At 67.5% G+C, this 229453-nt stretch carries 213 protein-coding genes, 7 tRNA genes, 6 rRNA genes, 1 other RNA gene, 3 pseudogenes and 1 riboswitch (2 of these 231 cut by a window edge); of the genes and pseudogenes, 144 read left to right on the forward strand and 86 right to left on the reverse strand.

From position 1 onward, the window contains the following. Positions 1 to 56 carry the start of a long-chain fatty acid--CoA ligase gene (locus KXC42_RS01045; protein WP_219129808.1) on the reverse strand. 1726 nt of this gene lie to the left of the window's left edge, so 56 of the gene's 1782 nt are visible here — the first part of the coding sequence; the start codon lies at positions 54 to 56; the stop codon falls past the left edge of the window. Positions 57 to 227: 171 nt separating this feature from the next. Continuing rightward, complete coding sequence (locus KXC42_RS01050) at positions 228 to 725, reverse strand: hypothetical protein (RefSeq protein WP_219129809.1); 498 nt, start codon at positions 723 to 725, stop codon at positions 228 to 230. An 87-nt stretch (positions 726 to 812) separates the two neighbouring features. Between KXC42_RS01050 and KXC42_RS01055 the strand changes: the two genes are divergently transcribed. Then, positions 813 to 1004, forward strand: coding sequence for a hypothetical protein (locus KXC42_RS01055; protein WP_198040679.1), 192 nt, complete (start codon positions 813 to 815; stop codon positions 1002 to 1004). A 12-nt stretch (positions 1005 to 1016) separates the two neighbouring features. On the opposite strand, the gene KXC42_RS01060 is transcribed toward KXC42_RS01055, so the two are convergent. The 3 genes from KXC42_RS01060 to KXC42_RS01070 form a co-directional block, all read right to left on the reverse strand. Continuing rightward, entirely contained in the window at positions 1017 to 1907 is an 891-nt protein-coding gene (locus KXC42_RS01060) for a glycosyltransferase (protein WP_016692663.1), read from the reverse strand. Further along, positions 1900 to 2751, reverse strand: coding sequence for an ABC transporter ATP-binding protein (locus tag KXC42_RS01065; protein ID WP_085989319.1), 852 nt, complete (start codon positions 2749 to 2751; stop codon positions 1900 to 1902). The genes KXC42_RS01060 and KXC42_RS01065 overlap by 8 nt, the downstream gene beginning before the upstream one ends. A 77-nt stretch (positions 2752 to 2828) precedes the next feature. Beyond that, complete coding sequence (locus KXC42_RS01070) at positions 2829 to 3413, reverse strand: bacterial proteasome activator family protein (protein ID WP_033097823.1); 585 nt, start codon at positions 3411 to 3413, stop codon at positions 2829 to 2831. A gap of 146 nt (positions 3414 to 3559) precedes the next feature. On the opposite strand from KXC42_RS01070, the gene KXC42_RS01075 reads away from it, so the two are divergent. Further along, complete coding sequence (locus KXC42_RS01075) at positions 3560 to 4759, forward strand: cysteine desulfurase-like protein (RefSeq protein WP_006553481.1); 1200 nt, start codon at positions 3560 to 3562, stop codon at positions 4757 to 4759. Here the strand turns inward: KXC42_RS01075 and KXC42_RS01080 are convergent. Then, on the reverse strand, positions 4756 to 5742 hold the full coding sequence (locus tag KXC42_RS01080; RefSeq protein ID WP_006553482.1) for an NAD(P)H-quinone oxidoreductase: 987 nt from the start codon (positions 5740 to 5742) through the stop codon (positions 4756 to 4758). The genes KXC42_RS01075 and KXC42_RS01080 overlap by 4 nt on opposite strands. Before the next feature lie 119 nt (positions 5743 to 5861). Between KXC42_RS01080 and KXC42_RS01085 the strand changes: the two genes are divergently transcribed. Then, the gene (locus KXC42_RS01085) at positions 5862 to 6332 is read left to right on the forward strand and encodes a MarR family winged helix-turn-helix transcriptional regulator (protein ID WP_033097821.1); all 471 of its coding nucleotides are present in this window, start codon (positions 5862 to 5864) and stop codon (positions 6330 to 6332) included. Between the two features lie 51 nt (positions 6333 to 6383). Next, positions 6384 to 6468, forward strand: a tRNA-Ser gene (locus KXC42_RS01090). 18 nt (positions 6469 to 6486) lie between these two features. Here the strand turns inward: KXC42_RS01090 and KXC42_RS01095 are convergent. Then, the gene (locus tag KXC42_RS01095; protein WP_219129810.1) at positions 6487 to 7671 is read right to left on the reverse strand and encodes a tyrosine-type recombinase/integrase; all 1185 of its coding nucleotides are present in this window, start codon (positions 7669 to 7671) and stop codon (positions 6487 to 6489) included. Continuing rightward, positions 7658 to 8194: a helix-turn-helix domain-containing protein gene (locus KXC42_RS01100; protein WP_219129811.1), complete on the reverse strand. Its 537-nt coding sequence runs from the start codon at positions 8192 to 8194 to the stop codon at positions 7658 to 7660. The genes KXC42_RS01095 and KXC42_RS01100 overlap by 14 nt, the downstream gene beginning before the upstream one ends. Positions 8195 to 8294: 100 nt before the next feature. Between KXC42_RS01100 and KXC42_RS01105 the strand changes: the two genes are divergently transcribed. The 11 genes from KXC42_RS01105 (at position 8295) to KXC42_RS01155 (ending at position 13015) form a co-directional block, all read left to right on the forward strand. Further along, entirely contained in the window at positions 8295 to 8501 is a 207-nt protein-coding gene (locus KXC42_RS01105) for an AlpA family transcriptional regulator (RefSeq protein ID WP_219129812.1), read from the forward strand. Continuing rightward, positions 8498 to 9277 (forward strand): hypothetical protein, encoded by a 780-nt coding sequence (locus KXC42_RS27020; RefSeq protein ID WP_257605966.1) that lies wholly within the window; start codon positions 8498 to 8500, stop codon positions 9275 to 9277. The genes KXC42_RS01105 and KXC42_RS27020 overlap by 4 nt, the downstream gene beginning before the upstream one ends. Then, a complete protein-coding gene (locus KXC42_RS01115; protein ID WP_157741774.1) occupies positions 9274 to 9420 on the forward strand; it encodes a hypothetical protein in 147 nt (48 codons plus the stop codon). The genes KXC42_RS27020 and KXC42_RS01115 overlap by 4 nt, the downstream gene beginning before the upstream one ends. A gap of 117 nt (positions 9421 to 9537) precedes the next feature. Beyond that, complete coding sequence (locus tag KXC42_RS01120; RefSeq protein WP_219129813.1) at positions 9538 to 9732, forward strand: DUF6011 domain-containing protein; 195 nt, start codon at positions 9538 to 9540, stop codon at positions 9730 to 9732. Continuing rightward, positions 9729 to 10136, forward strand: a complete 408-nt coding sequence (locus KXC42_RS01125; RefSeq protein WP_219129814.1) for a hypothetical protein — start codon at positions 9729 to 9731, stop codon at positions 10134 to 10136. The genes KXC42_RS01120 and KXC42_RS01125 overlap by 4 nt, the downstream gene beginning before the upstream one ends. Next, entirely contained in the window at positions 10133 to 11170 is a 1038-nt protein-coding gene (locus tag KXC42_RS01130) for an AAA family ATPase (RefSeq protein WP_219129815.1), read from the forward strand. Before KXC42_RS01125 ends, KXC42_RS01130 begins: the two co-directional genes overlap by 4 nt. A 193-nt stretch (positions 11171 to 11363) precedes the next feature. After that, entirely contained in the window at positions 11364 to 11954 is a 591-nt protein-coding gene (locus KXC42_RS01135) for a hypothetical protein (protein WP_219129816.1), read from the forward strand. Next, the gene (locus KXC42_RS01140) at positions 11951 to 12253 is read left to right on the forward strand and encodes a WhiB family transcriptional regulator (protein WP_219129817.1); all 303 of its coding nucleotides are present in this window, start codon (positions 11951 to 11953) and stop codon (positions 12251 to 12253) included. The genes KXC42_RS01135 and KXC42_RS01140 overlap by 4 nt, the downstream gene beginning before the upstream one ends. Continuing rightward, the gene (locus KXC42_RS01145) at positions 12250 to 12423 is read left to right on the forward strand and encodes a hypothetical protein (protein WP_219129818.1); all 174 of its coding nucleotides are present in this window, start codon (positions 12250 to 12252) and stop codon (positions 12421 to 12423) included. The genes KXC42_RS01140 and KXC42_RS01145 overlap by 4 nt, the downstream gene beginning before the upstream one ends. After that, positions 12420 to 12779, forward strand: a complete 360-nt coding sequence (locus KXC42_RS01150; RefSeq protein ID WP_219129819.1) for a helix-turn-helix domain-containing protein — start codon at positions 12420 to 12422, stop codon at positions 12777 to 12779. Before KXC42_RS01145 ends, KXC42_RS01150 begins: the two co-directional genes overlap by 4 nt. Continuing rightward, positions 12776 to 13015: a hypothetical protein gene (locus tag KXC42_RS01155; RefSeq protein WP_106201252.1), complete on the forward strand. Its 240-nt coding sequence runs from the start codon at positions 12776 to 12778 to the stop codon at positions 13013 to 13015. Before KXC42_RS01150 ends, KXC42_RS01155 begins: the two co-directional genes overlap by 4 nt. A 142-nt stretch (positions 13016 to 13157) precedes the next feature. Here KXC42_RS01155 and KXC42_RS01160 read toward each other — a convergent pair whose 3' ends face one another. Continuing rightward, on the reverse strand, positions 13158 to 14567 hold the full coding sequence (locus tag KXC42_RS01160) for an IS1380 family transposase (RefSeq protein ID WP_102032069.1): 1410 nt from the start codon (positions 14565 to 14567) through the stop codon (positions 13158 to 13160). Positions 14568 to 14702: 135 nt separating this feature from the next. On the opposite strand from KXC42_RS01160, the gene KXC42_RS01165 reads away from it, so the two are divergent. From KXC42_RS01165 to KXC42_RS01185, 5 genes are all read left to right on the forward strand, one after another. Then, positions 14703 to 15494, forward strand: a complete 792-nt coding sequence (locus KXC42_RS01165; RefSeq protein ID WP_219129820.1) for a hypothetical protein — start codon at positions 14703 to 14705, stop codon at positions 15492 to 15494. A gap of 92 nt (positions 15495 to 15586) precedes the next feature. Continuing rightward, complete coding sequence (locus KXC42_RS27675) at positions 15587 to 15901, forward strand: HNH endonuclease (protein ID WP_219129821.1); 315 nt, start codon at positions 15587 to 15589, stop codon at positions 15899 to 15901. Between the two features lie 99 nt (positions 15902 to 16000). Beyond that, the gene (locus tag KXC42_RS01175; protein ID WP_219129822.1) at positions 16001 to 16333 is read left to right on the forward strand and encodes a hypothetical protein; all 333 of its coding nucleotides are present in this window, start codon (positions 16001 to 16003) and stop codon (positions 16331 to 16333) included. Further along, positions 16330 to 16551, forward strand: coding sequence for a hypothetical protein (locus tag KXC42_RS01180; protein ID WP_219129823.1), 222 nt, complete (start codon positions 16330 to 16332; stop codon positions 16549 to 16551). Before KXC42_RS01175 ends, KXC42_RS01180 begins: the two co-directional genes overlap by 4 nt. Before the next feature lie 122 nt (positions 16552 to 16673). Beyond that, positions 16674 to 17900: a HipA domain-containing protein gene (locus KXC42_RS01185; RefSeq protein WP_219129824.1), complete on the forward strand. Its 1227-nt coding sequence runs from the start codon at positions 16674 to 16676 to the stop codon at positions 17898 to 17900. A 662-nt stretch (positions 17901 to 18562) separates the two neighbouring features. On the opposite strand, the gene KXC42_RS01190 is transcribed toward KXC42_RS01185, so the two are convergent. The 3 genes from KXC42_RS01190 to KXC42_RS01200 form a co-directional block, all read right to left on the reverse strand. After that, the gene (locus KXC42_RS01190; protein WP_219129825.1) at positions 18563 to 19306 is read right to left on the reverse strand and encodes an MBL fold metallo-hydrolase; all 744 of its coding nucleotides are present in this window, start codon (positions 19304 to 19306) and stop codon (positions 18563 to 18565) included. Between the two features lie 31 nt (positions 19307 to 19337). Next, a complete protein-coding gene (locus tag KXC42_RS01195; RefSeq protein ID WP_006553498.1) occupies positions 19338 to 19736 on the reverse strand; it encodes a flavodoxin domain-containing protein in 399 nt (132 codons plus the stop codon). An 81-nt stretch (positions 19737 to 19817) separates the two neighbouring features. Continuing rightward, entirely contained in the window at positions 19818 to 21080 is a 1263-nt protein-coding gene (locus tag KXC42_RS01200; protein WP_019290322.1) for a GAF domain-containing protein, read from the reverse strand. Between the two features lie 147 nt (positions 21081 to 21227). Here KXC42_RS01200 and KXC42_RS01205 point away from each other — a divergent pair, with 147 nt between their 5' ends. Both KXC42_RS01205 and KXC42_RS01210 read left to right on the forward strand, forming a co-directional pair. Then, on the forward strand, positions 21228 to 23069 hold the full coding sequence (locus tag KXC42_RS01205) for an NAD(P)/FAD-dependent oxidoreductase (RefSeq protein ID WP_039584725.1): 1842 nt from the start codon (positions 21228 to 21230) through the stop codon (positions 23067 to 23069). A gap of 175 nt (positions 23070 to 23244) precedes the next feature. Beyond that, complete coding sequence (locus KXC42_RS01210; RefSeq protein WP_219129826.1) at positions 23245 to 24243, forward strand: alpha/beta hydrolase family protein; 999 nt, start codon at positions 23245 to 23247, stop codon at positions 24241 to 24243. A gap of 21 nt (positions 24244 to 24264) precedes the next feature. Here KXC42_RS01210 and KXC42_RS01215 read toward each other — a convergent pair whose 3' ends face one another. Both KXC42_RS01215 and hisC read right to left on the reverse strand, forming a co-directional pair. Further along, positions 24265 to 25962, reverse strand: coding sequence for a bifunctional UDP-sugar hydrolase/5'-nucleotidase (locus tag KXC42_RS01215; RefSeq protein WP_219129827.1), 1698 nt, complete (start codon positions 25960 to 25962; stop codon positions 24265 to 24267). A 100-nt stretch (positions 25963 to 26062) separates the two neighbouring features. Further along, a complete protein-coding gene (gene hisC / locus KXC42_RS01220; RefSeq protein WP_006553503.1) occupies positions 26063 to 27142 on the reverse strand; it encodes a histidinol-phosphate transaminase in 1080 nt (359 codons plus the stop codon). 148 nt (positions 27143 to 27290) lie between these two features. On the opposite strand from hisC, the gene KXC42_RS01225 reads away from it, so the two are divergent. From KXC42_RS01225 to KXC42_RS01240, 4 genes are all read left to right on the forward strand, one after another. Continuing rightward, positions 27291 to 27382: transfer RNA gene (locus KXC42_RS01225), tRNA-Ser, on the forward strand. A 37-nt stretch (positions 27383 to 27419) separates the two neighbouring features. Next, positions 27420 to 27492, forward strand: a tRNA-Arg gene (locus KXC42_RS01230). 531 nt (positions 27493 to 28023) lie between these two features. Then, on the forward strand, positions 28024 to 29256 hold the full coding sequence (locus tag KXC42_RS01235) for an acyl-CoA dehydrogenase family protein (protein ID WP_219129828.1): 1233 nt from the start codon (positions 28024 to 28026) through the stop codon (positions 29254 to 29256). Then, a complete protein-coding gene (locus KXC42_RS01240; protein WP_033097813.1) occupies positions 29256 to 30404 on the forward strand; it encodes an acyl-CoA dehydrogenase family protein in 1149 nt (382 codons plus the stop codon). The genes KXC42_RS01235 and KXC42_RS01240 overlap by 1 nt, the downstream gene beginning before the upstream one ends. Positions 30405 to 30434: 30 nt before the next feature. Here KXC42_RS01240 and KXC42_RS01245 read toward each other — a convergent pair whose 3' ends face one another. Continuing rightward, positions 30435 to 30884: a very short patch repair endonuclease gene (locus KXC42_RS01245; protein ID WP_219129829.1), complete on the reverse strand. Its 450-nt coding sequence runs from the start codon at positions 30882 to 30884 to the stop codon at positions 30435 to 30437. Positions 30885 to 30895: 11 nt separating this feature from the next. Continuing rightward, on the reverse strand, positions 30896 to 32041 hold the full coding sequence (locus KXC42_RS01250) for a DNA cytosine methyltransferase (RefSeq protein WP_024102730.1): 1146 nt from the start codon (positions 32039 to 32041) through the stop codon (positions 30896 to 30898). A gap of 635 nt (positions 32042 to 32676) precedes the next feature. Between KXC42_RS01250 and KXC42_RS01255 the strand changes: the two genes are divergently transcribed. The 3 genes from KXC42_RS01255 to rrf (KXC42_RS01265) all read left to right on the forward strand — a co-directional run bounded on the left by KXC42_RS01255 (position 32677) and on the right by rrf (KXC42_RS01265) (position 37856). Continuing rightward, positions 32677 to 34198: ribosomal RNA gene (locus KXC42_RS01255) — 16S ribosomal RNA — on the forward strand. 297 nt (positions 34199 to 34495) lie between these two features. Then, positions 34496 to 37630, forward strand: a 23S ribosomal RNA gene (locus tag KXC42_RS01260). A gap of 109 nt (positions 37631 to 37739) precedes the next feature. Continuing rightward, positions 37740 to 37856: ribosomal RNA gene (gene rrf, locus KXC42_RS01265) — 5S ribosomal RNA — on the forward strand. The 16S, 23S and 5S rRNA genes sit together here, the layout of an rRNA operon. A gap of 138 nt (positions 37857 to 37994) precedes the next feature. On the opposite strand, the gene KXC42_RS01270 is transcribed toward rrf (KXC42_RS01265), so the two are convergent. After that, positions 37995 to 39110 (reverse strand): GIY-YIG nuclease family protein, encoded by a 1116-nt coding sequence (locus KXC42_RS01270; protein WP_231413647.1) that lies wholly within the window; start codon positions 39108 to 39110, stop codon positions 37995 to 37997. A 157-nt stretch (positions 39111 to 39267) separates the two neighbouring features. On the opposite strand from KXC42_RS01270, the gene KXC42_RS01275 reads away from it, so the two are divergent. Together KXC42_RS01275 and KXC42_RS01280 are read left to right on the forward strand one after the other, a co-directional pair. Continuing rightward, positions 39268 to 40287 (forward strand): hypothetical protein, encoded by a 1020-nt coding sequence (locus tag KXC42_RS01275; protein ID WP_217579260.1) that lies wholly within the window; start codon positions 39268 to 39270, stop codon positions 40285 to 40287. An 86-nt stretch (positions 40288 to 40373) separates the two neighbouring features. Further along, on the forward strand, positions 40374 to 40973 hold the full coding sequence (locus KXC42_RS01280; protein ID WP_072740572.1) for a putative glycolipid-binding domain-containing protein: 600 nt from the start codon (positions 40374 to 40376) through the stop codon (positions 40971 to 40973). On the opposite strand, the gene KXC42_RS01285 is transcribed toward KXC42_RS01280, so the two are convergent. Continuing rightward, positions 40970 to 42316 (reverse strand): amidase, encoded by a 1347-nt coding sequence (locus tag KXC42_RS01285; protein WP_039586730.1) that lies wholly within the window; start codon positions 42314 to 42316, stop codon positions 40970 to 40972. The genes KXC42_RS01280 and KXC42_RS01285 overlap by 4 nt on opposite strands. After that, entirely contained in the window at positions 42304 to 43266 is a 963-nt protein-coding gene (locus tag KXC42_RS01290; RefSeq protein WP_064851865.1) for a prephenate dehydrogenase, read from the reverse strand. Before KXC42_RS01290 ends, KXC42_RS01285 begins: the two co-directional genes overlap by 13 nt. Before the next feature lie 48 nt (positions 43267 to 43314). Here KXC42_RS01290 and KXC42_RS01295 point away from each other — a divergent pair, with 48 nt between their 5' ends. From KXC42_RS01295 to KXC42_RS01310, 4 genes are all read left to right on the forward strand, one after another. Next, on the forward strand, positions 43315 to 43875 hold the full coding sequence (locus KXC42_RS01295) for a tRNA adenosine deaminase-associated protein (protein ID WP_024102735.1): 561 nt from the start codon (positions 43315 to 43317) through the stop codon (positions 43873 to 43875). After that, a complete protein-coding gene (locus KXC42_RS01300; RefSeq protein ID WP_019290311.1) occupies positions 43876 to 44352 on the forward strand; it encodes a nucleoside deaminase in 477 nt (158 codons plus the stop codon). 46 nt (positions 44353 to 44398) lie between these two features. Further along, positions 44399 to 44489: transfer RNA gene (locus tag KXC42_RS01305), tRNA-Ser, on the forward strand. 139 nt (positions 44490 to 44628) lie between these two features. Continuing rightward, positions 44629 to 45378 (forward strand): alpha/beta fold hydrolase, encoded by a 750-nt coding sequence (locus tag KXC42_RS01310; RefSeq protein ID WP_257605967.1) that lies wholly within the window; start codon positions 44629 to 44631, stop codon positions 45376 to 45378. Here KXC42_RS01310 and KXC42_RS01315 read toward each other — a convergent pair. Both KXC42_RS01315 and KXC42_RS01320 read right to left on the reverse strand, forming a co-directional pair. Continuing rightward, positions 45332 to 45952 (reverse strand): hypothetical protein, encoded by a 621-nt coding sequence (locus KXC42_RS01315; protein WP_257605968.1) that lies wholly within the window; start codon positions 45950 to 45952, stop codon positions 45332 to 45334. The genes KXC42_RS01310 and KXC42_RS01315 overlap by 47 nt on opposite strands. Positions 45953 to 46021: 69 nt before the next feature. Next, positions 46022 to 46819, reverse strand: coding sequence for an SDR family oxidoreductase (locus tag KXC42_RS01320; protein WP_219129830.1), 798 nt, complete (start codon positions 46817 to 46819; stop codon positions 46022 to 46024). Positions 46820 to 46914: 95 nt separating this feature from the next. Between KXC42_RS01320 and KXC42_RS01325 the strand changes: the two genes are divergently transcribed. Then, positions 46915 to 47409: a metallophosphoesterase gene (locus KXC42_RS01325; RefSeq protein WP_006552534.1), complete on the forward strand. Its 495-nt coding sequence runs from the start codon at positions 46915 to 46917 to the stop codon at positions 47407 to 47409. 63 nt (positions 47410 to 47472) lie between these two features. On the opposite strand, the gene KXC42_RS01330 is transcribed toward KXC42_RS01325, so the two are convergent. Further along, positions 47473 to 48015, reverse strand: a complete 543-nt coding sequence (locus KXC42_RS01330; RefSeq protein ID WP_219129831.1) for a TetR/AcrR family transcriptional regulator — start codon at positions 48013 to 48015, stop codon at positions 47473 to 47475. A 98-nt stretch (positions 48016 to 48113) separates the two neighbouring features. On the opposite strand from KXC42_RS01330, the gene KXC42_RS01335 reads away from it, so the two are divergent. Together KXC42_RS01335 and KXC42_RS01340 are read left to right on the forward strand one after the other, a co-directional pair. Then, a complete protein-coding gene (locus KXC42_RS01335) occupies positions 48114 to 49658 on the forward strand; it encodes an MFS transporter (protein ID WP_219130420.1) in 1545 nt (514 codons plus the stop codon). Between the two features lie 9 nt (positions 49659 to 49667). Continuing rightward, positions 49668 to 50354, forward strand: a complete 687-nt coding sequence (locus KXC42_RS01340; RefSeq protein ID WP_219129832.1) for a YceI family protein — start codon at positions 49668 to 49670, stop codon at positions 50352 to 50354. Here the strand turns inward: KXC42_RS01340 and KXC42_RS01345 are convergent. Further along, positions 50335 to 51282, reverse strand: a complete 948-nt coding sequence (locus tag KXC42_RS01345) for a sterol desaturase family protein (protein WP_006552530.1) — start codon at positions 51280 to 51282, stop codon at positions 50335 to 50337. The two genes, KXC42_RS01340 and KXC42_RS01345, sit on opposite strands and share 20 nt — an antisense overlap. 197 nt (positions 51283 to 51479) lie before the next feature. On the opposite strand from KXC42_RS01345, the gene KXC42_RS01350 reads away from it, so the two are divergent. From KXC42_RS01350 to KXC42_RS01380, 7 genes are all read left to right on the forward strand, one after another. After that, positions 51480 to 51944 carry an Rrf2 family transcriptional regulator gene (locus KXC42_RS01350; RefSeq protein WP_024102742.1) on the forward strand — a complete coding sequence of 155 codons (465 nt, stop codon included), beginning with the start codon at positions 51480 to 51482 and terminating at the stop codon, positions 51942 to 51944. 96 nt (positions 51945 to 52040) lie between these two features. Further along, a complete protein-coding gene (locus KXC42_RS01355) occupies positions 52041 to 52634 on the forward strand; it encodes a TetR family transcriptional regulator (protein WP_006552528.1) in 594 nt (197 codons plus the stop codon). Between the two features lie 67 nt (positions 52635 to 52701). Beyond that, on the forward strand, positions 52702 to 55038 hold the full coding sequence (locus KXC42_RS01360; RefSeq protein ID WP_006552527.1) for an MMPL family transporter: 2337 nt from the start codon (positions 52702 to 52704) through the stop codon (positions 55036 to 55038). Positions 55039 to 55132: 94 nt separating this feature from the next. Beyond that, a complete protein-coding gene (locus tag KXC42_RS01365; RefSeq protein WP_006552526.1) occupies positions 55133 to 56860 on the forward strand; it encodes an ABC transporter ATP-binding protein in 1728 nt (575 codons plus the stop codon). After that, positions 56857 to 58746: an ABC transporter ATP-binding protein gene (locus tag KXC42_RS01370; RefSeq protein WP_219129833.1), complete on the forward strand. Its 1890-nt coding sequence runs from the start codon at positions 56857 to 56859 to the stop codon at positions 58744 to 58746. Before KXC42_RS01365 ends, KXC42_RS01370 begins: the two co-directional genes overlap by 4 nt. Before the next feature lie 143 nt (positions 58747 to 58889). Continuing rightward, complete coding sequence (locus tag KXC42_RS01375; RefSeq protein WP_219129834.1) at positions 58890 to 59324, forward strand: helix-turn-helix domain-containing protein; 435 nt, start codon at positions 58890 to 58892, stop codon at positions 59322 to 59324. Between the two features lie 12 nt (positions 59325 to 59336). Next, positions 59337 to 59927, forward strand: a complete 591-nt coding sequence (locus KXC42_RS01380) for a hypothetical protein (RefSeq protein ID WP_219129835.1) — start codon at positions 59337 to 59339, stop codon at positions 59925 to 59927. A gap of 80 nt (positions 59928 to 60007) precedes the next feature. Here the strand turns inward: KXC42_RS01380 and KXC42_RS01385 are convergent, their stop codons facing one another. After that, positions 60008 to 60889: a LysR family transcriptional regulator ArgP gene (locus tag KXC42_RS01385; protein WP_082331804.1), complete on the reverse strand. Its 882-nt coding sequence runs from the start codon at positions 60887 to 60889 to the stop codon at positions 60008 to 60010. 72 nt (positions 60890 to 60961) lie between these two features. Here KXC42_RS01385 and KXC42_RS01390 point away from each other — a divergent pair, with 72 nt between their 5' ends. Continuing rightward, entirely contained in the window at positions 60962 to 61564 is a 603-nt protein-coding gene (locus tag KXC42_RS01390) for a LysE/ArgO family amino acid transporter (RefSeq protein ID WP_006552522.1), read from the forward strand. Between the two features lie 4 nt (positions 61565 to 61568). On the opposite strand, the gene KXC42_RS01395 is transcribed toward KXC42_RS01390, so the two are convergent. Continuing rightward, positions 61569 to 62435 carry a cation diffusion facilitator family transporter gene (locus tag KXC42_RS01395; protein ID WP_170318520.1) on the reverse strand — a complete coding sequence of 289 codons (867 nt, stop codon included), beginning with the start codon at positions 62433 to 62435 and terminating at the stop codon, positions 61569 to 61571. A gap of 36 nt (positions 62436 to 62471) precedes the next feature. After that, entirely contained in the window at positions 62472 to 62891 is a 420-nt protein-coding gene (locus KXC42_RS01400) for a pyridoxamine 5'-phosphate oxidase family protein (protein WP_006552520.1), read from the reverse strand. A gap of 148 nt (positions 62892 to 63039) precedes the next feature. On the opposite strand from KXC42_RS01400, the gene KXC42_RS01405 reads away from it, so the two are divergent. The 3 genes from KXC42_RS01405 to tgt all read left to right on the forward strand — a co-directional run bounded on the left by KXC42_RS01405 (position 63040) and on the right by tgt (position 68438). Further along, positions 63040 to 65781: a calcium-translocating P-type ATPase, PMCA-type gene (locus KXC42_RS01405; RefSeq protein ID WP_219129836.1), complete on the forward strand. Its 2742-nt coding sequence runs from the start codon at positions 63040 to 63042 to the stop codon at positions 65779 to 65781. Positions 65782 to 65943: 162 nt separating this feature from the next. Continuing rightward, the gene (locus KXC42_RS01410; protein ID WP_019290300.1) at positions 65944 to 67182 is read left to right on the forward strand and encodes an MFS transporter; all 1239 of its coding nucleotides are present in this window, start codon (positions 65944 to 65946) and stop codon (positions 67180 to 67182) included. After that, a complete protein-coding gene (gene tgt, locus KXC42_RS01415) occupies positions 67179 to 68438 on the forward strand; it encodes a tRNA guanosine(34) transglycosylase Tgt (RefSeq protein WP_006552517.1) in 1260 nt (419 codons plus the stop codon). The genes KXC42_RS01410 and tgt overlap by 4 nt, the downstream gene beginning before the upstream one ends. A gap of 19 nt (positions 68439 to 68457) precedes the next feature. Here tgt and KXC42_RS01420 read toward each other — a convergent pair whose 3' ends face one another. The 5 genes from KXC42_RS01420 to KXC42_RS01440 form a co-directional block, all read right to left on the reverse strand. Continuing rightward, positions 68458 to 69189, reverse strand: coding sequence for a queuosine precursor transporter (locus KXC42_RS01420; protein ID WP_033097971.1), 732 nt, complete (start codon positions 69187 to 69189; stop codon positions 68458 to 68460). 125 nt (positions 69190 to 69314) lie between these two features. Continuing rightward, entirely contained in the window at positions 69315 to 70067 is a 753-nt protein-coding gene (locus KXC42_RS01425) for an RDD family protein (RefSeq protein WP_219129837.1), read from the reverse strand. Between the two features lie 110 nt (positions 70068 to 70177). Beyond that, positions 70178 to 70747: a hypothetical protein gene (locus KXC42_RS27680; protein ID WP_254704696.1), complete on the reverse strand. Its 570-nt coding sequence runs from the start codon at positions 70745 to 70747 to the stop codon at positions 70178 to 70180. Between the two features lie 443 nt (positions 70748 to 71190). Further along, positions 71191 to 72123 carry a tRNA glutamyl-Q(34) synthetase GluQRS gene (gluQRS, locus tag KXC42_RS01435; protein WP_033097942.1) on the reverse strand — a complete coding sequence of 311 codons (933 nt, stop codon included), beginning with the start codon at positions 72121 to 72123 and terminating at the stop codon, positions 71191 to 71193. A gap of 9 nt (positions 72124 to 72132) precedes the next feature. After that, entirely contained in the window at positions 72133 to 73032 is a 900-nt protein-coding gene (locus KXC42_RS01440; RefSeq protein ID WP_006552513.1) for a LysR family transcriptional regulator, read from the reverse strand. 123 nt (positions 73033 to 73155) lie between these two features. Here KXC42_RS01440 and KXC42_RS01445 point away from each other — a divergent pair, with 123 nt between their 5' ends. Both KXC42_RS01445 and KXC42_RS01450 read left to right on the forward strand, forming a co-directional pair. Continuing rightward, positions 73156 to 74544, forward strand: coding sequence for an MFS transporter (locus KXC42_RS01445; RefSeq protein WP_219129838.1), 1389 nt, complete (start codon positions 73156 to 73158; stop codon positions 74542 to 74544). Then, the gene (locus KXC42_RS01450; RefSeq protein ID WP_006552511.1) at positions 74541 to 75278 is read left to right on the forward strand and encodes a 3-hydroxybutyrate dehydrogenase; all 738 of its coding nucleotides are present in this window, start codon (positions 74541 to 74543) and stop codon (positions 75276 to 75278) included. The genes KXC42_RS01445 and KXC42_RS01450 overlap by 4 nt, the downstream gene beginning before the upstream one ends. A 53-nt stretch (positions 75279 to 75331) precedes the next feature. Here KXC42_RS01450 and KXC42_RS01455 read toward each other — a convergent pair whose 3' ends face one another. Beyond that, on the reverse strand, positions 75332 to 75916 hold the full coding sequence (locus KXC42_RS01455; protein WP_024102753.1) for a TetR/AcrR family transcriptional regulator: 585 nt from the start codon (positions 75914 to 75916) through the stop codon (positions 75332 to 75334). Positions 75917 to 75969: 53 nt separating this feature from the next. After that, complete coding sequence (locus tag KXC42_RS01460) at positions 75970 to 76635, reverse strand: YoaK family protein (RefSeq protein ID WP_024102754.1); 666 nt, start codon at positions 76633 to 76635, stop codon at positions 75970 to 75972. A 138-nt stretch (positions 76636 to 76773) separates the two neighbouring features. Here KXC42_RS01460 and KXC42_RS01465 point away from each other — a divergent pair, with 138 nt between their 5' ends. After that, complete coding sequence (locus KXC42_RS01465) at positions 76774 to 77823, forward strand: DUF1524 domain-containing protein (RefSeq protein ID WP_033097940.1); 1050 nt, start codon at positions 76774 to 76776, stop codon at positions 77821 to 77823. A gap of 23 nt (positions 77824 to 77846) precedes the next feature. Here the strand turns inward: KXC42_RS01465 and KXC42_RS01470 are convergent, their stop codons facing one another. Both KXC42_RS01470 and KXC42_RS01475 read right to left on the reverse strand, forming a co-directional pair. Further along, positions 77847 to 78110, reverse strand: coding sequence for a hypothetical protein (locus KXC42_RS01470; protein WP_006552507.1), 264 nt, complete (start codon positions 78108 to 78110; stop codon positions 77847 to 77849). Positions 78111 to 78195: 85 nt separating this feature from the next. Then, a tRNA-Ser gene (locus KXC42_RS01475) sits at positions 78196 to 78283 on the reverse strand. 117 nt (positions 78284 to 78400) lie between these two features. On the opposite strand from KXC42_RS01475, the gene ffs reads away from it, so the two are divergent. The 5 genes from ffs to KXC42_RS01500 all read left to right on the forward strand — a co-directional run bounded on the left by ffs (position 78401) and on the right by KXC42_RS01500 (position 82943). Beyond that, an RNA gene (ffs, locus tag KXC42_RS01480) (signal recognition particle sRNA small type) lies at positions 78401 to 78495 on the forward strand. A 47-nt stretch (positions 78496 to 78542) separates the two neighbouring features. Beyond that, positions 78543 to 79835, forward strand: a complete 1293-nt coding sequence (locus KXC42_RS01485) for an aminotransferase class I/II-fold pyridoxal phosphate-dependent enzyme (RefSeq protein WP_219129839.1) — start codon at positions 78543 to 78545, stop codon at positions 79833 to 79835. Between the two features lie 390 nt (positions 79836 to 80225). Next, a complete protein-coding gene (locus KXC42_RS01490) occupies positions 80226 to 81575 on the forward strand; it encodes a hypothetical protein (RefSeq protein ID WP_257605969.1) in 1350 nt (449 codons plus the stop codon). A gap of 22 nt (positions 81576 to 81597) precedes the next feature. Next, positions 81598 to 82170 (forward strand): HhH-GPD-type base excision DNA repair protein, encoded by a 573-nt coding sequence (locus tag KXC42_RS01495; protein WP_006552504.1) that lies wholly within the window; start codon positions 81598 to 81600, stop codon positions 82168 to 82170. Next, on the forward strand, positions 82167 to 82943 hold the full coding sequence (locus KXC42_RS01500; protein WP_006552503.1) for a trypsin-like peptidase domain-containing protein: 777 nt from the start codon (positions 82167 to 82169) through the stop codon (positions 82941 to 82943). The genes KXC42_RS01495 and KXC42_RS01500 overlap by 4 nt, the downstream gene beginning before the upstream one ends. 21 nt (positions 82944 to 82964) lie before the next feature. Here the strand turns inward: KXC42_RS01500 and KXC42_RS01505 are convergent, their stop codons facing one another. From KXC42_RS01505 to KXC42_RS01515, 3 genes are read right to left on the reverse strand one after another with little or no spacing between them, the layout of a single operon-like run. Next, positions 82965 to 84071, reverse strand: coding sequence for an LLM class flavin-dependent oxidoreductase (locus tag KXC42_RS01505; protein ID WP_019290287.1), 1107 nt, complete (start codon positions 84069 to 84071; stop codon positions 82965 to 82967). Then, positions 84071 to 84916, reverse strand: coding sequence for a hydroxyethylthiazole kinase (gene thiM, locus KXC42_RS01510; RefSeq protein ID WP_006552501.1), 846 nt, complete (start codon positions 84914 to 84916; stop codon positions 84071 to 84073). The genes KXC42_RS01505 and thiM overlap by 1 nt, the downstream gene beginning before the upstream one ends. Before the next feature lie 59 nt (positions 84917 to 84975). Continuing rightward, the gene (locus KXC42_RS01515; protein WP_219129841.1) at positions 84976 to 85872 is read right to left on the reverse strand and encodes a sulfurtransferase; all 897 of its coding nucleotides are present in this window, start codon (positions 85870 to 85872) and stop codon (positions 84976 to 84978) included. A gap of 124 nt (positions 85873 to 85996) precedes the next feature. Between KXC42_RS01515 and KXC42_RS01520 the strand changes: the two genes are divergently transcribed. Then, entirely contained in the window at positions 85997 to 86686 is a 690-nt protein-coding gene (locus KXC42_RS01520) for a GntR family transcriptional regulator (protein ID WP_006552499.1), read from the forward strand. Positions 86687 to 86690: 4 nt separating this feature from the next. Here the strand turns inward: KXC42_RS01520 and KXC42_RS01525 are convergent, their stop codons facing one another. Then, the gene (locus KXC42_RS01525; RefSeq protein WP_219129842.1) at positions 86691 to 87335 is read right to left on the reverse strand and encodes a PadR family transcriptional regulator; all 645 of its coding nucleotides are present in this window, start codon (positions 87333 to 87335) and stop codon (positions 86691 to 86693) included. Between the two features lie 131 nt (positions 87336 to 87466). Here KXC42_RS01525 and KXC42_RS01530 point away from each other — a divergent pair, with 131 nt between their 5' ends. Continuing rightward, positions 87467 to 89725, forward strand: coding sequence for a DNA polymerase III subunit gamma and tau (locus tag KXC42_RS01530; protein ID WP_219129843.1), 2259 nt, complete (start codon positions 87467 to 87469; stop codon positions 89723 to 89725). Positions 89726 to 89958: 233 nt separating this feature from the next. Further along, positions 89959 to 90537 carry a DUF2231 domain-containing protein gene (locus KXC42_RS01535; protein ID WP_019290281.1) on the forward strand — a complete coding sequence of 193 codons (579 nt, stop codon included), beginning with the start codon at positions 89959 to 89961 and terminating at the stop codon, positions 90535 to 90537. A 79-nt stretch (positions 90538 to 90616) separates the two neighbouring features. Here KXC42_RS01535 and KXC42_RS01540 read toward each other — a convergent pair whose 3' ends face one another. The 8 genes from KXC42_RS01540 to KXC42_RS01575 form a co-directional block, all read right to left on the reverse strand. After that, a complete protein-coding gene (locus KXC42_RS01540; protein ID WP_084222369.1) occupies positions 90617 to 91036 on the reverse strand; it encodes a RidA family protein in 420 nt (139 codons plus the stop codon). 28 nt (positions 91037 to 91064) lie between these two features. Beyond that, positions 91065 to 92663, reverse strand: a complete 1599-nt coding sequence (locus tag KXC42_RS01545; RefSeq protein WP_219129844.1) for a gamma-glutamyltransferase family protein — start codon at positions 92661 to 92663, stop codon at positions 91065 to 91067. Next, positions 92660 to 93016 (reverse strand): non-heme iron oxygenase ferredoxin subunit, encoded by a 357-nt coding sequence (locus KXC42_RS01550; RefSeq protein ID WP_006552493.1) that lies wholly within the window; start codon positions 93014 to 93016, stop codon positions 92660 to 92662. Before KXC42_RS01550 ends, KXC42_RS01545 begins: the two co-directional genes overlap by 4 nt. A 39-nt stretch (positions 93017 to 93055) precedes the next feature. Beyond that, positions 93056 to 94510: an aldehyde dehydrogenase family protein gene (locus KXC42_RS01555; RefSeq protein WP_019290277.1), complete on the reverse strand. Its 1455-nt coding sequence runs from the start codon at positions 94508 to 94510 to the stop codon at positions 93056 to 93058. Beyond that, complete coding sequence (locus KXC42_RS01560; protein WP_219129845.1) at positions 94507 to 95730, reverse strand: NAD(P)/FAD-dependent oxidoreductase; 1224 nt, start codon at positions 95728 to 95730, stop codon at positions 94507 to 94509. Before KXC42_RS01560 ends, KXC42_RS01555 begins: the two co-directional genes overlap by 4 nt. After that, positions 95727 to 96113 (reverse strand): Rieske 2Fe-2S domain-containing protein, encoded by a 387-nt coding sequence (locus tag KXC42_RS01565; protein WP_051121625.1) that lies wholly within the window; start codon positions 96111 to 96113, stop codon positions 95727 to 95729. The genes KXC42_RS01560 and KXC42_RS01565 overlap by 4 nt, the downstream gene beginning before the upstream one ends. 84 nt (positions 96114 to 96197) lie before the next feature. Then, positions 96198 to 96917, reverse strand: coding sequence for a TenA family transcriptional regulator (locus KXC42_RS01570; RefSeq protein WP_006552489.1), 720 nt, complete (start codon positions 96915 to 96917; stop codon positions 96198 to 96200). Positions 96918 to 96958: 41 nt separating this feature from the next. After that, a complete protein-coding gene (locus tag KXC42_RS01575; RefSeq protein WP_006552488.1) occupies positions 96959 to 97408 on the reverse strand; it encodes a heme-binding protein in 450 nt (149 codons plus the stop codon). Positions 97409 to 97737: 329 nt separating this feature from the next. On the opposite strand from KXC42_RS01575, the gene KXC42_RS01580 reads away from it, so the two are divergent. Next, positions 97738 to 99390 carry a CdaR family transcriptional regulator gene (locus KXC42_RS01580; RefSeq protein ID WP_033097932.1) on the forward strand — a complete coding sequence of 551 codons (1653 nt, stop codon included), beginning with the start codon at positions 97738 to 97740 and terminating at the stop codon, positions 99388 to 99390. On the opposite strand, the gene KXC42_RS01585 is transcribed toward KXC42_RS01580, so the two are convergent. Further along, positions 99377 to 100849 carry an MFS transporter gene (locus tag KXC42_RS01585; protein ID WP_006552486.1) on the reverse strand — a complete coding sequence of 491 codons (1473 nt, stop codon included), beginning with the start codon at positions 100847 to 100849 and terminating at the stop codon, positions 99377 to 99379. The genes KXC42_RS01580 and KXC42_RS01585 overlap by 14 nt on opposite strands. A 326-nt stretch (positions 100850 to 101175) precedes the next feature. On the opposite strand from KXC42_RS01585, the gene KXC42_RS01590 reads away from it, so the two are divergent. Continuing rightward, positions 101176 to 102774: a hypothetical protein gene (locus KXC42_RS01590; RefSeq protein WP_064852193.1), complete on the forward strand. Its 1599-nt coding sequence runs from the start codon at positions 101176 to 101178 to the stop codon at positions 102772 to 102774. 40 nt (positions 102775 to 102814) lie between these two features. Here KXC42_RS01590 and KXC42_RS01595 read toward each other — a convergent pair whose 3' ends face one another. Beyond that, the gene (locus tag KXC42_RS01595; RefSeq protein WP_033097930.1) at positions 102815 to 104413 is read right to left on the reverse strand and encodes an FUSC family protein; all 1599 of its coding nucleotides are present in this window, start codon (positions 104411 to 104413) and stop codon (positions 102815 to 102817) included. A gap of 623 nt (positions 104414 to 105036) precedes the next feature. Between KXC42_RS01595 and KXC42_RS01600 the strand changes: the two genes are divergently transcribed. The 3 genes from KXC42_RS01600 (at position 105037) to KXC42_RS01610 (ending at position 108381) form a co-directional block, all read left to right on the forward strand. Beyond that, positions 105037 to 105732 carry a hypothetical protein gene (locus KXC42_RS01600; RefSeq protein ID WP_219129846.1) on the forward strand — a complete coding sequence of 232 codons (696 nt, stop codon included), beginning with the start codon at positions 105037 to 105039 and terminating at the stop codon, positions 105730 to 105732. Between the two features lie 70 nt (positions 105733 to 105802). Beyond that, the gene (locus KXC42_RS01605; RefSeq protein ID WP_219129847.1) at positions 105803 to 107734 is read left to right on the forward strand and encodes a histidine kinase; all 1932 of its coding nucleotides are present in this window, start codon (positions 105803 to 105805) and stop codon (positions 107732 to 107734) included. Then, on the forward strand, positions 107731 to 108381 hold the full coding sequence (locus KXC42_RS01610; protein WP_033097928.1) for a response regulator transcription factor: 651 nt from the start codon (positions 107731 to 107733) through the stop codon (positions 108379 to 108381). The genes KXC42_RS01605 and KXC42_RS01610 overlap by 4 nt, the downstream gene beginning before the upstream one ends. Before the next feature lie 8 nt (positions 108382 to 108389). On the opposite strand, the gene KXC42_RS01615 is transcribed toward KXC42_RS01610, so the two are convergent. Beyond that, positions 108390 to 109106: a GntR family transcriptional regulator gene (locus tag KXC42_RS01615; protein ID WP_019290267.1), complete on the reverse strand. Its 717-nt coding sequence runs from the start codon at positions 109104 to 109106 to the stop codon at positions 108390 to 108392. Positions 109107 to 109122: 16 nt separating this feature from the next. On the opposite strand from KXC42_RS01615, the pseudogene KXC42_RS01620 reads away from it, so the two are divergent. The 3 genes and pseudogenes from KXC42_RS01620 to KXC42_RS01630 form a co-directional block, all read left to right on the forward strand. Next, a pseudogene (locus tag KXC42_RS01620) lies at positions 109123 to 110116 on the forward strand (FAD-dependent oxidoreductase); the annotation flags it as partial. Positions 110117 to 110725: 609 nt separating this feature from the next. Beyond that, positions 110726 to 111940, forward strand: coding sequence for an acetyl-CoA C-acetyltransferase (locus KXC42_RS01625; protein WP_006552477.1), 1215 nt, complete (start codon positions 110726 to 110728; stop codon positions 111938 to 111940). 35 nt (positions 111941 to 111975) lie between these two features. Beyond that, on the forward strand, positions 111976 to 114111 hold the full coding sequence (locus KXC42_RS01630) for a 3-hydroxyacyl-CoA dehydrogenase NAD-binding domain-containing protein (RefSeq protein ID WP_033097963.1): 2136 nt from the start codon (positions 111976 to 111978) through the stop codon (positions 114109 to 114111). A 93-nt stretch (positions 114112 to 114204) separates the two neighbouring features. Here KXC42_RS01630 and KXC42_RS01635 read toward each other — a convergent pair whose 3' ends face one another. Beyond that, a complete protein-coding gene (locus tag KXC42_RS01635) occupies positions 114205 to 115512 on the reverse strand; it encodes a class I SAM-dependent methyltransferase (RefSeq protein WP_024102776.1) in 1308 nt (435 codons plus the stop codon). Next, entirely contained in the window at positions 115509 to 116969 is a 1461-nt protein-coding gene (locus tag KXC42_RS01640; protein WP_219129848.1) for an FAD-binding oxidoreductase, read from the reverse strand. The genes KXC42_RS01635 and KXC42_RS01640 overlap by 4 nt, the downstream gene beginning before the upstream one ends. Positions 116970 to 117117: 148 nt before the next feature. Here KXC42_RS01640 and KXC42_RS01645 point away from each other — a divergent pair, with 148 nt between their 5' ends. The 5 genes from KXC42_RS01645 (at position 117118) to KXC42_RS01665 (ending at position 120787) form a co-directional block, all read left to right on the forward strand. Beyond that, positions 117118 to 117552, forward strand: coding sequence for an SRPBCC family protein (locus tag KXC42_RS01645; protein ID WP_006552473.1), 435 nt, complete (start codon positions 117118 to 117120; stop codon positions 117550 to 117552). A 104-nt stretch (positions 117553 to 117656) separates the two neighbouring features. Beyond that, positions 117657 to 117980, forward strand: a complete 324-nt coding sequence (locus KXC42_RS01650; RefSeq protein WP_019290262.1) for a YbaB/EbfC family nucleoid-associated protein — start codon at positions 117657 to 117659, stop codon at positions 117978 to 117980. 9 nt (positions 117981 to 117989) lie between these two features. After that, positions 117990 to 118598 (forward strand): recombination mediator RecR, encoded by a 609-nt coding sequence (recR, locus tag KXC42_RS01655; RefSeq protein WP_019290261.1) that lies wholly within the window; start codon positions 117990 to 117992, stop codon positions 118596 to 118598. Next, positions 118595 to 119194: a TetR family transcriptional regulator gene (locus tag KXC42_RS01660; RefSeq protein ID WP_006552470.1), complete on the forward strand. Its 600-nt coding sequence runs from the start codon at positions 118595 to 118597 to the stop codon at positions 119192 to 119194. Before recR ends, KXC42_RS01660 begins: the two co-directional genes overlap by 4 nt. A gap of 96 nt (positions 119195 to 119290) precedes the next feature. Further along, positions 119291 to 120787: an MFS transporter gene (locus KXC42_RS01665; RefSeq protein WP_230810448.1), complete on the forward strand. Its 1497-nt coding sequence runs from the start codon at positions 119291 to 119293 to the stop codon at positions 120785 to 120787. 97 nt (positions 120788 to 120884) lie between these two features. Here the strand turns inward: KXC42_RS01665 and KXC42_RS01670 are convergent, their stop codons facing one another. After that, positions 120885 to 121850: an oxygenase MpaB family protein gene (locus KXC42_RS01670; protein WP_039586675.1), complete on the reverse strand. Its 966-nt coding sequence runs from the start codon at positions 121848 to 121850 to the stop codon at positions 120885 to 120887. Between the two features lie 4 nt (positions 121851 to 121854). Further along, on the reverse strand, positions 121855 to 123390 hold the full coding sequence (locus KXC42_RS01675) for an aldehyde dehydrogenase family protein (protein ID WP_064061161.1): 1536 nt from the start codon (positions 123388 to 123390) through the stop codon (positions 121855 to 121857). A gap of 130 nt (positions 123391 to 123520) precedes the next feature. On the opposite strand from KXC42_RS01675, the gene KXC42_RS01680 reads away from it, so the two are divergent. After that, positions 123521 to 124270 carry a GntR family transcriptional regulator gene (locus KXC42_RS01680; RefSeq protein WP_219129850.1) on the forward strand — a complete coding sequence of 250 codons (750 nt, stop codon included), beginning with the start codon at positions 123521 to 123523 and terminating at the stop codon, positions 124268 to 124270. A gap of 80 nt (positions 124271 to 124350) precedes the next feature. After that, complete coding sequence (locus tag KXC42_RS01685; RefSeq protein ID WP_064061160.1) at positions 124351 to 125208, forward strand: oxygenase MpaB family protein; 858 nt, start codon at positions 124351 to 124353, stop codon at positions 125206 to 125208. A 66-nt stretch (positions 125209 to 125274) separates the two neighbouring features. Here the strand turns inward: KXC42_RS01685 and KXC42_RS01690 are convergent, their stop codons facing one another. From KXC42_RS01690 to KXC42_RS01700, 3 genes and pseudogenes are all read right to left on the reverse strand, one after another. Beyond that, complete coding sequence (locus KXC42_RS01690; protein ID WP_219129851.1) at positions 125275 to 125751, reverse strand: DUF4334 domain-containing protein; 477 nt, start codon at positions 125749 to 125751, stop codon at positions 125275 to 125277. 220 nt (positions 125752 to 125971) lie between these two features. Then, a pseudogene (locus KXC42_RS01695) lies at positions 125972 to 126409 on the reverse strand (alcohol dehydrogenase catalytic domain-containing protein); the annotation flags it as partial. Then, positions 126406 to 127683, reverse strand: a complete 1278-nt coding sequence (locus KXC42_RS01700) for a TetR/AcrR family transcriptional regulator (RefSeq protein WP_039586666.1) — start codon at positions 127681 to 127683, stop codon at positions 126406 to 126408. The gene KXC42_RS01700 and the pseudogene KXC42_RS01695, both read right to left, overlap by 4 nt. Before the next feature lie 255 nt (positions 127684 to 127938). Here KXC42_RS01700 and KXC42_RS01705 point away from each other — a divergent pair, with 255 nt between their 5' ends. The 3 genes from KXC42_RS01705 to fadD5 all read left to right on the forward strand — a co-directional run bounded on the left by KXC42_RS01705 (position 127939) and on the right by fadD5 (position 131609). Next, positions 127939 to 128928: a nitronate monooxygenase family protein gene (locus KXC42_RS01705; RefSeq protein ID WP_006552461.1), complete on the forward strand. Its 990-nt coding sequence runs from the start codon at positions 127939 to 127941 to the stop codon at positions 128926 to 128928. Next, a complete protein-coding gene (locus KXC42_RS01710) occupies positions 128925 to 129704 on the forward strand; it encodes an enoyl-CoA hydratase (protein ID WP_039586665.1) in 780 nt (259 codons plus the stop codon). The genes KXC42_RS01705 and KXC42_RS01710 overlap by 4 nt, the downstream gene beginning before the upstream one ends. Positions 129705 to 130010: 306 nt before the next feature. Further along, entirely contained in the window at positions 130011 to 131609 is a 1599-nt protein-coding gene (fadD5, locus tag KXC42_RS01715; protein WP_219129852.1) for a fatty-acid--CoA ligase FadD5, read from the forward strand. 251 nt (positions 131610 to 131860) lie between these two features. Here fadD5 and KXC42_RS01720 read toward each other — a convergent pair whose 3' ends face one another. Both KXC42_RS01720 and KXC42_RS01725 read right to left on the reverse strand, forming a co-directional pair. Further along, on the reverse strand, positions 131861 to 133009 hold the full coding sequence (locus KXC42_RS01720) for a hypothetical protein (protein WP_219129853.1): 1149 nt from the start codon (positions 133007 to 133009) through the stop codon (positions 131861 to 131863). After that, entirely contained in the window at positions 133009 to 133944 is a 936-nt protein-coding gene (locus KXC42_RS01725; RefSeq protein ID WP_064061147.1) for a metal-dependent hydrolase, read from the reverse strand. The genes KXC42_RS01720 and KXC42_RS01725 overlap by 1 nt, the downstream gene beginning before the upstream one ends. 233 nt (positions 133945 to 134177) lie before the next feature. Here KXC42_RS01725 and KXC42_RS01730 point away from each other — a divergent pair, with 233 nt between their 5' ends. From KXC42_RS01730 to KXC42_RS27685, 4 genes and pseudogenes are all read left to right on the forward strand, one after another. Next, positions 134178 to 134837, forward strand: coding sequence for a TetR/AcrR family transcriptional regulator (locus KXC42_RS01730; protein WP_033097919.1), 660 nt, complete (start codon positions 134178 to 134180; stop codon positions 134835 to 134837). Beyond that, on the forward strand, positions 134834 to 135313 hold the full coding sequence (locus KXC42_RS01735) for a rhodanese-like domain-containing protein (protein ID WP_006552455.1): 480 nt from the start codon (positions 134834 to 134836) through the stop codon (positions 135311 to 135313). The genes KXC42_RS01730 and KXC42_RS01735 overlap by 4 nt, the downstream gene beginning before the upstream one ends. A gap of 203 nt (positions 135314 to 135516) precedes the next feature. Next, positions 135517 to 135828: pseudogene (locus tag KXC42_RS01740) on the forward strand (alpha/beta fold hydrolase); the annotation flags it as partial. Continuing rightward, positions 135720 to 135971, forward strand: coding sequence for a hypothetical protein (locus KXC42_RS27685; RefSeq protein ID WP_033097918.1), 252 nt, complete (start codon positions 135720 to 135722; stop codon positions 135969 to 135971). The pseudogene KXC42_RS01740 and the gene KXC42_RS27685, both read left to right, overlap by 109 nt. 4 nt (positions 135972 to 135975) lie before the next feature. Here KXC42_RS27685 and KXC42_RS01745 read toward each other — a convergent pair whose 3' ends face one another. The 3 genes from KXC42_RS01745 to KXC42_RS01755 are packed head-to-tail and all read right to left on the reverse strand — an operon-like array spanning position 135976 to position 138864. Next, entirely contained in the window at positions 135976 to 136686 is a 711-nt protein-coding gene (locus KXC42_RS01745) for a type 1 glutamine amidotransferase (protein WP_006552453.1), read from the reverse strand. Then, positions 136679 to 137932, reverse strand: a complete 1254-nt coding sequence (locus KXC42_RS01750; protein WP_024102795.1) for a Mur ligase family protein — start codon at positions 137930 to 137932, stop codon at positions 136679 to 136681. The genes KXC42_RS01745 and KXC42_RS01750 overlap by 8 nt, the downstream gene beginning before the upstream one ends. Beyond that, positions 137827 to 138864, reverse strand: a complete 1038-nt coding sequence (locus tag KXC42_RS01755; RefSeq protein WP_006552451.1) for an EamA family transporter — start codon at positions 138862 to 138864, stop codon at positions 137827 to 137829. The genes KXC42_RS01750 and KXC42_RS01755 overlap by 106 nt, the downstream gene beginning before the upstream one ends. Positions 138865 to 138936: 72 nt before the next feature. On the opposite strand from KXC42_RS01755, the gene KXC42_RS01760 reads away from it, so the two are divergent. Beyond that, complete coding sequence (locus KXC42_RS01760) at positions 138937 to 139833, forward strand: LysR family transcriptional regulator (RefSeq protein ID WP_039586658.1); 897 nt, start codon at positions 138937 to 138939, stop codon at positions 139831 to 139833. A gap of 22 nt (positions 139834 to 139855) precedes the next feature. On the opposite strand, the gene KXC42_RS01765 is transcribed toward KXC42_RS01760, so the two are convergent. Both KXC42_RS01765 and leuA read right to left on the reverse strand, forming a co-directional pair. Further along, entirely contained in the window at positions 139856 to 140230 is a 375-nt protein-coding gene (locus tag KXC42_RS01765) for an SHOCT domain-containing protein (protein ID WP_006552449.1), read from the reverse strand. 233 nt (positions 140231 to 140463) lie between these two features. Then, positions 140464 to 142275, reverse strand: a complete 1812-nt coding sequence (gene leuA, locus KXC42_RS01770; RefSeq protein WP_039586656.1) for a 2-isopropylmalate synthase — start codon at positions 142273 to 142275, stop codon at positions 140464 to 140466. A gap of 220 nt (positions 142276 to 142495) precedes the next feature. Between leuA and KXC42_RS27030 the strand changes: the two genes are divergently transcribed. The 10 genes from KXC42_RS27030 (at position 142496) to KXC42_RS01820 (ending at position 152480) form a co-directional block, all read left to right on the forward strand. Further along, entirely contained in the window at positions 142496 to 142993 is a 498-nt protein-coding gene (locus tag KXC42_RS27030) for a DUF4185 domain-containing protein (protein WP_257605972.1), read from the forward strand. Positions 142994 to 143071: 78 nt separating this feature from the next. Beyond that, positions 143072 to 144337 carry an aspartate kinase gene (locus KXC42_RS01780; protein WP_019290241.1) on the forward strand — a complete coding sequence of 422 codons (1266 nt, stop codon included), beginning with the start codon at positions 143072 to 143074 and terminating at the stop codon, positions 144335 to 144337. Positions 144338 to 144339: 2 nt separating this feature from the next. Then, complete coding sequence (locus KXC42_RS01785; protein WP_071936173.1) at positions 144340 to 145401, forward strand: aspartate-semialdehyde dehydrogenase; 1062 nt, start codon at positions 144340 to 144342, stop codon at positions 145399 to 145401. A gap of 143 nt (positions 145402 to 145544) precedes the next feature. Next, on the forward strand, positions 145545 to 146123 hold the full coding sequence (locus KXC42_RS01790) for a TetR/AcrR family transcriptional regulator (RefSeq protein ID WP_064061142.1): 579 nt from the start codon (positions 145545 to 145547) through the stop codon (positions 146121 to 146123). After that, the gene (locus KXC42_RS01795; RefSeq protein WP_094979549.1) at positions 146120 to 147625 is read left to right on the forward strand and encodes an NAD(P)/FAD-dependent oxidoreductase; all 1506 of its coding nucleotides are present in this window, start codon (positions 146120 to 146122) and stop codon (positions 147623 to 147625) included. The genes KXC42_RS01790 and KXC42_RS01795 overlap by 4 nt, the downstream gene beginning before the upstream one ends. A gap of 26 nt (positions 147626 to 147651) precedes the next feature. Beyond that, the gene (locus KXC42_RS01800) at positions 147652 to 149364 is read left to right on the forward strand and encodes an FAD-dependent oxidoreductase (RefSeq protein ID WP_006552442.1); all 1713 of its coding nucleotides are present in this window, start codon (positions 147652 to 147654) and stop codon (positions 149362 to 149364) included. After that, positions 149357 to 149989, forward strand: a complete 633-nt coding sequence (locus tag KXC42_RS01805; protein WP_219130421.1) for an acetoacetate decarboxylase family protein — start codon at positions 149357 to 149359, stop codon at positions 149987 to 149989. Before KXC42_RS01800 ends, KXC42_RS01805 begins: the two co-directional genes overlap by 8 nt. 105 nt (positions 149990 to 150094) lie before the next feature. Next, the gene (locus tag KXC42_RS01810) at positions 150095 to 150304 is read left to right on the forward strand and encodes an SDR family NAD(P)-dependent oxidoreductase (RefSeq protein WP_052227363.1); all 210 of its coding nucleotides are present in this window, start codon (positions 150095 to 150097) and stop codon (positions 150302 to 150304) included. A 186-nt stretch (positions 150305 to 150490) separates the two neighbouring features. Continuing rightward, positions 150491 to 150925 carry a Fur family transcriptional regulator gene (locus tag KXC42_RS01815; RefSeq protein ID WP_039586760.1) on the forward strand — a complete coding sequence of 145 codons (435 nt, stop codon included), beginning with the start codon at positions 150491 to 150493 and terminating at the stop codon, positions 150923 to 150925. Between the two features lie 94 nt (positions 150926 to 151019). Further along, the gene (locus KXC42_RS01820; protein ID WP_094979547.1) at positions 151020 to 152480 is read left to right on the forward strand and encodes a catalase; all 1461 of its coding nucleotides are present in this window, start codon (positions 151020 to 151022) and stop codon (positions 152478 to 152480) included. Positions 152481 to 152507: 27 nt separating this feature from the next. Here KXC42_RS01820 and KXC42_RS01825 read toward each other — a convergent pair whose 3' ends face one another. Continuing rightward, the gene (locus KXC42_RS01825) at positions 152508 to 152651 is read right to left on the reverse strand and encodes a hypothetical protein (RefSeq protein ID WP_019290230.1); all 144 of its coding nucleotides are present in this window, start codon (positions 152649 to 152651) and stop codon (positions 152508 to 152510) included. 160 nt (positions 152652 to 152811) lie between these two features. Here KXC42_RS01825 and KXC42_RS01830 point away from each other — a divergent pair, with 160 nt between their 5' ends. Both KXC42_RS01830 and KXC42_RS01835 read left to right on the forward strand, forming a co-directional pair. Continuing rightward, positions 152812 to 153645: a metal-dependent hydrolase gene (locus tag KXC42_RS01830; protein WP_219129854.1), complete on the forward strand. Its 834-nt coding sequence runs from the start codon at positions 152812 to 152814 to the stop codon at positions 153643 to 153645. 76 nt (positions 153646 to 153721) lie between these two features. After that, complete coding sequence (locus tag KXC42_RS01835) at positions 153722 to 155470, forward strand: cholesterol oxidase substrate-binding domain-containing protein (protein ID WP_024102808.1); 1749 nt, start codon at positions 153722 to 153724, stop codon at positions 155468 to 155470. 19 nt (positions 155471 to 155489) lie between these two features. On the opposite strand, the gene KXC42_RS01840 is transcribed toward KXC42_RS01835, so the two are convergent. The 4 genes from KXC42_RS01840 to KXC42_RS27575 all read right to left on the reverse strand — a co-directional run bounded on the left by KXC42_RS01840 (position 155490) and on the right by KXC42_RS27575 (position 159577). Next, the gene (locus KXC42_RS01840) at positions 155490 to 157508 is read right to left on the reverse strand and encodes a TerD family protein (protein WP_219129855.1); all 2019 of its coding nucleotides are present in this window, start codon (positions 157506 to 157508) and stop codon (positions 155490 to 155492) included. Positions 157509 to 157643: 135 nt separating this feature from the next. After that, positions 157644 to 158165, reverse strand: coding sequence for a YdcF family protein (locus KXC42_RS01845; RefSeq protein WP_219129856.1), 522 nt, complete (start codon positions 158163 to 158165; stop codon positions 157644 to 157646). 330 nt (positions 158166 to 158495) lie between these two features. Beyond that, positions 158496 to 158569, reverse strand: a tRNA-Pro gene (locus KXC42_RS01850). A 54-nt stretch (positions 158570 to 158623) separates the two neighbouring features. Beyond that, positions 158624 to 159577, reverse strand: a complete 954-nt coding sequence (locus tag KXC42_RS27575) for a metallophosphoesterase (RefSeq protein WP_064852438.1) — start codon at positions 159575 to 159577, stop codon at positions 158624 to 158626. A gap of 66 nt (positions 159578 to 159643) precedes the next feature. On the opposite strand from KXC42_RS27575, the gene KXC42_RS01860 reads away from it, so the two are divergent. Continuing rightward, complete coding sequence (locus KXC42_RS01860) at positions 159644 to 160120, forward strand: GatB/YqeY domain-containing protein (RefSeq protein WP_006552434.1); 477 nt, start codon at positions 159644 to 159646, stop codon at positions 160118 to 160120. Between the two features lie 23 nt (positions 160121 to 160143). Here KXC42_RS01860 and KXC42_RS01865 read toward each other — a convergent pair whose 3' ends face one another. Next, a complete protein-coding gene (locus KXC42_RS01865) occupies positions 160144 to 162570 on the reverse strand; it encodes a penicillin-binding protein (RefSeq protein WP_033097907.1) in 2427 nt (808 codons plus the stop codon). Positions 162571 to 162863: 293 nt separating this feature from the next. Between KXC42_RS01865 and KXC42_RS01870 the strand changes: the two genes are divergently transcribed. Beyond that, the gene (locus tag KXC42_RS01870) at positions 162864 to 163187 is read left to right on the forward strand and encodes a WhiB family transcriptional regulator (protein ID WP_006552432.1); all 324 of its coding nucleotides are present in this window, start codon (positions 162864 to 162866) and stop codon (positions 163185 to 163187) included. A gap of 49 nt (positions 163188 to 163236) precedes the next feature. Here the strand turns inward: KXC42_RS01870 and KXC42_RS01875 are convergent, their stop codons facing one another. Both KXC42_RS01875 and KXC42_RS01880 read right to left on the reverse strand, forming a co-directional pair. Beyond that, a complete protein-coding gene (locus KXC42_RS01875; RefSeq protein ID WP_006552431.1) occupies positions 163237 to 164367 on the reverse strand; it encodes an ArsA family ATPase in 1131 nt (376 codons plus the stop codon). Beyond that, complete coding sequence (locus KXC42_RS01880) at positions 164364 to 165380, reverse strand: ArsA family ATPase (protein WP_371683113.1); 1017 nt, start codon at positions 165378 to 165380, stop codon at positions 164364 to 164366. Before KXC42_RS01880 ends, KXC42_RS01875 begins: the two co-directional genes overlap by 4 nt. 50 nt (positions 165381 to 165430) lie before the next feature. Here KXC42_RS01880 and KXC42_RS01885 point away from each other — a divergent pair, with 50 nt between their 5' ends. The 3 genes from KXC42_RS01885 to KXC42_RS01895 are packed head-to-tail and all read left to right on the forward strand — an operon-like array spanning position 165431 to position 166910. Further along, a complete protein-coding gene (locus tag KXC42_RS01885) occupies positions 165431 to 165595 on the forward strand; it encodes a DUF4177 domain-containing protein (protein ID WP_006552429.1) in 165 nt (54 codons plus the stop codon). A gap of 3 nt (positions 165596 to 165598) precedes the next feature. Continuing rightward, positions 165599 to 166063 carry a RidA family protein gene (locus KXC42_RS01890; RefSeq protein WP_006552428.1) on the forward strand — a complete coding sequence of 155 codons (465 nt, stop codon included), beginning with the start codon at positions 165599 to 165601 and terminating at the stop codon, positions 166061 to 166063. A gap of 58 nt (positions 166064 to 166121) precedes the next feature. After that, positions 166122 to 166910, forward strand: a complete 789-nt coding sequence (locus KXC42_RS01895; RefSeq protein ID WP_019290225.1) for an MBL fold metallo-hydrolase — start codon at positions 166122 to 166124, stop codon at positions 166908 to 166910. Positions 166911 to 167033: 123 nt separating this feature from the next. On the opposite strand, the gene KXC42_RS01900 is transcribed toward KXC42_RS01895, so the two are convergent. Both KXC42_RS01900 and KXC42_RS01905 read right to left on the reverse strand, forming a co-directional pair. After that, positions 167034 to 167708 carry a Crp/Fnr family transcriptional regulator gene (locus KXC42_RS01900; RefSeq protein ID WP_006552426.1) on the reverse strand — a complete coding sequence of 225 codons (675 nt, stop codon included), beginning with the start codon at positions 167706 to 167708 and terminating at the stop codon, positions 167034 to 167036. A gap of 191 nt (positions 167709 to 167899) precedes the next feature. Further along, positions 167900 to 168172 (reverse strand): hypothetical protein, encoded by a 273-nt coding sequence (locus KXC42_RS01905; protein ID WP_033097906.1) that lies wholly within the window; start codon positions 168170 to 168172, stop codon positions 167900 to 167902. A gap of 72 nt (positions 168173 to 168244) precedes the next feature. Here KXC42_RS01905 and nth point away from each other — a divergent pair, with 72 nt between their 5' ends. From nth to KXC42_RS01925, 4 genes are read left to right on the forward strand one after another with little or no spacing between them, the layout of a single operon-like run. After that, on the forward strand, positions 168245 to 169039 hold the full coding sequence (nth, locus tag KXC42_RS01910; RefSeq protein WP_006552424.1) for an endonuclease III: 795 nt from the start codon (positions 168245 to 168247) through the stop codon (positions 169037 to 169039). A gap of 4 nt (positions 169040 to 169043) precedes the next feature. Further along, positions 169044 to 169715, forward strand: a complete 672-nt coding sequence (locus tag KXC42_RS01915; RefSeq protein ID WP_006552423.1) for a TlpA disulfide reductase family protein — start codon at positions 169044 to 169046, stop codon at positions 169713 to 169715. Further along, positions 169712 to 170410 carry a CoA pyrophosphatase gene (locus tag KXC42_RS01920; RefSeq protein ID WP_039586635.1) on the forward strand — a complete coding sequence of 233 codons (699 nt, stop codon included), beginning with the start codon at positions 169712 to 169714 and terminating at the stop codon, positions 170408 to 170410. Before KXC42_RS01915 ends, KXC42_RS01920 begins: the two co-directional genes overlap by 4 nt. After that, complete coding sequence (locus KXC42_RS01925; RefSeq protein WP_006552421.1) at positions 170407 to 171594, forward strand: MarP family serine protease; 1188 nt, start codon at positions 170407 to 170409, stop codon at positions 171592 to 171594. The genes KXC42_RS01920 and KXC42_RS01925 overlap by 4 nt, the downstream gene beginning before the upstream one ends. Before the next feature lie 27 nt (positions 171595 to 171621). On the opposite strand, the gene KXC42_RS01930 is transcribed toward KXC42_RS01925, so the two are convergent. Genes KXC42_RS01930 through nhaA form a run of 3 tightly spaced genes read right to left on the reverse strand, consistent with a single transcriptional unit; the run spans position 171622 to position 174315 of the window. Continuing rightward, complete coding sequence (locus KXC42_RS01930; protein WP_219130422.1) at positions 171622 to 172557, reverse strand: alpha/beta fold hydrolase; 936 nt, start codon at positions 172555 to 172557, stop codon at positions 171622 to 171624. A gap of 16 nt (positions 172558 to 172573) precedes the next feature. Beyond that, positions 172574 to 173089, reverse strand: a complete 516-nt coding sequence (locus KXC42_RS01935) for a phage holin family protein (protein WP_006552419.1) — start codon at positions 173087 to 173089, stop codon at positions 172574 to 172576. Continuing rightward, a complete protein-coding gene (gene nhaA / locus KXC42_RS01940; RefSeq protein WP_041803540.1) occupies positions 173089 to 174315 on the reverse strand; it encodes a Na+/H+ antiporter NhaA in 1227 nt (408 codons plus the stop codon). The genes KXC42_RS01935 and nhaA overlap by 1 nt, the downstream gene beginning before the upstream one ends. Before the next feature lie 200 nt (positions 174316 to 174515). On the opposite strand from nhaA, the gene KXC42_RS01945 reads away from it, so the two are divergent. Next, entirely contained in the window at positions 174516 to 175886 is a 1371-nt protein-coding gene (locus tag KXC42_RS01945) for an MFS transporter (protein WP_006552417.1), read from the forward strand. Positions 175887 to 175946: 60 nt separating this feature from the next. On the opposite strand, the gene acs is transcribed toward KXC42_RS01945, so the two are convergent. Further along, the gene (gene acs / locus KXC42_RS01950; RefSeq protein ID WP_006552416.1) at positions 175947 to 177878 is read right to left on the reverse strand and encodes an acetate--CoA ligase; all 1932 of its coding nucleotides are present in this window, start codon (positions 177876 to 177878) and stop codon (positions 175947 to 175949) included. 198 nt (positions 177879 to 178076) lie between these two features. Between acs and KXC42_RS01955 the strand changes: the two genes are divergently transcribed. After that, positions 178077 to 178826 carry a hypothetical protein gene (locus tag KXC42_RS01955; protein WP_033097956.1) on the forward strand — a complete coding sequence of 250 codons (750 nt, stop codon included), beginning with the start codon at positions 178077 to 178079 and terminating at the stop codon, positions 178824 to 178826. A gap of 448 nt (positions 178827 to 179274) precedes the next feature. Here the strand turns inward: KXC42_RS01955 and KXC42_RS01960 are convergent, their stop codons facing one another. Then, complete coding sequence (locus KXC42_RS01960) at positions 179275 to 180129, reverse strand: HAD family hydrolase (RefSeq protein ID WP_373922178.1); 855 nt, start codon at positions 180127 to 180129, stop codon at positions 179275 to 179277. A 343-nt stretch (positions 180130 to 180472) separates the two neighbouring features. On the opposite strand from KXC42_RS01960, the gene ssd reads away from it, so the two are divergent. Genes ssd through KXC42_RS01995 form a run of 7 tightly spaced genes read left to right on the forward strand, consistent with a single transcriptional unit; the run spans position 180473 to position 185083 of the window. Continuing rightward, positions 180473 to 181543, forward strand: coding sequence for a septum site-determining protein Ssd (ssd, locus tag KXC42_RS01965; protein ID WP_019290220.1), 1071 nt, complete (start codon positions 180473 to 180475; stop codon positions 181541 to 181543). After that, positions 181540 to 182712, forward strand: coding sequence for a TadA family conjugal transfer-associated ATPase (locus tag KXC42_RS01970; RefSeq protein ID WP_019290219.1), 1173 nt, complete (start codon positions 181540 to 181542; stop codon positions 182710 to 182712). Before ssd ends, KXC42_RS01970 begins: the two co-directional genes overlap by 4 nt. Then, positions 182709 to 183506, forward strand: coding sequence for a type II secretion system F family protein (locus tag KXC42_RS01975; protein ID WP_219129857.1), 798 nt, complete (start codon positions 182709 to 182711; stop codon positions 183504 to 183506). The genes KXC42_RS01970 and KXC42_RS01975 overlap by 4 nt, the downstream gene beginning before the upstream one ends. Beyond that, on the forward strand, positions 183503 to 184078 hold the full coding sequence (locus tag KXC42_RS01980) for a type II secretion system F family protein (protein ID WP_219129858.1): 576 nt from the start codon (positions 183503 to 183505) through the stop codon (positions 184076 to 184078). The genes KXC42_RS01975 and KXC42_RS01980 overlap by 4 nt, the downstream gene beginning before the upstream one ends. Before the next feature lie 46 nt (positions 184079 to 184124). Beyond that, positions 184125 to 184343 carry a DUF4244 domain-containing protein gene (locus tag KXC42_RS01985; protein ID WP_050993523.1) on the forward strand — a complete coding sequence of 73 codons (219 nt, stop codon included), beginning with the start codon at positions 184125 to 184127 and terminating at the stop codon, positions 184341 to 184343. 9 nt (positions 184344 to 184352) lie between these two features. Next, positions 184353 to 184727, forward strand: a complete 375-nt coding sequence (locus tag KXC42_RS01990) for a TadE family type IV pilus minor pilin (RefSeq protein WP_019290216.1) — start codon at positions 184353 to 184355, stop codon at positions 184725 to 184727. Further along, complete coding sequence (locus KXC42_RS01995; RefSeq protein WP_039586570.1) at positions 184724 to 185083, forward strand: Rv3654c family TadE-like protein; 360 nt, start codon at positions 184724 to 184726, stop codon at positions 185081 to 185083. The genes KXC42_RS01990 and KXC42_RS01995 overlap by 4 nt, the downstream gene beginning before the upstream one ends. 164 nt (positions 185084 to 185247) lie before the next feature. Here the strand turns inward: KXC42_RS01995 and KXC42_RS02000 are convergent, their stop codons facing one another. Then, positions 185248 to 187596, reverse strand: coding sequence for a DEAD/DEAH box helicase (locus KXC42_RS02000; protein WP_219129859.1), 2349 nt, complete (start codon positions 187594 to 187596; stop codon positions 185248 to 185250). A 435-nt stretch (positions 187597 to 188031) separates the two neighbouring features. On the opposite strand from KXC42_RS02000, the gene KXC42_RS02005 reads away from it, so the two are divergent. From KXC42_RS02005 to KXC42_RS02050, 11 genes are all read left to right on the forward strand, one after another. After that, positions 188032 to 188235, forward strand: coding sequence for a cold-shock protein (locus KXC42_RS02005; protein ID WP_003935252.1), 204 nt, complete (start codon positions 188032 to 188034; stop codon positions 188233 to 188235). 162 nt (positions 188236 to 188397) lie between these two features. Next, on the forward strand, positions 188398 to 189003 hold the full coding sequence (locus KXC42_RS02010) for a hypothetical protein (RefSeq protein ID WP_219129860.1): 606 nt from the start codon (positions 188398 to 188400) through the stop codon (positions 189001 to 189003). Between the two features lie 93 nt (positions 189004 to 189096). Beyond that, complete coding sequence (topA, locus tag KXC42_RS02015; RefSeq protein ID WP_373922179.1) at positions 189097 to 192066, forward strand: type I DNA topoisomerase; 2970 nt, start codon at positions 189097 to 189099, stop codon at positions 192064 to 192066. 119 nt (positions 192067 to 192185) lie between these two features. Continuing rightward, a complete protein-coding gene (locus KXC42_RS27580; protein ID WP_306839214.1) occupies positions 192186 to 192773 on the forward strand; it encodes a DUF6597 domain-containing transcriptional factor in 588 nt (195 codons plus the stop codon). 4 nt (positions 192774 to 192777) lie between these two features. Then, on the forward strand, positions 192778 to 193965 hold the full coding sequence (locus KXC42_RS02020) for a DNA polymerase III subunit delta' (RefSeq protein WP_219129862.1): 1188 nt from the start codon (positions 192778 to 192780) through the stop codon (positions 193963 to 193965). A 62-nt stretch (positions 193966 to 194027) separates the two neighbouring features. Continuing rightward, a tRNA-Thr gene (locus KXC42_RS02025) sits at positions 194028 to 194103 on the forward strand. 265 nt (positions 194104 to 194368) lie between these two features. Beyond that, positions 194369 to 194566, forward strand: a complete 198-nt coding sequence (locus tag KXC42_RS02030) for a hypothetical protein (protein WP_006552400.1) — start codon at positions 194369 to 194371, stop codon at positions 194564 to 194566. A 490-nt stretch (positions 194567 to 195056) separates the two neighbouring features. Continuing rightward, a 16S ribosomal RNA gene (locus tag KXC42_RS02035) occupies positions 195057 to 196578 on the forward strand. 297 nt (positions 196579 to 196875) lie between these two features. After that, a 23S ribosomal RNA gene (locus KXC42_RS02040) occupies positions 196876 to 200010 on the forward strand. 109 nt (positions 200011 to 200119) lie between these two features. After that, positions 200120 to 200236: ribosomal RNA gene (gene rrf / locus KXC42_RS02045) — 5S ribosomal RNA — on the forward strand. A 143-nt stretch (positions 200237 to 200379) separates the two neighbouring features. Next, the gene (locus tag KXC42_RS02050) at positions 200380 to 200910 is read left to right on the forward strand and encodes a putative immunity protein (protein ID WP_257605979.1); all 531 of its coding nucleotides are present in this window, start codon (positions 200380 to 200382) and stop codon (positions 200908 to 200910) included. Here the strand turns inward: KXC42_RS02050 and KXC42_RS02055 are convergent. Together KXC42_RS02055 and KXC42_RS02060 are read right to left on the reverse strand one after the other, a co-directional pair. Next, the gene (locus KXC42_RS02055) at positions 200907 to 202286 is read right to left on the reverse strand and encodes a M1 family metallopeptidase (protein WP_033096938.1); all 1380 of its coding nucleotides are present in this window, start codon (positions 202284 to 202286) and stop codon (positions 200907 to 200909) included. The two genes, KXC42_RS02050 and KXC42_RS02055, sit on opposite strands and share 4 nt — an antisense overlap. Beyond that, positions 202253 to 206158 carry a Pls/PosA family non-ribosomal peptide synthetase gene (locus KXC42_RS02060; RefSeq protein ID WP_219129864.1) on the reverse strand — a complete coding sequence of 1302 codons (3906 nt, stop codon included), beginning with the start codon at positions 206156 to 206158 and terminating at the stop codon, positions 202253 to 202255. Before KXC42_RS02060 ends, KXC42_RS02055 begins: the two co-directional genes overlap by 34 nt. A gap of 165 nt (positions 206159 to 206323) precedes the next feature. Continuing rightward, a riboswitch (SAM riboswitch) is annotated at positions 206324 to 206441 on the forward strand. A gap of 68 nt (positions 206442 to 206509) precedes the next feature. On the opposite strand from KXC42_RS02060, the gene KXC42_RS02065 reads away from it, so the two are divergent. Together KXC42_RS02065 and KXC42_RS02070 are read left to right on the forward strand one after the other, a co-directional pair. Beyond that, positions 206510 to 207823 (forward strand): aminotransferase class V-fold PLP-dependent enzyme, encoded by a 1314-nt coding sequence (locus KXC42_RS02065; protein ID WP_039957820.1) that lies wholly within the window; start codon positions 206510 to 206512, stop codon positions 207821 to 207823. A 208-nt stretch (positions 207824 to 208031) separates the two neighbouring features. Further along, a complete protein-coding gene (locus KXC42_RS02070) occupies positions 208032 to 208649 on the forward strand; it encodes a hypothetical protein (protein ID WP_219129865.1) in 618 nt (205 codons plus the stop codon). Positions 208650 to 208711: 62 nt separating this feature from the next. Here KXC42_RS02070 and KXC42_RS02075 read toward each other — a convergent pair whose 3' ends face one another. The 3 genes from KXC42_RS02075 to KXC42_RS02085 form a co-directional block, all read right to left on the reverse strand. Then, positions 208712 to 209242, reverse strand: coding sequence for a winged helix-turn-helix domain-containing protein (locus KXC42_RS02075; protein WP_006550528.1), 531 nt, complete (start codon positions 209240 to 209242; stop codon positions 208712 to 208714). Positions 209243 to 209461: 219 nt separating this feature from the next. After that, positions 209462 to 209935, reverse strand: coding sequence for a YbaK/EbsC family protein (locus KXC42_RS02080; RefSeq protein ID WP_006550527.1), 474 nt, complete (start codon positions 209933 to 209935; stop codon positions 209462 to 209464). A 104-nt stretch (positions 209936 to 210039) separates the two neighbouring features. Continuing rightward, positions 210040 to 211248, reverse strand: a complete 1209-nt coding sequence (locus KXC42_RS02085) for an RNA-guided endonuclease TnpB family protein (RefSeq protein ID WP_006550526.1) — start codon at positions 211246 to 211248, stop codon at positions 210040 to 210042. 117 nt (positions 211249 to 211365) lie between these two features. On the opposite strand from KXC42_RS02085, the gene KXC42_RS02090 reads away from it, so the two are divergent. After that, positions 211366 to 212196 (forward strand): crotonase/enoyl-CoA hydratase family protein, encoded by an 831-nt coding sequence (locus tag KXC42_RS02090; RefSeq protein ID WP_019290203.1) that lies wholly within the window; start codon positions 211366 to 211368, stop codon positions 212194 to 212196. Positions 212197 to 212264: 68 nt separating this feature from the next. On the opposite strand, the gene KXC42_RS02095 is transcribed toward KXC42_RS02090, so the two are convergent. Continuing rightward, positions 212265 to 212756 (reverse strand): inorganic diphosphatase, encoded by a 492-nt coding sequence (locus KXC42_RS02095; protein WP_006550524.1) that lies wholly within the window; start codon positions 212754 to 212756, stop codon positions 212265 to 212267. A 262-nt stretch (positions 212757 to 213018) separates the two neighbouring features. On the opposite strand from KXC42_RS02095, the gene dacB reads away from it, so the two are divergent. The 17 genes from dacB to lysS form a co-directional block, all read left to right on the forward strand. Continuing rightward, complete coding sequence (gene dacB, locus KXC42_RS02100; protein ID WP_219130423.1) at positions 213019 to 214362, forward strand: D-alanyl-D-alanine carboxypeptidase/D-alanyl-D-alanine-endopeptidase; 1344 nt, start codon at positions 213019 to 213021, stop codon at positions 214360 to 214362. Next, a complete protein-coding gene (locus KXC42_RS02105; RefSeq protein WP_033096982.1) occupies positions 214359 to 215408 on the forward strand; it encodes a zinc-dependent metalloprotease in 1050 nt (349 codons plus the stop codon). Before dacB ends, KXC42_RS02105 begins: the two co-directional genes overlap by 4 nt. Beyond that, the gene (tilS, locus tag KXC42_RS02110; RefSeq protein WP_052039998.1) at positions 215384 to 216433 is read left to right on the forward strand and encodes a tRNA lysidine(34) synthetase TilS; all 1050 of its coding nucleotides are present in this window, start codon (positions 215384 to 215386) and stop codon (positions 216431 to 216433) included. Before KXC42_RS02105 ends, tilS begins: the two co-directional genes overlap by 25 nt. Before the next feature lie 12 nt (positions 216434 to 216445). Continuing rightward, positions 216446 to 217000: a hypoxanthine phosphoribosyltransferase gene (gene hpt / locus KXC42_RS02115; protein ID WP_006550520.1), complete on the forward strand. Its 555-nt coding sequence runs from the start codon at positions 216446 to 216448 to the stop codon at positions 216998 to 217000. Between the two features lie 251 nt (positions 217001 to 217251). Continuing rightward, a complete protein-coding gene (gene ftsH / locus KXC42_RS02120) occupies positions 217252 to 219810 on the forward strand; it encodes an ATP-dependent zinc metalloprotease FtsH (protein ID WP_019290199.1) in 2559 nt (852 codons plus the stop codon). Positions 219811 to 219880: 70 nt separating this feature from the next. Then, positions 219881 to 220546 carry a GTP cyclohydrolase I FolE gene (gene folE, locus KXC42_RS02125; protein ID WP_006550518.1) on the forward strand — a complete coding sequence of 222 codons (666 nt, stop codon included), beginning with the start codon at positions 219881 to 219883 and terminating at the stop codon, positions 220544 to 220546. Between the two features lie 32 nt (positions 220547 to 220578). Continuing rightward, a complete protein-coding gene (gene folP, locus KXC42_RS02130) occupies positions 220579 to 221400 on the forward strand; it encodes a dihydropteroate synthase (protein ID WP_200886486.1) in 822 nt (273 codons plus the stop codon). Next, positions 221397 to 221777 carry a dihydroneopterin aldolase gene (folB, locus tag KXC42_RS02135; RefSeq protein WP_219129866.1) on the forward strand — a complete coding sequence of 127 codons (381 nt, stop codon included), beginning with the start codon at positions 221397 to 221399 and terminating at the stop codon, positions 221775 to 221777. Before folP ends, folB begins: the two co-directional genes overlap by 4 nt. Continuing rightward, positions 221777 to 222319, forward strand: a complete 543-nt coding sequence (gene folK / locus KXC42_RS02140; protein WP_006550515.1) for a 2-amino-4-hydroxy-6-hydroxymethyldihydropteridine diphosphokinase — start codon at positions 221777 to 221779, stop codon at positions 222317 to 222319. Before folB ends, folK begins: the two co-directional genes overlap by 1 nt. Then, positions 222313 to 222789, forward strand: a complete 477-nt coding sequence (locus KXC42_RS02145) for a DUF3180 domain-containing protein (protein ID WP_019290198.1) — start codon at positions 222313 to 222315, stop codon at positions 222787 to 222789. Before folK ends, KXC42_RS02145 begins: the two co-directional genes overlap by 7 nt. Positions 222790 to 222863: 74 nt before the next feature. Beyond that, positions 222864 to 224015, forward strand: coding sequence for a DUF6779 domain-containing protein (locus tag KXC42_RS02150; RefSeq protein ID WP_257605983.1), 1152 nt, complete (start codon positions 222864 to 222866; stop codon positions 224013 to 224015). A gap of 159 nt (positions 224016 to 224174) precedes the next feature. After that, on the forward strand, positions 224175 to 225110 hold the full coding sequence (locus KXC42_RS02155; RefSeq protein WP_019290196.1) for a Rossmann-like and DUF2520 domain-containing protein: 936 nt from the start codon (positions 224175 to 224177) through the stop codon (positions 225108 to 225110). Then, positions 225103 to 226041, forward strand: a complete 939-nt coding sequence (gene panC / locus KXC42_RS02160; RefSeq protein WP_006550511.1) for a pantoate--beta-alanine ligase — start codon at positions 225103 to 225105, stop codon at positions 226039 to 226041. The genes KXC42_RS02155 and panC overlap by 8 nt, the downstream gene beginning before the upstream one ends. Before the next feature lie 44 nt (positions 226042 to 226085). Continuing rightward, positions 226086 to 226523 (forward strand): aspartate 1-decarboxylase, encoded by a 438-nt coding sequence (gene panD, locus KXC42_RS02165; RefSeq protein WP_006550510.1) that lies wholly within the window; start codon positions 226086 to 226088, stop codon positions 226521 to 226523. A gap of 2 nt (positions 226524 to 226525) precedes the next feature. Then, positions 226526 to 227359: a type III pantothenate kinase gene (locus KXC42_RS02170; RefSeq protein WP_006550509.1), complete on the forward strand. Its 834-nt coding sequence runs from the start codon at positions 226526 to 226528 to the stop codon at positions 227357 to 227359. 93 nt (positions 227360 to 227452) lie between these two features. After that, entirely contained in the window at positions 227453 to 227923 is a 471-nt protein-coding gene (locus KXC42_RS02175; protein ID WP_219129868.1) for a rhodanese-like domain-containing protein, read from the forward strand. Between the two features lie 98 nt (positions 227924 to 228021). Next, positions 228022 to 229453, forward strand: partial view of a lysine--tRNA ligase gene (gene lysS, locus KXC42_RS02180; protein ID WP_230826494.1) — the 5' portion only. The gene runs 35 nt beyond the window's last position; the window shows 1432 of its 1467 coding nt (coding positions 1-1432); its start codon is at positions 228022 to 228024; its stop codon lies off the right edge, out of view.

The following is a 229453-nucleotide window of genomic DNA, read 5'->3' on the forward strand; positions in this document are numbered from 1 at the left end:
GCGGTGGTCTGGAAGGCTTCGCAGAGGGTCGACGGTGAGGTGGCACGAGGGGTCATCACTGGCTCCCGAGGTCGAGGGTGGCGAAAGTGTAGGACGAAGTGCGTACATCCGCGGTCGGATCTGCCGGATTGTGTTCCGAGATTTCGCGCGCGTGTCCTGATGGGATGGACTGAGGAACAGGCAGAGTCAGATCTCGGCTGTAGTGACTCCTGTCTGTACGATTCGACCTATTTGACGTTCGTTCCGGTTTCGTGGAACCGGCGAGGGGAGAGGAACCACCGATGACCGGACCGGCAGGAAACTGGGAACCGCAACCGAAGTACCAGAGGGATCTCGAGCCAGGGGAACTCGAGGAGTTGAACCGTCTTCGCGCCTGGAAGGAAGAGCAGGAGCGCGAGGCCGAAGCTCAGCGTCTTCGAGACCACCATCAGCAGATCGCGCTCGAAGAACAGCAACGGAGAGGCGCCGAGCACCAGCAGAACCTGTATGCACAGCAGCAGAATCAGCAGCCGTATCCGCACGCGCAACAGCAGTACCCGCCACAGAATTACGCGCATCAGCAGTTCCACGGGCATCCGCAGTCTGCGTACCCGCCCCCGCAGCCGTTCGCGCCGATCCAGCAGGTCACCGTCAATAATGTGAAACGCGCGGACTGCCCCCATCTCCTGCATCTCGTCCTCACATTGATCACGTGCGGCGCGTGGCTGCCGGTATGGATCATCCACGCCATCATCGTCGCTGCGAGGAACTGAAGGTCCGGTCGTGTGGGGGTGCAACGTTTGAGCACTCCCACCCCGGGTACTGCCGGGAACATGACCACCGTGGATCGCATCGCGGATCCGTGGGGTTCGCGCACACCCTACGGACGCGGGCAACGCTGGCCCACCCGCGTCGACACCTATCTCGCCCTCTCCGAACGCTGCCATCCGCAGACCCTGCGCCAACTGCGCTGGGCGAACGCGAAACTCGAGGAGATCGCAGCGCAGACGGTCATCACCGACTGAGCGACGGCACCGTCAGGGGCGTTCGAATCTCTCCTCGCGCCCGAGTCTGCGCAACCGGATCCACTCGCGCAGACCGGCCGGGTCGCGGCGCGTGATCAGGAAGTACCAGCCGAACCGCACCCATTCCTGGGGCAGCAACCGGCGCAGTCCCGGCTGCGACAGCAGGTAGCCGCGGTTGCGGTAGGTGAAGAAGCGCTTGGTGTCGTTGTCCGGATACTGCGTGTGCATCCGGCCGCCGAGAATCGGCTTGAACTCGTCGGCACCGTCCGGGTGCAGATAGGCCGTCTGCAGGCAGGTGCCGAACGGCAGTCCCGAGCGGACGAGACGCCGGTGCACCTCGACCTCATCGCCACGGACGAACAGGCGCAGGTCGGGCACACCCACCGCGTCGATCGCCGCGGCGGTGAAGAGCGCACCGTTGAACAGCGAGGCGATGCCGGGCAACAGGTCCTCGTCGCCGAGTTCGTGCCGCCACCGCCGCCACACCACACCGCGACGCAGCGGGAAGGCGAGGCGGTCGGGTTGCGCGATGTCGCACACGACCGGCGACACCTCGGCCAGGCCGTTGCGTTGCGCGCAGTCGAGCAGCGTCGCGAGCACGTCCGGTCCCTCTGGGCGGCCGTCGTCGTCGGCGAGCCACACCCGGTCGGCTCCCAGCGACAGCGCGTACAGGATGCCGAGGGCGAAGCCGCCTGCTCCACCGAGATTGTGCTTCGAGCCGAGATAACTCGTGGGCAGGTCCACCGCGTCGACGAGCTCACGCACCGCGTCCTCGTCGCCGTTGTCGACCACCACGAGATGGTCGAGCGGACGGGACTGCGAGGCAAGAACTTTCAGCGAATCCGCCAGCAGTTCGCGTCGGCGGTGTGTGACGACGACGCCGATGATCCGTTCGTCAGCCACCGTTCGAACCCGTCGAGGCCGCGGCGTCGGGGGCGGACTTCGCGATCCGCTCACGCTCGAGCTCGTGGAGGATCGTGCGCACGTGATCGCCGGCCTCGTCGCCCTCGTAGGCGCGCACCACGTGCTCGATGTCGCCCTGCTCGCGGATCTGGCCGTGGTCGATCCACATCGCCTGGTCGCACAGTTGGGCGAGGAACTCGTTCGAATGGCTGGCGAACACGAGGATGCCCGAGCGCGCGACGAGATCCTGCAGACGCACCCGCGCCTTCTTCATGAACTCCGCGTCGACCGCGCCGATGCCCTCGTCGAGCAGCAGGATCTCGGGATCGATGCTGGTGACCACGCCGAGCGCGACACGCACCCGCATACCGGTCGAGTAGGTGCGCAGCGGCATGTTGAGGTAGTCGCCGAGCTCGGTGAAGTCCGCGATCTCGTCGACCTTGGCCAGCATCTGCTTGCGGCTCATCCCGAGGAACATGCCGCGGATGATGATGTTCTCGTAGCCGGAGATCTCCGGGTCCATGCCGACGCCGAGGTCGAACACCGGCGCGACGCGACCCTTCACCCGAGCGTGGCCGCGCGTGGGCTCGTAGATCCCGGAGAGCAGACGCAGCAGCGTGGACTTGCCGGCACCGTTGTGGCCGACGAGCCCGACGCGGTCGCCTTCCTTCAACGACATCGTGATGTCGCGCAGAGCCTCGACGACCACGACATCGGAGTCGTTGCGGCCGATCGCCCCGCCCGCCTTACCCAGGAAGGCCTTCTTCAAGGACCGGGTCTTGGCGTCGAAGATGGGAAAGTCGACGCACGCGCCGCGCGTTTCGATGCTGACCCGACTCACGATGCTGCTCCAGACGCTGACACGGGACCCGAGCGTACCCGTCGCGCCGATACCCGAGTCCCGGGGCGTACCCGGTGGGACTACAGGTACTGGCCGGTTCCGGGGTGGGTCTGACCGGGAAACGATTGATCGTTCTGGCCGCGACCGCCCTGCGCGACGCCGGGAGGAAGCGCTCCCTGACGCATCTGCTCGAGCTGGGCACGAGCCGCCATCTGCTGAGCGAACAGCGCTGTCTGGATGCCGTGGAACAGACCTTCGAGCCAACCGACGAGCTGAGCCTGCGCGATGCGCAGCTCGGCGTCGGAGGGCACCGCGTCCTCACCGAAGGGCAGCGCGAGCCGCTCGAGTTCCTCCCGCAGATCGGGGGCGAGGCCCTGACCGAGTTCGCGGATGGACGACAGGTGGATGTCCTTGAGCCGGGTGCGGCTGGCGTCGTCGAGCGGCGCGGCCTTCACCTCTTCGAGGAGCTGTTTGATCATGGTGCCGATCCGCATGACCTTCGCCGGCTGCTCGACCATGTCGGCCAGGGATTCGCCGCCGTTCTCGGTCTTCTCCTCCTCCGGCCGGACGTCGGCCTCCACGCGGGCCGCCTCCTCGCGGGAGACACGGATGGGCCGGCCGTCGGGGCCGATCACGAGAACCTGGTCGTTGTCCGGATGTGTCATGGCTCCATTCTCCCTTTCCCACCTCGGGGGTGCCCGGTTACCCGAGGGACCCGGAGTGCCGGGTACCCCGATCGAGCCTACCGAGAGGGCAACGCCGAGTGCAGGTACGGCGCGTCCCATTGACATCGGGACCTAGAGTGTCTGCCATGGCTTACGACGTTGCCCGGATCCGGGGGTTGATCCCCTCGCTCGGGGACGGGTGGATCCATCTCGATCCACGGGCCGGTATGCAGATCCCCGATGTGGTGTCGCGCACCGTGTCCACTGCCTTCCGCAACTCGGCCGCGTCGTCGACCGGACGGCACCTGTCGTCACGTCGCAGCGCCGCGATCCTCCAGGAGGCGCGCGTCGCGGTCGCGGAACTCGTGGGTGCCGATCCGGACGGGGTCGTCCTGGGCCCGAGCCACGCGGTGTTGCTCGCCTGGCTCGCCGAAGCACTCAGTTCCCGCCTCGGGCTCGGCACCGGCATGGTGCTCTCACGGCTCGACGACGAGGCGAACATCGCTCCCTGGTTGCGGGTCGCGAGCCGCTACGGCGCGCAGGTGCGCTGGGCCGAGGTCGAGATCGAGACGTGCGAGCTGCCCACCTGGCAGTACGAGGAACTCGTCACGCCCACCACCCGGCTCGTCGCGCTCACCGCGGCGTCGTCGATCGTCGGCACCGCGCCCGACGTGCGGGTCGTCGCGGATCTCGTCCACGAGGTCGGTGGGCTCATGGTCGTCGACGCCGCGGGCGCTGCCCCCTACGCCCACGTCGACATCGACGATCTCGGCGCCGACGTCATCACCGTCGACATCGCCTCGTGGGGCGGCCCGCAGATCGGTGCGCTCGTCTTCTCCGACCCCGCGCATCTCGAACGGGTTCCGGCCATGTCGCTGAACCCGCACGCGCGCGGCGCCGAACGCCTCGAGGTGGGCGGTCACCAGTTCGGTCTGCTCGCCGGTATCCCCGCGTCCATCGACTTCATGGCCTCACTGGACGACGACGCCACCGGCTCGCGCCGCGAGCGTCTCGACATCTCGATCAGCTCGATGCAGAACTACCAGGACGTGCTGTTCGACCGTCTGATGCGACAGCTCGACAGTCTCACCGGCGTGATCGTGCTCGGCCGCGCGTCGAGCCGCGTCCCCACCCTCAGCTTCACCGTCGACGGGGTCCCGGCCGAGAAGGTCGCCGCGCATCTTGCCGACCGCCGCATCGCGACGGTGGCGAGCACCCGCGGATCGAGCCGGCTCCTCGACTCCCTCGGCGTCAGCGACGAAGGGGGAGCGGTGAGCATCGGCCTCGCCCCCTACACCACGAGCTTCGAGGTCGATCAGCTCGTCCGTGAGCTCCGCAACCTCTAGTTCCGTTCGATCCGCAGCACGACCTTCCCGACGGTCTCGGGGCTGTCGAGCAGTTCGTGCGCCTGTGCCGCCTCGGTGATCGGCAGCTCGGCGTGCACGACGGGATGGACCTTCGCCTCCTCGATGAGCGGCCACAGATCGGCGCGCACGGAGTCGATGATCGCGCTCTTGCCCGACGGCCCCGAGTCCGGACGGCCGCGCAGACCGGTCGCGATGACGTGACCGCGCTTGGCGAGCAACTTGCCGAGGTGCAGTTCACCCTTCGTGCCACCCTGCATGCCGATGACGACGAGCCGTCCGTCCGGAGCGAGGACGTCGATGTTCCGGGACAGGTACTTCGCACCCATGTTGTCGAGCACCACGTCGGCGCCACCGAAGGCAGTGCGCACCTCGGAGACGAAGTCCTGTTCGCGGTAGTCGATCGCCAGGTCGGCGCCGAGTTCGCGGCAGCGGTCGAGTTTGCCGGCCGAGGCCGTCACCGCCACCTTCGCGCCGAGCGCCTTGCCCACCTGGATGGCATGTGTGCCGATGCCTCCGCCGCCACCGTGGACGAGCAGGACGTCGCCGCGCTTCAGGCCGGCGGTCATCACGACGTTCGACCACACCGTGCACGCGATCTCGGGAAGCGACGCGGCGACCGCGATGTCCATGCCCTTCGGGACGGGCAGCAGCTGGGAGGCAGGGACCGCGACCTTCTCGGCGTAACCGCCACCGGTGAGGAGGGCACAGACCTTGTCGCCGATGTTCCAGCCCGTCACACCCTCGCCGAGTTCGGAGATCACTCCGGAGCATTCGAGGCCCAGGATGTCGCTCGCCCCCGGGGGCGGCGGGTAGAGGCCGCGCCGTTGCAGCAGGTCGGCGCGGTTGACCGCGGTCGCCGCGACATCGAGAAGTACGTGCCCGGGAGGCAGGTCCGGGTCGGGCTGCTCGGTCCACCGGAGAACTTCTGGACCACCGGGTTCGGTGGCGACGATTGCATACATGTGTTCGACGCTATCGCGTGCGGGGCAGTGAGGAGACGATCACGCCGCTCGCCGCGCGCTCACCTGCTCGAAGCTACCGTGCGGTAACCGGATCGGGCCGTCGGCATTACACTCCCGGCGTGACCAGCGAACGAGACGAACCCAAGTGGCTGACCGCAAAGGAGCAGGAGGCCTGGCGTCTCTACATGGACGGCAACAACCGTCTCATGAGCGCGCTCAGTCGGTCTCTCAACGACCGACACGACCTGTCGCTGGCGGAATATCGGATCCTGGTCATGCTCTCCGAAGCCCCCGACGGCGCCCTGCGCATGAGCGATCTCGCCGACGGCGTGCTCTCCTCACGCAGCCGGCTCACCCATCAGATCCGGCGGATGGAGCAGGAGAAGATGGTCGTGCGCAGCTCGTGCCCCGACGACGGTCGCGGTGTGCTCGCCACCATCACCGACGAAGGCAGGCGGCGTCTGGCGGAGGCCGCCCCCACCCACGTCGACGACGTGCGCAACTACCTCATCGACCTGCTGTCGGCCGACGAGCTCGACATGCTGGCGCGGGTCTTCGCGCGCGTCGAGCACACTCTGGCCGACCGCTGAGGTCGCGAATCGGTTATGCCCTGCTTGCGCGGAGCGGTTAGGATCTGCCACGGAAGCGTGGCAGAGCGGCCGAATGCACTCGCCTTGAAAGCGAGCTTGGGTAACACCAACGGGGGTTCAAATCCCTCCGCTTCCGCCGAAGCTCCTTACTTGTTCACGCAGGTGAGGAGCTTTTTTGTGTCCGAGGGGCGTGCTCGTCAGTGCCTGGTGGGCACATTTTGGGCACACCGGCTGTCGAGTAGGCGTGATCGAGCACGACCGCAACGGCGTCGAGATCCTCGTCGAACAGGTCGCTGTACGTGTCGAGTGTCATCGCTGCCGACGCGTGTCCGAGCATCCGCTGGAGAGCCTTCACATTCACTCCGGCCGCGACAGCCAGAGATGCCGCTGTGTGCCGTAGATCGTGCGGAGTCACGCGTTCGATTCCCGCGCGCTTCACTGCCAGCTCGAACCATCCGCTGTGGCTGACCGGGCGACGCATGTGCTTTCCGTCGCGGCCGGGGAAGACGAGATCGTCGCGGCCGCGTCCCTCGCACTGCTTCGCCAGCTCGTCGAGGACGAAGGCCGGCACCGGCACGGATCGGACCTTGTCACCCTTCGTGGTGCCGACGACGTGCTTCGTTCTGACCTGGACTGCGTTCTCGTGCACGGTGAGGCGCCGCCGCAGGAAGTCGATGTCCCGTACCCGTAGCCCGATCGCCTCACCCCACCGAAGTCCGCAGTAGGCGAGCACCAGGACGAGCGCACCGTTTCGGCCGGCCTCGTGTGCCAGCGATGCAACGTCGTCGGCCGTGAGGTACTTGTGTCGGCGCTTCGACTTCCGTGGCAGGTTCTCGACTCCGCGGGCCGGGTTCTTCACGATCCGCCCGTTCTTCACCGCGTCGTCGAGGATCCCCGCGAGGATCCCGTATGCACGGATCACCACGGTGGCCCCGGATCCTTTCACGACGATCTCTCCGTCGTCGTCGAGCTCGTCGCGCCCCATGTCAGCGATCCACCGCTCGACCGTGCCGAGCTTGATGTCAGCGATCCGTGTGGACGACCACCGCGGTTCGACATGCGTACGCCACGATGAATCGATTGCGTTGTACGTCGAGGCCTTCGTGTCGACCTTCTTGCGCGCCAGCCACTCCGGCGCCAGCTCACCGACCGTGATGCGACCGAGTGACGGCGGTACGTACTCGCCGCGCATCTTCTCGACCTCCACGGTGGCCGCGAATCGTTCGGCGTCCCGCTTCGTCCTGAAGCCACGTTTCTTCGACTGGACGCGGTCGGGTGTACGAAAGCGGACCATGTAGCGCTTCCCGGCCGCGGTGTCGTACGACTCAATCGTCGCCATTGTCGTCTGTTTCTGTCACCGCAGCGATCGCTTTGCTTCTCTGTGCGCGTTGTTCTTTCGCCGCTACCCGGGGAACTGCAACGGGGTGAGAGCTGACTTCGCCGGCCTCCTGTCTGGACTGCGCCACCTCGTACTGAATGGGGTTTGAGTCCTTGGTGAATCGGAGTAGCTCAATCGGGTCGCGGTGAATGTTCCTAAGCGGTTCAAGGCCCTGGCCCCAGCTCCAGATTCGTTGTCTCGGATACGTGGGGCCATTGGGGGACAATGCCGCGTCCTCGATAGGGAACAGAATCGCGAGGGGAGAGACCTCGAGTGCTAGCGCGAGCGCTACAAGGTCGTCTACGTCGACGCGTCTCGCTCCGCGTTCGATCTCACTGATCGAGTTATGGGCGAGTGGCCTGTCTGTTTCTGCCATTCGGTCAGCAAGGTCGCGCAACGTAAGACCGCGCTCGCGCCGCAACCTGCTGATATTCGCCCGCACGGTTTCGCCGGTAGTGCCGAGTTCCACTCGTCTTGTCGCCATGATGCAGATTCTAGGGCAGGCCTTGCATAATTCCGAATGATCCAGTAAGAATGAGCGTATCCCGACCACAAGTAAGCAATATCCGAACAGGAGTCAGGGAATGACCGGATCACCACTCGCAACGGCTGAGGAAGTCGCGGAGTACCTGCGGACCACGACGACGAAGCTCGCCAATGATCGCTACCGCGGTATCGGCCCGAAGTTCGTGAAGCACGGACGACGCGTGCTCTACCGCTGGACCGACGTCTACGCCTGGACCGAGGCGAACCTCATGCAGCGCACCGACGACACCCCGGGCGCGGCATGATGACCGGTTACTTCGGCGATGAGCCGACCTGCCAGCGGTGTGACTACCCGCGCCGACTGCACCACCTGCTCGGGGTCGAGCACGACTACACCGAGCCTCCGAATGAGAACGCCCCCGATGCCGGGCAGGGCATCGAGGGCAACGAATCCACCAACCAGGAAGCAGGAGATTCTGACATGCAGTCTACCGGCCCCCAGAGCTACATGGTGCGCCTGATCGTCGCCGGGCTACAGCAGATCGTCGCTCACGCCCAGGACTTCCCCGGCGCGATCGCCTTGATCAACGCCGACGTGACCCGACGGTTCGGATGGGACGCGATCGAATACACCGTCACCACCGGCGACTACGTACGCATGACCACCACAGTCGGCCTCGAAGTCGAGTACCAGCTCCTTCGATCCGACCAGCCGGTACCCGAGGACGAACCCGCGGCCGACACCATCGACGACGCACCCGAGGGGATCCTCGCCGACCCGATCCCCACCATCTACCAGAACCTCGAAACGCTCGGACCCGATGCCGATTGGCGCGACGGGCACAACTTCCTTCTCGCCGAGGTCACCCGCGGCGTATTCACCGCCCAAGTGTGGCGACACGACAGCATCGAACAGGGCCGGCCTCACAGCGAAGTCGAAATCACCATCGACTCGACCGGGATGCAGGGCGGCGAAATGTTCCACGACCTGTGCATCCTCCCCGACCAGCTCGAGGACTTCCAACAGGTGACGAACGCGATCATGGCGGCGTACCAGTACATCACGGAGGCCGGACAGTGACCGACCTCGAGCTCTTCCTCGTCGTCGCCCTCTTCGCCGAGAACATCGCCCTGATCCTCGCGCACATCGTCGACCGGCAGGTCACCGACCGTGACGGGTTCGGAGAGGACGCCACCACCGCGATGCGGAGGCGAAGCTCGTGACCTGACCAGCAGTTACCTCACTCATCACGGCAACGAACCCCCGCACTCGTTGAACGCACCGGGGCAGGGAGCCCCGAACAAGCTCCCTGCCCCACAGAATCCGAAAGGACGCTCCGAATGCGTCACCTCAACGATAACCAAAACGAGCCGGTCGGACCCGATCCGCTGGCCTCTCTGGATGCGGAAGTTCGTCGGCACGGTGCACGAGTCGCCACCAAGTGCCGAGTGTGCGGACGCTGGCTTGTCTCCCCGAAATCGCGTGCAGCACACGAAGGACCCACGTGCCGCACCAAGGACGGGGGTGCAGCATGACCGAGCACGAAAACGAACTTCTCGAGGCTGTCCTCGGTCTCGACCCCGGACTCACCCGCCCGATACCGCCTTCCGCGGTCCTGGCGGACTTCGTGATGCCTCACATCCTCAAGATCCGAGACGACGGTAACGGCAACCTCCGACAACTGCCCCTCATCGGCTCGCAGGCGTGGGAAAACGCGGGGGACGGGGTGAAGTGGGCAGTGGTTGCCACGCTCGCCCTACAGGGCGTGTGGGCTGCCGAACGCGGACCCGACGAACGAGTCGCCTACGCCGAATCCGGTGATCGTGTCGACTCCCTCGTCGACTGGGGCGCAGAAGCGTACCGACTCGGATTCGAGGCAGGACGACGGGAGCAAGCGAAGACGAGTCGTCGTCAGCGCCGGCGAATCGAGGCCGCATGAGCACATCGTCCGAAGTGATCGAACTCAATCCGTACACCAGTGAAGAGACGTTGGACTACAGCAATTACACCGACATTGCGGCCCTGCTCTCCGGGGACCTTCCGCCGGCACCGACGCCGGTCTACGGCATCCGGGACGACGGTCGGGGACTGTTCTACGCGGATCAGGTGAATCTCGTCTTCGGAGATCCCGAGGGTGGGAAGACGTGGGTAGCGCTCGCTACCGCCACCGAAGACCTACGTCCAGGGATGAACGGTCGGGTTCTGGTCATGGACCTGGACCACAATGGGGCCGGACCCACCGTGACGAGACTACTTGCGCTGGGGGCAGACCGAGAAGCACTGGCAGACCCGACCCGGTTTCTGTACGTAGAACCCGAAGACCGTTTGCACGCACTCACAGTCGTGGCCGACATGCAGAGCTGGAAACCGACCGTCGTCGTGGTCGACTCACTCGGAGAGCTGATCCCGTTGTTCGGGTCCTCGAGCAATTCGGCGGATGACTTCACCACGGTGCATTCGAAGATTCTCAAGCCGCTGGCGAAGGCAGGCGCATGTGTCCTCGTCATCGACCACCTTTCGAAGGGGTCCGACTCACGGACCTTCGGACCTGGAGGCACCAGCGCGAAACGTCGTGCGGTCGGTGGCGTCTCGCTGCGTGTGCGCGTCAAGGACGCCTTCACTCCCGGCAAGGGTGGTTCGGCGTACCTGTCGGTGAACAAGGACCGTCACGGTGGACTCAGGGAGCACTGCCCCACGGGAGACCGTGAACCCCTCGCCGGCACATTCGAACTCCGACCGTTCGAAGACGGTGTGCTCGAGGCCATCATTCGAGCGGCGCGGGACGGGGAATCCGCGCCGACCGACTTCGGAATCAATGGGGCCGATCCGCAGCGACTCGCCGACGACGTGTCTGCTCTCGACGCTCTCGATCCTCCTCCGAGTTCTCAGCGCGACGTTTGTGCACGCATGTCGTGGGGTGGCAACAGGGCAGCGGAAGCGCTACGCGCCTGGCGTGATTCCAAGCGGGAGTAGCGACCTCTACCGGCGTGCTACTCGCTACTCGTAACCCTATATCCAGTAGCGAGTAGCACTGCCTAGAAAATCGCGTCTACCAGCACAAATGCCAAAAAATCGTGCTACTCGACCGCTAGTAGCGAGTAGCAGCACCTCACTCGCTACCTGCTACCGCGTAGCGCTACCGTAGCGGCCCGAAAGGAACGGCCACATGACCGCCGAACAGTCCACGACCACAATCGAAACGCTCACCGCCGAAGTCCGCGCCCTCATGATCGGCAAGCGCCAAGTCACCCTGAGCGTGTACCGCCAACTCGACACAATTCCCTGGTCTGAGATCGAACCGTTCGGGCGTGTCCGCGACAGCAAGGATGACGAGTACGCAATCAACGTCATTGGGCGGAACCGAAAGAACAACGCTCTCGTCCGATCTGCGATTCGTCGGGATGGTTGGATGGAACCTGCCCCCGAACAGTTCTCGCACTGGCTGTTCCACCGTGGAACGGCAGACAAGCAGGCACGTACCTTCTCGGTCGGTAGCGCCCACGGACGCACCCTGCAATGGTCGGTTCAGCGGAGCAAGCACTACCCCGGGACCATCTGCGGGTTCACTTGCAACGCTGCCAGCCGCCACGATCTCGACCACAATGCGCGGCAAGCAGGGGAGTTCTGCGACCTCGACCGACTCGAGGCCGAGTGGCGCTGCATCGCGGAGAGCAGGGTCGACAAGCTCATCCCACGCGAACTCGAGTTCCAGGCCGCTGAAAGTCTCCCCCTCATCGTCCTGGCAGGTCTGCGATGAATCGCCGGGCAGCTCGAGCACCGCGGATCCCGGACCCGATCGCCGCACTGATCGACGACCGCCTCATCGGTGCGAGATGTGCCGGCAAGTCCCCGCTGTTCGATGCCGAACTCGACGACGAGACCGCCGAGGCCCGGTCGGCGCGTCTGGCATGGGCACGAACCGAATGCACACGATGCCCGGTCCAGGGCCTGTGCCGAACCGCAGCAAGCGAACAAGAACACCCCCTCGGGATATGGGGCGGCAAAGTCCACGGACTACCCGGCCGCCCCGGACGAAAGGACACCCCCGCAGCATGAGACTCGTCGTCCACCGCAGCAGGCAGAAAGTCACCACCAACCCCGGAACCGACTTCCCGATCCTGTTCGAGTTCAGCGGAGTCGCCATCGCCATGCGCCCGTCCGAAGCACTCGCCCTCGCAGACCAACTCGTCGACGCCGCCGAACAACTACGGGAAGGCCGAGCATGACCGTGCAACACCTCGCCCCCGGTGTCGTCCTCCTCACGGGAGACGCCCTCACCACCGTGCGCTACGCCGTACGAGTCGCCATCGCAGCACGGCACCGCAACGGTTACCCCGTCCCCCGAGAACTCACCGAACTCGCAGCAGCCGTGACCGAACCCGGAACAACGGACACCGAACCCACACGCGCACAACACACTTCAACCGAACTGCTCGACATACAGGAGACGGCACGAATGCTCGGATGCAGCCAACGCCAAGCACGCCGACTCGCACCCCAACTCGACGGACACCTCCACGCAGGCCGCTGGCTCATCCCACGTGCCGCCGTCGACGAACACCTGAAAGGACGGGCCGCATGAGCCCCACCCGGCACGAGTTGCTGGACATGCTCGCCGCCATGACCGACGACGAGCTCCGCCGCACCATCTCCGAAGCCCGCGGAGTCGACCCCGGCCCCGCCAACGTGCGCGACCTCATCCACCGCGAACTCAACCGCACCCCCGAACCCGACCAGCCGGCACCCGTCGCCCTCAACGACGACGAAGGACTCGCCCGCATCATCGGCGCGAAACTCAACCGCAGCCGCGAACTCTAAGCCTCGATCCACCGATGAGCCTTCGGCGGGTGGCGTCGGCGTGATGGGCGCGGCGTGATCGGCTGCGGGCAGGGGTGAGTTCCGGGCGTCTCATCCCGGTTGTCCACTTCGTTCTCGGTCGTGCCGCTGGTGGCGGCGGTGGTCAGCTGGCCGCGGCCGGTGGTGGTGGTGCGTGCGTCGCGGTGAAGAGTCGGTCGAACGCGGTCTGCCAGGGCCAGGCGTCCGGCAGGTGCAGGATGATGCGGCGCGCCGTCCGTGCCAGTCGTGCCGGCACTGAGATGAGGGTGCGGCGAATCGTCGCGGTCGTTGCCCGGGCGAGCCGCCCGCCTCGGTCGGCGATGAGTCCAGCGGCGCGAGTGAGGTTGAATGCGATCACGGCGAGGACGAGCCATGCGCTGTTCGCGGTGAACACTCCCGAGGGCAGGTGAGCGAGCGGGCCCGCCTTCAGGTCGGCGTGAACTTGCTCGATGATCGCGTGCCCGCGGTGGGTCTTGTCCGCCGCGACGGTTCCCATTGTCTGCTTGTCGGTGGTGGTGAAGAACGCGTGGTGCCGGTAGCTGTCGAACAAGGTCGGCTGCTCGACCTGCTTGGGGTTCAGGTCTGGGATCCGTCGGACCACCAGTCGTCCTTCAACCCGTTCGGCGATCTTCCGGGAACGGAACGCGACGAAGGGCACCTCGGCGACCTCGGCCTTCGAGATCCACCGGCCCGTGACCTCGTCACGGATCGCGTTCGGGTACTCGATCGTCTCCCACCCGTCCTCGGGGATCGTCGCGATCGCCGTCTTCACCGCGGGGTCCATCCGAACGGTGATGGACACGTCCGCGCCGGCCTTGATCGCGGTGCCGATGGTGGCGTGGCCGTAGAACGCGGAGTCCGCCCGCAGCAACGGCCGAACACTGCTGCCCAGGTCCATGCGGCGAAGCGTGGCGAGGGTGTCGGCGACGATCCTGGCCGCGCCTTTCGGGGAACCGGTCTTCCCCTGCCGCAACCGCTGGGCGAGGATCACCGGCGCTGAGGTCGTCGTCGACGCTGTCGCGACGAGGGCGTTGAGGCCGCGGACGCCGGAGTACCCGAACGACGCTCCCTGCTTCTGGTACCCGTGGACCTCGATGATCGTGTCGTCCACGTCGACCATCACCCGCTCACCGTCCCGGATCTGCAGCAGCGGCGCGGCCGATGCGAGGTTCACCAGCGTCCGTGAGGCGACGGCATCGAGCTGGCGGACGTGCCCGAACCGGAACTCCCGCAGGAACGAGCCCAGCGTCGACGGTGCATACGTCCGATCGAACAACCGGCCCATCCCGCCATGACGCAGCAGATTCATGTCGTCGATCGAGTCCGCGCCAGCGAGCATCCCCGCGACCAGCGCCATCACCTTGCCGCCGGCGTTCGCACCCTTGTCCGTCGGGACGCTCAATCGCGACTGCGCGAGCTCATCAAGCCCCGCAGAACGGGCAAGACGGAGCATCGGGACCAGCCCCGCGACCGACACGAGATTCGGATCATCGAACACAGCCGACACGGCAACGGGAGCATGCTTGAATTGCACCTACGAGATGCCTCTCAGACTCGGGAAATAGGACCTTAGACAAGCTCTATTCTTCCTGGTCAGAGGGGCATTTCTGCGTTACGACGCCAACTCAGCAAGCCTCCCCATCGGTGGATCGAGGCTAAGGACCACACCATGCTCGGAACACACCCCCTCGACACCTTCCGCGAACAGATCGACACCGTCGCAGCCGCCGGCGGCACCGTGCCCGACACCTACACCACCATCAACCAACGATGGAGCCGCTACCTCGACATCGGCCACGACACCAGCGCACTGCTCGCCGACGCGATCACCACACCCGGCGACACCAGCGACCTCGCACAACTACGGGCACTGGCCCTCGCAGAACGCTGCGGAAGCATCGAACAAGCCGACCTCACCAAAGAGTTGAAAGCCCCCGTTCTGCTCGCCCTCCGCAACGCCTACGAACCCGTCGCCGATGCGAACTACCGCACCCTCGCCGACAAGTTCACCGCCACCGCCACTGCGTTCACCAAAGCCGTGAACGCAGCAGACCCCGACCTGCCCGCCGAGCAGATGGTCACCCAGTCCGAGAAGGCCCGCAAAGCCTGGACCGACGCCGCAATCCACGCCGTCGAACTCGACCAGCAACTCACCGCACTCCGAGCAGCAGCAGCACTCGCCGGCCTCCGCGCCCACGACAACGACGCACTGCTACCCCTCACAGTCGACACCGCAGGACACCACCGCAGGCGCCTGTGGGAAGCCTGGGAAACCAACACCGGACGCACCGGCAAGTGGGGAGCACTCGCACGCCTCGGAGCAACCATCCGAGCAGCACACCCCGACACCTTCAAGCCCTACCGCCGACCCGCACCCATCGAAGTGAAGTACATACGCGGAGAAGGCAAGTACGCCGGATCAGTACGGGTAGAGATCGACCCCGAAGACGAACTGGTCTAACACACTTCCCGCACGCCAGCATCCGTGCGGGAACGGGTGGGCGTCGGCTTCCCCTCCTGGACCGACGCCCACCCACCACAACCGGAGACACCATGCCGCGCCCCACAACACCACGCACCGCAACCACACAATGGAAGCGCATCAGGACACGCCTCATCCACACCCGCACACACCAATGCCACCACTGCGGAACCGCGCTGGACCCCAAAGCCAAACGTGGTGAACCCGGCGCAATCGAGATCGACCACCTCATCCCGTACGTCGAACGCCCCGACCTCGCACACGACCCCAACAACCTCGTCCTGTCGTGCCGGCCCTGCAACCTCGCCAAAGGCGGCAAGCCACACGGCCAACCCTTCCAACCGCGGGCACACACACTGCCGCTTCCCACCTCACAGCAATGGTGACGAGCCCCAACCCCCAGGGGCGGCCTCCTCGCCGCGCCCCCGACCGCTCACCAGAGGCGTTGAGGCAGATATCTCCCCGACCTCGAAAGGCTTGGACCTATGAGACCGAAGTGCCCGCCCCGCACCGGGGCCGGTGGCCGCAAACTGTGGGCCGCGATCGTCGACACCTACGAGCTGTCCGAACACGAGCTGCAGGTGTTGCGGGAAGCTGTCCGCACCGTCGACCAGATCGACCGTCTCCAGGCGATCGTGCAGGAGGACGGGGATATGCAGCAGTCACCGCAGGGCCGGCGCGTGCATCCCGCGGTCGTGGAACTTCGGCAGCAACGGGTGGTGCTGGCCCGGCTGCTCGCCGCATTGAAGATCCCCGACACCGAGGCCACTGCCCCGGCTGCTCCGGTGCGCGGGGTGTATCAGATTCGGGGTGCGTGATGCGTCGCCGGCCGGTGAACGAGTCGGGGCAGGTGCCGCCGATCCTGTGGACGTTCGATCCTGCCGAGTGGTCGGGAACACGAGCGGATCGGGTGCACGCCTGGTGTGCTGCCCGCCGCGAATGGGCACGCGCACATCCGTGGCCGGGTGGTGTGGTGGCCCTGATCGTCGACAACCACGCCGTCCGGCGGCGGGTCCTTCACGGACACGACCAGTGACCACCCACCCCCTCCTCGACGGGGGTAGGCCGGACACCCATAGGCGTTGCTGCGCGGGTTTCCTACGAGTCTGGGGATTCGGCTCTCGCGCTCTCCCGAATCGATTCTGAGAGGACCAGATTGTGCCTGTTTCCCGTAAGCGCAAGAAGAAGCCCCGCACCCCGGAGAACTTCGATGCCTTGAACGCTGCTCTCCATGCTGCTCGGACCCGTTCGCCGCAGTTCCGTCGCCTCGCCGCGAATGTCCCCACCAAGCATGTGCCGTTGATGGTGGAGCGGATGTTCGATGAGCGGATCTACGGCACGGCGCAGTGGTTCGCCGGCGCGCTGACTTTGGCGTGGCGGAAGGTGGAAGTTCCCACGCTACGGGTGCGCCCCGACAAGTGGATTTCCATGTTCCGCACCCTGGGGTTCGTCACCTATGGCGACGTGAACGGTGTGGTGGACGAGTCGAAACGCCCGACCGAACCGCTGACCCTGTATCGGGGTGCGCCTCCGGAGTACCGAGCTGGTCTGTCGTGGACGGACACCCCCGAACGAGCCCGTTGGTATGTGCAGGAGTGGGAGACCGGCAAACGTAATACGGGTGGCACGGTGTGGAAGTGCACCATTCCGCCGGAGAGGTTCCTCGGGTATTTCGACCGGGATCCGGTGGAGGAAATCGAGTGGGTCGCTGACGTGCGTGGCCTGCCGATCGTCGAGCACATCCCGGCCGATCGGGAGATTGTGCGTCCTCGAGTGGCAACGACCTCGGGGCGGGTGGTGATCGATCCTCGGTCGGGTCGCGAGTGGTTCGTGAAGACCCCGCCGACGATCGCGCACGCCCGCAACGAGTACGCCGCGAACCAGCTCTACGCCCTCGCCGGTGTGCCGGTACCCGAGGCGCAGTTGTCCCCGGACGGGACGCGGTACATGTCCGCGATGATCGACGCGCAACCGTGGACGGAATCGACTCCGGAGGTTCGCCGGCACTTTGTGGTGGATGCGTGGTTGGCGAACTGGGATGCCTCGGAACCGGGGAACATCCTTATCGGCGGCGACGGTACGGCGTACCGGGTCGATACCGGAGGGGCGTTGGACTTCCGGGCCCGCGGTGAACGCCGCAACCTCACCGCCGAGGTGTGGGAGCTCGAGACGATGCGCGATCCGGGTATTTCCCCTGCCGGCGCGAAGCTCTACGCGGGTCTGACCACTGAGGAAGAGGCAGACGCAGTGGGCCGGATCATGGTTCTCGATGAGTCGGAGATCCACGCGACGATCACCGCGGCGGGTGCACCGGATCGACTGGCTGACACCCTGCTCGCTCGCCGTGAGTTCCTGGCGTCCCGGTATGGGGTGCCGGTCGGATAAACTGGGCTGTAGATCGTCGATGTCGACACAACCCCTGTCTTCAAGGCAGGGTTTGTGTCGTTTCTGCCCTACCTCGGGTATGGGTGTGGGGGTTCTCGTCGCTCTGTGTGCGATACAGGGAGCGCTGAGAGGCCCGCTGCGGTGTGTTCTCGTCTCGGGGCACCTCGGGCATCGCGTAGTTCGGCATGGTCGAGCATCCCCGTGAAGCGTGGCAGGGTCCGAACCTCGTCGGTCGTCATGTCAGGTTGGACGCAGCGCATAGGGGAGTGGTCTCGAGCGTGGGCACATTTTGGGCACACCTGCCGTCGATTCGGTGTGATTCGGCACGATCCCGAATACGGTGAATCCGCAGGTAGTGATGCTTTCTGCTCGCTGACCTGGAGGTTCGGGAGAGTTCAAATCCCTCCGCTTCCGCCACGGAAGAGGTTCCGGCACCCGTCAGGGAGTCGGAGCCTCTTCTCGTTTCTACCGCCGGGTGGCGACCATCTTCTCCTCGAGGATCCAGGTGCGCCCCTCGTCCCCAGCTTCCGTCGAACCGTGAGAAAGCCCCGAGCTTCGGGTCGGCGACGCCGGTCAGAAGAGTGGCACCGAGAGCATTCATGCGGCCGGTGTGCCCGCGCAGTGCGGGCATGTCCCCGGTTCCCGTGGACCGATCACATCTGTCAGCTCGGTCCGGCGGACACTGCTCGTTCCACGGCCGCGGCCGCACCGTCGTGCCAGGGCTCACCGTGGCCGACGAGGACGTGCTTCGCGCCGGTGCCGGCGATGGCCGCCAGCGAGGCGAGGGCCGTCCTGCTGTCGGCGGTCGCCGCACCCGAGACGATCTGCGGACCGTGCCTGCCCGTGTACGGATCGAGGGTGACGATGGCGTCGCCGACGATCACGGTGTCGCGGTCCGGGAGATGCAGCGCACAGTGCCCGTAGGTGTGGCCGGGTGTGTGCAGGGGGACGGGGCGGCCCGGCAGGTCGAGCGGTTGGGAGTCCTGGAAGAGCGTCACGTCGTGGACCCCGCGCACCCACAGCGCACCGGCCACGGTCATCCGGGCGAGAACGGGGATGCAGGCGGGATATCGAACGGGATAGAGCAGCCGGTTGCGTTCGTGCTGGTAGCGATAGGGGTGGGCGGCGAGGAACTTCTCGTCGCGATGCGCCCATGCCGGAACCCGCCACCGTTCACGCAGCCGCTTCGCCGACCCGACGTGATCGAAGTGGGCGTGCGTGAGGACGACTCCCTGCACGTCGTCGATCCGGCGACCGATGCGTGAGATCGCCTCTTCGATGCGACCAGCGGTCGCGGGTAGTCCCGTGTCGACGACGGTCACTCCGGCGTCGTCCTCGATCAGGTAGACGTTGACGTCGGCGTGCGCGAGGCGATGCACGCCCGGTGCGACATCCGTGTGGAGCATGGCGGCCCTTCGCTCGGGTGAACGTGCGGGTTCAGCTGTGTCCGTCGATCTCGTCGGCGATGAAGGCGGCCCACGACCGCACCTCGTCCTCGCCTGCGGACGGACTGAACGACCGGTAGTCGAGCGCGGCGAGTTCGGACACCAGATCTGTTGTGTCCTCGGTGCTTTCGTCGCCCACCGCGAACAACCACACGAGCTGCTGACTCAGCCCGGAGGCCCGCGACGACAACAGTTCGACGGTGTCGGGCGAGTACTCGCCGGCGTCGACCTCGCCTCCGAAGACGACGCCCTCGAACTCTTCCGACCGCTCGAGATCGGAGGTGTCACCGACGGTGACGTCGATGTCCCGCTCTCCCAGCGCGTCGGCGACGAGCCGGGCGATCTTCTGTGCCGGACCTTCGGGGCTGTCCGTGACGACGAGAACGGTCATTGTGTCTCCAGCATGTTCGGCGACTTGGGTTCACTGGTGCGTTCCCGGTCCCCGAGGGGCGGAAACATGCCCCCGGCCGTGTCAGCGGTAGACGCCGAGTGCCCGCACCCCCGGCGCCCCCGACCGGCGGACGAACTCGGAGTCGGCGAGGCGTTCGTCCGCACCGAGATCCAGCGACAGGTCGACGGTGGTGGCGAGCCGGTAGGGCTTGCTCTCGATCACGTCCCCGATCGCGCGTCGCAGTCGCGACACCTCGGCGCGGACCGACACGGCATGGTCGTCGTCCCCGTAGAGGGCCCGGCTGAGCGCTGCGACCGTCATGCCGTCCGGGCCGCGCTCGTGCAGCAACAGCAGGATCTCGGCCTGGCGTGCGGTGACGATGCTGTGCCACGAGTCGTCGTCCCCGAAGACCTCCACTGTGGGCGACGACGACACGTGCAGCACCATCCGCATGCGCGACGACGAGGCCGCGCCGCGGATCAGCCAGCCGTGCGAAAGCCGCTCGGGCACACACAGTCCCATACCGGGAACTGTCAGTGGGCGTGCGTGCCGCGGAACCGCGACCCGCTCGGCGGCGATACCGGAGGCGTGCGCGACCCAGCCGTCCTCGTCGACGAGCAGCACCGGTCCCCGCGTCGACGACAGCAACGGAGCAGCCTCGGTGCGCAGCCGTTCGAGTCGCACCTCGTGCCGTCGCCACAGTTGTGCTTCGGCGAGCCGGACGGCGGTGTCGACGAGGGCGATGATGGCCGGGTGCAGGGTCAGCGCGGGACCGCTGACGTCGACGATGCCCAGCAGGTCGCCGCGGATCGGATCGTGGATCGGCGCAGCGGTGCAGTACCAGGGATGCTGGGTCGTCTCGAAGTGTTCACCCGAGAACAACTGCACGGGCGCGGCCTCCGCGAGCGCCGTGCCGATGGCGTTCGTGCCGACGGTCGACTCGGTCCACACAGTTCCCTCCTGGAAACCGAGGGCGTCGGCGCGTGACCGGATCGGTGCCGAACCGCTGCGCCAGAGGATCACGCCGTCGGCGTCGGTCACCACCAGCAGCAGATGCGAGGCGTCGGCGACGGGTGTGATGACCTGCTCGAGATCGCCGATCACCGCGGAGAGGGCGGACGCGCGGCGACGTCGCTCGATCTCCGCGACGGGCAGCCGGCTGCGTTCGTTGGTGCCGGTGGGATCGAGGCCCGCGTCGAGCACGCGCTGCCACGAACGGGACACGAGCGGACGGGGTCGCATGGGTGACCGGGCGCCGCCGATGACCGCGTCGTGCATCCGCGTCAACTCGCGCGCGTAGCGCGACAGGTCGGTGCCGGGCGCGATCGCGCTGAACGTGGTCACGGTCTCCTCTTCGTCGTCGTCCTCGGAGCATAGGTGGCAAATGTGTGCTGCGCCACAAGTGGGGCGCCGTGCAACGTGACGCAACGCTTGCGGGGAACCGGCCGCGGGGAGTGTCCTGGATCACATCACCACGGGAAAGGACTCACCATGACCGACACCCTCGACAAGCCCACGACCTCCGGCACCGCGACGCCCGACGAACGCGTCGACGCCTGGTTGCGAGCTTTCGAAACCGCCCTCGCACAGCGCGATGTCGACGCCGCTGCGGGCCTGTTCGGCACCGATTCCTTCTGGCGCGACCTGGTCGCCTTCACCTGGAACCTCAAGACCGTCGAGGGACGCGAGGGCGTCTCGGACATGCTGCACGCGCGACTCGCCGACACCGATCCCAGCGGCTTCCGCACCACCGAACCAGCGAGCGACGACGACGGCGTACTCAGCGCCTGGATCGCGTTCGAGACCGCGGTCGGTCGCGGCGTCGGCCACCTGCGTCTCAAGCGCGACGAGGAGAGCGGCCAGGACCGCGCCTTCACGCTGCTGACCACGATGCAGGAGCTGAAGGGATACGAGGAGAACAAGGGCACGCGTCGTCCCCGCGGCACGAAGCACGGCGCCGACAAGCAGAGGGTCACGTGGTCGGAGCAGCGCGAGATCGAGGAACGCGAACTCGGTTACACGCGTCAGCCCTACATCGTGATCATCGGTGGTGGTCAGGGCGGTATCGCGCTCGGTGCGCGCCTGCGTCAGCTCGGTGTTCCCGCAATCGTGCTCGACAAGCACGACCGTCCCGGCGACCAGTGGCGCAGCCGCTACAAGTCGCTGTGTCTGCACGACCCCGTCTGGTACGACCACCTGCCGTACATGCCGTTCCCCGACAACTGGCCGGTCTTCGCGCCCAAGGACAAGATCGCGGACTGGCTCGAGATGTACACGAAGGTGATGGAGGTCCCCTACTGGTCGAAGTCGGAGTGCACCTCCGCGAGCTACGACGAGGCAACGGGCGAATGGACCGTCAACGTCCTGCGCGACGGCGAACCGGTGGTCCTCCGGCCGAAGCAGCTCGTCATCGCGACCGGCATGTCGGGTAAGCCGAACATCCCCGACTTCCCCGGCATGGACCTGTTCCGCGGCGAGCAGCACCACTCCAGCGCCCACCCGGGTCCGGACGCCTACGCCGGCAAGAAGGCCGTCGTGATCGGTGCCAACAACAGTGCCCACGACATCTGCGGTGCCCTGTGGGAGGTGGGCGCCGACGTCACCATGGTGCAGCGCTCGTCGACGCACATCGTCCGGTCCGATTCGCTGATGGATCTCGGTCTCGGCGACCTGTACTCCGAGCGGGCCCTCGCCGCCGGCGTCACCACCCAGAAGGCCGACCTGACCTTCGCGTCCCTGCCGTACCGGATCATGCACGAGTTCCAGATCCCCATCTACGAGAAGATCCGCGAACGCGACGCCGAGTTCTACGACCGGCTCGAGAAGGCGGGCTTCCAGCACGACTGGGGTGACGACGGTTCGGGCCTGTTCATGAAGTACCTGCGTCGCGCATCCGGCTACTACATCGATGTCGGTGCCTCGGAACTCGTCGCGAACGGCGACATCAAGCTCGCCCACGGCAACGTCCGCGAACTCACCGAGACGTCGGTGATCCTCGAGGACGGCACCGAACTCGAGGCCGATCTCGTCGTCTACGCGACCGGCTACGGCTCGATGAACGGCTGGGTCGCCGACCTGATCTCGCAGGAGGTCGCCGACAAGGTGGGCAAGTGCTGGGGCCTGGGCTCCGACACCACCAAGGACCCCGGCCCCTGGGAGGGTGAGCAGCGCAACATGTGGAAGCCCACGCAGCAGGAGGGCCTGTGGTTCCACGGCGGCAACCTGCACCAGTCGCGGCACTACTCGCTCTACTTGGCGCTGCAACTCAAGGCGCGTTACGAGGGCCTCCCGACCCCGGTCTACGGGTTGCAGGAGGTGCACCACCTCCGCTGACCGACACAGCTCTCCCACGCGTCGCTCCCGCCGCCCGGCGGGGGCGACGCGGCCGTGGATCCTCCGATTCGTCACGAATAGGAGCGTGAATATTAGGGTCGCGTGCAGGTCCGCTTGACCGGGTACAGATAGTGACTGTGAGATCACTGCAGGTCGTCGGGGGACGGGGAGTTCGATGGTGAAGAGACGCGCGGCGGCTGTAGCGGTGGCCCTGATGGTGCCGGTCTCCGGCACGACGATCGCCCATGCCCAACCGATCCATGCACAACCGGCGCACGTGCAGCCGGTGTCGGCCAGGATCAACCATGTCGAGCGGGTCGGCGACAGGCAGACGAAGCTGTTCGTCCACTCGGCCGCGATGAACCGGGTCGTGCCGGTGCAGGTGCTGCACCCGGCCTCGGCGGGGCCGCGCCCCACCCTCTACCTGCTCGACGGCGTCAGCGCCGGCGAGGAGTCCGAATTCCGCGAGAGCACGTGGACCCAACGCACCGACATCGCGGAGTTCTTCGCCGACAAGAACACCAACGTCGTCCTTCCCGTGGGTGGCACCGCGAGCTACTACACCGACTGGAACAACCCCGACCCCGTGCTCGGGATCAACAAGTGGGAGACCTTCCTGACCGAGGAACTACCCCCGCTGATCGACGCCGAGTTCGACGGCAACGGCACCAACGCCGTCGCGGGCCTGTCGATGGGCGCCACCGGGGCGATGTCCCTGATCACCCGCAATCCCGACCTCTACCAGGGAGTCGCGGCGCTCAGCGGTTGCTACGACACCTCCAGCGACCGCTCCCGCGACACCGTCCGCGGAACCGTCGCGTACAAGGGCGGCAACCCCGACAACATGTGGGGACCGCCCGACGACGCCCGATGGGAGGAGCACGACTCCTACCTGCACGCCGAGAAGCTGCGCGGCAAGGAGGTCTTCCTCAGCACCGGCAACGGCCTGCTCGGCCCGCACGATCTCGGCGCCGGTCAGGACGTGCTCACCGTCGGCGCGCCGCTCGAGATCGGCACCTTCGTGTGCACCGTCACCTACGACCGTCGCCTCCGCGAACTCGGTATCCCCGCGCAGGTCGTCTACCGCCCGTGGGGCACGCATTCGTGGGGCTACTGGCAGGACGACATCAAGGCCGCGTGGCCGACCCTCGCCGACGCACTCCGACTCCGCTGATCGCGCGTCGACGGCACCGTCTCAGTGGAGGCGGATGCGGCCGACGGCCGGCGGCTCCACGCGTGAGCGGGTCGCCAGATAGTTGTTGAGGGCGTCGAGATCCTTGCCCGCGCCGACCAGTCCGTGCGCTTCCGTACACACGGTGAAACCGTCTCCGCCGCCGGCCAGGAAGTTGTTCATCACGACCTTGTAAACACGCTCGGGGTCGACGGCCTCGCCGTCGATCGTGATCGAACGGATCCGTTCGCCGCGCGGCGCCAGGCGGTCGAGCGTGTAGGTCAGATTGTGCGAGGGCGCCAGGATGCGTTCGACCTCCGAGCCGACCGGGCTGTCCTGAAACTGCTGCTCGAGCAGCACGTCGAGTTGGGCTCCGGTGAGGTCGAGCACCTGCAGCATGCTCCCGAAGGGCTGCACGGCGTAGGTCTCCCGGTACGAGACGGTGCCGTCGCCGGCGAGGAGGTCGCCGCGGAGTCCGCCGGGGTTCATCAGCGCGATCTGCGCGCCGAGATGCCGCGTCGCCGCGAGTTGTGCGTCGGCCACCAGATTGCCCAGCGCCGACTCTCCGCTCGGGCTCTCGCTGCGCGTGACGTCGGCGCCGATGCGCGCGATGGACCGGTTCGCGACCTCCGCCGACTTCTCGACTGCCCGGTCGACGAACTCGAGAGTGGTCGGATCCGGATCGATGTCGTGCGTGACGACCTGCGTGAACACGACGGTTCGGTCGCGCAGCACCTCCCGGCTCTGCCGGTCGATGACGAGGTCGGCGACCGACAGGATGCGCCCGTGCGAAGCACCCTGCACGACGGTGCGCGGCCTGCCCGCCGGGTCGCTGTAGGTGCAGTTGAAGTGCCGGTCGCCGTCGGAGGTGACGATGAGGTCCACGTCGGGGGAGACGGACGTCGCGATCGCCGCCGCTCCGTCGTCCCCGCTCGGACACGGATCGTCGCCGTCGATGGCCCCGATGTCGCCCTTGTAGAGCACCACGATCGAACGGACGCCGAGCGCACCGAGGCTGTCGGCGGTGCGGTTGACAGCGGCGATCTCGTCCTCGAACTGCAGTCCCGCGATCGCGTCGGGCCGGATGATGTCGGGGGTGTTGCTCGGCACGACACCGATGACGCCCACGGGCAGTCCGTCGACGTAGTCGATGCTGTAGGGGAGTGCGGCCGGTGTGCCGTCCGTCGTGGTGAGGTTGGCGCCGAGGATCGGGAAGTTCGCGCCCTCGAACGGTTCGGTGTAGAGGCACCCTTCCTTCGGGTGGCAACCGCCGTCCCGCAGTCGCTCGAGTTCGGCGTAGCCGCGGTCGAGTTCGTGGTTGCCGAGGGTCGCGGCGGTGAGATCGAGTTCGTCGAGCAGGGCGATGGTCGGCTCGTCGTGGAACAGGCCCGACTCGAGCGGCGACGAACCCCACGTGTCGCCCACGGCGTAGAGCACGGAGTTGTCGGCCTGTTCCCTGAGCTGCCGGACGTAGGCGGCGAGATAGGCCGCACCCCCCGCGGGGACCGAGACGCCGTCCGACCGGACGACCTCGCCGTGCAGTCCCTGCGGGGGCAGCAGATTTCCGTGCAGGTCGCCGAATGCGATCACCCGGAGCGGGACGGCGTTCGAGGGGATTGTGCTCGTCGGCGCGGCTCCGGCAGGTGCCGCACCACCGAAGGCGACCAGTGAGCCGACGACTGCGCAGGCCGACAGGGCGCGCCGCACCTTGCCTGCCCCCATCCAGTTCCTCCGCCACCCGACCCGATCCGACCGCCCGAGTTTGTCAGGGCCGGATCACGCCACCGATACCCAGCTATAACGGTTGGGTCTCGTCACAGGATCAGCCGATGCCGGCGAGTGCCCGTCCCTGCCCGGTTGCGAAGTCGAGGAAGAGGTCGTTCTCGTGCGGGTCGCCGATCGTCACCCGGGTGCCCTCGCCCGTGAAGTTGCGGAGCACCACGCCTGCCTCCGCTGCGGCTTCGAAGAACGCGGCGGAGCGTTCACCCAGCGGCAGCCAGAGGAAGTTCGCGGCACTCGTGGGCACCTCGTAGCCGGCCTCGACGAGTGCCGCGTGGACCCGTTCCCGCTCGGCGACGACGCCCTCGGTGCGCGCGAGCAACTCGGTCGCGGCGGCGAGCGAGGCCACGGCAGCCGTCTGGGCGAGCGAGTTCACGGAGAACGGGGTGTGGACCTTGCTCAGCGCCGTCACGACGGACGGGTCGGCGACCGCGTATCCGACGCGGATACCGGCGAGACCGTAGGCCTTGGAGAAGGTGCGGAGCACGACGACGTTGCGGCGACCCTCCGCGAGCTCGAGACCGTCGGCCAGATCCTCACCGGGCTCGGGGCGGACGTACTCGAAGTACGCCTCGTCGAGGGCGACGACGATGTGCTCGGGGACGGCGTCGAGGAACTGCGCGAGCTCCTCCTTGCCCAGCAGCGACCCGGTGGGATTGTTGGGATTGCACACGAAGATCAGCCGCGTGCGGTCGGTGATCGCGGCGAGCATGGCCTTCAGGTCGTGACCGTGGTCCGCGGTGTTCGGGACGCGCACGGCGGTCGCGCCGGCGACGGCCGCGATGATCGGGTACGCCTCGAACGACCGCCACGCAAAGATCACCTCGTCGCCCGCATCGCACGTGATCTGCACGAGCTCCTGGCACAGGCTCACCGATCCGCAGCCTACGGCGATCCGCTCGGTCGGGACGCCGAGTCGTTCCGACAATGCTGTGATGAGCTCCGTCGCGCCGTTGTCGGGGTAGCGGTTGAGGCCGGCCGCAGCGTCGGCGATCGCCTCCCGGACGCTGGGGAGCGGGCCGATGGTCGTCTCGTTGCTGGCGAGCTTCACCGCACCGGGGAACGAGCGGCCCGGAACGTAGGCGGGGATCGATTCGAGGTCGGGGCGGGTCCGTGGAGTCACGAGCCGATTATGCGCCTCGCCGTGTGGCCCCCTGTCGGGAGGCTGGGGAGGATCGCCCATCTACACGCCTCTGACCAGGCGTTTTGCGTTTCCCCTCGGGGCATGTGTAATGTTTCGATCCGGCGGTTCGAGAGCATCGAATCCCCGAGGAGGCGTGCCAGAGCGGCCGAATGGGACTCACTGCTAATGAGTTGTCCCCCTTACCGGGGACCGGAGGTTCAAATCCTCTCGCCTCCGCCAGTTGGTGTAGCGTCACCAACGACAATTGAATACACACGCGCCCGTAGCTCAACGGATAGAGCATCTGACTACGGATCAGAAGGTTAGGGGTTCGAATCCCTTCGGGCGCACACACGAAAACCCTCACCGGTACTCCGGTGAGGGTTTTCTCGTATCTGGTTACGGAGTCGCCACGACACAGAATCGACACGGCTTGCTGACCGGCTTCAGCGACATCTTGTGGCTATCTTCACTCCGCAAGGGGCGTCACGTGACTTCCCCGGACTACAGGAGGGTGTGTGCAAGATCGGTCCTGGTCCAACAAACAGATGGAGATTCTTGCCCAGTGCCTCCGTGACGTTTACATCCCCAAGAGCAAGGTTCCATCAGAGTGTGTGACCGCAGTCATGAGGTGAAACGCCACCGTCCCCGGTCCTGCGCTACGAGTGAACGTTCCGTCTTTGTGTCGAGCTGACCCTCCACCTGGAGTCGGGGACTCGATCGTTCGTGTCCCCGGTCGGAGATCCTGCCGGTACCGCAGGTGATATCCGTCTATTGACGAGCCCGCTGGGGTGGGAGTAGATTTCGTACCACTCTCAAAAAGTTAACGAGAATTCGCACGATGGTCCGGCAACGGCGGTCGCGCTCTGCGGGGAGAAGACATGGAACTTGCGTGGTCAGAGGCCGACGCCGCCTTCAGAGACGAGGTGCGATCGTTTCTCGAGGAGAAGCTGACGCCCGAAGTGCGGCGGGCCGGCCGACTCGCGACGAGCGTGTACTCCGACCACGAAGCGAGCATGGAGTGGCAGCGCATCCTCCATGAGCGTGGTTGGGCGGCGCCGGCCTGGCCGGTCGAGTACGGCGGATGCGACTGGACGCAGACGCAGCACTACATCTTCACCCGCGAGTCGATCCTCGCGGGCGCCCCCAACCTGTCGCCGATGGGCATCCGCATGGTCGCGCATGCGATCGTCGCCTACGGCACCGAAGAACAGAAGAGCTACTTCCTGCCCCGGATCCTCACAGGTGAGGTCTTCTTCTGTCAGGGCTACTCCGAGCCCGAGGCCGGCTCCGACCTCGCGTCGCTCAGCATGGCGGCGGTCGACGACGGCGACGACCTGATCGTCACCGGCAGCAAGATCTGGACCACCCACGCCACCGAGGCCAACTGGATGTTCGCGCTCGTGCGCACGTCGAAGACCGGCCGCAAGCAGCAGGGCATCACCTTCCTGCTCATCGACATGACCTCGCCCGGCATCGAGATCCGGCCTCTGGTCATGACATCCGGTGAAGAAGTGCAGAACCAGGTCTTCTTCGACGGTGTGCGTGTCCCGAAGAAGAACGTGCTCGGGAAGATCGACGACGGCTGGACCGTCGCGAAGTACCTGCTCGTCTTCGAACGCGGAGGAGCGGCGGCAGCGCCGGCCCTGCAGGTCATGGCCGAACGGATCGCCGAGGCGGCCGCCGAACAGCCCGGTCCGTCGGGCGGCAGACTCATCGACGATCCGGCGTTCTCCGCCAAGCTCGCCGAGGCGCGTATCCGCACCGAAGTGCTCGAGATCCTCGAATACCGCACTCTCGCAGCGTTGTCCGCGGGCAAGAATCCCGGTCCCGCGTCGTCGATGCTCAAGATCCTGGGCACCGAACTCAGCCAGACGATCACCCAGCTGACCCTCGAAGCGGCCGGTCCGCGCGGTCGGGTCTACCAGCCGCACATCACCGCGCCCGGCGGTCCGGTGGCCGACTACGTGCCGCCCGCCGACGGTTACGTCAGCGGTGAGGAATGGCAGGCCGTCGCGCCGCTGCGTTACTTCAACGACCGTGCCGGGTCGATCTACGCCGGCAGCAACGAGATCCAGCGAAACATTCTCGCCAAAGCAGCATTGGGGCTCTGATGGACTTCGGTTTGAGCAAGGAGCAGGAGCTCCTTCGTGATTCGGTCACCAAGTTCCTCGCCGGTCGCTACGACCTGGCGCAAAGCCGGAAGGTCGCGACCACCGGCGAAGGTTGGCAACCGGAGGTGTGGCGGGCATTCGCCGAGGATCTCGGAATCCTCGGGGCCACGCTTCCGGAAGAGGTAGGAGGGATGGGCGGCGGACCGGTCGAGTTGATGGTGGTGTCCGAGGCACTCGGGCACGCACTCGTCATCGAACCGTACGTCGACACGGTCGTCCTCGGGGGCGGGCTGCTCGGTCGTGCAGGGGCCGATCGAGCCCGGTCCGTCCTCGAGGCGATCGCTGCCGGTGAAGCCGTCACGGCGTTCGCCGCGACCGAGCCCACCTCCGGATACGTCTTCCACGACGTGTCCACCACCGCGCGTCGCGAGGGCGACGAGTGGGTCATCGACGGTGAGAAGACCGTCGTCACCAGCGCTCCGCTCGCAACGCACCTGCTCGTCACCGCCCGCACGTCGGGCGAGCGCACCGACACCGACGGCATCTCGCTGTTCCTCGTCGACTTCGACCCCGCGAACCCGCCGACCGGTGTGGAGATCCACTCCTACCGCACGATCGACGACCGACGCGCCTCCGACATCGTCTTCTCGGGTCTGCGACTGCCCGCCGACTCGCTGCTCGGCGAGGAGGGAGGCGCATGGCCGTCCGTCTCGCGCGGCATCGACGAGGCGACCGCGGCCGTGTCCTCCGAAGCGGTGGGCCTGATGCGCAAGGTGCTCGCCGACACCGTCGAGTACGCCAAGCAACGTCAGCAGTTCGGTCAGCCCATCGGCAGCTTCCAGGCGCTCCAGCACCGCATGGTCGACATGTACATGGAGGTCGAGCAGGCGGTGTCCGCCGCCTACCTGGCCGTTCTCCATCTCGACAGCGACGACGCCACGCGGGCACGCGCGGTCTCGGCCGCGAAGGCGACGATCAGCTGTGCGGCACGCTTCGTCGGCCAGAACGCCGTCCAACTCCACGGCGGCATGGGCATGACGGAGGAGCTCGCCGTCGGGCACTACTTCAAGCGACTGACCGCGATCGAGTACGAGTTCGGCACCGCCGAACAGCACGTCGCGCGGTACGCGCAACTCACGAAGGGCTGATCGGATAGGTCTCGGGGCCGGTGCGGGGGATCACACCTGCGCCGGCCCTGCATCCGTTTCCGGAGGAGCCGACAGAGCATCCTCCACATGCGTCGCGGCGACGACGGGATCCTCGTGCTCCCACACCCGCACCACCGTCCAGCCCGCGGCCTGCAGACGTGCATCGGTGTCCCGATCGCGCTGCACGTTGGCGGCGAGCTTGGCCGCCCACCACTCGGCGTTGTTCTTCGGGAACGTCGCGTGCTGCGGGCAGCTGTGCCAGAAGCATCCGTCCACGTAGACCGCGACCCGACGACGAGGGAAGACGAGGTCGGCCCGGCGTCGCATACCGGGCAGGGGAGCTCGGTCGACGAAGAACCGCCGCCCCCGGCGATGCAGTTCCTTGCGCAACGCCACTTCGGGAACGGTGTCGCGTCGGCGCTGCCGGATCATCCGCGCACTCGTACGCGGATCCGTCCCGGGCCGATCCGACGACACCATCACAATGGCTTTCAGGCCGCCACTCGCGGGAAGCCACCCATGCGTTCGAGATGGTTCTCGACGTCCTCGAGAAATCCGGGCAGGAAACGCAGGTTGCCGGAGCGTGCGCGTCGGAGGAAACCTGCCGTCGCCCGTGCCGACAACAGACGGGCGTCGAGGAGGAAACCGCCGAGGTCCTCGTAGGGAGCCTGGACGGGCCACTGCGACTCGTGCACGCGGAACGCTTGTCCGCGGGCACCCCACGCGGCGGTCGGCCAGGTGTCGCCCGGAAGCAGCGGGGTCTCGTGGTCGGAGCTGTAGGCGATGGGGTTGTTCAGGCGGTGGCCCACCCACGACGCCATCCGCACGCTGACGGCATTGCCGACCAGACGCCACCGATGCCCGGCACGGACACCGGGCGCCTCGACGGCAGGTGCGGTCCAGTCGGCGTCGAATCCTTGGAGCCTCTCCGCGTCGGTCAGGCCGGGGGTGACGATCTCACCGGACGGCAGTCGCACGGCCGGGGGGCTGGCGATACCGAGCGTCGAACCGCCCTTGAGCGTGGGTACGGCGTTGACTGCCCATCCGAGACCGCGCACACCTTCGGTCCAGTAGAAGCCGCAGGGGAACAGATCGGGATTGCCCTCCATGGGCATGCCGGCGTCCTGGCCGAACAACACCGTGCGGGGATCGTCGGTACGAGAGGCGACCATCAGGACGCGGTGCCGCCGTTGGGGGAGACCGAAGGCGCGGGCATCGACGACGCGGTAGGCCCACATGTAGCCGAGCTCCTCGAGGGCGTCGGTGATGTGGCGCATCGCTGCACCCCGGCCGAGCTGCAGCATGAAGGGAACGTTCTCGACGACGAGCCAGCGCGGACCGTTCTTACGCTTCACGAGACGGAACACTTCGTCGACGAGCCCGGACTTCGATCCCGTGATGCCGGCCGTGCGTCCGGCCTGAGAGAGATCCTGGCACGGGAAGCCTGCGGCGACCAGTTCCGTATCGCGGGGGAGAGAGCGGAGACGCGTGACGTCCGGATGGAGCGGAACGTCGGGGAAGCGCGTACGTAGTACTGCCTGAGCACCCGGCTCGATCTCGCAGAGGAGTTCGGTGTTCCACCCGTGTCGCCCGAGTCCGAGCTCCAGACCGCCGATACCGGCGAACAACCCCACCATGTTCCCCGTCGACGTCACGGCACCCTTCCTCGCTCAGCTCAACGGTGAACGTTACTCGAGAAGTAGGACGATCCGTGAGCGGACGCGACGAGCACCACGATGGAGGGGTCGTCCTACCCCTCCTGTGAAGGGCACCGGGCCATCGAAACCGCCCTTGACCTGGCGATTTGGTGTTCTCGGAGATGTTCGCGTAACTTATTCCAGGTCAGAGCGACACGGACACCGACCCGGGCCGAGAGGAACGGGACAACGAGGTTGGACGAAGGCGCCTGCGAATTTGATGGCCACGAACCTTCTGGTAAGGTTTCGAGCCGCCCCTGGTTCCGAAAACCACACGGACTTGCGTTCGTGAGGATGAGGAAGTAGGCTGGAACAGTTGCCTCAGAGCGGGTCGGACGTCAGTCCGAAGCGTGATGATGTGCGCGTGTTCTTTGAGAACTCAACAGTGTGCCGATGAATGTCAGTGCCAAATATTTTTGGTACTCCGCTCCATCATTTTCGATGGGGTGGGTATTTGCTGATCGTCTCATTCTTCCGTCTGGGATGATCAGTGTTTGAGCTAGTTTGAGTTTTTATGCTAGTGATTTGACTCTTTTGTCTTTGACTGATTGCCCCTTCGGGGTGATTGTGAGTCTTCAACGGAGAGTTTGATCCTGGCTCAGGACGAACGCTGGCGGCGTGCTTAACACATGCAAGTCGAACGATGAAGCCCAGCTTGCTGGGTGGATTAGTGGCGAACGGGTGAGTAACACGTGGGTGATCTGCCCTGCACTCTGGGATAAGCCTGGGAAACTGGGTCTAATACCGGATATGACCTCGGGATGCATGTTCTGGGGTGGAAAGTTTTTCGGTGCAGGATGAGCCCGCGGCCTATCAGCTTGTTGGTGGGGTAATGGCCTACCAAGGCGACGACGGGTAGCCGGCCTGAGAGGGCGACCGGCCACACTGGGACTGAGACACGGCCCAGACTCCTACGGGAGGCAGCAGTGGGGAATATTGCACAATGGGCGCAAGCCTGATGCAGCGACGCCGCGTGAGGGATGACGGCCTTCGGGTTGTAAACCTCTTTCACCCATGACGAAGCGCAAGTGACGGTAGTGGGAGAAGAAGCACCGGCCAACTACGTGCCAGCAGCCGCGGTAATACGTAGGGTGCGAGCGTTGTCCGGAATTACTGGGCGTAAAGAGCTCGTAGGCGGTTTGTCGCGTCGTCTGTGAAATCCCGCAGCTCAACTGCGGGCTTGCAGGCGATACGGGCAGACTCGAGTACTGCAGGGGAGACTGGAATTCCTGGTGTAGCGGTGAAATGCGCAGATATCAGGAGGAACACCGGTGGCGAAGGCGGGTCTCTGGGCAGTAACTGACGCTGAGGAGCGAAAGCGTGGGTAGCGAACAGGATTAGATACCCTGGTAGTCCACGCCGTAAACGGTGGGCGCTAGGTGTGGGTTTCCTTCCACGGGATCCGTGCCGTAGCCAACGCATTAAGCGCCCCGCCTGGGGAGTACGGCCGCAAGGCTAAAACTCAAAGGAATTGACGGGGGCCCGCACAAGCGGCGGAGCATGTGGATTAATTCGATGCAACGCGAAGAACCTTACCTGGGTTTGACATGTACCGGACGACTGCAGAGATGTGGTTTCCCTTGTGGCCGGTAGACAGGTGGTGCATGGCTGTCGTCAGCTCGTGTCGTGAGATGTTGGGTTAAGTCCCGCAACGAGCGCAACCCTTGTCCTGTGTTGCCAGCACGTGATGGTGGGGACTCGCAGGAGACTGCCGGGGTCAACTCGGAGGAAGGTGGGGACGACGTCAAGTCATCATGCCCCTTATGTCCAGGGCTTCACACATGCTACAATGGTCGGTACAGAGGGCTGCGATACCGTGAGGTGGAGCGAATCCCTTAAAGCCGGTCTCAGTTCGGATCGGGGTCTGCAACTCGACCCCGTGAAGTCGGAGTCGCTAGTAATCGCAGATCAGCAACGCTGCGGTGAATACGTTCCCGGGCCTTGTACACACCGCCCGTCACGTCATGAAAGTCGGTAACACCCGAAGCCGGTGGCCTAACCCCTTGTGGGAGGGAGCCGTCGAAGGTGGGATCGGCGATTGGGACGAAGTCGTAACAAGGTAGCCGTACCGGAAGGTGCGGCTGGATCACCTCCTTTCTAAGGAGCATCTGCCCACACACCCCGAACAGTCGGGTGTGGTGTGCGGCCAGAGACCGATTGTCCCCGATCGTGGGACACGGTTGCTCATGGGTGGAACGCTGACAACCATCACCGCGTATGGCGGGGATACAGATCCTCGTCGCGGTGGTTATATCGGTGCACTGTTGGGTCCTGAGAGAACACGCAATGTGTTTGATCAGCGACGATGATCCGCGAAACAAGGAAATCAGTTTTCTTGCGGTAGGGGTTGTTGTGTGTTGTTTGAGAACTGCACAGTGGACGCGAGCATCTTTGTTGTAAGTGTTTATGAGCGTACGGTGGATGCCTTGGCACCAGGAGCCGATGAAGGACGTGGGAGGCTGCGATATGCCTCGGGGAGCTGTCAACCGAGCTGTGATCCGAGGATTTCCGAATGGGGAAACCCAGCACGAGTGATGTCGTGTTACCCGCATCTGAATATATAGGGTGTGTGGAGGGAACGTGGGGAAGTGAAACATCTCAGTACCCACAGGAAGAGAAAACAACATGTGATTCCGTGAGTAGTGGCGAGCGAAAGCGGATGAGGCTAAACCATGGGTGTGTGATAGCTGGCAGGCGTTGCATCCGTGGGGTTGTGGGGCTTTTCTTCCCGTCACTGTCATGACGGGCGAGAGTAAAAAACCGGTTGGTTAGTCGAAGTGGTCTGGAACGGCCTGTCGTAGAGGGTGAGAATCCCGTAGACGAAAACTTGCCGGCTCTCGTGAAAAGTACCCGAGTAGCACCGGGCCCGTGAAATCCGGTGTGAATCTGTCGGGACCACCCGATAAGCCTGAATACTCCCTGGTGACCGATAGCGGACTAGTACCGTGAGGGAAAGGTGAAAAGTACCCCGGGAGGGGAGTGAAATAGTACCTGAAACCGTGCGCTTACAATCCGTCAGAGCCGATGCACGATTCAGTTCGTGGTGGGTGATGGCGTGCCTTTTGAAGAATGAGCCTGCGAGTTAGTGGCATGTCGCGAGGTTAACCCGTGTGGGGTAGTCGTAGCGAAAGCGAGTCCGAATAGGGCGCATGTAGTGGCATGTTCTAGACCCGAAGCGGAGTGATCTACCCATGGCCAGGGTGAAGCGATGGTAAGACGTCGTGGAGGCCCGAACCCACTTAGGTTGAAAACTGAGGGGATGAGTTGTGGGTAGGGGTGAAAGGCCAATCAAACTCCGTGATAGCTGGTTCTCCCCGAAATGCATTTAGGTGCAGCGTCGCGTGTTTCTCACCGGAGGTAGAGCTACTGGATGGTCTAGGGGGCCCACAAGCTTACCGAAATCAGCCAAACTCCGAATGCCGGTGAGTGAGAGCGCGGCAGTGAGACTGCGGGGGATAAGCTTCGTAGTCGAGAGGGAAACAGCCCAGATCGCCGGCTAAGGCCCCTAAGCGTGTACTAAGTGGAAAAGGATGTGGGATCGCTGAGACAACCAGGAGGTTGGCTTAGAAGCAGCCACCCTTGAAAGAGTGCGTAATAGCTCACTGGTCAAGTGGTTCTGCGCCGACAATGTAGCGGGGCTCAAGTACACCGCCGAAGCCGCGGCACTCACACAACACCCATTCGTTCCTGCGGGAACGTGTGCAGTGGTGTGGGTGGGTAGGGGAGCGTCGTGCAGCCGTGGAAGCGCCGGAGTGATCCAGGTGTGGAGGCTGCGCGAGTGAGAATGCAGGCATGAGTAGCGAAAGACGAGTGAGAAACTCGTCCGCCGGATGACCAAGGGTTCCTGGGCCAGGTTAATCCGCCCAGGGTGAGTCGGGACCTAAGGCGAGGCCGACAGGCGTAGTCGATGGACAACGGGTTGATATTCCCGTACCCGTGTATCCGCGCCCAATGGCGAATCAGTTGTGCTAACCGTCCAAAAGTTTCCGCTGTTCCTTCGGGAACTGTGGGGATGGCTGCACGGGACCCTGATTGTAGTAGTCAAGCGATGGGGTGACGCAGGAAGGTAGCTGGGCCAGGTGATGGAGTACCTGGTGTAAGCCGGTAGGGCGAATGGTAGGCAAATCCGCCGTTCATGCAGCCTGAGAGGTGATGCGTACCCGTTGAGGGGAATTCAGTGATCCTATGCTGCCGAGAAAAGCCTCTAGTGAGTTGGTACACGGCCCGTACCCCAAACCGACACAGGTGGTCAGGTAGAGAATACCGAGGCGATCGAGAGAACTGTGGTTAAGGAACTCGGCAAAATGCCCCCGTAACTTCGGGAGAAGGGGGACCACGCTCGGTGACGGCCCTTGCGGTCCGAGCTGGGGGTGGTCGCAGAGACCAGAGAGAAGCGACTGTTTACTAAAAACACAGGTCCGTGCGAAGTCGTAAGACGATGTATACGGACTGACGCCTGCCCGGTGCTGGAAGGTTAAGAGGACCGGTTAGCGGAGCAATCCGCGAAGCTGAGAATTTAAGCCCCAGTAAACGGCGGTGGTAACTATAACCATCCTAAGGTAGCGAAATTCCTTGTCGGGTAAGTTCCGACCTGCACGAATGGCGTAACGACTTCTCTGCTGTCTCGACCACAGACTCGGCGAAATTGCATTACGAGTAAAGATGCTCGTTACGCGCGGCAGGACGAAAAGACCCCGGGACCTTCACTATAGCTTGGTATTGGTGTTCGGTTCGGTTTGTGTAGGATAGGTGGGAGACTGTGAAGCTCATACGCCAGTATGGGTGGAGTCGTTGTTGAAATACCACTCTGATCGTATTGGACCTCTAACCTCGGACCATGATCTGGTTCAGGGACAGTGCCTGGTGGGTAGTTTAACTGGGGCGGTTGCCTCCCAAAATGTAACGGAGGCGCCCAAAGGTTCCCTCAGCCTGGTTGGCAATCAGGTGTCGAGTGCAAGTGCACAAGGGAGCTTGACTGTGAGACTGACAGGTCGAGCAGGGACGAAAGTCGGGACTAGTGATCCGGCACCGGCATGTGGAAGCGGTGTCGCTCAACGGATAAAAGGTACCCCGGGGATAACAGGCTGATCTTCCCCAAGAGTCCATATCGACGGGATGGTTTGGCACCTCGATGTCGGCTCGTCGCATCCTGGGGCTGGAGTAGGTCCCAAGGGTTGGGCTGTTCGCCCATTAAAGCGGCACGCGAGCTGGGTTTAGAACGTCGTGAGACAGTTCGGTCTCTATCCGCCGCGCGCGTTAGAAACTTGAGGAAGGCTGTCCCTAGTACGAGAGGACCGGGACGGACGAACCTCTGGTGTGCCAGTTGTCCCGCCAGGGGCATGGCTGGTTGGCTACGTTCGGAAGGGATAACCGCTGAAAGCATCTAAGCGGGAAGCCTGTTCCAAGATGAGGTTTCTCACCCCCTCGAGGGGGTAAGGCCCCCGGCAGACCACCGGGTTGATAGGCCGGAACTGGAAGCCCAGCAATGGGTGGAGGTGACCGGTACTAATAGGCCGAGGACTTACCACGAAGATGTTACGCGTCCACTGTGCGGTATCTGAAACAACACACACAGATCCGAAAATCCTGCAGCAGCAGGTGATTCGAGGAATCTGCGTGGACTATTGTTTCATAGAGTTACGGCGGTCATAGCGACAGGGAAACGCCCGGTCCCATTCCGAACCCGGAAGCTAAGCCTGTCTGCGCCGATGGTACTGCACTCGACAGGGTGTGGGAGAGTAGGACACCGCCGAACACCCGTTCCGAAAGGGGACCCACACTGTGGGTCCCCTTTCGTGTTTTCTTATGCAGAAAATGTGCCGGCCCAACGGTTTTCGAGAACCGGCACGAGCTGCTCCCCGGTCCGCAGACGAACCGGGAAGCAGCCGGAGAATCAGGGGCGCGGTGCCTTCGGACGCGCGACCGGCCGCGGCAGTGCACGCGTCAGACGCGGAGCCCAACCGTGCGACGGCCAACGCTTGAGACCCAGCCGGTCCGGCGTGACGCGAGTGTTCACGAACTTGCCCTCGAGCTCTTCGTCGGCCTCCCCAACGAACCGGTAGAGGATCGTGCCGCCGTTCTCCTCCGTGCGAGCGGCTGCCTCCCAACCGGTAGCGCGGTAGACCGCGCGGACGATGTTGTCGGCGACGACGATGATCGGCAGTCCGTCGATTCCACGCGCCGCCGATCCTGCCGGCCACGGCTTGGACGCGAGTTCGCGCACCGCAGCCGGCGACGCCTTCTTCGCTTCGTTGACCCGCAGCACCACGCATGGCGTCGGCAGTTCGGGAGCAGGCGAGGCCGAGTACTGACGGACGAGCTCCGCGATCGGGATCGCCGTGCGATCGGCTTCGGACTCCTCGGTTGCGCCCGCCAGGTTGGTGAGTACGCATTCGCCGCGGTGCGGTTCGGTCAGTCCGAGCGCCGCGATGACCGCTTCGGCCGTCACTGCGGCGGTGTGGTCGGCGTCGGTCTTCGGGTTCAGCGCGTCGGCCACGACGAAATGCTCCACCGCGTAGCCGGACTCGTAGACGGTTCGGATGCGCCGCAGAGCCGCCTCGGTCTCGGGGGTGGCCAGCGGTGTCTTCTCGCCGGCCTCGGTCAGCTTCGAGGTCTCTCCGAGCGCCGTCCAGACGAGGGTGAAGATGCGATTTCCGCGTCCGGCGCCGACGTAGAAGATGCTCCGGTCGCGAGGGTCGAGCAGGGCGTAGACGTAGGCGCCGAGCTGGTCGCAGATGTTCTTCGGAAGCAGTTTCGGGCTGGGGGCGCGGTCTTCGACATGGTTCACGAGAGCCCGCAGGACGGTCAGGCGCAGTGCCACGGGGACCTTGCCGGCGGAGCCGCCGAACAGTTCGCGGTTGGCTGCGTCCACGGAACCGAAGGTGCGTCCGATGTGACGGCTGAGGGCGCCGAGCGCGTGGGTGAACTCCGCAAGTCTCTGGCGTGGATCGTCCGCTGTATCCGGCAACTCGTTGCTGGTCAGGAACATCTGGATCTCGGGAGATTCCAACAGAGTTTGGGCAATGTTCGGAGGAACTGTCCACACTGTGCGCATAGAGCGACTCTAGGCCACACACAAGATTGGGGAGTCGCTCCGCGCAGGCGCCGCGCCGCCGAATCCGGAGGAAGAACCCGAGGAGAACCCGAGCCGGATAAGCTCGCGTGCCATGACAGCGGTGCGGACCCGTTCCCGTTCTCGGTTGTTGCGGGACACCGCGTCGTCCGCGCAGGTCGAAGCACTTCTGATCATCACGGTCGCGACCATCCTCGTCACCCGTCTGTACCTGCATCTGACGGGCTATCCGCAGGTCGGCGGGTCGGTCCTGCACATCGCTCACGTGCTGTGGGGCGGTCTGCTCATGGTCGCCGCGCTGATGGTCTCGTTGACCTTCATCGGCAGAGCGCCCGACCGCATCGCGGTGCTGCTCGGCGGAATCGGGTTCGGCCTCTTCCTCGACGAGGTCGGCAAGTTCGTCACGAAGACCAACGACTACTTCTACCGACCCTCGGTGGCGATCATGTACGTGGTGGTCGTGCTGCTGCTCGTCGTCAATCGAGCGGTGCACCTCCGTCGCGGGCCGTCGCCCGACGAGTATCTCGCCAACGCCGCGCTCACGGCGACGGACGGGCTCGCCCACGGCCTGACCCCGACCGATCGCGACCAGGCGCGAGTGCAGCTCGAACGCGCACGTGAGGGTGGAGTCGATCCCGAGGTCGTCGAACAGACCGATCTCCTGCTCGCCCGGTGCCGGGAGGTACCATCGCGCTTCTCGTGGGTGTCGCTCCGGCTGCCGGAGCGACTGCGAGGTGAGCGCAGCGTCCGCGTCGCGGCAGCCCTGCTCACCGTTTTCTCCGTCGGCATTCTCCTCAATGCCGCTGCGACCTTGGAGGAGGATCTCGCCGCGCGGACGAGCAACGTGGTGACCGTGATCCAGCTCGTCGGCTCCGGCGTCACCGTCCTGCTGTGCGTGGTGGGATCGGTGGGTTTGTGGCGCAGGCGGAGGTGGGCGATCCGTGCGCTCCGGACGGCCGCGTTGATCACCGTCTTCTTCGTCGACGTGCTGGAGTTCGCCGTCCAGGAGTTCGGGGCGCTGCTCAACGTCGCCGTGGGCGCCGCGGCGCTGTCGGTGTTCTCACACCACCTGCGTCAGATGTCCCGGCACGAGGCGTTGCCGGACACGGCGTGAGCAGGTGGGCCCCGCCGCAACCGTGTTGTGGACGAATCACGGCACCGCTGCCCACCGTGTGCGCTTCGTCGCATACCGTATAGACCGTGAGCACCCCAGCCTCTGACGCCACCGGTTCCGCGTCGACGTGGCCCGCGCTACTCACGTGGCGTGCGGCCGATGCGTCTCGGATGGAGTCGGTACGAGTACAGCTCTCCGGCCGCCGCATCAAGGCGTCCGGTCGCATCGTGGGTGCGGAGTGCACCGACCATCCGGCCTTCAGCGCGTCGTACGACCTGGTGACGGATGAGAACGGTGTCACCCGCCGATTGTCGGTGCGCACCACCCTCGCTTCGGGCGAACGGCACATGTCCCTCACCCGGTCCGAAGAGGGCATCTGGATGTCCGACAACGGCATCGACCATCAGCGGTCCACCTTCGGCGGGGCGTTGGACGTCGATGTGGTGTTCAGCCCGTTCTTCAACGCCCTGCCCATCCGCCGGCACGACCTGCAGGCCGGAGCCGACGACGTGGAGGTGCCCGTCGTCTACGTCAACCTCATCGATCTCAGCATCGAGGAGGCGACGGTCGTCTACAGCAGTGCGTCCGACGGCATCCATGTGCTGTCGCCGCGCTCGTCGTCGTCGGTGACCGTCGACGAGGACGGCTTCGTCCTCGAGTACCGAGGACTCGCCTCCCGCATCTAGGGCTGTCCCGACGCCTCCACCGCCATCGCCACGGCGAACGCGGCCGATTCGGCGGGGTGGCTGCCGTGCCCGTGCGTGCCGCCGGTGAGGCCGACGATCTGGAGTCCGACCGGCGACGACCCGCCGTCAGGAGCCGGCACCGACAGGGCCGGGACACCGAGGACGCTGAACGGGACACACATCTGCAGCAGCGGTGCGCGCAGCTCGACGGGATCGCTCGTCAGCGGCGCCGAACGCACGCCGGTAGTGACGGTGATCAGCGCGTCGAGCTTGTCCACGGTGCGGAGGCGGTGCACGACGTCGTGACGTAGTCGCGCCACCGCCCGGGCCGCGTGGATGTATTCGTAGGCCGGCCGGTCGCGTTGCGCGGCGAGCAGAGCGGCCGTCGGAGGCTGGTAGCGGTCGGGATCGGCTTCGAACCACGCGCGATGCGTCTCGTATGCTTCCGAGCCGGTGACCACGGGATACAGCTCGAGCATCTCGTCGGTCTCGGGCAGTTCCACGTCGACGACGCGGGCGCCCAGATCCGTGAGGGTGCGGCACGCCGTCTCGACGGCCTCGTCGAAGACGGGTGACAGATCCCAGATGCCGCCCCGCAGGCGTCCGATGCGCAGTTCGGAGACCGGGGTGCGTAGGTGCGCGATGCCCGGAAGGGCGCCCCACGCGAGTGAGGCGTCCAGAGCGTCGGCGGCGAGCAGACCGACGTGGTCGAAGGTCGTCGACAGCGGGAACACGCCCTGCTCGGGCAGGGCACCGAAGCCCGGCTTGAATCCGACGATCCCGCACAGCGCCGCCGGGGTACGGACGCTGCAGCCGGTGTCGGTTCCCAGCGCGACGGGCACGACGCCCCTCGCGACCAGCACTGCGGAGCCCGACGACGAACCACCGCTGATCAGGTCCGGGTTGTGGGGGTGGGGGGCCGCGCCGGACACATTGATCAACCCGGTGGGCCCGTAGGCGAACTCGTGGAGATGGGTCTTCGCCACCACGATGGCTCCGGCTTCGCGGAGCTTCTCGATGACGCGAGCATCGCGCCGGGCCGGAGGCGCATCGGCGAGGACCGCGCTGCCGCAGCGGGTAGGGAACCCGGCGACGTCGATGTTGTCCTTCACCGCGACCGCGACGCCGTGCAACGGGCCGATCCAGCTCCCGGCGGCGATCTGCTCGTCGGCGAGGGCTGCGGCTTCGAGCGCCGCCTCGTCGTTGCGGGCGGCGACGGTGTTCCCCCAGGGGGTCCCGACGAGGGCGTCGAGTTCGGCGAGAACCGAGCGGACGTGTTCGGTGGGGGTCGTCTTGCCGGTGGTCAGCGCCGAGGCGATGTCGCGGAGGTTCATCGTGTCCACACTCCACCGCGTCGTCCGGCCTCGCGGAACGCTGCGATCCAGCCCTCGTCGCCGGGCTGCGTGCCGAGGATGGGGTCGCGACGGCGCTGTTCGTAGCGGGTCCGAGCCGCGTGACCGGCGCGGGTGAGTTCGGAGGTGCTGCGGTCGGCCAGTTGCTCCCGGGCCGTTCTCAGCACCTCGAGCGTCTCGTCCAGCGCGACCAGCAGGGCTTCCGCGTTGCCTTCGCACATCGCGTCGACCAGGGCCGGGGCCGTCGCGGCGACCCGTGTGCCGTCCCGGAAGGAGCCGGCGGCGAGACCGAGTGCGAGATCGCCGCCTCCGGCGCCCGAGAGGGCCAGCGCTTCGGCGAGGAGATGGGGGAGATGGGAGACTCGCGCGACCGCCGCGTCGTGCTCCCGGGATTCGGCGGGCACGACGACGGAGCCGCAGTCGAGCGCGAGGTCGGCGACCTGCCGCCACACCTCGGGATCGGTGCCGTCGTCGACGGTCACCACCCACACCGCGTCGCGGAACAGGTCGGCGGTCCCAGCGGTCCAGCCGGACTCCGCCGTACCTGCCATGGGGTGTCCACCCACGAAACGCCGCGACAGGCCGTGAGCGGCGACGGCAGCGGCCACTTCCGCCTTGATGCTCACCACGTCGGTGAGCGCGACCTCGGGGGCGTGCTCGGCCACCGCCTCGAGGATGCTGCCCACTGCCGGCATCGGCACCGCGATCACCACCAGGGCGCTGGTGTCGGCTGCGCGACGCAGCGTGGCCGTGAGGTCGGTGGACGCGTCGAAGCCGTCGGCGACGGCGGCCTCCACGGCCTGCGACGACCTGTTGTAACCCCACGCCTGCCTTCCGGTGGCCGCGGCGGCGCGCAGCAGAGAACCACCGATCAGACCGAGGCCGAGGACACAGACGGGCGGGGAAGAGACGGCTGAGGACACCTCATCAGGTTGGCATATCCCGTGCTGGGCTTCATTCACCGGACGTGGCCGACTACCGTTGCGCCCATGGCTGCACAGCGTGTAGGGAACAAAAGCCCTTCCGTGACCCAGAGCGGGAACCCCGCCGGGAATTCGAGCGACGACCTCGACGGCTTCGCCGTCGCCGTGACGCGGGAGGAAGGTCGTTGGAAGTGCCGGGTGTTGTCCGGTGCCGCACTGACGAGTCTCGATACCGCAGTGACCGAGTTGCGGGAGCTGAGAAGTTCCGGCGCAGTCTTCGGTCTGCTGAATGTGGACGACGAATTCTTCATCATCGTGCGTCCCGCACCTGCGGGAACGAGGTTGCTGCTGTCCGACGCGACGATGGCCGTCGACTACGACATCGCCGCCGACGTCCTCGATGCGCTGAACATCGAGATCCCCGATATCGATCCCGACGAGCTCGACGACATCGAGCCGTGGGAGGAAGGCGACCTCGGCATCCTGGCCGACATGGGTCTGCCCGAGCCGGTGCTCTCGGTGATCCTGTCGGAGACCGACCTGTATCCCGACGAGCAACTCGACGAGATCGCCCAGCGACTCGGTTTCGACGACGTCCTGGGTAACACCCTGGACAAGCTCCGTTAGATGGGGCTGCGCGACGACGAGGCATTGATCCGGGTCGCGCTGGAGGCCGCCGCTGCCGCGCCCGCCGGTGACGTACCGGTGGGCGCGGTGGTGTTCGGGCCGGACGGCACCGAGATCGCGCGAGCGGCGAACTCCCGCGAGGCCACCGGCGACCCCACAGCGCACGCCGAGGTGCTCGCTCTGCGCGCGGCAGCGCAGGTCTACGGCGACGGATGGCGTCTCGAGGGCGCAACCCTTGCCGTGACCCTCGAACCCTGCACGATGTGCGCGGGAGCGTCGGTGCTCTCCCGGGTATCGCGGGTGGTCTTCGGGGCGTGGGAGCCGAAGACGGGCGCCGTCGGGTCGCTGTGGGACGTGGTGCGCGATCGGCGCCTCACGCACCGTCCGGAAGTGCGCGGTGGTGTGCTCGAAGCCGAGTGCGCGGCCGTGCTCGAGGCGTTCTTCCGGGAACATCGAGGGCCGGCTTCGGAGCTGTGACCAGGCGATTTCAGGATGAGGCCTGCAATCCGCTAGAGTCGTCAGCGGTGGCGTGACCGAGCGGCCGAAGGAGCGCGCCTCGAAAGCGCGTGACGGGTAACCCCCGTCCGTGGGTTCAAATCCCACCGCCACCGCCAGAGAGCCCCTTACCTGTTAGTGCAGGTGAGGGGCTTTTCTCATGCCTGCAGGTCGCCAAGGCCGGGGTCCGAAGCATCCGCTACGGCTTTTGCTATCCGCCGCAGCAATTGCTGTGGCGGATAGCGAACTTGATTGCGAGTGGACTGCGGAGTCGACGAAGCGCCCGAGGGAGACGACGAGACCTACGGATTCGGTTGGCAGCGGCCCTTGGGGGCGTCACGTCGGCTGATCCTGATGGACCGCCGCGGGCACGGCGACTCGCCGGATCTCGACGGGGCCCATCGCACCGACTACGAGGTGGACGCCGCCGACATCGTCGAACTGCTCGGTGACGGCGCCCATCTCGTCGGACATTCGTACGGTGCGGTCGCAGCGATGCTCGCGGCGGTGGAACGGCCGGACCTGGTGCGGTCGCTGTGCCTGATCCAGCCCGGGTGCCTGAAGGTTGCGGAGAGCGAACCGGTGGTCGCCGAGAACCTCGCCCGCGCTCGCGCGTCCCAGGTGACGCTCCCGCCCGAGCTCACTGCGGAGGACTATCTGCGTCTCATCACGGAGAGCGTCGGCATGCCGCCGGCGGAACCCACCCCGAAGCGACTACGCGCAGCGGCGACGTCGATGCGGGAGAGACCGTGCTGGGACGCCGACATCCCCCTCGAGTCGCTCGCGGCGGCGCCGTGGCCGAAGCTCGTCGTCGTCGGTGACTGGGCGGGCGCACCCGACGAGTACAAGCGGCTGGCGGGAGATCCGCTGACGGTCACGGCGCGGGTCGTCGCCGACCGGATCGGGGGAGAACTGCTCGAAGTTCCCGGTTTCTACCCGCACGTCCAGCAGCCGGAGCGAGTCAACGAGGCGCTCGAGGAACTGTGGAGTCGGGCCGACGCCCGGTGACGAGAGGTCGGCCGACGGCGTCGGCGACCATCACGGCGAACATCCACAGCCCCGCCGCGACACCGGCGACGGCTGCCACCGCAGGCGATGCGAGACCTCCTGCCAGACCGACGATTCCGATCACCAGCATTCCCCAGCCCATGACCCGGAACATCGCGCGGCCGAAGGCCCGTGCGAAGGGAACGAAGTGCGCACCGACGACGCAGACCACCCATGCGACCGTCAGTTCCGAACGATCGAACAACGCGAGAAGCCTTGCGCCACCGACGATCAGCACGACCATGGCCGCGACCGACACGAGGTAGATCGTCGATGCCTGCTTCGAGGGCGGCTCCAACTGCTCGAAACTCCGCGGTCGTATGAGCACGGCCCAGACGAAAACAGCGATGGCGCAGAACCATCCGACAACGACGATCCAGGTCCACGGTGATCCCAGAGCGGCACCGTTCACGAGCATGAAGGCCGACGCGCCACCCGCGCCGATCAGCGCTCCCCACACCTCGGGACGATGGGTCGCTCGGTAACCCCTCGCCGTTCCCGGCCCGAATCGCTCCGCAGGCGGTGTCGTGCGCATCCAGTTCCCCCATTCCGAGTCGACCACCGATCCGCCGGTGGACGCTAGCGGATGGGCGGCCGGTCGTCGTCAGAGTTCGCGCCAACTCCCGTCGTTCATGTCGTGTCCGTGCGCGGCCATCAACATGAGGCCGCCGTCGACGGGGATCGAGCGCCCCGTCAGGTACGACGAGCGTGGGGACGCGAGGAAGGCGACGACGGAGGCAACTTCGTTGACGTGCCCGGGACGTCCGGTGGGGTTGCCCGGTCGCTCCTCGTGGAAGGCCTCGGATTCGTCCATGCCGGTCATGGGCGTGGAGATCTCACCGGGAGCCACCGAGTTGACCGTGATGCCGTAGCGGGCCCATTCGAGGGCGAGGCACTGCGTGAGCATGCCGAGGCCGGCCTTCGCCGTGCAGTAGGCGGAGGCGCCGTAGCGGGGGATGTGCTCGTGGACGCTCGTGATGTTGACGATGCGGCCGCCGCCCCCGGAGTCGATCATGTGTCGCGCGGCGCGTTGGGAGCACAGGAACGGGCCGTCGAGGTCGGTGGAGAGCATCTCCCGCCACCGTTCGAAGGACAGGTCGAGCACCTCGTCGCGGTGTCCGGTGCCGGCGTTGTTCACCAGCACCCCGAGACCGCCGAGCTTTCCGGTGAGTTCGTCGATCACATCGGCGGTGTCCGGGCTGGTCAGGTCCTGTCGGGCCACGAAGCACCGCTGTCCGCGCTGTTCGACCCCGGCGCGGGTGTCCGCGGCCCCGGCCTCGTCGGTGTGGAAGGTGATGCCGACGTCGAACCCCTCGGTGGCGAGCAGTTCGGCGGTCGCCTTGCCCATGCCGGAGTCGGCGCCGGTGACGATGGCGAGTCTGTCGTGAGCTGGAGTGGTCATGCGTCGTGGTTACCCATGAGCGCCCGCGGCACACTGCGAACCCACGGCAGACCGTGACCCCACGGCAGACTGTGACCCCACGGCAGACTGGGGCCATGCGACTGCTGCTGCTCGCCGACACCCACGTACCGACGCGCGCCCGCGACCTGCCGTCGCAGGTGTGGGACGAGGTGGCCCGCGCGGACGTGGTGATCCACGCGGGCGACTGGATGGACGTGACACTGCTCGACGCGCTGGAAGAGCGGTCCCGGCAGCTGGTCGCGTGTTGGGGCAACAACGACGGTCCGCTCCTGCGGGAACGGCTGCCGGAGGTCGCGCGGGTGACCCTCGACGGTGTGCGCGTCGCGGTGGTGCACGAGACCGGGGCGTCGACCGGGCGCGACAATCGGATGGCCGCGGCCTATCCCGACACCGACGTCCTCGTCTTCGGCCACTCGCACATCCCCTGGGACACGACCGCGCCGAGCGGATTGCGCCTGCTCAACCCGGGTTCACCCACCGACCGGCGTCGGCAGCCGTACTGCACCTACATGACCGCGACCATCGACGACGGCGTGCTCCGCGACGTCGAACTGCATCGGCTCGGGTGAGGGCGATCGAAGGGGAGGTTGTGTGCGTATTTTCGCGAACGGACGCACGCAACCTCCCCGAACTCAGTCGCTCGGGCCGATCAGTTTCCGCACGACTTTCAGGAGTTCGTCGACGTCCTCGGGCGGCGTCGTGCTTGTCTCGCCCGACATGGCGGCGCCGTAGTAGAGCCCGTCGCCGATGAGCATCACCGCTCGTGCCGCAGCGGGATCGGTGACCTCGTCGGACAGTGCCTCGAACCAGCCCTGATGGATGCGGCGCAGCGCCTGCTGGGCGCGCGGGTTCGCGGTCTGGCTCAGGCGGGTCAGGGCGACGATGGCCCGGTCGAGCGGGGTGTCGGCGAAGACCGAGGTGCGGATGTAGTAGGTCGCCGGTCCTTCGGGAGCCGTGCGCATCAGTTCGGCGTCGTCGGCTGCGAGTGTCTCGAGGTGTTCGGCGAGAGCCGCGACGAGGGCGTCCTTGGACGGGAAGTGATAGAGCAGACCACCTTTGGACACGTTCGCCGCCGCGGCGACGGACTCGAGTGTCGCGGCGCGCTCGCCCTGCTCGAGCAGGATCGTCACGAAGGCGTCGAGAAGTTTGGCGCGGGCGGCAGGGGCAGGTGGCACGGCCCGATCGTACGACGTGGTTACTGTACCGTCCAGCTGGTACAGTAACGACGGTTCGATTCCTCTCTCGCGAAAGTTCGATATCCGTGGCGACATCTGTGCCTGTTTCGGAACCCACCGTGACGAAGGCGGCTCCTCGGGACTGGGTCGCGCTCGCGGTACTGATGCTTCCGGTGCTGCTCGTGTCGGTCGACAACACCGTCCTGGCCTTCGCGCTGCCCGGGATCTCCTCCGCGCTGCAGCCCACCGCTGCGCAACAGTTGTGGATCATCGACATCTACCCGCTGGTGCTCGCAGGTCTGCTGGTGGCGATGGGCAGCCTCGGCGACCGCATCGGGCGACGCCGCCTGTTGATCATCGGCGCGACCGGATTCGCCGCCGTCTCGGTCGCTGCGGCCTACGCACCTTCCGCGGAACTGCTCGTGACCGCCCGCGGTGCACTCGGCTTCTTCGGGGCCATGCTCATGCCGTCCACGCTGTCGTTGCTGCGCAACATCTTTCTCGATGCCACCCAGCGCCGTCTCGCCATCGCGATCTGGGCCTCGTGTTTCGCGGCGGGCGCTGCACTCGGGCCGATCATGGGCGGATTCCTGCTCGAACATGCCTGGTGGGGCTCGGTCTTCCTGTTGGCCGTGCCGGTGCTGATCCCGCTGCTCGTGCTCGCGCCGATGTTCGTCCCCGAGTCGAAGGACCCGAATCCGGGCCGCATCGACATCGTGAGCATCGCGCTGTCACTGCTGGCCCTTGCGCCGATCGTCTTCGCGATCAAGAAGATCGCGGACAGTGGCCTCGGTGCCGTCGCCGTCGTTCCGGCCGTGGTCGGTGTGGTCGCGCTCGTCGCGTTCGTGCGCCGGCAGTTGCAGCGCCCGAACCCCATGCTCGACGTCCGTCTGTTCCGCGTGCCCACCTTCTCCGGTGCCGTCGCGGTGAACCTGCTGTCCGTCGTCTCCCTCGTGGGCTTCCTGTTCTTCGTGTCCCAGCATCTGCAACTCGTGATCGGACAGAGCCCGATGGAGGCCGGACTGAGCCTGGTCCCGGGACTGGCGGTGATGGTCGTGGCCGGGATGTCGGTCGTCGCGCTCGTGCGGTGGGTGCAGCCGTCGTCGATCATCGTCTGCGCGCTCCTGCTCTCGGCGACCGGCTACGCGCTGGTGTTCCTGCTCGCCTCACCGTCGGCGCTCACCCCGATCATCGTGGCGTTCGCGGTCCTCGGCGCGGGTATCGGTGCGGCGGAGACGCTGTCGAACGACCTCATCGTGTCGAGTGTCCCGCCCGCGAAGGCCGGTGCCGCGTCGGCGGTGTCGGAGACGGCCTACGAGATGGGTGCCGTGCTCGGTACGGCGATCCTCGGGTCGGTGCTCTCCGCGTCCTACACTGCGCATCTCCTGCTCCCTGCCGGGCTGAGCACGGAACAGTCGGAGGTTGCTCGGGAGACGCTCGGCGGCGCCCACGCCGTGGCCGGGAACCTGCCCGCCGACCGGGCCGACGCGTTGCTCGCCGCAGCAGGATCGGCGTTCGACAGCGGCGTCACGATCACCTCCGGGATCGGGGTGGTCCTCATGATCGCCTCCGCCGGAATCGCGTGGCTCACGTTGCGCCCCCGCAGTGACGTAGCACCCCACACGGAATCCGACATCGTTTAAATTTGCAGGATGCGGAAACTGGTGTGGGTGCTCGTCGCCGTCGTGGTCGTGGCGCTGCTCGGCTTCTTCGTCGCCCCATGGGTATACGGGACGTTCATCGCCGAGGACGACGCGCCCGCCGCGTCCGTCTCGACCGAAGGTGCCGAAGCCGCGACCGGTGAGCTCGACGGGGAGTGGACCGTCGTCGAGGGTGCCGAACCCAACCGCACCGCCGCCGGCTACACGGTGCACGAGATCCTGCGCGGGGCCGACGTCACCGTGGTGGGCAGCACCGATCAGGTCTCCGGTTCGGCGACCATCACCGACGGCACCCTCGAGGCCGCCGAGGTCGTCGTGCAGGTCGAGGGCATCACCACCGACGGTGGCCAGCGCGACGGCCAGTTTCGCACTCGGGTGATGGACACCGCGGCGCACCCGACGGCGACGTTCGCCCTCACCGAGCCCGTGGATCTGACGTCCCTGCCCGACGACGGCAGCATCGGTTCCGTCACCGCGACCGGCACGCTCACCCTGCGCGGCGCCGAACGGCCCGTGACCGTCGACGTCGACGTCCTGCGCACGGGTGAGCGTCTCGTGGCGTCGGGGAGCATCCCCACCACCTGGACCGATTACGGCGTGGAGCCGCCGAACCTCGGATTCGTGACGGTCGACGGCGCGGGCAGCGTCGACTTCCTCGTCACGTTCGAGCAGAACTGACGTTCTCGGTCTCCTCCTCGTGGGTCTGTTTCGGCGCCCAGCCGGGCGGGCCGAAGGCGTAACCGAGCTTGTCGCGGAACGTCCCGGCCGTACGCCAGTCGCGGGCGATCGCCCGGTACTCGTGCGTCTGCAGGTCCCAGATGTTGTACGTGCCGACGGGCTTGGTGAGCCCGTAGGTGGGCCGGTGGTCCTCGGCCTTGAAGGTGCCGAACATCCGGTCCCAGATGATGAGGATGCCCGCGTAGTTGCGGTCGAGGTAGTCGGGATCGGAGCCGTGGTGCACCCGATGGTGCGAGGGCGTGTTGAACACGAATTCGATCGGGCGGGGGAGCGTGCCGACCCGCTCGGTGTGCACGAAGAACTGGTAGACGAGGCTGACGGAGAAGCCGACGAAAACCATCCACGGTGGGATGCCGATCAGGGGGAGCGGCAGCCACATGATGATCTCGCCGCTGTTGTTCCACTTCTGGCGCAGCGCGGTCGCGTAGTTGAAGTACTCGCTCGAGTGGTGCGCCTGGTGGGTCGCCCAGACCAGGCGGACGCGGTGCGCCATCCGGTGGTACCAGTACCAGAGGACGTCGATGCCGACGAGCAGGATCACCCACGTGTACCAGGCGTCGGCGGGCAGGTGCCAGGGTGCGACGTAGACCCACAGTGCCGAATATCCGACGAGGGCCAGCACCTTCCATGCGGCGCTCGTGACGATGGAGACCAGACCCATCGAGATGCTCGCGCGTGCGTCCCGCTTCTCGTAGCCGCCGCGCGGGGGGCGGGTGCGTCCGTCGGGGCCCGGCTCGACGTGTTCGAGGGTGCGGGCCGCGATCCATTCGAGGATCAGGAAGGTGAGGAAGGCGGGAATCGCCAGGGTCACCGGATCGTGGAGGGGGTCGAGCAGCGACCCCCACGATTCCTGCAGGGTTTCCCACATCGCAACGACCTCCGATAGCTGTGAACAACCGTCCACATTACCGCTGGTGTGGCTTGCATCACCAGGGCCCTCGAATCGGGACCCGGGTGGCGACTCGCGTCCTCACGATTCCGGGTGGTTCGGTATTGCTGGTAGGAATTGACCCGTCCCGTCGAGACGGGCCGGCCGACGACATCAGGCAGCGCGAGAGGCATGGCATGCACATCACCGCGAGGGTCGACTACGCCGTGCGGACCCTGCTCGAACTCGCGGCGATCGAGGACGGTCGCCTGACGAAGGCGGAGACCCTCGCGACGGCGCAGACCATCCCGCACAAGTTCCTCGAGGCCGTTCTCGCCGACCTGCGTCGCGGTGGGTTGGTGAACAGCCGGCGGGGACCGGAGGGCGGTTACTGGCTCGCGCGACCCGCGGCCGAGATCTCCATTGCCGACATCATCCGCACGGTCGAGGGCCCGCTGGCGTCGGTGCGTGGCGAGCGGCCCGAGGACGTCGTCTACAGCGGGGCGGCCGAACGACTGCAGGACGTGTGGATCGCGGTGCGTGTGAACCTGCGCGCCGTGCTCGAAGAGGTATCGCTCGCGGACGTCGTCACGGGAGACCTCCCCGGTTTCGTGGAGGATCTTACGAAGGATCCGGGCGCCTGGGAGCGTCGCCGGGTGTGAAGCCCGCGATAGGCCGGGAACGCCTGTGGGCGATGTCATAAATTTGCATGACTCTGCAAACTTACAGAACTCTGCAAAATCAGTAACCTGGATGGAGTGACCATCACTCCCGGCCTGCGCGACCGCAAGAAGGCGGCCACTCGTGCGGCTCTCGCGACCGCCGCGGCCGAACTCGCTCGTGAACACGGTCTGGCCGCCGTGACGGCCGATGCGATCGCAGCGCGCGCGGGTGTCTCGACCCGCACCTTCCACAACTACTTCGCGAGCAAGGAAGACGCCGTCCTCGCGTATCTCGAGACTCGGGTCGAGGAGTGGATCGACCTGCTGCGCGATCGTCCCGCCGACGAGGACATCATGGATTCGCTGCTCACGGTGGCCCTGGACGTCGTGCAGAACCCCGACTGGCCGTTCGGCGAGATCGTCGCGTGCATCACCCTGCTCGAGGAGAGCAACGTGCTGTTGTCCCGGCAGATCGAGGTCGAGCGGCGTTCGTCGCAGTTGCTCGTCGAGATCATCGCCGAACGCACCGGCACCGACCCCGATGCCGACCTGTACCCCTCGCTGCTGAACTACGCCGCCATGGGCGCCGTGCGCGCGGCCATGGAGACACACGCGACCGGGACGACGGACCGGTCGGTCGAAGAGCTCATCCGCGAGGCGTTCGACCAGCTCCGACGCGGATTCTCCTGATTCCGGACCTCTGCCCGTTCCGACCATCCGACCCCACCAGGATCTTCCGACATAGAAAGGGTGCCCCGTGGCGACCTACCTGTACCGGCTGGGCAAGTTCGCCCACCGACGGAAGGGCGCAGTGCTGTCCTTCTGGATCGCGCTGCTCGTGCTCTTCGGGGTCGGTGCAGCAACCCTGTCCGGGCCCACCACGGACGCGTTCACGCTTCCGGGCACCCCCGCGCAGAAGACCCAGGACCTCATGGCGGAGCGGTTCCCGTCGACCGAAGATCCGATGAACGGGCTCAGCGCGCGTTACGTCTTCGCCGCGCCCGACGGGCAGACGCTCGACGACCCCGAGAACCTGGCCGCCGTCGACGAGGTCCTCGCCGCGGTCCGCGGCATCGACCGCGTCTCGCCGCCCGCCAAGGTCGACCCCGCCACCGCCTCGCCGGAGGAACAGGCCGGCGCGCTGGTCAACCCGGTCCTCGCCGACGCCGGTCTCGTCGAGCAGATGAAGGCCGTCGCCGCGCAGCAGGGCACCTCCGAAGAGGCTGCGCTGTCCGACGCCCAGGCCCTGTCGCCGCTGAGCGCCGACCGCACCGTCGGCTTCGTCACCGTCCCGTTCGAGGGCGAGATCACCGACGTCGACCAGGCCCTGCGCGACCAGATCTTCGACGCCGCCGAGATCGGCCGTGACGCCGGCCTGACCGTCGAGGTCAGCGGTACGGCTGCCGCCGAGATGGGCATGCCCGGTGGCACCGCCGAACTCATCGGCATCGGCATCGCCGCGATCGTGCTCACCCTGACCTTCGGCTCGCTCGTCGCCGCCGGACTTCCGCTGGTCACCGCACTCGTCGGCGTCGGCATCGGCAGCCTCGGCATCACCATCGCCTCCGGCTTCGCCGACCTCAGCTCGATGACCCCGACGCTGGCGGTCATGATCGGTCTGGCCGTGGCGATCGACTACTCGCTGTTCATCGTCTCGCGCTTCCGGCACGAACTCACCATCACCTCTGATCGCACCGAGGCCGCCGGCCGTGCCGTGGGCACCGCCGGTTCCGCGGTCGTCTTCGCCGGCCTGACGGTCATCATCGCCCTCATGGCGCTGAGCGTCGTCGGCATCCCGTTCCTGTCGGTCATGGGTTACGCTGCCGCGTTCACGGTGCTCATGGCCGTGCTCATCGCCGTGTCGCTGCTGCCCGCCGTGCTCGGACTGTTCGGGGAGAAGGCCTTCGCCGGCCGCATCCCGTTCCTGAACAAGCGCGGTTCCGACGACGACACCCCCAAGGCGGGCGCCAAGTTCGTCGGCCTGATCACGCGACGCCCGGCCATCCCGCTCATCGCCGGTGTGGTCCTCCTCGGTGCGCTCGCGCTGCCCGCCACCGGACTGAACCTCGCCCTGCCGTCGGAGGCCACCGCCGACCCGGCGACCAGCGCCCGCAAGGCCTACGACCTGGTCGACGAGGGATTCGGTCCCGGACGCAACGGCCCGCTGGTCGTCGTCGTCGACACCCAGAACGCCGACGTGGAGGCCCCAGTCGCGTTCGGTGCCGTCGTCGGCAAGCTGTACGAGAACGACGAGGTCGTCAACGCCCAGATCGTCGCGGTGAACGAGGCGGGAGACACCGCCCAGATCCTCGTCACTCCGCGCAGCGGCCCGACCGATCCCGCGACGATGGACCTCGTCCAGAGCATCCGCGACGGCGAGACCGAGCTGAACGAGGAGTTCGGCCTGTCCTACGGCGTGACCGGCCAGACCGCGCTCGAGGGCGACGTCTCCGACAGCCTCCAGAGTGCACTGGCTCCGTACCTCGCGGTCGTCGTCGGCCTCGCCTTCATCCTGCTGATGCTGGTGTTCCGCTCGATCCTGGTGCCGCTCACCGCAACTCTCGGCTTCCTGCTCAGCGTCCTGGCGACCTTCGGTGCCACCGTCGCGGTCTTCCAGGAGGGCTGGGGCGGCCTGATCGCCAACCCGCAGCCCATCGTGAGCTTCATGCCGATCATCCTCATCGGCGTCGTCTTCGGTCTTGCGATGGACTACCAAGTGTTCCTGGTGACGCGTATGCGTGAGGACTACGTCCACGGCGCGAGCGCACTCGAGGCCGTCCGCAGCGGCTTCGCACACGGCGCGCGCGTGGTGAGCGCAGCGGCGATCATCATGATCTCGGTGTTCGCGGCGTTCATCGCCGAACCGGACTCGCTGATCAAGTCGATCGGTTTCGCACTCGCCGCGGCGGTCTTCTTCGACGCCTTCATCGTCCGCATGGTCATCATCCCGTCGGTGATGGCGCTACTCGGTGACAAGGCGTGGTGGCTGCCGAAGTGGCTCGACCGGATCCTTCCGAACGTCGACGTCGAGGGCGAGAAGCTCACCCGCGAGCTCGGTGCCACCGAGCCCGCACCGGAATCCGCACGCGTGTGACGAACCCCCGGGCGGCCACGTACCCGACGCGGTGCGTGGCCGCCCGGATGGATCGTGAAGATTGCTGCAGGGAGTCGCAGGTAGCGTAATGCCCATGTTGCTACGGCTGTTGCGCCGCTTCATGGCGCCCTATCGGGGTGCCCTCGCGGGGGTCGTACTCCTGCAGCTGGTCGCGACCGGGGGCATGTTGCTGCTCCCGAGTCTCAACGCCGACATCATCGACAACGGCGTGGCGACCGGGGACATCGATTACATCGTCCGGACCGGTCTGCTGATGCTCGTCATCAGCGCCGTCGAGGTCGGCGCCGCGACCGGTGCCGTCTACTTCGCGGCGCGCGCCGCGATGGGCTTCGGCCGCGACGTGCGGCTCGCGCTCGTCCGGAATGTGGGGCGGTTCTCGGCGCGCGAGTTCGGGACGTTCGGTGCCCCGTCGCTGATCACCCGCAACACCAACGACGTGCAGCAGGTTCAGATGCTCGTGCTGATGACCTGCACCATCGTCGTGACCTCCCCGATCATGGGGATCGGTGGCGTCATCATGGCGATCCGCCAGGACCCCGGCACCTCGCTCGTGCTGGTCGTCGCCGTCCCGGTGCTGATCTTCACCATGGCCGCGCTCATCGCGCTCATGCTGCCCGGCTTCCGGGTCATGCAGAAGCGCATCGACTCTGTGAATCGGGTGTTGCGCGAGCAGATCACCGGCATCCGCGTGATCAGGGCATTCGTGCGCGACGAAACCGAGAAGGCCCGCTTCGACGGCGCCAACGACGACCTCACCGCCACCGCCTTGCGCGTCGGCCGCGTGAACTCCGTGCTGTACCCGGCGGTGCTGCTGATCTCGAATGTGAGCACCGTCGGCGTCCTGTGGGTGGGCGCCCACCGTATCGACTCCGGTGCGATGCAGGTCGGCTCCATCACCGCGATGATCACCTACATCGCCCAGATCCTCATGGCCGTGCTCATGACGTCGTTCGTCGCGATCATGGCTCCGCGCGCCGCGGTCTGCGCCGAGCGCATCCTCGACGTGCTCGACACCGAACCGACGGTGTCTTCGCCCGCCGAACCGGTCCGCGAACTCCCGACCCGCGTCACCCTCGAACTCCGCAATGCCGGTTTCTCGTATCCCGGTGCCGACGCTCCCGTGCTCAGCGGGGTGTCGTTCCGCGCCGACCCCGGTTCCACCACCGCGATCATCGGCGGCACCGGCTCGGGCAAGAGCACCATGATGCGCCTCGTGCCGCGGCTCATCGACGTCACCGCCGGGCAGGTGCTCGTCGCGGGTGTCGACGTCCGGGCGCTCGACACCGACGTGCTGCGCTCGCGCATCGCCGTCGTGCCGCAAAAGGCCTACCTGTTCTCCGGCACCATCGCCGACAACCTCCGGTACGGACGCGCCGACGCCACCGACGACGAACTGTGGCACGCCCTCGAGGTCGCGCAGGCCGCCGACTTCGTCCACAAGACCGAGGACGGACTGAACACGGTCCTCTCCCAGGGCGGCACCACGGTCTCCGGCGGGCAGCGGCAGCGCCTCGCGATCGCTCGCGCCCTCGTCCGCCGGCCCGCCATCTACCTGTTCGACGACGCCTTCTCCGCACTCGACCCGGCGACCGACGCCCGCCTGCGCGCGGCGCTCGAACCCGAGACGCGCGACGCGTGCGTGCTCATCGTCGCGCAGCGGGTCTCCACCGTGCAGGACGCCGACCGCATCGTCGTCCTCGACAACGGCGTCATGGTCGATTCCGGGACGCATCTCGGTCTGCTCGGCCGGTGCCGGACGTACTCGGAGATCGTCGAGTCGCAGAGGATGGCCACGATATGACGACTCCGGAAGCGGCGGCACCGTCGCGTCTGCGCACCGTCCGCCGGGTGCTCGGCCTGCTCCACCCGCACCGCTACGCCGTCTACTCGGTGCTGCTCTCCGCCTTCCTCGGCGTCGTGAGCATGTCGGTGGCGCCCTTCGTGCTCGGCCGCGGCACCGACGTCATCTTCGACGGGGTGGTGGGCATGCAGTTCCCCGCCGGACAGACCAAGGAAGAAGCCGTCGCCGGTCTGCGCGCCGAGGGCCGCGACCAGTTCGCCGACATGGTCTCGGGGATGGACGTGGTGCCCGGACTCGGCATCGACTTCTCGGCCCTCGGCCGGATCCTCGTCATCGTCCTGGCGCTGTACCTGCTCTCGTCCGGTCTGATCTGGGTCGCCGCCTACGGCCTCAACGAGATCGTGCAGCGCGTCGTGCGCGACATGCGGTCGCGGATCGAACGCAAGATCCACCGGTTGCCGCTGCGGTACTTCGACACGCATTCGCGCGGCGACCTGCTCAGCCGCGTCACCAACGACATCGACAACGTCGCGGCGGGCATGCAGGAGTCCATCTCCCAGCTCGTCCTCGCGGTGCTGACGCTGCTCGGTCTCGTGGTGATGATGCTGTTCATCTCGCCGATGCTCGCGCTCGTCGCGATCCTGACCGTCCCGGCGTCGGTCGTGGCGACGGCAGTGATCGCGCGTCGCTCGCGCAAGCACTTCCTCGCGCAGTGGGAGACGACCGGCAAGCTCAACGGGCAAGTCGAGGAAGCCTTCACCGGGCACGAGCTCATCACCGCCTACAGCCGGACCGCGGAGGTGCAGCGACGCTTCACCGACACCAACGAGTCGCTGTACCAGGCCTCCTACCGCGCGCAGTTCGTGTCCGGACTGGTGATGCCGTTCGTGACCTTCCTCGGCAACGTCGGCTATGTCGTCATCGCCGTGCTCGGTGGTCTGCGGATCGCGTCGGGCACCGCGACGCTCGGTGAGATCCAGGCGATGATCCAGTACTCGCGTCAGCTCGTGCAGCCGCTCGCGCAGATCGGCGCGATGGTCAACCTCCTGCAGTCGGCGTCGGCGTCGGCCGAGCGGGTGTTCGCGGTGCTCGACGAACCGGAGGAGGAACCGGAGGTCGCGGCGCCGACGATGCCGTGGAGCCGGCACGGACTCGTCGAGTTCGAGAACGTCGCCTTCTCGTACACCCCCGATCGGCCGCTCATCGAGAACCTGTCGTTGCGGGCCGAACCGGGTCAGATGATCGCGATCGTCGGACCCACGGGCGCCGGCAAGACCACCCTCATCAACCTGATCCTGCGCTTCTACGAGGTCGACGCGGGCCGGATCCTCGTCGACGGCGTGGACATCCGTTCGATGTCCCGCGACGAACTGCGCTCGCGCATCGGCATCGTCCTGCAGGACACCTGGCTGTTCGGCGGCACCATCCGCGAGAACATCGCCTACGGCAATCCGTACGCCACCGAGAACCAGATCATGTCCGCGGCCAGGATGAGTTACGTCGACCGTTTCGTGCGGGCCCTGCCCGACGGCTACGACACGATCATCGACGAGGAGAACGACGGCAACCTCAGCGCCGGTGAGCGTCAGCTCATCACGATCGCGCGGGCGTTCGTGTCCAAGCCGTCGATCCTCATCCTCGACGAGGCGACGAGCTCGGTCGACACCCGCACCGAACTGCTCGTCCAGCAGGCCACCGCGCGATTGCGCGACGACCGCACCAGCTTCGTCATCGCTCACCGCCTGTCGACCATCCGGAACGCCGACCGCATCGTGGTGATGGAGGACGGACGGATCGTCGAACAGGGCACCCACGAGGGGCTGCTCGAGGCGGCCGGTGCGTACGCGAGGCTGTACGACGCGCAGTTCAAGGCACTCGTGGAGTGAACGCGGGAGACTTCGGCGCGGCCTGATACGAAACATTCCGTCCTCGCGGGCGGGACGGGACACTTCTGGCCATGACGGAGGTGCGGACAACAGCGGTACGGTCACCTCTCGATCTCCTGCGCTCTGCGCGACCGGGGGTCTCCGTGCGATCTGGACGACCGGGGGTCTTCCGGGTCGACGAGACCACACCGGCGGGGCGGATCATGCAGCATCTGCGACGTGGGGGACCGGCGACGCGCACGATGCTCGCCGATTTCACGGGCCTGTCGGCGTCGACGGTCAACCGGGCGGTGACGTCGTTGCTCGAGCACGGGTTGCTGCGCGACCGCCCCGATCTCGCTCCGCGGGGACGGGTGGGACGGCCGCACGTGCCGGTGGAGGTGGACACCGAACGGGGTTTCCTCGCCGGTATCCATCTGGGGGAGCGGGAGACCCGGGTGGTTTCCGGCGACCTGCTCGGACGGGAACTGCACCGGACGACCTTCGCGACACCGGCGTCGGTGTTCGACGTCTTCGCCGCGATCGGTGCGGCGCTGCGGGTGCACGAGTCCCACCAGCGAGGCAGGCAGCCGCTGTAGGCAGGGCTCGCGGTGGGTGGTCTGTACGACGAGCACCGAGGGGCGCTCGACCACCCGCGACTGGGCTGGTGCGAAGCGCCCGTGGACGTGTTGTTCCGGGCGATCGTGCCCACGCCGTACACGGTCGTTCCGTACGTGGAGGCGGTCGCGGAGGTCGAATACCGCCGGTGCGAGAGCGCCTTCCGGCGACGACCCGAGAGCTGGCTGTATCTGTGTGCGGAAGAATCGATCTCGATGGCGTGGCTCGTGGACGGCCTCGCACGGTCCTCGGCCGACGACATCGAATCGTTCTGTGCTGTACTCGAACCGGGGAGTGCCGATGGCACCGACCCGTCGCCGAACCAGGCGGTGCTCCTCGGCCGTGCGGTCGCGCTGGTGCGCGACGTCGTCAATCCCGACGCGGTGACCGTCGGTGGTGAGCTGTTCACCCGACATGGACGGGAGCGCGAGGACGTGTCCGACGGTTACCGGCAGCAGTCGTCGTACAACGATGTGCCACTGCGGTTCTCGGAAGCCGATGACGATCTGCGGTCGGCGGCGGCGCTCGGTGCGGCGTCGCGGGTGATGTATGTCGACCCGATCGGCGCGATGCAGGCGCGGTGAGACGACAAGGTCTGGCGCATGCCGCTGATCGAGGTAGGGCGTCAGGCCGCTCCCGTTTCGGAAGGTCGGATTCCGGGAGGTCAGTGCAGCACTTCGCGCGCGGTGCGACGGACCGCATCGGTCAGCGCGTCGAGCACGGGGGAGTCCAGCCGCCACCGCTGCCAGTACAGCGGCACGGCGATCGGGTCGTCCGGGGCCATGCTCACGAGATCGGTCGTGTCGGCGACCATCGCGTCGGGGAGCATGGCCCAGCCCAACCCCAGCCGCGCGGCCTCGACGAATTCGAGGGCGCCCGGAACGTAGTTGCGCGGCGGATTCAGCCGCCGCCGGGTCCGCTTGCGGACGAAGCGATCCTGCATGTCGTCCTTGCGGTCGAAGGTGAGCATCGGGGCCTCCCGCAGTTCGGTGGGGGTCATGCCCTCGGGGAACCAGCGTTCGGCGAAGTCCACGCTCGCCATCGCGTGATAGCGCATGGCGCCGAGCTTCTCGGACGTGCAGCCCTGCACGGGTTCGGGGACGGAGGTGACCGCAGCCATGGCGGTTCCGTCGCGCAACAGATCCGTGGAGTGGAACTCGTCCTCGCGGTGCAGTTCGAACAGGGCTCGGTAGCGCACGGGCATCCGGGCCAGGGCGCGCAGCATCCAGGTGGACATCGAGTCGGCGTTGACGACGAGCGGGATCGTGGCGTAACTCCCGGTGTCGGCGCCGAGACCGAGTTCCTCGGAGGCGTCCTGCTCCAGCCGCGCGACCTGCCGGGCGAGCCGCATCACCACTTCGCCGGCCGCGGTCGCGCTGACGGGCCGGGTCCGTCGCAGCAGTACCTGACCGACGTGTTGTTCGAGCGACTTGATGCGTTGGCTCACCGCGGACGGTGTGACGCGAAGAACAGCCGCCGCACCCTCGAAAGTGCCCTCGTCCAATACCGTTGCAAAAGTGCGAAGTTGAGCGAAGTCGAGATCCACATTAAGAAACTCTAATGCAGGTACAGCAAAATCAACTGTTCTTATCTCGACAGGATTCCTAGCGTCGATGCCATGTCACTCGTCGTCGCCGGATTCGTCACAGGTCTGTCCCTCATCGCCGCCATCGGTGCGCAGAATGCCTTCGTCCTGCGCATGGCGATCGCGCGACGATTCGTGCTGCCTGTGATCGCGATCTGCGTGATCTCCGACGCCGTGCTCATCACCGCGGGCATCGCCGGGATCGCGACGATCCTCGACCGCGCTCCCGGCGCGATCGACGTGATCCGTTGGGCGGGTGCCGCTTTCCTCATCTGCTACGGACTCTTCGCGGCACGTCGCGCGCTGAAGCCGTCGGCACTGTCCGCTGCCCCGGGCGGTGCCGTCACCATCGGCGCGGCCCTGCTGACCTGTCTGGCGCTGACCTGGCTCAACCCGCACACCTATCTCGACACCGTGCTCATGCTCGGTTCGGTGGCCAACCACTACGGCAACCCCGGCCGGTGGTGGTTCGGTGCCGGGGCGATCACCGCGAGCGTCGTGTGGTTCGCCGCCCTCGGGTACGGGGCCCGCTATCTGCGCGCCTGGTTCGCCAAGCCGTCCTCGTGGCGCATCCTCGACGGTGGCGTCGCGGTCCTGATGCTCGGCCTCGGTGCCGGACTCGTCGCCTCGTCCTGATCACTCATCTGCGTCCCGTGGGGGCGCGGTCGGGCTCGAGATGGCTGAACACCACGACACCGGGCAGCGCCTCGGCGAGATCGGCCTCGATGCGGTCGAGCAGGTCGTGCCCGGCCCGCACCGTCCAGTCGCCCGGCACCCGCACGACGAGGTAGACGAAGCGCTGACGTCCCGACTCGCGGGTGCGCGGCGGCAGGATCGTCACCACCCCCGGTTCCCGATAGCGGTCGAGGACGGCGTTCACCGCCGTCACGTCCTCCGGGGGAAGAACCGCGTCGAGCATGCCGACGACCGCCTGCCGCACGAGGCCGAAACCGATCCGCAGGATGTTCAGGGCGACGAGGATCGCCACGATCGGGTCGAGCACGTCCCACCCGGACAGCGCGACCAGCGCGACGCCGACGAGCACGCCCGCCGACGTCCACACGTCCGTCAGCAGGTGTTTCCCGTCGGCGACCAGCGTGATCGACCGGTGTGCCCGACCCTGCCGGATGAGCAGCAGACCGACCACGAGATTGAGCGCCGACGATCCGGCCGACAGGAGGAGACCGAGTCCGACCTCGGTCACCGGCTGCGGTGAGATCAGGCGCTCGACCGAGGTCCACAGGATCACCGTCGCGGCGGCGAAGACCATGGTGCCCTCGACCGCGGCGGAGAGGTACTCGGCCTTCCCGTGCCCGAAATCGTGGTTCGCATCGGCCGGCTTCGCGGCGAGACGTAGCGCCGCGAGACCGACGAGCGCCGCGACGAGGTTGACCCCGGATTCGAGTGCGTCCGACAACAGACCCACGGATCCGGTGATCCACGCCGCCGATGCCTTCAGCAGCATCGTCGCGAGCGCGGTCGCCACCGACAGCAGCATGAACCGCATCAACAGGCGGTGCTGCTGCGCAGAGGGCACCACCGGTCAGCGCTTGACGAGCGTGAGTTGCATCCCGGTGAGGTCGGTGGCCGTCAGTGCGACGTAGTCGTACTTCGGGGTGGGAACCCACGGCGACAGTCCGAGGGCGTCGATCCGCGCCGCGTCGTCGAAGCTCCGCAGGATCCGGGCGTGTCCGTGCAGCACGACGCTCCATGCGGAGTCCTCGCGGATCTCGTCCACCTCGAAGGCCACCTGCGGGTGCACCGCCAGTTCGGAGAGCTTGCTGCCCTCACCGCTGCGGAAGTACACCGTGCGATCGTCGGTGACGTAGTTGACGGGATAGATCTCCGGTCGTCCGCCGACGACGGTGACGAGGCGGCCCACCTTGCCCGTCGCGAGCAGGTCCCAGCACTGGTCCTCGTCGAGGGGGACGACAGGATCGTCGGTGTTCGGGTTGTCGCGCATCGCGTTCACTCCTCCGGTTCCGCTGCCGTATCCAGCACATCACGAACCGGCTTCCGGCGCAGTGGAACGCTCCGCCGGTTACGGTGAAACCGGCCGTCAGGACCGTGTTCGCCCGATCCGCCGAGAGCAGCCCGAACGAGGAGTGCCGATGTCCGCACAGGCTCCCGCGACCACCTCGAGTTGGCACACCCGCGCCGCGACCGACGTCGCCGAGGCGTTCGAGGTCGATCCGCAACGAGGACTGAGCGCGGACGAGGTCGAACGACGCCGCGGCGAGTACGGCCCGAACCTGCTCGACGAGGCGAAGAAGGTGCCGACCTGGCGACGCGTGCTGTCGCTGCTGGCCGACAGGATGACCCTCGTTCTGGTCGTCGCGGCGGTGGTCAGCGCCACCGTCTCCCGTGAGTGGGAGACCCCCGTCGTCATCTTCGCGGTGATCGCGCTCAACACCGTGCTGAACTACGTGCAGGAATCCCGGGCCGAGAGCAGCCTCGCTGCGTTGAAGAAGATGTCGGTGTCCACCAGCCGGGTGCTGCGCGACGGTCGCGGGACGGAGGTGCCGCGCGCCGAACTCGTCCCCGGAGACGTGGTGCTCCTCGAGGCCGGCGACACCGTCCCGGCCGACGGCCGACTCGTCACCGCCGTCCGGCTGCAGGTCGCCGAGGCCGCCCTCACCGGCGAATCCCAGCCCGTCGACAAACAGGTCGACGTCGTCGACGATCCCGACGCACCGCTCGGCGACCGCACCGACATGCTGTTCATGAACACCGAGGTCACACGCGGACGTGCCGCGATGATCGTCACCGGAACGGGCATGCGCACCGAGATGGGAGCCATCGCAACCCTTCTCGGAGCGGCAGGTGTCGAACAGACGCCGCTGCAACGACGCATCGGCCAGCTCGCCCAGGCCCTGACGATCATCGCGATCGTGACGGTGGCGCTGGTGTTCGTCCTCGGACTGCTGCGGGGGCAGACCTGGTCGGATCTCCTCGTCACCGCGGTGTCGCTGGCGGTCGCGACGATCCCCGAAGGGCTCACGGCCGTCGTCGCCTTCACCCTGGCGATGGGAGCCTCACGCCTCGCGGCCCGCGGCGCGATCGTCAAACGACTCGCCGCGGTCGAGACACTCGGCAGCACCACCCACATCTGCACCGACAAGACCGGCACCCTCACCCTCAACGAGATGACGGCGCAGCGACTGCTCGTCGCGGGTCGTGCCTTCCGCGTCACCGGCACCGGGTACGGAACCGACGGCAAGATCCTTGTCGGCGACGGCCTGCCCGCACCGGACTTCACGGACGCACTGCTCGGGATGGGACTGTGCAACGACGCGACCGTGCGCAACGGAATACTGGTCGGCGATCCCACCGAGGGTGCCCTCGTGGTGCTCGCCGAGAAGGGCGGCATCGACGTCGAGGGTGCGCGGGCCGCGCTGAACCGCATCGCGGAGGTGCCGTTCGACTCGGACTACAAGTACATGGCCACCTTCCACACCCTGCCGAACGGCGGATACCGCTGTTTCGTGAAAGGTGCACCGGGTGTGCTCCTCGACCGTGCCACCTCGATCGCCGGTCCCGACGGTCCGATTCCACTCGACGACGACGGTCGCGCGAGGATCCACCGGGCCGTGGAGGCGCTCGCGTCGGAAGGTCTGCGAACTCTCATGATCGCCGGGCGCGACCTCGACGCCGTTCCCCGCGGCGACACCGATGCCCTGCAGGAGAAGGTGGCCGACCTGACGATCCACGCGATCGTCGGCATCGTCGACCCGCCGCGGACCGAAGCCGAGGATGCGATCGCCGTCGCCCACGAGGCGGGCATCTCGGTGCACATGATCACCGGCGACCATCTGGTGACGGCCTCCGCGATCGCCGAGGAACTCGGAATCCGCGGGTCGGCTGCCTCCGGTGCGGATCTCGACAAACTCACCGACGACGAACTGCGCCGGAGGGCAAAGGAATTCGGTGTCCTCGCCCGCGTGGCGCCCCAACACAAGATCAGGTTCGTCGAAGCGCTGCAGGCCGACGGGCAGATCGTCGCGATGACGGGCGACGGCGTCAACGACGCTCCCGCGCTCGAACAATCCGACATCGGTGTGGCCATGGGCATCACGGGAACCGACGTCTCCAAGGGCGCCGCGGACATGATCCTCACCGACGACAACTTCGCGACCATCGTCGCCGCCGTGGCCGAGGGACGCGGAATCTACGACAACATCATCAAATTCGTGAAGTTCCAGCTCACCACGGCGTGGGGCTTCGTCCTGATCTTCCTGACGGCCGGTGTGCTCGGCCTCGCGGGTGGCGCGCCCTTCAGCGCACTGCAGATCCTGTGGGTGAACATCATCATGGACGGACCGCCGGCGCTCGCGCTCGGTGTCGACCCGACCGCCCCCGACGCGATGCGGCGACGACCGCGGCCTGCGAACGAGGCGCTGCTCGAACGCTCCCGGGTCCAGCGCATCCTCGGCCTCGGCATCGTGATGACGGTGGGCACGATCGCGGTCCTGCACTTCGGGCCGGAACTGTTCCCCGACAGTGCATCCGACCCGTTGTTCGCCACCACCCTCGCGTTCACGACATTCGTCTTCTACCAGGTGTTCAACCTGTTCAACGTGCGCTCGGATCTCGGATCGGTGTTCTCGGCGCAGACGTTCACCAACCACACCATCTGGATCGCGATCGGCGCCGTCGTCGTCCTTCAGATCTGCGTCGTGCAACTCGGCGCCCTGCAGGGATTCATGGACACCACCTCGCTCACCTCCGAGCAGTGGCTGCTCGCGGTCGCCGTCGGCTCGTCCGTGCTGTGGGTGGACGAGATCGGCAAGTTCGTCGCCAGGAGGATCGAGGCGCGCAGGGCCGAGCGGGCGGATACGACCTTCCTCACCTGACGATCAGGAGATGGCGGAACTCACGTCGCCGCGGGGAGAAGTGTGAGGCCGGACTGCCCCAGAATGGAGGCTGCCCCCGCGTCGCTCCCCCAGCGCGCCCGCGTCCCGGCCCGCACGACCTCCGGCTCCGGGACCCTCGACAGATCGAAGGTTTCCTCACCGATGACCACCACGGCTTCCGGCCGCCCACTCGACGATCCTGCCCACACCGACTCCGGACATCCCGCGCGCACGCTCGTGATGTGGGCGCTCGCCCTCGGTGGGTTCGGGATCGGAACCACCGAGTTCGTCGCCATGGGGTTGCTCCCCGAGATCGCGACGAGCATCGGGGTCTCCGAACCCACCGCGGGCCACGTCGTCTCCGCCTACGCGGCCGGTGTCGTCGTCGGTGCCCCGCTCATCGCGACGATCGCCGCCCGCGTGCCGCGCAAGACACTGCTGGTCGCGCTGATGGTCGCGTTCACCCTCGGGAACGCCGCCACGGTGCTGGCCCCGAACTACGGTCTGCTCGTCGTCTCCCGCTTCGTCGCCGGCCTGCCGCACGGCGCGTACTTCGGGGTCGCCGCACTGGTCGCGGCGCACCTCGCCGGACCCGGTCGCCGCGCGCGGGCGGTGTCGCTGGTGATGATGGGGCTGTCGGTGGCGAACGTCGTCGGGGTGCCCGCTGCCTCGTGGCTCGGCATGGCGCTGGGCTGGCGCGCGGCGTTCGTGCTGGTCGCGGTGATCGGAGTGGCCACCATCGTCGCTCTCGCCGCCTGGGTGCCGACACTGTCGATACCGACGACCAGCGTGCGGGTCGAACTCGGGGCGTTGAAGAGCAGCACCGTCTGGCTCACGCTCGCCGTGGCCGTCATCGGCTTCGGTGGTGTGTTCGCGGTGTACACCTACATCAGCACCACGCTGACCGACGTCGCCGGAGTGTCGAGATCGCTGGTGCCGGTCGCGCTGATGCTCTTCGGCGTGGGCATGGTCGTCGGCAATGCCATCGGTGGTCGCGTCGCCGACCGCGGTGTGATCCCCGGCGTCTACGCGTCGATCACCTCGCTCGCGGTGCTGCTCGCGCTGTTCGTCGCCGCAGCCCACAACCCGTGGACCGCCTTCGTGATGGTCTTCGGCCTGGGTGTCGGATGCGCCGCGGTGGGCCCGGCCCTGCAGGTGCGGTTGATGGACGTCGCCGAGGACGCCCAGACGCTCGCGGCGTCGCTGCACCACGCCGCGTTCAACCTGGCCAACGCGTTCGGTGCGTGGATCGGCGGGGTCGTGATCGCGGCCGGGTTCGGCTACACCGCTCCCGCCGCGGTCGGTGTGCTGCTGGCGCTCGCCGGTGTCGCCGTGTTCGCGATCTCCGTCCGCCGCCGCGAGAAGGCCGCACCTTCCCGACGTGATTGGATACGGAAGTGACCGATTCCAGCATTCCGACCCCGCCCGATCCCTTCTTCACGGTCGGAGCGCGTCTCGACAACGGACTCGGCCGCACGGGCACGATCCACACCCCGCACGGAGACATCCGCACCCCGGCCTTCGTCCCGGTGGGCACGAAGGCGACCGTCAAGGCGGTGCTGCCCGAGACGATGGCCGAGCTCGGCTCGCAGGCGCTGCTCGCCAACGCCTACCACCTCTACCTGCAGCCCGGCTCCGACATCGTCGACGAGGCCGGCGGGCTCGGGAAGTTCATGAACTGGCCCGGTCCGACCTTCACCGACAGCGGCGGCTTCCAGGTCATGTCGCTCGGAGCCGGGTTCAAGAAGGTCATCGCGATGGAGTCCGTCGGTGTCCAGAACGACGACGTCATCGCCAAGGGCAAGGAGCGGCTCGCCCACGTCGACGACGACGGGGTGACCTTCAAATCGCACCTCGACGGGTCGCGGCACCGGTTCACCCCCGAGGTGTCGATGCGTATCCAGCACGAGCTCGGCGCCGACATCATGTTCGCCTTCGATGAGCTCACGACCCTCATGAACACCCGCGGCTACCAGGAACGCTCCCTCGAACGGACCCAGGCGTGGGCGGTGCGGTGCATCGCCGAGCACGAGAAGCTCACCGCCGAACGCGCTCGCCGCCCCTACCAGGCGTTGTTCGGCGTCGTGCAGGGCGCGCAGTACGAGGACCTGCGACGACAGGCCTGCCGGGGCCTCGAGTCCATCGTCGGCGAGACCGGCCGCGGATTCGACGGCTACGGCATCGGCGGTGCGCTCGAGAAGCACAATCTCGGCACGATCGTGCGGTGGTGCACCGAGGAGCTGCCCGAGCACAAGCCGCGACACCTGTTGGGCATCAGCGAACCCGACGACATCTTCGTCGCGGTCGAGCACGGCGTCGACACCTTCGACTGCGTCAATCCGTCGCGGGTCGCGCGCAACGCCGCGATCTACCACCCCGACGGCCGGTTCAACATCAACACCAGCCGTCACCGGCGCGACTTCACGCCGATCGACGAGAACTGCGACTGCTACACCTGCCGGAACTACACGCGCGCGTACATCCACCACCTGTTCAAGGCGAAGGAGATGCTCGCCTCGACGTTGTGCACGATCCACAACGAACGGTTCACGGTGCGCCTCGTCGACGACATCCGGGCGAACATGGAGAACGGCACGCTTGCCGAGTTCAAGGCCGAGACGCTCGGCCGGTTCTACGCGAGCCGGCGTCGGGCCTGAGTCGTCAGGGCGTGAGTCGTCAGGCGTAGGAGGGTTCGCGCTTCTTGACGTACGCGATCACGCGGTAGGTCACCGGGAGCACGACGATCTCGACCAGCGTCTTCCACAGGAACCCGACGATCACGAAGTTGACGAAGTCGGCCCAGGTCGTGATGCCGATGGCCCCTGCGGCGATCGAGCAGAAGATGAGGGTGTCGGCGAACTCGCCGACGACGGTCGACCCGATCAGCCGCGCCCACAGGTGCTTCTCCCGGGTGCGTTCCTTGATGCGGACGAGCACGTACGAGTTGAGCAACTGCCCGACCGCGTACCCGGCGAGCCCGGCGATCAACATCCGGGGTACCACACCGAGGACGTTCTCGAAGGACTCCTGACCGGCGTAGAAGTCGGCCGGGGGCAGCTGCTGCGTGATCCAGAAGCACAGCGCGGACAGCGCGACCGCCCCGAAGCCGTAGAAGACGGCGCGGCGGGTGGCCGCGAAGCCGTACACCTCGCTGAGCACGTCGCCGAGGATGTAGGCGAGGGGGAACAGGAAGAACCCGCCGTCGGTGATGATCGGCAGGATCTGCAGCGGCCCGACGGTGAGTTCGGAGCCGGTGAAGAACGCGATGCCCTTCGTCGCGGAGATGTTGGAGATCATCAGCACCGCGGTGAACAGCACGACGATCCCCGTGTACGGGCTGCGTCCCACGCGCGCGAAGGCGGCGTGGTCGAAGAGGGCGGGGGAGGTGTTCGATCCGTGCTCGGTCACCCGGACATCCAAGCATCTCCGCGGGGTGATCACGAAGTTGCGGACCGTCTGTACGTGCGCGAACACCCCATATGCGACGAACGGGTCCCGTCCTGACGAGGACGGGACCCGGAGCGCACGGGAGATCAGGACTTACGTACCCGGGTGCCGCCGGCGAACTTGTCGTGGAAACCCTGCTTGTTGCCGTCCTGCTCGATGGTGACCGCGATACCGATGTATGCGGCGAGCGACAGCAGACCGGCGAGGAAGCCCAGCAGCGGGACGCCGGTGAGGATCTGCAGCGCGACGAAGACGTTGCGCTTGGCGGCCTGCTCGAGGGTGGGGTTACCACCGGCAGGGCCGGCGACCGACAAGCCGAGGAGCTTCTTGCCGATCGTCGCGCCCCGAGCGGACTCCATGTACGTCCAGTAGCCGAAGGCGACGACACCGCTGACGACCGTCATGAAGAAGTCCACGAAACCGCTTCCACCGCTCGCGAGGATCATGATCGCGCTCAGGATCCCCATGGGGATACCAACGATGAGGCCGTCGATGATGCGGGCGCCGAGACGCGGGAGCAGTTCCCCCGGGGTGCCGGCACCGAAATTCGGATCCGGGCCGGGGAATCCCGGGCCGCCGAACCCACCGTCCTGCGGCGCCCCGTACTGGGGTGCACCGTACTGAGGAGCGCCGAACTGGGGCGCACCGAATTGGGGCGTTCCGTTCTGCGGGGTTCCGTACTGAGGAGCGCCGTACTGGGGGCCACCGTTCTGGGGCGCGCCGTACTGCGGGAACTGCTGGGTGTAATCGGGCGGGGTGGCGCCGTACGAGGGGGCGCCGGGATGAGCGCCCGTCGCCCGAGGATCCTGCTGAGGGGGTGGATAGCCACCAGTGGTCACTTATGTCTCCCTTGTCGCGATCGGCATGGCAACGCGCCACGGTACAGCGTGCCGTGGCGCGTCGGTAGATATGCCTACGGATGCGACGGGAGGGTCCCGCCGGGGTTGTGTCAGGCCGCTACGGGACCACCCGTGGTGACCCGGTAGGCGTACGTGACGGCGATGATCGACACCGGCACGGTGACCAGCAGGCCGATCAGGCACAACAGGGCACCGAGGAGATTGATGCCGAGCAGTGCGAGGGCGAGCAACACCAGCGTTCCCGCATTCGATTTGACGGCATTGAAGCTCGACTTGATCGCGGTGACGGCATCCTGATTGCGATCGATGACGAACTGCATCGTCCACCACGCGAAGAACGCGAACACCAGGCCCGGGAGGATGCACAGCACGAGACCGATCGACGTGCCGATGCCCACGAGCAGACCTGCGAGGATGACCGCACCGATCGGGCCGATCTGGAGGAACGTCCCGAAAGCGGGGCGCTGCCCGTCGGTTTCGGCCAGCGCACCGCGCACGAAGGCGGCCTGGATCAGGTATCCGACGATCGCCGAGACGATGCTGCCGATGGCGCTCAGGAAGGTGAAGTCCGTCGCCTCACCGGTGAAGTCGAACCCGTTGAAGATGCCGCTGATCAGGCCCTGGATGACGAACGCGGCGAGCATGAAGACGATCCACACGCCGGCGTTACCGCTGAACTTCGACCAGCCGTAGGAGATCGCGTCGCCGACACTCAGCTGATTCGGAGGCGGACCACCGAAGCTCCCGGCGCCGTACGCACCCGGAGGGGGCGGGTAGTCACCACCCGACGGGGGAGGCGGATAGTTCCCCGGCGGCGGGTAGGACCCACCCGGCGGCGGGTAGTTGCCACCCGAGGGCGGGGGGTAGTTCCCCGGAGGGGGGTAGTTGCCGGGCGGCGGATAGTTCCCACCCGGCGGGGGAGTGCCACCGCCCGAGGGCGGCGGATAGCTTCCGGGTGGCGGATAACCACCCGGGTTCTTCGGATCCTGATTCGGGTCGTAACCACCGGTGGTAATGGCTGCCTCTCGTCTCCGGGATCGGACACTTCCGAGAGAGTACGGACATCACCTCGGGTCCGCATCCGCTATGTCCGCATCGTGTCCTATCGGATGCCTTCCTCCGACGGGGTGAACACCCACGGATCGCGGGGGAGTCTCACGGGATTCCAGCGGTCCAGCAACAGTTCCGGCGACACGGGCTCGCCGGGGTCGGCGAGTCGCAGCGACACGGCGATCGTGCCCAGCACGTCGGCGGCCGTGTGACCGAGCGCGAGCTGATCGGCCAGTGTCACCGCGCCGTCCCGTTTGGCCAGTCGCTTACCCTCCTTGCCGAGCGCGAGCGGCACGTGCGCGTAGACGGGTTCCGACAGTCCGAGAAGGTGTGCGAGACAGGCCTGCCGGGGCGCGGAAGTGAGCAGGTCGTCTCCGCGTACCACCTGATCGATGCCCTGGTCGGCGTCGTCCACCACCACTGCGAGGTTGTACGCGGGGGTTCCGTCGTTGCGGCGCAACACGAGATCGTCGACGATGCCCGTGAAATCTCCGTGCAGCAGGTCGTGGACGGTGAACCACTCCTCGGTCGCCCGCAACCGGATCGCCGGGGCGCGGCCGGAGGCCCGGCGCTCGGCCCGCTGCTCGTCGGTGAGGTTGCGGCAGGTGCCCGGATAGGCGCCCGCAGGGGCGTGGGGTGCGGAGGTGGCCTCGAGGATCTCGCGTCGGGTGCAGTAGCACTCGTAGGTCAGACCGGCCTGCTCGAGCCGCGCGATCGCCTCGTCGTACAGGCGCCGGCGGCGGGACTGGTGGACCACCCGGCCGTCCCAGTCGAGACCGATCGCCGCGAGATCCGCGAGCTGGCGTTGCTCCGCGCCGGGGCGCACCCGGTCGAGATCCTCGACGCGGACCAGGAACCGACGGTTGGTCGACCGCGCGAACAACCACGCCAGGACGGCGGTGCGCAGATTGCCCAAGTGCAGGTCGCCGGAGGGACTCGGTGCGAAGCGACCCGCTCCTGCTTCGTCCTCGTCCGAAAGTGACACCCGTGCACTCTATCGAGCGACCCCCAGGAGTACCGCTCGCTGGGCGTGCACGACCTCCCGGATCGCCGCGACCGCGGCCGCGACCTCCGGCTGCCGCAGCGTCTCCGAGCGTGCGACGAGCCAGTAGGCCAGACGCGCCTCGACCTCACCGGGCAGGACCCGGACGAGATCGGGGTGCCGATCGGCCATGAAGCACGGCAGCAGACCGAGTCCTCCGGCGGCGCGGGTCGCTTCGACGTGCACGAACACGTTCGTCGAGCTGATCGAATCCTGCATGTCGGGGGCGATGCGCCGCGCGACGTCGAGATCGTCGACCTGCAGCATCGAATCGATGAAGTACACGAGGGTGTGCTCACGCAGGTCGCGGACCGACGACGGGGAACCGTGCGTGGCGAGATAATCGCGCGAGGCATACAGGCCCAGGTTGTAGTCGGCGAGACGGTGCGCTTCGGCCCGATGCACCTGCGGGCGTCCCACGACCACCTCGATGTCCATGCCGGACCGCTGCTGTGAGGCGCGACGGGTGGTCGCGACGATCTCGACGGAGATACCCGGATGGCGTTGCCGCACGAGCGCGCCGGCCGGGGCGGCGATGTAGGCGCTGAAGCCGTCGGTGGCGGAGATACGCACGACGCCCTCGAGGCGGCGCTCACCCCGGGGGTTCCGCAGACTTCCGACCGCGGCCTCGATGCGTTCGGCGGCCTCGAGCGCCTCGCGACCGCGGTCGGTCAGTTCCCATCCCGCCGCCGACCGCGTGAGCACGCGACCGCCGAGGCTGCGCTCGAGCGCAGCGATCCGCCGGGAGATCGTGGTGTGGTTGACGCCCAGGTCGTCGGCGGCGCTGGTGAACCTGCCACTGCGCCCGACGGCGAGCAGGACGAGGAGGTCATCGGCCGAGGGCACGCTCATGTGTGCAGTTTTGCAGATCGCATCTGCGAATCGCGTCATTGTGGATGCAAATGTGCGTACCGATACTCGGCATATGTGTTTGGAAGTGTTCCCCGTCACACAGCGTCCCGGGAGGGTGCAGGCATGAGCGTCGAACAGGCACGAACGGATGGACCGGAGAGTTCACCGTCGGCATTGCGCAGGGTCGTCGGTGCGTCCATGGCGGGCACCGTCGTCGAGTGGTACGAGTTCTTCCTCTACGGCACCGCCGCGACCCTCGTCTTCGCCAAAGTCTTCTTCCCCGGCGGCGGCAACGAACTCGACGCGATCATCGCGGCGTTCGTCACCTACGCCGTGGGCTTCGTCGCCCGGCCGCTCGGTGGGATCGTCTTCGGCCACTTCGGTGACCGGTTCGGACGCAAGCAGCTGCTGCAGACCAGCATCATCATTGTCGGCGTCGCGACCTTCCTGATGGGCTGCCTGCCGACCTTCGGTGCCATCGGGTACTGGGCGCCGGCACTGCTCGTGACGCTCCGGTTCATCCAGGGCTTCGCGGTCGGCGGCGAGTGGGGCGGCGCGGTACTGCTGGTCGCCGAACACAGCCCCGATCGCTCGCGCGGATTCTGGTCGTCGTGGCCGCAGGCCGGTGTGCCGATGGGCAATCTCCTCGCGACGATCGTCCTGCTCGTCCTCACCACCACGTTGCCCGAATCGGCCTTCCTGTCGTGGGGCTGGCGAGTCGCGTTCTGGCTCTCGGCCGTCATCGTGCTGATCGGCTACTACATCCGCACCAAGGTCACCGACGCCCCGATCTTCCTCGAGGCGCAGCAGGAGGCCGACAAGCTGAAGGAGACGTCGTTCAACGTCTTCGAGGTGCTCGAGCGCTACCCGCGCGGCGTGTTCACGGCCATGGGCCTGCGGTTCGCCGAGAACGTCATGTACTACCTCGTCGTCACCTTCTCGATCACCTATCTGAAGATCGTCGTCGGTGCCGACACCAGCCACATCCTGTGGTGGATGCTCGCCGCGCACGCCGTGCACTTCGTGATCATCCCGATGGTCGGACGACTGTCGGACACGCTGGGACGCCGTCCCGTCTACATGATCGGTGCCGTCACCGCCGGTGCCTGGGGCTTCCTCGCCTTCCCGATGATGGACACCGGCAACAGTGCGTGGATCATCTCGGCGATCGTCATCGGACTCGTCTTCCACTCGTTCATGTATGCGGGGCAGCCGGCGATCATGGCGGAGATGTTCCCGACCCGCATGCGCTACTCGGGCGTCTCCCTCGGCTACCAGGTCACCTCGATCGTCGCAGGGTCGCTCGCCCCGATCATCGCCGCGAGTCTGCTCAGCCGCTTCGAGTCGTCGGTCCCGATCTCCTTCTATCTGCTCGGCTCGTCGCTGATCACGATCGTCGCGGTGATCGTGGCCCGGGAGACGAAGGGCATCTCGCTGCGCGACATCGACGCCGCGGACGCGGAAACGGTCGCCCAGAAGAAGGCCGCCGAGAACGCCAGGATCTCGGCATGAGGGCCCGCACCGCACTCGTGACCGGTGGTGTCGGCGGGATCGGGGCGGCCTGCGCCCGCGCCCTCGCCCGGCAGGGAGTCCGCGTGACCGTCGCCGACGTCGACGAGGTCGCCGCGAAGACGCTCGCCCACGAGATCGGGGGAGAGGCGTGGGGTGTCGACCTGCTCGACACCGACGGCCTCGACGGTCTCCGCCTCGACGTCGACATCCTCGTCAACAACGCCGGCATCCAGGTGGTGCGGCCGGTGGAGGACTTCGCCCTCGCCGACTTCCGCCGCATCCAGACGCTCATGGTCGAGGCGCCCTTCCTGCTCGTGAAGGCCGCGCTGCCCGGCATGTACGAGCGGGGCTTCGGCCGGATCGTGAACATCTCGTCGGTCCATGGGCTGCGGGCGTCGGCGTTCAAGGCCGGGTACGTCACCGCCAAGCACGGCCTCGAGGGGTTCTCCAAGGTCGTCGCGCTCGAAGGCGGTCCCCGTGGCGTGACGAGCAACTGCGTCAATCCGGGTTACGTCCGCACCCCGCTGGTGGAGAAGCAGATCTCGGAACAGGCCCGCGCGCACGACATCCCGGAGGATCGCGTGCTCTCGGATGTGTTGCTCACCGATCAGGCGGTGACCCGGCTGGTCGAGCCGGAGGAGGTGGCCTCGCTCGTGTCGTGGCTGGCCTCCGACGAAGCCGGGATGGTCACCGGCGCGTCGTACACGATGGACGGCGGCTGGTCGGCCCACTGACAGGACGGTCCGACTGCAATCACCGACCCGCGTCCCGGATTCCGGGGCGCGGGTCAGTGCGCGTCGGCGCCGTCGAGGACGAGCTGGACCTGGGCGTGCAGAGCGTGGGTCAGATACTCGCGCGGGTAGAGCTCGGGGCTCGCCGCCGCGTCGAGTGCGAGCCCGTTCGCGGCCGAGAGCAGCAGAGCGGCCCGGGTCTCCGGGTCGGGTGTACCGGCGCGGATCAATACGCGCGCTATGCCCGTGCGGATCGTGAACAGGGTGGCGGTGCGGATGGCGCTCAGCGTGGGGGAGGTGACCGCCCGCACGGCGAACGCCGACATCACGTGCACCTCGCTGCCACGTTCCTCGTCGAGGGGGAGCAGCTGGCTGAGCGCGGAGAACAGGGTGCGCGCCGGATCGATGTCGGGATCGACGTTCGTCAGCCGGTTCAGCACCCGGTCCGAGAGCGTGCGGAACGAGTACGCGAGCATCTCGTCCTTGGTTGGGAAATGGTGCTGCACCGCCCCGATCGAGACCCCTGCCTCGTTGGCCACCTCCCGCACACTCGCCGCGTCGAGACCGTTGCGTGCGGCCACGTCGAGCAGGGCCGCAGCAAGCCTGGTGGGGCTGGTGGTGATGTAGGGGCGCGTGCGCATGGGGAGCACCGTAGCCGAGCTCTCCACCATACGAACGTACGGGGAGGCGGGAATCACACCCCGTCGGTGAGCTCGCGATCTGAGAGGAAACGGACCGACACCGTCAGCGCGGCTGCGAACGCCGCTGCGATCCACAGGGCGTGCAGCCCCAGCACCCGGTGGGCGAGCGCGCCGAGAACGGCGCCCGTCACCAGGCCGCCCCACAGGCCCAGATAGGGCAGCCAGCTCCAGCGCGGACCACCGAAGAACGCCGCCGCGATCCGCTGCCCGATCTTGACCAGCGCACCCGTCATGTAGGTCAGGGCGACGGTCGTCTCCCCGAGCCGCCGGAACACCGAGTTCTCCGTTCCCATGGCCAAGGTCATCGCGATCACGGCGACCGGCGTCCAGTCCACGAAGACGGCCGCGGCGGCGATCGTCAGCAACACGGTCACCGTCGCGAGGACGGCGGTCTTGCGGGTCCGCCGGTCTCGGTCGGTCAGTTCCGCTACCACGCTGCCGAGAATCACTCCGAGCACGAACAGCGCGAGCACACCGCCGATGAGGGTGACCGTCTGCCAAGCACCGTCGGCCGTCCCGACCGCGAAGCGCGTGGAGTTGCCGCTCATGAACGACACGAAGACGCCGCCCAGGGTGATGAAACCGAGGGCATCGATGAACCCTGCGAGAGAGGACAACGCGATCGCGAGTCCCTGCAACTGCCTGCCGTAACCGACCACCAGACGATAGTAGGAACCGTTCCCGCCGGATGCCGACGACGTCGGCTCGCGGATAGTTACGCGGTGTAACGACCGGGCTTTGTGGGCGCGATGGACAAGGGGAGCCGTCCGGCGCCGTCGTTCTCAGGAGTTCCCTCGATGTCCTTGCCCCGCTTGTCGTCCCGGCTGTCCCTGCTCGTCGTCGCGACGGTCGCGGGTCTGACCCTCACCGGTTGTGATTCGACCACCGAGGACACTTCCGTCGCTCCGGCGGCGACTTCCGAACAGTCCCCGGTGCCGAGCTCCGAAACCCCCACGACGACACCGTCCCCCACCACGACGCGCTCCACCTCGACGACCGCACCGAACCCGGCAGCGTCGGCGGATTCGTCGGAGGCCCTGGCCCGGCTGGCGACCCTGCCGATCAAGGGGCGCGCGCCCAAGACCGGGTACAGCCGCGACCTGTTCGGCCAGGCGTGGAGCGACGACGTGTCGGTGGAGTTCGGGGGCAACGGCTGCGACACCCGCAACGACATCCTGCGACGCGACCTCGTCGATATCGTCTACCGGCCCGGTACCCGCGACTGCGTCGTCGCGTCGGGAACCCTGAACGACTTGTACACCGGTACGACGATCGCGTTCACCCGCGGGCAGGACACCTCGACCGCGGTGCAGATCGACCACGTCGTCGCGTTGTCGGACGCGTGGCAGAAGGGCGCGCAGCAACTCGACGCGGGCACCCGGGCCGATTTCGCCAACGACCCGCGCAACCTCCAGGCCGTGGACGGGCCGACCAACCAGCAGAAGAGCGACGGCGACGCCGCCACCTGGCTGCCGCCGAACCGCGCGTACCGCTGCACGTATGTCGCGCGGCAGATCGAGGTCAAGGCGATCTACGGCCTGTGGGTGACGCAGGCCGAGCACGACGCGATGGCGCGGGTCCTCACCGAATGCGGAGGTGGGGCTCCCGCAGCTGCACCCGCGCCCACCACGACGACGCGCCAGGCGCCCGCACCTGCGCCGGCACCCTCGCCGGCTCCTGCACCTGTACCTGCGCCCGCCCCCGCCGAGCCGGCCCCTGCTCCGGCGGAGGTGTATTACAAGAACTGCGCGGCGGCCCGGGCCGCGGGAGCCGCACCGCTGTATGTGGGAGAGCCCGGCTACCGGCCGAAGATGGACGGTGACGGGGACGGCGTCGCCTGCGAGTAGCACACACCGCCGTGATCTCTCGGTCAGCTGAAGCGGTGGGTGAGATTGCGGCGCATGCGGTGCAGCTCGCGGAGCTGGGCGCCCAGCCGCTCGACCTCGGCGTCGAACCGGCGCGCCCGGTCCACGGCCCCCACCCGGTGTTCGGCGAGGGCCTTCTGTTCGGTCTTCTCGATGGCTGCGGACACCTCGTCGATCTCCCGGTCCAGCATCTCCACCCAGACCGAAGCCTGCTCGTGGTCGGCGTCGCCGCCGAGCGGGAAATTGTCGTCCGCGGTCACGAGACGCATCGTGCCCGAGATCGGCCCGGTACGCGAACAGGGGGACCGGAAAAGCAGAAACCCCGTGGGACGCTGTGCGCCCCACGGGGTTCCGTGGCGGAGGATAGGGGATTTGAACCCCTGAGGGCGTTAACCCAACCCGCGTTCCAGGCGAGCGCCATAGGCCACTAGGCGAATCCTCCGTGGGGAAGCATACCGAATGGAGACCCCAACTTGCCAAACGGGCACGTCGCACCCTGATTCCAGGGGTGCTGCGGGGGCGGGTTCGCCGCCGAGGCGCTCGTTCCTCTACACTTGCCGATGGATCCCGCGCGGCGCGCATCCTGTGAACTCCCCCAGGGCCGGAAGGCAGCAAGGGTCAACGGGCTCTGCCGGGTGCGCGGGGTCCTCTTAATTTCCGCCGATGCCCGTGTCACCGTGCACGGTGAAAGGTCCCTCCGCATGCCTACGCAGACCCAGTACGGGTTGATGAGCCATGAGGAACTCGTTGCAGAGCACGAGCGCCAGTCCGCCAACTACGAACGGTTGAAGTCGGAGAAGCTGACGCTGGACCTGACCCGCGGCAAGCCCTCGCCCGAGCAGCTCGACCTCTCCGCGGAGTTGCTGTCGCTGCCGGGTGCCGACGACTTCCGCGACGGCAGCGGCACCGACACCCGCAACTACGGCGGCCTCACCGGCCTGCCCGAGCTGCGCGCGATCTTCGCCGAGCTGCTGAACATCCCGGTCGAGAACCTCGTCGCAGGAAATAACGCGAGCCTCGAGATCATGCACGATCTCGTCGTCTGGTCGTTGCTGCACGGCACCGTCGACTCGCCGCGCCCGTGGTCGCAGGAGTCGGTCGTCAAGTTCCTGTGCCCGGCGCCCGGCTACGACCGGCACTTCGCGATCACCGAGTCGCTCGGCATCGAGATGATCCCCGTGCCGCTGCGCGAGGACGGCCCCGACGTGCGGTTCATCGCCGATCTCGTCGCGAACGACCCGCAGATCAAGGGCATGTGGGCTGTGCCGACCTACTCGAACCCCACCGGCGCGGTGTACTCCGAGGAGGTCGCCCGCGAGTTGGTGTCGATGCCGACGGCCGCTCCCGACTTCCGCATCTTCTGGGACAATGCCTACGCGGTGCACCCGCTCACCGAGCACCTCACGCCCGCGATCGACATCCTCGGTCTGGCCGCGCAGGCCGGTCACCCGAACCGCGTGTTCGCGCTGGCGTCCACCTCGAAGATCACCTTCGCCGGTTCGGGCGTGAGCTTCTTCGGCAGCTCCACCGAGAACCTCGCCTGGTACCAGAAGTACCTGGGCATCAAGACCATCGGTCCCGACAAGGTCAACCAGCTGCGTCACCTGCGCTTCTTCCGCGACGCCGACGGTGTGCGTGCCCACATGGCCACGCACCGCGAGATCCTCGCGCCGAAGTTCGCGCTCGTGCGCCGCATCCTCGAGGAGCGTCTCGGCACGTCGAAGGTCGCGTCGTGGACCGAGCCCGAGGGCGGCTACTTCATCAGCCTCGATGTCGTCGAGGGCACGGCGGCCCGCGTCATCGCCCTGGCGAAGGAGGCGGGTATCGCGCTGACGGGTGCCGGTTCGGCGTTCCCGTACAAGAAGGACCCCGAGGACAAGAACATCCGCCTCGCACCGAGCTTCCCTTCGCTCGGTGAGCTCGAGAAGGCCATGGACGGTGTCGCGACCTGCGTGCTGCTGGCCGCAGCGGAGAAGGCGCTCGCCGACAAGTAGTGCGTGGGTAGGTACGCAACGCGAGGACGAGGCTCGCAACATCGGCAGTCACTGCCGGCGTTGCGAGCCTCGATTCTTTGTTGCGTACCTCCGTCGACAAGAATCTGCACTCCGGGTGTGAGTTTGTTCCCAGCCTGTGGATAAAGTTGTGCACAACACGTGGACGGGCGGTGGACAACTCGGATCGGCCCTGGTCGGGGCATTCTCGGTGCCCGCCGTCACCGCGACTTGCTTTCCCGTACCGACCTGACATACTCGCTGGTCAGGGTCGCCGCATACCGTGCGGCGGGTTCGGAAGTGGTGAGTGTGATGGAAAACCGCGCTCTCGTGAATTCCGGAGTCGGCGTATCGGCCGTCGGATCTGTCACGGGGTGTCTCGGTGTACTGAAGGTGTTCCTACTGGCGCTCGACATCGAGGCGGCGCCCGAGACGCCCCCGCGGGTCCCACCCGTCGAGAAGGTGGAGCCCTTCCTGCCGGCACGCATCGCCGAGCAGCCCGAGACGGACCACGGTGTGCGTCCGCCGTGCCTGCTCGCGTTCCGGCACGTCGTCGACCCGACACGACCGGAGATCTCGTTCGGTGCGTCGACGGGGTCGCTGCGTGAGGCGCCGGACACGACCCGACCGTATGTGGGACACCCCGGGACGTGCGTGTCGCTGTGGGACGTCCCCGGCCACGGTCTCGTCCTGGCGCTGGAATCGCTGTCGGACCACGGGTCGCCGCTCGTCGACTGGCGCAGCGACCCGCTGCAGGACCGCGACGGCGCCGGTCTGCGCCCGGTGCTCGGCGAGTTCCTCGCGCCCTTCGAACTGACCGCCGACGCCTGCCTGAACGACGTGTTTCCCGGACTGAACAGGCGGTTGTGTGCGCCGACGACCTATCAGCCCCTGCACGATCTCGTCGTCCACCGCCACCGGGGAGTCGGCGATCGCGAGGTCGCCGAGGGCATGGTCGTGGAAGTGGTCTCGAGCGGCGGCGAACGCGTCCGCTCGCTCGTCGACGGCCCGCGCATCGGACCGGAGGCCCGCGCGGCGGCACGGTCCTGGGGTGTGTTGTGGAAGTGGGACCGGGTTCCGCTGGTGGACCGGCCCGTGCAGCCGGGAGCCACCATCGCCGTGCGGGAGGACTCCGGTGCGGTGCTGTTCGACCTCGAGGCCACCGCCCTCGGCAGCGACTATGTCGGGCACGGCACCCGCGAGATGATCTACGGGCTCATCCCGTGGGTGGCGGTGCGGGCCCGGGCCTCCGCCGACTACTGGACGACCATGGAGCATCTGCGCCACCCCGACGGGCTCGGCGGCGATCGGCTGGCCACGGTCCTCGACGACATCGCGATCATGCAGGCGCGCCGGATGGAACGGGCCCTGCTGCGCAAGGAATCGATCCACGACGACCGGTTCCACTCGTGGACGCAACCCACCCAGCTGCGAGCACTCATGGCCGGCCGGGTCGCCGACGAGTTGGCCGAACTCGACGCGGAACTGTCCGAGGCCGTGGACATCGTCGAGCACGCCCTGCTGCGCAGTGCCGAGTTGCGCGGTGCGAGGCATACCCGCTTGGCCAAGGGCTGGTCCGCGGCGGCGTCGGTCATCGCCGTCGTGGCGTTGTTCGCCGCCCTGGCCGCCGTTCCGGACACCTCGCAACCGACGCTGTTCCCGCACTGGCTGCATGCTCTGACCACGTCGATCGCGCTCACCCTGGGCATCGTGATCGCGGTGGTCGTGTGGCGCCGCCCCTGACGCGCAGGGCATGATCGTCTGCATGTCCTCGACGCTGAACCTGGTCGGAGATCCCGACGCCGACGCACTGCTGGCCGAGAACCCGCTGGCGCTTCTCATCGGCATGCTGCTCGACCAGCAGGTGGCGATGGAGGTCGCGTTCGCGGGACCGAAGAAGCTCGCCGACCGTCTCGGCGGTCTCGACGTGTACCGCATCGCGTCGGCCGACCCCGACGAGTTCGTCGCGGTGTGCGCGCAGCAACCGGCCGTCCACCGGTTCCCCAAGTCGATGGGACAGCGGATCCAGGCGCTGTGCGCGGCGATCGTCGAGGACTACGACGGCGACGCCTCCGCACTGTGGACGTCCGGCGACCCGGACGGCAAGGAAGTGCTGCGGCGGCTGAAGAAGCTGCCGGGCTACGGCGACCAGAAGGCACGTATCTTCCTGGCGCTGCTCGGCAAGCAGATGGGTGTGCGGCCCGAGGGATGGCGCGAGGCCGCCGGCGACTATGGGCACGAGGATGCGCGCCGGTCGATCGCCGACGTCGTCGACGAGCAGTCGCTGCGCGAGGTGCGCGAGTTCAAGAAGTCGATGAAGGTAGCGAAGAAGTCATGAGACGCGTCGCAGCGGTGTGCGGCGCCGCCGTCGCCTTCGCCGGGGGAACCGTGGGCGTGGCCTCGGCCGGCGGGGGAGACGACCGGGTCGTCCTCCGGCCCGGCGACGGGATCGTGTTCTCCGCGGAGCCGACACCGGGTTGGTGTTCCGTGGCGGCGGTCGGGCACGACGACGCGGGTCGGCTCGTCGCGATCACGGCGGGGCACTGCTATCAGACGGGATCGTCGCCCGTCTGGAAGGTCGAGGAGCAGCACCGAGGGCCGATCGGAACCGAAACGGACGTCGCGAGTACGGGTTCGGTCGATCAGCTGGGATTCCCCACCGACGAGATTGCCGACTACGCGGTGGTCCTGCTCGACGAGACCCGCGTGCGGGGATCGAACACGTCGGTGCCCAACGACCGGGGAGAGCGAGTCGTGCTCGAATCGGTCGCGGCGTTCGGCGAAGGCGAGCTGCCGGCCGGAACACATTGCGCGGCAGGGCGGAGCACGTCGGTGGCCTGCGCGACCGGCGATGTGCGGGTGGACGGGAACCTGATGTCCTCGCCGCTGCTCATGCGACCGGGCGATTCCGGCGGGCCGCTCGTGCGTACCGAGACGGGCGAATGGATGGGACTGTCGGTGGGTTACCGGTTCCCGCAGACCGCGGTCTCCGACGACCGGCAGGTTCCCGACACGAGGTTCGCCGCCTACCAGCGGGCCGACCGGATCCTCGCCGAGATCGACGCGCGCGACGGGATCGGCTCGGGGTTCCGTCTCGTCGACACCCCCTGACCGATCCCGCCCGCGTTACCGTCAGAGCTTCTCGAAACGTGGAATCAGGTGTTCGGCAACGTTTTTCGCCTCGTCGATGAGCGGCCATCCGGCGAGGATGAGGGAGGTCGGTCCGGTCGCGTCGCGCAGGGTGCGCACGTGGCCGGTGATCTCGTCCGGGTCGCCGACGTAGTAGACGGCCGACGATCCCGTGGCGAAGATGTCCAGCGGTGACCACGCGGTGATGCCCGCGTAGAGGCCGTCGCCGAGATACAGGTCCTCGGGTTCGGGCAGCTTGCCGGCGTTGATGGTGTCGACCCAGCCCTGCCGCTGCGCGTCGCGCGCGGTGAAGGTCTTCAGATCCTGCTTGCCGTGCGTGCGGCGGCGTACCGCCCGGTCGAGCACGTCCTGGATCTGCTCGATGCCGGCCTTCTCGAACAGCGACCGGAACCGTTCGAGTGCCTCGTCCCGATTCGGACGCACGATGACGCCGGACAGAGCGCCGAAATCGGTGTACTCGCGCCCCTCCGTTGCAGCGGATTCGCGTGCAGCGGTGAACTTCTCCGTGACGAACGAGGTCTCGCGCAGCATGATCAGGTAGGCGTCGAGCACCTTGCCGGCGTTCTGCAGACCGGCGGGGGAGTCGCCCGTTCCCCACAGCGGGACCGAGTGGTCCGCAGGAGCATCGATGCGCAGCGGGGTGTTGGGGAAGTTCGACGCGGTGCCCTCGGCATAGATGCGCCGGAACTCCGCCCAGTACTTCTCACCGAGCTCGTACCGACGGTCGTGCTCGACGTTCATGTCGTACTTGGTGAGGATGTTCTCCCGGCCGTTGACCGAGTTGATCATCAGGCGACCGCCGCTGAACGCGTCGAAGGTCAGGGCCTTCTCGGCGAGCAGTCGCGCGGGCGTCATGTTCGCGTAGATCGCGACGAGGAACTTCATCCGGCTGGTGTGCGCCGCAGCCCAGGTCGCCGAGATGAAGGGGTCGTTCGGCCAGGTCGCGACGAGCGCACCTTCGAAGCCGCCGTCGTCGATGGTCTTCGCGAGTTCGATCTGCCGCTGCCCGTCCACCGGGTACAACCCGCCGGGGCTCCAGGGGTAGTCGCCGTCGGCCTGGGTGAGATACCAGAAGGTCTTGATGGGCATTACTTCGTGTCCTTCGAGGGGAGTTCGAACGGTTCGACGCGGGCGCGGGCGCGCAGCGTGCCGGCGTCCACGGCGAACAGGGCGTCGAGGTAGGCGACGGCGAAGGAGCCGGGGCCGGTGGAGTTCTCCTCGGCGATCTCGGACGCCACGGCGACGTGCGTGTGGGCGGCCGCGAGGCCGACGAGAGGGGTCTCCGCGACCGCGAGATAGGCCGCGACGAGTCCACCGAGGGAGCATCCGGTGGAGGTCACGCGCGGCAACATGGCGCTGCCACCGGCGATGCGCAATCCGACGATCCCGCCGTCGCGGTCGCGGCCGACGAGGTAGTCGACGGGACCGGAGGCCGACACGGCGTCCGCGCGGTCGAGCAGCGCGAGCGCGGCAGGCACGGCAGCAGCGGCCTCGTCGGCGCTGTCGACGCCGCGCGTGTCACCGCCCAGACCGGCCAGCGCGATGATCTCGGAGGCGTTGCCGCGGATCGCGGTGGGACGGAACTTCAGCAGGTCGGCGGCGAGAGAGGTGCGCCACGCCAGTCCGCCCACGCCCACGGGATCGAGGACCCACGGGGTGCCGGCGTCGTGCGCGGCCTCGGCCGCGCGGGTGAAGGCCACCGAGGTCTCGTCGAAGGGCGTGCCGAGGTTGACGAGCACTCCACCGGCGATGCGCGCGAAATCGCCTGCCTCGTGGGCGTTGTCGATGTGCGCGTTACTGGCGCCTGCGGCGAGCAGTACGTTGGTGAGGAAGTTGGCCGAGACGATGTTGGTCAGCGAGTGCACCAGCGGCGTCTGCGCGCGCAGGGCGTCGAGGGTGACGGCGAGATCATCGACGGTGGGGGTCGTGGTCACGGGAGATCCTGTCGGGAGGAGGGGAGGGGACGAAGCGGGTCAGGATCGCGGACATCGCATCATGCGTCGCCCTTCCCTTCTCCGAGTGTCCGCACGGGGAGTGCGGGGTCGGCGGTCCACTCCTCGAGGGATCCGTCGTAGACGGCGATGTCGTCGTGGCCCGTCCGGACCAGTGTGAGCGCCACCAGACAGGCCGAGACGCCGCCACCGCAGTAGAGGATCAGGGGCCGGGAGGTATCGGCGAGGGCCTGCTCGGCCAGCTCGGCGATCCGATCGGTGCTCCGCAGGACGCCGTCGGCGAGCAGGCTCTTGGCCGGCAGGTTCCGGCTCCCGCCGATGTGCCCGCGGCGCGCGTAACGAGTGGTGGCGGTGCCTGCGAACTGCTCGGCGTCGAGCGCACAGACGAGGGTGCCCGGTGCGTCACCGGACACCACGGCGAGCACGTCGTCGCGATCGCGCCACAGGCCGTGGTCGGGCAGCCCGGTCCGGGATGTGGTGGCAGTGCGCTCGGCGGCGTCGCCGGTTTCCACGGGCAGGTCGAGCGCGGTCCAGCGGGCGAAGCCGCCGTCGAGGACGCGGGCGGAGACACCGATGTTGCGCAGCATCCACCACAGCCGGGACGCCCAGGTCATGCCGCCGTCGTCGTAGATCACGAGGTCGGTGTCGGGGGTCACGCCGAGTTCGGTCAGGGCGGCCGCGAGGTCGTCCGGGGCGGGGCGGGAGAAGTGCAGGTCGGTGCCGGGGGCGCTGAATCCGCCGAGCAGGTCGGCGTGCACGGAGCCCGGGATGTGCGCAGCGCGCCAGGTCGCGTAGCCGGATTCCGGACGGTAGTCGCCGTCGAAACGGGGCTTCGGAAAGGTGACCGTGGCGTGCAGGACCGTGTGGGCGCCGGGGTCGCTCGCGAGCTCTTCGGCGCTGATCAGCACCTGTTCGTCCCGGAAAGCCGCCTCGGTCACGCGTTGGGTCCTCTCGTCGTGTTCGAGGAGCGACGCTAAACGACGAATAACGTATACGCAAGTATTCGTAAGTCCACGGTGGCATAATCGGCGCACGTAAACGGCATGCCTACGGAGGGTGTAGATGACCGAGCAGGACGCGACGGCCGAGCTGGAGAGCTCTCTTCTCGTCGAATCGCCCACCGGGCGCGACGACCAGACCTCCAAGCAGTACCTGCGCCTGCGCTCGGACATCCTGGCGGGGAAGTTCCCACGCGGCGCCGCTCTGCACGAGACCCAGCTCAGCGAGACCTACGGGGCGTCCCGCACCCCCATCCGCGAGGCGCTCAACTGGCTCGCGCACGACGGTCTGCTCGAACGGGCCAGTCGCGGCTTCCGGGTGCGTTCGGGCACCCCCGAGGACGTCATCGAGATCTATGCGGCGCGCGTCGCGCTCGAATCCGAGGCGGCCGGCGCCGCGGCGATCCGGCACACCGATCTCGACATGGCCCGGCTCGAGCGACTGCACGATTCGTGCTGCTCAGCCACCGACGACGGCGCGGTGCGCATCGGGAACTTCCGGTTCCACGAGGCGCTGTGGCAGGCCGCGCACAACACGACGATCACGACATTGCTCGTGCGTCTGACCACCCAGCTGCGGATCTACGACTCCGGGCCGCCGTCCAACTACGGCGAGCCCGATCTGCTCAACCGGGAGCACGCGCAGATCCTCGACGCCTTGCGGGCGCGGAACGAGTCCGCGGCCCGCGAACACATGCGTGCTCATCTCGAGCGCAGCCGCGAGCAGCGCATCCGCCTCTTCGCCCGCGGCTGAGCCTTCACTCCTGATCGGACGTGTCGATGTCGCCGGCGAGGATCCGGTACAGCGACTTCTTGGCTCCGGTGAGGACCGCGTGTGCCGCGGCGACCTCGGCGTCGGAACCGCTCATCGCGACCGACCGCGTCGCGACCTGCAGTTCGCGCAGTGCGAGTCGCAGGTCGGGGGCGTCGGAATCGGGATCGTGAGCGGCGAAGGGGTCGAGGAGCTCGTTTTCCGGATCGTCGATGTACGTGCGGCCCGCATCCGTCAGTGAGACGAGCTTGCGTCCGCCCTCCTTCTCGACGGTGACGAGTCCTTCGTCCTCGAGCTGGGAGATCGTCGGGTAGATCGCGCCGGGGCTGGGGCGCCAGGCGCCGCCTGTCCGTCCGGCGATCGCTTCCATGAGCTGGTAGCCGTGCATCGGTTCGGTGCCGAGCAGGCGCAGCACGGCCGCGCGGACGTCGCCTCGCTGTGCTCGGCCGCGTCGTCCTCCTCGCGGGCCGCCGTGTCCCCGTCCGCCGCCACCGCGGTGCGGGCGGAAGCCGGGTTCGTCGTGCGGGTGGTGTCCGCGACGGCGGGGGCCGTCGGCGCGGAACGGGCCGCCGGGAAGATCTCGATCGTGCATGGCGCGGCGACGGCCGCGGGGATGTTCGTGGGTTCGCATCTGTGCGTCTCCTTCTATGTCGATACGGTCACGATAGATCTCGATATATCGTTAACGCAACAGTGGTCTCGGCCACAGATGTCGACGGACCGACCTCCGTGCATGTCGGGAGCCGCCGGTACGCTCGGCGCGTGGCTCTGTACCGGAAGTATCGACCTGCGACCTTCGCGGAGGTGGTGGGGCAGGAGCACGTCACCGTGCCCCTCAGCACGGCGCTCGACACGGGCCGCATCAACCACGCCTACCTGTTCTCGGGTCCTCGTGGATGCGGCAAGACGTCCTCGGCGCGCATCCTCGCCCGCTCGCTCAACTGCGAGACCGGCCCCACGTCCACGCCGTGCGGAACGTGCCGGTCGTGCGTGTCGCTCGGCCCGGGCGGTGGAGGCAACCTCGACGTCACCGAACTCGACGCCGCGAGCCACGGCGGTGTCGACGACACCCGCGAACTCCGCGACCGCGCGTTCTACGCTCCAGCCGAATCGCGCTACCGCATCTTCATCATCGACGAGGCGCACATGGTCACCACGCAGGGCTTCAACGCCCTGCTCAAGATCGTGGAGGAGCCGCCGGAGCACCTCATCTTCGTCTTCGCGACCACCGAGCCCGAGAAGGTGCTGCCCACCATCCGGTCGCGCACGCATCACTATCCCTTCCGGCTCCTCGCTCCCACGGCGATGCGGGGTCTGCTCGAGCAGATCTGTGGCCAGGAGAACGTGCCGGTCGAGGACGCGGTCTATCCGCTGGTCATCCGCGCCGGCGGTGGATCCCCCCGCGACTCGCTGTCGGTGATGGACCAGCTCCTCGCCGGTGCCGGCCCCGAGGGCGTCACCTACGAGCGCGCCCTGTCGCTGCTCGGCGTCACCGACGTCGCTCTCATCGACGAGGCCGTCGATTCGCTCGCGGCCGGCGACGGCGCGGCGCTGTTCGGCACCGTCGAGAAGGTCATGGACGCCGGGCACGACCCGCGTCGCTTCGCCGTCGACCTTCTCGAACGGCTCCGCGATCTCATCCTCATGAAGTCCGTCCCCGACGCCGCCGAGCGCGGACTCGTCGACGCACCCGGCGACGTCCTCGAGCGGATGCGCGACGAAGCGACCCGCCTGGGCCCGGCCACCCTCACCCGCTACGCCGAGATCGTGCACGCCGGGCTCGGCGAGATGCGCGGTGCGACGTCGCCGCGTCTGCTGCTCGAGGTGATGTGCGCGCGCATGCTGCTCCCCGCGGCGTCCGACGCGGAAACCGCTGTCCTGCAACGCCTCGAACGACTCGAGCAGGGCATCGTCGCAGCCCCGGCGGGAAGTGTCGCGCCGAAGCCGGTGGCAGTACCCGCCGCGCCTGCCGCACCGCCCATCTCGCCCGACGAACCCGCGGCACGTTTCCAGCGTCCCTCCCAGCGCCGGGCAGCGGAGGCGGCGCCTGCCGCACCGTCCAACGAGACTGCTCAGCCCCGCGAGACTGCTCAGCCCCGCGAGGCCGCTCAGCCGCAGCCGGAAGCTGCCCAGCAACCCCCTGCCCAGCAGGCACCGGTGCAGCCCGAACCGGCCCAGCCGACACCTGCCCCGACACCGCCTCCCGCCGCCGCGCAACCTCCCGTCGTCCCGGAGGCTCCACAGCCGCAGAGTGTGCCCGACGAGGTTGCCGCGCAGGAGGTTCCGACGCCCGCCCCCGAGGAGCCGGTTGCTCCCGAACCCGAGCCCGAACCCGCCCGCGCGGCAGGCGGTCCCGACGCAGCCCAGATGCGGGGCGTGTGGTCGGAGGTGCGCGCGAAGGTCCGCGAACGCAGCCGCACCGTCGAGGTGATGCTCTCGGGCGCCACGGTCCGATCGGTCGACGGCACCCGCGTCGTTCTCGTGCACGACTCCGCTCCGCTCGCGAAGCGACTCGCCGACGCGCGCAACGCCACGGTCATCGCCGATGCGCTGAAGGCGGTCTTCGGTGGAGAGTTCGAGGTCACCTGCGTCCACGGATCCGCTGCTGCGGAGGCGCCTGCCAGAACCCCGGCACCCGAAAAGAATTCGCGTCCGGCGGGTCAACCGCGTTTCTCCCGGCCGAGCCAGGCGAAGAATGCCGCGCCGCCCGCACCCGCCGAAGCCCCCGCCGCGCCGCAGCGACCGGCGGCCGCACCGTCGGCTGCCCCGACGTTCACGCGTCCGTCCGTGGAGAGCGTCGACGACATCCCGCCGCCCGAAGCCCCCGATCTTCCCGACGACCCGGGCCCCGGCTACGACGCGCCGCCGCCCGACCCGTCGCAGATGACGGAGGCGGACGTCGAGGAGATGTTCGCCGAGGCCGCCACGCCCCGCGACCCGTCGACGCGCCGCGATCCGGAGGAAGTCGCGATCGAACTGCTCAAGGACGTGCTGGGAGCGAAACCGCTCGACGAGAAGTAGTCGTACCGGGCCTGGAGTTGCCGACGAACGGTGTCAGGTCTGCAGGTTGTCTCCGTCGGTGCGGTCCGTCGTGAGCTCGTTCCAGGTCGCATCGACCGCGTCGCGAGCCAACTGTGCAACCGGCCGTTGCACTATTTCCTGACGCCGGACGTTCAGGTCCAGCGATCGAAGGGTGCCTTCGCATCGCGCTCACCCGGCGATTCGTATCTGTTGCCGACGGGTATCGCCTCATCATGAACCTGCACGAACTCCTGCGCGCCGTCGAATCGTTCGACGCTGTGGATCGGCCCGCCGAGCGCATCGCGCAGCGCATGCGGCGAGTCCTCGACGGCTCCGTCGTCGACGACCTGCTCCGAGGTTCCTGGCTCGGACACCCCGTCCATCCGCTTCTCGTCACCGTCCCGATCGGGTCGTGGGTGTCCGCGGCGGCGTTGGACGCGCTGCCCGGGCAGCGCACCGCGTCCCGGCGACTCGTCGCGTTGGGACTGGGCGCGGCGGTCCCGACGATCGTCACCGGCTACACCGACTTCTCCACCCTGGAGGATGCCCCTCAGCGCAGGGTCGGTGCGGTGCACGCCGTGTCCAACGCGATCGGGGTGATCTGCATGGCGACGTCCTATCGCGCGCGACGTGCCCGCCACGACCGGGCGGGGACGATGTGGACTTTGATCGGTCTCGGCGCGGTCGGAGTCGGTGGCGCTCTCGGCGGTCACCTCTCCTACGCCCAGGGTGGCGGAGTGTATCGGTGGCAGCGACCGTCCGAGAGTGTCGATCTTGCAGCCGAACTCGAGGACATCGGCGCCAAGCGCTGAGCACTAGTCCCCGAGGTTCACAACCGAGAAACGAGGCTCACAACCCTGATGGTCGACCACCAGGATTGTGAACCTCCGTCTATCCGCACACGGCGGTCAGCGCGATCTCGAGCGGTGCCCCGCCGGGCAGGGTGTGGACGCCGACGGCGGTGCGCGCCGGTAGCGCATCCACACCGAGTTCGCGTTCGATCAGGTCCGACGCGCCGTCCGCGACCACCGACAGATCGACGAAACCGGGCGCGCTCGCGACGTAGACGACCATCTCGACCGGCCGGAACGACGTGGCCTCCGGCAGCGTCGCGCGGATCGCTGCCAACGCGTTGCCCACCGCGACGACCGCGGCGGCCCGGGCCTGTTCGACGGTGACCTCCGCGCCGACCCGTCCGGTGAGGATCAGCTCGCCGTCTCGCCGTGGGGTCATGCCCGCCGTGCGGACGGTGTCGCCGGCCAACACGGCCGGGACGTATCGCCCCTGCGGACGCGGTGCGACAGCGGTCACATCAGTGGACACCCATGGCGAAGCAATGTCAGAGGACACCCAGAGCCACCCCCTCCTGTCGTGGATCGCTGCCGCCGGAGAGCACCCCGCGGTCGTCGATCGAGATCACCTGCGCGCTGCCCTCGGCGTCGAGTGGTTCGAGCACTTCCACCAGGTGGCCGAGTTCGCGCAGTTCGTCGCACACGCCGTCGGCGACGTCGCCTTCGATCCGCAATGCGGTCGGTTCGCCGAGCACGTTGGCGTCCGATCCCGGGAAGACGGTGAAGCGCGGCGCCGAGACCGCCTCCTGGGGGTCGAGACCGTGGTCGAGCAGGTGCGACAGCAACTGCATGTTCCACTGCACCTGGCCGTCGCCACCGGGCGTGTTGCCCACATGCCGCAGCTCACCCGCCGAGTCGGTGACGATCCACGCGTTGAGTGTGTGCAGGGGCTTGCGGCGCGGCGCCACCTCGTTCGGATGCCCGTCGATCAGGTAGGCACCGCGACCGAGCCGGTTGTTGAGCACGATGCCGGTGCCGGGCACGGTGAGCTTCGCTCCGAAGGTGAACGCCAGCGAGTGGATGAACGACACCGCCCGCCCCTCGGAGTCCACGGCGACGAACGACGTCGTGTCCCCGGCGGAGACGGCGAACGCCTCGGCCGGTGCACGCCCGTCGATCCGTGCGCGACCGGCTGCGATGTTCGCGGGATCGAGCACCCGTGCGACCCCGTCGTTGTCCGACGAGCACCAGCGGAGCCTGTCTTCGAAGGCGACGGTGGCCGCGCGGGCCATCCGGTCGATCGATGCCGCGCCGAGCACAGGGTGGGTGCCGAGCGCGTCGTCGCACAGGGCGGCCTGGTGCAGCACCATCCATCCCGGTGTGGGGAGCGGGGTCTGGTGCACGACGTGACCGGCATAGCTGCCGGTGAGCGCCGCCTCCGCGTCCACTGACGCCCCGGCCTGCCATTCGTCGCCGCTGAACGGTGCTCCGCCCCCCTGCAGCGCAGCCACGCAGCGTTCGGCGAGCGTGCCGGTGTAGAACGATGCCGGATCCTCGGCCAGGGCACGGATCGTGCGGGCCAGATCGGGCTGGGGAAGCACGTCGCCGAGGCGCGGGACCCGGTCGCCCGGTGCGTACACCGAGGCGAGTCCGGCGTCGCCGCGGATCGCATGCAGAGCGGTCTGCACGTCGGTTCGGGTCTTCGCCGAGCACGGCAGGCCGCTCTCGGCGATCCGGGCTGCCGGCGCCCACAGTTCGGGCAGCGACCTGCTCGCTCCCCGCCGGTGCAGTGCCGCCAGCGCGGCGGGTGCGCCGGGAACGGCGACGGCGAGCGCCCCGTCGAGCGGGATCGTGTCGAGTCCCCGTGCCCGGTAGAAATCCGGTGTACCGCCGTCGGGTCCGTAACCGCTGCCGTTGACGGTCCACACCGACCCGTCGGGCTCGCGGACCACGGCGAACGCGTCGCCGCCGATGCCGCACTGCCCGGGCAGGGTCAGCCACGTGACCGCTGCCATCGCCAGGGCCGCGTCGACGGCGTTGCCACCGTCCTCGAGGACGCGGACCCCGGCGAGGCTCGCGAGCGGATGACTCGACGCGACCATGCCTCCGGTCGCGACCGTCGCCGGTCGTGTCGCGCGCCGACTCATGCCGATCGCATCCGACGTCGACGGGGTCCTTCCGGCGGCTCGGCGGGGTCGATCCCGACGAAGATCTCGCCGTCGCGCTCCTCGCACGGATAGGTCTTGATGGGCTCGGTGGCCGGCGGGCAGATCGGCTCACCGGTCTCGAGGTCGAATGCGCTTCCGTGGCAGGAGCATCCGATGCCGTCCTGGACGAGCTTGCCGGACGACAGCAGGCAGTCGAGGTGTGAGCAGTAGTTGGACGTCGCGTACGCCTTGCCGTCCAGTCGGGAGATGGCGAACTCGTAGTCCTCGGCGTAGAACCGGCGGACGATGCCTTCGGGCACCTGCCCGGATCGGGCCACTCGCTTGAACTCCATGGTCTTTCCTCCAGGCTTGTCGAGGGTCGGTGTCGCCGGTCAGGCGTCGGGGGACAGATAGACGGTCTTCTCGGACTGGTAGAACTGCATGAGCGTGGGGCCGGCCTGTTCCTTGAAGGTCTGCGTGCTCGACTGCTTGTAGCCGCCGAACGGCGCGTTCATGGCCATTCCCGTCGTGGGCTGGTTGACCTTCACGAGCCCGGTCCGCGACCCGGCGATGAAACGCTGTGCAGCGGACAGACTCCGGGTGACGACCGAGGCGCTGAGCCCGAAGGCGGTGTCATTCGCCAGAGCCAGGGCCTCGTCGAAGGAGCCGGCGCGCTGGAAGGCCAGGACCGGGCCGAAGATCTCGTCGGTGAGCAGGCGCATCCCCGGGGCGGTGTCTGCGAACACTGTGGGCCGCACGAAGAATCCGTCTCGCAGCGCGTCGTCCTCGCATCGCACGCCGCCGCACACGAGCCGTGCGCCTTCGTCCGTGCCGATGGTGACGTACTCGAGGAACTTGTCGAGCTGACCGCGACCCGCGAGCGGGCCGACATCGACGGCGGCACCCGAACCCGGTCCCACCCGCAGTGCGAGGGTGCGTTCGGCGACCTTCTCGAGCAGTTCGTCGTGGATCGCGTCGACGGCGACGACACGGCTGGTGCCGGTGCACGCCTGGCCCGACAATCCGAAGGCGCCCTTGACGATCAGTGCGGCTGCGGCGTCGAGGTCGGCGTCGGCCAGCACGACGACGGGGTTCTTGCCGCCCATCTCCAGCTGCACGCGCCGGTCGGGGCCGACGCTGCGGTGGATGGCGCGTCCGACCTCGGTGGAGCCGGTGAAGGTCACGGCCGCGACCCGTTCGTCGCCGGACACGGCCGCGCCTGCCTTGCCGTCGCCCTGGACGAGTGCGATCGCGCCGGGCGGCAGACCACCGGCGAGCAGGGCCTCGACGAGTCGCTGCCCCATCAGCGGGGTGATCTCGGACGGCTTGAACAGCACCGTGTTGCCGGCGGCGAGCGCCGGACCGAGCTTGCGGGAGGGGATGTTGAGCGGGAAGTTCCACGGTGTGATGGCACCGACGATCCCGATCGGTTCGCGCACGGTGTAGATCGTCGTGGATCCGGGGGCCGGGAAGGTCGCACCGGTGGCGCGCAGTGCCTCACCTGCGTAGAAGCGCAGGTTCATGGGGGTGCGAGTCACCTCCATCGACGCCTCGGCGCGGGTCTTGCCCTCTTCGCGGATCAGTTCGTCGACGAGTTCGGCCGAGTGTGCGGCGAGGTGGTCGGCGGCTGCTTCGAGGATCGCGGCGCGGCGTTCGGGCGGGGCGGCGGCCCATTCGGGCGCGGCCTTGTCGAGAGCATCGACCGCGTTGCGGACGTCGATGGCGTCGGAGTCCGGGAAGGTGCCGATCAGATCGGTCTCGTCGGCGGGGTTGCGGCGTTCGAAGACCGCGCCGGAGGCGGCCGGTACCCAGTTGCCGTCGATGTGGTTCAGTCCGGTGATCGTCATGCGGGTTCGACCTCCTCGTACATCTCCCACAGATCGGTGTCCTCGTCGGCGAGCAGCGCTGCGTCGACCCTGCGGCCGATGAGTTCGCGGGCCGCCATGATGTCCTCGCCGCGGTCCATCGCGAAGGCAGCGGTCAGAACGTCGCCGGCGAGGTAGAAGACCGAGAACTCTCCGCTGTCGGTGTCACCGCGGACGACGAGTTCGGTTGTTCCGGAAGCTGATCCGGCGAACTGGATGTTGGTGTCGTACTGATCGGACCAGAACCAGTGCGGGTCGTCGGAGAGCGACTGCCGCCCGACGATCGTGTCGGCGACCACCGCGGCCTGGCGGTTCGCGTTGTCGAAGTGTTCGACGCGCACGTGCCGGCCTTCGCGCGGAAAGAACCGCTTCGCGACATCGCCTGCCGCATAGATGTTCTCGACCGAGGTGCGCCCGGTGGCGTCGACCACGATCCCGCCGTCGACGGCGAGTCCGCTCGCCGCCGCGATGTCGGTGTTGGGGACGATGCCGATGCCGACGACCACGGCGTCGGCCTCGACGATCCCGGTGGTGGTCTCGATCCGCACGCCATCATCGGAGGTGGTCACCGAGGCGACGCCCGTGCCGGCGCGCAGGTCGACACCGTTGCGGTGGTGCAGTTCGGCGCAGTGCCGGCCGACCTGCTCGCCGAGGATGCCTCCGAGGAGGTGTTCGGCCTGTTCGAGGACCGTCACCGTCACGCCGAGAGATCTTGCGGTCGCTGCGATCTCGAGTCCGATGAAGCCCCCGCCGACGATCGCGAGACTCGAGCCCGGGGTCAGGCGGGCTGCGAGGGCGGTCGCGTCGTCGAGGGTGCGCAGGTAGTGGACGAGATCGGGCCGGGATCCGGTGGTGGTGAGGGTGCGGGGGCGTCCGCCCGTGGCGAGGACGATCGCGTCGGCGGCGATCTCGCCGCCGTCGAACTCGACGGTGCGGGTCGCGGTGTCGATGCGCTGAACCGACACACCCTTTCGGATGTCGATGTCGTTGGCGTCGAGCCATTTCCGGGTCAGCAGTGCGAGTGAGTCGACTCCTTCGCGGCCTGCGAGGAATTCCTTCGACAGGGGTGGGCGCTGGTAGGGGGCGTGCTGCTCGTCGCCGAGCAGCACGATACGTCCGTCGAAGCCGCGGCGGCGCAGGGTGCGTGCGGCGACGGCGGCGACCTGGCCGGCGCCCACTGTGACTACGGTGCGAACGGTCATGCCGAGCACTCCTTTCCGGATGCGGCCGGTGCCGGACGCGGGGTGGGGTCGACGAGGACGGTCTCGTCGCGCACGAGGACGGGATAGACCGGCTGGCAGAGGTCCTGGTCCTCTTCGTATCCGGTCTCGAGATCGAAGCGCCACTGGTGGCCGGGGCAGATGACCCGGCCGTGCAGAAGCGTGCCCTTCGCGAGCGAACGGTCCTGGTGGATGCACAGGTCGGCGAAGGCGTAGATGCGGTCGTTCGCATGGAACAGTGCGATCGCGAGGCCGTCGACCTCCACGCGGAGTTTGCGGCGGCGGGTCACCTCTTTCACCGTGGCGACGGCGACCCAGGTCGGGGACTCCGCGGCGGTGTCGGTGCCGGCGGTCCCGCTGCCCATGATTTCGGTGGACATGCTTCTCCTTCGCTCGTGTGCGAGACCGGGAGCGGAAGCCGCGAGCGACTTCCGCTCCCGCGCATCGGATCAGGCGGACGCCAGCTCCAGATCGGGGGCGACGTACGTGTCGTACAGGCCCTTCGTGTACGAGAAACGCATCTCCGCTCCCCAGCGAACGAGCTGCAGGCAGCGCTGCTGCAGCTGCGGGGTGTCGGCGCAGTCGAGGACGATCTGGTAGCCGCGCTCACCGTGCACCACGTCCGAGGTGATGTGCAGGTCGAAGAACTCGATCTCGTCCTCGGTGAAGCCGTACACCTCGCGGAGCGGGACGATCTGCTTCTTGTAGATGCTCGGCACCTGCGATTCGAGGCCCACGACCAGGGCCGCGGTGGCGACGACGAAGTGTTCGCGCTGCGACACCGCGTAGCACCAGGCCTGCAGTCCGCGGGTGACCGCGTTCATGTTGTTCGGATCCTCGACGCGCTCCTTGGTGGTGCCGCACGCCTCGGCGAACTTGATGAGCAGGTCGGTGTGCCGGATGTCGGCCAGCTCCTCCTCGTACATGTTCTGGAGGGTGAAGTCCTTGGCGTCGGTGAAGTGATCGGGGGTGTTGGAGTAGATGTTCGCCAGGTAGTCGGCGAAGGGGCCGACGTAGTGGTAGTGGTTCTCGGCCCACCGGGCGAAGTGGTGCTTCTCGAGCTTGCCCTCGGCCCACGCCTTGCTGAACGATGCGTTCTTCGCTTCGCGTCCCTTGATGGCGTCTTCGAGTGCGGCGCGGAATTCGTCGCGTCCGAGCAGTTCGGTCATGATGATGCCTTTCGATGAGGAGGTCGTGCGGGGGGATGCGATCAGGCGTTGATCGCGGAGGTCAGGGCTTCGAATTCGGCGATCATGGCGGCGCCGACCGCTTTGTCCTGCTCGCCGTTGCCGCCGCTGATGCCGACGGCGCCGACGATCTGTCCGTCGTAGACGAGGGGGAAGCCGCCGACGAAGATCGCGAACTTCCCGGGGAGCATGTGGCTGATGCCGAACGCTTCGTTGCCGGGGAGTGCGGGTCCGTTGGGACCCTCGTTGAACAGGTGGGTGGCGCGCTCGTGGCCGGCGGCGGTGAACGCCTTCGCCATGGCGATCTCGACGCCGGTGAGGCGGGCGCCGGGAAGCCGGTGCAGAGCAATGACGTTCGCGCTCTCGTCGCAGACGCAGAGGGTCTGCTTCACGCCGATCTCCTCGGCCTTCGCGCGGCCGGCGGCCAGCAGGGGGAGTGCGTCGTCGAGGGTGATGCGGTGGATTCGATGCATTGGTCTCCACTTTCGGAGTCGGGTCGGAGAGTCGGACGATTCCTGGTCCGCGTCGGGATCCGTGTGCGTCCCGCCGATGTCGCGTCGCTGAAGTGTCGGCGGGTGCCGGAGCGGTGGAGCGGTGTGTCCGGCGTGGCTCATTTCTAACAGGGCCGTGCGCCGATGGGGACGGTCAGGATCACCGTCGTTTTCGGGATTCGGTGTACACAGTGCACATGCGTCTGGGGCGCATGACTCTGGTATCTGGTGTAGAAAGTGCACACCGCCACGGTGTCGACGGGCCCACCCCCCTCACAGCCCGCCGATGCTCCCGATGGAAGCAGGTCCCCATGGAATCGAGCCCGCGTCTGACAGTCCGAGGGCTGCTCGACGAACCGCTCATGGAGGGCGCCCGGGTCGTGGATCGGGAGGCCGATCTCGACCGGGCGCTCACCTGGGTGCTGCCGTTCGGCGAGGTCGTCGGCCGATTCGATGATCTCACCGGCGTCGCCGTGTACATGCGGCCGGAGGCACTGGCCGACAGCGCGCACGCCCTGTCCGCGCTCGCGGCCCGCGACGCGGCGGCCTTGGTCGTCGACGGCGCGGTGCCCGCCGGAATGTCCTGGCCGGCAGGACTGGTGGTGATCGAACTCGACCTGCCCGTCGGATTCGCGGCACTCAACCGGTTGCTCGCCGAGCGGTCGCTGATGCAGGAAGTGCACGTCATGCGCTATTCCGCGCACGTGCACTCGACGCTCGCCGGTCTGCTGCACCGCGGCGCGGGACTGACCCTGCTCGTCAAGGAGGTCTCGGCGCTCGCACAGCATCCGGCGATCGCACTCGATGCACGTGGTCAGGCCGTCGCCTTCCACGGCGTGGATGCCGTTCGGGCGGAAGAGATCTCGGCGATACTGCACAAGCAGCTGTCGACGGTGACGGCCGCGGAACGTCACGCCCCCCACGACACCCGCGTGCTGGAGGAGGTCGTCGGAGGCACACCCTGGACGTGCACGGCCAGCACCATCCGGCTCGGCAAACGGTTCGAGGGCTGGGTGGTCGTGCTCGCCTCGGGCGCGTCTCCCGGACCGCACGAGCTGGCCCAGCACGCGGTCGTCACCGAACAGGCGACGGCGATCATCGGATCGGAGATGCTGCGGCAACGCAGTGTCGACGAGGCCGAGGAACGGGCCCGCGGCGATTTCGTGCAGGCGCTGGTGCACGGCAGTTTCACCAGCCAGCACGACATGCAGGCGCGCGCCGAGTACCACGACATCGATCTCACCTCGTCGTTCGCGGTCTTCGTCGCGCCCGGTTACGGGGAGAACCCGGCCGGTCCGGGTGGCGACGAATCCGGTGGACTGTTGCGGTTGGCCCGGTACGCGGCGAGCGTCCTGCCCCACCCGTCGGTGCGCTCGTATGTCACGGTGATCGGCGACGTCCTGGTGGTGGTGCGGTCGCTCCGCTACCGCGACCCGAGCGACGTCGAACTCGAGATCGCCGAATACGCCGACGCGGTGTCGCAGGACCTGTCCCGCCGGCGCGTGCGTCCGGTGCCCGTCGCCCACGGCGCTCCGGCCGTCGGCGTGGACCAGATCCGGGAGAGCTACCGGCAGGCCCGCGTGGCGCTCGGCATCGGGCAGCGGCTCGGGATGTCGGGTTCGGTGGCCTACCGCGACCTGCGGGGTTACGGTGTGCTCGAGCTGGTCGCCGAGACCGATCGCAGCCGCAGATTCGTCGGCGACGTATTCGGGACGCTCAAGCCCGGCACCGACCTGTACGACACCCTGCTGGCCTATCTCGCGGCCGGCGGGAACGTCAACGCGGCGGCGCGGGAGCTGTCGGTCCACCGCAACACGATGCTGTCGAAGCTGGACCGGATCTCCCGTGCGATGGGGATGGACGTCCGGCTGCCGGAGAACCAGTTCACGGCCTGGCTCGCCGTCCGCCTCGAGCTTCTCGACCGGTTGCGCACCTCGGTCGAGAACGAGATCAACTACCGCTGAGAGCGGTCGACTCGGAGCCGGTCGGTGCGTGATCCTCGGGGTCGGCCCCCAGGAACGACGCGGCGAACCCCGCGCACACGACCACGGCGCACACCGCGAAGAGCGGTCCGACCGTCCACGAACCGAGCGCGACGGTCACCCACGCGGCCCCGACGGCGGAGCCGCCGAAGCGGATCAGGTTGAACACCCCCAGGCCCGTCCCGCGCTCGCCCGCCGGGGACCGCGTCGAGCCGGCCGCCGCGGGGGTCTGCACGGCGGCGATGCCGGCACCGGTGATCGCCAGGACGGTCGCGACGAGCCACAGCCGCGGTTCGTCCGCCGAGAGGACGACGGCAAGCGCGATCTGACCGACGAGCAGCACCACCAGTCCCGCCCGCAACATGTGCCGTCCGCCGACGCGATCGACAGTGCGGCCGACCACCGGTGCGAGGACCGCCATGACTGCGGGCAGTGCGAACAGGATCGCCCCGGCCGTGGCCGTCGACGCGCCCGTCGCGTGCAACCGCAGCGGCACCGCCAGCAGAGCGGCGCCCAGGCAGAACATCTGCGCGAAGGCGGCGGCCGCGCTCCGCGCGAATCTGCTCTCGACCAACAGTCGGACGTCGACGAACGGCACGTCCGCGCGTAGGCAGTGCACGACGAAACCGACCAGTACGACGATCGAGACCGCCAGGGCGATCCCCGCGACGGACGTGGGAACACCTGCTTGTCCGAACATGCTCAGTCCCAGCACGACTCCTGCGGAACCGAGGGTCAGTGCGATCGCACCGGGCACGTCGAGGGTCATCCGGCGGCCGGGGAAGATCGGGATCCAGCGCAACGTCCCGGCAAGACCGATCAGTGCAATCGGGATCATCGGGACGAATACCCATCGCCAACCCCAATGTCCCGCAACGAAACCGCCGAGGGTGGGGCCGATGGCCTGACCGAGTCCGTTCACGGTGGCCCACGCGCCCACCGCGCGTGCGCGTCGATGCGCGCCGAACAGCCACGCGATCAACCCCATGACAGCAGGCGCGAATGCAGCCGCCGCGACTCCGCCGAGGGCGCGCCAGACCACGAGGATCTCGAGGGTCGGCGCCGTCGCCGCTCCGGCAGCACAGATCGCGGTGCCGAGCAGGGCACCGCAGTAGACGCGACGCCGACCGTATCGGTCACCGATGTACCCTGCAAGGGGCATTGTCGCAGCAAAAGTGAGAAGGAAGCCGACGGCCAGGAGTGCGCCGTCTTCGAGGCTCGCGTCGAAGTCGGAAAGTATCTGTGGCAGTGGGACATTGATGATGTTGTTGCTCAATGTCCCGACGAGGGTTCCGGCGAGCAGGGCGGACAGGGCCAGGGGAGTGCCCGTATCCGTCTCGGCTGCCGGCGCTGCCGGTGTATCGGTGCGAGTGGTCATCGAACTCTCCGGAACCTCGGGGAACTGCGCGGCACGGTTCGTACCGTCGAACCACTTTCGCACTGCGCTACCGTCGGATGCATCGCCATCGCGGAGTGAAGGTGCACATCGGATCCGCGTAAGCCGGTGCAGGGTGCATATTCGACGACGTCGTGAGGGCGGCGCGGGGCGCGCGACACATGTTCGTAGCAATATTTCACACCGGAGCGCTTCGTCGTCACGAAATCGCAAAAGTGGAACACAGTGCACAACTAGCGTGGCGGGCACTGTGCACCGTTCTCGTTGACCGAGCACGGGCCGTAGCGGAAAGTTCCCCCAATACATCGAGTTCCCATTCACCGTCCACGAACACAGCCCGACTCGTTCCACCCCCTGTCGAAGGAATCGCCTTGGACGTACAACTCACCGCCGCGCACTGGGTCTACCTGGCCGGCATCCTCGTCATCCTGGCCACCATGGCCCTGCGGAAGAACATCGTCGTTCCTGCAGTCGTCGCAACCTTCCTGACCGCACTGACGTTCTCCGGCAGCATCGTCACGGGACTGTCGGCCATCTTCAATGCGAGCCTCGTCGCGGCGAAGGAACTGTTCAACATCTTCCTCATCATCGCGATGGTCACGGCCATGCTCGGCGCGCTGCGCCAGCTCGGCGCCGACCGGATGATGGTCGCGCCGTTCCGGCGGGTCATGCGTGCGGGCACCAGCAGCTTCCTCGTCCTCGCCGCGGTCACCTACGTGATCTCCCTGTTCTTCTGGCCCACCCCGGCCGTGCCCCTCGTCGGCGCGGTGCTCATCCCCGTCGCGATCCGCGCGGGCATGTCCCCGCTGTCGGTGGGCATGGTCATCGCGATCTGCGGCCAGGGCATGGCGCTGTCCTCGGACTACATCATCAAGGTGGCGCCCGGTATCTCCGCATCGGCGGCCGGCGTCGAGGCCGACGCCGTGGCGGACAAAGCCATGGTCCTGTCCCTGATCGTCGGCGGCACGGCTCTGCTGATCACCTACCTCGTGCAGAAGCGGCATTGGCGTGCACCGTCCCCCGACCTCCTCGTCGAGTGGGAGGCCGCAGCCGACCGCGGCATCGGTGACACAGCCGACCGCGGCATCGGCGAGACCCGTGACGACTCCTCGGGCGACGGGGGTGGCTCCCGTCCTCCGCGTCGGCCGGAACCCGCCGGTGGCCCCAGCGGCGGCGGAGAGCAGGCGGCGACGGCCACGGCGGTGCTCGTGGCGCCGTCCGACCCGATCGCCGACCCCGACTCCGCGGCGGAGAAGGAACGCCGCGGTACCGCGAAGGCGTTCGCGATGCTCGTGCCGCTCGCCTACCTCGCGTTCATCGTCTACTTGATGCTGGGCAAGTTCACCGAGGTCGTGCCGCCACTGCAGGGTGGTGACGCCGCCGCGATCGTGGGTGGGATCGCAGCGCTGATCCTGTTCGCCGCCGCAGCGTCGACCGACCGCGGAGGTTTCCTCGAGACCACCTCGGACCATCTCGTCGACGGCCTGGTCTTCGCCTTCAAGGCCATGGGCTGCGTCCTCCCGATCGCCGGCTTCTTCTTCATCGGCAATCCGGAGTTCGCGGGACCGATCCTCGGCATCTCCGCCGACGCCGCAGGCCCGGCTATCCTGTTCGACCTCGTGACCACGGTGCAGTCGCACCTTCCGCAGAACGCCTTCATCACGTCCTTCGGCATCCTGCTCATCGGCCTCGTCGCCGGGCTCGACGGGTCCGGATTCAGCGGACTGCCCCTCACCGGTGCGCTGTCGGGTGCTCTCGGACCGGCCGTCGACGTCGACCCCTCGACGCTCGCGGCGATCGGTCAGATGGGCAACATCTGGGCCGGTGGCGGCGTCATCATCGCCTGGTCCTCGCTGGTCGCGGTGGCCGGTTTCGCCCGGGTGCCCGTGCTCGATCTCGCCCGCAAGTGCTTCCTGCCGGTGATGGCGGGGCTGATCCTCTCGACCGTCTTCGCAGTCCTGGTGTTCTGACGACGGCGCGTATTCCGACGGAAGCGACCGGGTCCCTGCTTCAGGGGCCCGGTCGTTCCGGGAGGGTCAGGATCCGGTAGCCGAGTTCGTGGAGACGGCGGTGCTCGATCCAGCGTTCCCGGGTCCACGCCGGCTCGGTGTGCGCGGCGATGACGGCCGCGGTGGTGGATGCGTGGAGGTCGAACTCGAGGTCGCGGCGCAGTTCGGGCAGCTCGCGGACGTCCGTCGACGCGGCGATTCTCGTGACGGCGTCGCGGACGCGGCCGTCGGCGAAGTCGAGGACGCGACGGTGGGCCCGGGGAAGTACGCCCCACAGCACCGCGAGCGCGACGAGGACGCCGACAACGGTCTCGAGGAAGCGGTCGCGCGCGACCGTCACCAGATCGCCGGGGGCACCCAACCCGCCGAGGACGACGACGAGTGGGGTGATGAAGACCATCGCCAGGCCGTAGTTCCGCACCAGGAACATTTCCGTGCCGGCCATCACCGCGGCCAGCACCACGACGAGGGCGACACCACCGGGATGGAAAGGCGTCAGGCAGGCCACCAGGACGAGTCCGAGCACGGTGCCGAGGAAGCGGTGCGCCGCCCGGTAGGAGCCGAGGATCCGATCCGGTCCCTGATGCAGGATCATCGCGGCCGTGATGACCGCCCAGTCGGGACGTCCGACGCCCAGCGCGATGGCGATCGTCCCGGCGAGAGGTCCCGCGACGAGCAGGCGCACCGCGATCGTCGCCGACCGGCTGCGCAGGTGCGCGGCGCGCGCGAGGCGGTACCGCACGGAGGGGCGTCGCAGCGGGGTCCGCAGTCGCAGATCGTCCTCGGGAACTGCCTCGTCCCGCGGACGCTCGTCCAGTGTCTCCGCGCATCGGAGGTGCGCCGCGCGCAGCGTCTGCTCCAGCGGATGCCCCGAATCGATGAGTCCGGCGTCGTGCAGGCACTGCCAGGCCGCGTGCAGATCGTGGACCGCGGCGCGGCGATTGCCGGGTGAGTTCTCCTCGAAGACCGCGTCGACGGCAGCGACCGCCGCGGCCACGGCGGTGCGTTCCGGGGTTCGCGGCCGGAACGGGGCACCGGACATGGAGGCCACGACGGCCGTTCCGGCGCCGATCGCGGTCCACGCCGAGACCGTCGGGACGGACACTCCCAGCGCGGGGAGAGCGGATGCGATCTCGAGGGACAGCAACATCAGGAAGGCGCCGGGCGCACCCATCCGCAGGGCGTCGACGACGAAGGCGCACACCGCGACGGTCGCGGTCATCGCCGCGACGACCACCAGGTACCACCACGCCGACCCGCCCGCGGCCAGTTCGTGGTGGACGACCGAACCTGCGAGGGCACCGATCGTCGCCAGTGTCACGAGCACCGTCCCGATGACGGCGACCGCTCGGGCACGGACGCGATAGGGGCGTTGCTCGCCGTAGACGACGGCGAAAGCGCCGAGTGTGGCGATGGCGGAGACGGCGCCGAATCCGAGAGCGACGCCCACGAGACCGGGCACCGCGACCGTGGCGGCTGCGCGCGCGGCGCCGGGCCACCGGCGTCCTTGCCGGGGAACCGACAGCATCGCCGTCCGCAACGGGGCGGGGGTGGGCAGCGGAAGGTCGACGACCCGATGATCTCCGCTCGCTTCCGCCACGTCGTACCACCCTAGGAACCGACGGGGCACTGCTTACCGCCGGCAGGCGCGCATGAGGCGCAGGTCACTGGGCTGATCCGCCGCATTTCCCCACGGAATATCCGCCCCGGAATTCCGCGGCGTGCGAATTGCGAACGTATCGAATTCGCCGGTGGAAAATGCGTCGACTCGCATATTTCTCGTAAATAGGATAGAAGAGGGGAGCGCCTGTTTCGAAGTCGGGAGAAATTCGCCCGGCCCCGTGAAAGGACATTCGATGGCACTCAATGTTGTGTTGTTGTTACTGGTACTGGCTGCGGCCTTCGCGTCCGTCGCCGCTCTTCATTCGGCGGACGAGCGCCGCACCCGAAATCCCTGAGTGAATTCGGGGCGACGCGGATCCGGCAGCCCGCGGAAATATCCGCGTCGGCATCCTCGGTCGTGGGGGAGGTTGTGTGCGTTTCCGTCGGGAGAATCGCACACAACCTCCCCTCGGTTGTGGTAGGTGCACGACGTCTGCCCGACGAGGGACGCCGGCGGCGATCCCGGAAGGTCGGGACAGTCGTCCCTTCCACCCGGGACATCGGGCACCGGATCGTTCCTTTACGACGCGCAGGGCGTCGCATCGATCCGAAGGGACCTTCATGAACACTCTCGGCACCGAGACCGAACCCCTCGCGCCGATCGCTCCCGATCGTCGTGGCCCCGGTTCGCTCTGGGCGTGGACGGGTGCGGTCGCCGGCCTCGCCGGCGTCGTGGGCATCCAGGCGAGCATGGCGATGAGCGCGGCATACAACGAGCGCACCGCCGGCAACGCGGTGGCGATCATGACCGAGTTCGCCGCGCAGCGCACGCCCATGCTCGTCATGCACCTGACGCTGATGGTGTCGACGACGCTGCTGCTCGTCTTCGCCGCCGGACTGCAGCGCCGACTGCGCGCAGGCACTCCGGAATTCAGCCTCGTGCCGACGGTCGCGGCATTCGGTCTCGTGCTCACCTCGGTCGCGACCCTCATGGGCACCGGACTCGACACCGAGTTGCTGTTCGGCCTCGGCAACACCGATCAGATGGTGCCCGAGGTGGCGGTCTTCGCCTCGCATTGGATGGGCACCATCCCATGGCTGTGGGTCGGTGCCGGTGTCAGCGGCGTCGCGGTCGCGGTCGCGGTCCTGCATCACCGCGCGGCGCCCCGGTGGATCGGTTGGGCGAGCATCGTCCTCGGTGGTCTGACACTGCTCCTCGGCATCTCCCCACTGCAGTACATGGCAGGCTTCACCGGCCCGGTGTGGGTGCTGGTGGCCGGAGTCGGCTTCGCCCTCGCGGACCGGCGTGCACGTTAGTGCCACTGCGAGCGACCCAGCGGCGTATACCTGCCGCGTCAAGGACACGGCGGTGCATACTCACCGCACCATGAAGGACACCGTCACGACGACCGGATCGGCGGGTACCGGGGCTCCGGTACCCGCCGCCGTCGTGGCCGTCGTCTCCTGGCTGCTCGCCGTGGCGGCCGTCGTCGTGTTCGTCGCGGCACGGCCCGCGCTCGATTCCGACCAGCTGTTCTTCCTCGTCGACGTCGTCGGAGCCGCCGTCTACGGGACGGTCGCCGGGGTGATCCTCGCCCGCCGGGTCCACGCCGTGCCGATCCTGCTGGCCGTCGCGTCGATCGGCGTCGGTGTGGCAGCGATGTCCTACAGCTGGACCCAGCTCGCCCTCGTCCGCCCCGAACTGCCCGTCGGATTCCTCGGTCCGCTGCAGAACACCACCTGGATCCCCGGGACACTCGCGTTGTTCCTGGTGGTGCCGTGGCTCGTCCGCGACCGTCCGGCCGATCCCGTGGTGCGGGCCGGGATCGGCGTCGGTGTCCTGACGATCGCCTGGTTCTTCTGGGCGCGCACCTTCACCGACATCGCCGACATCTGGTTCGTCGGACCCGTTGTGGCCGTGGGTTTCCTGACCTCCGGGCACGTCGAGTGGCGCCGCCGTCACGCCTCGGCGGGCGAACGATCCGGGACGGGATGGCTCGCGCTCGGCAGTGCCCTGATGACAGCCTCGTACATCCCGTTGGCGGTCCCGGACGTGCCGTGGATGCTCACACCGCTGCTCCACCTCGCGACGCAGGCCTTCTATCCCGTCGCGATCCTCGCCGTCGTGCTGCGCCAACGACTCTGGGGCATCGACCTCGCGGTGGGTCGCGCCGCGCTCGCCGGCAGTCTCACCGCCGTGCTCGTCACCTCCTATCTCGCGGTGACGGTCGCGGTGTCGCTGGTGCTCCCGAACGAATCGGTCTTCGCCCAGGCGGTCGCCGCCACCGCCGTCGCCCTGGCCGTGCAGCCGGTGCGGATGTGGCTCGGCCGGAAGGTGCACCGCCTCGTCTACGGCGACGGCGTCGACCCGGCACGCGCCGTCCGGATCCTCGGGCGGCACTTCGCCGGTGCCGATTCGCCCGACCTGCTGTTGGGCGAACTCGCCGCCGGAATCGGCATCGCACTGCGTCTCGAATCGGTCGAGGTGCGCCGCGGTGGCGACGTGATCGCACGCTGGGGGACCGCGACCGGACCCGTCGAGGAGGTTCCGGTCGGTAACGGCGACGCCGCCCTCGCCGTCACCGCACCTCCGGGCGAATCGCTCGGGGCACGCAGCCGGCGGGCGCTCACCGAACTCGCGACCGTCGTCGACGCCGGACTCGTCGTCCTGCGGTCGGCGGAGGACCTCGAAGACGCGCGTCGCCGCCTCACCGAGGTGAGACTCGAGGAACGCCGCACCATCCGCCGCGAACTGCACGACGGTCTCGGCCCGTCGCTCGCCGGGGTGCGGCTCGGCCTGCAGGGCGCACGCAATCTCGTCACCACCGACCCGGACGCCGCGGCCGGACTCGTCGACGAACTGCTCCGCGAACTCGATCGGCAAGTCGACGGTGTCCGCGAGCTCTCGCGCAGTCTGCTGCCCCCGGTTCTCGACGAACTCGGCCTCACCGCCGCACTCGATGAACTCGTGATCACCCACGCCCGCGCGGGATTCCGCGTCGACCTGCGGTCCGACCTCCCCGCCGGGATGTCCGGGCCGATCGCGTGGGCCGCCTACGGCATCGCCTCCGAGGCGGTCATCAACGCGCGACGGCATTCCGGTGCCGACGAATGCACGGTGCGGGTCGCGGCGGAGGGCGACGTGCTGGCCCTCGACATCGTCGACGACGGGCGAGGACTCGCGACCGACGCACGAATCGGTGTGGGGACGCAGAGCATGCGGGAACGGGCCCGGGAGGTCGGCGGAACGGTGGGCATCGAACCCGGCGACCCGCGCGGTGTCGTGGTGCGGGCGCGGCTACCCTGGTCCGAATCATGAGCGACAACGGAGCGATACGCGTTGCGGTCGTCGACGACCATCCCGTCTTCCGCCTCGGTATGGCGGCACTGCTGGGCACTCTCGACGGGATCGATGTCGTGTGCCAGGCGAGTTCGGTGGGGGAGGCCCTCGAGGTCGTGATCGGCGATGTCGACGTCGTGCTCATGGACATCGAACTCGGCGACGGATCGGGGATCGACGCGGCCCGCAGCATCCTCCGGAAGTCGCCGGGCACCCGCATCCTGATGGTCACGATGCACGAGGACGAGGACATCCTCATCGCCTCCATCCGTGCCGGTGCCTCGGGTTATCTCGTCAAAGGGGCCGATCCGTCGGGGGTCGAACGGGCGATCCGGGCCGTGGCCGACGGTGAGATGATCGTCGGTGCGGCGGTCGCGGCGAAAGCCCTTGCGGCGGTAGCGAACTCCCGCAACACGTCGGCAGTTTTCCCGTATCTGACCGGACGGGAGCGGGAGATCCTCGACCTCGTGGCCCGCGGACTCGACAACGCCGCGATCTCCCGCCGACTCGTGCTCAGCCAGAAGACGGTGCGCAACCACGTGTCCAACATCCTCGGCAAGATCGGCGCAGCCGACCGGGCGAGCGCGATCGTCCGTGCGCGGGAAGCAGGCCTGGGCGTCGACTGACCTGCTGCTCAGGGAGTGACGGTCGTGACGAACGACATCCGGTCGCCGCGGTAGAGCGACCGGCGATGCTCGATCGGGACGTCGTTCTCGTCGTAGGAGATCCGCTCGAGCAGCAGCATCGGTGTGCGGGTGTCGGCGTCGAGCAGCGCCGCCTCGCGCGCATCCGGCAGCGTGGTCTCGATCCGCTCGACCGCCCGCGCGAACGTGATCCCGTAGGAACGGATCGCGGCGTACAGCGACGACGACGGATCGAGCGTCCGGCGCAGATCCGGAAAGCGGTGTGCGGGAAGGCGCGTGCGTTCGAGTCCGACATGCACTCCGTCGGCGAGCAGGACACGTTCGAGTTCGAGGACGGGATCGCCGGGTTCGAGACCGAGGCGGCAGGCCAGTTCGTCGTCGGCGACGAGGTCGGTCCACGCGACGAGCACACGACCAGCGCTGCGCCCTTCGAGCAGGGCGGCTTCGGTATAGGAACCGATGACGAGGGGCTGGACGATCTTCGGGCCGGCGACGACGGTGCTGCGGCCCCGCCGTTCGATGCGGCCGTCGACGAGCAGTTCTCGCAGTGCCTGGCGGACGGTTTCGCGGGCGACGTCGAACCGGGTGGCGAGATCGCGTTCGGAGGGGACCTGATCTCCCACGCTGAGCTGGTCGAGGAGGCACTCGACCTGGCGGCGCACGATCTGGTGCTTGAGGGTGCGCGCTTCGCGAACGACGGTGGCCACACATCCAGCGTAACCGAATTCCGGTCTACACCAACTGTTTCACCGGGAGTTCGACGAACCGGCCCTAACCCTGCGGTCCCGCGAGCTGTGGGAGGACCTCGGCGCCCGCGTTCCCGACGTCGGTTTCCGCGCGAACGGTTCGCTGACGCTGACGCGCACCGCCGCCGAGATCGCCGTCGCGGAGGAAGCGGTCGCACGCGACGACGCGCAGCGACGGGGATTCGCCCTGCTCGATGCGGACGAGACGCGCCGCCGTAACCCCGCGCTACGCGGTAACTTCCTCGCGGCACTGCACTGCAGCACGGACGCTGCCGTCGAATCCCGCATCGCGCTCCCGGCGATCCGGCAACATCTCGCCATCTCGGGCCGCTACCGGTTCCTGCTGTCCACAGAGGCCCGGGACGTCTCCCGCACGGCCCGCGGGACCGTGCAGTGCGCGACGACCACGGCACCGTGCACGAGACCGACCTCGTTCTCGTCTGTCCCGGCGCGACACTCGGTGGCCTCGCCCGCGACCTGCCATTGCGCAGGGTCCGGCTGCAGATGATGCAGACCGCACCGCTCGGCGAAGACCTCACCACGTCGATCGCCGACGGCGACAGCCTGCGCTACTACCCGGGATTCGCCGGTACCGCCCTCGACGAGCTCACCGCCTCCGAGGAGCAACGACCCGTCGCCGCGCAGCATCGCATGCAGTTGCCGTGCGTCCAGCGTCTGCACGGCGGCCTCACCATCGGCGACACCCACGCCTACGACGAACCGTTCGACTTCGACGTCGACGAAGAACCCTACGACCACCTCGTCGCAGTGACGGAGGAGTTCCTCGGCCACCGACTGCCGCGCGTCGTCCGGCGCTGGGCCGGGGTGTACAGCCAGTGCATCGACCCCACGCGCTCGTGCACCGCGCGGAGGCCGACGAAGACGTATGGGTCGTCGCCGGCCCGGGTGGCCGCGGTATGACCCTCGGCCTCTATCTCGGCGAGGAGACCGCCGACCTGCTCGGCCTCTGACATCCCGGAACCGGACGCCCCGATTCGTCGACCAGGGCGACGTCGCCGCCGCCCCCGGCACGGGCACCGGCAAGGCGATCACGCAGCTGCGTGAGGCCGGCGTGAAAGTCGTACTCACCACAGGATTCAGCCGATCCACCCAGGTCAGGCTGCTCGATGTACTCGGCTGGCACGACCTCGCCGACCTCGCCGACCTCGCTCTCACACCCGCCGGCGCCGGTCGCGGATGCCCCTACCCCGACATGATCCTCACCGCCCTGCTGCGCACGGGTACCGACGACGTCCGTCTCGACTTCTCGGGTTCGGCGGATGCGATCGCGTCGCTGGTGTCGCGCCTCGATGTGGGCGGGCGCCTCGTGCTCGCGGGCTCGTCGGCACCCCCGTCCCCCTCGATGCGCTGCGAGAAGTCCTGTATGCGGCGCCGCGCCTGCGGGCGGCGGTGGTCCCGTAAGGGGTTTGCGGACGTTCGGTTCGGTCACGGACACCGATCGCTTCGGTCCTTACGGCCGAGGGGTGCCCGCTTCTATCGTAGGAGAGGTTGGGCACGGCGGCCCTCTGCAGGGCCGTGGGTGCTGTCGCTCCGCAAGCACGGGAAGGAACCTGCGCACTGTGACCACCGAGGCATTCATCTATGAAGCCATCCGAACACCACGCGGCCGAGGCAAGAAGACGGGCTCTTTGCACTCCGTCAAGCCGATCTCCCTGGTTACGGGCCTGATCGACGAGCTGCGTGTTCGATTCCCCGATCTCGACGAGAACCGTATCTCCGACCTGATCCTCGGTGTCGTCAGCCCCGTCGGCGATCAGGGTGCCGACATCGCCCGCACCGCTGTCACCATCGCGAACCTGCCGGCCACCACGGGCGGCGTGCAGATCAACCGGTTCTGCGCGTCGGGCCTCGAAGCCGTCAACATGGCTGCGCAGAAGGTCCGCTCCGGCTGGGACGAGCTCGTTCTCGCCGGCGGCGTCGAGTCCATGTCGCGTGTCTCCATGGGCTCCGACGGTGGCGCGTGGATGCTCGATCCCGCCACCAACTACGACAGCTACCTGGTTCCCCAGGGCATCTCCGCCGATCTCATCGCGACCATCGAGGGCTTCACCCGCGAGGACGTCGACGCCTACGCACTGCGTTCGCAGCAGCTCGCGGCGGCAGCCTGGTCGGGCGGCTACTTCTCCAAGTCGGTCGTGCCGGTCAAGGACCAGAACGGCCTGACCATCCTCGATCAGGACGAGCACATGCGTCCGGACACGACCCTCGAGGGTCTGGCCAAGCTGCAGCCGTCGTTCGCGACCATCGGTGAGATGGGCGGCTTCGACGCCGTGGCACAGCAGAAGTACCACTTCGTCGAGAAGATCGATCACGTCCACCACGGCGGCAACAGCTCGGGCATCGTCGACGGCGCGGCACTCGTGCTCGTCGGTTCCGAGCAGGCCGGCAAGGACCTCGGTCTGACCCCGCGTGCCCGCGTCGTCGCCACGGCCACCTCCGGTGCCGACTCGACGATCATGCTCACCGGCCCCACGCCGGCCGCGCACAAGGTTCTCGCTTCGGCGGGCCTGACGGTCGACGACATCGACCTGTTCGAGATCAACGAGGCGTTCGCCTCCGTCGTCCTGAAGTTCCAGAAGGACCTGAACATCCCGGACGAGAAGCTCAACGTCAACGGCGGCGCCATCGCGATGGGCCACCCGCTCGGCGCCACCGGCGCCATGATCACCGGCACCATGATCGACGAGCTCGAGCGCCGCGGAGCCAAGCGCGCCCTCGTCACCCTGTGCATCGGTGGCGGCATGGGTGTGGCCACCATCATCGAGCGCGTCTGACACCGGAAGGAATTCGAAAAACAGTGAGCGACAACATGATTTCCTGGGATAAGGACGCCGACGGCATCGTTGTGCTGACACTCGACGATCCGAACCAGGGCGCCAACACGATGAACGAGCTGTACAAGGCGTCGATGAAGGCCACCGTCGACCGTCTGTACGAGGAGCAGGACTCCATCACCGGTGTGGTGATCACCTCCGCGAAGAAGACCTTCTTCGCCGGCGGCGACCTGCGCAACATCATCGCGATCGGCCCCGACGACGCGCAGGTCGCGTTCGACGAGGTTCAGGGCATCAAGGCCGACCTGCGTCGTCTCGAGACCCTCGGTAAGCCCGTCGTCGCCGCCATCAACGGCGCGGCTCTCGGTGGCGGCCTTGAAATCGCCCTCGCGACGCATCGCCGCATCGCTGCCGATGTCAAGGGCGTGCAGATCGGTCTGCCCGAGGTCAGCCTCGGCCTGCTCCCCGGTGGCGGTGGCATCACCCGCACCGTGCGCCTGCTCGGCATCCAGACGGCGCTGCTCTCGGTTCTGCTGCAGGGCAACAAGTACAACGCGGTCAAGGCCAAGGAGATCGGCCTGGTCCACGACGTCGTGGGTAGCGTCGAGGAACTCGTTCCGGCCGCCAAGGAATGGATCAAGGCCAACCCCGAGGGCGGCATCCAGCCGTGGGATGTCAAGGGCTACAAGATCCCCGGCGGCACCCCTTCCAGCCCGGCCTTCGCCGCGAACCTTCCGGCCTTCCCCGCGAACCTGCGCAAGCAGATCAAGGGCGCCCCGATGCCGGCTCCGCGCGCCATCATGGCCGCCGCCGTCGAGGGCTCGCAGGTGGACTTCGACAATGCGTCGACCATCGAGTCGCGGTACTTCGTCGAACTCGCCACCGGCCAGGTCGCGAAGAACATGATCCAGGCGTTCTTCTTCGACATGCAGTCCATCAACTCGGGCGCTTCGCGTCCGAAGGACGTGCCGAAGCGCGAGATCAAGAAGATCGGCGTTCTCGGTGCGGGCATGATGGGCGCCGGCATCGCCTACGTCTCCGCCAAGGCCGGTTACGAGGTCGTCCTCAAGGACGTCACCCTCGAGGCCGCCGAGCGTGGCAAGAACTACTCGGAGAAGATCGAGGCCAAGGCTCTCTCGCGTGGCAAGACCACCGAGGAGAAGTCGAAGGCTCTGCTCGACCGCATCACGCCGACGGCCGACCCCGCCGACTTCGCGGGCGTCGACTTCGTCATCGAGGCAGTGTTCGAGAACACCGAGCTCAAGCACAAGGTGTTCCAGGAGATCGAAGACATCGTCGATCCCGACGCGCTGCTCGGCTCGAACACCTCGACGCTGCCCATCACCGGTCTCGCGACCGGCGTCAAGCGTCCCGAGGACTTCATCGGTATCCACTTCTTCTCGCCGGTCGACAAGATGCCTCTGGTCGAGATCATCAAGGGTGAGAAGACCTCCGACGAGGCCCTGGCCCGCGTGTTCGACTACACGCTCGCGATCCGCAAGACTCCGATCGTCGTCAACGACAGCCGCGGCTTCTTCACCTCGCGTGTGATCGGCACGTTCGTCAACGAGGCCATCGCCATGCTCGGCGAGGGCATCGAGCCCGCGACCATCGAGCAGGCCGGTTCGCAGGCGGGTTACCCGGCTCCGCCGCTGCAGCTGACCGACGAGCTGAACATGAAGCTCATGCAGAAGATCGCGAAGGAATCCGAGGAGGCCGCCAAGCAGGGCGACACCAAGCTCGGCACCACGCGTCATCCCGCACTCGACGTGGTCGACTGGATGGTCGAGCAGGGTCGTCCGGGTCGTCTCGAGAAGGCCGGCTTCTACGAGTACGACGAGAACGGCAAGCGTCAGGGCATCTGGCAGGGTGTGCGCGATCACTTCAAGACCGAGGCGACCCTCGATGTGCCGCTGCAGGATCTGATCGACCGCATGCTCTTCGCCGAGGCGATCGAGACCCAGAAGTGCTTCGACGAGGGTGTTCTCGAGACCACCGCCGACGCCAACATCGGCTCGATCTTCGGCATCGGCTTCCCGGCCTGGACCGGTGGTGTCGCTCAGTACATCGTCGGCTACCCGGGTGGCAAGGAAGGCTTCGTCAAGCGCGCCGAGGAACTCGCCGCCAAGTACGGCGAGCGCTTCAACCCGCCGGCGTCGCTGCGCAGCTGACGCACACGACGGTTGCACGGAAGGGCTCCCGACGCCACGGCGTCGGGAGCCCTTCCCGTTCGCGCTCTTCTGTTTTCGCGCCGATGGGGTCGGCTAGGCGACCCACCAGGGGCGCAGCGGCGTCTGCGGCTTCTTGTCGTCGCCGAGCTTGACCGCGAGCACCTGGTGCAGCTGGACCACGTTGCGTTCGAAGCCGAGGCGCGAGCCTGCCATGTACAGGCCCCACAGGCGGGCCGTGCCCTCACCGACCTCGGCGACGCAGGCCTGCCAGTGCTTCTCGAGGTACTCGCACCAGCCCTTCAGCGTCAGGGCGTAGTGCTCGCGCAGGTTCTCCTCGTGCATCACCTCGAAGCCGATGTTCTGCGCCTCGGTGATGATGCGACCCGAACCGGTGAGCTCCCCGTCGGGGAAGACGTACCGGTCGATGAACCCGCCGGCCTTGGCGCGGGTGTTGTTGGTCGGCCGGGTGATGCAGTGGTTGAGCAGCAGACCGCCCACCCGCAGTTTGCCGTGGAGGAACCGGAAGTAGGCCGGATAGTTGGCGACACCGATGTGCTCGGTCAGGCCGATCGACGAGATGGCGTCGAATCCTTCCTCGGGCACGTCGCGGTAGTCGGAGTGCCGGACCTCCGCCAGGTCGCTCAGGCCTTCCTCGACGATGGCCTTCTGCGCCCATTCGGCCTGTTCCTTGGAGAGCGTCACGCCGAGGGCCTTCACACCGCGCCGAGCGGCGTAACGCACCATCCCGCCCCAGCCGCAACCGATGTCGAGCAGGCGGTCGCCCGGCTTCAACCGCAGCTTCTCGAAGACCAGACGGTACTTGTTCTCCTGGGCGTCCTCGAGGCTCTGATTCTCGGATTCGAAGACGGCGCAGGTGTACGTCATCGAGGGGCCGAGAACGTACTCGTAGAACTCGTTGGACACGTCGTAGTGGTGATGGATGACCTCGGCGTCGCGCGATTTCGAGTGCCGCAGACCCTCGGCGATGCGGCGCCAGCGCGGCAGGTGCTCCTGCGGCGGCGGTGCGATCGGCTTGAGCAGTTCGGTGCCGAGCGACCGGGCGATCTGCGCGAGGATACGTGCCGGGGGACGCTCGAAGTGCAGGTCGCCGAGCGAGGCGAGCAACTCGTAGGGGTTGCCGGGATGCACTCCCTTCGCCTGGAGATCGCCCGAGATGTACGCCCGTGCCATACCCAGATCGCCGGGGGCCGTGGCGATGTACGTCGCGCCCTTGGGCGACGCGAGATGTAGACCGTAGGGAGAGTCCTCGGGACCGGCCGCCGATCCGTCGTAGGCCGTGAAGCGCAACGGCATGTCGCCGCCGGTCACGATCTCCACGATCTGGGCGAGTGCGAGCTTGTCCTCGGTGGACCGATCGTTCTCGGTCTTGAATATGGTCACTTTCGTTGCACCGCCTTCGAAAACAGGTCCAGTAGACGGGACCGAGGGTCGTATTTCTGCTTGAGAGCGGGGTATTCACCGCCGCCGTAATAGAGCTTCTCGAACTCGTCCTTCGAGTAGTAGGAGTCCGAGTAGAGCGATTTGTGCCCGTCGAGTTCGGCGACCTTCTTCTCGATCAGGCGGTTGGCGGCGCCCTCCTCGGCGCCGGGCACGATGGGAACGGACGACCAGAACCCGACGTTCACATAGGCGCGCTTCGGCTCGAGCGGGTACAGCGGCCAGGGACGCTGGGCGTCCGAGGTGCTCGGACGGCCGGCGTCCGGGGACGACTCGATGTCGCGCAACTTCAAGGGGCACAACCAGATCGGCTCGATGGGAATTTCGTCGAGGAACCACTCGACGAACTCCTGCGTGCGTTCGAGCGGGACCTCGATGTCCTGCACGACGCGCTCGCGGGGTGGATTGCCCTTGCGTGCCTCGATCCGGTCGGCCACCGAATACTTGTGGTCGAGCGCGATGAGCTTCCAGTAGAAACTGCTGCGCAGCAACTGTTTCGGCCACATCCGGCGGATCTTCGGGTTCTGGGCGCCGAAAGCCCGGGAGCACCAGAACCAGTCGGTGTCCCACCGCCACAGATAGTCGCGGATCGTGAGCCGATCCTCCTTGGGTCGGTTGACGGAGACGTGCTGGATCGACCGGTAGTAGATGTCCTGCCCGGTGTAATCGCTGACGGGACCCGGCTCGTCGGTCTGTGTGCCGAGCGTCAGGTAGCTCTCGGTCGCGGAGAAGACGACACCGTCGAGATAGTCGACCGGTGTGCCGTCCCAGGTCCGTTCGTCGACGATCCGCGCGAGGGCGGACTGCAGATCGGCGATCGTGTCGAAACGCAGGTGACGCAGTGCGACGAAACGTTTCACCGGTTCGAGTGCGATGCGCAGGCGCGTGGCGTACCCGAGCGAACCGTACGAGTTGGGGAAGCCGTGGAACAGATCGGCGTGCTCACCCTCCGGGCGGGCCGTGATGATCTCGCCGTACCCGGTCAGGATGTCCATCTCGAGCACGGACTCGTGGGGGAGGCCGTTGCGGAAGGACGTCGACTCGATGCCGAGCCCGGTGACGGCGCCGCCGAGCGTGATCGTCTTCAGCTGCGGGACGACCAACGGTGCGAGGCCGTAGGGCAGGGTCGCGTCGACGAGGTCCTCGTAGGTGCACATGCCGGCGACGTCGGCGGTGCGGGCCTGCGGGTCGACGGAGATGACACCGCCGAGACCGGAGACGTCGAGCCCCGGCGCGTTCGCCGCGGCGCGTGCCCGGAAGAGGTTCGACGTCTTCTTCGCGAGTCGCACGGGCGCGTCGGCCGGAATCGCGCTGTACGAGCGCAGCAGGCGGTCTACACCCTGGCGGTGTACCGCCTCCCCGTACGGGACCTTCACACCTGACGATCTCGGCATCTGCATTCGACTCCTCCGGAGCGGCGCATCAGTGGCACGTCCACAATAGACCCGGCGGTCGCATCCGTCCCGGAACGCGCAGGGCAGGATGGATGCTGTCGTCACAGGCACATTCGAGCCCGCATCAGCGCGGAAGAAGCAGAAGGAGTCGTTCATGGCACAGGTCAGCGCAAGCAGTTCGATCCAGTTGGCGGCAGCTCCCGAGGTGGTGCTCACCGCCCTGGCCGACTACGAGACCGTGCGCCCGCGCATCCTCACCGAGCACTACCGCGACTACCGCGTGATCTCCGGTGGTCGCGGCGACGGCACCGTCGTGCACTGGATCCTCCAGGCCACGGAGAAGCGTCAGCGCGACGTGCAGGCCACCGTGTCGGTGAAGGGCAGTACCGTCACGGAGACGGACGCGAACTCGACGCTCGTGACGACCTACAGCGTCGTGCCGAACGGGACGGGTTCGACGGTCGTCGTGCTCACTCAGTGGAAGGGTGCCGGTGGCGTCAAGGGCTTCTTCGAGAAGACGTTCGCGCCGCTCGGCCTGAAGAAGATCCAGCAGCAGGTGCTCGAGAACCTGAAGAAGGAAGTCGACTGAGCCCGGTTCGGTCGACCTCGGCGTCTGTGTCCACCCCGATGCGCGGCGACTAGGCTGGCATCACAAACGTGCAGAAAGGACGTGCCGTGCAACCCGGTGGTGGAATGCCCGACATGCAGCAACTCCTCGCTCAGGCCCAGCAGATGCAGCAGCAACTCGTCGCTGCGCAGAACGAGATGGCGCAGGCGGAGGTCACCGGCCAGGCCGGCGGTGGCCTCGTGACGGCGACGGTGAAGGGCACGGGCGAGGTCGTGTCCGTGAAGATCGATCCGAAGGTCGTCGACCCCGAGGACGTCGAGACCCTGCAGGATCTGGTGGTCGGTGCGATCGCCGACGCCTCGGCGAAGGCCCAGGAGATCGCGGCCGAGAAGCTCGGTCCGCTCGCGGGTGGGCTCGGCGGCGGAATCCCCGGCCTGCCCGGTTTCTAGAGGTCGGCGTTGTACGAAGGACCGGTACAGGACCTCATCGACGAGCTGGGCAAGCTTCCGGGCGTCGGCCCGAAGAGTGCCCAGCGCATCGCGTTCCATCTGCTCTCGGTCGAGCCGCCCGAGATCGACCGCCTGCAGGCGGCGCTGCAGCGGATCCGCGACGGCGTGCAGTTCTGCGAGGTCTGCGGAACGGTCTCCGACCAGCGGCGTTGCCGCATCTGCTCCGATCCTCGCCGCGACCGCACGGTGATCTGCGTGGTCGAGGAACCGAAGGACGTGCAGGCGATCGAACGCACCCGGGAGTTCCGGGGGCGCTATCACGTCCTCGGTGGTGCGCTCGACCCGCTCAATGGCGTCGGCCCCGACCAGCTGCACATCCGCGAACTGCTCACCCGCATCGGCAACCAGGAGGACGGCGTCGACGTCTCCGAGGTGATCATCGCGACCGACCCCAATACGGAGGGCGAGGCGACGGCCACCTATCTGGTGCGTATGCTGCGCGACTTCCCGGGGCTGAGCGTCACCCGCCTCGCGTCGGGTCTGCCGATGGGCGGCGATCTCGAGTTCGCCGACGAGCTGACGCTCGGGCGAGCGTTGTCGGGGAGGCGGGCGATGTGACCGTGCGCAGCACGGAGGCATCGCACCGGGGTGAGCCCGAGAAGCGTCGCCGGACTTCCGACGAGACCCGGAAGCTGATCATCGAGGCTGCGGGGAAGGCGTTTGCGACGCGCCCCTACCGCGACATCACGCTCAAGGACATCGCGGAGGAAGCGGGGGTCAGCGCCCCGCTGATCATCAAGTACTTCGGCTCGAAGGAGCAGTTGTACGAGGAGCTCGTCGACTTCCAGTACGGCGCGCAGGTGCTGTTCGACGGGCCGCTCGAGAGCCTGGGGGAGCGGATGGTCGCGATGCTCGCCCGCCCGCTCGAACCCTACAAGCCATTGTCGATGAACATCCTGTTCATGAGCGGGGGCAGCGAGGAGAGCAACCGCATGCTCCGCGACAACTACTCCGCGCAGATGGTCGACGCGCTCGCCGCGCGGCTGCCGGGGTCGGATGCCCGTCTCCGGGCCGAGCTGGCGATGTCGGCGGTGATGGGGTTGGCGATCATGCGGCGCCGCATGATGCAGGAGCGCGCGACCGGCACGGTCGAGGAAGTTGTGGCCATGTACGCGCCGCTGGTTCAGCGGTTGCTCGACGGAGACGGTTCTTAGCGGCACGAATGACCTTGGTCACTACTCTTGAGGGTAAATAGCCGTTCACCTAATGTGGTGAACGGCTATTTACCTGTTTGGCGAGAGGGGGTGGCGATGTCGATCTCGCTCCCCCTGCGCCTGCACGTGGCGGGTAGGTCCGCCGCCGCGCCGACGCGCTCAGCGTCCGGAACGACGAAGGTGAGCGGACCGGCGGAGAAGAAGACGCGCAACCTGCGGCATCTCGTCTTCCCGGTTCTCGCGGTCGGCGCCGTCTTCCAGGCCATCATGCAGACCGTTATGGTGCCGCTCCTGCCGAGCATGCCGGGCTTCACCGGCGCCGGAACCACCGCCGTCTCGTGGCTGGTGACGAGCACCCTGCTGGTCGGTGCGGTGATGACGCCCATCTTCGGCCGTCTCGCCGACATGATCGGCAAGAAGCGGATGCTCCTCATCGCGTTCTCGCTTATGACACTCGGCTCGTTGATCTGCGCGCTGACCTCGGACATCGGACTGCTCATCGTCGCCCGTGGCCTGCAGGGCGCCGGCGCGGCGGTGCTGCCGATCGGCATGGCGATCCTTCGCGAGGTCCTGCCCCGTGAGCACGTGGAGCGCTCGATCGCGATGCTCAGTTCCACCCTCGGCATCGGCACCGCGGTCGGTATCCCGTTCGCTGCCGCCATCGTCCAGTTCGCCGATTGGCACCTGCTCTTCTGGACCACCGCCGCCATCGGCGCCGGTGTCGCCCTCGCTGCGTGGATCGTCATCCCGGAATCGGACACCCGCACCGGCGGTCGCTTCGACGCCGTGGGCGCCGCCGGCCTGTCCGCCGCCCTGGTGTGCCTGCTCGTGCCCATCACCCAGGGCAGCACGTGGGGCTGGACGAGCCCCGCAGTGCTGCTCTCGTTCGCCGCGTCGGTGCTGCTGTTCGTGCTCTGGGGAGTGCAGCAGCTGCGCAACCGCAACCCGCTCGTCGACCTGCGTGTCTCGGCCCGCCGTTCCGTCCTCGCGCCGCACCTGTCGGCACTGCTCGTCGGGTTCGCCTTCTACGGCAACACCCTCATCACCACACAGTTGCTGCAGGCGCCGTCCGGGCACGGAGCCGGATACGACCTGACCATCCTCCAGGCCGCGGCCTGCCAGCTCGCCGCGAGCTTCGCGATGATGATCTTCGCGATCGTGGCCTCCCGGATCACCGAACGTTTCGGACCCAAGATCACGATCATGACCGGAGCGGTCTTCCTGCTCGCCGGCTACAGCGTCCACGCGGTGCCCGGCAAGCCGCTGTGGCTCGTCGTCGCCGCCATCTTCGTCGCGGCGATCGGCACGTCGCTCGTGTACTGCACGCTGCCGGTGCTCCTCCTCGGCGCGGTGCCGCTGTCGCAGAACGCCGCGGCGAACGGCGTCAACGTCCTGCTCCGCACCGTGGGCAGCACCGTCTGCAGCGCGGTCGTCGCCTCGGTGCTCGCGGCTCACACCCTCGGGGGCGGGCTCGGCATCGGCACCGCGGGCTTCGTGATCGCCTACCTCGTGTGCGCCGGTTGCGCCGTGGTCGTCTTCGTCTCGGGCTTCGCACTCCCGTCGAAGCAGGCCCTGCGGCCCGTCGAGAACTGACCCCGGCCCGCCCTCCCGGAACAGTTACGGCCCTGCACCCCGGTGGTGAAACCGGAATGCGGGGCCGCCCCTCCTGTCCCCCAGGTCTGTCGGTGCGTCAGTGTTCGACGCCCAGATCGTTCGGACGGTAACCGAGGGGGTAACCCGGATACGTCCGGTTGGTGGCGTTGCCCGCCGACAGCGACACGCGTCGCTTCGGCAGTCGCCGCACGAACGCCGACCGTGCCCGCAGCGCGCCCTCGACGATCTCCGTCACCTGCGGTGAGCTCTTCGGGAAACCGAACGCCGACGCCATGCGGTCGTCGATCAGCGCGAAAACGACCTTCTCGATGCCCTTGTTCAGCACCTTCGGGTACCACGACTGGAAGAGGTGCAGCGTGTAGGTGCCGATGGCGTGGTTGTCGTCGCTGTAGGTGAACTTCTCGCGCTCGTATTCGAGCTTGAACCGGTGGAACTCCTGGAACGACTCCGGGATGTCCTTGATGCCCATCCGGATGCCCACCTGGCGGTAGAAGTAGAACGACGCCAGCCGCTCCTTCGGGTGCAGGCGACGCCACCCGTAGCGGTCGATCCAGTCGAGCGGGTCGTACACGAAGGTCGACAGGACGTACAGCATGTCGTCGTTGTCGATCGAGTACTTGCCGTGCATCCGGTTGATGTTGCGCAGCGACTCGCGTCCCCGCTCGGCGTCGTAGCCGTGCTCGACCAGCTCGGCCATCAGCAGCGCCGTGTCGTCGTACCGCTTCTGCGGCCGCTTCTCGAACTCGCCGGTGCGGGCGAGCAACTCCGAGATGCTGGGCACACAGTACGTGCGGAAGAGGGCGAACTCGAGCGACCGCTGGTAGTCCCACGGGAACTCGTAACCGGCGGTGATCCGCACGATGTCCTGGTGCTGCGTGACCGGGTCGAGCTCCTCGATCACCTCGACCCAGCCCATCCGCCCACGCTTCGGGTGCGGGTCCCTGTTCGGGGGTGGGAACGTACCGGCCTTCTCGATGCGTGCCTCGGGCTTCGCGACGACGGCGGCCTTTCGGCTGCGAGTGCGCGGGGGAGTGGTCGTCATCGGCTCACCTTCCGTGCATGAACTGGAGCATCGCTCGCGAGATTTTCAGATCGCGCTCCGGACGCTCGAGGCTCATGAGTTTGAGCGGCGAGCTGAACTTCGCCACCGTGACCGACTTGGGACGGCTGAACTCGCGCAGGCCGTCGGCGCCGTGGATGCGGCCGAAGCCGGACTCGCCGATGCCGCCGAAGGGCAACGAGGCGATGGCGGCGAAGCCGAGCACCGAGTTGACCGACACCATGCCGTTGCGCAGGCGCTCGGCGAGCTGACGGCCTTTCTTCTTGTTGCGCGTGAAGATCGACGCACCGAGACCGTAGTTCGTGCCGTTCGCGCGTTCGACGGCCTCGTCGAGGTCGCGAACCTTGTTGACGACGACCGTCGGGCCGAAGGTCTCCTCGCACACCGCGGCCGAGGTCTCGGGCACGTCGGTGAGGATGACGGGCTCGACGATGCGCTCCTGCACCGAATCGAGTCCGCCGAGGACGGCCTTGCCACCGGACTTCAGGGCGTCCTCGATGTGACTGCGCACGATGTCGACCTGGCGCGGAAGCGTCATAGGGCCGTAGGTGGAGTCCTCGTCGCCGCCCGGCTTCGCGCGCCGGACGGTGGCGGTGAGCTTGTCGAGGAACTCGCGGTAGACAGGCTCCTCGACGTAGATGCGCTCGACGCCCGCGCAGGTCTGGCCGGCGTTGCCGAAGGCGCCGAAGGCGGCGAACTCGACGGCCTCGTCGATGTTCGCGTCGGCCGCGACGATCATCGCGTCCTTGCCGCCGCATTCGGCGACGAGCGGGGTGAGCGACTCGGCGCACACCGCCATGACCTTGCGGGCGGTGGGGCCGGAGCCGGTGAAGGCGACCTTGTCGACACCCGAACGCACGAGCGCCGAACCCGTCTCACCGAGACCGGTGATGACCTGGAAGACCGGCTGGGTGGGGGCGATCGAGTTCCACTTGTCCTCGAGCCACTTCGCAACACCGGGGGTGAGCTCGCTCGGCTTGAAGACGACGGCGTTGCCGGCGGCCAGCGAGTAGGCGATCGAACCCATCGGAGTGTACACGGGGTAGTTCCAGGGGCCGATCACGCCGATGACACCGAGGGGCTTGTACTCGAGGGTTGCGGCCTGGTTGAAGCTCGCGACGCCCGAGGGCACCTTGCGGGGCCTGAGCACCTTCTTGGCGTTCTTGGCCGCCCAGTCGAGGTGCTCGACCGCCAGCATGACTTCGAGGAAGGCGTCGCCGAAGGGCTTACCGGTCTCCTTCGCCACCACCGATGCGAGCGAGGTCGCGTCGGATGCGATGGCCTTCTTGAACTCGAGGAGCCAGTCGCGGCGGCCGCGGAAGCCCTGCGCCTCCCACCAGCGCGCGGCGACGCGGGCGCGCTCGACGGCCGCGCCCACGGCGGCCTCGTCGGCGACCGGATACTCGGCGATCACCTCGCCGTTCCGGGGGTCGAGGCTGGCGAAGGTGTCGGTGCTTGCTGCCGTGGATGCCTTGTCCGAGCTGCTCTTCGCGTTCTTCGGACTGGTGAGGTTCTGGGTCATGTTCGACACTTCCTGGTGAACCACATCACATATATTTGATGTGATAGCTGTAGTGGACATCACATTAGGCGTTCGCGGGACAATTGGACAACCCCCGTGCGCAGTTGTCCGGATTCCTACAGGAGACACGATGGCGGCACCGACACGTAGCCCCGGGACAGCGGCGGATCACGCTGCGGCATCCCGACGTTCGGAGAGGGCCGTACGGCGCCGTCCGCAGCTTTCCGACGAGGTTGCCGGTCACCTCCGCGGCTCGATCATGTCCGGCGTGTTGCGTCCGGGCGACTTCATCCGGCTCGACGAGACCGCCGTCGAACTCGGCGTCAGCGTCACCCCGGTCCGGGAGGCGCTGCTGACGCTGCGCGGGGAGGGGATGGTCGAATCCGCCCCGAACCGCGGCTACCGGGTCTCGCCCCTCACGCGCGGCGACATCGACGACATCTTCTGGCTGCAGGGACAGATCGCCGTCGAGCTCGCGCTCCGAGCGGCCGACCGTGCCACGCCGGCCGACCTCGAGCGTCTGGCCGAACTCAACGAGAGGCTGCGCAGGCTCGTCGCTGCCCCGGAGGGAGTGACACCCGACATCGAGCGGATCGCCGACGCGGAGTTCGACTTCCATCGCGAGCTCAACTGCATCGCCGACAGCCCCAAGCTCGCGTGGTTCCTCAACACCGCCGCGCGCACGATTCCGTACCGCCTCTACGCGCGCGACGCCGAGTGGGGAACGCTCGCCATCCGATCGCACACGAAGCTGATCGAGGCGATCGCCGCGCAGGACCACAGCGAGGTGATCACGCAGACGCTGGTGCAGTTCGAGGACGCGGCCGCGCGTCTGGTCGTCCACCGCGAGCGAGCGGGTGTCGATTCGCCTCCCGGATAGGCACTTGCATATCTGAGTACGGGTGTGCACAATTTGTATGACAGTGCTGCACCAGTGCTTTCACCGTCAGGAGACCTCCGATGACGACCCACGCCGAAGAGCGCGTCCCCACCGTCACCACCGACGAACCGGTGGCGACCCCCGCTCCGCTTCCGGCGGGCTCGGTCGAACTGGCCGACTTCGTCGGAGAGTCGATGCTCCTGCTCGGCGCCGGCGCGACGGTCCTCCTGCAGCTGGCATCGCGCGGTGTCGGGCACGGCGTCGCCGATCACAGCACCACCCTGCAGCGGCCGCTCGACCGGTTGCGCACCACGATGACCTACGTCTACGCGGTCACGCTCGGTACTCCCGAGGAGAAGAAGCAGATCGTCCGGATGGTCAACAAGGCGCACGTCCCGGTGCGCTCGGAGACCTACAACGCCTTCGATCCCGAACTCCAGTTGTGGGTCGCCGCAACGCTGTACCGTAACGGTGTCGACATGTACCGGCGGATGTTCGGGCCTGTCACCGATGCCGACATCGAATGCATCTACCGCCAGTCCGCGGTCTACGGCACGGCCCTGCAGGTCGAGGACGACATGTGGCCGAAGACGCGGGAGGAGTTCGACAGGTACTGGGACGAGATGATCGCGACCTTCGAGGTCGACCGGAAGGTGCGTTCGTTCACCCGCGATCTCCTCACCGGCGGTGACGCCCCGCTTCCCGTTCGCGCCCTCGTGCCGCTGCAGCGCTTCATGACGATCGGTCTTCTCCCGCAACGCATGCGCGACGAATTCGCGCTGCCGTGGAGCCCGCGCGACCAGCGGCGCTTCGACCTGTTCTGGAAGGTGGTCCCGCCGATCTACCGCGCGGTGCCCAGGCCGATCCGACAGCTGTCGGCCACCTACTACCTCAACGACATGCGCCGCCGGATGAAGGCGCACGGACACGTCATCTGAGCTCTCCGCCGAGAACGTCGAGTGGCCGGACGCGCGTCCGGCCACTGTGCGTTTCCCGTCCGACGGTCACACGGCGGTGTCGCGTTCGAGACCGAACCAGTAGTGCTCGCCGTCGTCGAACACCAGCGAGCCCTTGCCGTTCATCACCCCGACGACGGTGTCGTCGTCGACCTTCTTGAAGTGGTCGAAGACCGGCATGCCGTCGTAGACCATCGTCGCCGTCATCTCACCGCGGAAGACGATCTCCCACAGGCTCGCTTCGCCGCGTCCGGTCTTCGTGTCGGAGAACAACTCGCCGTCCTCGCCGTAGCACACGAGCGGCTGGACCTCGGACAACGACGCGAACGTCTTTCCGTACCACCGCGACCTGCCGAGCAGTGTGTGGGTGCGGTGCCCGGTGTCGAAACTGTAACCCTTCCACCGGTATCCGACGAGATCGTCGAGGCGTGCCGGAGCGAGATGCTCCCAGAGGGCATCGAGTTCGCGAGGATCGATCCGGTCGGTGCGGGCGCGCAGTTCCTCGAGTCGCTGGACGACGTTCATGTGTTCCCCCGGATGTCGAAGGTGAGTACGGCTCTGATGATCTCGCCGGAGTCGACAGCGGCGAGAGCGTCGTCGAGTTTCGTGAAATCGAAGGTCTGCACGAGTTCGTCGAGCGGAAAGTGCCCGTCGCGCCACGGCGCGGCCAGCTCGGGAAGGAGACACCGGGGCTGGTCAGCGACGACAGTGCCTGCCGGATCACGGATTCGGCGCCCACGGACTCCACCGTATCGCCGGCACCACCGCCGGTGAGGCGACGCAGATGGCGTCCGAGGTCGTCGTGATCGTCGGGGGAGAGGACCTCGGTGGCCCCGAGCGATCGCGCGAGCCCGTGCCGTCGTGGATCGGGGGCGACGAAGATGATGTTCTCGCACAAGGAAATCCGTTCTGTCATCACCGCGGCCGTGCCGACGGCGCCGAGATCGAAGACGACGATCGTCGAACCCTGTTCCGTGACGACTCCGACACCCTCGTGTCCCGGTACGACGGGCCTCGGGACGGGAACGCCTCCCGCGGCGGCGGTGAGGTCGGTGTGGCAGATCCCGACCCCGTGGATCTGTACGAGCACTTCGTCGTCGCGCAGTTCGGGCACGGTCACGGTCTCGAGCCTCAGCGGTGCACCGTACTCGCGGAGTACCGCTGCGGCCCTGGTGCGGGTCATCCCACCGCCTCCGGCGAACCGGTGTCGCCGAGCAGTACCGAGAGCATCAGTTGCTGCACCCTGCGCTGCCGGGAGGGGGTGGGCAGGAAGTGCACGAGGTTGCCGGTGTCGAGCACGAGGTTGAGCGCGGCGTGCACGAGGAAACGGCATTCGACGGCGGGCAGCTCGGGGCGGAGCTCCCCGACCAGACGGGCCCATTCCTCGATGTTGAGCCGCTGGATGTTCCGCAGGTCGCTGCGATGGTGCGCGGGCAGGTTGCCGATCTCGGCGAAGTACACCGACATCAGTTCGCTGTTCTCGAACGACATCCGGACGTACGCCTCGGTGAGGACGTCGAGGGCCTGCGCGGAGGTCGTCGAGTCGGTGAGCGTTTCGCCGATGATCATCGCGACGCGATCACCGGCCCGGTGGAAGGCGGCGGCGAGCAGATCGGCCTTGCTCGCGAAGTGACGGTAGACGCCGGACGCGTTGATACCTGCCGCAGCACCGATCTCCTCGATGCTCACCTCGTGATAGCCCCGGGCGTCGAAGAGCAGCACGGCCTCGTGCAGGAGGACCTCGCGCTTGTTCGCCACGGACAACCCGCCCGGCTCGGGAGTCGGTGCGGGTTCGTCGATGTCGGGCACCAGGTCGGTTGCCGCGACCGCTGTGCACGCGTCGAGCAGCAGCTGCTGCAGGCGCCGGTTGGACAGCGGAACGCGGTGAGTGGTGATGGAGCCGATGACGCTGAGCATCGCGCTGCTGAGCAGCACGTAGTCGTCGTCGGTGAGATCGGGCCGCAGCCGCGCGGCCGTGCGGGCGAGATGGCGGTTGAGTGCCCGCGTCTTCGAGCGGATCTCGCTGTGGTCCTCACCCGTGAGGTAGCGGCGTTCCCAGCGGTACAACCCGCCCGTCCGGCGGTTCTCGATCGTGGTGCGGATGAGCGCGAGGAGTTTGCGTTCGAGCTCCTCGGCGGCGGCGAGTCCGGTGGCGTTCGCTCCGCTCTGCTCGTCGAACTCCGCGAGGGCGGCGCCGAGGGCGTCGGCGAGGGTGACCACGGCGTGGTGGAACAGGGCGTACTTGTTCGGGAAGTGCCGGTACAGGGCGGGGCCGGAGATGCCGACGGCAGTGGCGATCTCGTCGATGCTCACGCCGTGGTAGCCGCGTTCGCTGAACGCCTCGGCCGCGACCGTGGCGATCTGTGCCTTGCGGTTCTTCGGCCGGCGCCGCACGGTGGGGGTCGGGGTGCCGGTCTTGGCGGCTGTGCGTGCCCCGCCCTGCGCTTGTTCGGGCACCCTGCCTCCTCGTCGTGGATCCTGTTGCCGGCCGCGATGTCGCGGTGAATGTTCGTCGGCCTCAAAGGTAACAGTCGAACCCCCCTGCGGAGAAACACTACTTTTGGGTAAGAATTGCCAAAACTGCAGGGCAGAACGTATTGACAAACCAGCACCCAGACCGCAAAGTTAGCACCAATTCTCCAGCTGCGTCACCGCTGGGCGCATACGGAACCGTCACGACAGCGGCACTTTTCGAAGGACCGAGGAGGACTCGTGAGAACCCGATTCACCGAGATTTTCGGGGTGGAGCATCCCATCGTCCAGGGAGGCATGATGTGGGTCGGCCGCGCCGAACTCGTGGCCGCCGTGGCGGAGGCGGGAGCGCTCGGCTTCATCACTGCACTGACCCAGCCCACCCCGGAGGATCTCGTCCGCGAGATCGAACGGACACGCGAACTCACCGACAAGCCGTTCGGCGTCAACCTCACCATCCTGCCGTCGATCGATCCGCCGCCGTACGCCGAGTACCGCCAGGCGATCATCGACTCGGGCGTGAAGATCGTCGAGACCGCCGGCTTCAACCCGGCCGACCACCTGCCGCACTTCAAGGATGCCGGCATCAAGGTGATCCACAAGTGCACGAGCGTGCGGCACGCGGTCAAGGCCGAGCGCATCGGCGTGGACGCCGTGAGCATCGACGGCTTCGAGTGCGCCGGGCACCCGGGCGAGGACGACGTTCCGGGCCTGATCCTCATCCCCGCCGCGACGAGCAAGCTCAGTATTCCCGTGATCGCGTCGGGCGGCATCGCCGATTCCCGCGGGCTCGTGGCGGCACTCGCGCTCGGCGCCGACGGTGTCAACATGGGCACCCGCTTCATGTGCACGGTCGAATCGCCCGTGGCCCACGAGGTCAAGGAGCAGATCGTCCGCAACACCGAACTCGACACGAAGCTCATCTTCCGCACGCTGCGCAACACCGCTCGTGTCGCCACCAACGCGGTGAGCGAAGAGGTTGTCGAGATCGAATCGCGCGGAGCCGAATTCGGCGACATCGCCCACCTGGTCGCCGGCGCCCGAGGCCGCAAGGTCTTCGAGGACGGCGAACTCGACGCCGGCATCTGGACGGCCGGGCAGAGCCAGGGGCTCATCCACGACATCCCCACCGTCGGAGAACTGGTCGACCGCATGGTCGCCGAGGCGGAGGCCATCATCACGGGTCGCCTGAACGACATCGCCGGTGCAGATCGGGCGGTGCGCGCATGACCTCGACCACCACCGAGAGCCTGCGGTCCGAACTCGCCGACGGCATCCTGCGACTGACCATCACGCGTCCGCGCCGGATGAACGCGATCGACCTGACCACGATGAAGACGCTGAGCGACGCGGTGAAGGCGGCCGGCGACGACGAACGCGTCCGTACGATCGTCGTCACCGGTGAGGGATCGGCGTTCTGCACGGGCGCGGACCTGGCTGCGGGAGCGGCGGATCCGCAGGACCCCGGTGTCGTCATGGACACCGCCAACGAGCTGGTCCGGACGATCGCATCCGTCCCGGTGCCCGTCGTCGCGGCGGTCAACGGTCCCGCGGCGGGCGTCGGTGTCTCGATCGCCCTCGCGGCCGATCTCACCTACGCGGCCGAGAGCGCGTACTTCCTGCTCGCCTTCGTCAACATCGGACTGATGCCCGACGGCGGCGCGAGCCTGCTGGTTCCGGCCGCGATCGGGCGGGCCCGGGCCGCCGAGATGGCACTGCTCGGCGAGCGGGTGTCCGCGCAGGACGCCGACCGGTTCGGGTTGGTCGCCCGCACCCTGCCCGACGCCGAACTCGCCGCGCACGTCGACGCCGTCGCCTCGCGGACCGCATCCGGTCCGCGACGTGCCCTGGAACTGACGAAGCGGGCCCTCAACGCCTCGACGCTCGGCGAGCTCGACACGGCGCTCGCGCGGGAGAAGGACGGTCAGGTCGAGCTCCTCGGCTCAGCCGACTTCGCGGAGGGTGCCATGGCGATGCTGGACAAGCGTCCCGCTCGCTTCGCCTGACGGGACGATCCTTCCCGGCATGGTTCTAGGAGGATCGACAAGGAACTTTCCGGACGGGAGCAGGAACCGACGTGCTCGTCGAACACCCGCTCCCGTCCGGTGAAACCAACGCTCTACCAGTGTTTTCTGCCTCTTTCACCCGTTCTCGCTCGGCGACGACGCCTGGAGCGAGGCGGTCCGCATTCGTGGAATCTCCGTTAACAAAAGCTCTGGCCCAAACCGTTCCGGGTCTGTAATGTGCCTCACACATCGACGGCTCGGAACAGGCCGTGCCCGCACTCCCGCCACGTCACGAGAGGATCATCGATGGTTCCCCCCTCTGTCGTTTCCGAAGCGGTCGGCTCCGACGCCACCCGCTTCCGTAGCAACAACTGGAACAATCAGGTGGCGCGCCACGCCCTGATGATTCCCCATCGCACGGCCTTCCGATTCCGCGGCGAGACCATCACCTGGTCGCAGCTGGACACGCGTGTCGAGAAGCTCGCCGATGCACTCTCGCGTCGCGGCATCGGCTTCGGCGACCGCATCATCATCCTCATGCTCAACCGTCCGGAGTACGTCGAGATCGTGCTCGCGGCCAACGCCCTCGGTGCCATCGCCGTGCCGGTGAACTTCCGCCTCACCGCGCCCGAGGTCGCCTTCCTCGTGGGCGATTCCGGCGCCACGGCGATCGTCGCGGAGGGGCCGCTCGTCCCGCTCGCCGCCGCCGCGCGTGGCCAGGCGGAGGGCATCGAACTGTCCATCACGGTCGGAGTCGAGCCGGAAGGCGACTCGCTCTCCTACGAGGCACTCGTCGCCGAAGAGGGCGAACCCCACCCGCCGGTGGAGATCCCGAACGACACGCCCGCGCTCATCATGTACACCTCGGGCACGACGGGCCGGCCCAAGGGCGCCGTGCTCACCCACTCCAATCTCGAAGCGCAGTCGCTCACCTGCATCCGGGCCTTCCGTCTGTTCGACGAATCGGGCATCGGTTTCTGCGCGTCGCCGATGTTCCACATCGCGGCCCTCGGCTCGATCGCGCCGAGCCTGATGCTCGGCACGCCCACCGTCATCCACCCGGTCGGCGCCTTCGACCCGGAGGAACTGCTCGACGTGCTCGAGGCCGAGAACGTCACCAGCCTGTTCCTCGTGCCGGTGCAGTGGCAGGCGATGTGCGCCGCGCAGCAGGCCGAGCCGCGGAAGTTGAAGCTGCGCAACATCTCCTGGGGTGCGGCGCCGAGCTCCGACACGATCCTGCGGGCCATGGCGGAGACCTTCCCCGATGCCTTCAACGTGGCGGTCTTCGGCCAGACCGAGATGTCGCCCATCACCTGCGTGCTCGACGGCGACGACGCCATCCGCAAACTCGGCTCCGTGGGCCGGGTCATCCCCACAATCCAGGCGCGTGTGGTCGACGACGAGATGAACGACGTCGCTCCCGGTGAGGTCGGCGAGATCGTCTACCGCGGTCCCACCATGATGCGCGAGTACTGGAACAACCCCACCGCTACCAGCGGGGCATTCTACGGCGGATGGTTCCATTCCGGCGACCTCGTGCGCGTCGACGAGGAGGGCTTCGTCTACGTCGTCGACCGCAAGAAGGACATGATCATCTCGGGTGGCGAGAACATCTACTGCGCCGAGGTGGAGAACGTCCTGTTCGGGCACCCCAAGGTGCTCGAGGCCGCGGTCATCGGTCGCCCCGACGCGAAGTGGGGCGAGGTGCCCGTCGCCGTCGTCGCGCTGAAGCCCGGCAACGACGACCTCACCCTCGACGAGCTCCAGCCGTACCTGGACGAGCACCTCGCACGGTACAAGCACCCCAAGGAGGTCGTGATCGTCGACGCCCTGCCGCGCAACGCGAGCGGCAAGGTCGTCAAGGGTGAGCTCCGCGGCGGTCTCCCCGCCGTCGCCCAGGGCTGATCCCCGGCTCACTCCTCGTACGAACGAACGGGGACCGGACCACTGCGGTCCGTGTCCTCGTTCGTCGTCGTTCGGCGCCTGATCGGTGCGATCACGCGGTGGGACCACAGCGAGGGAAGCGTCGTCGAACTACCGGCAGAAGCTGCGGGAAGGGCCGGACGATGACACCTTCCGCCGCTGTGACCTCCGATGCCATCAGGACGTGAGGAACGTCGTCGTGCCGGAGGGACGCACCGACGCGACCCGCTTCGTCAGGCCTCGGTGAGCGTCTTCGCCGCGGTGTCGTCCGGACTCGTATCGGCCTTGCGCGGGACGGTGAAGGTCGCAGCGACACAGGCGATTGCGACCGCGAAGCATGCGACGGTGTACCACAGGCTGCCGATCGGGTCGCCTGCCTCGGTGACCCCGTCGACGGCGGAGAACCAGTCGGGCAGAGCACCGATCCACAGCACGGCCATCACGACGAGATAGGCGACGGCGTACCAGCGGACGAGGTCGTTCGAATAGGGCCGATCCGTGGGTGTGCTCCGCAGCCGGGACCACTGGCGTGAGAGCACGTAGATCGCCACGATCGACAGGATCACGAGTTCGGCGGCGTAGATCGTGGCCCGCACAGTCGTGCTGCCCATGCCGATCACGGTCGCCGGTGCCGGCAGGATCACCACACCCACGGACGCGAGTAGTCCGACGGTGATCGTGCGCCAGGTCAGTTCGAGCCCGCTGAAGGTGCGCCCGGCGTCGATGTGGCGGCCGACGAAGAACTGCGCGCAGAATGCGAGCGACATCGGCCACAGGGCAGCGAAGACCACGACGCTCGGGAGCGGAACGGAGTCGAAGAAGGGCTGGTTGATCGGGTTGTCGAGCGACCACTCCCACCACCGCAGCTGCGGTCCGAGGTGATCGAAGATCTCGTAGAAGGCGTGGTGGACGAAGCCCACGCAGACGGCGCCGACGACGGTGCCGTACTGCCGGAACACCCCGAGCATCCGAACGATGTCGAACGCGATCGTCGCCATCATCGGGTAGATCGCGATGATGTACAGCGGCAGGCGTCCCCACAGGAACTCGACGGTGAACACGTTGTGCGCGAACATCGTGTCGAGGTAGTCCTCCACGCCGAAGGCGTCGGGGAAGTACAGCAGCGGTTCGATGATGAACAGGAACGCGAGGGTGCCGAGCCAGACGACGAGGTTCGTGGCGTCACCGGTGCGCCGCAACCGGACGATCGCGTACACGAGCATCAGCACCGCCCCGAGCACGATGGTCAGCTCGAGGACGGGCAGCGTCCAGTTCTCCAGCTCGAACGGACTGCGCAGTTCGAAGATCCCCCCGGCTTCGTCGCACGAGAATCCGAGGCGGGTCGAGAGGTCCTCGAAGGTGGGCGAGCACAGGTCCGACATCAGTTGTTCCTCCCGCCCACGGTTTCCGCCGTGTACCAGTGCGAGACGTCGTAGCCTTCGTCGAATCGACGGAACCACACGTCGGCGAGGGCCGGCAGCTTCTCGTGGTCGGGATTGTGCTTGGGCATCTGGCTGCGGATGATGCCCACCAGCGCGACGAGCTGTTCGCCGAGCGGCAGGACGTCGAAGGCGCGCGGCATCGGGCCGTGATCCTGGTACTGGAGGAACGGCAACCGGCGCCGCAGGTTCTGCTTACGGCGGTGCGACGCGAACATCGACATCGTGTCGATCTTCCGTTCCTCCAGCGGCACATGCTTGTTGAAGCCCTCGCACGCGATGGCGATGACGTCGAGCACGTGCTTGAACACCGAGGGGGCCTGCCGCATGCGGTACAGATCGCTGCCGACCACCGCGTCGAAGATGATGAGCGCCGAACTGCGGTGTTCGACCTCCTCGACGAAATGCCAGATGAACAACGAGGCGACCCGGTCGTCGCCGGGGCGGAAGAGCGCCGCGTCGTTGTCGAGCATGAGCTTGAAGACGGGAGTGAAGGTCGCCTCGAGATCGGCGGTGTACGCGAGGCGGTATTCGGGGGAAGTCTCGGCGGTGAGCTTGTCGAAGGCGCCGATGACGTCGTCGAGCGTCTCCTGCAACTCCGGATAGCTCTTGATCAGTCCCTTCACGTGCTGCCGGTGGGCGGTGGAGTGCTGCCCCTCCTGGTACATGAAGGCGTTGGCCTCTTCGAGGACCTCGGGATCGGTGATGCGCGGGGTGATCTCGCGGATCATGTTGACGATCATCTTCTCGAAGCCGATCGCGAGGAACGAGACGGCGTTGGCCATGCTCGAGAAGGCCGGGTTCTCCTCGTTCCACAGGAACGGCACGTCGTAATCCGCGAATGCGAAACGCATCTTGCGGACCTGCAGGTTCGTCATGGGGCGGTACCTCGTCTCGTCGACGCCGGGCTGGCTGGGGACCTGTTTCGGGACACGGTCGGGAGGACCTCTAACGAGCCGGGAGGCCCCGATCGACGTGACCATACACGAAATGCGTCATGTGTATGATAGGTGTCCCATTCGCCCGCGGGAGCCCGTTTCGCACCACATCCACCGAGGTCGGCTGTGTTACCGTCGGGCCTTCTCCAGGCGACGGCTCGAGGAAGCGCGAAGTGGCACGTAGACGTGGGTGGGGTGGGAGTCCTCCCGCCGACGACGAAGAGGCGTCGCAGCGGATCGTTGCCGCTGCCGTCGACCTGATCGACCGGACCGGCGCGGAGATCAACATCGCCGATGTGGCCCAGTCCCTCGGGGTGATCCGCCAGACGGTCTACCGCTACTTCCCCAGCGCGGACGCCCTCATGCGTGCGGCCGCCATCGCCTCGGTCGAAGGATTCCTGGAACGACTCACCCGGCAGGTCGCGGGACTCGACGATCCGGTCGAGGCCATGACCGAAGGTGTGGTCTACACGCTCGCGGAGGTGCGTCGCACCCCGCATCTCGGCATCCTGCTGTCGAGCACCTATTCGAACCCGCATCCCGAAGCGATCGCCTCGGAGGAGGCGTGGATGTTCGGCATGGCGATGATCAAGCGGTTCGACGTCGACTGGGAGGAACACGGCTACGACGACGACTCCCTCGCGGAGCTGGTCGAGTACGTGCTGCGCACGATGCAGTCGTTCTTCGTCTCGCCGGGAACCCCGCCACGCTCCGACGACGATCTGCGCCGCTACCTGCGACGATGGATGGGTACGGCGATGCTCGCCCAGCGGGAGTGGGATTCCGGCAATCTCGCGAAGCGCGACTGCTCTCCCGTAGAGTCCGGCTCGTGACGAACGAGCAGCAGATCAGGCGTGCCGATCGTACGCGCGACGGCGATCCCCAGAACGTTCCCCGCCCGCTGGAGGGTGAAGCCGACCGCACGGTGGTGGAGACGACCTGGGGCGAGGTGCAGCCGATGCAGGTGGCGGCGGGCGTGGCGACCGTCGGTGAACTCGAGGTGATCGAACTGCTCGACCGGGGCGCTGCGCTGGTGGACACGCGGGTGCCCGATTCCCGGAGCGGGGTGAGCCTCCCCGGTGCCGTGAACATCCCGCACGAGGATATCGTCGAGAGGAGGGGTGAGCTCGACCCCGCCCGGACGACGATCGTCTTCTGCAACGGTCCCCAGTGCCCTCAGTCGCCCGATGCGATCCGGAAGCTGATCGATGCCGGATATCCCTCGTCCGCGCTCGCCTATTACCGCGGGGGACTGCACGACTGGGCGACTCTGGGATTCCCCCTCGCCCCGGTCCGGCCGGCGTCGTGAAAAGGGCTTGCGTTCGCACTGTGATGTAGCTAACATCGAAGGTGCGAATCGAGCTTATGAGACGTCCGCGGACGACAGAGAGAAGCTCGTGAAGCAGAGATCCGGCCCGGAGAACGCGTAAAGCGAATCACCGGGCCGAACCCCTGTTCAGGGGAGGTTTCGGGGCCGATCGCCGCGACTGCAGCAGGGGTTGCACAGGGCGTCTGGGAGGCGGTCGCGCCCCACTTGCACGCCGCGGGGTTCGCACCTTCGCCCCGGATCAGCGCGGCTACTCGCCCGGCGCCCCACCACCCCGCCGCCGTGACTACGGCCTCGACCTGCTCGTCGGCGACGTCGCGGCGCTCATCGAGTCGGTACCCGGTGGTCGCGCGCACGTTGTCGGCCACGACTGGGGAGCCGCCGTCGCGTGGGTGCTCGCGGCGCATCGTCCCGATCTCGTCCGCACCGTGACGGCGGTGTCCGTTCCGCATCCGACGGCGTTCATGCGCTCGTTCTTCACCAGCGGGCGATCGGATCCGCCGGGGTCGACGCGACGGCCCACTACGTCAGTGGGCCGTACCGACGGGAAACGCTCGTCGGTACGAGCCACTGGATTCCCGACGAGGAGCCGGAGAAGCTCGCGCGGCTGGTCCTCGAACACATCGCCGCGCACGGTTGATCACTCAGGCGCGCAACCGTTCCTGCCGCAGCAGATCGACCTCGGGCAGATCCAGCGGCGGCAGCGAGTCGACTCCCAGAGCGCGCATCAGGAGATGATCGGCGAGCTCGGGATTGCGGGCGAGCACGGGACCGTGCAGATAGGTGCCGATCACCGAACCCTGCACGGCACCTTCGAGTCCGTCGCCCACGCCGTTGCCGACACCGCGGTCGACGCGGCCGAGTCCGGTGGCATCGGACCCGAGAGTCGTTCCACCGCGGTGGTTCTCGAATCCCGTCAGCGGCTGGGTGAGGCCGGAGAGGGTGGGGCGGATGACAATCTCGCCGATCGCGCGGGTCTGCTGCGGCGAGGTGGTCGCGTCGAGGATGCCGACACCGTCGACGCGTTCGCCCGAGGACGTCTCGTACCAGTGGCCGAGCACCTGGATCGCGGCACAGATGGCCAGCACGGGCGCTCCGCGCTCGGCGGCGCGCTGCAGACCCGGATAACGCTGCAGGTGCCGCGTGGCCAGTCGCTGCGCGGCGTCCTCGGCACCACCGAGGGTGTAGAGATCGAGGGACTCGGGGACGGGATCGTTCAGTCCGATCTCGACGATCTCGGCGTCGTGACCGCGCATCCGCAGGCGCTGGCGCAGCACCAGGGCGTTGCCTCCGTCGCCGTAGGTGCCCATCACGTCGGGCAGGACGAGTCCGATGCGGACGGTCGACTCAGACATGGGCAGCTCTCCTGGCGATGGCGGTGTTGAGATCGCGGAACGCGGTGTAGTTGGCGAGCACCTCCACGCGGCCGGGAGGGCACGAGGCGATGGCCTTCAGCGGATCCGGCACCAGCGTGTGCTCGACACCCGCGTAGGTCAGGCGGACGGCGAGATCGGTGCCGCGTTCTCCGGCTGCCACCACCTGCACGCCTTCGAAGTGTTCGAAGCGGACGTCCCACAGCCACGACAGGTCCTCACCGTCGGGCACCTGACCGTTGACGGCGATCACCAGGCCGTCGACGGTCGGGTCGATCATCGACAGGGCCTCCTGCCAGCCGGCGGGGTTCTTAGCGAGCAGCATGTGCACCGAATGCGGTCCGACCTGCACCGTCTTGTAGCGACCGGCGACCTCTTCGACGACCGAGGCGGCAGCGACGGCCTTCGCCGGATCGGCACCGAGGGCGACGGCGGCCGCGACCGCCTGGGCGGCGTTGCCCCGGTTGGCGCGACCGGGGAGGGTCAGCTTCAGCGGGAGGACGAGGCCGTCCGGTCCGTACAGGTTCTCGTCGTCGACCCACCAGTCCGGTGTCGGCCGGGCGAAGTCGGAGCCGGTGCTGTACCAGTGGTCGCCTTCGCGAGCGATCGGCTCGCCCGTGCGCGGGCAGCTCACCGAGTCGTTGGCCCAGCCGGCGCCGGCGGCGACCCACACGACGTTCGGGTTGTCGTAGGCGGCGGACGTGACGAGCACGTCGTCGCAGTTCGCGACGATCACGGCGTCGGGATGCCGCTTCAGGCCCTCACGCAGCTTCCGCTCGATCATGTTGATCTCGCCGACCCGGTCGAGCTGGTCGCGGGTGAGGTTGAGCAGCACGATCGCGCGGGGCTCGAGGGCGTCGGCGACGTGCGGGGTGTGGAGTTCGTCGACTTCGATCGCGGCGAGCGGCGCCCGGAGATCGGTGGCGAGCGCGGCGACGATCCCGGCGTCCATGTTCGCGCCGTCCGCCTGGGTGACGACCGAATCGATCGTCTCGAGCGCGGCGGCCGTCATACGGGTCGTTGTGGACTTGCCGTTCGTCCCGGTGACGAGCACGGTCTGCCGGCCGTGGCCGAGCTGCTTCATCAGTGCCGGGTCGATCTTCAGGGCGACGAGCCCTCCGATCATCGAGCCCTTACCGCGTCCGGCCTTCTGGGACGCCCACGCGGCGGCTCGGGCTGCGCGCAATGCGAGCCGTCCACGTGCGGTGATTCCTGTGCTGGTTCCCACGTCGGCGAGTGTTCCACAGGCGCGGGAGCGTTGTGTCGCCGGAGGAGCGTCCTGCTCGTCACACTGCGGTGTCCGCCCTGGGCGGCGAGGGCTCCGACGATGACGATCACACCGCCGATCAGGGAGGACGGTGCCGGTCGCTCGCCGAGCGTGATCCACGCGACGGTGAACCCGACGACCGGCACCATGAGGGAGAGCGGCGCGACGGCCCCGGCGGGATAGCGCGACAGCAGCGAGGCGTAGATGCCGGTGCCGGCGATCGTGCCCGCCAGGACGACGTAGATGAGTCCGGCCAGCGCCAGGCCCCCGTCCACGGTGGTGACGGCGGTGCCGAGGGTGGACCAGACATGCGGGCCCTCGGCGAACCAGGAGATCCCGAAGAAGGGGAGCACGGGCACGACGCACATCCACAGCATCAGGCGCATGGGGTCGGCGGCGCCCGCTTTGCGGGTCGCGATGTTGCCGACCGCCCACGACAGACCGGCGAGCACGGCGAGGGTCATGGGGAGCAGGCTCGCGTCCGCGACGCCCTGCCCCACGGCGACGATCACCATGCCGGACACGGCGACGACGAGACCGGCGAGGCGGACACCGTCGAGCCGTTCGCGCAGGAACAGTACGGCGAGCAGGACCGTGAAGGGCGCGGACGACTGCAGTACGAGCGACGCGAGGCCCGTGGGTAGACCGGCCTCCATCGCCCAGAACAGGAAGGCGAACTGGGCGAAGCCGAACCCGGCGCCGTAGAGCAGGAGCCAGCGCAGGGGAACGGCGGGTCGCGGGACGAACAGCAGGACCGGGACGGCGATGATCGCGAAGCGCAGTCCGGCGAAGAAGAACGGCGGGAAGTGGTCGAGGCCCAGTCTGATCGCGAGGAAGTTGCATCCCCAGAGCACCACGACGGTGAACGCGAGCAGACGGTCCCGGAACGACATGCCGTCAATTCTTTGCGCAGGAAACAATCAGGACAAGCGAATGTTCCTGAAGAAAGTGTGTAGTTTTACTACATGGATGTCGTGCGATTGCGAATACTGCGCGAACTCGCCGACCGCGGAACCGTGGCTGCGACAGCCGCAGCGTTGTCGATGACACCGTCAGCCGTCTCGCAGCAGCTCAAGGTGCTCGCCCGGGAGGCGGGAGTGCCCCTGCTCGAACCCGACGGCCGACGCCTGCGGTTCACCGACGCGGGTCGTGCGCTCGTGGTGCGCACCGACGAGGTGCTCGACGCCCTCGACCGGGCCGCCGACGAGATGACCGCCTATGCGCGGTCGCCCCGCGGACGGGTGCGCGTGGCGTCGTTCCCCTCCGGGGCAGCACTCCTGCTGCCGGCCGTGCTCGAGGCGGCCGGGGCGATCGGCGTCGAGTTGGACGTGAGCGACGAGGACGTCCCGGCCTCGGCCGCGCCCGCACTGCTCGCCGACTACGACGTGGTGCTCACCCACCGCGACGAGCGTTCGGCTCCGCTGTCCGGTCCGCGTGTCCACGTCGAGACGCTCATGCGCGAACCGATCGATGTCGTCCTCCCTCCCGGGCACCGGCTCGCGGCGCAGGACCGCGTGCAGGTCGACGAACTGGTGGGGGAGCACTGGATCAGCGTGCGGGGTGGATTCCCCGTCGACGACGTGTTGCTCTCCGTCGCGGCGGTGACGGGCATCCGTGCTCGGGTTGTGCACCGCATCAACGACTTCCGTGTCATCGAGGAACTCGTCGCGGCGGGGCACGGGGTGGCCCTGCTGCCGCGGTACTCGGTTCTGCATCCCGCCTTGGTGCGCCTGCCGCTGGCCGGTGTACGTGCGGCGCGGCTCTACGAGCTCGTCACCCGCCCGGGAGCGTCGCGACGGCCAGCCGTGGGTGCCGTGCTCGACAGCTTCCGGACCGCAGCGGCACGGAAGCTGTCGATGTGAACGAACGGGTGGTCGCGCGGGATCAGGCGAGTGCCTTGGCCTTCAGTGCGTCGAACTCGGCCTGGTCGATGACACCCTCGTCGAGCAGCTTCTTCGCGTCGGCGATGTGTTCGGCGGGCGACTTGCCGGCGACCGAGCGGATGTAGTCGTCCTGCACGGCCTTGTACTGCGCGGCCTCCTTCGCGGAGCGCTCTGCCATTCCGGTGCCGTGGACGATCAGATAGATCAGGCCCGTGAGCCACGGGAAGACGAACAGGAAGACGATCCAGATCGCCTTGACCCAGCCGGACTGTTCGCGGTTGCGGAACAGATCCCCGATGATCATCCACAGCATGATGAGGTACGCGATGAATGCGAAGCAGACGATGATGTACCAGATGATGTCCATGAATTCCATACGCACACTCCGGGTTCGAGCAGAACGACTCTGCGGGACGAGAATTGCGGAAGCCGACGGATATCACCCCTGAACGGGTTCGTTCTCGTCGAACATTCGGAACTGTATCTTTCCGGAGAGTGCGGTAATTGCCCGAAACGGTATTTGCGAGATGAATTGTCGGGGTGAAAATCCCCGAAAACGACGAATGCGGTGGACCCTCATGGGTCCACCGCATTCGGTTCGGAGACGGATCAGCGGTGCGAGCGGTTCACCGCGGAGACCATCGCGCGCAGCGACGCCGTGGTGATCGACGGGGCGATGCCCACGCCCCACACCAGGACGGTCGTGCCGTCGGGACGCGTGACGTCGGCCTCGACGTAGGCCGCGGCGTTGGCGTCGTCGCCGGCGGACATGGCGTGCTCGGCGTAACCGCGAACGGCCACCTGGTAACCCAGCGACTCGAGGGCGTCCACGAAGGCCGCCAGCGGGCCGTTGCCGCTGCCGGAGATCTCCTTCTCCACGCCGTCGACCTTCAGCACGGCGACGATGCTGTCCTCACCGTCGTCGGTCTCGGCCGCGGTGACCTTCTGCCGGATGCGCTCGAGCGGCGAGACCGGGGCCAGGTACTCCTCGTGGAAGATGTCCCACATCTCCTTGGGGCTGACCTCGCCACCATCACCGTCGGTGACCTTCTGGACGGCCTGCGAGAACTCGATCTGCAGGCGACGCGGCAGGTTCAGGCCGTGGTCGTGCTTCATGATGTACGCGATGCCGCCCTTGCCGGACTGCGAGTTCACGCGGATCACGGCCTCGTAGGTGCGGCCGACGTCCTTCGGGTCGATCGGCAGGTAGGGCACGGCCCAGGTGTGGTCGTCGACGTCGACACCGGCGGCTTCGGCGTCGACCTTCATCGCGTCGATGCCCTTGTTGATCGCGTCCTGGTGGCTGCCGGAGAAGGCGGTGTAGACCAGGTCGCCACCGTAGGGGTGGCGCTCGTGGACGGGCAGCTGGTTGCAGTACTCGACCGTGCGGCGGATCTCGTCGATGTTCGAGAAGTCGATCTGCGGGTCGACGCCACGGCTGAACATATTCATGCCCAGGGTCACCAGGCAGACGTTGCCGGTGCGCTCACCGTTGCCGAACAGGCAGCCCTCGATGCGGTCGGCACCGGCCTGGTAGCCCAGCTCGGCAGCGGCGACGCCCGTGCCGCGGTCGTTGTGCGGGTGCAGCGACAGGATGATCGAGTCGCGCTTCGCCAGATTGCGGTGCATCCACTCGATCGAGTCGGCGTAGACGTTGGGGGTGGCCATCTCGACCGTGGCCGGCAGGTTGATGATCACCGGGTTCTCGGGGGTCGCGCCCAAGGTCTCGACGACCGCGTCGCAGACATCCTTGGCGTACGACAGCTCGGTTCCGGTGTACGACTCGGGGGAGTACTCCCAGCGCCAGTTGGTGTCGGGGTGGTTCTTCGCCTCTTCGAGCACCAGCTCGGCGGCGTCGGTCGCGATCTTCTTGACGGTCTCCTTGTCGGCGCGGAACACCACGCGACGCTGCAGGATCGACGTCGAGTTGTAGAAGTGCACGATCACGTTCTGCGCCCCGGCGCACGCCTCGAAGGTGCGCTTGATCAGTTCGGGGCGGGACTGCGTCAGCACCTGGATGGTGACATCGTCGGGAATCGCGCCGTCCTCGATGATCTCGCGGACGAAATCGAAATCGGTCTGGCTCGCGGACGGGAAACCGACCTCGATCTCCTTGTAACCCATGCGTACGAGCAGATCGAACATGCGCCGCTTACGGGCGGGGCTCATCGGGTCGATCAGAGCCTGGTTGCCGTCGCGCAGGTCCACGGCGCACCACGCCGGGGCGCGATCGATGATCTTGTCGGGCCAGGTGCGGTCGGGCAGCGAGATCGACTCGACTTCCTCGGCGAACGGCCGGTACCGGTAGGTCGGCATCGACGAGTTCTTCTGCTTGTTCCACGACGGCTGGTCGGCCGGGGCCGGCTTGCTCGGCGGGGTGATGGTGCGCGAGCCGGAGGTGAAAGCGTCGGCGGGTGACATGACGTAACTCCAAAGAGAAAAGGGGACCTGTGGGCCCAGATCGAATATCGACCGGCGCGTCGAAACCCCGCGACGGGAAGCCGGTCTGGTCAGATCCCGCCGCGGCGGCCGAGGAGAAGCACGCGCTGCATGCCCTGCAGTGTATCGCGCCATACCCCACCTCGACCAAGTGGCACCTCCCACACGCATGCGTTCCGTGTGACCGGGCAGCGGTGATGTCGTGACCCGATCGATACGAACGCGCCTGACAGCGGTACCTGCACTGCTCGCACTCGGACTCATAGCGGTCTCCGCCCCCCGCGGCGCACGCCCAACCCTGCGACTCGGGAACTCCCCGGCTCGGGTTCGGGCTCCGGATCCTTCGGCACGGGATCACCGGCACGGGATCATCAGGACCGCGGCTCGGGGCACTCCCGCGAACGGTGCAGCAGCTGCCACACCGGACGTGCCACCCGCCGTCGGGGAGATGTCGGTGCAGTTCCTGGGCGGTGAGTTCGTCATGCTCTACGGCAACGAGGCGAACGGCACGATCGAGATGAGGACGTCCGCGAGACCCGAGGGGCCGTGGAGCGAGGCTCGCGTGCTGGTCACCCACCGTGAGATCGGTGGTCTCTACGCTCCGTTCATCCACCCGTGGTCCACGGATACGGACCTCTACTTCACCGCCTCGCGGTGGGGCGACTACAACGTCATGCTGTTGCGCACGACACTTTCCTGAGACGCCCCGGGTCGATGGAAGCCGCGGTCGGTAAGCTGGGCCACTGGACTTGTTCCCGAGACCCGGAGGTTGGCCAGCGTGGCACTCGTCGTCCAGAAGTACGGAGGATCCTCGGTCGCGACGGCCGAGCGGATCCGGCGCGTCGCTGAAAGGATCGTCGAGACCAAGAAGGCGGGCAACGACGTCGTGGTCGTCGTCTCGGCCATGGGAGACACGACCGACGAACTCCTCGATCTCGCACAGCAGGTGTGCCCGGCCCCGCCGGCCCGCGAGATGGACATGCTCCTCACCTCCGGTGAGCGCATCTCCAACTCCCTCGTCGCGATGGCGATCCACTCGCTCGGCGCCGAGGCCCGGTCGTTCACCGGTTCCCAGGCCGGCGTGATCACCACGGGCAGCCACGGCAAGGCGAAGATCATCGACGTCACCCCCGGCCGCGTGCGCACCGCCCTCGACGAGGGCAGCATCGTGCTGGTCGCCGGCTTCCAGGGTGTGAGCCAGGACAGCAAGGACATCACGACTCTCGGTCGTGGCGGTTCGGACACGACCGCCGTCGCACTCGCCGCCGCGCTCGACGCGGACGTCTGCGAGATCTACACCGACGTCGACGGCGTGTTCTCCGCGGACCCGCGCATCGTCAAGGACGCGCAGCGCCTCGAGAAGGTCTCCTTCGAGGAGATGCTCGAGCTCGCCGCGTGCGGCGCGAAGGTTCTCATGCTGCGGTGCGTGGAGTACGCCCGCCGCTACAACGTGCCCGTGCACGTTCGTTCGTCGTACACCACCAAGCCCGGCACCATCGTGTCCGGATCGATGGAGGACATCCCTGTGGAAGAGGCCCTGATCACCGGCGTTGCGCACGATCGCAGCGAAGCGAAGATCACCGTCGTCGGTATCCCCGACACCCCCGGTTACGCCGCCAAGGTGTTCCGCGCCGTCGCCGACGCCGAGATCAACATCGACATGGTGCTGCAGAACATCTCGAAGGTCGAGACCGGCAAGACCGACATCACCTTCACCTGCCCGAAGAGCGACGGCCCGCGCGCGGTCGAACTCCTCACCAAGCAGCAGGGCGACATCGGCTTCACTCAGGTCCTCTTCGACGACCACATCGGCAAGGTCTCCCTCGTCGGTGCCGGCATGAAGAGCCACCCCGGCGTCACGGCCAAGTTCTGCGAGGCCCTCGCCGACGCCGGCATCAACATCGACCTGATCTCGACGTCGGAGATCCGCATCTCCGTGCTCGTGGATGACAACGAACTCGACGACGCCGTGCGCGCTCTGCACGCGGCATTCGAGCTCGGCGGCGACGAAGAGGCCGTCGTGCACGCAGGAACGGGGCGGTAATCGTGACCACCAATCAGGCGAGCGAAGCGACGGGCAAGACCATTGCGGTCGTAGGCGCCACGGGGCAGGTCGGTATCGTCATGCGCACCCTGCTCGAGGAGCGCAACTTCCCGGCCGACACGGTTCGGTTCTTCGCGTCGGCCCGCTCGGCCGGCAAGAAGCTACCGTTCCGCGGTGAGGAGATCGTGGTCGAGGACGTCGCGGCGACCTCCGACGAGGATCTGAAGGGCATCGACATCGCGCTGTTCTCGGCCGGTGGCACCCTCTCCAAGGAACAGGCTCCGCGCTTCGCGGCCGCCGGTGCGATCGTCGTCGACAACTCGTCGGCATGGCGCAAGGACCCCGAGGTTCCGCTCGTCGTCAGCGAGGTCAACCCGGAGCAGGTGAAGAACCCACCGAAGGGCATCATCGCCAACCCGAACTGCACCACGATGGCCGCGATGCCGGTGCTCAAGGCACTGCACGACGAGGCCGGACTCCAGCGCCTGATCGTGTCGAGCTACCAGGCGGTCTCCGGTAGCGGACTGGCGGGCGTCGAGGAACTCGTCGGCCAGGTGCGTGCCGTCGCCGACGAGGCCGACAAGCTCGTCCACGCGGGCGACGCCGTCGACTTCCCGGCCCCGAACAAGTACGTCGCGCCCATCGCGTTCAACGTCGTGCCGCTCGCCGGCTCGATCGTCGACGACGGAACGGGTGAGACCGACGAGGACCAGAAGCTGCGCAACGAGTCGCGCAAGATCCTCGGCCTGCCGGACCTGCTCGTGTCGGGCACGTGCGTGCGCGTTCCCGTCGTGACCGGCCACTCGCTGTCGATCAACGCCGAGTTCGAGCGGCCGCTGTCGGTCGAGCGTGCGCAGGAGCTGCTCGCGAACGCTCCGGGCGTCCGTCTCGTCGACGTGCCGACCCCGCTCGCCGCAGCGGGCGACGACGTCTCGCTCGTGGGCCGCATCCGTCAGGATCCGGGTGCTCCTGAGGGCCGCGGTCTCGCGCTCTTCGTCTCGGGCGACAATCTGCGCAAGGGTGCTGCTCTCAACACCATCCAGATCGCTGAGCTGCTCGTCTAGGCGACCTTCCGGCCTTCTCGACGGAGCGGGTGGACCTCTTCGGGTCCACCCGCTCCGTCGCGTTTCGGGCCTGATTCGGTATACCCGAGAAATATTTACAAGCAGTCTGGACTGTTTGTTGTTTTCCCGTTACGCTGCGGTGCGTGATCCAGGACACTGCGCCGAACGGTGGTCGCACCCAGGCGCAACGCACAGCCGCGACGCGAGCCAAGCTGCTCGACGCCGCGGTCGACTCGCTCGTCGAGCATGGCTATTCGGGAACCAGCACGCAGGGCATCGCCAAACGTGCCGGAGTCTCGCGAGGCGCCCAGCTCCACCACTTCCCGACGAAGGAGAGCCTTGTCGTCGCGGCGGTCGGGCACCTCGTCGACAGGCGGCTGCAGGAGATCCTCGAGACACGACCCGATCCGGAGCACGGCTTCGAAACGCTCATGGATGCCTTCTCCGGCCCGCTCTTCGCCGCAGCGCTCGAACTGTGGGTCGCGGCGCGGACCGATCCGTCCCTGCACGAGGCGATGATCCCGCTCGAACGCAAGGTGTCGGACGCGCTCCGCACGGGTTGCCTGGAGATCATGGGCGACCGGGTCTCGCCCGACCACATCGACCTCAGCATCGAGATCGCCCGGGGCTTCGCCGTCTCGGCCCTGATGCGTACCCCCGAATCCGATCGAGAATTCCGGGAGCGCCTGCTCCCGGTCTGGAAGGCGCTGGTGATGAAATGAGTCTCGCACTGCTTCCCGATCACGTGCACACGCTCGTCGTCGGCGCGGGCTTCGGTGGCATCGGTATGACCGCAACGCTGTTGCGCGAGAACCCCGACGCCGACGTCCTCGTCCTCGAGCGCGGTGACGACGTCGGCGGAACCTGGCGCGTGAACACCTATCCCGGTGCCGCATGCGATGTTCCGAGCGCGCTGTACTCGTTCTCCTTCGCGCCCGAACCCGACTGGTCGCGAGCGTACGGCACCCAGGAGGAGATCTACGCGTACCTCCGCCGTGTTGCACGTGAGCAGGGCGTGACCGACCGGACGATGTTCGGGTGCGAACTGCGCGCGGCGCAGTGGGACGCCGAGCGTGCCGTGTGGCGGATCTCCACCTCCCGTGGCGACCTGACGGCCGACGTGCTCGTCGCTGCGACCGGCGCCCTCTCCACACCCACCTATCCGAAGGTTTCCGGACTGGAGTTGTTCCGCGGCAAGAAGTTCCATTCGGCCGAGTGGGATCACGACCACGACCTCACGGGTGAGCGTGTCGCCGTCATCGGTACCGGCGCGTCGGCCATCCAGTTCGTGCCGGCGATCGTCGACCGCGTCGAACATCTCACGCTGTTCCAGCGCACGGCCTCCTGGGTGATGCCCAAGCACGACCACGTCATCGCGCGGTCGGTCCGCACGCTCTACCGGCGCTTCTCCCTGGTCCAGAAGCTCATGCGCGGATTCGTGTACGGGCAGAGGGAGATCTACGTCGTCGGCATGACGAAGCCCTTCGCCCGCAAGTACCTCCTGCCGCTGTTCGAGGTCCGGGCACGCCAGGTGCTGCGCAAGAACGTGCGCGATTCTGAGCTGCGCAAGCGCCTGACCCCCGATTTCGCGATCACCTGCAAGCGGATCCTGTTGTCCAACGACTGGTTCCCGGCCATCACCCGCCCGAAGGTGGACGTGGTGTCCTCCGGTCTGGCAGCGGTCACCGAGAACGGTGTCGTCGACGACAAGGGCACCGAGTACCCGGTCGACACCATCATCTTCGGTACCGGTTTCACGCCGACGGAACCGCCGGTCGCGCACCATATCCGCGGTGGCGACGGCCGCACCCTCGCCGAGACCTGGGACGGCAGCCCCTCGGCCTATCTCGGCATCACCGTGCCCGGCTTCCCCAATCTGTTCCTCATGTACGGCCCCAACACCAATCTCGGCCACAGCTCGATCGTGTACATGCTCGAATCCCAGGCCAACTACATCTCCGACGCGCTGCGCACGATGGAGCGTCACGGCATCTCGGCCGTGGAGGTGCGCGACGACGCGGTGCGCCGCTACACCGCCGATCTCGACCCGGCGCTGAACAACACGGTCTGGAACCAGGGTGGCTGCAGCAGCTGGTACATCGACGAGAAGGGCCGCAATTCCGTGATGTGGCCGACCTTCACGTGGCAGTACCGGGCGCGGACCAAGCAGTTCGACCCGGAGAGCTACACGGAACACCGAGCGACGGCAGGAGCGGGCGCATGAAGCAGAGCGACGGCAGGAGCGGGCGCATGACCCATTACGACGTCCTCGTCATCGGATCCGGATTCGGCGGCAGCGTCGCAGCACTGCGCGCCACCGAGAAGGGATACAAGATAGGAGTTCTCGAGGCCGGACGGCGTTTCGAGGACGACGAGCTGCCCGAGACGAGCTGGCGGCTGCGCAAGTACCTGTGGGCGCCGCAGGTGGGATGCTACGGGGTACAGCGCATGCACCTGCTGCCCAACGTGCTCGTCATGGCGGGAGCCGGTGTGGGCGGCGGGTCGCTGAACTACGCCAACACCCTGTACAAGCCGCCGACGCCCTTCTTCCGCGACCCGCAGTGGGGTCACATCACCGATTGGGAAGCGGAACTGACGCCGTACTACGACCAGGCGGCACGGATGCTCGGCGTCCGCCCCAATCCCAGCATCACGCCCGCGGACGAGGTGATGCGCCAGGTCGCCGACGAGATGGGTGTCGGCCACACCTACACGACCACCCCGGTCGGTGTGTTCTTCGACGAGCCCGGCAGGACGGTGCCCGACCCGTTCTTCGGTGGAGCCGGCCCCGACCGCACCGGCTGCACGGAGTGCGGCAGCTGCATGACGGGTTGCCGTGTGGGAGCGAAGAACACGCTCGTCAAGAACTACCTCTACCTCGCGGAGAAGGCCGGCGCGCACATCCACGCCCTCACGACGGTGACCCGTGTGGTGCCCCGTACCGGTGGTGGGTATGAGGTCCACACCCGCAGCACGAACGGCATCAGGAAGCGCCGCAAGGTCTTCACCGCCGACCAGGTGGTGATCGCGGCCGGTACCTACGGTACGGCGCGCCTGCTGCTCGCGAGCCGCGAGACCGGCGACCTGCCGAACCTGTCTCCGGCCCTCGGCACCGTGGTGCGCACCAACTCCGAGGCGGTGCTCGCCGCGACCGCGCAGGATCGCGTCGTCGACTACACGAAGGGCGTGGCCATCACGTCGTCCTTCCACCCGGACGACCACACCCACATCGAACCGGTGCGGTACGGCAAGGGCAGCAACCTGATCGGTCTGCTCCAGGCGCTGCTCGTCGACGGTGGCACGCGGATGCCGCGACTGCTGAAGTTCTTCGGTGTCGCCGCGAAGAATCCCGCCGCCTTCCTCCGCTCGCTGTCGGTCCGGAACTGGTCCGAGCGCACGGTCATCGCTCTCGTGATGCAGACCGACGACAACTCTCTCGAGCTCGCGACCCGGCGCACGCCGATCGGCCGGGGCCTGACCAGCAAGCAGGGGCCTGGCACTCCGCCGCCCGAGTGGATTCCGGTGGGCCACGAAGCGGTCCGCCGCGTCGCCGACAAGATCGACGGCGACGCCGGTGGTTCGATCGCCGACCTGTTCGACATCCCGATGACCGCGCACTTCCTCGGCGGGTGCGCGATCGGCGATTCGCCGCGTACCGGCACCGTCGACCCGTACCTGCGTGTCTACGGGCACAAGGGTCTGCACGTCGTCGACGGCTCCGCGGTGAGCGCCAACCTCGGCGTGAACCCGTCCCTCACGATCACCGCGCAGGCCGAACGTGCGCTGGCGCTGTGGCCGAACAAGGGGGAGAAGGACAACCGGCCTCCGCTCGGGTCGGCCTACGAACCCGTGCAGCCCGTGCAGCCCGTGCGTCCGGTCGTGCCCGTCGAGGCCCCGGCGGCGCTGCGACTGCCCATCACCCCCGTTCGGAAGGAGAGCGCCCGTGCTCTGGACAGTGCCTGAGAGCGAGGACGAACGCACCGACTATCCGGTCTCGCCGCCACCGCCATGGCCGGCCTCCGTGCGGGCCGCCCTGTGGTGGCATCGCAGCACCCCGGACGCCTCCCAGTACGGGCCGGCAGGCGCGACCCTGCCCATCACCCTCGCGATGATGGTCGACTACCTCGACTCGCCGGTCGGGCCGTACCGCGAGGTGCTGGCCAGCCCGGTGCTGCGCCGCGACCTGATCCCGGCGATGGCGGTGCCGTTCATCGCCGTCGACTCCGAGCCGTCGGTGCACGGTGGTCGCGAACACTGGAAGCTGCCGAAGGTGCTCGCGAAGTTCGACGGCGACGTCCTCGGCGATTTCTCCGCGACCGGCGCCCGATGGAGCGTGGCCACCTCGGCCGCGCCGAAGGACCCGGAACTGCCGATCGCAGGTGGACTGACCTTCGCCCAGCCGATCCCCGGCGGCGCCGTCGAACGCGCCACCGCCCGGCTGCGGGGGAAGTTCCGTTACGCGCGGGTGACCGTCGCGGCGGAGGGACCGACGCTGAGCCGCTGGCTTTGCCCCGGCACCCACCACGGCATCGTCATCACCTCCGGACGGATGTCCACGGGCGCGTCGCGAGTCGTGTCGCGTATGTAGGTCAGCCGGTCTCTCCGCCGTCGAGGAGATCGCCGATGCCGACGCACACGCGATGTTCGACGTGCAGATCTTCGGGGTGCTGAACGTGATGGGGCGGCGTTTCCGGTGTTCAGGAGCAACCGTCGCGGGCACATCGTCAACGTCTCGTCGATCCTGGTGCTCACGACCTTCCCGGGCTGGGGGCTCTACAGTGCGGGCAAGTTCGCGCTCGAGGCCCTGACGGAAGCGCTCGCCGCGGAGGTCGCCGATCTCGGTATCGGGGTGAATCTGATCGAACCGGGATACGTGCGGACCGATTTCCTGACGAAAGACTAGCTCGCACTTCCCGATTCGACACTCGGTGAGGATCCGGCCGTGCGGAGAGACGACCGAGGCGCGCCGGGCGCCGGCGGGCGCCGACCGCACCGACCTCTGATCCGATCGGAGACCCGAAGTAGGCGTGACGGGCACCGCACCGATCCTTTTCTTGACTTATTCCAGAAAAGGGGCATACTTGGTGTCATGCAACAAGGACACGAGCATCACTTCGACCCCAAGGAGCAACTGCGCTCCGTGGGTCTGCGGGTGACCGCTCCCCGCGTTGCCGTACTGAGAACCGTTGCCGAGCATCCGCATTCCGATGCGGACGGAATTGCCGCCCACGTGCGCGACGAACTCGGCTCGGTGTCGACGCAGGCCGTGTACGACGTACTCAAGGCATGCGTGGGGAACGGGTTGCTCCGCCGGATCGAACCGGCCGGATCACCCGCACGGTACGAGACCCGCATCGGCGACAACCACCACCACCTCGTGTGCCGCGCATGCGGCACGGTCGTCGACATCGATTGCGTGGTCGGGGCCGCGCCCTGCCTGACGCCGTCCGACGACCACGGCTTCGTCATCGACGAAGCAGAGGTCACCTTCTGGGGCATGTGCCCCGATTGCCGCGCCGACTAGCGCCCACTCGCTTCACCGGTGGTCCGGCCCCTCCGCGGGCCGAACCACCGGCTTCGTGTCCCGAGACCCGGAACATCCGTATACGGAGGTCACCATGACGAATGCCCGTTACACCACGAACAACGTCGGTATCCCCGTCGCCAGCGACAACGAGTCGCTCACCGCGGGCACCCAGGGGCCGATCCTGCTCCACGACCACTACCTGGTCGAGAAGCTCGCGCACTTCAACCGCGAGCGGGTGCCCGAGCGCGTCGTGCACGCCAAGGGCGCCGGCGCGTTCGGTGAGCTCGTCGTCACCGAGGACGTCTCCGCCTACACGAAGGCCAAGCTGTTCCAGCCGGGCGTGAAAACCGAGATGCTGGCACGCTTCTCGACGGTCGCCGGTGAACAGGGCAGCCCCGACACCTGGCGCGACCCGCGCGGTTTCGCTTTGAAGTTCTACACCGAGGACGGGAACTACGACCTGGTCGGCAACAACACGCCGATCTTCTTCATCAAGGACCCGATCAAGTTCCCCGACTTCATCCACTCGCAGAAGCGCCTGCCCGGCTCCGGCCTGCGCGACCACACGATGCAGTGGGACTTCTGGACCCTGCGCCCCGAGACCGCACACCAGGTCACCTGGCTGATGGGCGACCGTGGCCTGCCGCGCACGTGGCGCCACATGGACGGCTTCGGTTCGCATACCTACCAATGGATCAACGCCGACGGTGAGCGCTTCTGGGTGAAATACCACTTCAAGACCGACCAGGGCATCGAGTTCCTCACCCAGGACGAGGCCGACCGCCTCGCCGGCTCGGATCCCGACTACCACCGCGCCGACCTCTACAAGGCGATCGAGCGTGGCGAGTTCCCGAGCTGGACGCTCCACGTGCAGATCATGCCGGTCGCGGAGGCGGAGAACTACCGGTTCAACCCGTTCGACCTGACCAAGGTGTGGTCGCAAAAGGACTACCCGTTGATCAAGGTCGGCACGATGACCCTGAACCGCAACCCACGCAACTTCTTCGCAGAGATCGAGCAGGCCGCGTTCGCCCCGTCGAACGTCGTGCCGGGCATCGGTTTCTCGCCCGACAAGATGCTGCTCGGCCGCGTGTTCTCCTACGCCGACGCCCACCGCTACCGCATCGGCGTCAACCACGCACAGTTGCCGGTGAACTCCGCGAAGGCCGCCCGTGTCGACTCCTACAGCAAGGAGGGCAACATGGCCTTCACCTTCAACGATCCGCAGACCCCGGTCTACGCACCGAACAGCTTCGGTGGTCCGCATGCCGATCCCGAGCGGGCCGGCGACGAAGGTCTGTGGAACTTCGGAACCGAGGCCGTGCGCGCGGGCTACGTGCAGCACCCAGAGGACGACGACTTCGGTCAGGCGGGCACCCTCGTCCGCGACGTGATGGACGACGCGGAGCGCGAACGCCTCGTGAACAACATCGTCGGACACGTCCTCGGCGGTACCTCGGAGGCGCTCTACGAGCGGATCTTCGAGTACTGGCGCAACGTCGACGAGGAGCTCGGCAAGCGGGTCGAGGCGGGCGTGCGCGCCGGAGCCTGACCCGTCACCGGGGGAGATGCGACGGGATCAGAGCAGTCCCCACCAGTAGATCAGGGCTGCCAGCGCCAGCACGATCAGCGTGGTGTCCATGTCGCTCTCCCTCCATCCGACGACGACAACTCCATCTTCCTCGCAAACGAGGAATCCGGCACAGACGCCAGGGCCGTCCATCTCTCCGGTGGGCGGCCCTGCCGGCGTCTGCCGAGCATATCGGCTGTTCGAACACGCGTGTGACAGGTGTGTCGGCTGTGGTTGTTAGGTTGGAGATCCGGGGCCGGCGTCGTCACGCCGGGTCGGGTTCGCGCTCGTTCGTCGAAAGGTGTTGTCCGACATGGTGATGGGTCCTACCCATGCAGTATCCGGGGCGCTGGTGGGGCTCGTCGTCGCAGATCTGCTTCCTACCGACTGGGGTGCACCCGCGTCCACCGCGGAGACCTTCGCCTTCGCGGCGGTGTGTTCGGGTGCGGCCCTGCTTCCGGATCTCGACACGGCACAGTCGACGGTCGCGAGGTCGTTCGGGCCCGTGAGCCAGACCTTCGCCAGGGGCATCGACGCGGTCTCGCTCGGCTACTACTCGCTCACCAAGGGCAGCCGCGACCGGAAGCGGCGCGGCGGGCACCGCACCATGACGCACACCGCGCTGTTCGCGGCACTGCTCGGAGCCGGAGTCTCGGCACTCGTCGCGAGCTTCGGCAGGGAAGCGATCATCGGGGTCCTGTTCGTCACTCTCGGTCTCGCACTGCGCGGGTTGTTCGGGTCGTGGGCGAAGAAGCGCGGGTGGGTGATCGTCACCCTGAGCGCGGCAGTGCTGTCGATCCTGTCGTGGACGTGGTTCCCGCAGGAGGTTGCGTCGACGGGCCTGGGGGTCGCGGTGGCCCTCGGATGCGCGACGCACTGTCTCGGCGACGCCATCACCAAGGAGGGAATCCCCTTCCTCGCTCCGTTCGTGCCCTGGCGCGGGTCGCGCTGGTGGGAGATCAAGCTGCCGTCGGCCTTGTCCATCCGTGCGGGTGGCCCGTTCGAGCTCGGCATCCTCGGTCCGGCCCTCACCGTGGCGGCGGTCGCGATGGCGGTCTGGTCGGTCGACGGCGCTCCCGAACACATCCTCGGCACGTTGGAGGCGTCGGGTCTGTCGTTCTGGAGCGAGGGTGCCGCACAACGGTAGCGGTACTGGAGAATAGAGAGAACTTGTTCTATTTTCGCGGAGTCCGCGCCCGCAGAACAGAACGGAACCCGCCCTCGTGAGCGCTCGAGCCTCTGGTCCCACCCTCAGCCGTCGCGGTCTTCTCGGAGCAGCGGCCGGAGCAGCCGTCCTTGCAGGCACGGGATGGACGCTCGCGGGTGCGGTACCGCTCGGCGACCCGGCAGCCACGATCCCGGCGCCGCCGGACTTCCCGGCCGACATCCCGCTCTCGCAGCAACAGTTCGTCAACTGGGCGAAGACCATCCGGTTCGACGCGGTGTGGACCGCGACCGCGCGCACCGCCGACGACGTCGTCCGCCTCGCGAACTGGGCGCACGCCCACGGCTTCCGCATCCGTCCCCGCGGATCGATGCACAGCTGGAGTCCGCTCACCCTCGAGGCCGGGCAGGACATCGAGAACGTCGTGCTGGTCGACACCATGTCGCAGCTGAACCAGGTCGTCGTCGATGCGGACGCCGCACCTCCGCGCGTGACGGCCGGAGGGGGCGCGAGCATCGAATCCATCCTCACCACGCTCGAAGCGAACGGACTGGGCTGGGCCAACTCGCCCGCCATCGGCGACATCTCCATCGCGGGGGCACTGTCGATCGGTGCCCACGGAGCCACCTACCCGGCGGCGGGGGAGACGGTGATCCCCGGCCAGTCGTTCGGCTCCCTGTCCAATCTCGTCCTGGCTCTGACCGCCGTGGTGTGGAACCCGTCGGCCGCTGCCTACGAACTCCGCGAGTTCCGCCGCGCCGAACCGGAGATCAGACCCCTGCTCGCCCACCTCGGACGCACCTTCGTCACTTCGGTGACGCTGCAGGCCGGAGCGAACTACCGGGTGCGCTGCCAGAGCTTCACCGACATCCCGTGGCGCGAACTGTTCGCCCCGCCCGGCTCGCCGGGGCGCACTTTCGAGCGCTACGTCGAGGAGCACGGGCGGGTCGAGGCGATCTGGTTCCCCTTCACCGAGACACCCTGGCTCAAAATCTGGTCGGTCTCCCCGGAGAAGCCCGCCGCCTCCCGCGAGGTGCAGGATCCGTACAACTACTACTTCTCGGACAGTCTGCCCGAGGAACTCACCGACCTGCTGGGACAGGTCGTGCGTGGCGCCCAGGGCGTCACACCGACCTTCGGTGCGTCGCAGTTCGGTGCGGTGGCAGCGGGACTCGCAGCGACCGGCACGAAAGATCTGTGGGGCTGGTCCAAGGACCTGCTGTTCTACCTGCGCGCCGCGACCCTGCGCGTGGTCGCCGGTGGCGGTGTCGTCGTGACGAGACGCGACAACATCGCCCGCGTCATCAACGAGTTCACGACGTGGCTGCACGAGCGGATGACGCACTACGCCTCGCTCGGGCAGTACCCCGTGAACATGCCGTTCGAGGTACGTCTGTGCAAGGTCGACGACGCCGACGAGGTGCTCGTCGACGCCGCCGGTGTGCCCGACCTGTCGCCGGTGCGTCCCCGCCCCGACCGGCCCGACTGGGACACCGCGATCTGGATGAACGTCGTCTCCATCCCCGGAACGGCCGGGATGCCGGCCTTCTTCCGCGAGATGGAGCAGTGGATGGCCGCCCACTACTCGGGCGATTACGCGACCTTCCGGTCCGAGTGGTCGAAGGGTTGGGCGTTCGACGACGAGGGCGGCTACCGCGACCCCGGTTTCCTCGGTGAGACGGTGCCGGCCATGTACCGCACCGGCCTACCGTCCGGGCAGGGTTGGGACGCCGCGCTCGCGGCTTTCGAGCAGTACGACCCGCACCGGGTGTTCAGCAACCGGTTCCTCGACCGGTTGCTGCCCTGACCGTCGACGAACGATGAAATCAGTCCTCGTCGGAGTCCATCGGTAACGGTCCCGGTTGCGCCGTCTGCTGGGGAGCGGCGGGAACCCATACCCGTAGCGGCTGCACCACCTCGCCGTAGAAGGCGTCGGCCGACGACGTCACGCTCGTGATGAAGCCCGTCGCGGTACCGGACGAGCGGCGACTGCCCAGCGGGAACGTCTGCTCGAGAGTGAAGGACACGATGTCGCCGACGCGACCCTCGGTGAGGACTCGAGGGTCGGTACGCACGGTGTCGAGATGTTCACACGCTTCGTTGCCACGCTCGGAGAACACCGCTTCGAGCTGCACGTTCCCAGGCGCGGTCTTCAACTGCTTGACCAGCCACGACACCCGCTTGCGTGATGTGCCTTCGTCGGGCGCATCGACGGTCGTGCGACAGCGGACCTTGTTGGTACGCAGGTCCGCCGAGACCGCGAGATCGCCTGCGGTATCCGGAATTCGCAGCACGGCTTCGAAGACTCCGTCGGTCGCGAGGCGGTCGGCGACGTGGGCGTTCCGTGCGTCCGGATCGGTCGCGAAGCGGCGCGGCAGCACATGCGTCACCGGGACCCCGAGTTCTGCGGTGAACCGGAGTGCCAGGTGGCGAGCCAACGCGACCCAGGTGCTCGCAACGGCGAGCGCCTTGGAGTCACCGGCCCGGAGTGTGCCCGCGGTGACGGCCTCGCGAACAGCGACCCAGTGACGTCCCATATCGACGAATTCCGAGACCCCGCTGCGAGGGTGATCGATATAGCGTAGGAACTCACGCAGGATCCAGTCCTGGAGATCGCTTTCCAGTTCGCCGTGGGACAGCACCATGCGTGCTTCGTGAGCGATCTCCGCCCATGCGATGTGCCGAAGCGAGACCTTGGCGAGCTTGCGCCGGTCCACTGCGACGGGCAGTTCCCCCGCCGACGCGGGAATGTCGTTGGAGATGCTGACGACGACGTCGTACTTCTTGCGACGCGCGACATCGAGGTAGTTCTCGAGCTGTTCACGCTTGAGTTTGCCGTTGCCCGTCTTCACCTCGACCAGGCCCGTCCACCGTCGGCTTCCTCGCGCGACCTTGAGTACCGCATCGGGTACCACCCGCGATTCACCTCGCTCGTACGGCACCTCCAGGTAACCCTCGAAAGCGCCGGCGGGAGCGCCGAGACGAAGGCACACGGCACGAGCGAACGGGGGCACTGCCTGCATGGTCGCGACGAGCGCGGAAGTCGCTCGACGTTCCTGTTCGTCACCCGCACCGATTCCGGCTACGGAGAAGAGGCGCGCGGGTTGCCAGCTCTCCTGCTCGGCTTGGGAGAAGGTGATCGGCTTCGGCTTCCGGGCGGTTCGTTTGGTCGTACGTACGCCGGACTGCTTTCGTGCGGGAGTGGCGGTCGTCGCGGCAGGAGCGGGCTCGGGAGTCTGCGGAGGAACGGTGATTTCCTCGTCTGCGGAGACCGAAGTCGTCGAGAGAGGCGTCCGATCGTCGTCCTCGGCGGCGTCGTCCACCTCCACGCCGTAGTCCTGTGCCAGTCCGGCCAGACCGGAGGCCCATCCCTGTCCGATCGCACGGACCTTCCAGGCGCCGTCCCGGCGGTAGACCTCGCCGAACACGAATGCGGATTCGGTGTTCGCGTCCGCAGTGATGTACTCGGCCACGGGGCGACCTGTCGGATCCACGACCCGCAGGGTCAGCTTCCCGAGGTCGCCGAAGGTGCCGTCGTAGAGGCTGCCTGCCAAGGCGATCGTGTGTACATCGTCGGGCACCGTCGCGAGATCGATGCTGATGCGTGCCTGCGCGCCTTCCTCCGTCGCTCCGTTCCCCAGGAACCGGACGGAACCGTCGGCCGATTCCGGCTGGTTGTAGAAGACGAAATCCGCGTCGGACCTCACCTTGCCCGAATCGGCGAGGAGCAGCGCCGAGGCGTCGACCTCGGTGTCCGCTTCCGTCCAGCCCAGGACGATGTCGACTTGCGAGACGTCTGTCGGAAGCGGCATGTTCTGCCCCTTGACGAGAACCGGGAAATCCATCGGGGGCACCTTCGTTCCAGTGTCGGTCGTGCGCGCGATATCGAGCGCTACGGACACATCGAAGGGAACGGCTCCGATGTTTCACGGTGCACGTGAGTAACTCGTCAGGACCCGGATGCGCCGCAGCAGGCTCGCTCAGCACCCCGTGTGCGAGAAGGCCCGCATGTAGCCGGCGGTCTGATAGGCGTACGCCCATGCCCAGTACGACAGGGCGATGTCGGCCGGGCTGGCGGCCATGATGAGTTCGCCGTCGAAGCATCGGTCGAGGATGAAGCGCGCGCGGGAGACGTGCGGCACGAACGTCACGACGATGACGCTGTTCCAGCCGCGCTGCTCCGCGAGACGACGCAGTTCCATGGCCTCACCGCGCGTGGTCGGCGGGTCCGGTTCGAAGCACGTGACGGGGAATTCGTAGCGCGGGTGGTCGCACAGGTCCGTCAGCCAGACGTCCTTCGTGCCGTTGGGATTCGACACCACGACCTCGGGTGCGAAGCCTTCGAGTGCGAGTTCGAGCGCGTAGGGATAGCGCTCGTAGATCGCACCGCCGAGGACGAAGATCGCGTCCGCCCGGCGATACGGGCTGAGGTTCTCGATCTCGATCTGCGGGGCCACGTAGACGGGAAGGCCCGCGGCGATGATCGCGCACGCGACGAGCACGAGGACGGCGAGCCACCGTCGTCGCCGGGGCGTGGTCTGGTGAGTGTGGAACCTCCGGAATTCTCCGGTGCGTCCTGCCGGGAGGCCCTGTGTCGTCGCGTCATCCGCCGAGTCCGTTCCCGCCCGACCAGAGCCGAGGCGTCTCGCGAGTGCGGTGCCGCCTTTCAGTTTAGGGTATTCAAGTCTGTTTTAATCCCTAAAAACAGACTTGAAGAATCTTTTGTGACGGGAGGGGACGTCCTTTTCCGGAGAGGTGAACAAGGTGCCCCGGAATGCGGTCAGGGCACCTTCTCCGTGAGGAGAAAGTGCCCTGACGAGTTCTTCCACGAGTCGGGGTGGCGGGATTCGAACCCACGACCTCTTCGTCCCGAACGAAGCGCGCTACCAAGCTGCGCCACACCCCGTATTGAACCTCGGTCAGCTTACAACACGAGTCCGCAGAAGATTAAATCGGCTGGTCAGCGACGTAACCCGGCGCGCTCTGCCGAATCACCGCTGGCCTGCTGCGCGGTGTCGCGCGAGGCCGGAACGAGGGTCAGCAGGGTGGCCTCCGGACGGCAGAGGAACCGGGCGGGAGCGAACGGCGACGTGCCGATACCCGCGGAGACGTGCAGTCGCATGTGGGCACCCCAGCGCGACGCGCCCTTCACCCGCGACCGGTCGATCCCGCAGTTGGTCACCAGCGCGCCGTAGAACGGCAGGCACAGCTGGCCGCCGTGGGTGTGGCCCGCCAGAACGAGGTCGTAGCCGTCCTCGGCGAAGCGATCGAGCACCCGCGGCTCGGGGGAGTGAGTCATGCCCAGTCGCAGATCGGCCGAGGGATCGGCCGCACCTGCGATCGTCTCGTACCGGTCGCGGTCGAGATGCGGGTCGTCGACACCGCCGACGGCGATGCGCACGCCGCCGATCTCGATGTCGCGGCGCACGTGCGTCATGTCCTGCCAGCCACGTTCGGTGAACGCCGCACGCAGGTCGCCCCACGGGAGCGGAGGCCCGTAGACGCGGTCGTGGTCCTTGTCGAAGTAGGCCAGCGGATTCTTCAGCACGGGAGCGAAGTAGTCGTTGCTCCCGAAGACGAACAGACCCGGGCGGGCGAGGAGTCCGCCGAGGGCCTGGACGACGGCCGGAACGGCCTTCGGGTGCGACAGGTTGTCGCCCGTGTTCACGACGAGATCGGGCTCGAGGCCGTCGAGTTCGCGCAACCAGTTCTGTTTCAGCTTCTGATTGGGAGTCATGTGCAGGTCGCTGATGTGCAGGACCCGCAGTGTCGACGCGCCGGGCGCGAGCACCGGCACCGTGACCTCGCGAAGGGTGAACGCGTTCCGTTCGATCAGCGTGGCGTAACCGAGGCCGAGAGCGGCGGCGCCGGCAGCACCGAGGGTTACGCGGCGAATTGCAGACAGGTCAGGCACTTCTCCAGCGTACCGCCGTGCGTGGTCCTCGCACGTGGTTCGCCTGTCCCGCGTAGCGTTTCCGGCATGAGCGACACCACATCCTCCCTCGAATCCAGGCTGCGGACCGACCTGACCGCAGCGATGAAGGACAAGGACAAGCTGCGGACCGAGACCCTCAGGATGCTGCTCGCGGCGATCCGGAACGAGGCGGTGTCCGGCAAGGAGGCGCGTGAGCTGTCCGACGACGAGGTGCTCCAGGTCCTCGCGAAGGAATCGAAGAAGCGCGGCGAGGCCGCCGAGGTCTACACCGAGAACGGACGCGGAGAGCTCGCGGCCAAGGAGCACGCCGAGGCACGGATCATCGACGAGTACCTGCCCACCCCGCTCACCGATGCCGAACTCGTCGACGTCGTCGACACCGCCCTCGCGCGCGTTGCGGAGGAACTCGGCACGCGGCCGGGTCCGAAGAACATGGGCCAGGTGATGAAGGCCGCCACCGAGATCGCGGCAGGCAAGGCCGACGGCAAGCGCCTGTCCGCAGCCGTGCGTTCACGCCTGTAAACCGACCGTGGAAGCCCTGCGGCTCAGTTGTCGGGGCGGCTCGGTGTCGTCGTGGGAGTGGACTCCTCCTCCGCCGGCGGACTCGACTCGCTCTGCTCGAGCTCACGTCCCGGGATGGGCGCGGGCGTCGACCGGCGGGTCGTGTCGGGCACCTCGCGGTCGCGCGGGCGGGCCGGGGTGGCGCTCGTGGTGGGAGCGACGCGGACCGATCCGTCGCTGATGAACAGCGTGACCGTCGATCCCGGGACGGCCGAGCCGCTCGGGGACGTACCCGTCACCGTTCCGGCGCGTTCCTCACCGGCGATCGTCGCCTCCGAGACCGAGAATCCGGCGTCCTGCAGTCGCTGCACCGCGCGGTCCTTCGACAGGCCCGTCACGTCCGGAACCTGGGCGTTGCCCGCGCCGCGGACGTACCGGGGATCGGGGGCGGGCAGTTCGATGGAGCCGAACTTGTTCGCCACCGGCAGCATCGCTGAGAACCATGTCCGCGCCGGTTCGGTACCGCCGAAGAGGTTGCCGTCGTAGCAGGGGCGGACCGGACCCGAGCAGATCTGGCCGGGAGTGGGGGAGTCGCCGTAGGTGTAGACGACTCCGGCAAACCGGTTGGTGAAGCCGAGGAATGCCGAGGACATGTGCGACTCGGTAGTACCTGTCTTCGCCGCGACCGGCAGGTTCCAGCCCACCGACCCCGCGGCACCCGAAGCGGTACCGCCGGCGGCGGTGTCCTTGCTCATCGCCGTCGTCAGGGTGTCGGCCAGACCGGGCTCGACGGCCTGCTCGCACGCCTGCTGCGTGATCGGCACGGGCTTGCCCTCGCGGTCGAACACCCCCTCGATCGGGGTGGGCGGGCACCACTTGCCGTGCGAGGCGAGGGTTGCCGCGACGTTCGACAGCTCCAGCGCGTTGATCCACGTCGGGCCGAGCGTGTACGAGCCGAGGTGCTGGTTCTTCTGCATCTCGGCCATCGACTGGTCGCCGAAGCCGGAGGTGCGGGGCTGCAGGTACGACCGCAGACCCAGGCGCACCGACATGTCGACAACCGCGTCGACGCCGGTCGCCTCGATGAGCTTGACGAACGCCGTGTTCGGTGACTGTGCCAGCGCGTCGGTCACCGACAGTCGCGACGGATACGGCGCGGCGTTCTCGACGCAGTAGTAGTTGGCCGGGCAGCCGCGGGCACCGCCGTCGCCCAGACCGCGGGCGTTGTAGCGGGACGGGACGTCGAGCACGGCGGAGGTGCCGAGACCCTGTTCCATGGCGGCGGCGACGGTGAAGATCTTGAAGATCGACCCGGCGCCGTGACCGGCCAGCGAGTAGGGCTGCGGCTGGACCGTCTCCTTGGCCTCGGCGTCGAGACCGAACTTGCGGCTCGACCCCATGGCGAGGACCTTGTGCGAATCCTGGCCCGGCTCGATCACGTTCATCACCGAGGCCACGTCGTCGACGGTGGGGCTGGTGAACCGGTCGAGCGACTCTTTGACGGAGTTCTGGACCTCGGGGTCGAGGGTCGTGCGGATGAGATATCCGCCCCGGTCGATCTGCTCGCGCGACAGGCCCGAGTTCTCGAGATACTGCAGCGCGTACTCGCAGAAGTAACCGCGGTCGTCGGCAGCGATGCAGCCGCGGGGGAGCGTGTTGGGCTCGGGCAGCACGCCGAGCGGCAGTTCCTTCGCGGCGCGGATCTCGTCGGCGCGCTCCGGGATGTTGTCGATCATCGTGTCGAGCACGATGTTGCGACGGGCGAGCACGCCGTCGGGATTGGTGTACGGGTTCAGCGCCGAGCTGGACTGCACCATGCCCGCGAGCATCGCGGCCTGCGGGATGTTCAGGTCCTTGGCGTCGATGCCGAAGTAGGTCTGGGCGGCGTCCTGGATGCCGAACGAACCGTTGCCGAAGGGGACGAGGTTCAGATAGCGGGTGAGGATCTCGTCCTTGGTGAGCTGATCGTCGAGGGTCAGCGCCATGCGGATCTCACGGATCTTGCGGGCCGGCGTCGTCTCGATCGCCGCGCGGCGTTCGGCGTCGGTCTTCGCGATCACGTGGAGCAGGTAGTTCTTGACGTACTGCTGGTCGATCGTGGAGGCGCCCTGCTCGACCTGACCGCTCGTGGTGTTGGTGAGGAACGCGCGGATGGTGCCCTGCCAGTCGACGCCCTGGTGCTCGGGGAACCGCTTGTCCTCGATCGAGACGATCGCCAGTTTCATCTCGTTGGAGATCTGGTCGCTGGGCACCTCGAAGCGACGCTGGTCGTAGAGCCACGCGATCGGCTCGCCCGCCTTGTCGACCATGGTCGTCACGGCTGGGACGACACCTTCGACGAGCTCTGCGGAACTGTTGTCGACGGTGTCCGCGGCTCGGTTCGAGACGTACCCGAAACCACCCGCGGCCGGGAAGAGCATCCCTGCTACGAGAACGCCGCCGAGGGCCGTGCAACCAGCGAGCTTCGCCACCGTTCTTCGGATCGACACGCCTACACACTACGTGGCGAGGGACCGGCCGGCCGTTTCCAGGGAGCGGGCGTGGCACGACGGGCGAGGTGAAAACGCCTCCGACGTGGGACTTTGTACGTGCGTACCAGAAAAGGTTTCGTTCGCCTTGCGCGTGGGCATCAGTTTACCTAGATTGAGACATCAGTGTGACGCAGATAACACCTTGACGGGCAGGTTTTGCGCCGTTGCGGCACACGGACGGCGCAGACCTCGAACACCGCGAACCGGCGTTCGGAAAGTAAAGGGGCAACTGAATGCACATGACCACCCCGACGACCCGACTCGACGTCGACCAGGCCGAAGCGCGTATCGCTTGGGTCTCCAAGGCTCGCTGCCGCGAAGTCGATCCAGATGAACTGTTCGTGCGTGGCGCAGCGCAGCGCAAGGCTGCGGTGATCTGCCGGCACTGCCCGGTGATGCTCGAGTGCGGGGCGGACGCCCTCGACAACCGTGTCGAGTTCGGCGTGTGGGGAGGCATGACGGAGCGGCAGCGTCGTGCTCTCCTCAAGCAGCATCCCGAGGTCGAGTCCTGGGCCGATTTCTTCCAGGCGCAGCGACAGCACCAGAGCGCGGTCTAGTCACCACCTCACCGGTACACGAACCGCCGAGATCATGACCCGCGAGACATCACGCCTCGCGGGTCAATTGCTCGCCCACCGCCCGCAGCGCCTCGAGATCCGAGACCTCGAAGGGCAGCGAGGGCACCCCGACCACGGGGACGGCAGGGTTCGCCGCGGTGAAGTTGCGTAGCAACCGCAGCTCCCGCTTGGCGATCACGGCCCGGTGCGCGTGGATGCGGAGAACGGCCTCAGCGGCCTTCGCGTCCACGCCCTCCTCCTCGGCGAGCTGGTCCGCCGCGGCGAGGGCGTGATCGGACGGCAACGCCGACAGTGTCGGATGGGTGCGGTTGAGCACCAGGCCCGACAGCGGCATGCGATCGCCCGACAGTCGTTCGACGAAGAACGACGCCTCGCGCAGGGCATCGGGTTCGGGTGCCGCGACCACCATGAAGTGGGTTCCCGGCTGCTGCAGCAACCGGTAGGTGCGGTTGGCGCGCTCGCGGAAGCCCCCGAACATCGAGTCCAGCGACTGCACGAAGGCCGATGCATCCGACAGCATCTGGCTCCCGACGATCGTCGAGACCGCCTTGAGTGCGAGCCCCATCGCGCCGGTCACCAGGCGGCCGAAGCCACGCCCGGGTGCCGTGAAGATCCGGATCATCCGCCCGTCGAGGAAGGCCCCGAGCCGCTGGGGAGCGTCGAGGAAGTCGAGCGCGTTCCGGGACGGCGGGGTGTCGACGATGATGAGATCCCACTCGTCGCTCTGCGCGAGCTGACCGAGCTTCTCCATCGCCATGTACTCCTGCGTGCCGGAGAAAGACGACGCCACGGTCTGATAGAAGGGGTTGTCGAGGATCTGCTGGGCCTTCTCCGGCGTCGAGTGCTCGAGCACCATGTCGTCGAAGGTGCGACGCATGTTGAGCATCATCGCGTGCAGCTCGCCCTTCGCCTCCGGCCCGAGCTCCACCTTCTGCGGTGAATTGTCGAGCGAGGCGACCCCGAGGGCCTGTGCCAGCCGCCGCGCCGGGTCGATCGTGAGCACCACGACGCTACGGCCCCGCTCGGCCGCGCGCAACGCGAGCGCCGCGGCGGTGGTCGTCTTGCCGACACCTCCCGACCCGCAGCACACGATCACCCGGGACGAGCGGTCGTCCAGGATGCGGGCGACGTCGAGGACCTTCCGGATCGGTGCGTTCATCGGACACCCTGCTCGGCGAGGACGTCGGCGAGTTCGTAGAGGCCACCGAGATCGACACCGTCGGCGAGGGCCGGTAGGGACATGCGTGCCACCTTCACTTCGTCGAGTTGAGCGGCGCTCACCTGTTGCGCCTGGAGTACCGCGGCGTGCTCGATGGTCTCGGTCAGCAGGCCGGCGAAATCGTCGTCGGAGAGCTTGATGGACACCTTCTCCAGCGTCGTCCGGATCGCGGGCCCGGCGATGCGGCCGGCGGCGACGTCGTCGACGAGTTCCTCGGGCAGGTGCTCGGGAGCGGTGCGGTTGACGATGACCGTCCCCATCCGGAGATCGGCGGCCTCGAGTTCCTCCACCGCGTCGGCCGTCTCCTGCACGGGCAGAGCCTCGAGCAGGGTCACCAGATGGACGACGGTCTGGTCGGAGTGCAGCAGCCGGACCACACCCTCGCTCTGCGACCGGATCGGACCGGACTTCGCGAGATCGGCCATGGCCTTGGTGACGTCGAGGAAGCTGCCGATGCGGCCGGTGGGCGGGGAGTCGACGACGACCGCGTCGTAGACGGGTGCGCCCGACGCGTCGGTCCGTACCACGGTCTCCTTGATCTTGCCGGTGAGGATGACGTCGCGCAGACCCGGCGCGAGCGTGGTCACGAACTCGATCGCTCCCATCCGTCGCATCGCGCGACCTGCGAATCCGAGGTTGTAGAACATGTCGAGGTATTCGAGGAAGGCCGCCTCGATGTCGATCGCGAGAGCCGAGACCTCACCGCCACCCGGTGCGGTCGCGATTTTCGTCTCGACCGGCGGGAGCGGCGGCACGTCGAACAGCTGCGCGATGCCCTGACGTCCCTCGGTCTCGACGAGCAGAACCTTGCGACCTCCGGCGGCGAGCGCCAGTGCGAGCGCCGCGGCCACGGTGGACTTCCCGGTGCCACCCTTGCCGGACACGAAGTGCAGTCGCGCCTGGGCGGCGCCTGCCGGCCATTCGCCGGAATGTGATGTCGGAGATGCCACGATCACGAGCCTATAAGTCGTGGACGGTGAACGGTGCTGGATAAGGTCAGGATATGAGTGAAACCACCACATGGGAATACGCAACCGTGCCGCTGCTCACGCACGCGACCAAGCAGATCCTCGACCAGTGGGGTGCCGACGGCTGGGAGCTCGTCACCGTCCTGCCCGGCCCCACCGGTGAGCAGCACGTCGCCTACCTCAAGCGTCCGAAGGGCTGATCGGTGTCGCACAACACCTGGAGCGAACGCCTGACCGAACTCGGCATCACCCTGCCGCCGGTCGCCGCCCCGGTGGCGGCCTACGTACCCGCCGTCCGCAATGGCGACGTCGTCTACACCTCCGGTCAGCTGCCGCTGGCCGACGGGAAGCTGACGCACACCGGCAAGGTGGGTGCCGAGGTGTCAGCGGAGGAGGCGAAGACCGCGGCCCGCACCGCCGCGCTCAACGCGCTCGCCGCAGTCGACGGTCTCGTCGGACTCGACAACATCGCGAGCGTCGTGAAGGTCGTCGGCTTCGTGGCGTCCGCCGAGGGCTTCACCGGACAGCCCGGCGTCATCAACGGCGCGTCGGAACTGCTCGGGGAGATCTTCGGTGAGGTCGGCGCGCACGCCCGCTCGGCCGTCGGCGTCGCCGAACTGCCCCTCGGCGCTCCCGTCGAGGTCGAGCTGATGGTGGAAGTACGCTGACGCCACCCTCCCCGATCGGAGGCGGCTCCCGACGGATCCGACACGAGAGGCACATGTGATGGCGCTGGTCCACCCCGCCTACGCGCAGCTGCGCCAGGTCACCGAGAACGCCGCGGTGATCCTGGCCGAGAACCCCTCGATCATGTCCCTCGAGGGAACGAACACCTGGATCCTCCGGGCCCCCGGCAGCGACGAGTGCGTCGTGGTCGATCCGGGTCCCCTCGACGAAGGCCATCTCGAGCGGATCGCGCAGGTGCCGGTGGCGGCGACCCTCATCAGTCACCGCCACTTCGACCACACCGAGGGTGCCGAGCGTTTCTCGCAACTCGCGGAATGCCCGGTGCACGCAGTGCTGCCGGAACACCGCCACGGCGGTGGGCAGCAACTGTCCGGCGGTGACGTCGTCGAGGCGGCGGGTCTGCGCATCCGGGTCGTCGCGACCCCGGGGCACACCGCCGATTCGCTGTCGTTCGTGATCGAGCAGGACCGCAGTGTTCTCACTGCCGACACCATCCTCGGCCGCGGCACGACCGTGCTCGACGACTCCGACGGCGACCTCGGCGACTACCTGCGGTCGTTGAGGTCGCTCATCGGTCTCGGCGGTGGCTACACGGTGCTGCCCGGGCACGGCCCCGAGCTGCCCGACCTCGAGACGATCGCGCGGGAGTACCTCGCGCACCGGGAGGGTCGGCTCGAGCAGGTGCGCGGTGCGCTGCGCACCCTCGGCGCCGAAGCCACCGCACGGCAGGTCGTCGAGCACGTCTACGCCGACGTCGACCCCTCGTTGTGGGGTGCGGCGGAGAAGTCCGTCAACGTGCAGTTGGAGTACCTGCGCAGCCACGGTTGAGTCGAAGCAGCCGGACGGCTGGGTCGAAGCAGCTACGGCTGGGTCGAAGCAGCTACGGCTGGGATACGCACATACGAAAGGCCGGGACGCGGCGAGCGTCCCGGCCTTTCGTATGTCCGTGGGTCAGCGAGCGCGACGCGCCAGACGCTCCGAGTCGGAGATCAGCACGCTCTTGCCCTCGAGACGCAGCCAGCCGCGGTGCGCGAAGTCGGCGAGGGCCTTGTTCACGGTCTCGCGGGACGCGCCGACGAGCTGCGCGATCTCTTCCTGCGTCAGGTCGTGCGTGACACGCAGGGCGCCGGCCTCCTGGGTGCCGAAACGCTGGGCGAGCTGGAGCAGTGCCTTGGCGACACGACCGGGGACGTCGGTGAAGATCAGGTCGGCGAGGCTGTTGTTGGTGCGACGCAGACGACGGGCCAGCACGCGGAGGAGCTGCTCGGCGATCTCGGGGCGCTGGTCGATCCACGCCTTGAGCGCATCGCGGTCCATGCTCACGGCTCGCACCTCGGTGACGGTGGTGGCGGTGGAGGTGCGCGGACCCGGGTCGAAGATCGACAGCTCGCCGAACATGTCGGACGGGCCCATGATCGTCAGGAGGTTCTCGCGACCGTCGGGCGAACGACGTCCGAGCTTCACCTTGCCGGAAACGATGATGTACAGCCGGTCGCCGGGCTCACCCTCGTTGAAGATGACATGGCCGCGCGGGAAATCTACAGGCTGAAGCTCTTTGATCAGCGCCGCAACCGCCGAGGGCTCGACTCCTTGGAAGATGCCTGCTCTGGCCAGGACCTCGTCCACGTGCGCTCCTTTTGGGAATGATTCGTCATCTACTGCCGGGTCTGCACGTCGACGGACTTCCTGGGCAGGTCACCTGTCAGGCGTACGAGCGCCCAGTCTATCGTGCGCGCTGCACGAGTGAGTGACCGATACCACGGAAACGATCGACGAACCCGATCATCGGTACCTCGAGGCTACCGGCAAGTAGTCGTTCAGCTGGCGCGGCGCGCGCGCAGATGACCGTCCGAATCGTCCGCTCCGTCGGTGCTCGGTCCGCGGCGGCGGCGACGCTGGAAGCGGGCCAAAGCCCCGGGGAAACCTTCACGAGCGAGTGCCGCGACATCGGCCTGGTCCGCTTTGTCGAGGAACTCTTCCACTTCCTGCTCACGGACGGACAACCGGCTCAAGCGCGCTTCGACACGTTCCATGGACAGTGCGAACAACATGAGCAGCACCGGGAAGAGGACCACAGCAAGAGCTTGCATACCCGGAAGTAAACACCCGCAAGGTCTCGGAAGAGACACGGGGCCGGATCCTGGGGAGAGTGTTTACGTAGAGTGGATCAGGTGCATGCCTCCCAGTCCGAGAGCCCCGAGACGGCCCCGCGCCGAGTGAACGGAAAGGCTCGCGGACCGGAGTCGCGACTGGCCCTCGTCCGTCGCGCGCGACGGATGAACCGGCGCCTCGCCGAGGCTTTTCCGCACGTCTACTGCGAACTGGACTTCACGAATCCGCTCGAGCTCGCCGTCGCCACGATCCTGTCGGCGCAGTGCACGGATGTGCGGGTCAACCAGGTGACCCCCGCTCTGTTCGCCCGGTATCCCGACGCCCGCGCGTACGCGGAGGCGGACCGCGCCGAGCTCGAGGAGTACATCCGCTCGACCGGCTTCTACCGCAACAAGGCCAACTCGCTCATCGGTCTCGGCCAGGCCCTGCTCGAGCGGCACGACGGCGAGGTTCCGGCCCGGCTGAAGGATCTCGTCGCGCTGCCCGGCATCGGCCGCAAGACCGCCAACGTCATCCTCGGTAACGCCTTCGATGTGCCGGGTATCACGGTCGACACCCACTTCCAGCGGCTCGTGCGTCGCTGGGAATGGACCGACGAGACCGACCCGGTCAAGATCGAGCACGCGGTGGGTGTGCTCATCGAGCGCAAGGAATGGACGCTGCTGTCCCATCGCGTGATCTTCCACGGTCGGCGCGTGTGCCACGCACGCAAGCCGGCATGCGGGGTGTGTGTCCTCGCGAAGGACTGCCCCTCCTACGGGACCGGGCCCACCGATCCGCAGACCGCGGCCACGCTGGTGAAGGGACCGGAGACCGAGCACCTGCTCGAGCTGGCCGGGCGGTGACGGAGTGCGTCCTTCCACAGCAGGCCGCTGGAGCCTGGCAGCTCTCGTCGTCGTCATCGCATTGATCGTCGCCATCTGGCCGCGCGACCGCAGCGACCCTCCGCCGGCCACCGGCCCGGGACCGGCCGCACCCTCGACCGCACCCGTGGACCGCCGGCCCCAGGACGGCGCGCAGGCCCTCGCTCCGCTGCGGGAGACCGCCGCACTCGATCCGTGCCCGCAGCCGGGCGGGTCCACGCCCGCTCCCGCCGGTCCGCTCGCCGGTCTGGTCTTCGAGTGCGTGAGCGACGGATCCTCCGTCGACCTCGCGGCCGCCCTCGCCGGAAAGCCCGCCGTGGTGAACCTGTGGGCCTGGTGGTGCGCTCCCTGCGCCGAGGAACTGCCGGTCCTCCAGGACTACGCCGCCCGGGTGGGCGAGGAGGTCACCGTCGTCACCGTCCACACCGACCCGAACGAGTCGAACGCCCTCGGCCGGCTCGCCGACTACGACGTGCACCTGCCGGGTGTGCAGGACGGCTCGGGTCGCGTACAGGCCGCGGTCGGCGCGCCCGCCGTCCTTCCCGTGACGGTGCTGCTCCGCGCCGACGGGTCGGTCGCCGCCGTGCTCCCCATCCCGTTCCGGTCGGCCGACGAGGTCGCCTCGGTCGTCGAGGAGCATCTGGGGGTGGCCGCATGATCCCCGAATGGCTCCGGCGTGTCGCCTCGGTGTCGCCGACCGACCCGCACGGTCTCAACCCGATCCTGAACCGTCGCGCCCCGCGCGTCGCGCGGGTGCGGCAGGCCTCGGTGCTGGTGTTGTTCGGCGGGTCGCCGGAGGCCGATCCGATGGCCCGCGGCGGACTTCCCGCCGACGCCGACGTCCTGCTCACCCAGCGCGCCGCGACGCTGCGGCAGCACAGCGGGCAGGTGGCCTTTCCCGGAGGCGCCGCCGATCCCGAGGACTACGGCGCCATCCACACCGCACTTCGTGAAGCGGAGGAGGAGACCGGCCTGGATCCGTCCGGGATCCGGCCGCTCGCCGTGCTCCCCGAACTGTTCATCCCGCCTTCCGGCTTCGACGTGACTCCCGTGGTCGCCTACTGGGAGACCCCGAGCCCGGTCGGAGTGGTCGATCCGAAGGAGGCGACCCGCGTGGTCCGGGTGTCGCTGCACGAGTTGCTCGACCCCGACAACCGTTTCCAGGTCCGGCACCGTCTGGGTTATCAGGGCCCGGCCTTCCAGGTGGACGGGATGCTGGTCTGGGGTTTCACCGCGGGTGTGCTCGCGGGTCTGTTCGCGGTATCGGGGTGGGAGATCGAGTGGGATCACCACGACGTCCGTGATCTCGACGTCGTACTCGCCGAACTGGAGACGGGGGTGGTCGAATCATGACCGGATCGGGCTGGATCGATCTGATCATCGTGGTGATCGTCCTGATCGCCGCGTCCTCCGGGCTCCGGCAGGGCGCCGTCGCCTCGGCGCTGGCCTTCCTGGGTGTGCTGCTCGGTGCGGTCGCGGGCATCCTCATCGCCCCGCACGTGCTCGTGCACATCGACGATGCGCGCATGCGCATCCTCGCCGGCATCGCTCTGATCGTGGTGCTGGTGGTGATCGGCGAGGTGGCCGGCATGGTGCTCGGACGTGCCGCGCGCAGCGGCATCCACAGTCCGGGTGCGCGGGCGGTCGACAGCGTCGTCGGTGCCGGTCTGCAATCGGTCGCGGTGCTCGTCGCCGCGTGGCTGCTCGCCATCCCGCTGACCGCCACGACCCAGCCCGCCGTCTCCGCAGCCGTGCGGGGATCCCAGGTGCTCGGGACCGTCGACGACGTCGCCCCCGACTGGATGCGTGCGATCCCCAACGAGTTCTCGGCGTTGCTCGACACCTCGGGTCTGCCCGAGGTGATCGGGCCGTTCGGGCGTACCCCGATCGCCGAGGTGGAGGCACCCGACGGCGGTCTCCTCGAAGGATCGGTCCCGGCCCGGCTGCAGACGAGCGTGCTGCGCATCAACGGTGTCGCACCCAGCTGCCAGAAGGCACTGGAAGGATCCGGTTTCGTCGTGGCCCCTGAACGGGTGATGACGAACGCGCACGTCGTGGCCGGAACCGCAGCGGTGACCGTCGATACGGACGGCGGCCCGCTCGAAGCGACCGTCGTGCTGTTCGATCCGGAGGTGGACGTCGCGATCCTCGCGGTGCCGGGACTGACCGCGCAGCCGCTGGATTTCGCCCCGGAGCCGGCGGAGTCGGGTGACGACGCGATCGTGCTCGGCTACCCGGGCGGCGGTCCGTACACGGCGAGCGCGGCGCGGATCCGCGAGACGCTCGACCTGCAGGGCCCGGACATCTACCGCGGCGGCACCGTCGAACGCGAGGTGTACACGGTGCGCGGCACGATCCGGCAGGGCAACTCGGGGGGTCCGCTGGTCGATCCGTCCGGCGATGTCCTCGGCATGGTCTTCGGCGCGGCGGTCGACAACACCGACACCGGTTTCGTTCTCACCGGTGCAGAGGTGAGCCGGCAGCTGGAGATGGCCGGGGTGAATCAGCCGGTTGCGACCGGCGCCTGCATCGTCTGACGTCTGCCCGTCCGGCGGACGGGCAGATCAGTCGAGTCCGCGGACGAAGTCGGCGAGCAGTGCCGTCACCGCTTCGGGCTTCTCCTGATGGGCGTAGTGGCCGGCCCCGTCGACGAGTTTCAGGATCCGTCCGGGGGCGTGCCGCACGCAGCGTCGGAGGGTCGCGGCGAGCACGTAGGGATCCAGCGCGCCGTGCAGCTGCAGGATCGGCAGGGTGAGCTCGACGTCCATGGCCTTCATGAAGCGGCGACCGTCGGGACGCCACTGGCTGCGGAACGCCCAGCGCTGGTATTCGAGGGTCAGGTGCGCCGTGCCCGGGATGCGGATCGCGGTGCGCAGCCGGTCGACGACATCGGCGAACTCGTCGGTGCGTCGCCAGTCCGGGCCGCACCGCACACGCATCAGCCGTTCGATCTCCAGGCCCTTGTCGCGAACCAGCTTCCGTTCGGGACGCCACGGCAGCTGGTAGGCGAGGAAGGTCGGCACCAGAGCCCTGCGTTGCGCGCGGTCGCGCAGGGTCGCGTCGCGCAGCGAGATGGGGTGCGGGGAGTCGACGACCGCGATGGCCCGCACGACATGCGGATGGATCACCGCGGTCGCCCAGCACACGAGGCCCCCGTCGGCATGGCCCACGAGGACCGCCTCGGTGTGCCCGAGCGCGCGGATCAGTCCCGCGATGTCGTTCGAGAGCGTCCAGCCGTCGTATCCGCGGGGCGGCTTGTCCGTGTCGCCGTAACCACGCAGGTCCACCGCGACCGCCCGGTAGCCGAGATCGGCGAAGGCGGTGAGCTGGTGACGCCACGACCACCACAGGTCGGCGAAGCCGTGCACGAACACCACGAGAGGTGTGTCCGGGTCGTGCGGACCGGCTTCGACGGCATGGAAGCGGATGCCGTTGGCGTGGATATCTCGATGCGTCCACGGTCCGGGATACCGGACCGTGGACGGGTCGGGGACGGGCACTGGCTGTTCCGGTTCGTCAGCGGGTGACGCGGCGCGGCGCGGCGTGGCGCGGGCCGTCCGCATCGTGTCCGTCCTGGCTGCTCGGGAGGATCGACGCGGTCTGCTTGAGCGAGTCGATGGTCTTGTTCGGTGCGCGCAGCTTCCGGACCCGCATATAGCCGATCAGGGCCAGCAGGCCCGTCACCACCAGCATGATCAGGAAGACGATGAGGAAGGCGAGCCAGCGCGCCACCCAGACATCGAGGAGTTCGGCGAGAAAGAAGAAGAAGAAGAACGAACTGAAGGTCAGCACGGCGAGCGCGAGGATGAAGAACAGGCTGCCCTGCACGCCCTTCTTGACCTCGCCGGTCACCTCGGCCTTGGCGAGCTGGACTTCGGCGCGGAACAGTGTGGACAGCTGTGTCGCTGCGTCGCGTACCAGTTCGCCCACACTGGCATCGCGGGGTGTCGGAGCGTCCACCTTCGTCAACGGGATGCCCGAAATGCTCGACGGGACTCCGTTCTCCGGACGATTCGCGTTCGTCACGCTCACTACTCGACCCCTTCGGTTGGTTCGTTCCGTTGGCGGTGGGCGCGCCCACGCCGTAACAGTAGCGCCGACCCGAGGACAGAGGCGATCAATGATGTCACCAGCACGGCGGCCTTGGCGATCTCGGCGGGCTCGCCACCGTGGATGTCGCCGAGCGAAAGTTCGGCGATGAGCAGGCTCACCGTGAACCCGATGCCGCCGATCACGGCGAGCGCGAGCACGTCTCCCCACATCAGCCCGGTCGGGCGGGTGGCGAGACCGAGCCGGATCGAGATCCAGGTGGCGCCGAAGATCCCGACGGTCTTGCCGAGGAGCAGTCCGAGGACGACGGACTGGCCGACAGGATCGGTGAACACCTGGCCGAGCATCTCCGCACCGATGGGTACACCGGATGCGAACAGGGCGAACAGCGGGACGCACAGACCGGCGGACCACGGTTGGATGTGGTGGACCAGCCGCTCGGCGGGTGCGTAGTCCTCCCCGGGATCGGTGCGGACACGGGTGAGCAGGCCGAGGAGGACCCCGGCGACGGTCGCGTGGATGCCTGCGTTGTGCATGGCGTACCAGGTGAACAGTGCGAGCGGCACATACAACCACGGCGTGGTGATGCGCTTCTGCTGCGCGAACCAGTACGCCGCCGCTGCGGCCACTGTGGCGAGCAGCCACGCGACGGCGAGTCCCGAGGTGAACAGGATCGCGATGAGCGCGATGCCGATGAGGTCGTCGACGACCGCCAGGCTCAACAGGAACACCCGGGCGCTGGTGGGGATGCGCGAACCGGTGAGGGCGAGCACGCCGAGAGCGAAGGCGATGTCGGTCGCGACGGGGATCGCCCAACCCCGGTCCATTCCCGGCGCACCCCAGCCCACGACGGCTGCGATGACGGCAGGAAGGATCACGCCGCCGCATGCGGCGATCACGGGCAGGATCGCCTTCCTGCGATCGGCGAGTTCGCCTGTGACGAGTTCGCGCTTGAGTTCGAGGCCCGCGACGAAGAAGAAGACGGCGAGCAGGCCGTCCTTGGCCCAGTCGCCGACCGAGAGGTGCAGGTGCAGGAACTCCGGGCCGATCTCGAAGTCCCGCAGAGCGAGATAGGAGTCGCCGAAGGGGGAGTTGACCCAGATCAGCGCTATCGCTGCGGCGATGAGCAGCAGTGAACCGCCGACCGTCTCGGTGCGGAGGAAGCGACCCAGAGGTGCGGTCCAGGTGGGTGAGGAGGTGTCGGACACGGGCGTCTTTCGCTGGGCGGATACGGGCACGGGCGAACCGTCGCCGACCAGACTTCCCGGCACACCGGGGAAGAGTCTAACGCCGGACGGAGGGCGCACGTAGGGGTGTCCGATTTGCGGTGGGCGGAAACTCGGGTGTTCACTTTCCTAGTAAGTGGGATCTGGTCTCAGAATGTGAGTGGAGTAGTGGGGATGGTTCAGTGAGCACATCGGTCGGAGTCGAGGACGGGGGTTCCTCGCTCGTCGCAGGCGTTCCGCGCCGGCGCATCGTCGTCGCCAGCATGGTCGGCACGTCCATCGAGTTCTACGACTTCTACATCTATGCGACAGCCGCCGTCTCGGTCTTCCCGCACCTGTTCTTCCCGCAGGGCAACAGCACGACCGCGCTGCTCGCCTCCCTCGCGACCTTCGGTATCGCTTTCGTCGCCCGCCCGGTCGGATCCGTCGTCTTCGGGCACTTCGGCGACCGCATCGGCCGCAAGGTCACGCTCGTCGGCTCGCTCCTGACGATGGGCATCGCGACCTTCCTCATCGGCCTGCTGCCGACCTATCACCAGGCCGGGCTCATCGCACCGGCGTTGCTGGCGCTCATGCGCTTCTGCCAGGGCCTGGGTCTCGGTGGGGAGTGGTCGGGTGCGGCGCTGCTCGCCACCGAGACGGCCGAACCCGGCAAGCGCGCCTGGGCGGCGATGTGGCCGCAGCTCGGCGCACCCATCGGCTTCATCGGCGCCAACGGCCTGTTCCTGATCATCACGCTGGCGCTCGGCCACGACAACGGCGACCCCGACCTGTCGAGCGCCTTCCTCGAATGGGGCTGGCGCATTCCGTTCCTGCTCAGCGCGATCATGGTGATCATCGGGCTGTACGTGCGGCTCAAGCTCGAAGAGACGCCGGTCTTCGCCAAGGCCGTCGCCGAGGGCAAGAAGGTCAAGACGCCTCTCGCCGAGGTGTTCAAGAACAGCTGGCGTGAGCTGATCATCGGCACCTTCGTCATGCTCGCGACGTACACGCTCTTCTACATCATGACCACCTGGGTTCTGAGCTTCGGAACGGGCAAGACCCCCGAGGAAGGTGGCCACGGTGCCGGTTTCCAGTACGCGGACTTCCTCGTGCTGCAGCTGGTCGCGGTGCTGTTCTTCGCCGCGGCGGTTCCCGTCGCCGGGTGGCTCGCCGACCGCTACGGTCGCCGCTCGACCCTGCTGGTCGTCACGGGCGCGATCATGGTGTTCGGCCTGTGCTTCCAGTTCCTGCTGTCGAGCGACGGCATGAGCTCCGGACGCATGCTGTTCTTCCTCATCGTCGGCATGCTGCTCATGGGTCTGACTTTCGGGCCGCAGAGTGCGATCCTGCCCGAGCTGTTCCCGACCAACGTCCGCTACACGGGTTCCGGAATCTCGTACAACGTGTCGAGCATCCTCGGTGCCGCGGTGGCCCCCTTCATCGCGACGTGGCTGGCCACGAGCTACGGCGTCGGCTGGGTGGGCATCTACCTGCTGATCGCCGCGGCGACGACCTTCGTCGCGCTGCTCGTCGTCAAGGAGACCCGCGACCGGTCGCTCGACGAGGTGTAGTCGTACCGACCGCGAAAGGCCCCTTCCGGATCCGATCCGGAAGAGGCCTTCGTCGTTCGGCTACTTGCCGCGGATCGCGTCGAAGACGGCCGGATCGACGAGCGTCGAGGTGTCGCCGAGCTCGCGGCCCTCGGCGACGTCGCGCAGCAGGCGGCGCATGATCTTGCCCGACCGGGTCTTCGGCAGTTCCGGCACAACGGTGATCTGACGGGGCTTGGCGATCGGGGAGATCTCCACCGCCACGTGATCGCGCAGTTCCTTGATGAGCGTGTCGCCGGTGTTCTCGACGTGCTCGCGCAGGATCACGAACGCGACGATGCCCTGACCGGTGGTCTCGTCCGCCGCGCCGACGACCGCGGCCTCGGCGATGGACGGGTGCGACACGAGCGCCGACTCGACCTCCGAGGTGGAGATGCGGTGACCGGAGACGTTCATGACATCGTCGACGCGGCCGAGCACCCACAGCGCTCCGTCGTCGTCGTAACGCGCACCGTCGCCGGCGAAGTACCAGCCCTGCTCGGCGTAGCGCGACCAGTAGGTCTCGCGGTAACGCTGCTCGTCGCCCCAGATGCCGCGCAGCATAGCCGGCCACGGCTGATCGAGCACCAGGTAGCCGTTACCGCCCGCGCCGAGCGGGGTGGCCTCGTCGTCGACGATCTTCGCCGAGATACCGGGCAGCGGCGCCATCGCCGAGCCGGGCTTGGTGGCGGTGATGCCGGGCAGCGGCGAGATCATGATCGCGCCGGTCTCGGTCTGCCACCAGGTGTCGACGATCGGGGCCGAATCCGCGCCGATGACCTCGCGGTACCAGCGCCACGCCTCCGGGTTGATCGGCTCGCCGACGCTGCCGAGCAGACGGATCGACGACAGGTCGTGGGCGTCGGGGATCTCGCGACCCCACTTCATGAACGTGCGGATCAGCGTCGGGGCGGTGTAGTAGATCGACACCCCGTACTTCTCGATGATCTCGAAGTGCCGGTGCTCGTTCGGCGAGTTGGGGGTGCCCTCGTAGACGACCTGGGTGACACCGTTGCTCAGCGGGCCGTAGACGATGTAGCTGTGGCCGGTGACCCAGCCGATGTCGGCGGTGCACCAGTAGACGTCCTTGCCCGGCTTGTGGTCGAAGACGTAGTGGTGGGTGTACGACGCCTGCGTCAGGTAGCCACCCGAGCTGTGGATGATGCCCTTGGGCTTACCCGTGGTGCCCGAGGTGTACAGGATGAACAGCGGGTGCTCGGAGTCGAACGGCTGCGCTTCGTGCTCGGGGGAGGCCTTCTCGACGGTCTCGTGCCACCACAGGTCTCGCCCTTCGGTCCACTCCACGTCGATGCCGGTGCGCGCGACGACCAGCACGTGCTCGATCGACTTTGCGTCGGCGACGGCCTCGTCGGCGGCGTTCTTGAGCGGCGCGGCCTGGCCGCGCCGCCACTGCCCGTCCACGGTGACGAGCAGCTTGGCCTGCGCATCGTCGATGCGCGAGCGCAGCGCCGACGACGAGAAGCCGCCGAAGACCACCGAGTGGGTCAGGCCGAGGCGCGCGCACGCGAGCATGGTGACGATGGCCTCGGGGATCATCGGCATGTAGATCGCGACGCGATCGCCGGCGACCAGGCCGAGCTCGGTGAAGGTGTTCGCGGCGCGGGAGACCTCGGCGAGGAGGTCGTTGTAGGTCAGCGACCGGCTGTCGCCGGGCTCGCCCTCGAAGTGGATGGCGACCCGATCGCCGTTACCGGCCTCGACGTGCCGGTCGACGCAGTTGTAGGCGACGTTGAGCTTGCCGCCGACGAACCACTTCGCGAACGGAGCGTTCGACCAGTCGAGCACTTCCGTCCAGGGCTCCGCCCAGTCGAGTCGTTTCGCCTGTTCGTCCCAGAATCCGAGCCGATCGGCGTCGGCCGCGGCCTGCAGTTCCGGACCGGCGTTGGCCGTGGCGGTGAACTCCGGGCTCGGCGGGTACGCCTTCGATTCGTGCTCCTGGGCTGCGCTCGTCATGGTGCAGGGCCTCTTTCCGGGATGGTTCCATTCGGGCTCTTGTGAGCGTAATCATCTGTGACCGGCGCCGCACCGTTGCATCGATATGCAACCCCGTCACTTTCGCTCATCGGTCGAATTCGCGCGACGAACGGCATTCGGGCACGACCGGTGAACCTCTCGTCCGTCCACCGCGTGCGCGCCGGTACCGTCGTCGGCGTGACCGACCCTCTTCAGCCTCTCGTCGACCTTCCGGGCGTACGCGACGCCGCCGACCGTGCCCGCGACGCGCTCGCGGAGGTGCATCGTCATCGAACCAATCGGCGTGGTTGGGCGAACACCGCCGCGGAGGCATCGGTGCGGGCCGCCCGCGCCTCGGCGTCGATCGACGGCGGGTCGATGGAACTTCCGCAGCCGGGGGAGAGTGGCGATCCGATCCTGGCCGGAGCGCTGCGGGTCGCGCAGTCGCTCGACGGCGACGCGCTCGACAACATGGTCGCGACGTGGCGACGTGCCCCGCTTCAGGCACTGGCCCGCCTGCACCTTCTCGCTGCCGCGGATCTCGTGGAGGACGCCGAGGAGCTGGGTCGTCCGCGGACGGAGCCGGGGGTCGCCGAGCGTCTCGACGGGCTCGCGCAACTCGTCACCGGGGGGACGAACGCCCCGGCGCCCGTTCTCGCTGCGGTCGTGCACGGTGAACTGTCCGTCCTGAAGCCCTTCGGGGTCGCCGACGGCATCGTGGCGCGGGCCGCGTCCCGGCTCGTGTGCGTCGCGTCCGGACTCGATACGCGCAATCTGGGCGTACCGGAGGTCCACTGGATGCGCCGGTTGCAGGCCTACCGCGACGGGGTCGCCGGATTCGGGGCGGGAACCGTGGAGGGCGTCGGCGGCTGGGTGCTCTTCTGCTGTGGGTCGCTCGAGGCCGGGGCTCGTGAGGCCGGCTCGATCGCCGAGGCGTTCGCCGGCTGAGTGCCGGGCGGGGCTTCGCCGGCCGAATCGCGGCCTGTACGCGAAACCCCCTGCACGCGAAAGCGGGTGGCATATCGATCGAGATCGATTCCGCCACCCGCTAGCACGGGCGGTCCGAGTTACCATGCGTGCTGAAATGGGTTGTGATTCAACGGCCTCGGCGATGATCCGGGTATCGTCGATTCGTCCTCGCAACGGGTGCGGGGTACTCGTCTTCGAAAATCCGGAACTCGCAGGCCCACAACACTCGTGCCCTTATAGTGGCATCGGCTTCGCGTGGGTACTCGGTGTCCGTGCTGGGAAGAACAGTCGGGAGATCGAATCTTCTCTTCCGATTCGGTCTTGGCCTTCCGTCCTTCCGTAACTCCTTTCTACCCCGTCCGCGAGATGTCGGCAAGCCCCCGACGGCAATGTTTGTTCTCGATTTCGCGGCGAGTGACCCTGAGTGTCAACGCATCCGGCGCTTGGCCAGTCGGCGGGTGGCACCCAGTATCAGTGCGGTCGCTCCGAGGGTCGCGGCGAGCGTCGCCAGGGCGCGCGGCGACGGACGGGCACGACGTCCGAGCGGTACGGGCCGGGCGAAAGTGAGAACAGGCCAACCGTTTTCGTTTGCTTCCCGGCGCAGCGGGCGGTCGGGGTTGACCGCGCGCGGATTGCCGACCTCCAGCAACATCGGCAGGTCGGTGGCCGAATCGGAGTACGCGTAGCTGCGGGAGAGATCGTAACCGTACTCCTCGGCGAGCTCGCGGATCGCGACCGCCTTCGCCTCCCCGAAGCAGTAGAACTCGAGCTCGCCGGCGTAGCGGCCGTCGACGATCCGCATCCGGCTCCCCGTGCTGTGGGAGGCACCGAGTGTCCGGGCGATCGGAGTCACCACTTCCTGGCCGGATGCGGACACGATGATCACGTCGTGACCGCGGGCCCGGTGATCGGCGATCAGATCCTTCGCCTCCGCGTAGACGAGCGGTGTCACGACGTCCTGCAGGGTCTTCTCGACGATCGATCCGACCTGCTCGACATCCCATCCTTTGCACATGTGCGCGATGTGTTCTCGCATCCGGTCCACCCGGGCCTGATCGGCCGCCGACAACAGGTAGAGGAGCTGGGCGTAGGTGCTCTGCAGCACGGCCCGGCGGCTGAGGAGACCCTCCTCGAAGAACGGCCGGGTGAACGCCAGCACGCTCGACTTGGCGATGACGGTCTTGTCGAGATCGAAGAACGCTGCGATGCGAGCCGAGTCCGGTGAGCCCCCCGTCGACGGGGCCGGTCGGGACGGATTCACGGACGTATCGGTCACGATCACCACAATAGGGGCGCGCCGCGCCGGTGTTTGAAGTTGCAAGCAGTCACGCCTAGCGGTGTACTATCGCGAATGCCCGGGTCGATACTCGGGTTGTGTTCAGCCCGACCCCCCGGGGCTGAACGCAGACGGCCCTCGCCTCCTCCCCCCTGGCGAGGGCTGTCGCTTTGTCCGAGGCCTTTTCCACACGTCTCCGTACTGTCTTCTACACCCGCCGACCTGCGCACAGGTGCGACGAGGGTGCGCACGGCCGGGTTGTCCACAGGCCCCTGATCCATCCACAGGCGGGGCTTCCGAGGCCGTTTCCGCGACACTCACGACCCCGTAGCGGGGCAGCCTGTCGGGCATGAACGACATCCTCGGACTGGTCGACGATCCCGCGCTGGTCGCCGACCTCCATCGTGTGGTCGCGGCGGCCGACCGCACACTGCACGAGATGTCCGTGCCGGTGCCCCGCAGGGCGTGGACCGACGCGGCGATCGTCGTCCTCGATGCGTCCGCCGCAGCGGCATGCGCGGCCGGATATCCCCGCCGCCCCGGCGTGATCCTCGTGTGCAGCGGGACGGCCGGCCTGGCGGACTGGCAGGCCGCCGCGACCGTCGGCGCCGAACACGTCCTCGCCCTCCCGTCCGAGGAGGTGGAACTGCTCTCGATCGTCGCGGCCGCTGACGAGCCCTCGACGGGTGCCGGCACCGTCCTCGCGGTCGTCGGAGGATGCGGGGGAGCGGGCGCGTCGACCTTCGCCGCCGCACTCGCCTGGGCCGCGGGGAACGACGAACGACGCGACACCCTGCTCGTCGACGCCGATCCGTTCGGCGCGGGACTCGACGTCCTGACCGGTCTCGAGGAGTGTCCGGGAGTGCGGTGGTCCGGTCTCACCGTCGACGGTGGACGGGTCTCGGCGCGTGCCCTGCGCGACGCCGTACCCGTATGGGCATCCGGGGTGGGCGTCCTGTCCACCGACCGCGAGAACACCGATCGGCTCACCGCCGTCGCCGCAGAGTCGGTCGTCGACGGGGTGCGCGGAGCGGGAGCAACCGTCGTCTGCGATGTGGGGCGCAGCTTCGACCCGGTCGCCGACGCGGTGATCGCACTGGCCGACCTCACCGTCGTCGTCGTGCCGGCCCGGATCGGTGCGGTGCTCTCCGCTACCCGGGTCGCCCGCACGCTCGCGGCGCGGGGTGAACCGGCCGGAGTCGTCGTCCGCGGGCCCGCACCCGGTGGCTTGCGAGCCGTCGACGTGTCCGACGCGGTGGGCCTGGACGTGCTCACCTCGATGCGTCCCGAGCCGGGCTTGAGCGAGATGCTCGAACGCGGGGGCCTGCGGCTGCGGTCACGCTCGCCGTTGCTCGGTGCGGCGCACGACGTGCTGGCGGCCGTCGGGGCCGACCGCGCCGGCCCGGGACGTGCGGCATGACCGGGACCCTCGGGGACGACCTCCTTTCGCGGGTCCGCGACCGGCTGGCCGACGAGACCGGGGAGCTCACTCCGACCCGCGTCGCCGCAGCCCTGCGCGCGGAATCCGGTGGAGTACTCGGAGACTCCGATCTGCTTGCGGCACTGCGGCATCTGCAGACCGAACTGACCGGTGCGGGCCCGCTCGAGGATCTGCTGGCAGACCCGGCCGTGACCGACGTGCTCGTCACCGCGCCCGATCGCGTCTGGGTGGATCGTGGCAACGGGCTGCACCTGACCGAGGTCACCTTCCCCGACGAGGCCGCGGTCAGACGACTCGCGCAGCGATTGGCGCTGTTCGCCGGGCGTCGGCTCGACGACGCCCAGATGTGGGTCGACGGCAGGTTGCCCGGGCACGGTGAGTTCGGTGTCCGGCTGCACGCGGTGCTCTCCCCGGTCGCGCAGGCCGGGACGTGCCTGTCACTGCGGGTCCTGCGGCCCACGACCCAGGGACTCGAAGCACTGCGGGATCGCGGTGCGGTCTCCGAGGTCGCCTATCGGTTGCTGCTGCGCATCGTCCGCGCGCGCCTGGCCTTCCTCGTCGTCGGCGGCACGGGTGCGGGCAAGACGACGATGCTCGCGGCGCTGCTCGGCGCGGTGGATCCGGCCGAACGCATCGTCTGTGTCGAGGACGCCGCCGAACTGGTCCCGGCCCACCCGCACGTGGTGCGCCTCGTGGCACGGGCACCCAACGTGGAGGGCGTCGGTGAGGTCACCGTCCGCGATCTCGTGCGGCAGGCGCTGCGGATGCGACCGGACCGCATCGTCATCGGCGAGGTGAGAGGCGCCGAGGTCGTCGATCTTCTGACCGCGCTGAACACGGGTCACGACGGCGGCGCAGGGACCGTGCACGCCAATTCGCCCGACGAGGTGCCCGCGCGACTCGAGGCTCTCGCCGCACTCGGCGGCCTCGATCGAGCGGCGCTGCACAGCCAGCTCGTCGCCGCGGTGCAGGTGATCCTGCACGTCCACCGCGGCAGCGACGGAGCGCGACGTCTCGTGGGGATCGGCGTGGTCGAGCGGGACCCCGTCGCAGGCGTGATCGTCACACCGGCATGGACCCACGACAGGGGCGACGAGCACGGCATGGACGCCCTCGAGCGGATCCTGCGTCGACGGGATGCGCCGTGAACGCGACGATCCTGTGCCTCGCGGCGGCGCTGTTCGTCCTGCCGTCGTCCTCGGCCCGCCGTCGACTGCGACGCGGGGTGCCCGACGCGGCGCCGCGCCCGATACCGCGCGCCCTAGTCGTCGGGGTGATGGTCGTCGTGCTCGCGACGGTTGTGGTGTGGGCGGGAATCACACCGGCTGTGGCCGGCGCGACCGTAGCGACGACCGCGGTGTGGCGTCGCCGAGCCCGGCGCCGCGCTGCTGAGCTCGATCGGCAACGACGGATGTTGCTGTCGGGACTCGACACCGTGATCGCCGATCTGCGGGTGGGGACGCATCCCGCCGACGCGTGCGAGACGGCGGCCCGGGAGACGGCCGGGTCCGTCGCCGATGCCTTCCGGGTCGCTGCGGCCCGGGCGCGACTCGGCGGGTCGGCGGCACACGGACTACGTTCGGCCACAGCATCCTCGAATGGTGTCGCCGACAGTCTGGGTCGTGTCGCCGATGCGTGGGCCGTCTCCGACCGCCACGGTCTCGCCCTCGCCGAACTGCTCGGGGCCGCGCGTATCGATCTGGCCGCGCGTATGCGGATCCGTGCCCGTACGGAGGCCGGACTTGCCGGTGCTCGGGCCACGGCGACGGTTCTGGCGGGACTGCCGGTGCTCGGGGTGGGTCTCGGGCAACTCATGGGCGCTGCTCCGCTCGGCATCCTCCTCACCGGTGGGCTCGGCGGCGTCATGCTCGTGGTCGGCACTGCGCTGGTCTGTGTGGGTCTGCTGTGGACGGACCGGATCGCGGCACGGGTGAGGGCATGAGCGCGACGTGGGCGGTGTTGCTGGGAGCGGCCTCTCTCGTCGTCGCACCGACCCCTCGTGGAACCACCCGCTTGTTCTCCACGAGAACCCTTGCTGCCGCGTCGGATACAACTGAACCCGAGACCGACCCGCACGCGTTTCCCGCTGCCTTCGATCTCTTCGCGGCGTGCCTGCGCGCAGGGATGCCCGCCGGTTCTGCGGCGCGGGTCGTCGCGGAATCCGCTCCGCCCGACCTCGCGGCGGCGTTGCGGAGAGGTGCCGACCGATTGGCGCTCGGAGCCGATCCGGCCGATGCGTGGGGAGGTCCGGGAGCGGTCGACGCGCTGGACGATTTCGCCCGCGCGGCAAGACGATCCGCGAAATCCGGTGCGCCCCTGTCGGACACCGTCGCCGAACTCGCGGTCCGGCATCGCGCCGAGACGGAGGACCGGGTCGCCGCCGAGATCGATCGGGCCGGAGTACTCGTGAGCGGGCCGCTCGGTCTGTGCTTTCTGCCTGCCTTCGTGTGCCTGGGCATCGTGCCGGTCGTCGTCGGCCTGGCGCGGGACGTCCTGGGTGCGGGTCTGATGTGAACGTCGGCGCGGACGGTCCGCGCCGCTCGGATGGGAGGGACGGAAGATGGGGAAACGAACAGTGACCGAAGCGTTCGCACACGGTCTGCGTGGTCGCCTCGGCGGGCTCGTCGTGCAGGACGACGGCATGTCGACGGCGGAATATGCGATCGGGACCATTGCGGCGGCGGCTTTCGGGGCGGTGCTGTACACCGTGGTGACCGGCGATTCGATCGTGTCCGCGCTGACGGGCATCGTCGAGCGTGCCCTGAACACGGCGGTGTGATACCGACGCATGCGAAAGATGCTCGGACGACGCTGGTTACGCGCTTTCGTTCGTGAGGACGAAGGCGGGGTCACCGTCGAAGCGGCTCTCGCCGTCGCAAGCCTGATCACGGTGCTCGTGCTGTGCCTCGGCGCGGTGCTGGGCATCGCGTACCAGGTGCGGTGCCATGACGCCGCCCGTGAAGCCGCCCGCCTCGCCGCGCGGGGAGATCAAGCGAGGGCGGTCGATGTGGCCACGCGAGTCGCGCCTCCGGACGCACGCGTGGCGGTACGCGAGGAAGGAGATCTGATCGTGGCGGTCGTGACTGCGGAGAGTCCGCTGCTCCCGTTGCTGACCCTCACGGCCGAGGCGGTGGCGGTGCGCGAGCCGGAAGGAACGCGATGAGGTCGGGCCCGTCCCTCCTCGGCGACGACGGGAGCGCGAGTGTGATCGGCTGCGCCGTGATGGCCGGACTCATCGCGATCACGGCCACGTTGCTGCACGTCGGGTCGGTCGTCGTCGCACGTCATCGTGCGCAGGCGGCGGCCGACCTGGCGGCGGTGGCGGTCGCCTCGGCACTGGACCGCGGGGTCGTGGAGGCTTGCGAGGCGAGCGAGGCGATCACCACACGGATGCGAGTACGATTGCGGCGCTGCGAGATCGAAGAGTGGGATGCGCTCGTCGAGGTCACCGCTGAGGTGTCGGCTCTCCTCGGCGGGAAGAAGGCGACGGCCGTCGCGCGAGCCGGTCCTGCCCGATGAGGCCCGTCGGCGGTCGCTCGCGGCCGTATCCAGCGCATTCGCGCTCGTTGCTTGCCTGTGCTCGCATCCAGCGGTTGCCGCCCGACCCGTACACGAAGCGGCTGCTGGCAGCCGTTCCCGTCCCGGATCCGGCCGAGTAGGCGCGCCGGTGGCCTGAATCGCCGTCACCCCTCGATCGCAGCGAGGACGGCATCGAGGACGGCGACCGCCCCGGACTTGTCGAGCGGATCGTTGCCGTTCCCGCACTTGGGGGAGTACACGCACGACGGGCATCCGGCGGCACATTCGCAGGCCGCGACCGCATCGCGGGTCGCGCTGAGCCACTTGGTGATCCGGTGGTATCCGCGTTCGGCGAATCCGGCGCCGCCGGGCTGTCCGTCGTAGACGAAGACGGTGGGCAGCCCGGTGTCGGGGTGCAGATCGGTGGAGACGCCGCCGATGTCGCCCCGATCGCACGTCGCGAGCAGGGGGAGCAGGCCGATAGCGGCGTGCTCGGCGGCGTGGAGTGCCCCGGGCACGCGATCGGGGGTCACCCCGATCCGGTCGAGCAGGTCGGGGTCGATCGTGTACATCACCGCGCGGGTGTCGAGCGTGTGCTCGGGCATGTCGAGGGGAATCTGGTCGAGCACCTCTCCGGACGGCAGGCGGCGCAGATAGCCGACCACCCGGTGCGTCACCTCGACCCCCACGGACGCGACGGTGACGGGTCCGAACTCGCGGTGTTCGTCGACGGAGATGCAACAGATGTCGGTGATCTCGCGTGCGCTCGTCGACCATTCCGGGTCCTCGGCGTGCACGAGGGCGATGCCGTCCTCGAGATACAACTCGTCGACGACGACGGTCTCACCCTGGTGCAGGTGCACAGCTCCGGGATGGACGGTCGCGGGGGCGCGGGCGGCGTCGACGGTGCCGAGCATGCGACCGGTGTCACCCTCGACGATCGAGACCTGGCGGCCGATCCCGCCGCGGATCTCGACATCACCGTGCGGTTGCGTTCCCGGGGTGACGAACCAGCCGTGCGGGCGGCGGCGGATCAGTCCCTGCTCCGCGAGGTCCGTGAGGACGTCGAGCGCGCCGAACTCCTCGACCTCGGCATCGCTGATCGGCAGTTCCGATGCGGCGCAGAGAAGTTGGGGCCCGAGCACGTACGGATTGTTCGGATCGGTGACCGTCGCCTCGACCGGCCGGTCGAGCAGTGCCTGCGGATGGTGCACGAGATAGGTGTCGAGCGGATCGTCCCGCGCGACCAGCACGACGAGCGAACCCTGCCCGCGGCGACCGGCGCGACCGCCCTGCTGACGGAAGGACGCGACCGTGCCCGGGAATCCGGCGACGATCACCGCGTCCAGACCGGCGATGTCCACGCCGAGTTCGAGGGCGTTGGTGCTGGCGACGCCGAGCAGACGGCCGTCGGAGAGCGCGGCCTCGAGGTCGCGCCGGTCCTCGGCGAGGTAGCCCGCCCGGTAGGCCGCCACCCGGTCGACGAGATCCGGTGCCGCCTCGGCGAGAAGCCGACGTGCACCCATGGCCGTGAGCTCGGCGCCGTGACGCGACCGGACGAACGCCAGGGTGCGGGCACCCTCGACGACGAGGTCGGCGAGAAGGCGCGCGGCCTCGGTCCCGGCGGCCCGCCGCACCGGGGCGCCGTGTTCGCCCGTGAGTTCGCGCAGCAGGGGCGGCTCCCACATCGCGACCGTGCGGGGTCCGTGCGGCGAGCCGTCCTCGGTGATCTCGCGGCAGGGTGCTCCGATGAGCCGGGACGCCGCTGCCCCCGGTTCCGCGGTCGTCGCGGAGGCGAGGACGAAGACGGGATCGGCGCCGTACCGGCGGGCCACGCGCCGGAGCCGACGCAGGATCAGGGCGACGTGCGAGCCGAACACACCCCGGTAGGAGTGGCATTCGTCGACGACGACGTACCGCAGGCGGCGCCACAGCCGGGCCCATCGTGCGTGGGCGGGCAACAGCGACAGGTGCAGCATGTCGGGATTGGTGAAGATCCAGCGCGAGTGCCGGCGCGTCCACTGCCGGATCTCGGTGGAGGTGTCGCCGTCGTAGGCACACGCGCACACGGTCGACAGGCCGTCGATGTCGGAGGTCAGTTCGGTGACCGCGCGCAGCTGGTCGGCGCCGAGAGCCTTGGTGGGCGACAGGTAGAGAGCGGTGGCCTGCGGGTCGTCGGCGAGCGCGCTCAGGACGGGCAGCTGGTAGGCGACCGACTTGCCCGACGCGGTGCCGGTGGACACCACCACGTTCTCCCCGCCGGCCGCGATGTCGGCGGCGCTCGCCTGGTGGTGCCAGGGACGCTCGACGCCCTGGTCGCGGAAGGCCCGGACGACGTCCTCGTGCGCCCACTGCGGCCAGTCGCTGTGGTGGGCGGGCCGGGCCGGGATCTCTGCGACGTGGGTCAGCGGTGACTCGCCCGTCGGGGTGCCGGCGAGCAGCCGGTCGAGCAGCTCGCGACCGTAGGTGGGGGCGGTGGCGTCGCCGTTGTGGAGGAAGGGCGAGCCGGTCACGCAGTACTCCGCTGGGTCGGACGAGGTGTCTGTCGAAAACGTCTGTCGGATAGGAATGTGTCGGATACGGCGAGGCTGTGTCGGATGCGGGAGACCCGGGTCCGGGACGAGTGGGGCCACAGTGGCCTCCCGTAACATGGGAGCAACAGCTACCCGTGGGTAATGCTACCGAGACATGAACAAGATCAGGGAATTGGCACGTTTGTGCCCATTCCTACTGTTGCGCGTGCCCAGAACGTGGTTGACTGACACCCGGTCGCAGCTTCTGTGTTCGTAGACTTGGAAAAGTGCACGCTCGCAGGATCGATGGTTGCGAGCGCGGTGCTTTAGCTCTTCCAACGGGGGACTCGAGAAGTACAGCGGTCGGAACCGGGACCTGGCGGATCGCGTACCCGGCGGTTCGTCGAATCCGGTGTTAGAAAGAGAAGGAAAAGCATGGCACAGGGCACTGTGAAGTGGTTCAACGCGGAGAAGGGCTTCGGCTTCATCGCTCCTGAGGACGGCTCCGCCGACGTGTTCGTTCACTACTCCGAGATCCAGGGTTCCGGCTTCCGCACCCTCGAGGAGAACCAGCGAGTCGAGTTCGAGGTCGGTCAGGGCACCAAGGGCCCGCAGGCCACCGGCGTGCGCGCACTCTGATCCACCCGCTCGAGCGAGCAACCGGGCAAGGTCAACCACCTCGCCCGATCGTCCCCCGTCGCCTCAGGTGATGGGGGACGATGCATTTCCGGGACGTGTGCGCGAACCGGTCGTGGGACCTCACCGCCTCGTCGCGCTCACGGAGCCGGGAGAGGAGGACCCGTGAGTCAACTGTCCTTCTTCGGGGCCGACACGATGCCGCCGGCCCTGGCCGACCTGAGCGGCCTGCTCGCGGCACACGGACGTGCGCGTCTCACCGACGACGGCGCGGTGCTGACCGTGGAGGTCGACGCCGAATGGCGCGCCCGTGCGATCGGGCAGCTCGTGACCGACACGGGAGTCGAGGCGGACATCGCCGTCGACGGCGAGCTGTTCACCGTCAGCACATCCGTCGACCCCGCTCTCGTCCCGCTCGCGACCCAGTGGAGCAGCGACGACGGCAAGACGGTCCCGACCGGCTGGGTCCCGTCCTCGCGGGCCCAGCGGGCGTGGTTCCTCGCGTCCGGTCGCGTGGAGGTCGAGGGAGCACAGTATGTTCTCGGTCTGGATGCGACGGCTCCCGACACTCATGCAGTTCTGGCGCAGGCGCTCATGCGCGCCGGCATCGCACCGACCCTGATCGGTACGCACGGCACCGGTGGACCGGGGTTGAGGATCTCCGGCCGGAGGCGTCTGACGAGGCTCGTCGAGAACATCGGTGCACCTCCGGACGCCGACGCGGCACGACGGATCTGGCCGCACGTGGAACCGGGTGATCATCACTTGTGAAGAGCCGTTCCCCGAGGATGTGCGACCCTGTGTGTGGCCGCGTCTGGGGAACGGGTCGGTATACATGTCTTCGAACAAGGCGACATGTCGGCAATGAGGGAAGGTGCGGGCGGCACGGTGGCAGCACGGGAGAAGAGCACTGCGGGCGGTTCGTCGGGCACGCGTCGGCTCGTGATCGTCGAGTCCCCGACCAAGGCGAGGAAGATCGCCCCCTACCTCGGCCGCGACTACGTCGTCGAGGCATCGGTCGGTCACATCCGCGACCTGCCGCGCGGTGCCGCGGACGTCCCCGCCAAGTACAAGGGCGAGTCGTGGGCGCGCCTCGGTGTCGACGTCGATCACGACTTCGAACCCCTCTACGTCGTCAGCGCCGACAAGAAGACCAAGGTCTCGGAGCTGAAGAGCCTGCTCAAGGACGCCGACGAGCTCTACCTCGCCACCGACCCCGACCGCGAGGGCGAGGCCATCGCCTGGCACCTGCTCGAGACCCTGAAGCCCAAGGTGCCGGTCCGGCGCATGGTCTTCCACGAGATCACCGAGCCCGCTATCCGCGCGGCCGCCGAGAACACCCGCGACCTCGACAACGACCTGGTCGACGCGCAGGAGACCCGCCGCATCCTCGACCGTCTCTACGGCTACGAGGTCAGTCCCGTGCTGTGGAAGAAGGTCATGCCCCGTCTGTCGGCGGGTCGTGTGCAGTCGGTGGCGACCCGCGTGATCGTGCAGCGCGAACGCGAGCGCATGGCGTTCAAGTCCGCCGAGTACTGGGACATCGCGGCCACGATGGACGCCGGCGCCGACGCGAGCCCCCGGTCGTTCGGTGCCCGCCTGGTCAGCGTCGACGGTTCCCGTGTTGCCTCGGGTCGCGACTTCGGGCCCGACGGGAACCTGAAGTCGAACGGTGTCGTCGTCCTCGACGAGGACCGCGCCCGCCGCCTCGCGGAGGCACTCGCCGGTGTCGCGTTGACGGTGTCGTCGGCCGAGAGCAAGCCGTACACCCGCAAGCCCTACGCGCCGTTCATGACGTCGACGCTGCAGCAGGAGGCGGGCCGCAAGCTGCGGTTCTCGTCCGAGCGCACCATGCGCACCGCGCAGCGTCTGTACGAGAACGGCTACATCACCTACATGCGTACCGACTCGACGACGCTGTCCGAGTCGGCGATCGCGGCGGCCCGCGCACAGGCCACCCAGCTGTACGGTGCCGAGTTCGTCCATCCGACGCCGCGCCAGTACACCCGCAAGGTCAAGAACGCGCAGGAAGCACACGAGGCGATCCGTCCCGCCGGCGACGTCTTCGCGACCCCCGGCGAGCTGCACGCGCGCCTCGACGGCGACGAGTTCAAGCTCTACGAGCTCATCTGGCAGCGCACCGTCGCCTCCCAGATGGCCGACGCGCGGGGCACCACGCTGACGCTGCGCATCACCGGCACCGCGGGCACCGGCGAGGAGTGCACCTTCTCGTCGTCGGGCCGCACCATCACGTTCCCGGGCTTCCTCAAGGCATACGTCGAGAGTGTCGACGAGGAGGCCGGTGGTCAGTCGGACGACGCGGAGTCGCGCCTGCCGAACCTGTCCGAGGGTGCCTCGGTCACCGCGACGAAGCTCGATCCGGACGGTCACTCCACCAACCCGCCGGCCCGGTACACCGAGGCGAGCCTGATCAAGACGCTCGAAGAGCTCGGGATCGGCCGGCCCTCGACCTACGCGTCGATCATCAAGACCATCCTCGACCGCGGCTACGTCTACAAGCGTGGCAGCGCGCTCGTCCCGTCGTGGGTGGCGTTCGCCGTCATCGGCCTGCTCGAGGCGCACTTCGCCCAGCTCGTCGACTACGACTTCACGGCCGGGATGGAGGACGATCTCGACGAGATCGCCTCCGGTCACCGGCAGCGCACCGACTGGCTGACGCGGTTCTACTTCGGCAGCGACGACGGTCACGAGGAGTCGGTCGCGCGCAAGGGCGGCCTGAAGAAGCTGGTGGGGGAGAACCTCGAGGACATCGACGCCCGCGAGATCAACTCCATCCGCCTGTTCGACGACTCCGAGGGTCGCGAGATCCACGTGCGTGTGGGCCGCTTCGGTCCGTACCTCGAACGGATGGTCACCGACCCGAACAACCCCGACGCCGAGCCGACCTCGCAGCGCGCGAACCTGCCCGACGACCTGCCGCCGGACGAGCTCACCCTCGAGTACGCCGAGAAACTCTTCTCGACGCCGCAGGAGGGACGTGTCCTCGGTGTCGATCCGTCGACCGGCTACGAGATCGTCGCGCGGGAGGGTCGCTTCGGTCCCTACGTGACCGAGCTGATCCCCGATCCGGAACCCGAGCCCGAACCGGAGCCGGACGTCACGCCCATCCCCGTCGATGAACTCGGCTCGGAGGGAGAGGGCGGCACGAAGACCGCCACCAAGAAGGCCGTCGCCAAGAAGGCGGCGAAGAAGGCTCCCGCGAAGAAGACCGCTCCGAAGCCGCGCACGGGTTCGCTGTTCAAGACGATGGACCTGTCCACGGTCACCCTGGAAGACGCCCTGAAACTGCTGTCGCTGCCGCGCGTGGTGGGTGTCGATCCGGAGTCCGGCGACGAGATCACCGCCCAGAACGGCCGCTACGGTCCGTACCTGAAGAAGGGCAGCGACTCGCGGTCGCTCGCCAACGAGGAGCAGATCTTCACGATCACGCTCGACGAGGCGCTGAAGATCTACGCGGAGCCGAAGCGCCGCGGCCGGCAGGCCGCCGCCACGCCGCCGCTGCGCGAGCTGGGCACCGACCCGGTCAGCGGCAAGCAGATGGTGATCAAGGACGGCCGGTTCGGTCCGTACGTCACCGACGGTGAGACGAACGCGAGCCTGCGCAAGGGCGACGAGGTCGAGTCCATCACCGACGAGCGGGCGTCCGAACTGCTCGCCGACCGTCGGGCACGCGGTCCCGTCAAGAAGACCGCGAAGAAGACAGCGGCGAAGAAGACGGCCGCCAAGAAGACGGCCGCCAAGAAGACCACTGCCAAGAAGGCAGCGGCGAAGAAGACGACAAAGAAGGCCGCCGCGAAGAAGACGACGGACTGACGGTTCCCGTCGGCGTACGCGGATAACCTCACGGGGTGGACCGCGAACTGCCGTCGGGGATCCCCGGCGTCACACTGTGGCGATCCGAGCCGGGCCGGTGCCTGCGTGGGGGGACCCACGTGTTGCCGGACGGATGCATGGACCTCATCCGGCACGCCGACGGCTTCCCCGTCGCCGGTCCGGACGCGACGTCACAGTTCTCCGGCCGATCGCCGCTGACGGCGGTCCGGTTCGAACCCGGCCTGGGACCGCCGTTCTTCGGCGTCGACGCGAGCGAGCTGACCGATCGACGGGTTCCGCTCGACGATCTGTGGCCGTCATGTCGTGTGCGGCTCCTCGCGGTTCGAGCCGAGGACGATCCCGTCGCTGCACTGGTCGACGCCGTCCGAGGTGCGGTCGACGCACACGATCCGATGGCCGCCCTCGCGCGGGCGCCGGCCTCCGGCACGGCCGTCTCGGAAGTCGCCGCGACCCTCGGCTGGAGCGACAGGACACTGCGTCGTCGCTCGGCGGTACCTCGGGTGCTTCGATGGGCAGGTCGAGGCCGAGCATGCGATAGCACGCGAAGGACCGATCGAGATCGGCGACAGCGAGCCCCACGGCGGAGAAATGAATGGTCATGGCCGACGATGGGACCGAGGACGTGCAGCCGTCCTGAACGTTTCGGACACGTGATCCGGACCCGTCGGACCCGGTCGTTAGGCTGAGCGCATGTCCGGGGTCTTCGATCGTCTCGTCGGTCAACGCGATGTCGAGACCGAACTCGTCGCGGCCGCGGTAGCTGCCCGTCGGGGCGACACCGGGTCGGCGATGACGCACTCGTGGCTGTTCACCGGTCCTCCCGGGTCCGGTCGCTCGGTCGCGGCGCTGTGTTTCGCAGCCGCCCTGCAGTGCACCGACGAGGAGCCTCCCGGTTGCGGGCGATGCCACGCCTGCACCACCACTATGGCAGGCACCCACGGCGACGTACGGCGGGTCGTGCCCGAGGGACTGACGATCAGCGTCAAGTCGATGCGCGACATCGTGCAGGTCGCCTCGCGGCGTCCCAGCACGGGCCGATGGCAGGTCGTGGTGATCGAGGATGCCGACCGCCTCACCGAGGGAGCCGCGAACGCGCTGCTGAAGGTGGTCGAGGAACCGCCGCAGCGAACGGTCTTCCTCCTGTGCGCGCCGTCGATCGATCCCGAGGACATCTCGGTGACGCTGCGCTCGCGCTGCCGTCACGTCGGGTTGGTCACTCCCAGCGCCGACGCCATCGCGCGCGTCCTCGAGGCCACCGACGGCATCGATCCGAAGACGGCGCAGTGGGCTGCATCCGTCAGTGCAGGCCACGTCGGTCGGGCCCGACGGCTGGCCACCGACGAGGGCGCCCGCGACAACCGGACACGTGCCCTCGCTGTCGCCGGCGCGGTCCTGCGCCCCGCCACCACCTACTCCGCAGCCGACGATCTCGGACGCAGTGCCGAGACCGAGGCGAAGGAGATCAGTGCGGAGCGCGACGAGCACGAGACCGAAGAGCTCAGGACCGCTCTCGGTGCCGGCGGTACCGGCAAGGGGGCTGCGGGTGCGCTTCGCGGTTCGGCCGGGGTCCTCAAGGAACTCGAACGCACTCAGAAGTCGCGGAAGACGCGAACCGAGCGCGACATCATGGACAGAGCGCTTATCGATCTCGCCGGTCTGTATCGGGACGCGCTGGTGCACGCCTTCGGATCGCGGGTCACGCTCAACCATCCGGACATGTCGGATCGTGCGGCCGACCTCGCGTCGAGGACCCGGCCGGAGTCGCTGCTCGAGTGCATCGAGGCCATCCTCGACTGCCGGGAGGCGCTCGCCCAGAACGTCAAACCCCGCTTCGCTCTCGCGGCGCTCGCAGCCCGGTTGAGCTCGGCGTTCCGGTAGCCGAAGTGCCGGTTTGCGTCGGGGTGGGGGTAGTCCGCTAGACTTCGGACGCCGAAAGGCTCGCTGCCTTAGCTCAGTCGGTAGAGCATTTCACTCGTAATGAAAAGGTCGTCGGTTCGATTCCGACAGGCAGCTCCACGAAGGCCCCTCACCACGGTGAGGGGCCTTCGACGTTTCTGCGCGCTGTGCGATTCGCACGGATGATGGAGACATGTTGATGGAACTGTTCTCCTTGGTCCTGATCATCGGTGCTCTCGTCGTGGTGCTGCCCATGGCCGTCCGGGTCTTCCGGGACAAGGACCGTTGACGCGAAGCGACCGCGACTATCGGCGCGCACGAGAGCGGTCTCGGACACGGCGCCGAAATCCTCGACAACCCCGTCACCGCGCAGCATGCTTCTCTCATGGCTGAGTCGTTGAAGGACCGGGTTCGGGAGAAGATCCTGCGGCAGCGCGCCGAGGACGGAGGCCGGCCGATCGGCGACGCCGAAGGGGACGACCCTCGCCTCATGGATCTCCGCAGCGACCTCGCGATGCTGGAGCAGGCCGGCGAGGACGATCCGATCGTCCAGCACCTCGCGGCGAAGTACTGGGTCCCCTGAACACCCTCACAACGACGCTTCGTAAGTCGATAAACCAGCTCTGACCTGGCGATTTGGTGTTCTCGGAGATGTTCGCGTAACTTATTCCAGGTCAGAGCGACACGGACACCGACCCGGGCCGAGAGGAACGGGACAACGAGGTTGGACGAAGGCGCCTGCAGATTTCACTGGTTCGAAACCTTCTGGTAAGGTTTGGAGCCGTGCCCGAGAGCCGGAAGGCCCTCGGATGAACAGTCACCCCGGAGTGAACGAATCGGAAGGTTCGGGAGCGATGGTGTGTGCGTGTTCTTTGAGAACTCAACAGTGTGCCGATGAATGTCAGTGCCAAATAATATTTGGTGCGGCCACTTCACTTTTGTGGGTGGTTGTTGCTGGACATCGCATTCTTCCGTCTGCGGTGGTCCAGTGTTTGAGCTAGTTTGAGTTTTTTTGCTAGTGATTTGACTCTTTTGTCTTTGACTGATTGCCCCTTCGGGGTGATTGTGAGTCTTCAACGGAGAGTTTGATCCTGGCTCAGGACGAACGCTGGCGGCGTGCTTAACACATGCAAGTCGAACGATGAAGCCCAGCTTGCTGGGTGGATTAGTGGCGAACGGGTGAGTAACACGTGGGTGATCTGCCCTGCACTCTGGGATAAGCCTGGGAAACTGGGTCTAATACCGGATATGACCTCGGGATGCATGTTCTGGGGTGGAAAGTTTTTCGGTGCAGGATGAGCCCGCGGCCTATCAGCTTGTTGGTGGGGTAATGGCCTACCAAGGCGACGACGGGTAGCCGGCCTGAGAGGGCGACCGGCCACACTGGGACTGAGACACGGCCCAGACTCCTACGGGAGGCAGCAGTGGGGAATATTGCACAATGGGCGCAAGCCTGATGCAGCGACGCCGCGTGAGGGATGACGGCCTTCGGGTTGTAAACCTCTTTCACCCATGACGAAGCGCAAGTGACGGTAGTGGGAGAAGAAGCACCGGCCAACTACGTGCCAGCAGCCGCGGTAATACGTAGGGTGCGAGCGTTGTCCGGAATTACTGGGCGTAAAGAGCTCGTAGGCGGTTTGTCGCGTCGTCTGTGAAATCCCGCAGCTCAACTGCGGGCTTGCAGGCGATACGGGCAGACTCGAGTACTGCAGGGGAGACTGGAATTCCTGGTGTAGCGGTGAAATGCGCAGATATCAGGAGGAACACCGGTGGCGAAGGCGGGTCTCTGGGCAGTAACTGACGCTGAGGAGCGAAAGCGTGGGTAGCGAACAGGATTAGATACCCTGGTAGTCCACGCCGTAAACGGTGGGCGCTAGGTGTGGGTTTCCTTCCACGGGATCCGTGCCGTAGCCAACGCATTAAGCGCCCCGCCTGGGGAGTACGGCCGCAAGGCTAAAACTCAAAGGAATTGACGGGGGCCCGCACAAGCGGCGGAGCATGTGGATTAATTCGATGCAACGCGAAGAACCTTACCTGGGTTTGACATGTACCGGACGACTGCAGAGATGTGGTTTCCCTTGTGGCCGGTAGACAGGTGGTGCATGGCTGTCGTCAGCTCGTGTCGTGAGATGTTGGGTTAAGTCCCGCAACGAGCGCAACCCTTGTCCTGTGTTGCCAGCACGTGATGGTGGGGACTCGCAGGAGACTGCCGGGGTCAACTCGGAGGAAGGTGGGGACGACGTCAAGTCATCATGCCCCTTATGTCCAGGGCTTCACACATGCTACAATGGTCGGTACAGAGGGCTGCGATACCGTGAGGTGGAGCGAATCCCTTAAAGCCGGTCTCAGTTCGGATCGGGGTCTGCAACTCGACCCCGTGAAGTCGGAGTCGCTAGTAATCGCAGATCAGCAACGCTGCGGTGAATACGTTCCCGGGCCTTGTACACACCGCCCGTCACGTCATGAAAGTCGGTAACACCCGAAGCCGGTGGCCTAACCCCTTGTGGGAGGGAGCCGTCGAAGGTGGGATCGGCGATTGGGACGAAGTCGTAACAAGGTAGCCGTACCGGAAGGTGCGGCTGGATCACCTCCTTTCTAAGGAGCATCTGCCCACACACCCCGAACAGTCGGGTGTGGTGTGCGGCCAGAGACCGATTGTCCCCGATCGTGGGACACGGTTGCTCATGGGTGGAACGCTGACAACCATCACCGCGTATGGCGGGGATACAGATCCTCGTCGCGGTGGTTATATCGGTGCACTGTTGGGTCCTGAGAGAACACGCAATGTGTTTGATCAGCGACGATGATCCGCGAAACAAGGAAATCAGTTTTCTTGCGGTAGGGGTTGTTGTGTGTTGTTTGAGAACTGCACAGTGGACGCGAGCATCTTTGTTGTAAGTGTTTATGAGCGTACGGTGGATGCCTTGGCACCAGGAGCCGATGAAGGACGTGGGAGGCTGCGATATGCCTCGGGGAGCTGTCAACCGAGCTGTGATCCGAGGATTTCCGAATGGGGAAACCCAGCACGAGTGATGTCGTGTTACCCGCATCTGAATATATAGGGTGTGTGGAGGGAACGTGGGGAAGTGAAACATCTCAGTACCCACAGGAAGAGAAAACAACATGTGATTCCGTGAGTAGTGGCGAGCGAAAGCGGATGAGGCTAAACCATGGGTGTGTGATAGCTGGCAGGCGTTGCATCCGTGGGGTTGTGGGGCTTTTCTTCCCGTCACTGTCATGACGGGCGAGAGTAAAAAACCGGTTGGTTAGTCGAAGTGGTCTGGAACGGCCTGTCGTAGAGGGTGAGAATCCCGTAGACGAAAACTTGCCGGCTCTCGTGAAAAGTACCCGAGTAGCACCGGGCCCGTGAAATCCGGTGTGAATCTGTCGGGACCACCCGATAAGCCTGAATACTCCCTGGTGACCGATAGCGGACTAGTACCGTGAGGGAAAGGTGAAAAGTACCCCGGGAGGGGAGTGAAATAGTACCTGAAACCGTGCGCTTACAATCCGTCAGAGCCGATGCACGATTCAGTTCGTGGTGGGTGATGGCGTGCCTTTTGAAGAATGAGCCTGCGAGTTAGTGGCATGTCGCGAGGTTAACCCGTGTGGGGTAGTCGTAGCGAAAGCGAGTCCGAATAGGGCGCATGTAGTGGCATGTTCTAGACCCGAAGCGGAGTGATCTACCCATGGCCAGGGTGAAGCGATGGTAAGACGTCGTGGAGGCCCGAACCCACTTAGGTTGAAAACTGAGGGGATGAGTTGTGGGTAGGGGTGAAAGGCCAATCAAACTCCGTGATAGCTGGTTCTCCCCGAAATGCATTTAGGTGCAGCGTCGCGTGTTTCTCACCGGAGGTAGAGCTACTGGATGGTCTAGGGGGCCCACAAGCTTACCGAAATCAGCCAAACTCCGAATGCCGGTGAGTGAGAGCGCGGCAGTGAGACTGCGGGGGATAAGCTTCGTAGTCGAGAGGGAAACAGCCCAGATCGCCGGCTAAGGCCCCTAAGCGTGTACTAAGTGGAAAAGGATGTGGGATCGCTGAGACAACCAGGAGGTTGGCTTAGAAGCAGCCACCCTTGAAAGAGTGCGTAATAGCTCACTGGTCAAGTGGTTCTGCGCCGACAATGTAGCGGGGCTCAAGTACACCGCCGAAGCCGCGGCACTCACACAACACCCATTCGTTCCTGCGGGAACGTGTGCAGTGGTGTGGGTGGGTAGGGGAGCGTCGTGCAGCCGTGGAAGCGCCGGAGTGATCCAGGTGTGGAGGCTGCGCGAGTGAGAATGCAGGCATGAGTAGCGAAAGACGAGTGAGAAACTCGTCCGCCGGATGACCAAGGGTTCCTGGGCCAGGTTAATCCGCCCAGGGTGAGTCGGGACCTAAGGCGAGGCCGACAGGCGTAGTCGATGGACAACGGGTTGATATTCCCGTACCCGTGTATCCGCGCCCAATGGCGAATCAGTTGTGCTAACCGTCCAAAAGTTTCCGCTGTTCCTTCGGGAACTGTGGGGATGGCTGCACGGGACCCTGATTGTAGTAGTCAAGCGATGGGGTGACGCAGGAAGGTAGCTGGGCCAGGTGATGGAGTACCTGGTGTAAGCCGGTAGGGCGAATGGTAGGCAAATCCGCCGTTCATGCAGCCTGAGAGGTGATGCGTACCCGTTGAGGGGAATTCAGTGATCCTATGCTGCCGAGAAAAGCCTCTAGTGAGTTGGTACACGGCCCGTACCCCAAACCGACACAGGTGGTCAGGTAGAGAATACCGAGGCGATCGAGAGAACTGTGGTTAAGGAACTCGGCAAAATGCCCCCGTAACTTCGGGAGAAGGGGGACCACGCTCGGTGACGGCCCTTGCGGTCCGAGCTGGGGGTGGTCGCAGAGACCAGAGAGAAGCGACTGTTTACTAAAAACACAGGTCCGTGCGAAGTCGTAAGACGATGTATACGGACTGACGCCTGCCCGGTGCTGGAAGGTTAAGAGGACCGGTTAGCGGAGCAATCCGCGAAGCTGAGAATTTAAGCCCCAGTAAACGGCGGTGGTAACTATAACCATCCTAAGGTAGCGAAATTCCTTGTCGGGTAAGTTCCGACCTGCACGAATGGCGTAACGACTTCTCTGCTGTCTCGACCACAGACTCGGCGAAATTGCATTACGAGTAAAGATGCTCGTTACGCGCGGCAGGACGAAAAGACCCCGGGACCTTCACTATAGCTTGGTATTGGTGTTCGGTTCGGTTTGTGTAGGATAGGTGGGAGACTGTGAAGCTCATACGCCAGTATGGGTGGAGTCGTTGTTGAAATACCACTCTGATCGTATTGGACCTCTAACCTCGGACCATGATCTGGTTCAGGGACAGTGCCTGGTGGGTAGTTTAACTGGGGCGGTTGCCTCCCAAAATGTAACGGAGGCGCCCAAAGGTTCCCTCAGCCTGGTTGGCAATCAGGTGTCGAGTGCAAGTGCACAAGGGAGCTTGACTGTGAGACTGACAGGTCGAGCAGGGACGAAAGTCGGGACTAGTGATCCGGCACCGGCATGTGGAAGCGGTGTCGCTCAACGGATAAAAGGTACCCCGGGGATAACAGGCTGATCTTCCCCAAGAGTCCATATCGACGGGATGGTTTGGCACCTCGATGTCGGCTCGTCGCATCCTGGGGCTGGAGTAGGTCCCAAGGGTTGGGCTGTTCGCCCATTAAAGCGGCACGCGAGCTGGGTTTAGAACGTCGTGAGACAGTTCGGTCTCTATCCGCCGCGCGCGTTAGAAACTTGAGGAAGGCTGTCCCTAGTACGAGAGGACCGGGACGGACGAACCTCTGGTGTGCCAGTTGTCCCGCCAGGGGCATGGCTGGTTGGCTACGTTCGGAAGGGATAACCGCTGAAAGCATCTAAGCGGGAAGCCTGTTCCAAGATGAGGTTTCTCACCCCCTCGAGGGGGTAAGGCCCCCGGCAGACCACCGGGTTGATAGGCCGGAACTGGAAGCCCAGCAATGGGTGGAGGTGACCGGTACTAATAGGCCGAGGACTTACCACGAAGATGTTACGCGTCCACTGTGCGGTATCTGAAACAACACACACAGATCCGAAAATCCTGCAGCAGCAGGTGATTCGAGGAATCTGCGTGGACTATTGTTTCATAGAGTTACGGCGGTCATAGCGACAGGGAAACGCCCGGTCCCATTCCGAACCCGGAAGCTAAGCCTGTCTGCGCCGATGGTACTGCACTCGACAGGGTGTGGGAGAGTAGGACACCGCCGAACACCCGTTACCGAAGACCCCCAACATTGTTGGGGGTCTTCGGCTTTGAGGAGGGGAGCCGCTTTCGCGGGTCCCCGTTTTTCGTACGCGGACATTCGGTCGGGCTATGCTCGGATACGTGGGGCGGAACGGGCCGGCGACAAGCGTGACCGGTGATTTCGAACTCACCATGGACGAACTGCGGGCGGTCGTCCGATACGTGACGGAGAGTGCACAGGACGTGCTTCCCGTCTTCGAGGAATCCGTGCCCGAGGACCGTCGTCCACGTTCAGCACTCGATGCGGCGCGAGAATTCGTCGACGGTGCGCGACGAACGAGACTCCAGCGCGTCGCCGCCCTGGATGCTCACCGAGCTGCGAAGGATGCACCGACGGAAGCGGCTTCCCTCGCCGCGCGGTGTGCCGGCGATGTCGCCGCGGCTGCCTATCTGCACCCGATCGCGAAGGCCACTCAGGTCGGGCACATCCTGCGTACCGCTGCGAGTGTCGCTCGCATCACCGAACTCCGTGCGGGCGGAGACCCGACGGCAGCTGAGGACTCGCTCGACGACGCCCGGCGCCGTGCGACCCCCGTGGTGGTCGACGTCCTGTCCAGATATCCGATCGCCCCTACCTCGAGAAGTCGTGTCGGACAGTTGATGAGCGCACTGGATGCATCTCTGCGCCCTCGGAACTAGGCGGTCGGTGCCGGGGGAAGCTCTCGCGTGCTCAACCACGCCTCCCACAGCGGCCGGAGCGAGACGTCCGAGAAACGTGCGGCGAGATCCTTGAACTGCGCCGTCGTCACGTTGCCGTGCCGGTGTTCCGCGGTCCACGTCCGTAGGAGGGTGAAGAACGGCTCGTCGCCGAGCTGCACTCGCAGGGCGTGCAAAGTCAGTGCTCCGCGCTTGTAGATGCGGTCGTCGAACATGTCCTTCGGGCCCGGATCCTCGAGCAGGATGTCCTGCGGCTTGCGGGCCAGACCCCGGTGGGCGTCGAGCGCATGTGCATGCGCCGACCTGCCGCCCGAGTTCTCCGACCACAACCACTCCGCGTAGCACGCGAATCCTTCGTGGAGCCAGATGTCGCACCAACGGTTCAGCGTGAGGCTGTTGCCGAACCACTGGTGCGCCAACTCGTGTGCGACGAGCCGTTCCTCGCGGCCGGTGCCGTCGCAGAAGTTCGCGCCGAAGATCGACAATCCCTGTGCTTCGAGGGGGATCTCGAGGTCGTCGTCGGTCACCAGAGCGGTGTAGTGCGCGAACGGATACGGGCCGAACAGGCGCGTGAACAACTCGAGCATCTCGGTCTGGCGAGCGAAGTCCCGATCGAACGCCGCGCGCAACCGAGGCGGATGGATGCCGTACTGGGGCACGGGTTCGTTTGAGAGGGTGCGTATCTCGTAGTGCCCGGTCTGGACCGTGGCGAGATAGGTCGCCATGGGTTCGGGTTGCTCGTAGACGCGGGTGGTGCGACTCGCCTTCGTGGTCTTGTGCACGAGGGTGCCGTTCGCGATCGCGACGAACGGAGCGTCGGTGGTGACCGCGATGCGGTAGGTGGCTTTCGAACCGGGATGGTCGTCGCAGGGGAACCAGGTGGGTGCGCCGTTGGGCTGACTCGCGACGAGCGAACCCTCGTCGAGTTCTTCCCAGCCGACCTCACCCCACATGGTCCGCAGTGGGGTGGGGGTTCCCGAGTACTGCACACCGAAGACGAGGACCGCCCCGGCAGGGAGTTTCTCGGCGGGGGTGACGGTGAGCTTGCCGCCACGATGCGCGAACTTGGCGGGACGTCGCCCGTTGACGGTCACCTTCGTGACTCGCATCGACTGCGCGAGATCGAGCGAATACTTGGCGCGCACGTCCGTAGTCGTGGCGATGATCTTCGCCCGGCCGTCGAGCCGATTGGACACGACCTTGTAGGTGAGTTCGAGTTCGTAGCGGGAGGCCCGGTAGCCGCGGTTCCCGCTCTCGGGCAGATAAGGGTCGAGCGGCCGGTCCGCGGCGACCGGCGCGACGGGCTTGGCGGCTTTGATGGGCTTCACCGCGGCGACCAGTCGTTCGGCGTGGTCCACGGCGTGATCGGATTGCCCTGCCAGCGAGTGGACGGCGGGACGACGTCGCCGCGCATCACCAGCGAGGCCGGGCCGACGGTGGCACCGTCGCCGATGCCCGAGGCGGGCAACGCGACGCATTGGGGGCCGAGCGTGGCGCCGGCGCCGAGGGTCACGGTGTCCATGGACATGATCCGATCATGGAACAGGTGGGTCTGTACAACGCAACCGCGTTCGACGGTCGCACCGTCGCCCAGGGACACCAGGTCGGCCTCGGGCAGCCAGTAGCTCTCGCACCACACACCGCGCCCGATTCTCGACCCCAGCGCGCGCAGCCACAGGTTCATCACGGCGGTGCCCGCCGCGGCCCGGGCGAACCACGGTGCCGCCACGGTCTCCACGAAGGTGTCGGAGACCTCGTTGCGCCACACGAACGAACTCCACAGCGGGTGCTCGACGCGTCCGATCCGACCGACGACGAGCCATTTCGCGATCACGGTCACGAGGCACGCCACGGCTCCGGCCACCATGAGCACGAGACCGCCCAGCAGCGCAGCGGCGAGATAGCCCCAGTGCACGGCGAGGGTGTTGAGTGCGAAGAGCACACCGAGCCCGATGCCGTAGGTGACGACCATGGGCACGAGCCGGAAGGTCTCCACCGCGCCGCGCGCGATCTTCAGTTTCAGCGGCGGTGCGAAGGTGCGGCTCGCGTCGCTGTCACCGCTTGCGCGCCGCAGGCGCACCGGGGGACTGCCCAGCCACGACGAGCCAGATTTCGCCTTCTCCGGAGCCGCGGAGAGCACCGCGACGAGCCCGTGCTTCGGGACGCGCCGACCCGGCGCCGCCATACCCGAGTTGCCGAGGAAGGCACGCTTGCCGACCTTCGCATGCGAGATGTACAGCCACCCGCCGCCGAGTTCGTAGGAGGCGACCATCGTGTCGTCGGCGAGGAACGCTCCATCGGCGACCTTGGTGAACTTGGGAACCATCAGCACGGTCGACGCCTCGACGTCCTTACCGATGTCGGCGCCGAGCAATCGGAGCCAGATCGGGGTGAGCATCGACGCGTAGAGCGGGAACAGGAAGGTGCGCGAGGAGTCCATGAGGCGCTCGGTGAACCACACCTGCCAGCCCACGCGGCTGCGCACGGGATGCCAGCCCTCGGTCATCCCGACGGCAAGCAGTCGCACGGCCGTCAGGGTGAGCAGGGCGAAGACGAACATCGTCAGCAGCGCCGCGACGGGCAGCATCGCCAGGGAGTGCACCACGGCGTCGGAGACGGTGGGGGTGTCGTGCACCCACCACACGAGCAGCGCGACCCCGGCGGCGATCGAGACGACGGGCAGGCCGCCGAGCAGGATCGACGACAGCGCGTAGACCGGCACCCACCTGCCGCCCCGCGGCGGTGTCGCGGCGGGCCACGGCCGGTCGGCCTTGCCGGCCTTGCGGGCGGGGGAGCCCGACCAGTTCTGCCCGGCCTTCACGCGACCGAACACCGCGGATCCGGCCTCCACTTCGGCGTCCTTACCGATCCGCGCGCCGGGGGCCAGGAACGAGCGGGCGCCCACCGTGGCGCCGGCACCGATCCGGATGCTTCCGATGTGGACGAGGTCGCCGTCCACCCAGTAGCCGCCGAGGTCCACTTCCGGCTCGACGGCACACCCGTCGCCGAGTTCGAGGAGACCGGTGACCGATGGAAGACTGTGCAGGTCGACGTCGCGGCCGACCTTCGCTCCCAGCGCCCGCGCGTACTGCCGCATCCAGGGAGCGCTCGAGATGTTCACGGCACCCACGGCCTCGGACAGTCGCAGAGCCGTCCACAGCCGGAGATGGACGCTCCCACCGCGTGGGTAGCTTCCGGGCTCTATGCCGCGCAGGAGCAGACGCGAACCCGCGACGGAGATCGCCATGCGCCCGACGGGCGTGAGGAACAGCAGGACACCGAGCGCGACCCACCACCACGACAGGGTGACGGTCCACGGCACGTCGACGACGAGCGCGACGATGTTGTTCAGGATCGCCAGCCAGGTCACCCACTGCAGTCCGGTGAGGGTGGTGAGGACGGCGGTCACGGCGATCTGCCCGAGCTGGGCGAGCCGCGGCACCGGGGTCACCTCTCGCGGTGTCGCCGCTTCCGTCGGCGCGAGTTCGTCGAGGTAGACGGCGAGCGATCCGAGCCTCGGGTGGTCGTACAGTTCCGCGACGGTCATCTCGGGATACCGACTCCGCAGCGCCGTGACGACTTGCGCCGCCGCGAGGGAACCACCGCCGAGTTCGAAGAAGTCGTCGTCGACGCCCTCGATCCGGGCGCCGAGGATGTCGGTCCACAGTTCGGCGACCCATTCGGCGGTGGGATCGAGACCGAGTGCTTCCACCGAGTCGGCATCGGCGCCGGGCAGCGGCCACGGCAGAGCGTTGCGGTCGACCTTGCCGGACGTGCGGGTGGGCAGTTCGTCGACGAGCGCGAGTCGGGGGACGAGCGCGGCCGGGAGTTGTTCGGACAGCAGGTCGTGGGCCGACGCGATGTCGAAGTCCGGATCGGTGGAGGCGAGGTATCCCACGAGGATCGAATGTCCCGCGGCCGTCTTGCGGACCGTGCACGCACCGCCCGCCACGCCGGGCAGGTTCTGCAGTGCGTTGTCGACCTCGCCGAGTTCGATGCGGCGGCCACCGATCTTGACCTGGTCGTCGGCGCGTCCCTGGAACAGCAGACCGGCGCGGTCGAGCGTCACGAGATCACCGCTGCGGTAGGCGCGGTCCCAGCCGAGCGTGGGCATCGGAGCGTACTTCTCGGCGTCCTTCGCCGGATCGAGGTAGCGCGCGAGGCCGACACCACCGATGACGAGTTCACCGGTCGCGCCCTCCTCGACGGGGTTGCCGTCGGCGTCCACGACGGCGAGATCCCATCCGTCGAGGGGCAGGCCGATGCGGACCGGTCCGGCGCCGTCCATCAGCGACGCGCAGGCCACGACCGTCGCCTCGGTGGGGCCGTAGGTGTTCCACACCTCGCGTCCCGGAACCGCGAGACGTTCGACGAGATCGGGTGGGCAGGCCTCGCCACCGAAGATGAGCAAACGCACCGCCTCGAGGGCTTCGGCCGGCCACATCGCCGCGAGGGTGGGCACCGTGGAGACGACGTTGATGTTGCGCGAGACGAGCCACGGCCCGAGGTCCATGCCGGAGCGGACGAGCGCGCGGGGCGCCGGAACCAGGCAGGCGCCGTGCCGCCAGGCGAGCCACATCTCCTCGCACGAGGCGTCGAACGCCACGGACAGCCCGGCCAGGACCCGGTCGCCGGGACCGAGCGGCTCCCCTTGGCAGAACATTCGCGCTTCCGCGTCGACGAAGGCCGCCGCATTGCGGTGGGTGACGGCGACACCCTTCGGTGTTCCGGTTGAACCGGAGGTGAAGATGATCCACGCGTCGTCATCGAGGTTCGGGCCCCGCACCACCGGGGTGCCCGACGGCGAGGCCGTGCCCGGTCCGATGCCCTCGTCCGTGACGATGGCGGTGACCTGCGCTTCCGAGAACACGAGTTCGGCCCGCTCGTCGGGATCGTCGGCGTCGACGGGGACGTACGCGGCGCCCGCGGCGAGAATGGAGAGAATCGTCACATACAGGTCGCTGCGCCCGGAGGTCATGCGGACCCCGACCCTGTCGCCGGCCCCGACGCCCGCGTCGTTCAGCGCATACGCACCGGCGATCACCGCCTCGACCAGTTCGGCGTATTCGAGGACCGTCGCGCCGTCGTCGATCGCGGGGGCGTCGGGATGTGCTTCGGCAGTGCTCCGCAGCAGGTCGACGAGGGTGCGGGCGGGTGGAGCGTGCGACGCGCGGAGGAACTCGTCGGGGATGGGGGACCGGCCGACGGGGGTCGAGGTTATGGCTGGCAATTCCGCGGGTCCTTCTGCTCGATGGTGCTTCCGGTTATCTCACGTCCGGGTGGACGGCAGGTGAACGTTCGGCGCGCAGAACGCGTGTCGGCGTCGTGCGGTGCCGGGCGACGCGGAGCTGTGCGGGGTTGACACGGCCCGGTCGTCCTGCCATTCTCTTCGCCAGGTCATGAGTACCAGCGTCAAGCCCCGGCTAGCTGGTCGGCAACCCTCCAACCGCGGTGGGGTGCTCCGGGTGACGACCGGGCCGTGAATCCACTACCGGACACGGCAAGCGCGGACTCCGCCGGCGACGAGAATTCTCCGTCGTAGGCGTCACCGGCGGGTCCCCGAGTACACAAGGGATTTGTCATGACTGCTGTAGCCACCACCACCTGCATCGCTCCCTTTGCCACCGTTTCCGGCTGTGACGTGCAGGTTCCGCTCGTCCAGGGGGGTACCTGCACCTATGCGAACTTCGACTACGCGGCGAGCGCACCGGCGCTGTCCGCCGTCACCGACCGCATCACCGAGCTGCTGCCCTTCTATGCGAGCGTGCACCGCGGCGCCGGATACGCTTCGCGGATCAGCACCACCGCCTACGAGGACGCCCGCTCCTCCGTGTCGCGCTTCGTCGGCGCGGCCGACGACCAGGTCGTCGTCTTCACGCGCAACACCACCGATTCGCTGAACCTGCTCGCGAGTGCGGTGCCCGGCGATGTCGTGGTGCTCGACATCGAGCACCATGCGAATCTGCTGCCCTGGAAGAACTCTCGCATCGTCGAGGCTGCGGACACCGTCTCCGAGACGGTATGGCGTCTCGCGGTCGAACTGCAGCGCGCACCCGCGGCCCTGCTCGCCGTCACCGGTGCTTCCAACGTCACCGGTGAGGTCCTGCCGATCGCCGAACTCGCCGAGCTCGCACACGCTTCCGGTGCCCGGATCCTCGTCGACGGTGCGCAGCTCGTGCCCCATCGCCGTGTCGATCTCGTCGAGCTCGGTGTGGACTACCTCGCCTTCTCCGGCCACAAGCTGTACGCGCCGTTCGGTGCGGGAGTGCTCGTCGGCCGCCGAGACTGGCTCGACGCCGCCGAGCCGTACCTCGCCGGTGGCGGCGCGGTGCGCGAGGTGCGCCTCGATCACACCGAATGGTCCTGCGCCCCTGCGCGTCACGAGGCCGGCACCCCCAACGTGCTCGGCGTCGCCGCCCTTGCCGCCGCGTGCGATGCGCTCGCCGGTTTCGACGCCGACGCGGTGATCCGTCACGAGGAGGCCCTGTGCGCCCTGCTCGTCGACGGTCTGCAGGCCATCGACGGCGTGGAAGTGCTTCGGCTGTGGAACGATTCGGCCGACAGTGTCGGGATCGTCACCTTCACGGTCGACGGCTACGAGCCCGGCCACGTCGCCTCCTATCTGTCCGCCGAGTACGGCATCGGCGTCCGTGACGGACGCTTCTGCGCCCACCCGCTGCTCGCGCGGGTCGGTCGTGCCGGCGGAGCCGTCCGGGCGTCGCTCGGACTCGGCAGCTCGTCCGACGATGTCGAGCGGCTCCTCGGAGCGCTCCGGTTGCTGGTCGAGAACGGGCCGACGTGGGTGCACGCGAAGACCGCCGGCGTGTGGAACCCCTCGCCGGAGACGCGTCCCGGCCTCGGAGCGACCGACGGCGACGCATCTCCGTGCGTCTAGCGGTCGACAATTCCCCATAGGATCAGTAGGGTAATTCGCATGGGACGGACGAGGACGATCGCTGCGGCACGCTGGTGCCGTCGCCATGTCGACCTCTGCCGTACGGCATCGGGAATCTGTCCGGACTGAAGGTCTTCTCCCTCACAGTCTTCCGGCTCACAGGCCGATCCCTCCGTGCCGCTCCGCGGCCCGTACCGAGAGGTATCCCATGTCCGTCTCATCCACCGTCACCCCTGTATCCGCAGACCCGGCCGTCGTCGAGTCCGCCGCGATCCGGCCGTTGCGCGTCGCCGTCGAACTCACCGGTCACTCCGGGCCCGTCTACTGGGCCGACCTGACCCTGGGACGTGTCGGCGACCCGCCGCTCGACCTCAGCGCCGATGTATCCAACGTCGTGCGGGTGCGTGCCGCCGACCTGCGTGAAGCCGGGAAACTGCGCGACCGCATCCGCGCAGAGGCCGCCGAGGAGGGCCGCGATCCCGATTCGGTCACGGTGCTCGTCGACGTCGAGATCGTCCTCGCCTCCGATGCCCGCACCGCCCGCACCCGGCGCACCCGCCCGGAATCGACTCGCGGGGAGGCCGGCACGCTGTCCTATGTCGGAACGCCGCACGGTCTCGCCGGGCTGATCGCGGACATCCATGCCGTGCAGGTCGCCGACGGCGTCACGCTGATCCCGCTCGCCGCGCCGTTCACCGTCGAGCATCTCGTCGACGGAACGCTGCCGTGGCTGGAGTCGCGCGGCCTCGTCGAGGTCTCGCCGACCGTCGGCGAGGTCCTGCGCCGGTTCGGTGAGGGCGCTCGGACATCCGTGCGCGCTTCCTGACACGCATCGGTATTGCGAAGGAGGGGCAGGAGTTTCGACTCCTGCCCCTCCTTCGCATGCGTTCACGCCGTACGGCGGTCGAGTGATTCGACGACGTGTACGCGCGGATCGGGATCGAACCGGTAGCCCGACCCGCGGACAGTGGTGATGATGTTGCCGAAACGTCCCAGCTTGGAACGGATCCGGGAGACATGGACGTCGACACTGCGGTTGCCGCGGTCGGTGTCGAAGTCGTCGTTCTCCGAGTATCCGGCGCCGAGCGGCCTCAATGCCGCGCGGGACACCACGACGCGGGGCCGACGCACCAAGTGCGCGAGGATCTCGAATTCGCTGTGACTCAACTCGACCCGCTGATTGTCGAGCACCAGCCCCCGGGCCGGCAGATCGATGACCAGAGGGGTCGGGCCGGGGCTGAGAAGAGTGTGGGTGCGCGCACCTGGGAGCAGATCGAGCGCGGTCTCCCGCAGAGCATCGGCGAGGGCGGCGAGATCGCCCGCCGACCCGGCGTTCGTGTCCGAGATCTGCACGATGAGAACGAGTTCGGGGGAATCGACCGAGCTGCCGGCCGGGTTCTCGATGGAGGACGTGGTCATGGAAGGGCTCCGCTGGTCGGAAGGTGAACGGCGCCGGGCAGGCAACTACCCGCAGCAGTGCGGCGCCGGAAAAGAGGAAGGGATGGTGCGGATCTCAGAACGCACAGAGGCACGAGCGGGTACGACACAGGTCGACATGCCTGCGGCTCCACGCTCGGACTGTCACGACGGAAAGTGTACCCCGAATGGAGATGCCGGTGTACCGGTAGGTGGACGGTCTCAGTCCACGTCGACGTCGATCGCCGCGGTGATGCGCATGAGCTCCGAATAGACGGTCCGGAACAGTGTGTTCGGGCATCCACCCGACGCCCACAGATCCGGGTGGAGCTGCAGCGCACGGTCGATGTAGGTGGGCAGGTTCGTGGGATGACCGAGCGGTGCGACGCCACCGAGCGGCTGGCCGGTGACCTCCGTGACCAGGTCGGAGGAGGCCGGCACGAGTTCGCCGCCGAGCCGCTCGCCGGTCCGCTCGACCGACACGCGATGCGCCCCGGACACCAACAGCAGGATCGGGTCGTCATCGAGCAGGAAGACGAGCGACTTCACGATCGCGCCCACCTCGACACCGACCGCGGCGGCGGCCTGCTCAGCGGTGTGCACGGTCTCGGGCTGCTGGACGATCAGACCGTGATGGCCGCGGGCGATGAGCGTGTCCGAGACGCGGTGGGCATTCGGATGCAGCGACCTGGTCATGGATCAAGAGTAGGAAAATCGCCGCCGGATCGGCGCGGTTCCGAGGACGCGTCGTCGTCGTGTCGTGTCGTGGGGTGGCTCGATACAGTCCGTACGTAAACAAGTTACCCTTCGGTATTAACGCCTCTCCTGCCAGAAGGCAGGAGATTCCCGGCTCGGACCGCAACCGAACCACCCAGGAGGTGATCCGCCTGTCTGACGTCGTCGACACCGGTGTGGCCACGCTCCGCTACAGCCAGAATCACTCTGGCAGCGTTCCGGTCCCGGCATGCGCTGTAGTCGCAGGCCGAGCATCGGAAGGTTCGTTCGCCGAGTTCGAGGCGTTGCTTGGCTCTCGCGAAACATCTCGAACACGTCATCGACGTGTATGCGGGCCGTACCAGCACCACCTTCCGGCCGGCCCGCGTGCCCTGCTCGGCGAGTTCGCGCTTCGCAGCGCCGATCGCGGCATCCGCCGCTTTCCTCGCCATCGTGGATCGGGCGAGGAACTGGGGGCGGAAATCCTCCACGGCGATCAGTGCGTGGTGTGCGACCACCCCGCGCGCCCACATCCGTGCCTCGTGCTGGTTCCGCCGAGCGGCCTTCTTCTGCACCTGCGACGCACGTTTGCGGGCTCGCCGGTATCCGTTGGACGGTCGGCTTCCCTTGGGTCTGCGTCGGCGAGCCATGGTTCGTTGCGCCTTCGCCAGCTCCGCCGAGCAACGCTTGCGATGACCCCGGTGCGGCAGGTCGAACCGCTCGTCGGTGGTGGTCGCCGTGTGGGTCACTCCCCAATCGACACCGATCGCCGAACCAGGCGGCGCCGGAGCCGGAGGTTCGGTGCTGCGGGTGACGACGAACGACGCGTACCAATCTCCGACCGAGTCGCGGGTGATGCGCACACTCGACGGTTCGGATGGCAGTTTCCGCGACCACACCACCGGAATTGTGACGCCCTTCGGCAAGCGCAATCGGCCTTCCTGGATCCGGAAGCTGCGACGGGTGTACTCGAGAGTCGGCGACGTTGCCTTCCGGGACTTGAACTTCGGGCGGTTGCGTCCTTTCACCGCGAACGACGAGTCGAGCGCACGAGCGTAGGTCCGCAACGTCTGTTGTTGAGCGACCTGGGAGCCGGCCCGCAACCACGCCGATCGTCTGCGCGTCTCGGTCAGCTGTTTGCTCAGCTTCCCGGAAGTGGGTCGTGCGCCCGTCTTCTGGAGGTGCACGGCTTCGTTCCACAGGAACCTGCAGCGATGCCATTCGTCGAGCAGCGCGCGTTCGGCGTTGCTGCCCGCACGCAACCGGAAGTTGTAACGCACAACCTCGACCCCCATGCCCGGGCACGCTATCGACGCCCACCGACAGATTCCGTCGTCACCATCACAAGCCCGACCCTGGAAGGAGGACGGCGGTTCTCACCCTTGTGAGGGCCGAGAGCCGCCGAACACACAATGTCCGATCTCTCGCCTTGGAAAGCGTTCACCGTCGAACGCAAGGATCACGTCGCACAGGTCACGCTCATCGGCCCCGGCAAGGGCAACGCCATGGGCCCCGACTTCTGGGCGGAATTGCCCGTCCTGTTCGGTGAGCTCGACGCCGACCCCGAGGTCCGCGCCGTCGTCCTCGCCGGTTCCGGCCGGAACTTCTCCTACGGCCTCGACCTCGTCGCCATGGGCGGCAGCCTCGGCGCCGTCGTCTCCGGCAAGGCGCTCGCGAAGCCGCGCACGGACTTCCACACGTTGATCAAGAACATGCAGGCGGCCATCACGGCCGTCGCCGACTGCCGCAAGCCGGTCGTCGCCGCGGTCCAGGGCTGGTGCATCGGCGGAGCGGTCGACCTCATCTCCGCCGCCGACATCCGCTACGCGAGCGCCGACGCGAAGTTCAGCGTCCGCGAGGTCAAGGTCGGAATGGTCGCCGACGTCGGCACCCTCGCCCGGCTCCCGCTCATCATCGGCGACGGTCACGTCCGCGAGCTCGCGCTCACGGGCAAGGACATCGACGCCGCCCGCGCCGAGAAGATCGGTCTCGTCAACGACGTCCACGACGACTCCGATGCAGTGCTGGCCGCCGCTCACGCGACCGCCGCGGAGATCGCCGCCAACCCGCCGCTCGTCGTCCAGGGCATCAAGAACGTCCTCGACCACACGCGCTCGCCGCAGGTCGACGACAGCCTCCGCTACGTCGCGGCGTGGAACGCGGCGTTCCTGCCGTCGGAGGACCTCACCGAGGCGATCACCGCCGTCTTCGAGAAGCGCCCGCCGCAGTTCAAGGGCGAATAGACCCCGCAGACGACGGATCCCCCGGACGATCGCATCGTCCGGGGGATCCGCGTTGTACAGGCTCGGTGTCAGTGCCCGCCGTTGTTCTTCAGGCGCTCGACCGACGCGGTCACCTCGGCCTCGGCCTCGGCGCGACCGACCCAGTCGGCGGCCTCGACGTGCTTGCCCGGCTCGAGATCCTTGTAGTGCACGAAGAAGTGCTTGATGGCGTCGAGCTCGAACTGCGAGACGTCGCTGATGTCCTGGACGTGATCCCACCGCGGGTCGCCGGCCGGGACGGCCAGGATCTTGTCGTCGCCACCGGCCTCGTCGACCATCTTGAACATGCCGACGGGGCGGGCCTCGACGATCACGCCGGGGAAGACCGACTCGGGCAGCAGGACCATGCAGTCGAGCGGATCGCCGTCCTCACCGAGGGTGTTCTCGATGTAGCCGTAGTCGGCCGGGTAGCCGAACGAGGTGTACAGGTAACGATCGAGCTTGACGCGTCCGGTCTCGTGATCGACCTCGTACTTGTTCCGCTGTCCCTTGGGGATCTCGATGGTGACCTCGAACTCCACGCCTTGCCTCACTTCGTCGGTGTTTTTCCGGCGGATACGACATCCGTATCTGCGGTGATGGTCCGCAGAGAGGATAACGGTCGCGGCGCTAGGCTGGAGGTGCAGGTACCGGGGCCCCGAGTGCGTCACAGCAGTGTGCGGCCGGCAGCGGGAAGTGCGGGTAGCTGGTCGACCAGTGTGTGCAGGATGCAGCGGAGGCGTGTTGACGGGGCAGGGCGGCAACAAGAAGCAGGGTTCACTGGCAACCAGGCGACGACGGAACATGAAGATCCTCTTCGGGATCTGGGGAGCGGGTTTCCTCGCTCTCGTCGTGGGCGGAGCCTTCGCGATCTACGACGTGCGGGCGTCCGCCGGCGCGGTCGTGCTCCCCGCACCGGCACCGGTGATCGCGACCCCCGCGGTCGCCGCGGTCTCGCCCGACGCTCCGACGCCCGACCCGACCTCGCTGGCGGCGGCACTCGGCCAGGCGGTGAACAATCCCGGCCTCGGTGACTTCGCCGGGTCGATCACCGACCCCACGACCGGCACGGTGCTGTGGTCGAAGGACGCCGATCGCGCGCTGATCCCGGCCTCCACCACGAAGATCCTCACCGCCGCGGCCGCCATGCTCGTGCTGCCCTCCGATCATCGGATCACCACGCGTGTCGTCGAGGGTTCGAAGCCGGGGGAGATCGTCCTCATCGCGGGTGGCGACCCCACCCTCTCGGCGATGCCGCCCGGCGAGGAGAGCTTCTACCCCGGTGGTCCCCGCATCGCCGACCTCGCCGAACAGATCCGGCGCAGCGGCACGACGGTCGAGACGGTCCTCGTCGACACGAGTCTGTACAGCGGGGATCCGCTCGCGCCGGGCTGGTTTCCCCAGGACGTCGGCGACGGTTACGTCGCACCCATCGAACCGGTGATGCTCGACGGCGCCCGGTCGAACCCACTCGAGGACGAATCGCCTCGCAGCGCTACGCCTGCCCTGGACGCCGGTCGTGCACTGGCGACGGCGCTCGGTGCCGACCCCGCGCGGGTAGCGCTCGGATCCGCCTCACCCGGTGCGGCGCCCATGGCGTCGGTCCAGTCGGCGCCACTCACTGTGCGTCTCGGTCAGATGCTGCGCCGATCCGACAACGTCCTCGCGGAGACCATCGGACGGGAGGTCGCCGTCGCGACGGGCAACGAGCACTCGTTCGAGGGCACGACGAAGGCGGTGACCGGTACCCTGCAGCAAGCGGGTCTGGAGGTCACCGGTGTGACGTTGCGCGACGTCAGCGGGCTCTCGGTCGAGAACCGGATCCCTGCTCGTACGCTCGATCGCGTGATCTCCGAGGCGGCCGGACCGAACAGGACGGAGCTGCGGCCCATGCTCGACTATCTTCCCGTCGCCGGAGCGACCGGCACGCTCGCCGACCGCTACGGCACCACGACCCGTGCCGGAGCCGGATGGGTGCGGGCGAAGACCGGCACTCTGACCGAGGTCAACGGACTCACGGGATACACCGTCGACTCCGACGGCCGCGTGCTGTCGTTCGCTCTGCTGTCCAACGGCCGGTCCCCGAGCGAGGCTCGGCCCGCCCTCGACGCCGTGGCGTCGGTACTGCGTGAGTGCGGTTGCCGATGACCGGCAAGGAGCGGGCACTCGGCGACGCGATCGACTGGTCGTTCGCGGCCGGGGTCGGCGTGCGCCTCACCCGCTCCGAACCCGCGATGTCGCGGTACACCCGCGATGCGGTGCAGGACGAGTTGTTCTCGGCCGCCGCGCGCGCCGAGGGACCGGTGCGCGAGCACACGCGTCTCGACGACGGAACCGAGCCGCCGCCCGCGCAGGTCGTCGACCGGCCGGGCTGGGTACGTGCGGCCGCGGCGTCGATGGCCGACCTCACCGCGACCTCGGGCGAGGATCCGGCCGGCTCCTCCCTCCGCTGGGTGGGCAAACCGGCGGGCGCGCAGGCCGGCGCGATGCTCGCCTACCTGTCGTCCGCGGTGCTCGGACAGTACGACCCGTTCTCTCGTTCGCTGCTGCTCGTCGCGCCCAACGTCGTCGCGGTCGAACGCGCCCTGAAGGTGCCGCCCGCCGACTTCCGGCTGTGGGTGTGCCTGCACGAGGTGACCCACCGCGTGCAGTTCGCACAGGCACCGTGGATGGCCGAGCTGATGCGCGAGGCCGCCGCCGACCTCGCCACCGCGGTCGACGAACCGATGGGCGACGTCGCGACCCGCGTGGTGTCGGCGGTGAAGGACCTGCGTACTCCCGGCGACAAGGCGATGTCGGAGCGGGGCATGCTCGGTGTCGTGCGGGCGCTGCAGGCACAGTCTCAGCGCGAGTCGTTCGATCGGATCCTCGCGCTCGGAACGCTGCTCGAAGGCCACGCCGATCATGTAATGGACGGTGTCGGCCCGGCCGTGGTTCCGTCGGTCGCGCGGATCCGGCGGGCGTTCGACAACCGGCGGCACCGCAACAGCAGCCCGGTGCATCGCCTCATCCGGCTCGTCCTCGGCATGGACGCCAAGATGGCCCAGTACGTGCACGGCAAGAAGTTCGTCGACGCCGTCGTCGCGAAGGTCGGCACGGACGACTTCAACGCCGTGTGGTCCGGTCCGGACGCCCTGCCCACCCTGACGGAGATCGACCATCCCGATGCGTGGATCGCGCGGGTGCTGAGCTGATCGTGGCTTCACCGTCCAACGATCGTCCGCTGCTGCCCGAAGCCCCGGCGATCCACGAGGTGCGCCTCGCCGTGCGGGCCTGGCTGGGCGCGCACCCGGCCGACGCGGTGACCGTCGCGTTGTCGGGCGGGGCCGATTCCGCCGCCCTGACCGCCGCTGCCGTCGCGGAGACCGAGGCGGTGCACGCCGTCGTCGTCGATCATCGCCTCCAGTCCGGTTCCGAGGTCGTCGCCGCGCGGGCCGCGGAGTTCGCCCGGGCCCGCGGCTGCGCGACCGTCATGGTGGTCGGTGTGGACGTCACCGGTGGGGGAGGCCTCGAGGCCGCCGCGCGCGCGGCCCGCTACCGGGCGCTCGACGAGAACCGCGACGACCGGACCGTGTTGCTCGGGCACACCCTCGACGACCAGGCCGAGACGGTGCTGCTCGGTCTCGGCCGCGGATCGGGGCTGCGTTCGATCCGCGGGATGGCACCCTTCGACCCGCCGTGGGGCCGGCCGCTGCTCGGCGTGCGCCGCGACACGACCCGCCGGGCGTGCGACGAACTCGGCTACCGCCCGTACGAGGATCCGCACAACACCGACGACCGGTTCACGCGCGTGCGTCTGCGCCGTGAGGTACTGCCGCTGCTCGAGGACGTGCTCGGTGGGGGCGTCGCCGAAGCCCTCGCGCGCACGGCCGGGCAACTGCAGGACGACGGCCACGCCCTCGATGTCTGGGCCGGCGACCTGCTCGCGACAGCGCGGCGCGAGGACGACCTGCTCGACACCGACACTCTCGCGGCGGCTCCCGCCGCAGTACGACGCAGAGCCCTCCGATCGTGGCTGATCGATCACACCGTCACGCCGAACGAGACGATGCTGCGGACGGTCGACGATCTGGTAGCGGCGTGGCGCGGACAGGGCCCGGTCGCTGTCGGACGGGGCCCGCGGACGGGGACGAGGTTGGTGGTGTCGCGTCGGCGTGGCACGCTTGCCGTGGAGTACGTCGACCGGGCGAAGGTCCGGGCGACCGGCAGCAGAAGGTAGGGAAGGACCCCGGTGTACGAGAACGACATAGCGTCGGTGCTGATCTCCGAAGAACAGATCAAGGAGCGGACCGCAGAGCTGGCGCAGTCGGTCGCCGAGCGTTACCCGGTGGGTGCGCCGGAAGGCGATCTGCTGCTCATCGGGGTGCTCAAGGGCGCCATCTTCTTCATGACCGACTTCGCGCGCGCTCTGCCGATCCCGACGCAGATGGAGTTCATGGCCGTAAGTTCGTACGGGTCGTCGACCTCGTCCTCGGGTGTCGTGCGCATCCTCAAGGACCTCGACAAGGACATCGCCGGTCGCAACGTCCTCATCGTCGAGGACATCATCGACTCGGGTCTGACGCTGTCGTGGCTGCTCAAGAACCTCTCGACGCGCAACCCCGCGTCGCTCGAGGTCGTCACGCTGCTCCGCAAGCCGGAGGCCGTGAAGATCGACGTCGAGGTCAAGGACGTCGGATTCGACATCCCGGACGAGTTCGTCGTCGGCTACGGACTCGACTACGACGAGCGCTACCGCGACCTGCCCTACATCGGCACGCTGGATCCCAAGGTCTACAGCAGCTGACCTCCGGTCGAGCCGCGTCGTGAGGTCCCCGGCTCGGGGAACTCCGGTTCCGTCCCGATCGTTGTCGATTACGACGTCTTCCCGGTGTCGGCTCCGGCCGGTGCCGGGGCGACCGCTCGTTGCTACGCGGTAACCTTGCGTTGCTTGGTCAGTGACCGTCGCGGCGTGCGGCCACCCCGGGCGCGAAGCGCCGCGACTGCGAGACCCCGACGAACTCGATCGAAAGGACCGGCCGCTCGGGCCGAACCTGTATGAACCGCAAGACAGTGTTCCGTAATCTGGCGATCGTCGCCGGCATTCTGCTGGTGATCTACGCCTTCAGTTACTTCGGCGACGACACGCGCGGTTTCACCCAGGTGGACACGTCCGTCGCGGTGTCCCAACTCGAATCGCAGAACGTCAGCGAAGCCCGCATCGACGACCGCGAACAGCAGGTGCGTCTGTGGCTCGAGAACGGCAACGACGCGACCGAGGGCAGCACCGAGATCATCGCGAAGTACCCCGCGTCGGCCTCCGAACAGATCTTCGACCTGGTCGCCGCGTCGGGCGCGCAGAAGTACGACACGAGCGTCACCCAGGAGAGCTGGCTGACCTCGATCCTCATCTTCGTCCTGCCGATGATCATCCTGCTCGGCGTGTTCTTCTTCGTGATGAGCCGCATGCAGGGCGGTGGTCGCGGCGGCATGATGGGCTTCGGCAAGTCGAAGGCCAAGCAGCTGTCGAAGGACATGCCCAAGACGACCTTCGCCGATGTCGCCGGCGCCAACGAGGCCGTCGAGGAGCTCTACGAGATCAAGGACTTCCTGCAGAACCCGGCGCGCTACCAGGCGCTCGGCGCGAAGATCCCCAAGGGCGTACTGCTCTACGGTCCTCCCGGCACCGGTAAGACCCTCCTCGCGCGTGCCGTCGCCGGCGAGGCGGGCGTCCCGTTCTTCACGATCTCCGGTTCGGACTTCGTCGAGATGTTCGTCGGTGTCGGCGCCTCCCGCGTGCGCGATCTGTTCGAGCAGGCCAAGCAGAGCGCTCCCTGCATCATCTTCGTCGATGAGATCGACGCGGTCGGCCGCCAGCGCGGCGCCGGCCTCGGCGGTGGTCACGACGAGCGTGAGCAGACCCTCAACCAGCTGCTCGTCGAGATGGACGGCTTCGGCGACCGCTCCGGCATCATCGTGATGGCCGCGACGAACCGCCCCGACATCCTCGACCCGGCACTGCTGCGTCCCGGCCGTTTCGACCGTCAGATCCCGGTGACGAACCCCGACCTCGCCGGTCGCCGGGCGATCCTCGCCGTGCACTCGAAGGGCAAGCCGATCGATCCCAACGCGGATCTCGGTGCGCTCGCCAAGCGCACGGTGGGCATGTCCGGTGCCGACCTCGCGAACGTCGTCAACGAGGCCGCGCTGCTCACCGCCCGTGAGAACGGCACGGTGATCACCGAGGCGATCCTCGAGGAATCGGTCGACCGTGTCATCGGCGGTCCCCGCCGCAAGAGCCGCATCATCAGCGAGCACGAGAAGAAGATCACGGCCTACCACGAGGGTGGTCACACCCTCGCCGCGTGGGCGATGCCCGACATCGAGCCGGTTTACAAGGTCACCATCCTCGCCCGCGGCCGCACCGGCGGTCACGCGATGACGGTGCCCGAGGACGACAAGGGCCTGATGACGCGTTCGGAGATGATCGCGCGCCTCGTCATGGCGATGGGCGGTCGTGCCGCGGAGGAACTCGTCTTCCGCGAGCCCACCACCGGCGCCTCGTCCGACATCGACCAGGCCACGAAGATCGCGCGCGCGATGGTCACCGAGTACGGCATGAGCGCGAAGCTCGGCGCCGTCCGCTACGGCCAGGAGCAGGGCGACCCCTTCCTCGGCCGGTCGATGGGTGTGCAGTCCGACTACTCGCACGAAGTGGCACGCGAGATCGACGAGGAGGTCCGCAACCTCATCGAGGCCGCGCACACCGAGGCGTGGGCGATCCTCAACGAGTACCGCGACGCCCTCGACGTGTTGGCGGGCGAGCTGCTCGAGCACGAGACGCTGACCCGCAAGGATCTCGACCGGATCCTGGCCGACGTGAAGAAGCGTCCGCGGATCACGACCTTCAACGATTTCGGTGATCGGGTCCCGTCCGACAAGCCGCCGATCAAGACGCCCGCCGAGCTCGCGGCCGAGCGTGGCGAGCCGTGGCCGCCGGAACCGCCGTCGCTGACGAAGCCGGCGCATCAGCACCCGCAGTATCCGGGCCAGGGCGAGGCGCCCGCTCCCGCCGGCTACCAGCCCGGCGCGCAGCCGCAGTACCAGCCGGCGAACGGCTACCCCCAGCCCCAACAGCAGCCGCAACCCCAACAGCAGTCGCAGCCGGTCCCGGCCTCCGAGCCGCTTCCGGGCTTCCAGCCGACGGCTCCGTATCCGGGTGGTCCGCGGCACGCGACGCGTCCGGACTACGGTGCTCCCGCCGGATGGTCGGCTCCCGGCTGGCCACCGCGCGAGCAGACCCCGCAGGAACAGCAGGGTCACGGGCCGCAGGGCCCCGGACAGCCTCAGGGATACGGATATCCGCAGGGCCATCAGGGGCAGAACCCCCAGAGCTACGGACAGCCCAGCTACGGACAACAGGCCCAGGAAACGCAGAGTTTCGGGCGTCCGCAGGAGCCGCAGGACGCCGACCGTCCGTCGGACTCCGGCGAAGACGGTGCGGCAGATGCGCACCGTGGTGAGAACCACGTGGGAGACTCGCAACCGCGCGATGGTTACGGCGCTCCCGAACCCCCTCCCACACAGCGGTGGGAAGGCCCGGCCGGCCGGCACTGATCCGTGTCGGTGAGTCGGTACGGGGCGCGCATCGGGGCCGTCGGTTCCGATGGAGACGAGTGAGCGAAGAGTGGAGGGCGAGCGGGTGTCGGTGAACCACCTGAAGTCGGATACGGGTTCCGACCCGGAGGATGTGACGACCCACGAATTGAGCGTGGACGCGGGTCGTACGTTCGACCAGGCCCGAGCCGAAGCGGCCGTGCGTGAACTGCTGATCGCGGTGGGTGAGGATCCGGACCGCGAGGGCCTGCGCGACACTCCCGCCCGGGTGGCCCGTGCCTACCGCGAGGTGTTCGGGGGACTGTTCACCGACCCGGACGAGGTCCTCGACACGACCTTCGACGAAGGTCATCAGGAACTCGTCCTCGTGCGAGACATCCCGATGTACTCGACGTGCGAACATCACCTCGTGTCGTTCCACGGCGTCGCCCACGTCGGATACATCCCGGGCCCCACGGGCCGCGTCACGGGTCTGTCGAAGCTGGCGCGTGTCGTCGACCTCTACGCCAAGCGTCCGCAGGTCCAGGAACGCCTCACCCGCCAGATCGCCGACGCCATGATGCGCAAGCTGCAGCCGCGCGGCGTGATCGTCGTGGTCGAGGCGGAGCACCTGTGCATGGCGATGCGCGGCATCCGCAAGCCCGGTGCCAGCACCACCACCTCCGCCGTGCGCGGGCTGTTCCAGACCAGTTCGGCGTCGCGTGCCGAGGCCCTGGACCTGATCCTGCGCCGGTGACCGTCTTCCCCGCCGAACAGTGGCCTGTCGTGATGGGCGTACTGAACGTCACCAGTGATTCCTTCTCCGACGGCGGTCGATATCTGGACTGCGAGACCGCGATAGCCCGCGGCTTCGAGCTGCGCGAGCTCGGCGTCGACATCGTCGACGTGGGTGGCGAGTCCACCCGGCCCGGGGCCGTGCGCGTCGACCCGGAGGTCGAGGCGTCCCGCGTGGCGCCGGTCATCGCCGCTCTGGCGGAGGCAGGCATCCCCACGAGCGTCGACACGATGCGCGCCTCGGTCGCCGAGGCGGCCGTGGAGGCCGGGGTGACCATGATCAACGACGTCTCGGGTGGGCGCGCCGACGCCGACATGGCCGCGGTGGTCGCCGAGGCCGGGGTGCCGTGGATCCTCATGCACTGGCGTCCCCTCGGCGAGTTCGTCCACGCGGGCGGTTCGACGCACTACGAGGACGTCGTCCGCGAGGTCCGCGACGAGCTGCTCACGCAGGTCGACATCGCGGTGGCCGCAGGCGTGGACTCCGACAAGATCGTGCTCGATCCCGGTTTGGGTTTCGTGAAGGAACCCGACCACAACTGGCAGTTGCTGCAGCGCCTGCCCGAACTCACCGACCTGGGTTTCCCGGTGCTCATCGGGGCGTCCCGGAAGCGATTCCTCGGATCGCTGCTCGCGGCGCCCGACGGCACGGTCCGCCCGCCCTCGGGTCGTGAGGTCGCCACGGCCGTCGTCTCGGCGCTCGCCGCCACACACGGCGCATGGGGCGTACGCGTCCACGACGTGCAGGCATCCCGCGACGCGCTCGCGGTGGTGCGTGCCTGGCAGCGCGGCAGCGCGGAAGGAGTGCACGCGTGAGCGACCGCATCGAACTACGGGGACTGACGGTCAGCGGCAACCACGGCGTCTTCGAGCACGAGAAGCGGGACGGTCAGGACTTCGTCGTCGACATCGTCGTGTGGCTCGATCTCGCGCCGGCCGCGGCATCCGACGAGCTGGCCGACACGCTGCACTACGGCGAACTCGCCGAGCGAGCCGCGGCGATCATCGCCGGTCCGGGCCGCGATCTCATCGAGACGGTCGCGGGGGAGATCGCCGACGAGGTGCTCACCGACCCGCGTGTCGCCCGGGTGGAGGTCACGCTCCACAAGCCGTCGGCGCCGATCCCGCTGACCTTCGGCGACGTCGCCGTGGTGATCGACCGCTCCCGCAGCGATGCGACGGGGAGCGCCTGATGAGTCGTGCCGTGCTGTCCATCGGATCGAACATCGGCGACCGGCTCGCGCACCTGCGGTCGGTCGTCGACGCATTGGGCGAGCGGGCCGTCGCCGTCTCGGCGGTGTACTCGACGGCACCGTGGGGCGGCGTCGAACAGGAGGATTTCCTGAACGCGGTCGTCGTCGCGGAGGATGCCGCCTTCGGTCCGCGCGACTGGCTGCGGTTCGGCCAGGAACTCGAGGAGGCCGCCGAACGCGTCCGGATCCAGCGCTGGGGTCCGCGCAGCCTCGACGTCGACGTCGTGACCTGCGTCAGCGGCGAGGGTGAGGTGCGCAGCGACGATCGGGAACTGATCCTGCCGCACCCGCGCGCACACCAGCGGGCGTTCGTGCTCGTCCCGTGGCTCGACGTCGAACCCGAGGCCGTGCTCACCGCCGAGGGCCGGCGGCTGGGCATCGGCGACTGGCTAGACGAACTCGACGCCGCCGAACGGGAAGGTGTGCACCGCACCGACCTGACGCTGGCCGGGCCGAAGACCCAGGGACACGCCGAGTGCTGAAACAGACCCGGATCCGAGATCTGCTGGCGCTGGCCGTGCTGGCAGCGATCGTCGCGTGGTTGCTCGTCCGCACAATGTACGGTTCGCTGCCGCCCATCCCCGTCTACGCGGGAGCCTCGCTGTATCCCGTCGCGGTCATCGAGGTGATCCTGGCGTTCATGATCCGGTCGCGGGTCGGCAAGCACGAGATCGGTGAGGGCCCCGGCAGGTTGCATCCCATCACCGCCGCCCGCGCGGTCGCGCTCGCCAAGGCGTCCGCACTGGTGGGTGCCGCGAGCGCCGGAGTGTGGGCCGGTTTCCTGCTGTATCTCGTACCGCAACGCGGCGTCGTGCAGGCCGCCACCGACGACACGTCGGGGGTGCTCGTCGGAGCCCTCGCCGGCATAGCGCTGGCGGCGGCCGCGTTGTGGCTCGAATACTGTTGCCGGACACCGGAAGACCCCGACGAACCGAACGAACCGGCGCTCTGACATCGGATTTCGGGGTGGGGAAGGGCGTGTCGTCCGGCTCCGATCCGAGGACCCACCCAAGTACCCTGATGGTCATGGCAACCTCGGCGCGACCAGACAGGAATCGCCGTCCGTGGCGCAGTACCGGCTCGATGATCGTGGCCGGTCTGCTCGCTCTGGCGATGATCGCCTCGCTGCTGTTGATCTTCAGTGAGAGCGTGCAATTGCTGCGTGTCGCGGTGGTCGTCGCCCTGTGGGCTGCCACTGTCGGAGCCATCGCGATGAACAAGTACCGCCGGGAATCGGCGCTCGATCGGGCGAAGGCCGACGACCTGAAGACGGTCTACGAACTGCAGTTGCAACGGGAGATCGCGGCGCGGCGCGAGTACGAGCTGACCGTCGAGGAGAAGGTCCGTGCCGATCTGAAGCTCGACGCCGGGGAGATGGCGGCCCTGCGCACCGAGCTGGCCACCCTGCGCCGCACGCTCGAGATGTTGTTCGACGGCCGGCTCCCCGACGATGTCGTCGCCCTCGAGGGCCAGGCGGAGAAGCTGCGTGGACTGAGCGAGGCGGCGCGGGTGTCCGCTCCGCGTCCGTCGGGACCGGCCTTCGCCTCTCCCGACGACGAGCCGGTCACCGCGGAGACCGAGTCGGTCGAGGCGGCCATGCGGGCGGCGGAGGCGTCGGAGAAGACGTCCGCGAAGGGTGATGTCGAAGAACCGCGTGCCGAGAAACAGGCGAAGGTTGATTCTGCGACGGGGAAGTCCGCTACCGGGAAGGTCACGGTCGAGAAGGCGACGGCTGGAAAAGCGGCCGCAGGACCGGACGTCGAGGACGCCGAGATCGAGGACGCGGAAGTCGAGGATCAGAAGGTCGGAGACAGGAAGACGGGGGACCCGAAGACCGGGGACTCGAAGACGGGGGACCCGAAGACCGGGGACGCGAAGGTCGCGAGCGCCGAGAAGGCGGCGGACGGGAAGCCGGAGCCGCAGAAGCCCGGCAAGCACGAGCCCGGATCCGATCCCGACCCGCAGACGGACGCAGACGGGGCCGGAGCGAAGACGAAGGGCGATGACCCCGCGGAGGGGAAGGACACCGCCGCGAAGGCCGATGGAGCTGCGGAAACGACCCAGAAGGACGACGAGGACGACCACGAATCGTCCGGACGTCGCTCCCGGCGCCGTCGCGCCGACGGTGAGGGCCGGACGGTCGCGGAGATCCTCGCGTCGTTGTCGGCCGAGCGCTGATCGCGGGGCGATCGCGCGGCAGGTCGCACCCGCCCCACCTCGGACGATGAGGCGCAGATCACTCGGCCCGACCGTGGCGAGCCCCGGAAAACGCGCGCTATTGTCGAGCGGAACGTCCGGTACCCGCTGAGCGGGACTGGAACGAACGAGAGGACTCCCGTGAATTCCTTCGGGATCACCAACGCACCCGCGCCTGCGCGCCTGTCGGTAGGAATCGTGTCCGCCGGACGGGTCGGCACTGCACTCGGCGCAGCTTTCGAACGCGTTGGTCATGTCGTCGTGGCCTGCTCGGCCGTCTCCGACGTCTCGCGGCACCGTGCCGCCACGCGCCTGCCGGATTCGCAGATCCTGCCGATCGACGAGGTTGCCGGCCGCTGCAATCTCCTTCTTCTCGCCGTTCCCGACACCGAACTGTCGTCCCTGGTCAAGGGCCTCGCAGCCACCGGTTCGGTCGCCGCCGGCACGATCGTCGTCCACGTCTCCGGTGCCCACGGCACCGCGATCCTCGAGCCGCTGACCGAGCAGGGCGCCGTGCCGCTCGCGATCCATCCCGCGATGACCTTCACCGGCCACGACGAGGACATCGACCGGCTCTCCTCCGCGTGCTTCGGCATCACGGCCGCCGACGAGATCGGCTATGCCATCGCGCAGTCCCTCGTCCTCGAGATCGGCGGCGAGCCGGTCCGCGTCCCCGAGTCCATGCGCATGACCTACCACGCTGCGCTCGCCCACGGCAGCAACCACCTGGTCACGCTGGTCGCCGACGCCGTCGAGGCCCTGCGCAGCGCCCTGCAGGGGGAGGAGCTGCTCGGCCAGCAACTCGTCGACGACGCCCCCGGTGGAGTCGCCGAGCGGGTGTTGCAGCCGTTGCTCTCCGCAGCGCTCGACAACGTGCTGCGGCGCGGGCCCTCGGCCCTCACCGGGCCGGTCGCGCGCGGCGATGCCGACGCCGTGGCCGCGCACCTGCGTGCGCTCGAGGCCGTCGACCCGCTGATCGCCGCCGGGTACCGCGCGCTGTCGCTGCGATCGGCGCAACGGACCGGGTCGAAGCCGGAACTGATGGCAATTCTCGAAGGAGCTGAATACGGTGAGTGAAGCAGGACAGCGCGGATACGTGCGAGGTGAACTGACCGTTCACCACGATCCCGCAGGCCTGACCAAAGTCACCCGGGCTCTGCGCGGCGTCGGCCGCACCGTCGCACTCGTGCCGACGATGGGTGCGCTGCACACCGGTCACCTCGAACTCGTGCGCCAGGCCAAGCTCACCGGTGCCGTCGTGGTCGTGTCGATCTTCGTCAACCCGCTGCAGTTCGGGAAGAACGAAGATCTCGACGCCTACCCGCGTACTCTCGACGCCGACTTCGAACTGCTCCGCGAAGCGGGCGTCGAACTCGCCTTCGTGCCGACGGTCTCGGCGATGTACCCGCAGGGCCCGCGCACCACGATCCACCCGGGTCCACTCGGGTCGGAGCTCGAAGGTGCTGCGCGTCCCGGTCATTTCGCGGGCATGCTGACGGTCGTCGCGAAGCTGTTCAACATCGTCGGTCCCAACACGGCGTTCTTCGGTGAGAAGGACTACCAGCAGCTCACCCTGATCCGTCAGATGGTCGCCGACCTGAATCTCGACATCCGCATCCTCGGCGTTCCCACCGTGCGCGAACAGGACGGGCTCGCGCTGTCCTCCCGCAACCGCTATCTCGACCCCGAGCAGCGCGAGATCGCGACCACGCTGTCTGCGGCGCTCGTCGCCGGCGCACACGCCGCAGCGGGCGGAGCCGAGGCGATCTTGTCCACGGCACGCGACGTGCTCGCGCAGAGTCCGCAGATCGAGGTGGACTATCTCGAGGTGCGCGGCGCCGATCTGGGGCCGGCACCCGAACGCGGCGACGGCCGACTGCTCGTCGCCGCACGACTCGGCTCCACACGCCTCATCGACAACGTCGGGGTCGCCGTCGGCACCGGCTTCCTCGAACGAGCCACCGGTCCGGTGGATCCCGACGCCGAAGACAACCTGACGAACCGCTGACCCACCGATCGAATTCGGAAACGAGAAAGAAACCGAGGACGAGCATGTTCCGCACCATGATGAAGTCGAAGATCCACCGCGCCACCGTCACCCACGCGGATCTGCATTATGTCGGTTCGGTGACCGTCGACCAGGATCTGATGGACGCCGCGGATCTGCTCGAGGGCGAGCAGGTCTGCATCGTCGACATCGACAACGGCGCCCGGCTCGAGACGTACGTCATCGCCGGTGAGCGTGGATCGGGCGTCATCGGGATCAACGGTGCCGCAGCACGTCTCGTCAGCCCCGGCGATCTCGTCATCCTCATCGCCTACGGCGTGATGAACGAGCAGGAGTGCAAGGACTACGACCCGCGCGTGGTGTTCGTCGACGCCGACAACCGCCAGGTCGAGCTCGGCAACGATCCCGCTCACGCTCCCGAGGGCTCGGGCCTGATCACGCCGCGGATGCTGTCGACTCTCGACTCCCCGTCCCTGGTCTAGAGGTGCTCCTCACCGTCGACGTCCGCAACACCAATATCGTCCTGGGGGTGTTCGCGGGCAGCGGCTCGCACGCGCGGCTGCTGCGCGACTGGCGCGTCCGTACCGACCCCAGGATGACCGCCGACGAGATCGCCCTGCTGTTCCGCGGTCTGCTCGGCGAATCCGCCGAGCAGGTCACCGGGGTGGCGGCGTTGTCGACCGTGCCGTCGGTGCTACGTGAGCTGCGCGTCATGCTCGACCGCTACTGGTCGTCGGTGCCGCACGTGGTGGTGGAGCCGGGGGTGCGCACGGGAGTGCCGCTGCTCGTGGACAACCCGAAGGAGGTCGGCGCCGACCGCATCGTCAACAGTCTGGCGGCCTACCACTTCTACGGATCCCCGTGCATCGTCGTGGATTTCGGGACCTCCACGTGCGTCGACGTCGTGTCGGGCAAGGGGGAGTTCCTCGGCGGGTCCATCGCTCCGGGTGTGGAGATCTCGATGGATGCGCTGGCGTCGCGGTCGGCGGCGCTGAGGAAGGTCGAATTGCTCCGTCCCCGAGGTGTTCTGGGAAAGAACACCGTCGAGTGCATGCAGTCGGGAGCCGTCTTCGGGTTCGCCGGGATGGTCGACGGCATCGTGCGGCGGATCTGCGCCGAGGTGCCCGGTTTCGACGGTGACGACGTGGCCGTCATCGGCACCGGCGACAGTGCGCCGCTGATCATGCCGGAGTCGCGCACTCTCGAGCACCACGAGCCGGATCTGACCCTCGAGGGACTGCGTCTGGTGTACGAGCGGAACCAGGTGAGACGAGCGGCACGCGGAACTGCGGGTTCCGCTGAGCGTCATTCTGTGTAAAGATGTTCCTCGTGATCCGTTGCATGAGCACCCAGGAGTGTTGTCGAGGCTGACCGCCGCCTCGACCGATAACACATTCCTGGGAGTTTTCTCATGCGCGCTGCGCTTCTTTCCACCACTTCTGTTTCCACCGCTGCTCCGGTTGCCACTATTGCTCCGGTCGCCTTCCACCGGCTCGCCGTCGAGCGCACGTACCCCACCGAACTGTCCGCAGCGGTCGCCCGCGGCGCCGTCGTCGTCGACATCCGCTCGAACGCCGAACGTGCCGCTCAGGGAACACTTCCCGGTGCACTGGCCATCTCCGCCGATCTCGTCGCCGAGCGACTCGATCCGAGCGGCCCGGGCCGTCTCGCCCTCGCCGTCGACCGCGACGTCGAATGGATCCTCGCCTCGTCCGACGGCGCGAGCTCGCACGGTGTGGTCACCGAACTGCACGCGCAGGGTCTGCGCCGGGTCACCCACCTCGTCGGAGGCTACGACGCCATCCGCGCGGCCCGCCTGATCGGCGCAGTCGCCGAGGCCCAGCACGTCGCGCAGGACGTGGCGCGGGTCACCGCTCACTGAAAGCGCGCATCTGCAGGAATAGTGACCTCGGGTGTCCGATAGTCTGGTTACCCGTGAGTGATGCCACCGTTCAGCAGCCCGACGACACCCCCGAGCAGATGCGGGTTCGCCGCGAGAAGCGCGAACGGCTCCTGGCACAGGGTTCGGAGGCCTATCCCGTCGAGATCCCGCGCACCCATACGCTCGCGGAGATCCGCGCCGAGTATCCCGACCTCGAGCCCGACACCGCCACCGGCACCGTCGTGGGCGTTGCCGGCCGCGTGATGTTCTCGCGCAACACCGGCAAGCTGTGCTTCGCGACGTTGCAGGAGGGCGACGGCACCCAGCTGCAGGTCATGCTCAGCCTCGCCGGCGTCGGCGAGGAGGTGCTCGCCGCCTGGAAGTCCGAGGTCGACCTCGGCGACATCGTGTTCGTGCACGGCGAGGTCATCAGCTCCCGTCGCGGTGAGCTCAGCGTCATGGCCGACTCGTGGACCATGGCGTCGAAGGCGCTGCGTCCGCTGCCGGTCGCGCACAAGGAGATGAACGAAGAGGCGCGGGTGCGTCAGCGCTACGTCGACCTCATCGTGCGTCCCGAAGCACGTCGCAATGCACGCATGCGTGTCGCGGTGGTGCGCGAGCTGCGCAACGCGCTCGAGCGTCGCGGCTTCCTCGAGGTCGAGACGCCCATGCTGCAGACCCTGCACGGCGGTGCGGCGGCCCGCCCGTTCGTGACGCACTCGAACGCACTCGACATCGATCTGTACCTGCGTATCGCGCCGGAACTGTTCCTCAAGCGCTGCGTCGTCGGCGGTATCGAGAAGGTCTTCGAGATCAACCGCAATTTCCGTAACGAGGGTGCCGACTCGACGCACTCGCCGGAATTCTCGATGCTCGAAACGTACGAGGCGTACGGAACCTACGATGATTCGGCGCGGATGATCCGCGAGATCATCCAGGAGGTCGCGTTCGGGGTCTTCGGCACCCATGTGGTGACGCTCGCCGACGGTACGGAATACGACTTCGGGGGTGAATGGAAAACTCTCGAAATGTATCCCTCGCTGTCCGAGGCGATCGGCACGGACGTGACCCCCGACACCACACTGGAGGAATTGACGGCTCTCGCGGATCGTGTCGGTCTGGAGATTCCCGAGGGCAAGGGCTGGGGTCACGGCAAGCTCGTCGAGGAGCTCTGGGAGCACATGTGCGGCGACCAGCTGCACGAGCCGACCTTCGTGCGTGATTTCCCCGTGGAGACGTCGCCGTTGACACGCGATCACCGCACGGTGCGCGGGGTCACCGAGAAATGGGATCTGTACGTCCGAGGTTTCGAACTCGCCACGGGTTACTCGGAACTCGTCGATCCGGTGATCCAGCGCGAGCGTTTCGTCGACCAGGCGCGTCTGGCCTCGGAAGGGGACGACGAGGCAATGGCTCTCGACGAGGACTTCCTCGCCGCGATGGAACAGGGAATGCCGCCGACCACCGGTACCGGAATGGGAATCGACCGTCTGTTGATGGCACTTACCGGTCTGGGAATCCGCGAAACAA

It is taken from the genome of Rhodococcus sp. LW-XY12 (genome assembly GCF_019317345.1).
Lineage (GTDB): Bacteria > Actinomycetota > Actinomycetes > Mycobacteriales > Mycobacteriaceae > Rhodococcus > Rhodococcus pyridinivorans.

Excerpts from the sequence above, each read along its gene's own strand:
- KXC42_RS01055 (WP_198040679.1), top strand. The coding sequence starts at position 813 with ATGACCACCGTGGATCGCATCGCGGATCCGTGGGGTTCGCGCACACCC.
- KXC42_RS01070 (WP_033097823.1), bottom strand. The coding sequence starts at position 3,413 with ATGACACATCCGGACAACGACCAGGTTCTCGTGATCGGCCCCGACGGC.
- KXC42_RS01075 (WP_006553481.1), top strand. The coding sequence starts at position 3,560 with ATGGCTTACGACGTTGCCCGGATCCGGGGGTTGATCCCCTCGCTCGGG.
- KXC42_RS01080 (WP_006553482.1), bottom strand. The coding sequence starts at position 5,742 with ATGTATGCAATCGTCGCCACCGAACCCGGTGGTCCAGAAGTTCTCCGG.
- KXC42_RS01095 (WP_219129810.1), bottom strand. The coding sequence starts at position 7,671 with ATGGCGACGATTGAGTCGTACGACACCGCGGCCGGGAAGCGCTACATG.
- KXC42_RS01100 (WP_219129811.1), bottom strand. The coding sequence starts at position 8,194 with ATGGCGACAAGACGAGTGGAACTCGGCACTACCGGCGAAACCGTGCGG.
- KXC42_RS01105 (WP_219129812.1), top strand. The coding sequence starts at position 8,295 with ATGACCGGATCACCACTCGCAACGGCTGAGGAAGTCGCGGAGTACCTG.
- KXC42_RS27020 (WP_257605966.1), top strand. The coding sequence starts at position 8,498 with ATGATGACCGGTTACTTCGGCGATGAGCCGACCTGCCAGCGGTGTGAC.
- KXC42_RS01120 (WP_219129813.1), top strand. The coding sequence starts at position 9,538 with ATGCGTCACCTCAACGATAACCAAAACGAGCCGGTCGGACCCGATCCG.
- KXC42_RS01125 (WP_219129814.1), top strand. The coding sequence starts at position 9,729 with ATGACCGAGCACGAAAACGAACTTCTCGAGGCTGTCCTCGGTCTCGAC.
- KXC42_RS01130 (WP_219129815.1), top strand. The coding sequence starts at position 10,133 with ATGAGCACATCGTCCGAAGTGATCGAACTCAATCCGTACACCAGTGAA.
- KXC42_RS01135 (WP_219129816.1), top strand. The coding sequence starts at position 11,364 with ATGACCGCCGAACAGTCCACGACCACAATCGAAACGCTCACCGCCGAA.
- KXC42_RS01140 (WP_219129817.1), top strand. The coding sequence starts at position 11,951 with ATGAATCGCCGGGCAGCTCGAGCACCGCGGATCCCGGACCCGATCGCC.
- KXC42_RS01145 (WP_219129818.1), top strand. The coding sequence starts at position 12,250 with ATGAGACTCGTCGTCCACCGCAGCAGGCAGAAAGTCACCACCAACCCC.
- KXC42_RS01150 (WP_219129819.1), top strand. The coding sequence starts at position 12,420 with ATGACCGTGCAACACCTCGCCCCCGGTGTCGTCCTCCTCACGGGAGAC.
- KXC42_RS01155 (WP_106201252.1), top strand. The coding sequence starts at position 12,776 with ATGAGCCCCACCCGGCACGAGTTGCTGGACATGCTCGCCGCCATGACC.
- KXC42_RS01165 (WP_219129820.1), top strand. The coding sequence starts at position 14,703 with ATGCTCGGAACACACCCCCTCGACACCTTCCGCGAACAGATCGACACC.
- KXC42_RS27675 (WP_219129821.1), top strand. The coding sequence starts at position 15,587 with ATGCCGCGCCCCACAACACCACGCACCGCAACCACACAATGGAAGCGC.
- KXC42_RS01175 (WP_219129822.1), top strand. The coding sequence starts at position 16,001 with ATGAGACCGAAGTGCCCGCCCCGCACCGGGGCCGGTGGCCGCAAACTG.
- KXC42_RS01190 (WP_219129825.1), bottom strand. The coding sequence starts at position 19,306 with ATGCTCCACACGGATGTCGCACCGGGCGTGCATCGCCTCGCGCACGCC.
- KXC42_RS01195 (WP_006553498.1), bottom strand. The coding sequence starts at position 19,736 with ATGACCGTTCTCGTCGTCACGGACAGCCCCGAAGGTCCGGCACAGAAG.
- KXC42_RS01205 (WP_039584725.1), top strand. The coding sequence starts at position 21,228 with ATGACCGACACCCTCGACAAGCCCACGACCTCCGGCACCGCGACGCCC.
- KXC42_RS01210 (WP_219129826.1), top strand. The coding sequence starts at position 23,245 with ATGGTGAAGAGACGCGCGGCGGCTGTAGCGGTGGCCCTGATGGTGCCG.
- KXC42_RS01215 (WP_219129827.1), bottom strand. The coding sequence starts at position 25,962 with ATGGGGGCAGGCAAGGTGCGGCGCGCCCTGTCGGCCTGCGCAGTCGTC.
- KXC42_RS01235 (WP_219129828.1), top strand. The coding sequence starts at position 28,024 with ATGGAACTTGCGTGGTCAGAGGCCGACGCCGCCTTCAGAGACGAGGTG.
- KXC42_RS01240 (WP_033097813.1), top strand. The coding sequence starts at position 29,256 with ATGGACTTCGGTTTGAGCAAGGAGCAGGAGCTCCTTCGTGATTCGGTC.
- KXC42_RS01245 (WP_219129829.1), bottom strand. The coding sequence starts at position 30,884 with ATGGTGTCGTCGGATCGGCCCGGGACGGATCCGCGTACGAGTGCGCGG.
- KXC42_RS01250 (WP_024102730.1), bottom strand. The coding sequence starts at position 32,041 with ATGGTGGGGTTGTTCGCCGGTATCGGCGGTCTGGAGCTCGGACTCGGG.
- KXC42_RS01275 (WP_217579260.1), top strand. The coding sequence starts at position 39,268 with ATGACAGCGGTGCGGACCCGTTCCCGTTCTCGGTTGTTGCGGGACACC.
- KXC42_RS01295 (WP_024102735.1), top strand. The coding sequence starts at position 43,315 with ATGGCTGCACAGCGTGTAGGGAACAAAAGCCCTTCCGTGACCCAGAGC.
- KXC42_RS01300 (WP_019290311.1), top strand. The coding sequence starts at position 43,876 with ATGGGGCTGCGCGACGACGAGGCATTGATCCGGGTCGCGCTGGAGGCC.
- KXC42_RS01315 (WP_257605968.1), bottom strand. The coding sequence starts at position 45,952 with ATGCGCACGACACCGCCTGCGGAGCGATTCGGGCCGGGAACGGCGAGG.
- KXC42_RS01320 (WP_219129830.1), bottom strand. The coding sequence starts at position 46,819 with ATGACCACTCCAGCTCACGACAGACTCGCCATCGTCACCGGCGCCGAC.
- KXC42_RS01325 (WP_006552534.1), top strand. The coding sequence starts at position 46,915 with ATGCGACTGCTGCTGCTCGCCGACACCCACGTACCGACGCGCGCCCGC.
- KXC42_RS01340 (WP_219129832.1), top strand. The coding sequence starts at position 49,668 with ATGCGGAAACTGGTGTGGGTGCTCGTCGCCGTCGTGGTCGTGGCGCTG.
- KXC42_RS01345 (WP_006552530.1), bottom strand. The coding sequence starts at position 51,282 with ATGTGGGAAACCCTGCAGGAATCGTGGGGGTCGCTGCTCGACCCCCTC.
- KXC42_RS01350 (WP_024102742.1), top strand. The coding sequence starts at position 51,480 with ATGCACATCACCGCGAGGGTCGACTACGCCGTGCGGACCCTGCTCGAA.
- KXC42_RS01365 (WP_006552526.1), top strand. The coding sequence starts at position 55,133 with ATGTTGCTACGGCTGTTGCGCCGCTTCATGGCGCCCTATCGGGGTGCC.
- KXC42_RS01370 (WP_219129833.1), top strand. The coding sequence starts at position 56,857 with ATGACGACTCCGGAAGCGGCGGCACCGTCGCGTCTGCGCACCGTCCGC.
- KXC42_RS01390 (WP_006552522.1), top strand. The coding sequence starts at position 60,962 with ATGTCACTCGTCGTCGCCGGATTCGTCACAGGTCTGTCCCTCATCGCC.
- KXC42_RS01395 (WP_170318520.1), bottom strand. The coding sequence starts at position 62,435 with ATGCGGTTCATGCTGCTGTCGGTGGCGACCGCGCTCGCGACGATGCTG.
- KXC42_RS01400 (WP_006552520.1), bottom strand. The coding sequence starts at position 62,891 with ATGCGCGACAACCCGAACACCGACGATCCTGTCGTCCCCCTCGACGAG.
- KXC42_RS01405 (WP_219129836.1), top strand. The coding sequence starts at position 63,040 with ATGTCCGCACAGGCTCCCGCGACCACCTCGAGTTGGCACACCCGCGCC.
- KXC42_RS01410 (WP_019290300.1), top strand. The coding sequence starts at position 65,944 with ATGACCACCACGGCTTCCGGCCGCCCACTCGACGATCCTGCCCACACC.
- KXC42_RS01440 (WP_006552513.1), bottom strand. The coding sequence starts at position 73,032 with ATGAGCGTGCCCTCGGCCGATGACCTCCTCGTCCTGCTCGCCGTCGGG.
- KXC42_RS01445 (WP_219129838.1), top strand. The coding sequence starts at position 73,156 with ATGAGCGTCGAACAGGCACGAACGGATGGACCGGAGAGTTCACCGTCG.
- KXC42_RS01450 (WP_006552511.1), top strand. The coding sequence starts at position 74,541 with ATGAGGGCCCGCACCGCACTCGTGACCGGTGGTGTCGGCGGGATCGGG.
- KXC42_RS01455 (WP_024102753.1), bottom strand. The coding sequence starts at position 75,916 with ATGCGCACGCGCCCCTACATCACCACCAGCCCCACCAGGCTTGCTGCG.
- KXC42_RS01465 (WP_033097940.1), top strand. The coding sequence starts at position 76,774 with ATGTCCTTGCCCCGCTTGTCGTCCCGGCTGTCCCTGCTCGTCGTCGCG.
- KXC42_RS01470 (WP_006552507.1), bottom strand. The coding sequence starts at position 78,110 with ATGCGTCTCGTGACCGCGGACGACAATTTCCCGCTCGGCGGCGACGCC.
- KXC42_RS01485 (WP_219129839.1), top strand. The coding sequence starts at position 78,543 with ATGCCTACGCAGACCCAGTACGGGTTGATGAGCCATGAGGAACTCGTT.
- KXC42_RS01495 (WP_006552504.1), top strand. The coding sequence starts at position 81,598 with ATGTCCTCGACGCTGAACCTGGTCGGAGATCCCGACGCCGACGCACTG.
- KXC42_RS01500 (WP_006552503.1), top strand. The coding sequence starts at position 82,167 with ATGAGACGCGTCGCAGCGGTGTGCGGCGCCGCCGTCGCCTTCGCCGGG.
- KXC42_RS01505 (WP_019290287.1), bottom strand. The coding sequence starts at position 84,071 with ATGCCCATCAAGACCTTCTGGTATCTCACCCAGGCCGACGGCGACTAC.
- KXC42_RS01520 (WP_006552499.1), top strand. The coding sequence starts at position 85,997 with ATGACCGAGCAGGACGCGACGGCCGAGCTGGAGAGCTCTCTTCTCGTC.
- KXC42_RS01525 (WP_219129842.1), bottom strand. The coding sequence starts at position 87,335 with ATGCGAACCCACGAACATCCCCGCGGCCGTCGCCGCGCCATGCACGAT.
- KXC42_RS01535 (WP_019290281.1), top strand. The coding sequence starts at position 89,959 with ATGAACCTGCACGAACTCCTGCGCGCCGTCGAATCGTTCGACGCTGTG.
- KXC42_RS01545 (WP_219129844.1), bottom strand. The coding sequence starts at position 92,663 with ATGAGTCGGCGCGCGACACGACCGGCGACGGTCGCGACCGGAGGCATG.
- KXC42_RS01550 (WP_006552493.1), bottom strand. The coding sequence starts at position 93,016 with ATGGAGTTCAAGCGAGTGGCCCGATCCGGGCAGGTGCCCGAAGGCATC.
- KXC42_RS01555 (WP_019290277.1), bottom strand. The coding sequence starts at position 94,510 with ATGACGATCACCGGACTGAACCACATCGACGGCAACTGGGTACCGGCC.
- KXC42_RS01560 (WP_219129845.1), bottom strand. The coding sequence starts at position 95,730 with ATGACCGTTCGCACCGTAGTCACAGTGGGCGCCGGCCAGGTCGCCGCC.
- KXC42_RS01565 (WP_051121625.1), bottom strand. The coding sequence starts at position 96,113 with ATGGGCAGCGGGACCGCCGGCACCGACACCGCCGCGGAGTCCCCGACC.
- KXC42_RS01570 (WP_006552489.1), bottom strand. The coding sequence starts at position 96,917 with ATGACCGAACTGCTCGGACGCGACGAATTCCGCGCCGCACTCGAAGAC.
- KXC42_RS01575 (WP_006552488.1), bottom strand. The coding sequence starts at position 97,408 with ATGCATCGAATCCACCGCATCACCCTCGACGACGCACTCCCCCTGCTG.
- KXC42_RS01580 (WP_033097932.1), top strand. The coding sequence starts at position 97,738 with ATGGAATCGAGCCCGCGTCTGACAGTCCGAGGGCTGCTCGACGAACCG.
- KXC42_RS01600 (WP_219129846.1), top strand. The coding sequence starts at position 105,037 with ATGAACACTCTCGGCACCGAGACCGAACCCCTCGCGCCGATCGCTCCC.
- KXC42_RS01605 (WP_219129847.1), top strand. The coding sequence starts at position 105,803 with ATGAAGGACACCGTCACGACGACCGGATCGGCGGGTACCGGGGCTCCG.
- KXC42_RS01610 (WP_033097928.1), top strand. The coding sequence starts at position 107,731 with ATGAGCGACAACGGAGCGATACGCGTTGCGGTCGTCGACGACCATCCC.
- KXC42_RS01630 (WP_033097963.1), top strand. The coding sequence starts at position 111,976 with ATGATTTCCTGGGATAAGGACGCCGACGGCATCGTTGTGCTGACACTC.
- KXC42_RS01640 (WP_219129848.1), bottom strand. The coding sequence starts at position 116,969 with ATGCAGATGCCGAGATCGTCAGGTGTGAAGGTCCCGTACGGGGAGGCG.
- KXC42_RS01645 (WP_006552473.1), top strand. The coding sequence starts at position 117,118 with ATGGCACAGGTCAGCGCAAGCAGTTCGATCCAGTTGGCGGCAGCTCCC.
- KXC42_RS01650 (WP_019290262.1), top strand. The coding sequence starts at position 117,657 with ATGCCCGACATGCAGCAACTCCTCGCTCAGGCCCAGCAGATGCAGCAG.
- KXC42_RS01665 (WP_230810448.1), top strand. The coding sequence starts at position 119,291 with ATGTCGATCTCGCTCCCCCTGCGCCTGCACGTGGCGGGTAGGTCCGCC.
- KXC42_RS01670 (WP_039586675.1), bottom strand. The coding sequence starts at position 121,850 with ATGACGACCACTCCCCCGCGCACTCGCAGCCGAAAGGCCGCCGTCGTC.
- KXC42_RS01675 (WP_064061161.1), bottom strand. The coding sequence starts at position 123,390 with ATGACCCAGAACCTCACCAGTCCGAAGAACGCGAAGAGCAGCTCGGAC.
- KXC42_RS01680 (WP_219129850.1), top strand. The coding sequence starts at position 123,521 with ATGGCGGCACCGACACGTAGCCCCGGGACAGCGGCGGATCACGCTGCG.
- KXC42_RS01685 (WP_064061160.1), top strand. The coding sequence starts at position 124,351 with ATGACGACCCACGCCGAAGAGCGCGTCCCCACCGTCACCACCGACGAA.
- KXC42_RS01690 (WP_219129851.1), bottom strand. The coding sequence starts at position 125,751 with ATGAACGTCGTCCAGCGACTCGAGGAACTGCGCGCCCGCACCGACCGG.
- KXC42_RS01710 (WP_039586665.1), top strand. The coding sequence starts at position 128,925 with ATGACCTCGACCACCACCGAGAGCCTGCGGTCCGAACTCGCCGACGGC.
- fadD5 (WP_219129852.1), top strand. The coding sequence starts at position 130,011 with ATGGTTCCCCCCTCTGTCGTTTCCGAAGCGGTCGGCTCCGACGCCACC.
- KXC42_RS01720 (WP_219129853.1), bottom strand. The coding sequence starts at position 133,009 with ATGTCGGACCTGTGCTCGCCCACCTTCGAGGACCTCTCGACCCGCCTC.
- KXC42_RS01725 (WP_064061147.1), bottom strand. The coding sequence starts at position 133,944 with ATGACGAACCTGCAGGTCCGCAAGATGCGTTTCGCATTCGCGGATTAC.
- KXC42_RS01745 (WP_006552453.1), bottom strand. The coding sequence starts at position 136,686 with ATGTCTGAGTCGACCGTCCGCATCGGACTCGTCCTGCCCGACGTGATG.
- KXC42_RS01755 (WP_006552451.1), bottom strand. The coding sequence starts at position 138,864 with ATGTCGTTCCGGGACCGTCTGCTCGCGTTCACCGTCGTGGTGCTCTGG.
- KXC42_RS01760 (WP_039586658.1), top strand. The coding sequence starts at position 138,937 with ATGGATGTCGTGCGATTGCGAATACTGCGCGAACTCGCCGACCGCGGA.
- KXC42_RS01765 (WP_006552449.1), bottom strand. The coding sequence starts at position 140,230 with ATGGAATTCATGGACATCATCTGGTACATCATCGTCTGCTTCGCATTC.
- leuA (WP_039586656.1), bottom strand. The coding sequence starts at position 142,275 with ATGTCACCCGCCGACGCTTTCACCTCCGGCTCGCGCACCATCACCCCG.
- KXC42_RS01795 (WP_094979549.1), top strand. The coding sequence starts at position 146,120 with ATGAGTCTCGCACTGCTTCCCGATCACGTGCACACGCTCGTCGTCGGC.
- KXC42_RS01800 (WP_006552442.1), top strand. The coding sequence starts at position 147,652 with ATGACCCATTACGACGTCCTCGTCATCGGATCCGGATTCGGCGGCAGC.
- KXC42_RS01815 (WP_039586760.1), top strand. The coding sequence starts at position 150,491 with ATGCAACAAGGACACGAGCATCACTTCGACCCCAAGGAGCAACTGCGC.
- KXC42_RS01820 (WP_094979547.1), top strand. The coding sequence starts at position 151,020 with ATGACGAATGCCCGTTACACCACGAACAACGTCGGTATCCCCGTCGCC.
- KXC42_RS01825 (WP_019290230.1), bottom strand. The coding sequence starts at position 152,651 with ATGGACGGCCCTGGCGTCTGTGCCGGATTCCTCGTTTGCGAGGAAGAT.
- KXC42_RS01830 (WP_219129854.1), top strand. The coding sequence starts at position 152,812 with ATGGTGATGGGTCCTACCCATGCAGTATCCGGGGCGCTGGTGGGGCTC.
- KXC42_RS01840 (WP_219129855.1), bottom strand. The coding sequence starts at position 157,508 with ATGGATTTCCCGGTTCTCGTCAAGGGGCAGAACATGCCGCTTCCGACA.
- KXC42_RS01860 (WP_006552434.1), top strand. The coding sequence starts at position 159,644 with ATGAGCGACACCACATCCTCCCTCGAATCCAGGCTGCGGACCGACCTG.
- KXC42_RS01870 (WP_006552432.1), top strand. The coding sequence starts at position 162,864 with ATGCACATGACCACCCCGACGACCCGACTCGACGTCGACCAGGCCGAA.
- KXC42_RS01875 (WP_006552431.1), bottom strand. The coding sequence starts at position 164,367 with ATGAACGCACCGATCCGGAAGGTCCTCGACGTCGCCCGCATCCTGGAC.
- KXC42_RS01885 (WP_006552429.1), top strand. The coding sequence starts at position 165,431 with ATGAGTGAAACCACCACATGGGAATACGCAACCGTGCCGCTGCTCACG.
- KXC42_RS01895 (WP_019290225.1), top strand. The coding sequence starts at position 166,122 with ATGGCGCTGGTCCACCCCGCCTACGCGCAGCTGCGCCAGGTCACCGAG.
- KXC42_RS01905 (WP_033097906.1), bottom strand. The coding sequence starts at position 168,172 with ATGCAAGCTCTTGCTGTGGTCCTCTTCCCGGTGCTGCTCATGTTGTTC.
- KXC42_RS01920 (WP_039586635.1), top strand. The coding sequence starts at position 169,712 with ATGATCCCCGAATGGCTCCGGCGTGTCGCCTCGGTGTCGCCGACCGAC.
- KXC42_RS01925 (WP_006552421.1), top strand. The coding sequence starts at position 170,407 with ATGACCGGATCGGGCTGGATCGATCTGATCATCGTGGTGATCGTCCTG.
- acs (WP_006552416.1), bottom strand. The coding sequence starts at position 177,878 with ATGACGAGCGCAGCCCAGGAGCACGAATCGAAGGCGTACCCGCCGAGC.
- ssd (WP_019290220.1), top strand. The coding sequence starts at position 180,473 with ATGAACGACATCCTCGGACTGGTCGACGATCCCGCGCTGGTCGCCGAC.
- KXC42_RS01970 (WP_019290219.1), top strand. The coding sequence starts at position 181,540 with ATGACCGGGACCCTCGGGGACGACCTCCTTTCGCGGGTCCGCGACCGG.
- KXC42_RS01980 (WP_219129858.1), top strand. The coding sequence starts at position 183,503 with ATGAGCGCGACGTGGGCGGTGTTGCTGGGAGCGGCCTCTCTCGTCGTC.
- KXC42_RS01985 (WP_050993523.1), top strand. The coding sequence starts at position 184,125 with ATGGGGAAACGAACAGTGACCGAAGCGTTCGCACACGGTCTGCGTGGT.
- KXC42_RS01990 (WP_019290216.1), top strand. The coding sequence starts at position 184,353 with ATGCGAAAGATGCTCGGACGACGCTGGTTACGCGCTTTCGTTCGTGAG.
- KXC42_RS01995 (WP_039586570.1), top strand. The coding sequence starts at position 184,724 with ATGAGGTCGGGCCCGTCCCTCCTCGGCGACGACGGGAGCGCGAGTGTG.
- KXC42_RS02005 (WP_003935252.1), top strand. The coding sequence starts at position 188,032 with ATGGCACAGGGCACTGTGAAGTGGTTCAACGCGGAGAAGGGCTTCGGC.
- topA (WP_373922179.1), top strand. The coding sequence starts at position 189,097 with ATGAGGGAAGGTGCGGGCGGCACGGTGGCAGCACGGGAGAAGAGCACT.
- KXC42_RS02020 (WP_219129862.1), top strand. The coding sequence starts at position 192,778 with ATGTCCGGGGTCTTCGATCGTCTCGTCGGTCAACGCGATGTCGAGACC.
- KXC42_RS02030 (WP_006552400.1), top strand. The coding sequence starts at position 194,369 with ATGGCTGAGTCGTTGAAGGACCGGGTTCGGGAGAAGATCCTGCGGCAG.
- KXC42_RS02065 (WP_039957820.1), top strand. The coding sequence starts at position 206,510 with ATGACTGCTGTAGCCACCACCACCTGCATCGCTCCCTTTGCCACCGTT.
- KXC42_RS02070 (WP_219129865.1), top strand. The coding sequence starts at position 208,032 with ATGTCCGTCTCATCCACCGTCACCCCTGTATCCGCAGACCCGGCCGTC.
- KXC42_RS02075 (WP_006550528.1), bottom strand. The coding sequence starts at position 209,242 with ATGACCACGTCCTCCATCGAGAACCCGGCCGGCAGCTCGGTCGATTCC.
- KXC42_RS02080 (WP_006550527.1), bottom strand. The coding sequence starts at position 209,935 with ATGACCAGGTCGCTGCATCCGAATGCCCACCGCGTCTCGGACACGCTC.
- KXC42_RS02085 (WP_006550526.1), bottom strand. The coding sequence starts at position 211,248 with ATGGGGGTCGAGGTTGTGCGTTACAACTTCCGGTTGCGTGCGGGCAGC.
- KXC42_RS02090 (WP_019290203.1), top strand. The coding sequence starts at position 211,366 with ATGTCCGATCTCTCGCCTTGGAAAGCGTTCACCGTCGAACGCAAGGAT.
- dacB (WP_219130423.1), top strand. The coding sequence starts at position 213,019 with ATGAAGATCCTCTTCGGGATCTGGGGAGCGGGTTTCCTCGCTCTCGTC.
- KXC42_RS02105 (WP_033096982.1), top strand. The coding sequence starts at position 214,359 with ATGACCGGCAAGGAGCGGGCACTCGGCGACGCGATCGACTGGTCGTTC.
- ftsH (WP_019290199.1), top strand. The coding sequence starts at position 217,252 with ATGAACCGCAAGACAGTGTTCCGTAATCTGGCGATCGTCGCCGGCATT.
- folP (WP_200886486.1), top strand. The coding sequence starts at position 220,579 with ATGGGCGTACTGAACGTCACCAGTGATTCCTTCTCCGACGGCGGTCGA.
- folK (WP_006550515.1), top strand. The coding sequence starts at position 221,777 with ATGAGTCGTGCCGTGCTGTCCATCGGATCGAACATCGGCGACCGGCTC.
- KXC42_RS02150 (WP_257605983.1), top strand. The coding sequence starts at position 222,864 with ATGGCAACCTCGGCGCGACCAGACAGGAATCGCCGTCCGTGGCGCAGT.
- panD (WP_006550510.1), top strand. The coding sequence starts at position 226,086 with ATGTTCCGCACCATGATGAAGTCGAAGATCCACCGCGCCACCGTCACC.
- KXC42_RS02175 (WP_219129868.1), top strand. The coding sequence starts at position 227,453 with ATGCGCGCTGCGCTTCTTTCCACCACTTCTGTTTCCACCGCTGCTCCG.